The sequence below is a fragment of the Thalassovita autumnalis genome (genome assembly GCF_001458255.1).
Taxonomy (GTDB): Bacteria; Pseudomonadota; Alphaproteobacteria; order Rhodobacterales; family Rhodobacteraceae; genus Thalassobius; species Thalassobius autumnalis.
The window spans coordinates 57,189-285,643 of sequence record NZ_CYSB01000040.1; the positions used below are offsets into that span (position 1 = coordinate 57,189).

Annotated in this window: 217 protein-coding genes, 7 tRNA genes and 2 pseudogenes (2 of these 226 cut by a window edge); 109 read left to right on the forward strand and 117 right to left on the reverse strand. The window is 59.7% G+C overall.

The window, feature by feature from the left end; all coding sequences use genetic code 11:
* From TL5118_RS17000 to gyrA, 3 genes are all read left to right on the forward strand, one after another.
* A protein-coding gene (locus tag TL5118_RS17000) for an ABC-F family ATP-binding cassette domain-containing protein (RefSeq protein WP_058244053.1) crosses the window boundary here: on the forward strand, positions 1-736 show its 3' portion. Its footprint begins 1,118 nt before the window's first position; the window shows 736 of its 1,854 coding nt (coding positions 1,119-1,854); the start codon falls outside the window, past its left edge; its stop codon occupies positions 734-736.
* Between the two features lie 79 nt (positions 737-815).
* On the forward strand, positions 816-1,436 hold the full coding sequence (locus tag TL5118_RS17005) for a MarC family protein (protein ID WP_058244054.1): 621 nt from the start codon (positions 816-818) through the stop codon (positions 1,434-1,436).
* Positions 1,437-1,574: 138 nt separating this feature from the next.
* Positions 1,575-4,328 carry a DNA gyrase subunit A gene (gene gyrA, locus TL5118_RS17010; RefSeq protein ID WP_058244055.1) on the forward strand — a complete coding sequence of 918 codons (2,754 nt, stop codon included), beginning with the start codon at positions 1,575-1,577 and terminating at the stop codon, positions 4,326-4,328.
* A gap of 266 nt (positions 4,329-4,594) precedes the next feature.
* Here gyrA and TL5118_RS17015 read toward each other — a convergent pair whose 3' ends face one another.
* From TL5118_RS17015 to TL5118_RS17025, 3 genes are all read right to left on the reverse strand, one after another.
* Positions 4,595-6,070, reverse strand: a complete 1,476-nt coding sequence (locus TL5118_RS17015; RefSeq protein ID WP_058244056.1) for a carboxypeptidase M32 — start codon at positions 6,068-6,070, stop codon at positions 4,595-4,597.
* Positions 6,071-6,075: 5 nt separating this feature from the next.
* Positions 6,076-7,224 carry a heme A synthase gene (gene ctaA, locus TL5118_RS17020; RefSeq protein ID WP_058244057.1) on the reverse strand — a complete coding sequence of 383 codons (1,149 nt, stop codon included), beginning with the start codon at positions 7,222-7,224 and terminating at the stop codon, positions 6,076-6,078.
* Between the two features lie 92 nt (positions 7,225-7,316).
* Positions 7,317-8,069: an RNA methyltransferase gene (locus TL5118_RS17025; protein WP_058244058.1), complete on the reverse strand. Its 753-nt coding sequence runs from the start codon at positions 8,067-8,069 to the stop codon at positions 7,317-7,319.
* 168 nt (positions 8,070-8,237) lie between these two features.
* Here TL5118_RS17025 and TL5118_RS17030 point away from each other — a divergent pair, with 168 nt between their 5' ends.
* A complete protein-coding gene (locus TL5118_RS17030) occupies positions 8,238-8,567 on the forward strand; it encodes a TfoX/Sxy family protein (RefSeq protein ID WP_058244059.1) in 330 nt (109 codons plus the stop codon).
* 105 nt (positions 8,568-8,672) lie between these two features.
* Complete coding sequence (locus TL5118_RS17035) at positions 8,673-9,293, forward strand: thiamine phosphate synthase (RefSeq protein ID WP_058244060.1); 621 nt, start codon at positions 8,673-8,675, stop codon at positions 9,291-9,293.
* 78 nt (positions 9,294-9,371) lie between these two features.
* On the opposite strand, the gene lpxB is transcribed toward TL5118_RS17035, so the two are convergent.
* From lpxB to pyrH, 13 genes are all read right to left on the reverse strand, one after another.
* Positions 9,372-10,538 carry a lipid-A-disaccharide synthase gene (gene lpxB, locus TL5118_RS17040; RefSeq protein ID WP_058244329.1) on the reverse strand — a complete coding sequence of 389 codons (1,167 nt, stop codon included), beginning with the start codon at positions 10,536-10,538 and terminating at the stop codon, positions 9,372-9,374.
* On the reverse strand, positions 10,538-11,356 hold the full coding sequence (locus tag TL5118_RS17045; protein WP_058244061.1) for an LpxI family protein: 819 nt from the start codon (positions 11,354-11,356) through the stop codon (positions 10,538-10,540). Before TL5118_RS17045 ends, lpxB begins: the two co-directional genes overlap by 1 nt.
* 3 nt (positions 11,357-11,359) lie before the next feature.
* A complete protein-coding gene (lpxA, locus tag TL5118_RS17050) occupies positions 11,360-12,145 on the reverse strand; it encodes an acyl-ACP--UDP-N-acetylglucosamine O-acyltransferase (RefSeq protein ID WP_058244062.1) in 786 nt (261 codons plus the stop codon).
* 6 nt (positions 12,146-12,151) lie between these two features.
* Positions 12,152-12,622 (reverse strand): 3-hydroxyacyl-ACP dehydratase FabZ, encoded by a 471-nt coding sequence (gene fabZ, locus TL5118_RS17055; RefSeq protein ID WP_058244063.1) that lies wholly within the window; start codon positions 12,620-12,622, stop codon positions 12,152-12,154.
* A gap of 87 nt (positions 12,623-12,709) precedes the next feature.
* Positions 12,710-13,396, reverse strand: a complete 687-nt coding sequence (locus tag TL5118_RS17060) for an OmpH family outer membrane protein (RefSeq protein WP_082626324.1) — start codon at positions 13,394-13,396, stop codon at positions 12,710-12,712.
* The gene (gene bamA, locus TL5118_RS17065) at positions 13,396-15,663 is read right to left on the reverse strand and encodes an outer membrane protein assembly factor BamA (RefSeq protein WP_306345425.1); all 2,268 of its coding nucleotides are present in this window, start codon (positions 15,661-15,663) and stop codon (positions 13,396-13,398) included. Before bamA ends, TL5118_RS17060 begins: the two co-directional genes overlap by 1 nt.
* 225 nt (positions 15,664-15,888) lie before the next feature.
* Positions 15,889-16,014 carry a hypothetical protein gene (locus TL5118_RS21730; protein ID WP_278044384.1) on the reverse strand — a complete coding sequence of 42 codons (126 nt, stop codon included), beginning with the start codon at positions 16,012-16,014 and terminating at the stop codon, positions 15,889-15,891.
* 114 nt (positions 16,015-16,128) lie between these two features.
* Positions 16,129-17,457: an RIP metalloprotease RseP gene (gene rseP / locus TL5118_RS17070; RefSeq protein ID WP_370701689.1), complete on the reverse strand. Its 1,329-nt coding sequence runs from the start codon at positions 17,455-17,457 to the stop codon at positions 16,129-16,131.
* Positions 17,458-17,472: 15 nt separating this feature from the next.
* The gene (gene dxr / locus TL5118_RS17075) at positions 17,473-18,642 is read right to left on the reverse strand and encodes a 1-deoxy-D-xylulose-5-phosphate reductoisomerase (RefSeq protein ID WP_058244065.1); all 1,170 of its coding nucleotides are present in this window, start codon (positions 18,640-18,642) and stop codon (positions 17,473-17,475) included.
* Entirely contained in the window at positions 18,639-19,442 is an 804-nt protein-coding gene (locus tag TL5118_RS17080; protein WP_058244066.1) for a phosphatidate cytidylyltransferase, read from the reverse strand. Before TL5118_RS17080 ends, dxr begins: the two co-directional genes overlap by 4 nt.
* Complete coding sequence (gene uppS / locus TL5118_RS17085) at positions 19,439-20,164, reverse strand: polyprenyl diphosphate synthase (protein ID WP_058244067.1); 726 nt, start codon at positions 20,162-20,164, stop codon at positions 19,439-19,441. Before uppS ends, TL5118_RS17080 begins: the two co-directional genes overlap by 4 nt.
* A gap of 14 nt (positions 20,165-20,178) precedes the next feature.
* A complete protein-coding gene (gene frr, locus TL5118_RS17090) occupies positions 20,179-20,742 on the reverse strand; it encodes a ribosome recycling factor (RefSeq protein WP_058244068.1) in 564 nt (187 codons plus the stop codon).
* Positions 20,743-20,815: 73 nt separating this feature from the next.
* Entirely contained in the window at positions 20,816-21,568 is a 753-nt protein-coding gene (gene pyrH / locus TL5118_RS17095) for a UMP kinase (protein WP_058244331.1), read from the reverse strand.
* 175 nt (positions 21,569-21,743) lie between these two features.
* Here pyrH and miaA point away from each other — a divergent pair, with 175 nt between their 5' ends.
* Both miaA and TL5118_RS17105 read left to right on the forward strand, forming a co-directional pair.
* Entirely contained in the window at positions 21,744-22,613 is an 870-nt protein-coding gene (gene miaA, locus TL5118_RS17100; protein WP_058244069.1) for a tRNA (adenosine(37)-N6)-dimethylallyltransferase MiaA, read from the forward strand.
* A 160-nt stretch (positions 22,614-22,773) separates the two neighbouring features.
* On the forward strand, positions 22,774-23,619 hold the full coding sequence (locus TL5118_RS17105) for a helix-turn-helix domain-containing protein (protein WP_242601806.1): 846 nt from the start codon (positions 22,774-22,776) through the stop codon (positions 23,617-23,619).
* Between the two features lie 20 nt (positions 23,620-23,639).
* On the opposite strand, the gene TL5118_RS17110 is transcribed toward TL5118_RS17105, so the two are convergent.
* The 3 genes from TL5118_RS17110 to TL5118_RS17120 form a co-directional block, all read right to left on the reverse strand.
* Complete coding sequence (locus TL5118_RS17110) at positions 23,640-24,455, reverse strand: hypothetical protein (protein ID WP_058244070.1); 816 nt, start codon at positions 24,453-24,455, stop codon at positions 23,640-23,642.
* Between the two features lie 105 nt (positions 24,456-24,560).
* Positions 24,561-25,715, reverse strand: a complete 1,155-nt coding sequence (locus tag TL5118_RS17115; RefSeq protein ID WP_058244071.1) for a cytochrome-c peroxidase — start codon at positions 25,713-25,715, stop codon at positions 24,561-24,563.
* 99 nt (positions 25,716-25,814) lie between these two features.
* The gene (locus TL5118_RS17120; protein ID WP_058244072.1) at positions 25,815-26,399 is read right to left on the reverse strand and encodes a lytic transglycosylase domain-containing protein; all 585 of its coding nucleotides are present in this window, start codon (positions 26,397-26,399) and stop codon (positions 25,815-25,817) included.
* Positions 26,400-26,749: 350 nt separating this feature from the next.
* Between TL5118_RS17120 and ssb the strand changes: the two genes are divergently transcribed.
* Entirely contained in the window at positions 26,750-27,262 is a 513-nt protein-coding gene (ssb, locus tag TL5118_RS17125) for a single-stranded DNA-binding protein (RefSeq protein ID WP_058260811.1), read from the forward strand.
* Between the two features lie 111 nt (positions 27,263-27,373).
* Here ssb and TL5118_RS17130 read toward each other — a convergent pair whose 3' ends face one another.
* On the reverse strand, positions 27,374-29,359 hold the full coding sequence (locus TL5118_RS17130; protein WP_058244074.1) for a TonB-dependent receptor domain-containing protein: 1,986 nt from the start codon (positions 29,357-29,359) through the stop codon (positions 27,374-27,376).
* 336 nt (positions 29,360-29,695) lie between these two features.
* Here TL5118_RS17130 and typA point away from each other — a divergent pair, with 336 nt between their 5' ends.
* The gene (gene typA, locus TL5118_RS17135) at positions 29,696-31,513 is read left to right on the forward strand and encodes a translational GTPase TypA (RefSeq protein WP_058244075.1); all 1,818 of its coding nucleotides are present in this window, start codon (positions 29,696-29,698) and stop codon (positions 31,511-31,513) included.
* Positions 31,514-31,585: 72 nt separating this feature from the next.
* Here typA and TL5118_RS17140 read toward each other — a convergent pair whose 3' ends face one another.
* The 4 genes from TL5118_RS17140 to recA all read right to left on the reverse strand — a co-directional run bounded on the left by TL5118_RS17140 (position 31,586) and on the right by recA (position 36,764).
* Positions 31,586-32,362 (reverse strand): class II glutamine amidotransferase, encoded by a 777-nt coding sequence (locus TL5118_RS17140; RefSeq protein WP_058244076.1) that lies wholly within the window; start codon positions 32,360-32,362, stop codon positions 31,586-31,588.
* 104 nt (positions 32,363-32,466) lie between these two features.
* Positions 32,467-32,754, reverse strand: coding sequence for a DUF1330 domain-containing protein (locus TL5118_RS17145; RefSeq protein WP_058244077.1), 288 nt, complete (start codon positions 32,752-32,754; stop codon positions 32,467-32,469).
* 108 nt (positions 32,755-32,862) lie between these two features.
* On the reverse strand, positions 32,863-35,520 hold the full coding sequence (gene alaS, locus TL5118_RS17150; protein WP_058244078.1) for an alanine--tRNA ligase: 2,658 nt from the start codon (positions 35,518-35,520) through the stop codon (positions 32,863-32,865).
* A 176-nt stretch (positions 35,521-35,696) separates the two neighbouring features.
* Positions 35,697-36,764 carry a recombinase RecA gene (gene recA / locus TL5118_RS17155; protein ID WP_058244079.1) on the reverse strand — a complete coding sequence of 356 codons (1,068 nt, stop codon included), beginning with the start codon at positions 36,762-36,764 and terminating at the stop codon, positions 35,697-35,699.
* Between the two features lie 193 nt (positions 36,765-36,957).
* Here recA and TL5118_RS17160 point away from each other — a divergent pair, with 193 nt between their 5' ends.
* Positions 36,958-37,554, forward strand: coding sequence for a sulfotransferase family 2 domain-containing protein (locus tag TL5118_RS17160; protein ID WP_058244080.1), 597 nt, complete (start codon positions 36,958-36,960; stop codon positions 37,552-37,554).
* Between the two features lie 10 nt (positions 37,555-37,564).
* Here TL5118_RS17160 and TL5118_RS17165 read toward each other — a convergent pair whose 3' ends face one another.
* The gene (locus TL5118_RS17165) at positions 37,565-39,889 is read right to left on the reverse strand and encodes an ATP-binding response regulator (protein WP_082626341.1); all 2,325 of its coding nucleotides are present in this window, start codon (positions 39,887-39,889) and stop codon (positions 37,565-37,567) included.
* Positions 39,890-39,990: 101 nt separating this feature from the next.
* Positions 39,991-41,148, reverse strand: coding sequence for an RsmB/NOP family class I SAM-dependent RNA methyltransferase (locus TL5118_RS17170; protein ID WP_058244082.1), 1,158 nt, complete (start codon positions 41,146-41,148; stop codon positions 39,991-39,993).
* Between the two features lie 161 nt (positions 41,149-41,309).
* On the opposite strand from TL5118_RS17170, the gene TL5118_RS17175 reads away from it, so the two are divergent.
* Positions 41,310-41,654 carry a RidA family protein gene (locus tag TL5118_RS17175; RefSeq protein ID WP_058244083.1) on the forward strand — a complete coding sequence of 115 codons (345 nt, stop codon included), beginning with the start codon at positions 41,310-41,312 and terminating at the stop codon, positions 41,652-41,654.
* Between the two features lie 107 nt (positions 41,655-41,761).
* Here TL5118_RS17175 and guaB read toward each other — a convergent pair whose 3' ends face one another.
* Positions 41,762-43,210: an IMP dehydrogenase gene (guaB, locus tag TL5118_RS17180; protein WP_058244084.1), complete on the reverse strand. Its 1,449-nt coding sequence runs from the start codon at positions 43,208-43,210 to the stop codon at positions 41,762-41,764.
* A gap of 284 nt (positions 43,211-43,494) precedes the next feature.
* Between guaB and TL5118_RS17185 the strand changes: the two genes are divergently transcribed.
* The 7 genes from TL5118_RS17185 to TL5118_RS17215 all read left to right on the forward strand — a co-directional run bounded on the left by TL5118_RS17185 (position 43,495) and on the right by TL5118_RS17215 (position 51,408).
* Positions 43,495-44,649, forward strand: coding sequence for a CaiB/BaiF CoA transferase family protein (locus tag TL5118_RS17185; protein WP_058244085.1), 1,155 nt, complete (start codon positions 43,495-43,497; stop codon positions 44,647-44,649).
* Between the two features lie 177 nt (positions 44,650-44,826).
* Positions 44,827-45,741, forward strand: a complete 915-nt coding sequence (gene speB / locus TL5118_RS17190) for an agmatinase (protein WP_242601807.1) — start codon at positions 44,827-44,829, stop codon at positions 45,739-45,741.
* 132 nt (positions 45,742-45,873) lie between these two features.
* Entirely contained in the window at positions 45,874-47,922 is a 2,049-nt protein-coding gene (locus TL5118_RS17195) for an ASKHA domain-containing protein (protein WP_058244087.1), read from the forward strand.
* Positions 47,923-48,002: 80 nt separating this feature from the next.
* Positions 48,003-49,199, forward strand: a complete 1,197-nt coding sequence (locus TL5118_RS17200; RefSeq protein WP_058244088.1) for a T6SS phospholipase effector Tle1-like catalytic domain-containing protein — start codon at positions 48,003-48,005, stop codon at positions 49,197-49,199.
* Positions 49,200-49,259: 60 nt separating this feature from the next.
* A tRNA-Gly gene (locus TL5118_RS17205) sits at positions 49,260-49,333 on the forward strand.
* 144 nt (positions 49,334-49,477) lie between these two features.
* The gene (locus TL5118_RS17210; protein ID WP_242601808.1) at positions 49,478-50,542 is read left to right on the forward strand and encodes an AbrB family transcriptional regulator; all 1,065 of its coding nucleotides are present in this window, start codon (positions 49,478-49,480) and stop codon (positions 50,540-50,542) included.
* A 107-nt stretch (positions 50,543-50,649) separates the two neighbouring features.
* Positions 50,650-51,408, forward strand: coding sequence for an SDR family NAD(P)-dependent oxidoreductase (locus tag TL5118_RS17215; protein WP_058244090.1), 759 nt, complete (start codon positions 50,650-50,652; stop codon positions 51,406-51,408).
* Positions 51,409-51,495: 87 nt separating this feature from the next.
* Here the strand turns inward: TL5118_RS17215 and TL5118_RS17220 are convergent, their stop codons facing one another.
* The 3 genes from TL5118_RS17220 to TL5118_RS17230 form a co-directional block, all read right to left on the reverse strand.
* The gene (locus TL5118_RS17220; protein ID WP_058244091.1) at positions 51,496-53,310 is read right to left on the reverse strand and encodes an ABC-F family ATP-binding cassette domain-containing protein; all 1,815 of its coding nucleotides are present in this window, start codon (positions 53,308-53,310) and stop codon (positions 51,496-51,498) included.
* A gap of 127 nt (positions 53,311-53,437) precedes the next feature.
* A complete protein-coding gene (locus TL5118_RS17225) occupies positions 53,438-54,169 on the reverse strand; it encodes a GNAT family N-acetyltransferase (RefSeq protein WP_058244092.1) in 732 nt (243 codons plus the stop codon).
* A gap of 127 nt (positions 54,170-54,296) precedes the next feature.
* Positions 54,297-54,785 (reverse strand): outer membrane protein assembly factor BamE, encoded by a 489-nt coding sequence (locus TL5118_RS17230; RefSeq protein ID WP_082626326.1) that lies wholly within the window; start codon positions 54,783-54,785, stop codon positions 54,297-54,299.
* An 86-nt stretch (positions 54,786-54,871) separates the two neighbouring features.
* On the opposite strand from TL5118_RS17230, the gene TL5118_RS17235 reads away from it, so the two are divergent.
* From TL5118_RS17235 to TL5118_RS17260, 7 genes are all read left to right on the forward strand, one after another.
* Positions 54,872-55,435 carry a YceD family protein gene (locus TL5118_RS17235; RefSeq protein ID WP_058244093.1) on the forward strand — a complete coding sequence of 188 codons (564 nt, stop codon included), beginning with the start codon at positions 54,872-54,874 and terminating at the stop codon, positions 55,433-55,435.
* 239 nt (positions 55,436-55,674) lie between these two features.
* Entirely contained in the window at positions 55,675-55,881 is a 207-nt protein-coding gene (gene rpmF / locus TL5118_RS20960; RefSeq protein ID WP_058244094.1) for a 50S ribosomal protein L32, read from the forward strand.
* Between the two features lie 28 nt (positions 55,882-55,909).
* Positions 55,910-57,016, forward strand: a complete 1,107-nt coding sequence (gene plsX, locus TL5118_RS17240; RefSeq protein WP_058244095.1) for a phosphate acyltransferase PlsX — start codon at positions 55,910-55,912, stop codon at positions 57,014-57,016.
* Entirely contained in the window at positions 57,013-57,987 is a 975-nt protein-coding gene (locus tag TL5118_RS17245) for a beta-ketoacyl-ACP synthase III (protein WP_058244096.1), read from the forward strand. The genes plsX and TL5118_RS17245 overlap by 4 nt, the downstream gene beginning before the upstream one ends.
* A gap of 105 nt (positions 57,988-58,092) precedes the next feature.
* A complete protein-coding gene (gene ihfA, locus TL5118_RS17250; RefSeq protein WP_058244097.1) occupies positions 58,093-58,401 on the forward strand; it encodes an integration host factor subunit alpha in 309 nt (102 codons plus the stop codon).
* Positions 58,402-58,407: 6 nt separating this feature from the next.
* Complete coding sequence (locus TL5118_RS21645) at positions 58,408-59,211, forward strand: MerR family transcriptional regulator (RefSeq protein WP_082626327.1); 804 nt, start codon at positions 58,408-58,410, stop codon at positions 59,209-59,211.
* 137 nt (positions 59,212-59,348) lie between these two features.
* Positions 59,349-59,425 (forward strand) — tRNA-Pro (locus TL5118_RS17260).
* Between the two features lie 112 nt (positions 59,426-59,537).
* Here TL5118_RS17260 and TL5118_RS17265 read toward each other — a convergent pair.
* A complete protein-coding gene (locus tag TL5118_RS17265) occupies positions 59,538-60,707 on the reverse strand; it encodes an MFS transporter (RefSeq protein ID WP_058244098.1) in 1,170 nt (389 codons plus the stop codon).
* Between the two features lie 245 nt (positions 60,708-60,952).
* Here TL5118_RS17265 and TL5118_RS17270 point away from each other — a divergent pair, with 245 nt between their 5' ends.
* From TL5118_RS17270 to TL5118_RS17280, 3 genes are all read left to right on the forward strand, one after another.
* A complete protein-coding gene (locus TL5118_RS17270) occupies positions 60,953-61,756 on the forward strand; it encodes a crotonase/enoyl-CoA hydratase family protein (protein ID WP_058244099.1) in 804 nt (267 codons plus the stop codon).
* Positions 61,757-61,932: 176 nt separating this feature from the next.
* A complete protein-coding gene (locus TL5118_RS17275; protein ID WP_058244100.1) occupies positions 61,933-63,009 on the forward strand; it encodes a 2'-deoxycytidine 5'-triphosphate deaminase in 1,077 nt (358 codons plus the stop codon).
* A 7-nt stretch (positions 63,010-63,016) separates the two neighbouring features.
* Positions 63,017-64,165 (forward strand): MFS transporter, encoded by a 1,149-nt coding sequence (locus tag TL5118_RS17280; RefSeq protein WP_058244101.1) that lies wholly within the window; start codon positions 63,017-63,019, stop codon positions 64,163-64,165.
* Here TL5118_RS17280 and TL5118_RS21420 read toward each other — a convergent pair.
* The 8 genes from TL5118_RS21420 to TL5118_RS17315 all read right to left on the reverse strand — a co-directional run bounded on the left by TL5118_RS21420 (position 64,155) and on the right by TL5118_RS17315 (position 73,058).
* The gene (locus tag TL5118_RS21420; RefSeq protein WP_165590061.1) at positions 64,155-64,313 is read right to left on the reverse strand and encodes a hypothetical protein; all 159 of its coding nucleotides are present in this window, start codon (positions 64,311-64,313) and stop codon (positions 64,155-64,157) included. The two genes, TL5118_RS17280 and TL5118_RS21420, sit on opposite strands and share 11 nt — an antisense overlap.
* A gap of 150 nt (positions 64,314-64,463) precedes the next feature.
* Positions 64,464-65,144, reverse strand: a complete 681-nt coding sequence (scpB, locus tag TL5118_RS17285; RefSeq protein WP_058244102.1) for an SMC-Scp complex subunit ScpB — start codon at positions 65,142-65,144, stop codon at positions 64,464-64,466.
* Entirely contained in the window at positions 65,137-65,988 is an 852-nt protein-coding gene (locus TL5118_RS17290) for a segregation and condensation protein A (RefSeq protein ID WP_058244103.1), read from the reverse strand. The genes scpB and TL5118_RS17290 overlap by 8 nt, the downstream gene beginning before the upstream one ends.
* A gap of 2 nt (positions 65,989-65,990) precedes the next feature.
* Positions 65,991-66,986 (reverse strand): glycoside hydrolase family 3 N-terminal domain-containing protein, encoded by a 996-nt coding sequence (locus tag TL5118_RS17295; protein WP_058244104.1) that lies wholly within the window; start codon positions 66,984-66,986, stop codon positions 65,991-65,993.
* Positions 66,983-68,032 (reverse strand): SPOR domain-containing protein, encoded by a 1,050-nt coding sequence (locus tag TL5118_RS17300; RefSeq protein WP_058244105.1) that lies wholly within the window; start codon positions 68,030-68,032, stop codon positions 66,983-66,985. Before TL5118_RS17300 ends, TL5118_RS17295 begins: the two co-directional genes overlap by 4 nt.
* Positions 68,033-68,105: 73 nt before the next feature.
* Positions 68,106-69,851 carry an arginine--tRNA ligase gene (gene argS, locus TL5118_RS17305; RefSeq protein WP_058244106.1) on the reverse strand — a complete coding sequence of 582 codons (1,746 nt, stop codon included), beginning with the start codon at positions 69,849-69,851 and terminating at the stop codon, positions 68,106-68,108.
* A 167-nt stretch (positions 69,852-70,018) separates the two neighbouring features.
* Entirely contained in the window at positions 70,019-71,824 is a 1,806-nt protein-coding gene (locus TL5118_RS17310) for a cation:proton antiporter (RefSeq protein WP_058244107.1), read from the reverse strand.
* A 46-nt stretch (positions 71,825-71,870) separates the two neighbouring features.
* Positions 71,871-73,058 carry a deoxyguanosinetriphosphate triphosphohydrolase gene (locus TL5118_RS17315; protein WP_058244108.1) on the reverse strand — a complete coding sequence of 396 codons (1,188 nt, stop codon included), beginning with the start codon at positions 73,056-73,058 and terminating at the stop codon, positions 71,871-71,873.
* Positions 73,059-73,222: 164 nt separating this feature from the next.
* Between TL5118_RS17315 and TL5118_RS17320 the strand changes: the two genes are divergently transcribed.
* From TL5118_RS17320 to xth, 3 genes are all read left to right on the forward strand, one after another.
* On the forward strand, positions 73,223-73,558 hold the full coding sequence (locus TL5118_RS17320) for a HesB/IscA family protein (RefSeq protein ID WP_058244109.1): 336 nt from the start codon (positions 73,223-73,225) through the stop codon (positions 73,556-73,558).
* Between the two features lie 18 nt (positions 73,559-73,576).
* Positions 73,577-73,780: a hypothetical protein gene (locus TL5118_RS17325; RefSeq protein ID WP_131727457.1), complete on the forward strand. Its 204-nt coding sequence runs from the start codon at positions 73,577-73,579 to the stop codon at positions 73,778-73,780.
* 114 nt (positions 73,781-73,894) lie between these two features.
* On the forward strand, positions 73,895-74,713 hold the full coding sequence (xth, locus tag TL5118_RS17330; protein ID WP_058244111.1) for an exodeoxyribonuclease III: 819 nt from the start codon (positions 73,895-73,897) through the stop codon (positions 74,711-74,713).
* A gap of 106 nt (positions 74,714-74,819) precedes the next feature.
* Here xth and TL5118_RS17335 read toward each other — a convergent pair whose 3' ends face one another.
* On the reverse strand, positions 74,820-76,010 hold the full coding sequence (locus tag TL5118_RS17335) for an FAD-dependent monooxygenase (RefSeq protein WP_058244112.1): 1,191 nt from the start codon (positions 76,008-76,010) through the stop codon (positions 74,820-74,822).
* A gap of 95 nt (positions 76,011-76,105) precedes the next feature.
* On the reverse strand, positions 76,106-76,528 hold the full coding sequence (gene dksA / locus TL5118_RS17340; protein ID WP_058244334.1) for an RNA polymerase-binding protein DksA: 423 nt from the start codon (positions 76,526-76,528) through the stop codon (positions 76,106-76,108).
* A gap of 179 nt (positions 76,529-76,707) precedes the next feature.
* Between dksA and TL5118_RS17345 the strand changes: the two genes are divergently transcribed.
* The 6 genes from TL5118_RS17345 to TL5118_RS17370 all read left to right on the forward strand — a co-directional run bounded on the left by TL5118_RS17345 (position 76,708) and on the right by TL5118_RS17370 (position 82,890).
* Complete coding sequence (locus tag TL5118_RS17345; RefSeq protein WP_058244113.1) at positions 76,708-77,547, forward strand: AAA family ATPase; 840 nt, start codon at positions 76,708-76,710, stop codon at positions 77,545-77,547.
* 335 nt (positions 77,548-77,882) lie between these two features.
* Positions 77,883-79,262 carry a DUF2927 domain-containing protein gene (locus TL5118_RS17350; RefSeq protein WP_058244114.1) on the forward strand — a complete coding sequence of 460 codons (1,380 nt, stop codon included), beginning with the start codon at positions 77,883-77,885 and terminating at the stop codon, positions 79,260-79,262.
* The gene (locus TL5118_RS21425; protein ID WP_058244115.1) at positions 79,259-79,426 is read left to right on the forward strand and encodes a hypothetical protein; all 168 of its coding nucleotides are present in this window, start codon (positions 79,259-79,261) and stop codon (positions 79,424-79,426) included. Before TL5118_RS17350 ends, TL5118_RS21425 begins: the two co-directional genes overlap by 4 nt.
* Before the next feature lie 24 nt (positions 79,427-79,450).
* Complete coding sequence (locus tag TL5118_RS17360) at positions 79,451-80,635, forward strand: vWA domain-containing protein (RefSeq protein ID WP_058244116.1); 1,185 nt, start codon at positions 79,451-79,453, stop codon at positions 80,633-80,635.
* 57 nt (positions 80,636-80,692) lie between these two features.
* Positions 80,693-82,156, forward strand: a complete 1,464-nt coding sequence (locus TL5118_RS17365) for an alkaline phosphatase D family protein (RefSeq protein WP_058244117.1) — start codon at positions 80,693-80,695, stop codon at positions 82,154-82,156.
* 44 nt (positions 82,157-82,200) lie between these two features.
* On the forward strand, positions 82,201-82,890 hold the full coding sequence (locus TL5118_RS17370) for a M48 family metallopeptidase (protein WP_058244118.1): 690 nt from the start codon (positions 82,201-82,203) through the stop codon (positions 82,888-82,890).
* 47 nt (positions 82,891-82,937) lie between these two features.
* On the opposite strand, the gene TL5118_RS17375 is transcribed toward TL5118_RS17370, so the two are convergent.
* Genes TL5118_RS17375 through TL5118_RS17385 form a run of 3 tightly spaced genes read right to left on the reverse strand, consistent with a single transcriptional unit; the run spans position 82,938 to position 85,389 of the window.
* Positions 82,938-83,477 (reverse strand): RSP_2648 family PIN domain-containing protein, encoded by a 540-nt coding sequence (locus TL5118_RS17375; RefSeq protein WP_058244119.1) that lies wholly within the window; start codon positions 83,475-83,477, stop codon positions 82,938-82,940.
* A 4-nt stretch (positions 83,478-83,481) separates the two neighbouring features.
* On the reverse strand, positions 83,482-84,678 hold the full coding sequence (locus tag TL5118_RS17380; protein ID WP_058244120.1) for an RSP_2647 family RNA methyltransferase: 1,197 nt from the start codon (positions 84,676-84,678) through the stop codon (positions 83,482-83,484).
* 39 nt (positions 84,679-84,717) lie between these two features.
* On the reverse strand, positions 84,718-85,389 hold the full coding sequence (locus TL5118_RS17385; RefSeq protein WP_058244121.1) for a DUF6778 family protein: 672 nt from the start codon (positions 85,387-85,389) through the stop codon (positions 84,718-84,720).
* Positions 85,390-85,679: 290 nt separating this feature from the next.
* On the opposite strand from TL5118_RS17385, the gene edd reads away from it, so the two are divergent.
* Both edd and eda read left to right on the forward strand, forming a co-directional pair.
* Entirely contained in the window at positions 85,680-87,488 is a 1,809-nt protein-coding gene (gene edd, locus TL5118_RS17390; RefSeq protein WP_058244122.1) for a phosphogluconate dehydratase, read from the forward strand.
* Between the two features lie 37 nt (positions 87,489-87,525).
* Positions 87,526-88,164 (forward strand): bifunctional 4-hydroxy-2-oxoglutarate aldolase/2-dehydro-3-deoxy-phosphogluconate aldolase, encoded by a 639-nt coding sequence (gene eda, locus TL5118_RS17395; protein WP_058244123.1) that lies wholly within the window; start codon positions 87,526-87,528, stop codon positions 88,162-88,164.
* Between the two features lie 12 nt (positions 88,165-88,176).
* Here the strand turns inward: eda and TL5118_RS17400 are convergent, their stop codons facing one another.
* Positions 88,177-88,464: a hypothetical protein gene (locus TL5118_RS17400; RefSeq protein WP_058244124.1), complete on the reverse strand. Its 288-nt coding sequence runs from the start codon at positions 88,462-88,464 to the stop codon at positions 88,177-88,179.
* Positions 88,461-91,268, reverse strand: coding sequence for a bifunctional [glutamine synthetase] adenylyltransferase/[glutamine synthetase]-adenylyl-L-tyrosine phosphorylase (locus TL5118_RS17405; RefSeq protein ID WP_058244125.1), 2,808 nt, complete (start codon positions 91,266-91,268; stop codon positions 88,461-88,463). The genes TL5118_RS17400 and TL5118_RS17405 overlap by 4 nt, the downstream gene beginning before the upstream one ends.
* A gap of 125 nt (positions 91,269-91,393) precedes the next feature.
* Between TL5118_RS17405 and TL5118_RS17410 the strand changes: the two genes are divergently transcribed.
* From TL5118_RS17410 to TL5118_RS17435, 6 genes and pseudogenes are all read left to right on the forward strand, one after another.
* Positions 91,394-91,969 (forward strand): NAD(P)H-dependent oxidoreductase, encoded by a 576-nt coding sequence (locus TL5118_RS17410; protein ID WP_058244126.1) that lies wholly within the window; start codon positions 91,394-91,396, stop codon positions 91,967-91,969.
* Positions 91,970-91,977: 8 nt separating this feature from the next.
* On the forward strand, positions 91,978-92,445 hold the full coding sequence (locus tag TL5118_RS17415) for a YbaK/EbsC family protein (RefSeq protein ID WP_058244127.1): 468 nt from the start codon (positions 91,978-91,980) through the stop codon (positions 92,443-92,445).
* Between the two features lie 108 nt (positions 92,446-92,553).
* Positions 92,554-92,973, forward strand: a pseudogene (locus TL5118_RS17420) (DUF2852 domain-containing protein).
* A 113-nt stretch (positions 92,974-93,086) separates the two neighbouring features.
* On the forward strand, positions 93,087-93,536 hold the full coding sequence (locus TL5118_RS17425) for an RDD family protein (RefSeq protein ID WP_058244128.1): 450 nt from the start codon (positions 93,087-93,089) through the stop codon (positions 93,534-93,536).
* Positions 93,537-93,710: 174 nt separating this feature from the next.
* Positions 93,711-94,538: an arginyltransferase gene (locus tag TL5118_RS17430; protein ID WP_058244129.1), complete on the forward strand. Its 828-nt coding sequence runs from the start codon at positions 93,711-93,713 to the stop codon at positions 94,536-94,538.
* Between the two features lie 106 nt (positions 94,539-94,644).
* Complete coding sequence (locus TL5118_RS17435; RefSeq protein ID WP_058244130.1) at positions 94,645-95,031, forward strand: CZB domain-containing protein; 387 nt, start codon at positions 94,645-94,647, stop codon at positions 95,029-95,031.
* A 107-nt stretch (positions 95,032-95,138) separates the two neighbouring features.
* On the opposite strand, the gene TL5118_RS17440 is transcribed toward TL5118_RS17435, so the two are convergent.
* The 3 genes from TL5118_RS17440 to TL5118_RS17450 all read right to left on the reverse strand — a co-directional run bounded on the left by TL5118_RS17440 (position 95,139) and on the right by TL5118_RS17450 (position 99,638).
* On the reverse strand, positions 95,139-97,493 hold the full coding sequence (locus TL5118_RS17440; protein WP_058244131.1) for a TRAP transporter large permease: 2,355 nt from the start codon (positions 97,491-97,493) through the stop codon (positions 95,139-95,141).
* Between the two features lie 16 nt (positions 97,494-97,509).
* The gene (locus TL5118_RS17445; protein ID WP_058244335.1) at positions 97,510-98,400 is read right to left on the reverse strand and encodes a TRAP transporter small permease subunit; all 891 of its coding nucleotides are present in this window, start codon (positions 98,398-98,400) and stop codon (positions 97,510-97,512) included.
* Positions 98,401-98,552: 152 nt separating this feature from the next.
* On the reverse strand, positions 98,553-99,638 hold the full coding sequence (locus tag TL5118_RS17450; protein ID WP_058260812.1) for a TRAP transporter substrate-binding protein: 1,086 nt from the start codon (positions 99,636-99,638) through the stop codon (positions 98,553-98,555).
* 282 nt (positions 99,639-99,920) lie between these two features.
* On the opposite strand from TL5118_RS17450, the gene TL5118_RS17455 reads away from it, so the two are divergent.
* The 8 genes from TL5118_RS17455 to TL5118_RS17485 all read left to right on the forward strand — a co-directional run bounded on the left by TL5118_RS17455 (position 99,921) and on the right by TL5118_RS17485 (position 107,495).
* On the forward strand, positions 99,921-101,348 hold the full coding sequence (locus tag TL5118_RS17455) for a cache domain-containing protein (protein ID WP_058244133.1): 1,428 nt from the start codon (positions 99,921-99,923) through the stop codon (positions 101,346-101,348).
* A 10-nt stretch (positions 101,349-101,358) separates the two neighbouring features.
* Complete coding sequence (locus TL5118_RS17460; RefSeq protein WP_058244134.1) at positions 101,359-102,039, forward strand: response regulator transcription factor; 681 nt, start codon at positions 101,359-101,361, stop codon at positions 102,037-102,039.
* Positions 102,040-102,165: 126 nt separating this feature from the next.
* Positions 102,166-102,417: a hypothetical protein gene (locus tag TL5118_RS17465; protein ID WP_058244135.1), complete on the forward strand. Its 252-nt coding sequence runs from the start codon at positions 102,166-102,168 to the stop codon at positions 102,415-102,417.
* A gap of 63 nt (positions 102,418-102,480) precedes the next feature.
* A complete protein-coding gene (locus tag TL5118_RS17470) occupies positions 102,481-103,524 on the forward strand; it encodes a hypothetical protein (RefSeq protein ID WP_058244136.1) in 1,044 nt (347 codons plus the stop codon).
* Positions 103,458-103,622: a hypothetical protein gene (locus TL5118_RS21430; RefSeq protein ID WP_165590063.1), complete on the forward strand. Its 165-nt coding sequence runs from the start codon at positions 103,458-103,460 to the stop codon at positions 103,620-103,622. Before TL5118_RS17470 ends, TL5118_RS21430 begins: the two co-directional genes overlap by 67 nt.
* Positions 103,623-104,153: 531 nt before the next feature.
* Complete coding sequence (locus tag TL5118_RS17475) at positions 104,154-105,908, forward strand: acetolactate synthase 3 large subunit (protein ID WP_058244137.1); 1,755 nt, start codon at positions 104,154-104,156, stop codon at positions 105,906-105,908.
* Positions 105,909-105,979: 71 nt separating this feature from the next.
* Complete coding sequence (ilvN, locus tag TL5118_RS17480; RefSeq protein ID WP_058244138.1) at positions 105,980-106,540, forward strand: acetolactate synthase small subunit; 561 nt, start codon at positions 105,980-105,982, stop codon at positions 106,538-106,540.
* A 244-nt stretch (positions 106,541-106,784) separates the two neighbouring features.
* On the forward strand, positions 106,785-107,495 hold the full coding sequence (locus tag TL5118_RS17485; RefSeq protein WP_058244139.1) for an FkbM family methyltransferase: 711 nt from the start codon (positions 106,785-106,787) through the stop codon (positions 107,493-107,495).
* 76 nt (positions 107,496-107,571) lie between these two features.
* On the opposite strand, the gene TL5118_RS17490 is transcribed toward TL5118_RS17485, so the two are convergent.
* The 8 genes from TL5118_RS17490 to TL5118_RS17525 all read right to left on the reverse strand — a co-directional run bounded on the left by TL5118_RS17490 (position 107,572) and on the right by TL5118_RS17525 (position 118,975).
* Positions 107,572-108,384 (reverse strand): DUF2189 domain-containing protein, encoded by an 813-nt coding sequence (locus TL5118_RS17490; protein ID WP_058244140.1) that lies wholly within the window; start codon positions 108,382-108,384, stop codon positions 107,572-107,574.
* 122 nt (positions 108,385-108,506) lie between these two features.
* Positions 108,507-109,937 (reverse strand): amidase, encoded by a 1,431-nt coding sequence (locus TL5118_RS17495; RefSeq protein ID WP_058244141.1) that lies wholly within the window; start codon positions 109,935-109,937, stop codon positions 108,507-108,509.
* A 109-nt stretch (positions 109,938-110,046) separates the two neighbouring features.
* Positions 110,047-110,379 (reverse strand): putative quinol monooxygenase, encoded by a 333-nt coding sequence (locus tag TL5118_RS17500; RefSeq protein WP_058244142.1) that lies wholly within the window; start codon positions 110,377-110,379, stop codon positions 110,047-110,049.
* Between the two features lie 141 nt (positions 110,380-110,520).
* Positions 110,521-111,648: a peptide chain release factor 2 gene (prfB, locus tag TL5118_RS17505; protein ID WP_058244143.1), complete on the reverse strand. Its 1,128-nt coding sequence runs from the start codon at positions 111,646-111,648 to the stop codon at positions 110,521-110,523.
* 113 nt (positions 111,649-111,761) lie between these two features.
* On the reverse strand, positions 111,762-113,663 hold the full coding sequence (locus TL5118_RS17510) for a cation:proton antiporter domain-containing protein (protein WP_058244144.1): 1,902 nt from the start codon (positions 113,661-113,663) through the stop codon (positions 111,762-111,764).
* Positions 113,664-113,802: 139 nt separating this feature from the next.
* A complete protein-coding gene (locus TL5118_RS17515) occupies positions 113,803-116,352 on the reverse strand; it encodes a penicillin-binding protein 1A (protein WP_058244145.1) in 2,550 nt (849 codons plus the stop codon).
* Between the two features lie 123 nt (positions 116,353-116,475).
* A complete protein-coding gene (locus tag TL5118_RS17520) occupies positions 116,476-117,702 on the reverse strand; it encodes an N-acetylmuramoyl-L-alanine amidase (protein ID WP_082626328.1) in 1,227 nt (408 codons plus the stop codon).
* Between the two features lie 124 nt (positions 117,703-117,826).
* Positions 117,827-118,975 carry a pyridoxal phosphate-dependent aminotransferase gene (locus TL5118_RS17525; protein WP_058244147.1) on the reverse strand — a complete coding sequence of 383 codons (1,149 nt, stop codon included), beginning with the start codon at positions 118,973-118,975 and terminating at the stop codon, positions 117,827-117,829.
* 60 nt (positions 118,976-119,035) lie between these two features.
* Here TL5118_RS17525 and TL5118_RS17530 point away from each other — a divergent pair, with 60 nt between their 5' ends.
* Both TL5118_RS17530 and TL5118_RS17535 read left to right on the forward strand, forming a co-directional pair.
* Positions 119,036-120,370, forward strand: coding sequence for a M48 family metalloprotease (locus tag TL5118_RS17530; RefSeq protein ID WP_242601809.1), 1,335 nt, complete (start codon positions 119,036-119,038; stop codon positions 120,368-120,370).
* A gap of 2 nt (positions 120,371-120,372) precedes the next feature.
* Positions 120,373-121,122, forward strand: a complete 750-nt coding sequence (locus TL5118_RS17535) for a DsbA family protein (RefSeq protein ID WP_306345426.1) — start codon at positions 120,373-120,375, stop codon at positions 121,120-121,122.
* 77 nt (positions 121,123-121,199) lie between these two features.
* On the opposite strand, the gene ispG is transcribed toward TL5118_RS17535, so the two are convergent.
* The 3 genes from ispG to hemA form a co-directional block, all read right to left on the reverse strand.
* Complete coding sequence (gene ispG, locus TL5118_RS17540) at positions 121,200-122,327, reverse strand: flavodoxin-dependent (E)-4-hydroxy-3-methylbut-2-enyl-diphosphate synthase (RefSeq protein WP_058244150.1); 1,128 nt, start codon at positions 122,325-122,327, stop codon at positions 121,200-121,202.
* A gap of 121 nt (positions 122,328-122,448) precedes the next feature.
* Complete coding sequence (locus tag TL5118_RS17545) at positions 122,449-123,633, reverse strand: helix-turn-helix domain-containing protein (protein WP_058244151.1); 1,185 nt, start codon at positions 123,631-123,633, stop codon at positions 122,449-122,451.
* Positions 123,634-123,740: 107 nt separating this feature from the next.
* Positions 123,741-124,964, reverse strand: coding sequence for a 5-aminolevulinate synthase (hemA, locus tag TL5118_RS17550; RefSeq protein ID WP_058244152.1), 1,224 nt, complete (start codon positions 124,962-124,964; stop codon positions 123,741-123,743).
* Between the two features lie 259 nt (positions 124,965-125,223).
* On the opposite strand from hemA, the gene TL5118_RS17555 reads away from it, so the two are divergent.
* Both TL5118_RS17555 and TL5118_RS17560 read left to right on the forward strand, forming a co-directional pair.
* Positions 125,224-126,612: a dipeptidase gene (locus tag TL5118_RS17555; protein ID WP_058244153.1), complete on the forward strand. Its 1,389-nt coding sequence runs from the start codon at positions 125,224-125,226 to the stop codon at positions 126,610-126,612.
* A gap of 136 nt (positions 126,613-126,748) precedes the next feature.
* Positions 126,749-127,600, forward strand: a complete 852-nt coding sequence (locus tag TL5118_RS17560; RefSeq protein ID WP_058244154.1) for an alpha/beta fold hydrolase — start codon at positions 126,749-126,751, stop codon at positions 127,598-127,600.
* Between the two features lie 2 nt (positions 127,601-127,602).
* Here the strand turns inward: TL5118_RS17560 and TL5118_RS17565 are convergent, their stop codons facing one another.
* Positions 127,603-128,478 carry a glycosyltransferase family protein gene (locus tag TL5118_RS17565; protein WP_058244155.1) on the reverse strand — a complete coding sequence of 292 codons (876 nt, stop codon included), beginning with the start codon at positions 128,476-128,478 and terminating at the stop codon, positions 127,603-127,605.
* Between the two features lie 149 nt (positions 128,479-128,627).
* Here TL5118_RS17565 and TL5118_RS17570 point away from each other — a divergent pair, with 149 nt between their 5' ends.
* On the forward strand, positions 128,628-129,398 hold the full coding sequence (locus tag TL5118_RS17570) for a hypothetical protein (RefSeq protein ID WP_058244156.1): 771 nt from the start codon (positions 128,628-128,630) through the stop codon (positions 129,396-129,398).
* Between the two features lie 95 nt (positions 129,399-129,493).
* On the opposite strand, the gene TL5118_RS17575 is transcribed toward TL5118_RS17570, so the two are convergent.
* The 11 genes from TL5118_RS17575 to tgt form a co-directional block, all read right to left on the reverse strand.
* Positions 129,494-129,570 (reverse strand) — tRNA-Asp (locus TL5118_RS17575).
* Between the two features lie 161 nt (positions 129,571-129,731).
* A complete protein-coding gene (locus tag TL5118_RS17580) occupies positions 129,732-130,667 on the reverse strand; it encodes a pirin family protein (protein WP_058244157.1) in 936 nt (311 codons plus the stop codon).
* A 154-nt stretch (positions 130,668-130,821) separates the two neighbouring features.
* Positions 130,822-130,897: transfer RNA gene (locus TL5118_RS17585), tRNA-Val, on the reverse strand.
* A gap of 295 nt (positions 130,898-131,192) precedes the next feature.
* Positions 131,193-131,268, reverse strand: a tRNA-Val gene (locus tag TL5118_RS17590).
* Positions 131,269-131,367: 99 nt separating this feature from the next.
* A complete protein-coding gene (locus TL5118_RS17595; protein WP_082626329.1) occupies positions 131,368-132,336 on the reverse strand; it encodes a Bug family tripartite tricarboxylate transporter substrate binding protein in 969 nt (322 codons plus the stop codon).
* A gap of 298 nt (positions 132,337-132,634) precedes the next feature.
* A tRNA-Val gene (locus TL5118_RS17600) sits at positions 132,635-132,709 on the reverse strand.
* Between the two features lie 19 nt (positions 132,710-132,728).
* Positions 132,729-133,193 (reverse strand): HU family DNA-binding protein, encoded by a 465-nt coding sequence (locus tag TL5118_RS17605; protein WP_082626330.1) that lies wholly within the window; start codon positions 133,191-133,193, stop codon positions 132,729-132,731.
* Positions 133,194-133,434: 241 nt separating this feature from the next.
* Complete coding sequence (gene lon / locus TL5118_RS17610; protein ID WP_058244158.1) at positions 133,435-135,840, reverse strand: endopeptidase La; 2,406 nt, start codon at positions 135,838-135,840, stop codon at positions 133,435-133,437.
* Between the two features lie 264 nt (positions 135,841-136,104).
* Positions 136,105-137,403, reverse strand: coding sequence for a PAS domain-containing protein (locus tag TL5118_RS17615; protein ID WP_058244159.1), 1,299 nt, complete (start codon positions 137,401-137,403; stop codon positions 136,105-136,107).
* Positions 137,404-137,785: 382 nt separating this feature from the next.
* On the reverse strand, positions 137,786-138,196 hold the full coding sequence (locus tag TL5118_RS17620; RefSeq protein ID WP_058244161.1) for a hypothetical protein: 411 nt from the start codon (positions 138,194-138,196) through the stop codon (positions 137,786-137,788).
* A 66-nt stretch (positions 138,197-138,262) separates the two neighbouring features.
* Complete coding sequence (tgt, locus tag TL5118_RS17625; protein WP_058244162.1) at positions 138,263-139,393, reverse strand: tRNA guanosine(34) transglycosylase Tgt; 1,131 nt, start codon at positions 139,391-139,393, stop codon at positions 138,263-138,265.
* A 128-nt stretch (positions 139,394-139,521) separates the two neighbouring features.
* Between tgt and TL5118_RS17630 the strand changes: the two genes are divergently transcribed.
* The 8 genes from TL5118_RS17630 to TL5118_RS17665 all read left to right on the forward strand — a co-directional run bounded on the left by TL5118_RS17630 (position 139,522) and on the right by TL5118_RS17665 (position 144,643).
* Positions 139,522-140,418 (forward strand): SPFH domain-containing protein, encoded by an 897-nt coding sequence (locus TL5118_RS17630; protein WP_242601810.1) that lies wholly within the window; start codon positions 139,522-139,524, stop codon positions 140,416-140,418.
* On the forward strand, positions 140,418-140,684 hold the full coding sequence (locus TL5118_RS17635) for an NfeD family protein (RefSeq protein WP_306345427.1): 267 nt from the start codon (positions 140,418-140,420) through the stop codon (positions 140,682-140,684). The genes TL5118_RS17630 and TL5118_RS17635 overlap by 1 nt, the downstream gene beginning before the upstream one ends.
* Before the next feature lie 120 nt (positions 140,685-140,804).
* On the forward strand, positions 140,805-141,167 hold the full coding sequence (locus tag TL5118_RS17640) for an SUF system Fe-S cluster assembly protein (protein ID WP_058244164.1): 363 nt from the start codon (positions 140,805-140,807) through the stop codon (positions 141,165-141,167).
* Positions 141,168-141,296: 129 nt separating this feature from the next.
* Entirely contained in the window at positions 141,297-141,944 is a 648-nt protein-coding gene (locus TL5118_RS17645) for a hypothetical protein (RefSeq protein ID WP_131727458.1), read from the forward strand.
* A gap of 13 nt (positions 141,945-141,957) precedes the next feature.
* The gene (locus TL5118_RS17650) at positions 141,958-142,683 is read left to right on the forward strand and encodes a DUF3307 domain-containing protein (protein WP_058244166.1); all 726 of its coding nucleotides are present in this window, start codon (positions 141,958-141,960) and stop codon (positions 142,681-142,683) included.
* 44 nt (positions 142,684-142,727) lie between these two features.
* Positions 142,728-143,078, forward strand: coding sequence for a HesB/IscA family protein (locus tag TL5118_RS17655; RefSeq protein ID WP_058244167.1), 351 nt, complete (start codon positions 142,728-142,730; stop codon positions 143,076-143,078).
* A gap of 111 nt (positions 143,079-143,189) precedes the next feature.
* Complete coding sequence (tpiA, locus tag TL5118_RS17660; RefSeq protein ID WP_058244168.1) at positions 143,190-143,942, forward strand: triose-phosphate isomerase; 753 nt, start codon at positions 143,190-143,192, stop codon at positions 143,940-143,942.
* A 95-nt stretch (positions 143,943-144,037) separates the two neighbouring features.
* Positions 144,038-144,643, forward strand: coding sequence for a class I SAM-dependent DNA methyltransferase (locus TL5118_RS17665; RefSeq protein ID WP_165590064.1), 606 nt, complete (start codon positions 144,038-144,040; stop codon positions 144,641-144,643).
* 85 nt (positions 144,644-144,728) lie between these two features.
* Here the strand turns inward: TL5118_RS17665 and TL5118_RS17670 are convergent, their stop codons facing one another.
* From TL5118_RS17670 to TL5118_RS17700, 7 genes are all read right to left on the reverse strand, one after another.
* A complete protein-coding gene (locus TL5118_RS17670) occupies positions 144,729-146,105 on the reverse strand; it encodes a TRAP transporter large permease (RefSeq protein WP_058244170.1) in 1,377 nt (458 codons plus the stop codon).
* Between the two features lie 5 nt (positions 146,106-146,110).
* A complete protein-coding gene (locus TL5118_RS17675; protein ID WP_058244171.1) occupies positions 146,111-146,791 on the reverse strand; it encodes a TRAP transporter small permease in 681 nt (226 codons plus the stop codon).
* Between the two features lie 81 nt (positions 146,792-146,872).
* Positions 146,873-147,880 carry a DctP family TRAP transporter solute-binding subunit gene (locus TL5118_RS17680; protein ID WP_058244172.1) on the reverse strand — a complete coding sequence of 336 codons (1,008 nt, stop codon included), beginning with the start codon at positions 147,878-147,880 and terminating at the stop codon, positions 146,873-146,875.
* A 403-nt stretch (positions 147,881-148,283) separates the two neighbouring features.
* Complete coding sequence (locus tag TL5118_RS17685) at positions 148,284-149,171, reverse strand: hypothetical protein (RefSeq protein WP_058260813.1); 888 nt, start codon at positions 149,169-149,171, stop codon at positions 148,284-148,286.
* Between the two features lie 118 nt (positions 149,172-149,289).
* A complete protein-coding gene (locus tag TL5118_RS17690; RefSeq protein WP_058244174.1) occupies positions 149,290-150,294 on the reverse strand; it encodes a fatty acid desaturase in 1,005 nt (334 codons plus the stop codon).
* Positions 150,295-150,649: 355 nt separating this feature from the next.
* On the reverse strand, positions 150,650-151,891 hold the full coding sequence (locus TL5118_RS17695; RefSeq protein ID WP_058244175.1) for a sigma-54-dependent transcriptional regulator: 1,242 nt from the start codon (positions 151,889-151,891) through the stop codon (positions 150,650-150,652).
* Positions 151,888-153,636 (reverse strand): sensor histidine kinase, encoded by a 1,749-nt coding sequence (locus TL5118_RS17700; protein ID WP_058244176.1) that lies wholly within the window; start codon positions 153,634-153,636, stop codon positions 151,888-151,890. The genes TL5118_RS17695 and TL5118_RS17700 overlap by 4 nt, the downstream gene beginning before the upstream one ends.
* A 60-nt stretch (positions 153,637-153,696) precedes the next feature.
* Here TL5118_RS17700 and TL5118_RS17705 point away from each other — a divergent pair, with 60 nt between their 5' ends.
* From TL5118_RS17705 to TL5118_RS17715, 3 genes are all read left to right on the forward strand, one after another.
* Positions 153,697-154,878 (forward strand): cytochrome P450, encoded by a 1,182-nt coding sequence (locus TL5118_RS17705; protein ID WP_058244177.1) that lies wholly within the window; start codon positions 153,697-153,699, stop codon positions 154,876-154,878.
* 161 nt (positions 154,879-155,039) lie between these two features.
* A complete protein-coding gene (locus tag TL5118_RS17710) occupies positions 155,040-155,444 on the forward strand; it encodes a hypothetical protein (protein WP_058244178.1) in 405 nt (134 codons plus the stop codon).
* A 47-nt stretch (positions 155,445-155,491) separates the two neighbouring features.
* Positions 155,492-155,962 (forward strand): hypothetical protein, encoded by a 471-nt coding sequence (locus TL5118_RS17715; RefSeq protein WP_131727459.1) that lies wholly within the window; start codon positions 155,492-155,494, stop codon positions 155,960-155,962.
* A 9-nt stretch (positions 155,963-155,971) separates the two neighbouring features.
* Here the strand turns inward: TL5118_RS17715 and TL5118_RS17720 are convergent, their stop codons facing one another.
* Both TL5118_RS17720 and TL5118_RS17725 read right to left on the reverse strand, forming a co-directional pair.
* A complete protein-coding gene (locus tag TL5118_RS17720; RefSeq protein ID WP_058244180.1) occupies positions 155,972-156,253 on the reverse strand; it encodes an Rdx family protein in 282 nt (93 codons plus the stop codon).
* A complete protein-coding gene (locus tag TL5118_RS17725; protein ID WP_058244181.1) occupies positions 156,250-156,711 on the reverse strand; it encodes an Lrp/AsnC family transcriptional regulator in 462 nt (153 codons plus the stop codon). The genes TL5118_RS17720 and TL5118_RS17725 overlap by 4 nt, the downstream gene beginning before the upstream one ends.
* A gap of 144 nt (positions 156,712-156,855) precedes the next feature.
* Here TL5118_RS17725 and TL5118_RS17730 point away from each other — a divergent pair, with 144 nt between their 5' ends.
* The 6 genes and pseudogenes from TL5118_RS17730 (at position 156,856) to TL5118_RS17755 (ending at position 161,740) form a co-directional block, all read left to right on the forward strand.
* Positions 156,856-157,158, forward strand: coding sequence for a DUF2849 domain-containing protein (locus TL5118_RS17730; protein ID WP_058244182.1), 303 nt, complete (start codon positions 156,856-156,858; stop codon positions 157,156-157,158).
* Positions 157,158-158,825, forward strand: coding sequence for a nitrite/sulfite reductase (locus tag TL5118_RS17735; RefSeq protein WP_058244183.1), 1,668 nt, complete (start codon positions 157,158-157,160; stop codon positions 158,823-158,825). Before TL5118_RS17730 ends, TL5118_RS17735 begins: the two co-directional genes overlap by 1 nt.
* Positions 158,815-159,558 carry a phosphoadenylyl-sulfate reductase gene (locus TL5118_RS17740; RefSeq protein ID WP_058244184.1) on the forward strand — a complete coding sequence of 248 codons (744 nt, stop codon included), beginning with the start codon at positions 158,815-158,817 and terminating at the stop codon, positions 159,556-159,558. Before TL5118_RS17735 ends, TL5118_RS17740 begins: the two co-directional genes overlap by 11 nt.
* Positions 159,555-159,962 (forward strand): DUF934 domain-containing protein, encoded by a 408-nt coding sequence (locus TL5118_RS17745; protein WP_058244185.1) that lies wholly within the window; start codon positions 159,555-159,557, stop codon positions 159,960-159,962. The genes TL5118_RS17740 and TL5118_RS17745 overlap by 4 nt, the downstream gene beginning before the upstream one ends.
* Before the next feature lie 121 nt (positions 159,963-160,083).
* The gene (locus TL5118_RS17750; protein WP_058244186.1) at positions 160,084-160,944 is read left to right on the forward strand and encodes a ferredoxin--NADP reductase; all 861 of its coding nucleotides are present in this window, start codon (positions 160,084-160,086) and stop codon (positions 160,942-160,944) included.
* A gap of 200 nt (positions 160,945-161,144) precedes the next feature.
* Positions 161,145-161,740 (forward strand): annotated as a pseudogene (locus TL5118_RS17755) (MarC family protein).
* 39 nt (positions 161,741-161,779) lie between these two features.
* Here the strand turns inward: TL5118_RS17755 and TL5118_RS17760 are convergent.
* A complete protein-coding gene (locus tag TL5118_RS17760; RefSeq protein WP_058244187.1) occupies positions 161,780-162,421 on the reverse strand; it encodes a hypothetical protein in 642 nt (213 codons plus the stop codon).
* Between the two features lie 192 nt (positions 162,422-162,613).
* Between TL5118_RS17760 and infC the strand changes: the two genes are divergently transcribed.
* Positions 162,614-163,159, forward strand: a complete 546-nt coding sequence (gene infC, locus TL5118_RS17765) for a translation initiation factor IF-3 (protein WP_058244188.1) — start codon at positions 162,614-162,616, stop codon at positions 163,157-163,159.
* Positions 163,160-163,297: 138 nt separating this feature from the next.
* Positions 163,298-163,900 carry an SAM-dependent methyltransferase gene (locus TL5118_RS17770; protein WP_058244189.1) on the forward strand — a complete coding sequence of 201 codons (603 nt, stop codon included), beginning with the start codon at positions 163,298-163,300 and terminating at the stop codon, positions 163,898-163,900.
* Positions 163,901-164,051: 151 nt separating this feature from the next.
* Here TL5118_RS17770 and TL5118_RS17775 read toward each other — a convergent pair whose 3' ends face one another.
* The 4 genes from TL5118_RS17775 to TL5118_RS17790 all read right to left on the reverse strand — a co-directional run bounded on the left by TL5118_RS17775 (position 164,052) and on the right by TL5118_RS17790 (position 168,409).
* Complete coding sequence (locus TL5118_RS17775) at positions 164,052-164,834, reverse strand: FAD binding domain-containing protein (protein WP_058244190.1); 783 nt, start codon at positions 164,832-164,834, stop codon at positions 164,052-164,054.
* Positions 164,835-164,849: 15 nt separating this feature from the next.
* A complete protein-coding gene (locus tag TL5118_RS17780; RefSeq protein WP_058244191.1) occupies positions 164,850-167,225 on the reverse strand; it encodes a xanthine dehydrogenase family protein molybdopterin-binding subunit in 2,376 nt (791 codons plus the stop codon).
* A gap of 108 nt (positions 167,226-167,333) precedes the next feature.
* The gene (locus tag TL5118_RS17785; protein WP_058244192.1) at positions 167,334-167,819 is read right to left on the reverse strand and encodes a (2Fe-2S)-binding protein; all 486 of its coding nucleotides are present in this window, start codon (positions 167,817-167,819) and stop codon (positions 167,334-167,336) included.
* Positions 167,820-167,881: 62 nt separating this feature from the next.
* Complete coding sequence (locus TL5118_RS17790; protein WP_058244193.1) at positions 167,882-168,409, reverse strand: SRPBCC family protein; 528 nt, start codon at positions 168,407-168,409, stop codon at positions 167,882-167,884.
* A 298-nt stretch (positions 168,410-168,707) separates the two neighbouring features.
* Here TL5118_RS17790 and TL5118_RS17795 point away from each other — a divergent pair, with 298 nt between their 5' ends.
* The 5 genes from TL5118_RS17795 (at position 168,708) to hisB (ending at position 176,472) form a co-directional block, all read left to right on the forward strand.
* The gene (locus TL5118_RS17795) at positions 168,708-169,304 is read left to right on the forward strand and encodes a LuxR C-terminal-related transcriptional regulator (RefSeq protein ID WP_082626344.1); all 597 of its coding nucleotides are present in this window, start codon (positions 168,708-168,710) and stop codon (positions 169,302-169,304) included.
* Positions 169,305-169,344: 40 nt separating this feature from the next.
* The gene (locus tag TL5118_RS17800; protein WP_058244195.1) at positions 169,345-170,541 is read left to right on the forward strand and encodes an FIST N-terminal domain-containing protein; all 1,197 of its coding nucleotides are present in this window, start codon (positions 169,345-169,347) and stop codon (positions 170,539-170,541) included.
* Positions 170,538-172,799: a PAS-domain containing protein gene (locus TL5118_RS17805; RefSeq protein WP_058244196.1), complete on the forward strand. Its 2,262-nt coding sequence runs from the start codon at positions 170,538-170,540 to the stop codon at positions 172,797-172,799. The genes TL5118_RS17800 and TL5118_RS17805 overlap by 4 nt, the downstream gene beginning before the upstream one ends.
* 260 nt (positions 172,800-173,059) lie before the next feature.
* On the forward strand, positions 173,060-175,747 hold the full coding sequence (locus tag TL5118_RS17810) for an ATP-binding protein (protein WP_058244197.1): 2,688 nt from the start codon (positions 173,060-173,062) through the stop codon (positions 175,745-175,747).
* Positions 175,748-175,884: 137 nt separating this feature from the next.
* Positions 175,885-176,472: an imidazoleglycerol-phosphate dehydratase HisB gene (hisB, locus tag TL5118_RS17815; RefSeq protein ID WP_058244198.1), complete on the forward strand. Its 588-nt coding sequence runs from the start codon at positions 175,885-175,887 to the stop codon at positions 176,470-176,472.
* Positions 176,473-176,546: 74 nt separating this feature from the next.
* Here hisB and TL5118_RS17820 read toward each other — a convergent pair whose 3' ends face one another.
* A complete protein-coding gene (locus TL5118_RS17820) occupies positions 176,547-177,185 on the reverse strand; it encodes a DUF2306 domain-containing protein (protein WP_082626332.1) in 639 nt (212 codons plus the stop codon).
* Between the two features lie 84 nt (positions 177,186-177,269).
* Between TL5118_RS17820 and TL5118_RS17825 the strand changes: the two genes are divergently transcribed.
* Positions 177,270-177,911, forward strand: a complete 642-nt coding sequence (locus tag TL5118_RS17825; RefSeq protein WP_058244199.1) for a TetR/AcrR family transcriptional regulator — start codon at positions 177,270-177,272, stop codon at positions 177,909-177,911.
* A 54-nt stretch (positions 177,912-177,965) separates the two neighbouring features.
* On the forward strand, positions 177,966-178,604 hold the full coding sequence (gene hisH / locus TL5118_RS17830; RefSeq protein ID WP_058244200.1) for an imidazole glycerol phosphate synthase subunit HisH: 639 nt from the start codon (positions 177,966-177,968) through the stop codon (positions 178,602-178,604).
* A 29-nt stretch (positions 178,605-178,633) separates the two neighbouring features.
* Here hisH and TL5118_RS17835 read toward each other — a convergent pair whose 3' ends face one another.
* Positions 178,634-179,164 carry a TetR/AcrR family transcriptional regulator gene (locus TL5118_RS17835; protein ID WP_082626333.1) on the reverse strand — a complete coding sequence of 177 codons (531 nt, stop codon included), beginning with the start codon at positions 179,162-179,164 and terminating at the stop codon, positions 178,634-178,636.
* 65 nt (positions 179,165-179,229) lie between these two features.
* On the opposite strand from TL5118_RS17835, the gene TL5118_RS17840 reads away from it, so the two are divergent.
* On the forward strand, positions 179,230-179,613 hold the full coding sequence (locus TL5118_RS17840) for a hypothetical protein (protein ID WP_058244202.1): 384 nt from the start codon (positions 179,230-179,232) through the stop codon (positions 179,611-179,613).
* A gap of 3 nt (positions 179,614-179,616) precedes the next feature.
* Here the strand turns inward: TL5118_RS17840 and TL5118_RS17845 are convergent, their stop codons facing one another.
* Together TL5118_RS17845 and TL5118_RS17850 are read right to left on the reverse strand one after the other, a co-directional pair.
* Positions 179,617-180,000 carry a DUF2147 domain-containing protein gene (locus TL5118_RS17845; RefSeq protein WP_058244203.1) on the reverse strand — a complete coding sequence of 128 codons (384 nt, stop codon included), beginning with the start codon at positions 179,998-180,000 and terminating at the stop codon, positions 179,617-179,619.
* A 75-nt stretch (positions 180,001-180,075) separates the two neighbouring features.
* The gene (locus TL5118_RS17850) at positions 180,076-180,459 is read right to left on the reverse strand and encodes a DUF2147 domain-containing protein (RefSeq protein ID WP_058244204.1); all 384 of its coding nucleotides are present in this window, start codon (positions 180,457-180,459) and stop codon (positions 180,076-180,078) included.
* Between the two features lie 145 nt (positions 180,460-180,604).
* On the opposite strand from TL5118_RS17850, the gene hisA reads away from it, so the two are divergent.
* From hisA to TL5118_RS17870, 4 genes are all read left to right on the forward strand, one after another.
* Positions 180,605-181,327: a 1-(5-phosphoribosyl)-5-[(5-phosphoribosylamino)methylideneamino]imidazole-4-carboxamide isomerase gene (gene hisA / locus TL5118_RS17855; protein WP_058244205.1), complete on the forward strand. Its 723-nt coding sequence runs from the start codon at positions 180,605-180,607 to the stop codon at positions 181,325-181,327.
* Positions 181,328-181,523: 196 nt separating this feature from the next.
* Positions 181,524-182,009, forward strand: coding sequence for a DUF2867 domain-containing protein (locus TL5118_RS17860; RefSeq protein WP_058244206.1), 486 nt, complete (start codon positions 181,524-181,526; stop codon positions 182,007-182,009).
* Positions 182,010-182,115: 106 nt separating this feature from the next.
* Positions 182,116-182,913, forward strand: coding sequence for an imidazole glycerol phosphate synthase subunit HisF (gene hisF, locus TL5118_RS17865; RefSeq protein ID WP_058244207.1), 798 nt, complete (start codon positions 182,116-182,118; stop codon positions 182,911-182,913).
* A complete protein-coding gene (locus tag TL5118_RS17870; protein ID WP_179945295.1) occupies positions 182,910-183,224 on the forward strand; it encodes a phosphoribosyl-ATP diphosphatase in 315 nt (104 codons plus the stop codon). The genes hisF and TL5118_RS17870 overlap by 4 nt, the downstream gene beginning before the upstream one ends.
* Positions 183,225-183,229: 5 nt before the next feature.
* Here the strand turns inward: TL5118_RS17870 and TL5118_RS17875 are convergent, their stop codons facing one another.
* From TL5118_RS17875 to rlmB, 3 genes are all read right to left on the reverse strand, one after another.
* Positions 183,230-183,703, reverse strand: coding sequence for a CoA-binding protein (locus TL5118_RS17875; RefSeq protein WP_058244209.1), 474 nt, complete (start codon positions 183,701-183,703; stop codon positions 183,230-183,232).
* 214 nt (positions 183,704-183,917) lie between these two features.
* Complete coding sequence (locus tag TL5118_RS21650) at positions 183,918-184,121, reverse strand: hypothetical protein (RefSeq protein ID WP_242601811.1); 204 nt, start codon at positions 184,119-184,121, stop codon at positions 183,918-183,920.
* A 174-nt stretch (positions 184,122-184,295) separates the two neighbouring features.
* Positions 184,296-185,072, reverse strand: a complete 777-nt coding sequence (rlmB, locus tag TL5118_RS17885; RefSeq protein ID WP_058244211.1) for a 23S rRNA (guanosine(2251)-2'-O)-methyltransferase RlmB — start codon at positions 185,070-185,072, stop codon at positions 184,296-184,298.
* Between the two features lie 134 nt (positions 185,073-185,206).
* On the opposite strand from rlmB, the gene TL5118_RS21435 reads away from it, so the two are divergent.
* Positions 185,207-185,290 (forward strand) — tRNA-Tyr (locus tag TL5118_RS21435).
* Between the two features lie 57 nt (positions 185,291-185,347).
* On the opposite strand, the gene TL5118_RS17890 is transcribed toward TL5118_RS21435, so the two are convergent.
* Positions 185,348-185,905: a hypothetical protein gene (locus TL5118_RS17890; protein WP_058244212.1), complete on the reverse strand. Its 558-nt coding sequence runs from the start codon at positions 185,903-185,905 to the stop codon at positions 185,348-185,350.
* Positions 185,906-186,008: 103 nt separating this feature from the next.
* Here TL5118_RS17890 and TL5118_RS17895 point away from each other — a divergent pair, with 103 nt between their 5' ends.
* The gene (locus TL5118_RS17895) at positions 186,009-186,575 is read left to right on the forward strand and encodes a Crp/Fnr family transcriptional regulator (protein WP_058244213.1); all 567 of its coding nucleotides are present in this window, start codon (positions 186,009-186,011) and stop codon (positions 186,573-186,575) included.
* Positions 186,576-186,579: 4 nt separating this feature from the next.
* On the opposite strand, the gene TL5118_RS17900 is transcribed toward TL5118_RS17895, so the two are convergent.
* Positions 186,580-187,104 (reverse strand): hypothetical protein, encoded by a 525-nt coding sequence (locus TL5118_RS17900; protein ID WP_058244214.1) that lies wholly within the window; start codon positions 187,102-187,104, stop codon positions 186,580-186,582.
* 95 nt (positions 187,105-187,199) lie between these two features.
* Here TL5118_RS17900 and TL5118_RS17905 point away from each other — a divergent pair, with 95 nt between their 5' ends.
* Together TL5118_RS17905 and TL5118_RS17910 are read left to right on the forward strand one after the other, a co-directional pair.
* Positions 187,200-188,204 carry a GT-B fold glycosyltransferase domain-containing protein gene (locus tag TL5118_RS17905; RefSeq protein WP_058244215.1) on the forward strand — a complete coding sequence of 335 codons (1,005 nt, stop codon included), beginning with the start codon at positions 187,200-187,202 and terminating at the stop codon, positions 188,202-188,204.
* 223 nt (positions 188,205-188,427) lie between these two features.
* Positions 188,428-189,717 (forward strand): O-acetylhomoserine aminocarboxypropyltransferase/cysteine synthase family protein, encoded by a 1,290-nt coding sequence (locus tag TL5118_RS17910; RefSeq protein WP_058244216.1) that lies wholly within the window; start codon positions 188,428-188,430, stop codon positions 189,715-189,717.
* Between the two features lie 69 nt (positions 189,718-189,786).
* Here the strand turns inward: TL5118_RS17910 and TL5118_RS17915 are convergent, their stop codons facing one another.
* Positions 189,787-190,482 carry an SIMPL domain-containing protein gene (locus TL5118_RS17915; protein WP_058244217.1) on the reverse strand — a complete coding sequence of 232 codons (696 nt, stop codon included), beginning with the start codon at positions 190,480-190,482 and terminating at the stop codon, positions 189,787-189,789.
* 163 nt (positions 190,483-190,645) lie between these two features.
* Here TL5118_RS17915 and TL5118_RS17920 point away from each other — a divergent pair, with 163 nt between their 5' ends.
* Positions 190,646-193,834, forward strand: a complete 3,189-nt coding sequence (locus TL5118_RS17920; RefSeq protein WP_058260814.1) for a hypothetical protein — start codon at positions 190,646-190,648, stop codon at positions 193,832-193,834.
* Between the two features lie 8 nt (positions 193,835-193,842).
* Here TL5118_RS17920 and TL5118_RS17925 read toward each other — a convergent pair whose 3' ends face one another.
* Positions 193,843-194,214, reverse strand: coding sequence for a winged helix-turn-helix transcriptional regulator (locus TL5118_RS17925; RefSeq protein WP_058244219.1), 372 nt, complete (start codon positions 194,212-194,214; stop codon positions 193,843-193,845).
* A gap of 94 nt (positions 194,215-194,308) precedes the next feature.
* Here TL5118_RS17925 and TL5118_RS17930 point away from each other — a divergent pair, with 94 nt between their 5' ends.
* The gene (locus tag TL5118_RS17930) at positions 194,309-195,328 is read left to right on the forward strand and encodes a zinc-binding alcohol dehydrogenase family protein (RefSeq protein ID WP_058244220.1); all 1,020 of its coding nucleotides are present in this window, start codon (positions 194,309-194,311) and stop codon (positions 195,326-195,328) included.
* A 159-nt stretch (positions 195,329-195,487) separates the two neighbouring features.
* Here the strand turns inward: TL5118_RS17930 and hppD are convergent, their stop codons facing one another.
* Positions 195,488-196,585, reverse strand: a complete 1,098-nt coding sequence (hppD, locus tag TL5118_RS17935; RefSeq protein ID WP_058244221.1) for a 4-hydroxyphenylpyruvate dioxygenase — start codon at positions 196,583-196,585, stop codon at positions 195,488-195,490.
* A gap of 151 nt (positions 196,586-196,736) precedes the next feature.
* Between hppD and TL5118_RS17940 the strand changes: the two genes are divergently transcribed.
* Positions 196,737-197,192, forward strand: a complete 456-nt coding sequence (locus TL5118_RS17940; protein ID WP_058244222.1) for an Lrp/AsnC family transcriptional regulator — start codon at positions 196,737-196,739, stop codon at positions 197,190-197,192.
* Between the two features lie 65 nt (positions 197,193-197,257).
* Positions 197,258-199,129 carry a monovalent cation:proton antiporter-2 (CPA2) family protein gene (locus TL5118_RS17945; RefSeq protein WP_058244223.1) on the forward strand — a complete coding sequence of 624 codons (1,872 nt, stop codon included), beginning with the start codon at positions 197,258-197,260 and terminating at the stop codon, positions 199,127-199,129.
* 69 nt (positions 199,130-199,198) lie between these two features.
* On the opposite strand, the gene cobT is transcribed toward TL5118_RS17945, so the two are convergent.
* Positions 199,199-200,212 (reverse strand): nicotinate-nucleotide--dimethylbenzimidazole phosphoribosyltransferase, encoded by a 1,014-nt coding sequence (gene cobT, locus TL5118_RS17950; RefSeq protein ID WP_058244224.1) that lies wholly within the window; start codon positions 200,210-200,212, stop codon positions 199,199-199,201.
* 83 nt (positions 200,213-200,295) lie between these two features.
* Between cobT and cobS the strand changes: the two genes are divergently transcribed.
* Entirely contained in the window at positions 200,296-201,051 is a 756-nt protein-coding gene (gene cobS / locus TL5118_RS17955) for an adenosylcobinamide-GDP ribazoletransferase (protein ID WP_058244225.1), read from the forward strand.
* 75 nt (positions 201,052-201,126) lie between these two features.
* Here cobS and TL5118_RS17960 read toward each other — a convergent pair whose 3' ends face one another.
* The 5 genes from TL5118_RS17960 to TL5118_RS17980 form a co-directional block, all read right to left on the reverse strand.
* Positions 201,127-201,636, reverse strand: a complete 510-nt coding sequence (locus TL5118_RS17960; protein WP_058244226.1) for a CarD family transcriptional regulator — start codon at positions 201,634-201,636, stop codon at positions 201,127-201,129.
* 302 nt (positions 201,637-201,938) lie between these two features.
* Positions 201,939-202,277, reverse strand: coding sequence for a ferredoxin FdxA (gene fdxA / locus TL5118_RS17965; protein WP_058244227.1), 339 nt, complete (start codon positions 202,275-202,277; stop codon positions 201,939-201,941).
* Between the two features lie 39 nt (positions 202,278-202,316).
* Entirely contained in the window at positions 202,317-202,715 is a 399-nt protein-coding gene (locus TL5118_RS17970; protein WP_058244228.1) for an RNA-binding S4 domain-containing protein, read from the reverse strand.
* Positions 202,716-202,770: 55 nt separating this feature from the next.
* Positions 202,771-205,584 (reverse strand): helicase-related protein, encoded by a 2,814-nt coding sequence (locus TL5118_RS17975; protein ID WP_058244229.1) that lies wholly within the window; start codon positions 205,582-205,584, stop codon positions 202,771-202,773.
* An 18-nt stretch (positions 205,585-205,602) separates the two neighbouring features.
* Entirely contained in the window at positions 205,603-206,163 is a 561-nt protein-coding gene (locus TL5118_RS17980; RefSeq protein ID WP_082626334.1) for a tetratricopeptide repeat protein, read from the reverse strand.
* A 109-nt stretch (positions 206,164-206,272) separates the two neighbouring features.
* Between TL5118_RS17980 and TL5118_RS17985 the strand changes: the two genes are divergently transcribed.
* The 4 genes from TL5118_RS17985 (at position 206,273) to TL5118_RS18000 (ending at position 210,245) form a co-directional block, all read left to right on the forward strand.
* Positions 206,273-206,563: an SCP2 sterol-binding domain-containing protein gene (locus TL5118_RS17985; protein ID WP_058244231.1), complete on the forward strand. Its 291-nt coding sequence runs from the start codon at positions 206,273-206,275 to the stop codon at positions 206,561-206,563.
* A gap of 32 nt (positions 206,564-206,595) precedes the next feature.
* Positions 206,596-207,567 carry an alpha/beta hydrolase gene (locus TL5118_RS17990; protein WP_058244232.1) on the forward strand — a complete coding sequence of 324 codons (972 nt, stop codon included), beginning with the start codon at positions 206,596-206,598 and terminating at the stop codon, positions 207,565-207,567.
* Between the two features lie 113 nt (positions 207,568-207,680).
* The gene (locus TL5118_RS17995) at positions 207,681-209,501 is read left to right on the forward strand and encodes a M3 family oligoendopeptidase (RefSeq protein WP_058244233.1); all 1,821 of its coding nucleotides are present in this window, start codon (positions 207,681-207,683) and stop codon (positions 209,499-209,501) included.
* Between the two features lie 276 nt (positions 209,502-209,777).
* Positions 209,778-210,245: a YHS domain-containing (seleno)protein gene (locus tag TL5118_RS18000; protein ID WP_058244234.1), complete on the forward strand. Its 468-nt coding sequence runs from the start codon at positions 209,778-209,780 to the stop codon at positions 210,243-210,245.
* On the opposite strand, the gene TL5118_RS18005 is transcribed toward TL5118_RS18000, so the two are convergent.
* The 3 genes from TL5118_RS18005 to TL5118_RS18015 all read right to left on the reverse strand — a co-directional run bounded on the left by TL5118_RS18005 (position 210,242) and on the right by TL5118_RS18015 (position 212,734).
* Positions 210,242-211,774 (reverse strand): ATP-binding cassette domain-containing protein, encoded by a 1,533-nt coding sequence (locus TL5118_RS18005; RefSeq protein ID WP_058244235.1) that lies wholly within the window; start codon positions 211,772-211,774, stop codon positions 210,242-210,244. The two genes, TL5118_RS18000 and TL5118_RS18005, sit on opposite strands and share 4 nt — an antisense overlap.
* A 279-nt stretch (positions 211,775-212,053) precedes the next feature.
* Positions 212,054-212,326: a DksA/TraR family C4-type zinc finger protein gene (locus tag TL5118_RS18010; protein ID WP_058244236.1), complete on the reverse strand. Its 273-nt coding sequence runs from the start codon at positions 212,324-212,326 to the stop codon at positions 212,054-212,056.
* Positions 212,327-212,416: 90 nt separating this feature from the next.
* A complete protein-coding gene (locus TL5118_RS18015; protein ID WP_058244237.1) occupies positions 212,417-212,734 on the reverse strand; it encodes a DUF4389 domain-containing protein in 318 nt (105 codons plus the stop codon).
* Between the two features lie 156 nt (positions 212,735-212,890).
* On the opposite strand from TL5118_RS18015, the gene TL5118_RS21755 reads away from it, so the two are divergent.
* Both TL5118_RS21755 and TL5118_RS18020 read left to right on the forward strand, forming a co-directional pair.
* Positions 212,891-213,109, forward strand: coding sequence for a hypothetical protein (locus TL5118_RS21755; protein ID WP_306345428.1), 219 nt, complete (start codon positions 212,891-212,893; stop codon positions 213,107-213,109).
* A 38-nt stretch (positions 213,110-213,147) separates the two neighbouring features.
* The gene (locus TL5118_RS18020; RefSeq protein ID WP_370701690.1) at positions 213,148-214,068 is read left to right on the forward strand and encodes a dipeptidase; all 921 of its coding nucleotides are present in this window, start codon (positions 213,148-213,150) and stop codon (positions 214,066-214,068) included.
* Positions 214,069-214,155: 87 nt separating this feature from the next.
* Here TL5118_RS18020 and TL5118_RS18025 read toward each other — a convergent pair whose 3' ends face one another.
* The 4 genes from TL5118_RS18025 to TL5118_RS18040 all read right to left on the reverse strand — a co-directional run bounded on the left by TL5118_RS18025 (position 214,156) and on the right by TL5118_RS18040 (position 218,631).
* Positions 214,156-215,124 (reverse strand): Gfo/Idh/MocA family protein, encoded by a 969-nt coding sequence (locus tag TL5118_RS18025; protein WP_058244238.1) that lies wholly within the window; start codon positions 215,122-215,124, stop codon positions 214,156-214,158.
* Positions 215,125-215,188: 64 nt separating this feature from the next.
* Positions 215,189-216,130 (reverse strand): hypothetical protein, encoded by a 942-nt coding sequence (locus TL5118_RS18030; RefSeq protein ID WP_058244239.1) that lies wholly within the window; start codon positions 216,128-216,130, stop codon positions 215,189-215,191.
* A gap of 312 nt (positions 216,131-216,442) precedes the next feature.
* Positions 216,443-217,339, reverse strand: a complete 897-nt coding sequence (rpoH, locus tag TL5118_RS18035; protein WP_058244240.1) for an RNA polymerase sigma factor RpoH — start codon at positions 217,337-217,339, stop codon at positions 216,443-216,445.
* 254 nt (positions 217,340-217,593) lie between these two features.
* Positions 217,594-218,631, reverse strand: coding sequence for an RluA family pseudouridine synthase (locus TL5118_RS18040; protein WP_058244241.1), 1,038 nt, complete (start codon positions 218,629-218,631; stop codon positions 217,594-217,596).
* Between TL5118_RS18040 and TL5118_RS18045 the strand changes: the two genes are divergently transcribed.
* Positions 218,630-218,965, forward strand: a complete 336-nt coding sequence (locus TL5118_RS18045) for a DUF6476 family protein (RefSeq protein WP_058244242.1) — start codon at positions 218,630-218,632, stop codon at positions 218,963-218,965. The genes TL5118_RS18040 and TL5118_RS18045 overlap by 2 nt on opposite strands.
* 219 nt (positions 218,966-219,184) lie before the next feature.
* On the opposite strand, the gene TL5118_RS18050 is transcribed toward TL5118_RS18045, so the two are convergent.
* Entirely contained in the window at positions 219,185-220,786 is a 1,602-nt protein-coding gene (locus TL5118_RS18050; RefSeq protein WP_058244243.1) for an FMN-binding glutamate synthase family protein, read from the reverse strand.
* 260 nt (positions 220,787-221,046) lie between these two features.
* Positions 221,047-222,705, reverse strand: coding sequence for an ABC transporter permease (locus TL5118_RS18055; RefSeq protein WP_058244244.1), 1,659 nt, complete (start codon positions 222,703-222,705; stop codon positions 221,047-221,049).
* Between the two features lie 96 nt (positions 222,706-222,801).
* On the opposite strand from TL5118_RS18055, the gene TL5118_RS18060 reads away from it, so the two are divergent.
* Positions 222,802-223,680, forward strand: a complete 879-nt coding sequence (locus tag TL5118_RS18060; protein ID WP_058244245.1) for a hypothetical protein — start codon at positions 222,802-222,804, stop codon at positions 223,678-223,680.
* Between the two features lie 242 nt (positions 223,681-223,922).
* Positions 223,923-224,603 (forward strand): methyltransferase family protein, encoded by a 681-nt coding sequence (locus tag TL5118_RS18065; RefSeq protein ID WP_058244246.1) that lies wholly within the window; start codon positions 223,923-223,925, stop codon positions 224,601-224,603.
* 96 nt (positions 224,604-224,699) lie between these two features.
* Here TL5118_RS18065 and TL5118_RS18070 read toward each other — a convergent pair whose 3' ends face one another.
* On the reverse strand, positions 224,700-224,987 hold the full coding sequence (locus TL5118_RS18070) for a DUF2312 domain-containing protein (protein WP_242601812.1): 288 nt from the start codon (positions 224,985-224,987) through the stop codon (positions 224,700-224,702).
* A gap of 160 nt (positions 224,988-225,147) precedes the next feature.
* Between TL5118_RS18070 and TL5118_RS18075 the strand changes: the two genes are divergently transcribed.
* Entirely contained in the window at positions 225,148-225,363 is a 216-nt protein-coding gene (locus TL5118_RS18075; protein WP_058244247.1) for a hypothetical protein, read from the forward strand.
* 43 nt (positions 225,364-225,406) lie between these two features.
* Here TL5118_RS18075 and TL5118_RS18080 read toward each other — a convergent pair whose 3' ends face one another.
* From TL5118_RS18080 to TL5118_RS18090, 3 genes are all read right to left on the reverse strand, one after another.
* Entirely contained in the window at positions 225,407-227,497 is a 2,091-nt protein-coding gene (locus TL5118_RS18080; protein WP_058244248.1) for a 3-hydroxyacyl-CoA dehydrogenase NAD-binding domain-containing protein, read from the reverse strand.
* 125 nt (positions 227,498-227,622) lie between these two features.
* Positions 227,623-227,865, reverse strand: a complete 243-nt coding sequence (locus TL5118_RS18085) for a hypothetical protein (protein ID WP_058244249.1) — start codon at positions 227,863-227,865, stop codon at positions 227,623-227,625.
* 38 nt (positions 227,866-227,903) lie between these two features.
* Positions 227,904-228,230, reverse strand: coding sequence for a TraR/DksA family transcriptional regulator (locus tag TL5118_RS18090; RefSeq protein WP_058244250.1), 327 nt, complete (start codon positions 228,228-228,230; stop codon positions 227,904-227,906).
* 152 nt (positions 228,231-228,382) lie between these two features.
* Here TL5118_RS18090 and TL5118_RS18095 point away from each other — a divergent pair, with 152 nt between their 5' ends.
* Positions 228,383-228,455, forward strand: the start of a protein-coding gene (locus TL5118_RS18095) for an MBL fold metallo-hydrolase (protein WP_058244251.1). It continues 791 nt past the right edge of the window; only the first 73 of its 864 coding nucleotides appear in the window; it begins with the start codon at positions 228,383-228,385; its stop codon lies off the right edge, out of view.

The following is a 228,455-nucleotide window of genomic DNA, read 5'->3' on the forward strand; positions in this document are numbered from 1 at the left end:
CATCGGCTTTTTTGCCCAGCATCAGGTGGATGAGCTGCACGTGGATGAAACCCCTCTGCAGCATCTGCAGCGGGAGCTGCCTGATCAGCACCCCAGCAAGCTGCGGGCAAAACTGGCCGGGTTTGGCCTGATGGCCGATCAGGCTGAGACCGAGGTGGGCCGTCTGTCAGGCGGCCAAAAGGCACGCCTTTCGCTGCTGCTGGCCACCCTGCCCGCGCCGCAACTGCTGATCCTTGATGAACCGACCAACCACCTGGATATCGAAAGCCGTGAGGCGCTGGTCGAAGCGCTCAGCGCCTATGGCGGCGCGGTGGTTTTGGTCAGCCATGACATGCATCTGCTGTCGATGGTGGCGGACCGCCTGTGGCTGGTCAAAGACGGTGCGGTGAAACCCTATGAGGAGGATCTGCAAGCCTATCGCCAGATGCTGCTGCAGGCCGACACCCCACCGAAGGCCGAAAAACCCAAGCCGGCCGCCCCCAAACGCGCCAGCCGCGATCAGATCCTTGCCCTGCGGTCCGACGCGCGCAAATGTGAGGAGCGGATCGAAAAACTGTCTGAGATGGAAGAAAAGCTGCAAGCGCGCCTTGCTGATCCAGCGCTTTTCACTGAGCGCAAAGACGAAGCGGTCATGCTGCAGAAGAAATACGCCGAGTTGAAAGAGGCGATGGAGCGTGCCGAAGAACTGTGGATGGTGGCGCTGGAAAAGCTTGAGCTGGCAGAGGCACAGGGCTGAGGCGCGCCCACGCCACTCTTGCGCTGGCTTCGAACCTCGGTAATCATCGCGGCAGTCGACAAATTTACGAAGGCCAAACATGGACACCGCATTTCTGATCACCGGCTTTGTCACCCTGTTTGTGATCATGGACCCCATCGGCCTGGCCCCGATTTTTGTGGCGTTGACCCAAGGCATGTCACCAGAAAAACGCCGCGCCATTGCAATCCGCGCCTGTGTGACTTCTGGCCTCTTGCTGTCGCTCTTTGCCATTTTTGGCGAAGCGGTTCTTGGATTTGTTGGCATATCAATGCCCGCCTTCCGCATCGCGGGCGGCATCCTGTTGTTCCTGACCGCTCTGGACATGCTGTTTCAACGGCGCACCAAACGGCGGGAGGATCAGGCGGAAGAGGAGGATCACGCAGATGATCCCTCGATTTTCCCGCTGGCGATCCCGCTGATTGCCGGTCCCGGCTCCATCGCCACGGTGATCCTTTTGGCCGGTCAGCAGCCGGGGTTTGGTGGGTTGTCGATGGTTCTGGCGATCATGCTTGTGGTGCTCCTGATCTCCATGGCGCTGTTCCTGTCTGCGGGCCTTTTGGAACGGGCATTGGGCAAGACCGCGATCAATGTGATCACACGGCTTTTGGGCATGTTGCTGGCCGCACTTTCGGTGCAATTTGTGCTGGATGGGCTGAAGGCGTTCGGCTTCACCGGATAAGCGCGTTTCAGGGGCCAAATCACCGGTATTTTTGCCCCACAATCCGCCGCTTAACCACACAAGCATTGCAGCCCACATCCTGCCTCTGTTATACAGAAAACAACAAAATATAGACCAATAAAGCAGAGTGGCCGAGACGTGAGCGATACGCCCCAAACTCCTGAAAACGAAGAAGAAAAACCGCGCGAGCGCATGGCTTTTGACGGGCCTTCCGTTTCGATCACCGATGAGATGCGCAATTCCTATCTGGATTATGCGATGAGCGTGATCGTCAGCCGGGCGATTCCGGACCTGCGTGACGGTCTGAAACCGGTGCACCGGCGTATTCTTTACGCCATGCATGAGACCGGAAACACCCATGAAAAGGCCTATCGCAAGTCGGCCCGTCCAGTGGGTGATGTGATGGGTAAATACCACCCGCATGGCGACAGCGCGATCTATGATGCGCTGGTGCGGATGGCGCAGGATTTTTCGATGTCGCTGCCGCTGTTGGACGGTCAGGGTAACTTCGGCTCGATGGACGGCGATAACCCGGCCGCGATGCGTTACACTGAGGTGCGGATGGACAAGCCGGCCGCGTTTGTGCTGGCCGACATCGAAAAGGACACCGTTGATTTTCAGGACAACTACGACGGCAAGGATCAAGAACCAACCGTTCTGCCATCGCGTTTCCCCAACATGCTGGTCAATGGCGCTGGCGGTATTGCGGTGGGTATGGCCACCAATATCCCGCCGCATAACCTGGGTGAGGTCATTGATGCCTGTCAGGCCCTGATTGAGGATCCGGATCTGACCAGCGAACAACTGATCAACTATGTGCCCGGCCCCGATTTCCCGACCGGTGGCATCATGCTGGGCCGCTCTGGCGCACGCAAAGCCTATCTTGAGGGCCGCGGCAGCGTCATCATTCGCGCCAAGACCCGCGTCGAAGAGATCCGCAAAGATCGCTACGCCATCATCGTGGATGAGATCCCCTATCAGGTGAACAAAGCGTCGATGATCGAAAAGATCGCCGAACAGGTGCGTGAAAAACGCATTGAGGGCGTCGCCCATGTGCAGGATGAATCGGACCGGAACGGTGTGCGTGTGGTGGTGGAGCTGAAGCGCGACGCGACCCCGGATGTGGTGCTGAACCAGCTGTTCCGCTTCACCCCAATGCAGACCTCTTTCGGCTGTAACATGCTGGCGCTGAACGGCGGCCGCCCCGAACAGCTGACGCTGCGCCGGTTCCTGACCTGCTTCCTTGATTTCCGCGAAGACGTCGTGGCCCGCCGCACCGCCTATGAGCTGCGCAAGGCACGTGAGCGCAGCCACATTCTGTGTGGTTTGGCCGTGGCTGTTTCCAACGTGGATGAGGTTGTGGCGACCATCCGGTCCTCGGCCGATGCAGCCGAAGCCCGTGAGAAGCTGATGACCCGCCGTTGGCCGGCGCAGGAGATCGGTGAATACATTCAGCTGATCGATGATCCGACCCATAAGATGAACGAAGACGGGACCTATAACCTGTCTGAAACTCAGGCCCGCGCCATTCTGGAGCTGCGCCTGCAGCGTCTGACCCAGATCGGTGTGAAAGAAGTCACCGATGAGCTGCAGGAACTGGCCGAGAAGATCCGCGAATGCCTGGAAATCCTGGCCTCACGCGAACGCATTCTGGCGATCATCAACGAAGAACTGGCTGAGGTGAAAGAGAAATTCGCCGTTGGCCGCCGCACCGAGATCGTGGATTGGTCCGGTGACATGGATGATGAAGACCTGATCGAACGTGAAGATATGGTCGTGACCGTTACTTCGGGTGGCTACATCAAGCGGACCCCGCTGGCCGACTTCCGGGCGCAGAAACGCGGCGGCAAGGGCCTCAGCGGTATGCAGACCAAGGAAGAGGATGTTGTCACCAACCTCTTTGTGGCCAACACGCATACACAGCTGTTGTTCTTCACCACCGATGGTATGGCCTACAAACTGAAGACCTGGCGCCTGCCGCTGGGTGGTCGTACCGCCAAAGGCAAGGCGATTGTGAACATCCTGCCAATCCCAACCGGCGTGTCGATTGCTGCGATCATGCCTGTTGACCGGGCAGAGGACGAATGGGCTGACCTGCAGGTGGTCTTTGCCACCTCGGCAGGCACCGTGCGCCGTAACCGCCTGTCAGATTTCACCAATGTGAAATCCAACGGTAAGATCGCCATGAAGTTTGAGGATGATCACGCCGACACCCGTTTGATCAACGCCCGCATCTGTTCTGAAGACGATGATGTGATGCTGGTCACCAACTCAGGCCGGGCGATCCGTTTCCCGACAACTGAGGTGCGCGTTTTCAACTCGCGGGCGTCGGTGGGTGTGCGCGGCATCAAGCTGAACGGTGATGATGAGGTTGTGTCGATGTCGGTGATCCGCCACTTCGATGCCACCTCCGAAGAACGCGCCGCCTATCTGAAGATGCGCCGCGCTGTGGCTGGTCTGGCCGATGATGCCGAAGGGGGCGATGAAGATGACGTGCCCGCCGGTGAGCTGAGCCAGGAACGTTACGCTGAAATGTCGGCGGTGGAAAACCTGATCCTGACCATCACCGAAGGCGGCGCGGGCAAGCTGAGCTCCAGCCATGACTATCCGGTGCGTGGCCGTGGTGGTCTGGGTGTGGCCGCGATGGACAAAGCGATGCGCGGCGGTGCGCTTGTGGCGTCCTTCCCGGTTGAGATGGACGATCAGGTGATGCTGGCCACCTCCAAGGGGCAGTCGATCCGGGTGCCGGTTGACGGTATCTCGTTCCGCTCCCGCTCCGCCGGTGGCGTGCGGGTGTTCAACACCGGCAAGGGCGAGACGGTTGTGTCCGTTGCCCGGGTTGTCGAACAGGACGACGACGAAAACGGTGCAGAGGATCAGGCCGAGAGCTGATCTTCGCGACATCAGAGAGATTGAAAAGCCGCCCTTCGGGGCGGTTTTTTGTTAGGTGAAAGCGTAGGTTCATGCCCGATCCCGAGGGCGGGCCTGAGGAACGCGAAAGCACTCCAACGATCGAAACGGTCTGTATTGCCGATCCATTGCAAATTCGTGCCCGCCCTTGGGGGCGGGGTCGGGCACGAACCGGATCACTGCGTGACCCGGAGAAGAAAACGGCGCCCCAGTGGGACGCCGTCAAAGCTAATCACAGGTCAGCGTGTTTAGAGACCGTAAATGCCTTTGAACTTCTCTTCCAGATAGTCCAGCAGCGGCTCTGCCGAGGGGTCCATCCCACTGGCACGGCGCACCACATCACGCGGTGCATAAAGGCCGCCGTGACGTTGCAGGTTCTCTTTCAACCACCCTGTTGCGGCTGAGGTATCGCCCCCTGCCAGCTGTGCATCCAGATCCGGCACCGCCTGACGCAGCGCCTTGTTTAGGCAGCCCGCATAGACATTGCCCAGCGAATAGGTCGGGAAGTAACCAAACAGGCCCACCGACCAATGCACATCCTGCAGACAACCGTTTGAAGGTTTGTCGACCGCATAGCCAAAATCTGCATGGAAACGGTCGTTCCAGGCCGCCTCCAGATCCTTCACCGCCAGATCGCCCTGCATCAGCGCGCGCTCTAGGTCGAACCGCAGCATGACATGCAGGTTATACTGCACCTCATCCGCCTCAGTCCGGATATAGCCGTCATTGACGCGGTTCACGGTGCAATAGAACTCCTCGGGGCTGTCGATACCGAAGTCCCCAAAGGCCTCACGCATCTGGCCATAGACCCAGCCCGAAAACGGCGCAGACCGGCCCAGCTGGTTTTCGTAAATCCGGCTCTGGCTTTCATGTACGCCCATCGACACGCCGCCACCAATTGGTGTCAGCAGATAAGCGTCATCGACGTTCTGCTCATAACAGGCATGGCCGACCTCATGGATGGTCGAATAGAAACAGTTGAACGGATCCAGTTCACTGGTGCGGGTGGTGATACGCACATCATGGCCGGAGCCCGAGGAGAACGGGTGCACCGCCTTGTCAATCCGGCCATGGTGCAGATCATAGCCAAAGGCCAGCGCCAGTTTCTCGGTCAGCCGCATCTGCTTAGCGGGGTCAAAATGCCCCTTCAGACGCTGCGGGGCCTCAGCCGCCAGCACCGCCTCCCGCAGGGCAACCAGACGTGGCCGCATGGCCCCAAACATCGCAGCCAGCTCGGCAGCGGTCATGTTGGGCTCATAGTCATCGATCATGGCGTCATAGACATCGCCACCATCAGCCAGCGCCTGACCTTCCTGACGTTTCAGCGCCACCACCTGTTCCAGCACCGGCAGGAAAGCGGGCACATCTTCGTCCGCGCGGGCCTGCGCCCACTGACCTTGGGCCTTGCTGGTGACCTTGGCAATTTCGACCGCCAGATCGGCCGGCACCTTGCTGGCGCGATCATAGCTGCGGCGGATTTCGCGCAGCTGTGCCTGTCCCACAGGATCCAGTTCCCCGGCATCAATCGCCGCCAGCCATTGCCCCACCTGCGGATCCGTTTTGCGCGTATGCAGGATCTTTTCCATCGCGGCCATTTCCTCGGCCCGCTGATCCGCGGCGCCGCGCGGCATCATGGTTTCCTGATCCCAGCCCAAGCGGCCCGCCACTTGGCCAAGGGCCACCGTATCGCGGGCAAAGCCCATCAGATTGTCAAAAGCACTCATATCACTCACGCTCCGCGGATTGAGGTTACAATGGGGTATCCCGACAGGAACCGCGCCCGCAGGATCAGGGTAAACACAAGGATGGCAAAGACCTGATGGACAATCGCCACATTCCACGGCGCGGCGGTCACAACCGTATAGATGCCCAGAACAACCTGCGCCGACAGGGCGATAAAGGCAGCGGCAAAGGCCGCGCGTGTCGCCCCATGGGCCGATTTGCGCCCGCGCAGAAAGACAACGATGGCAAATGCAAACAGCAGATAGCCCACCATACGGTGAATGAATTGCACCAGCCCCGGATTTTCAAAGAAGTTCTTCCAGAGCGGTGAAATCGAAAAGGCCTCGGGCGGGAAAAATTGCCCCATCATCAGCGGCCAATCGGTAAAGCTGCGGCCTGCGTCAATGCCAGCGACCAATGCCCCCAACAGGATCTGCACCCCCGCCAGATGCAACAATCCCGTGGACAGGCCCCACAGCTTGGCCTCTTTCTGGCGTCGCGCCTGCATCAGATCCCGCTCTGGCCGGCTGAGCAGCATGATGAACCAAGCAATATAGCCAAGGATCAAGAAGGCCAGCCCCAGATGGGTCGCCAACCGGTAAGAGGCAACCGTCGTCACCCCCTCACCCGATGTGACGCCTGATGCCACCATCCACCAGCCAACAGCCCCCTGTAGCCCGCCAAGCCCGCCGATAAACAACAAACGACCGGTCCAGCCGGTGGGGATCTGTCGCGCCAGCAAGAACCCGAAAAAGCCAAGGGCCCAGACAAGTCCAATCACCCGACCGATCTGGCGATGGCCCCATTCCCACCAGTAGATCTCTTTGAAATCGGCCAGTTCCATCCACTGGTTGTCGATGGCCCATTGGTCGATCTGCTTGTACTTGTCGAATTCCGCCTGCCAGTCGGCCTCGCTCAGCGGCGGGATCGCGCCCGTCACGGGCCGCCATTCGGTGATCGACAGCCCGCTGTCCGTCAAACGGGTCAGCCCGCCCACGACAACCATCACAACGACCATGGCAAACAACACCATCAGCCAGGCACGAATGCCCCGCCTGGCGCCACCGCGCCCCTGATCAATCATGCCGCCCTGAGGCGTCGGGGTGCTGGCCTTCTGCTCGCCAACCTCTTCAAAAATATTACGCTTCTGGCTCATTCTGCCCTCCGATTCCGGCGCAGGATATGGTGTGGTCTTGGGCCGCGGCAATCCCCCGCGACCAGATGTCTTAGTCTATGGCGGCGGACTGCTCAGTCCTGACCGCCGCGCTCTTTCCAGCGCACCATCTGGCGCATCACCCCGTGCAGCATCTGCGTGTCCGACCGGGTCAACCGCATACGTGACCAGAGGTTGCGCAGGTTCACTTTCATACCTTCGGCCTTTTCCGGCGGGAAGAAGAAGCCAGCCTGATCCAGCCGCTCTTCGTAATGTTCGGCCAGTTTCTCAACCTCAATGGTGCTGGCCCAGTCAGAGCCCGCCATTTCCACCCGTTCGCCTTCGATCTCCACGCTCTGACGGCGGAACTCATAAGCGGTCAGAAGCACACATTGCGCCAGGTTCAGGCTAAAGAACTCAGGGTTCACCGGCACGGTGATGATCGCATTGGCCCGCGCCACATCTTCGTTTTCCAACCCCGACCGTTCTGGGCCAAACATCACCGCCACTTTTTCACCGGCTGCAATTTTCTGCCGCGCCAGCTCCATCGCTGCCTCGGGACTGTAGACCGGTTTGGTCATGCCGCGCCCGCGTGCCGTGGTGGCAAAAACAAAGGTGCAGTCATCCAGCGCTTCGGCCACGGTGTCATGCACCCCGGCCTCATCCAGCAGACGCCCCGCGCCCGAGGCCAATGCCACAGCGCGCTGGTTCGGCCAGCCATCGCGCGGATCCACAATCCGCATCCGATCCAACCCAAAGTTCCACATCGCCCGGGCCGCCGCCCCGATGTTTTCCCCCATCTGCGGGCGGACCAGAACAAAGCTCGGCTGTGGAATTTCGCTGGGCATCTCTGCACTCCAAAAATTGCAATGAGGCCTGATAATCTACCCCCGCGACCTTTCCAACCCCTCGTGCAGGGCTTGGCCTTTCAATGATCTACAAATACTCAAATTCCCGCCGCTGGCCACAACGCGAAACGCCCGCTAGGCTAACCCTATGCAACCGGAGGCACCCGAATGGCTTATGACGAAGGACTGGCCCATCTGATGCGCGATGATCTGAGCGAGGAGCGCGGCATCACCGAAAAGAAGATGTTCGGCGGGCTGTGTTTTCTGCTCAACGGCAATATGGTCTGCGGCGTTCACAAAGACGGCGGCATGTTCCGCGTCGGCAAACCGCGTGAGGCCGAGGCGCTGGCGATTGAGGGCGCGCGGGAGATGGATTTCACCGGTCGCCGCATGGGTGGCTTCATCGATGTGGACAGCGATCTGATGGGTGATGATGCCCGGCGCGGTCAGGTGATGGCGCTGGCCCTTGCTAACGCACGCGCGCTGCCGCCGAAATAATCAGCGCCTGAGCCCAGCCGCCAATAGCCAAAGCGCAAAATCCGCGCTATAGCGACGCGACGCGCTAAACCCGCGTAAAGACCCGCAATTGAAGGAGCCGCGCAGATGGCAGATGTTGAGCAGCCGCAGATCTATCTGATCACCCCGCCTGAGTTTGAATTGTCGCGGTTTCCTGAACGGCTGGCGGCGGTGCTGGATGCGCATGAGGTTGCCTGCGTCCGCCTGGCCCTTGCCACCCGGGATGAGGATAAGATCAGCCGCGCTGCAGATGCGCTGCGCGAAGTGACCTATGCCCGCGATGTGGCGCTGGTGATCGACAACCACATCCTGCTGGTCGAACGTCTGGGCCTTGATGGCGTGCATCTGACCGATGGCGCCCGTTCCGTGCGCAAAACCCGCAAAGCACTAGGCGCGGACGCCATTGTAGGCGCATTCTGCGGCGCCTCCAGTCACGATGGCATGACCGCGGGCGAAGCCGGCAGTGACTATGTGGCCTTTGGCCCGCTGCGCGACACCGGGCTGGACGACGGCACCGTTGCTGAAAAGGATCTGTTCCAGTGGTGGTCAGAAATGATCGAAGTGCCCGTGGTGGCCGAAGGCGCCCTGACCGCTGAAATCGTCAAAGAGATTTCCCCTTTCACCGATTTCTTCGGTGTAGGTGAGGAGATCTGGAACGAAGACGACGCCGTGAAAGCGCTGGCGGATCTGAAAGCCCAGTTTAGCTAAGACGTTCAGCTAAGGACCGCTGTAACTCTGCTGGGCATCTGACCTCAGGTGCCTCGTCAGAATGTCTCTAAAACGCGATCAGACCTCGACCCCCATGCCCCGCAGCACCGCATGGGCGGCGCGTTTGCCGGGGGCCTGACCACCACGGCCAAGGCGTTGCATGGTCAGCTCCATCGCTTCCTGCTGTCCACGGGCGCCTTTCAGCACATCGTTTACCGCTGGCGCGATCAGCTCAGGCAGGCAGCGTTTGCCGATAAACTCGGGCACCGTGCGGGTGTCAGAGACCAGATTGACCAGCGTCACGGTGTCAACTTTCAGCATTCTGGTGATGATGATCCGGCTGAGCCAGTTCATGTCATAGGCGATCACCATCGGGGTGCCGGCCGCAGCAAGTTCCAGCGAAACCGTGCCCGAAGCCGCCAGCGCCGCATCTGCGGCAGCAAATGCCGCTGCTTTTTCCAGTTTGTAGATCGCCGGATCCATGCCGCGGGGGTCCATCACCAGCGGTTCCACCGGCCAATCCGCCACCTGTTCCTTAACCAGATCGGTGACATTTCCGGTGGTTGGGATCACCACGTTCAGATCGGGGTGTTCTGCCACAACATCTGCCAGCACCGCCCCAAAGGTTGGCGTCAGGCGGCTGACCTCTCCCCGGCGGGATCCGGGCAGCACCAGTAGAACCTTGCCCTTGCCCCAGCGATGTTTGGCCCGAAACAGCGTGGCCTCGGCTGCGCTGGCCTGTGGTTCGGACACCACGGGATGGCCGACGAAGCTGCATTCCATTCCCGCCGCTTCCATCAGCGGTGGCTCAAACGGTAACAGCGCCAGCACGTGATCAATGACCTTGGCCATTTTATCGGCCCGGCCTTCCCGCCAGGCCCAGACTGAGGGCGCGACATAATGCACGGTGCGGGTGTTGGAGGCCGCTTTGACCAGCTTGGCCACCCGCAGGCAAAAATCCGGGCTGTCGATGGTGATCATCACATCCGGTTTGGTGCTCAGCGCCGCATCGGCTGTTTCCGCAATGCGGCGTTTCAGCTGGCGGTATTTGGGCAGGATCTCAGCCAAGCCCATGACCGAAAGCTCATCCATGGGAAACAGGCTGTCGAGGCCTTCGGCCTGCATCAGCGGGCCGCCCACGCCAGAAAACTCGACCTCGCCTTCCAAAAGGTCGGTCAGCCCGGCCATCAGCGCGGCACCCAGACGGTCGCCCGAGGCTTCGCCCGCAATGAGGAAGATGCGCATCATGACAGCGCCTCAAACTCTTCGGCGATCAGGAACATCCCGGCCTCAGCCAGTGCCACAAGGGTCCGCTCACGTTCCAGGATCATCACCCGGCCGGCCTGAATGGCAATACCTGCAAGTCCCGCCGCCTGTGCCTGAGCCACCGTGTCTGGCCCAATTGCGGGCATATCCACCCGCAGGTCCTGACCGGTTTTGGCCGCCTTGATGAACACGCCTTTCTGGCCGCGGCGCAGATGTGGGTTGGTGCGCGCCACAGCATCCAGCATGAATTCGGTGCCTTGCAGGGTCTCAACCCCAAGCACCAATCCACCCGCGACAACACAGCCCTGCCCCACATCATGCGGTGACAGCGCCGCCAATATCGCAGCCCCCCGCGCCATATCCGAGCGGTCTGTTTCAGCCGGGTCCGGTCCTGCCAGCAGCCCCGGCGCTGCGGTCAAATCGGCCAACAACGCATGTGCGCCAAGAACGGCGAAGCCCTGTTCCTCAATGATGGCAATCACCAGCCGCAACAGGGCATCATCGCCCCCCTGCATCGCCGCCATCAGACGCGGTGCAAGGGACACCATCAAGGGATCAAGCGCAGTGGGATCCAGCGGTGGGCGGCTCATCGAGCCAGCCATGACGATGCGGGTCACGCCCTGTTCGCGCAGGGCGGCAAACATCTCGCCCAGGCGTTCAAACCGATGGGTTTGAACCGCCCCCGTCAGCTGGTGGGCGACCCCATCAAACACGACACACAGCGCGTCAGGATGCGCCGCCGCCAGTTCCACAGGCAGCGCCCCATTGCCAGCAAGGATCGCCAGACCTCCCGTCATGGTTCACCGCGGGGTCAGGAAGGAGCGATCGGACGCCCCGGTCACGAAATCGACGATCTGACGCACATAGTCGCTGTCCGTCTCCTCGCCGATGGTGCGGACACGTTCCTGGAAGGTGCCGTTTCCGTCTGCCATCTGCTTCAGCGCGGCCCGCAGGGCCGAGATGTCAGCCCGTGGCACGCCGCGACGTTTCAACCCCACAAGGTTCAGCCCGTCCAGTTCTCCCCGTGCGGCCTGAACCAGGCCATGCGGGATCACGTCCGCCGTCACCATCGACAGCGCGCCGATGATGGCCCCCTGCCCGATGCGCACCCATTGATGGATGCCAGACAGACCGCCGATGATCACGTCATCTTCGATTTGCACATGGCCGGCGATGGCCACCTGATTAACCACGATCACCCGGTCGCCAATGATCGCATCATGCGCCACGTGGCAGCCCGCCATGAACAGGCCATCGTCGCCAACCTTGGTCAGACCGCCACCGCCTTCGGTGCCGGCATTCATTGTGACATGTTCGCGGATCCGGTTGCGTTTGCCGATCTCCAGTCGGGTGTTTTCCCCTTTGAACTTCAGGTCCTGCGGGATCTCACCGATCACGGAAAAGGGAAAGATTACAGTTTCTTCGCCCACTGTGGTCTGGCCGGTGACCACCACATGGCTTTTCAGTTCCACACGGTCATGCAGCACCACGTCCTTGCCGATGATGCAGAACGGGCCGACCTTGCAGCCATCGCCGATCTGAGCACCGTCTTCAATGATCGCAGAGGGGTGAATGTCAGCAGTCATACCCGCTTACCCTTCGTTTGCGCTGAGATCCATCATCGCGGTGAATTCACATTCGCAGGCCAATTCGCCGTCAACGGTGGCCACGCCCGAGAATTTCCAGACCTTGCCACCCGGTTTGCCGCGCGTGGTGGTCACGTTCAGCTCCAGCACATCGCCCGGCACCACCATGCGGCGGAATTTGGATTTCTCGATGGCCATGAAATAGACCAGCATATTCTTGTCGGCCATATCCAGCGCGGTGCCAACCATAACGGCCGCGGTCTGTGCCATGGCTTCGATGATGGTCACGCCGGGCATGATCGGCTTGCCCGGGAAATGGCCTTGGAAGTGCGGCTCATTCATGGTGACGTTTTTGATGCCTTTGCCAGACTGATAGCCATCAATATCGACAACTTTGTCCACCAGCAGGAAGGGATAGCGATGCGGGATAATCCGTTGGATCAGATCGATATCCGCCGACAGAAGCTGCTCGGTCATATTGTTTTCCTTTCTGGCAGAAGTCTTCTTGGAGGTGATCCCTAGCAACTCCCCCCGCGCGGGGCAAGCACCCAAGGCAGGCTGCGCCTAGTCAGCCGGGCCCACTGTTACGGGATCAAGGGGCTCTGGGACAACAACAACAGGCTGCTCAGCGCCAGTGGTATCGCCCGTGGCATCGTTATGGGCTTCGGGCTGTACGGCCAGTTGATCGGTTGTGAGAGGGCTGCCGTCACCGATCTGCGCATTGATCCGGCCAACGGCCAGCGCGGTGACGTCAATCGCCAGCGCCGACATGAATATCGTGCGGTTTTCCACGATGACCGAGGCGCCTGCATCACTCATCAATCCCTGCAGCACAGGGCTAGCCGCTTCAAGGAAACGGCGCTGCGCCAGATCACGCTGGGTGGTCAGAACGCGCAGTTTGGCGCTTTGTTCCTGGCGGATCTGCTGCACCTTTGCATCGAAGGCGTCGGCCAGGGCGCGAAATTCATCAGCGCTGAGGCTGCTGCGTTGATCTGTCAGCTGCTGTTCTTCTTCTTGCAGTGCGGTTTCGATTTCGCGGTTTTCTGCCTCCAGCAGACGGCCTGCGGCTTCGAACTCACGCTGCACACGCAACCCAAATGCGGATTGCGTGAACAGTTTTTCACTGTCGATGGTCAAGATGGGCGACAGCGGCGCCTTAAATTCCTGCGCCAAGGCCGGTGCCACAGGGGCTGCAATCAGCCCCAAAGCCACCACGCCCCAGCGCAGGCTATGCGCGACGTGACCGAACATCAGAATTCAGTCGATACCGTCAGGTTGAAGCTCTGATCCTCGTCAAACTCTTCTTTCTGCAGCGTTTTGCTCCAGTTGAAGCGCAGCGGGCCAATCGGCGTGGTCCAGAACAGTGAGACACCGATCACCTGACGGGCGGTGAACTCATCATAGTAGACTGTGCCGGTGGACGCCGAGGTGTTGCCCACACCCCAGACCGAACCGATGTCGTAGAACACACCGGCGCTCAGCCCGTATTCTTCGGGCAGACCCAGCGGGAATTCAGCCTCAAAGCGAGCCACCGCAAACTTGTCGCCACCCAAGGCGTCGTTAGAGGTGATGGCGCCGCCACCGTCGGTGACAATCTCACGCGGACCAATGCCATCAGGCTGGAAACCACGGATCAAGCCGCCGCCGATCTGGAAACGATCCACCGACCGGCTGGACCCGCTGTTAAAGGCCAGAACACCGGCTTCAACAGTGGCGCGCAGGGTGATCTCATCGTTGAACACCTTCGTCTGCGCGGTCGCGGATGCCGTGGTTTTGATATACTGGTTGTCGCCGTTCAGACCGGCAAATTCCTGTTCCATCGACAGGCGGTAGCCGCGATCGCGTTCCAGTTCATTGATCCGGCTGTCATATGTCAGCGTGTAGCCGACGCCAGCATTCCAATCGTCACTACGGGCGATTTCATCCGCCACGATGCCGCCAACCGCGCTGCCATCATCGATCATCTTGATCTGTTCGGCCTTGGCAAAGACGCCAAAGCGGGTCTTTTCACCAATCGCGAAAGAGAAGCCTGGTTTGAAGCGAAGCGTCTCGGTGTCGAAGTTGGCAAAGTTGCCCTGACTTTCAGAGTAAGCCATGTCGAGCGAGAAGGTCAGATCACGCCCCAGGAAGGAGGGTTCGGCAAACTGCAGGCTGTAAACCTTGGACCCTTCGGTGCCCGAAAGGTTCAGGTTCACGCTTTGACCACGACCCAGGAAGTTCCGTTCCCGCAGACCGATGACCAGACCCAGACCGCTGTTGGTTGAATAGGTGCCGCCAAAGCTGAGTGAGCCGGTGGCTTGCTCTTCAACCGACACATCCACAATCACCTGATCCGGGCGGCTGCCTTCGCGGGCGCGCACATCTGAGTTCGCAAAGAACCCCAGCGCACGGATCCGTTCCGCGGTTTCGCGAATTTCACGTGGGTTGAACGGGTCCCCTTCCACCACTTTGAACTGGCGACGGATCACCTTGTCCTGGGTGGTGGTGTTGCCTTCGATGTCGATCCGTTCGACAAAGACGCGCGGGCCACGGACGATTTCAAATTCCACATCCAGCGAAAGATCCCGGTCGTTACGGTTGATGCGCGGCTCGACCCGGACGAAATCCAAACCCTTGCGGTTGGCCAGCCCTTCCAAACGGGCAATTGCGTTCTCAACATCGGTTGGGGTGTAGACCTGACCGGGCTTCAGCTTCAGCTCAGCCTGAAATTCATCCGCATCCACATCCGGCAGGTCCGAGACCGTGGTCACCTGACCCACTTTGAACTGATCACCCTCATGCAAGTTGAAGGTGATGAAATAGCCATCACGTTCCCGCGCCAGTTCGGCGTTTACGCCCATGATGCGGAAATCGACATAGCCGCGCGACATGTAGAAATCGCTGAGCACCTGTTTGTCGAATTCAATGCGATCTTCAACAAAGGTGTCGCGGCGCACGAAACGGCGCAGCAGACCGGCCTGTTTGGTGCCGAGAACCCGACGCAGACGGCGATCCGAATAGACCGCGTTGCCAACGAAGCTGATGCGCTCAATCTCGGTCACGTCCCCTTCGAAGATCTCAAACACCACATCGACGCGGTTGTCGCTGCGGCGGATGATCTTGGGAGTCACGCGTGAGGCCAGGCGGCCCTGCTGGCTGTAGGCATCCGCGATCAAGGCAGCGTCGCGTTCAGCAATGGCGGGGTTAAACACCTGTCGCGGCTGGCTTTCCAGCAGCGCGGTCAGCTCTTCATCTTTCAGGCGGCGGTTGCCTTCGATGCTGACCTGGTTGACGGTCGGATATTCTTTGACCTCGATCACCAGCGTGCCACCGCGCGGCACGATCTCCACGCTTTCAAACAGGCCACTGGCAATGATGCGCTGATAGGCGTCGTTCAACTGTCCGGCAGAAACAGTCTGGCCGCGCCCGATTCCCGCGTAGGTCAGGATCGTTCCGGCCTCAACCCGCTGGTTGCCTTCGATGCGAACCGTGTTGAAGCTGTAACTCTGCGCCTCTGCCGCAATTGGCAGCGCGGTCAAAGCCGTTGTAGCAGAAAGGAAAACAGCAACGCCGAAACCGCGAAGCTTTGATTTAGATTCGGCAGGCAAAGCGTGCCGACCCCCCATAAAGTTGGTCATTCAATTAACCCAGTCAGACATCCCATTGCCATCCTGAGTACCCAGATTGGGGCGCATTGTCAAAACCACAAACGGTATAAGCTAAGCACAGGCAAAGCTTTGCTGTTTTGCGACTTCGCAAAGGGGTTAAGGGGTGGTGAATACGATGGTCAGCGCAAGGGTCAGCACGATAGTGCCTACCATCAAAATGCGGTCCCAGTTCAGCTGCAGAAGCAGGCTTAGCCCGTTGTAACCTTGCTGAATGATTTGCATGACAGTCTCCTCTGGTCAGACATCAACCCCGTCTGATCTGAGTAGCCGCCGATTAAGGCAGAAAAGGGGCGGAAACCCGCCCCTTTTCCGGTGATTGCTCCGTAGATCCACCCTTTAGGGGCAGAACAGATCGTTGGTCAGCGCAAAGACCGTCAGCGACAGGATCACGGTCAGGCCGGCTGTCATCAGGAACTTCAGCGCCCGTGGGCTGGGTTTGCGGCGGGTGACGGCCTCATAGGCGTAAAACGTCAGGTGGCCGCCATCCAGAACCGGGATCGGGAACAGGTTCAGCAGACCTACCGCGGTCGACAGGATGCCGATGAAGTAGACAAAATTCTCCAGCCCCTGCCGCGCCATTGCACCGCTGACCTGCGCGATGCCCAGCGGGCCCGACATGTTGCACGAGCTGATCGCGCCAGAGGCCATATGATACAGCCCCGAGAACGAGCCTGAGATGATGCTCCAGGTCATGTTCACGCCGGCATTCATCGCCTGCCCGAAGGGCAAGGTTTCGGTGCCGGGGCGGAACAACATGCCGCCGACGATGCCGATGCGCCAGTTGGTTTCAAACCCACCACCAGGCTGGGGTTCGTCCACCCGCTTGGCCGATAGGGTGAAATCCATCACCTCACCGTCACGCCAGACAGTCAGCGGCAGCGGCGCGCCTTCGGCAGCCAGAACCGCTTCCTGCAGCTGCAGGAAGGCCAGGATCGGCTTGCCATTCACATGGGTGATCACGTCGCCGGGACGGAAGCCACTTTCATAGGCAGCCGATTGCGGCGCCAGCTGCACCACGAGTGCAGGCATTGGGTGGGCCGTGTTGATAACCATTTCCTGGCCATCCCGGCGCAACAGATAGTCCAGATTGGATTGTACAGGCAGCGCCCGCAGCAGATCGTCAAAGGTTTCTTCATCATTCGGACCGGGAACTTTGATCCCCGCGATCTCCAACACTTCATCCCCCGGGAGCAATCCAACCTCATAGGGGACGTTGTTCAGTTCCCCAACTGTCAGAGGCTCACGCGGCGAGCCATTGAACATGGCAATGCCGGCAAAGATCAGGATCGACAGCACGAAGTTGAAGATCGGGCCGGCCGAAACTGTAGCCGCGCGCGCCCAAAGCGGTGCCCCCTCCATCGTGTTGCGCGCAGGGGCAACCGCTGCATCCGAGCCGACCGAAGCGGCATTGGCATCGCCGACAAACTTGACGTAGCCACCAAAGGGCAGCGCCGCCAGTTGCCAACGGGTGCCGCGTTTGTCCACCCAGGAAAACACAACGGGACCAAATCCGAGCGAGAAGACCTCCGCATCAATACCGGACCAGCGGCCCACGATGTAATGGCCGTATTCATGCACCGAAACGATCACAGACAGCGCAACGACAAACGCCAGAAAGGTTGTCACGGACCCGCCCAGAGCGGAAAACATGGAGAAAATGTCCAAGGGTTTACCTCTTGTTTATACACCTTGCGCTAACAGCGCATCGGCCTCTTGTCGTGCCAGTTGGTCGATTTCGGCGACATTAGCAAGCGTAACAGCCTGTGCCATATCACATGTCCGTGCCGAAAGCCTGTCCAAAACACCTTCCACGATTCGTGCCATGTCCAGAAAGCCCAATTTGCCTGCAATGAAGTGATCCAGCGCCCGCTCTTTGGCCGCGTTAAAGGCCGCCCCAAAGAGGCCGCCCTTTTCCATCACCTCATAGGCCAACCGCAGCGCCGGGTAGCGTTGCAGATCCGGGGCGCGGAAGGTCAGTTGACCGATCTGTGCCAGATCCAGCCGGGCCACCGGCAATTCACGCCGTTCAGGCCAATGCAGCGCATAGCCGATTGCGTGGCGCATATCCGGCGCCCCCACATGGGCCATCAGCGCCCCATCATTGAACCCAACCAGCGCATGCACCATGGATTCGGGGTGCACCAGCACCTCAATCTGATCAGGCCGGACGCCAAAGAACTCTTTGACCTCAATCACTTCCAGCGCCTTGTTGAACATCGAGGCGCTGTCAATCGTGATCCGCTGCCCCATGTTCCAGTTGGGATGCGAAGACGCCTCGGCCAGGGTTGCGGTTGCCAGCTTTTCCATCGGCCAATCACGGAACGCGCCGCCGGATGCGGTGATGATGATGCGTTCCACGGCGTTGATGTCTTCGCCCACCAGGCCTTGGAAGATCGCGGAATGCTCACTGTCGACCGGCAGCACCCGGGCGCTGTGTTTGCGCGCGGTCTCCATCAACAACGGGCCGGCGGCGACAAGGGATTCCTTATTGGCCAGCGCCAGGGTTGCCCCCTGCTCCAGCGCGATCAGACCAGGGGCCAGACCGGCAGCGCCAACGATGGAGGACATGACCCAATCTGCGGGCCGCGCGGCGGCTTCCAGCAGCGCGGTCTTGCCCGCCGCGGCCTCAATCCCGGATCCATCCAGCGCCTCACGCAGATCGGGCAGCAGTTCGGGGAATGCGGTCACAGCCACCTCAGCGCGCAGATCCTGCGCGTCACGGGCCAACTGCACGATGTTGCGCCCACCGCTGAGCGCAACCACGTCGTAATTCGCGGGATCGCGGGCAATCAAATCGATGGTGTTCTGCCCAATCGATCCGGTGGCCCCGAAAATGGAAACCCGTCTCATCTCACCTCCGGCAAGAAACCCAGCACCTGGCCTGCGATCAGCACCAGCAGGAGCGCGCCCAGAAACCCGTCAAATCGGTCGAGGAACCCACCATGGCCGGGGATCAGGTTCGAACTGTCCTTGATGCCATATCTACGTTTGATCGCGCTTTCGGCAATATCACCCATCTGCGCAGCAAAGGCCGTCAGGACAGACAGGGCAATCAGGCTGGGCCCGGCGGGGCTGTTCAGCATGAACCAAACCCCAACCAGCGCGGCGCCAATCCAGCCGGCAATGGTGCCTGACCAGGTTTTCTTGGGGCTGATCTTGGGCCAGAACTTGGGACCACCTAGCGACCGACCGGCGAAATAGCCGGCCACATCACTCATGATCACAACGGCGGCCAGCCAGGCCAACCAGAACAGCCCGTGCCCCCCGCGCAGCGACAGCGCGCTGTAGCAGGCCAAAACAATCACTGCCGCATAGGCGCACCAGATTACGCGGCTGCCCTTGGTCCCGGTCGAGATCGAAGACATCCCCGCCAAAACGGGCGCCAGCAGAACCGGCAGGCGCGCAAAAGGCGGCAAGAAGACGGTTGCAAACATCACCACCGCTGCCAGCAGGCCCAGCCACATCGGCGCCCCCTGCTCTTTCGGGCCAAGGATGCGCACCAGTTCCCAGACCATCAGGCCCGTCACAACCGACACCAGCAGGTGAAACGGCAGGCCGCCCAGCCAGATCGCTGTGCCCCCCACCAAAAGCATCACCACCGCCGACATCACGCGCGGCCCCAGATCATTCCATTTTGATATCACGCTCATGTTTTCACAGCACCAAAACGCCGTTCCCGGCTGCCGTAGTTGCGCACCAGACCTGCAAAAATCTCATCGGTGAAATCCGGCCAGAGCGTATCGATGAACTCATATTCGGCATAGGCGGACTGCCACAGCAGGAAGTTTGAAATACGCGCCTCGCCGCTGGTGCGGATCACCAGATCGGGATCGGGCAGCACACAGGTGTCGAGGTATTTCGGCAGGGTTTCTTCATCCACGCTTTCGGGATCCAGACGGCCCGTGGCGACATCCTGCGCCAGACGTTTGGTGGCGCGCGCCACTTCATCCCGGCCGCCGTAGTTCAGCGCGATGGTCAGATGCACCCGGTCATTGCCGGCAGTGTACTCTTCCAGCTCATCCATCAGGGCCACCAGCTTGCCATCCAGCCGCAGCCGATCGCCAATAAAGCGCACCCGCACACCTTCGTCGTGCAGAGCTTTGGCCTCTTTCTTGATATAGCGGCGGAACAGGCTCATCAGCCCCGCCACTTCGACCTGTGTGCGTTTCCAGTTTTCGGTAGAAAAAGCAAAGATCGTTACATATTTCACGCCAAGGTCCGGACAGGCCTCAACAATTTCGCGCACGCGGCGGGCACCGGCGTGATGCCCGAACAGTCGCGGCCGTCCCCGTGCCTGCGCCCAGCGTCCGTTGCCATCCATGATGATGGCAACATGACGTGGACCGGTCGGAGTGTCAGGATCCTTTGGCATCCGTACTGGTCCGCTCAGACCTGCATGATTTCGGCTTGCTTGGTCTCAAGCGCCTTATCGACGTTGGCGATGAACTTGTTGGTCAGGTCCTGCACCTCGGTCTCCCAGAGTTTCTGGTCATCCTCGGACATGCCGTCGTTCTTGGCTTTCTTGATCTGGTCCATACCGTCGCGACGCACGTTGCGCACCGACACACGGGCGCTTTCAGCGTATTGCGCGGCCACCCGGCCCAGCTCACGGCGGCGTTCTTCGTTCAGCTCAGGGATCGGCAGCATGATGATGGTGCCATTCAGCTGGGGGTTGATGCCCAGACCCGAGTTGCGGATCGCCTTTTCAACAGCGCCCACCATGGATTTGTCCCAGACATTCACGGTGACCATGCGCGGCTCAGGAACGTTTACGGTCCCCACCTGGTTGATCGGGGTTTTCTGACCGTAAGCTTCGACCATCACCGGCTCCAGCATCGAGGCCGAGGCCCGACCGGTGCGCAGCGAGGCGAATTCGGTCTTGAGGTTGGTCATCGCGCCTTCCATGCGGCGCTCCAGATCATCGGTGTCGATCATAAAATCATCGGACATGTTCTTTTCCTTCGTTGGTCTTGCTGCTCGCCCTCTCACGGGGCAGCGCTGGCTGCTTGGCGCCAGAGTAGCCTTAACTATGGACGGTTGTATAGGTGCCTTTACCGGCCAGAATGCCTTTGAACCCACCCGGTTCATCCAGCGGGAAAACAATCAGCGGCAGGTTGTTGTCACGGGCCAGCGCAATGGCTGAGGCATCCATGACCTTCAGGTGCTTGGCCAGAACCTCATCATAAGTGATGTCTTCATAGCGCACCGCATCAGCATTGGTGGCTGGGTCTTTGTCATAGATCCCATCGACACCGTTTTTGCCCATGAAGATCGCCTCACAGGCCATTTCATTGGCCCGCAGCGTCGCGGCCGTATCAGTGGTGAAATAGGGGTTGCCGGTGCCGGCCGCAAAGATGCAGACCCGCTTTTTCTCCAGGTGGCGCACAGCACGGCGGCGAATGTAAGGTTCACACACCTCATCCATGCGAATGGCCGAAATCACACGGGTGAAGACCCCAATGCTTTCCAGCGCGCTCTGCATTGCCAGCGCGTTCATCACGGTGGCCAACATGCCCATGTAGTCCGCGGTGGTCCGCTCCATCCCCTGCGCGGCGCCAGACAGGCCGCGGAAGATGTTGCCGCCGCCGATGACCATACAGATCTCAACACCCAGGTCATGCACGGTCTTCACTTCCCGCGCGATCCGCTCAACGGTCGGCGGATGCAACCCCATCCCTTGATCACCCATCAAGGCCTCACCGCTGATTTTCAGCATGACGCGATTGAACTTGGTGTCTTTTTCGATGGTGACGGGAGAGGAGGTGTCGGCGGCCATGAAGGGCTCCATCTGGCTAGGACTCAAAATTTCGCGCAAAATGTCGGAAAACCGGGCCGGGTTCAATGCAATATCAGGCCGCTTTGGCATTTGCGCGATATGGGGCCAGAATTGCAGGGTTTTATCCATCTGCCTAGCCTTCCTTCCAGCTCACTTAGCGGTTAAGGGCTAATTTATGGACCTGATTTCACAAATATCGCCTGAGCAACCTGTTTTGATCGCAGGCCCCACCGCATCGGGCAAATCCGCACTGGCGCTGGAGATTGCATTGCGACAGGGCGGTGTGATCCTGAACGCCGATGCGATTCAGGTCTTTGCCAACTGGCGGGTCCTGACCGCGCGCCCCTCCGCTGAGGATGAAGCGCAGGCGCGGCATCTACTTTACGGCCATATTGCGGGCGACGCTGAATACTCCGTCGGCCATTGGCTGCGCGAGGTCACGCCGCTGCTGGCGGGCCAGCGCCCGATCATTGTCGGCGGCACCGGCCTTTACTTCACAGCCCTCACGCAGGGCCTCGCCAATATCCCCGCCACCCCACCTGAGGTGCGTGCACTGGCCGATCAGCGCCTGCTGAAGGAGGGGCGCGAAGTGCTGCTGGCTGAACTTGACGCAGAAACCCGCGCCGCAATCGACACGCTGAACCCGATGCGGGTGCAACGCGCCTGGGAGGTTCTGCACAGCACAGGCAAAGGCATCAAGGCCTGGCAGGCCGAGACGCCACCGCCCCTGCTGCCGCTGGCCGCAGCCTTCCCGGTGCTGTTTGACGTGGACAAAGACTGGCTCAACACCCGGATCGCCCGGCGGTTCGATCTGATGCTGGACCAGGGCGCGCTGGATGAGGCCGAGGCCAACCTGCCAGATTGGGATCCCAGCCATTTGTCAGCCAAAGCCATCGGCGCGCCCGAGTTGATCGCCCATCTGCAAGGCAACCTGTCACTGGATCAGGCGCGCGAGGCCGCAACCATCGCCACCCGGCAGTTCGCCAAACGGCAGCGGACCTGGTTCAGATCCAAGATGAAAGATTGGCACGCCTATCGCCCTTAGCCCATGCGTGGAATCACTGCGGGATAGCCAAACCAGCCCCTTTCAACGTTTCCCAAATACTCAAATTCCCACGACCAAGGCCCTGCCGAACACTTCCGGGGCGGACAAAACCCTTTACTTATCGCGCTGCCCTGCCAAGGTGGCGATGAGGAGAGGGCCTGTGGAAACAGAGGTGGTGAACGCGGATCAGTCAGACGCGGGCGGCTTAGTGCTGCGCCCGCTGGCCCAGTTTGAACGCGGTGATCCCTGGCGCCTGACCACCCTGCATGATCGCCCTGATTACCTGCTGATCTGGATCACCAAGGGTCAGGGGCTTGCCCATGTCTCGGGCCTGCGCCGTGGCATCGGCGCCCACACCGCCCTGCTGATCCCACCTCAGACGTTGTTTTCCCTCGATCTTCTGCGCGGCGCCGGGGCGCTAGTGCTGACCTTACCGGCCGATCTGGCTGAGGCCCTGTCGATGCCGCATCGGCCACAGGTGCTGCGGCTGCGCGATGTTCAGGCGCAAGCCGAATTGACCCACCGGCTGGAAGCGATCCAGCGCGAAGCCACCTCCCCCGCGCCTCACACGGGGGACGCGCTCCGGGCACATGGGGCCTTGCTGTCGGTCTCCTTGCGGCGTTTTCTGGCCGCGCAGGATCAACCGCCACGCCCCTCAGGTGCCCTGCGCCTGGCCGAGGCCTATGCCTCGCTTGTGACCTGTCATTATGCCAGCGCGATGGGGGTGGCGGATTACGCCCAGATGCTGGGGGTGACCACGCCGCATCTCAGCCGCAGTTGCAAAGAGGCTTCGGGCCTGACCGCGGCGGATATCCTGACAGCGCGGGAACTCTATGCGGCCCGTGACCTGATCGAGCGGTCAGATATGTCGCTGAAACAGATTGCTAAGACGCTGAATTTCGGCAGCGCGGCCTATTTTTCGCGGTTCATCGTGAAACACACCGGCAAGTCGCCCTCAAGCCTGCGCAAATCGGTGCGCAAAGCCAAGCGGCCTCAACCTGCGTGATCCCCGCGCGTGTGAAGCCATCAGCGCAGCTGCAGGGATGCCACCTGTGTGACCGGCAGGGCTTGCTGCGCATCGCGCAACACTTCGCCCGCCACCAAACCTGCCATCCCCACCAAACCCGCGCTGACCACAAACGCCTGCGCCGGTCCGGCAATACCGCGCCTTTGTGGCAGGGCGGGCTGCGCCTCGGGCAGATCGGATCCCGCACGCGCCAAAGCCGTCAGATGCTCTGCCGCCCAGGCATAGGCTGCGTGCTGTCCCGCCGGCCAGTCGCGCTGTTTCGGCCAGACATGCAGCGCTTCGCCAGCAGCGATCGGGCATAACATGCGCCCGGTCAGCGGCATCAGACAGGCCTCAGGAATGTCAAAACCCGCATCACGCAGCTGATCCCAGCCACGAAACCGGGCCTCTTGCGTCTGTTGCACCAGTTGGATTTTCAACAGTTTTGACTGCCTGGGGCTGATCCCCAGACCACCGCGGGGATAAGCCCCTGCGGCGATGTTTTCGCTCAACATTTTCAGCAGATGCAGCCGGTCCGGCCCTGCCGCATCGCGGTCATTGATCGCTGCCGCCAGTCCAACGTAATGGCCCGGTCGGTAAAGTGCCCAGAACAGTCGGATCGCGGTGGCCATCTCCATCGGTTGCGCCACCAGCCAATGGCTAAGCTCCAGATGCGGCCCGTCCAGTCGCCCGGCCAGACCGGCAATCACCTGAGAGATCACCGTTTCACTTTGCCCCCGCATCATATCAACCAGCGCCCGCGCTTCGGCCGAGGCCTGCGGCAGATGCTGACGAATATCGGAAATCTCAGGGGGAAGAGGCTGAAAACGCAGCATAAACGCTCCGGGAACTGGTAACACACTCGGATTGGTTAATCGCCAATTAAGGCGGAATTAGGGAGGTCGGGCAGAATTAGCAGCCAACGCCCAAGGCGGCGGGGCCTACTCCAACAAATGCTCGTAGCGTTGATCGGTCAGGGTCTTCATGAAGGCCACCAGCGCATCGATACGTTCATCTTCCAGCGCAGGGCCGTCGGTCAGGATATCCATCGACAGGGTTTCTGCCACCTCAGGCGCGGCCCAGGTCTGGCCGGTTTCCGGGTTGACCTGCCGCTTTGCGGATTTTGAGTTGTACTTGTTGTAAAACAGCACAACGGTTCGCAGATCTGCAAATACGCCGTTGTGCATATAGGGCCCCGTCACAGCCACATTGCGCAGGGTCGGCACTTTGAATTTACCGGCCTGAGCCACATCGGTGACCGCCGGATTGGCCAGCAGCCCCTGATCCACATGATCCACGCCGACACCGTTCTGCCCGCGCACGGCGACATTCACCGGGGTGCCGATGTTGTGGTATTCGTAATTGCTGAAGGTTTCGCCCGGATCGATGGCGCTGGTTTTCAACTGATGGCACTGGTTGCAGTTGGTGAACTGCTGCGAGAAGAATAACAGCCGGCCCAATTCCTCATCTCGGCTCAGCTCGACCTCACCGCGCAGGAAGCGATCATATTTGCTGTCAAACGGGGCAAAAACTTCGGTGCTTTCAAAGGCTGCAATACTGTCGGCCAGCGCCACATAGGCGCGATCTGCATCCTCCAGCACATCGTCGCCATAAAGCGCCGGAAAGGCCGCAACATAGGTGGGATCCTGCAACAGTCGCTCCAGCACGGCGGCGGTGTCGGGCATCGCCATTTCGCCGGGGTTCAGCGGCGGACCGCCCGCCTGCCCGGCCAGATCATCGGCGCGCCCATCCCAGAACTGGCCACCGACATAGGCGCCATCTTCGCGTTGATGGAACCGGGGTGAAAACCGGGCATAGCTGGCCGTGGGGGCGTTACGGTCACCAAAGCTTGCGCCATCATCCCCGAGAGAGACGGCGCGCCCCGCATCGGTTTCGCGGGGATCAACAAAGCCATAGTTCGGATCATGACAACTGGCGCAGGATTGGGTTCTGTTGAGCGACAGGTTGGTGTCAAAATAGAGCGCTTCGCCTAGCGCCTCTTTGCTGGTGATTTCGGCCCACGCGGCGCTGCCCGCAAAAGTCAGCGCGACCACCAAAGGCACCAGTTTTTGAACCTTGTTAATATGGCTTGTCATACCAACCCCATTCTCTGTCTTGGTCCCTCAATGCCTGAGGGATCCGAGTTTGAAACTGAGGTAGATCAAGTTCCTGATGAATTCCATCAGAAATTCAAATCAGCTGCCCAGAATGACCTTCACGTAGTTCTGGGTTTCCTTATAGGGCGGGATCCCGCCGTATTTTTTCACTGCCTCGGGACCTGCGTTATAGGCCGCAAGGGCCAGCCGCCAGGAGCCAAAGGCGCGATATTGCTCCGCCAGATAGCGCGCGCCACCATCCAGGTTTTCGTAAGGATCGTGCGGATCCACACCCAAAACAGCCGCGGTTCCCGGCATCAGCTGGGCCAGTCCCAGCGCCCCTTTGGGGGAAACGGCTTTGGCGTTAAAGGCGCTTTCCTGCTGCACCAGCTTCAGGAACATGTTTTCCGGAATGCCATGACGTTTGGCCGCCGAGCGCGCCATGTCCAGATAGGGGCCTTTGTATTTCGACTTGAACCCTTCGCCGTCCCATTTGGTCGGCGTGTGGAAGCTGGGCGCGGCGATGGAAACACGGTTGGCACTTTCGCTTTTGTGACGGCTGTCCAGCAGGTTGGTCTGCGATTTAAACAGTTTGACCCGGCTTTTGGATCCCACCATATCCGCCGCCAGACTTGGCCCAGCGGCCACCGCCAGCAGCATCGCGCCCGTCAGACCGGCCCGCATCAGGGCTCCGCCCCGGCCACACCTCGCATACGCTTGTTTCAATGGTGTTTTTGTCATCTTTGCCCGCTGCATGTCCCGTCCCGTTCCACGCCCGTTGCTTTGGTCATCAAGGCCAACCCGCCAAGGCCCGCCCCGTCAAATATCGCAGCGATCATACGGCAGGCTGTGGATAAATCCAGCCGAAGCACGCCATATCGGCAATCTCTTGCACTGTGCGGGCCCTCATCCCTTGTTTTTAAGGGAAAACCCCGACAGTCTGCTGGGCGAAAAATTGCGTTTTAAGAAATCTTTACCTTTCTTTCAGGTCATGGTGTAACCATGAGCCAAATTCGAGTCAGAGGGAGACAATCATGGCCGGATCAGTGAACAAAGTTATTCTGGTGGGCAATCTGGGCCGTGACCCCGAAGTGCGCAATTTTCAGAATGGCGGCAAAGTGTGCAACCTGCGCATCGCCACCTCGGAAAACTGGAAAGACCGCAACACCGGCGAACGCCGTGAGCGCACCGAATGGCACTCAGTCGCCATCTTCCAGGAAGGTCTGGTGCGGGTGGCAGAGCAGTATCTGCGCAAAGGCTCCAAAGTTTATATTGAAGGCCAGCTGCAGACCCGCAAATGGCAGGATCAGAACGGTCAGGACCGCTACTCGACCGAGGTTGTGCTGCAGGGCTTTGGCGGCACCTTGGTGATGCTCGACGGCCGTGATGGCGGTGGTCAAGGTGGCGGCCAGGGCGGCGGTTACGGTGGCGATCAGGGTGGCTACGGTGGTGGCTACGATCAGGGTGGCGGCGGCTACGGCGGTGGCAACCAGGGCGGCGGTCAAAACACCCCCTCGCGCGATCTGGACGACGAAATCCCGTTCTGATCCGCAGCGATCCTACCAAAGATCAAAGGCCGCCTCTCTCAGGCGGCCTTTTCTGTTTCTTTGGTCCTCTGTGCCGGGGGCCTAGAATTGGGCCCCGCGGCATCATGCGGATCAGAAGTTCAAGGTTGCCATCACCTTGACCGAGCGGCCCGGTTCATAGACCGGAACCACCACGGCAAATTCCTGACCATAGGTGCCGCGGGCCGCGTAGTGTTCATCAAACAGGTTGTTGATTTCCGCGCGGACCGTCAGGTTTTCCATCCGACTGGGGTTATATTCGGCAAAGACATTCACAACCTCATAGCTGGGAATTTCCTGCGCGCCTGCACCGGCACCTGCGACGTCAAAATAGGCGGTGTCCTTCAGACCGATCTGCGCGTCGGCGCCCACGGTCAGGCCCAGGTTTTGGAAGGTGTGACCAGCCTCGATGGTGATCATCTCCCCCAGCGGGGCAGTCAGGTAGTTGCCGGTGTAGGAGTCCGCGGCGGTGCCATTCAGCGTGGTGTCAATATTGGCATAGCCTACGTTGATGAAACCAACACCCCAGTCATAGCCAACGCCCAGTTCAAACCCTTCCGAGGTCATATCGGTGTTGTTGAACGGCATTTCCGACATCGGGATGGCCGACCCACTGGGTGGGGCCCACATCGGCGCACGTGCATCCGAAATCTCGGTCTTGAACAGCTTGGCGTTCAGGGTCCAGTCGCCCAATGCCAGCTCACCCGCGAGGTAGAGGTTTTCTGAGGTTACCTCTTCCGGGCTGTCTGGGTATTCCCAATCCGCGTTCATCAGGAAGCTTTCCGACAGGGTCAAACCACCCCAGACCGAGGAGTAGCCGGCACTCAGCGTCAGGTTGCTGCTGACCTCCAACTCACCCGAGATATTGGCCGAAACGCCTGAGTTTTCGAACTCAGCCCCGTCAACACCGGTGAATTTCTGATGATCGGCGCGCAGACCGGTCGACAGCAGGAAAGTGTCGGTCACATCGATATAGGCCTGTGCAAAGGCGCCGACATTGGTCACCTTCTCGGCGCGGTACGCCCCATCCGCACCGGCATATTCCATGCTGGATTTATCGCTGTAGAAGTCGAGACCAGCAACGATGTCCCCCATCGATAGCTCAAAGGTATTTTGGATCTTACCGTTCAAGCTCTGGGTTTTGCCGTCTGTGCGATCCCCTGCGTTGTCGGTGGTCAGCTTGGTTGAGCTATAGGCCAGCAGGATCTCAGGGTTCCAAGCGGCGCCGCTGCGGTCATCGCTGTAGGACAGTACGATGTTTTGACGATCCAAGTCATAAATCTGCGTTGCCGGCACCGGACGCCCGGCCAGCAGTCCGCCCATATTGGCACGGAAAGGACGCGGGTTATCGTCAATCAACCGCTCATAAGACAGTTCCACACGGCCAGCATCCGGGGTATCAAATGCCACTTTGGCCAGACCACTCCACAGATGTACACCGGATCCGACCACTTCGGTCCCCGAACCATCTTCGAATTCTTCGCCGTCAGCGAATTTCAAGTAACCAAGGTATTCAATCGCACCCTTGCGGCCGTAGACAGCGTTGCCCGTGGTGATGGTATTGCCGTTCGAATTGAACTCAAGCGCGGTGAAGCCACCAAAATCGTCGCCCTCTGCCAAGAGGTCAGCAACATCTTTGGTCTGGAATTCCAGCGCACCACCAATGGCACCCGGACCCTGATCTGCGGTGGCCACACCGGGGTTCACCTTCACCGCTTTCAGCAGCGCCGGGTCGATGATGTTGGTGGCCGCGTGGTGGAACACTTTGTTGTTCTGGCGTGAACCATCGATGGTCACAACGAGGTTGGTTTCCTCAACACCGTTTACGTAGATCTTCTGCGACGTCGGGATGGAACTGCCGACGGCAACGGTCGGTTCGCCCTTGAAGACGTCCTGCAAGTCGGTGGGTTTGGTCCGTGCCAGATCCTCACCAGAGACATCGACGTCATTCAGCTCGGTGCCGAGCTCATAGGTTCCAATATAGATAGTGTTCAGTTCAAAAACGTCTTCGGCCCATACGGCGGACGCAACTGAGCTGAGGGCGGCGCAAAGCAACGCACCACGAACAGAGCGGTTCATGAGATACCTCGAGAGGTTATGAGAATTTCAGGGATATTGGTGGCTAACCGTCGAAGCGTACGAAGGCTTGGCGTCCTGCGCCTGCAACACCAGATTTGGATCGGGACCACAACAGAGAATTACATGCAATTGCATGTTAAACTCAGATGTCGCAAAACTATCACAACTGGCGGCCTGATAATGCGCGCTTCACGGCGTGTGCTCGCCCGCCTGTTTCAACCGCGAAATCCACGACAATTGCCCTATATCCCAAAGAATGGCTGCAAATGCGGCAAAACCCCTAGCCTTTTACCCCAATCCGGTATAGCCGGGCGGCGAACAACCAAGGACAGCCTTATGGACCTGCGCAACATCGCCATCATCGCCCACGTTGACCACGGCAAAACCACCCTGGTGGATGAGCTGCTGAAGCAGTCGGGCGCCTTCCGTGAAAACCAAGCTGTGGCCGAACGCGCCATGGACAGCAACGATCTGGAACGCGAGCGTGGCATCACCATCTTCGCCAAACCGACCAGCGTTGAGTGGAAAGACACCCGTATCAACATCGTGGACACCCCCGGCCACGCCGACTTCGGCGGTGAGGTTGAGCGGATCCTGTCGATGGTGGACGGTGTGGTTCTGCTGGTCGATGCCGCCGAAGGCCCGATGCCGCAGACCAAATTTGTGACCTCCAAGGCGCTGGCGCTGGGTCTGCGCCCGATCGTTGTTTTGAACAAGGTCGACAAGCCCGACGCAGAACCGGATCGCGCGCTGGATGAGGTGTTTGACCTCTTCTCCTCGCTGGATGCGAACGAGGATCAGCTGGACTTCCCGCATATGTACGCCTCGGGCCGTTCGGGCTGGGCCGATCATGAGCTGGACGGCCCCCGCAAGGATCTGCACGCGCTGTTTGACCTGATCGTCAACCACGTACCGGAACCCAAGCAGGTTAAGAAGCAGGACGATGATTTCCGCATGCTGGCGACCACGCTGGGTTCGGACCCGTTCATGGGCCGTACCCTGACCGGCCGCGTTGAATCCGGCAAAATCGCCGTCGGTGCCACCGTGCAGGCGATCAGCCGCATCGGCCAGAAGATCGAGCAGTTCCGCGTCACCAAAATTCAGGCCTTCCGCGGCCTGCAGAACGCCGACATCGATGAGGCCACTGCAGGTGACATCGTGACCCTGGCAGGCATGTCGAAGGCCACCGTGGCTGACACCATCTGCGCCCTCGCCGTAGAAGAGCCGCTGGACGCCCAGCCGATCGATCCGCCGACCATCACCGTGACCTTTGGCATCAACGACAGCCCGCTGGCCGGTCGTGACGGCAAAAAAGTGCAGTCGCGTGTGATCCGTGACCGTCTCTACAAAGAGGCCGAGTCCAACGTGGCGATCAAAATCGAAGACACCCCCGGCGGCGAGGCCTTTGAGGTTTCGGGCCGTGGCGAACTGCAGATGGGTGTTCTGATTGAAAACATGCGCCGCGAAGGCTTCGAGCTGTCGATCTCGCGTCCGCAGGTGATCATGAAAGAAGAAGACGGCCAGCGCATTGAACCCGTCGAAGAAGTCACCATTGACGTGGATGACGAATATTCCGGCGCGGTGATCGAAAAGCTGACCGGCACCCGTAAGGGCGAACTGGCCGAAATGCGCCAGAACGCAGGTAAAACCCGCATCATCGCCCATGTGCCGTCGCGCGGCCTGATTGGCTACCACGGCGAGTTCCTGACCGACACCCGCGGCACCGGCGTTCTGAACCGTGTGTTCCACGGCTGGACCGCCCACAAAGGCCCGATCCCCGGCCGTCGCGCGGGAGTTCTGATCTCAATGGAAGACGGTGAAGCCGTGGCCTACGCGCTGTGGAACCTTGAAGATCGCGGTCGCATGATGATCGGCGCGCAGGCAAAGGTTTATCAGGGCATGATCATCGGCGAACACAGCCGTGACAACGATCTGGAAGTGAACCCGCTGAAGGGCAAGAAGCTGACCAACGTGCGGGCCTCCGGCTCGGACGAAGCTGTCCGCCTGACCACCCCGATCACGCTGAGCCTGGAAGAGGCGATTGCCTACATCAACGATGACGAGCTGGTGGAAGTGACCCCCAACTCGATCCGTCTGCGCAAACGCTACCTGGATCCGCATGAGCGCAAGCGGATGGCCAAAGCCAACCAGTAAGCGGTTCGCTGAACGCACAAAAAAGCCCGGTGAGAGTGATCTCACCGGGCTTTTACTTTGCGCCAGTTGGGGTCAATTGACCGGCACAAAACTCTCAATCTGGGCCTCATCCGCGGTGAAGGTGCAGAAGGATCCGGCGGGCACCTCTTCCCAGCAGGTGCCGGTGTGCAGCGGTTCCGATACCACCATACGCCCCTGCCCTTCGGGCCCGATATGGGTGTAAACGGTTGGTGCGCGTTCATCTGAGGCATAGCGCACCGCAAACAGTTTCTGACCGCAGCTGAACGCCGCGGCCAGCCGCATGTGCGGGGTGTGGCCGTGTGCGCGGCTCAGCGCCTCCAGCTTCGCAACAGCGCGTTCCATCGCGCCTTTGGGATCGTCATAAAGCCCCTCAGCCACTGCGATCAGGAACAGCGCCTCACTGTCGGTGGCGCCTTTGCGCTCCGGGTAGAGCTCATCCGGGATCAGCATATCGGCGTGACGGCGGAAGGTTTCAAAGCCCCCCACCTGACCATTGTGCATGAAAGACCAGCAGTTTGAGGTAAACGGATGGCAGTTGTTGCGGCTGGTGGCGGTGCCGGTTGAGGCGCGCACATGGGCCAGAAACAGGCCCGATTTCACCTGATGGGTCAGCGATCGCAGGTTGGGATCAGACCAGGCCGGGTGGGTATCGCGGTACAGCCCCGGTTCCTGCCGGTCCCCGTACCAGGCAACGCCAAAGCCATCGGCGTTGGTGGTGGTCTTGCACTCATTGGCCGAAATGCTCTGAGCGATCAGGGAATGATCAGGTTTGCTGACCAGATCTTCCAGATAAACGGGGGTACCGATATAGGCGGCCCAACGGCACATGGTGGCTCTCCTGCGGGGGTTTTGGGGGTGTGGATGGCCCCATTGACCACAAAAAAAGGCCGCGCGAAAGGCGCAGCCCTCTCTTCCGATTTGCACAGAAGTGCTTATTCCGTGGTTTCAACCACCATCAGCTCACGCTCGGATGCGTCACGCGCGTGGCTCAGCGCCTCCTGATACTCGGGGCTGTTGTAGCACTCGACCGCGGCCTCAACGCTGGGGAAACGGGCCACCACATTGCGCGGGCGTTCCTTGCCCTCAAGCTGCACAAACCGTGCGGCGCGGGCGATGAAATAGCCGCCATGTTTCTCAATCGCAGGGCCGGCCAGCTTGGCATATTTGCCATAGGCCTCTTCATCGGTGACGGTGACGTGGGCGATCCAAAGTGCGGGCATGATAACTCCTCCGGCGTATCTTGTTTCCCCGCACTTTAGGGAAACCACCGGAGGAGCCAATCATTTTTTGACCAAAAGGTCGAATTTTTTGAGCTTCAGCTCAAATTCTTAGCCTTTGATCGCGGCCTCTGCGGCTGCAATGGCGGCATCGGCATTTGCGGCGTCTTTGCCCCCGCCCTGCGCCATGTCGGGACGACCACCGCCGCCTTTGCCGCCCAGTTCCGGCACCGCTGCCTTCACCAGATCCACGGCCGAGACTTTGTCAGTTGCGTCTTTGGTCACCCCTGCGGCCACCGCAACCTTACCGCCCGTGTCTGCGATCAGCAGAACCGCACCGGAGCCCAGACGTTCCTTATGCTCATCGATCAGCGCCGGCAGATCTTTGCCCGACACGCCTGAGAGCACCTGCGCGATGAACTTCACGCCGTTGATCTCTTTGACCTCAGCGCCGCCACCCTGACCGGCACCGCCGGCCATGGCCAATTCACGGCGCAGCTGAGCCACCTCATTCTGCAGCGCCTTGCGTTCGCCCATCAGCGCATCCACACGTTCCGCCACCTCGCTTGGCTGCGCCTTCAGCGCCCCCATGATGGTGGCCAGCGTGTCGGCCTGCTGCCCCAGATGATCCAGCGCCGCCTGACCTGTCAGCGCCTCAATCCGGCGCACCCCTGCCGAGGATGCCGAATCCCCCAGGATCACCAGCGCGCCAATGTCGCCGGTCTGTTTCACATGGGTGCCGCCGCACAGCTCGATCGAATAGGTGGTGCCGTCCTGGCCTTTGCCAGTTGCGGCCTGCCCCATCGAGACAACGCGCACCTCATCACCGTATTTCTCACCAAACAGCGCCTGCGCACCGATGTCACGGGCGTCATCCGGCGTCATGATCCGGGTTTCAACCGCGGTGTTTTGGCGGATGTAATGGTTCACATCGGCGCCGACTTTGGCCAGTTCCTCCGCCGACAGGGCTTTGGCATGGCTGAAGTCAAACCGCAGACGATCCGGCGCGTTGAGCGAGCCACGCTGCGCCACGTGATCCCCCAGCGCTTCGCGCAGGGCTTCGTGCAGCAGGTGGGTGGCCGAGTGATTGGCCCGGATTGCGCTGCGACGGTCATGATCCACAACCAACTGCGCCGCGGCGCCTTTGGTGATCTCACCTTCGGTGACTTCGGCGATATGGATGAACACGCCAGCCGCTTTGCGGGTGTCGGTGATGCGGGCTGCGCCGGCCTCGGTTTTCAGCACACCGGTGTCGCCCACCTGACCGCCGCTTTCTGCATAAAACGGTGTCTGGTTTACCGCGATCTGCACCTTGGCACCCTTGGCTGCGGTCTCAACCTCCGCACCCTCCTGCACCAGCGCCACAACCTGACCTTCGGCCTCTTCAGTGTCATAGCCCAGGAATTCCGTTACGCCGGCGTTTTCCGCCACGTCGAACCAAACGGTGGCATCCGCCGCCTCGCCCGAACCGGCCCAGGCCGCGCGCGCTTTGGCTTTCTGCTCTTCCATCGCGGCGTCAAAGCCATCGGTGTCCACGGTCAAGCCCTTTTCACGCAGCGCGTCCTGCGTCAGGTCCAGCGGGAAACCGTAGGTGTCATAAAGTTTGAACGCGGTTGCGCCGTTTAGCGCATCGCCTTCACCAAGGTCGGCCACTTCGCCGTCCAGCAACTTTAGGCCACGGTCCAGGGTCTGTTTGAAACGGGTTTCTTCCAGACGCAGGGTTTCTTCGATCATCAGCTGCGCCTGACGCAGCTCAGGATAGGCTTCGCCCATCTGGCTGACCAGCGATGGCACCAGCTGATGCATGACCGGATCCTTCGCGCCCAAGAGGTGCGCGTGACGCATGGCACGACGCATGATGCGACGCAGCACATAGCCCCGGCCATCATTAGACGGCATCACCCCGTCGGCAATCAGGAAGGAGGTGGAGCGCAGGTGGTCCGCGATCACCCGGTGATGCACGTTTTGATCACCATAGGGATCAACATTGGTCACATGCGCCGAGGCTTCGATCAGCGCTTTGAACAGGTCGGTGTCATAGTTGTCATGGCTGCCTTGCAGCAGCGCGCCGATACGTTCCAGCCCCATGCCGGTGTCGATCGACTGCATATCGAGATCAGTCATCGATCCATCTTCGAAACGCTCATTCTGCATGAAGACTACGTTCCAGATCTCAATGAACCGGTCGCCATCTTCCTCCGGGCTGCCCGGAGGGCCACCCCAGATATGGTCGCCGTGGTCATAGAAAATTTCGGTGCAGGGGCCGCAAGGACCGGTCGGCCCCATCTGCCAGAAGTTGTCTGACGTGGCGATGCGGATGATCCGGTCTTCGGGCACGCCGAGTTTTTTCCACATCTCAAAGGCTTCGTCATCGGTGTGGTAAACCGTGGTCAGCAGCCGCGATTTGTCGATGCCAAACTCTTTGGTCACCAGTTCCCAGGCAAACGGAATGGCTTCTTTTTTGAAGTAGTCACCAAAGCTAAAGTTGCCCAGCATCTCAAAGAAGGTGTGGTGACGCGCGGTATAGCCCACGTTGTCCAGGTCATTGTGTTTACCGCCAGCGCGCACACATTTCTGCGCCGTGGTGGCGCGGGTGTAATCGCGTTTTTCCACCCCGGTGAAACAGTTTTTGAACTGCACCATGCCAGAGTTGGTAAACATCAGCGTCGGGTCGTTGCGCGGCACCAACGGGCTGGAAGAGACAATCTCATGCCCCTGTTTCTGGAAGTAGTTCAGAAAGGTCGAACGGATTTCGTTAAGACTGGGCATTGGCCTGAAGTTCCCCAATGGATCGGTTTCAGGCTGATGTATCCGCCCCACTGGCCCATGTCCACAGCAAGTAAAGGGCCGGTGACGCATTGCGCCCCGGCCCTGTGGATTTTGTCACAATTCCTTACGGAACTGATTTTGGATCTGATCCGAAGCGGCGGGCCGCTTTGTGGCGATCAAGCCTCTAGGATGTCGTCGTCATCCTTATCCATGTCAAAGTCCAACCCATGTGCGGCGCGGATCTTATCCTCGATCTCATGGGCGACATCTGGATTGTCGCGCAGGAACTGTTTGGCGTTCTCACGGCCCTGCCCCAGACGGTCATCCGCGTAGGAGAACCAGGCACCGGATTTATCAACCACCCCAGCCTTCACACCTAGGTCCAGCAATTCACCGGTTTTGGAGATGCCTTCGCCATACATGATGTCAAACTCAACCTGTTTGAACGGCGGCGAGACTTTGTTCTTAACCACTTTGACGCGGGTGGCGTTGCCGACCACTTCGTCACGGTCCTTGATCGCGCCGATACGGCGGATGTCCAGACGGACCGACGAATAGAATTTCAACGCGTTGCCACCGGTGGTGGTTTCCGGGCTGCCGAACATCACGCCGATTTTCATCCGGATCTGGTTGATGAAGATCACCATACAATTGGACCGGTTGATCGAGCCGGTCAACTTGCGCATCGCCTGGCTCATCAGACGGGCCTGCACACCAACGTTGCTGTCGCCCATGTCGCCCTCCAGCTCGGATTTCGGCGTCAGCGCCGCAACCGAATCGACAACAACCATGCTGACAGCGCCCGAACGCACCAGCGTGTCGACAATCTCCAGTGCCTGTTCACCGGTGTCCGGCTGGCTGATCAGCAGCTCATCAAGGTTAACACCCAGCTTTTTGGCATATTGCGGGTCCAACGCGTGTTCCGCGTCCACAAAGGCACAAATGCCGCCTTTTTTTTGCTCTTCCGCAACACAATGCAGCGTCAACGTGGTCTTGCCTGAGCTTTCAGGACCGTAGATTTCAACGATCCGACCCTTCGGCAGGCCCCCAATGCCAAGGGCAATATCCAGCCCCAGCGACCCGGTGGAAGTTGCCTCAATCTCAGGCGCGACATTGTCGCCACCCAGTTTCATGATTGAGCCTTTGCCGAACTGACGTTCGATCTGTGCCAGGGCGCTATCCAGCGCCTTCTGCTTGTCCGCGTTACGTTTGCTGTCCATCGAAAGAAGATCTGCCGTTGCCATTGTTCGATTTCCTTATCCCACAGCCGCAGCCCCGCGGCAATCCCTGGATGTTCCTATCTTGTTCTCAAATTCAGATATGAGACCAAAACAAGAACACTGCAAGTTTTTTTTCTGCCTAGGATATTTTGCCAAACCAGTTAAGGAATGGTTTATAGAAGGTAGATAATCGCAAAAATGATGAGGTCTGCCGCGCATGCTGGTGTTTTGGAAGCAGAATTTGGTGTTCCTGTCGGTGCCCAAAACCGGAACCACGGCCTTTGAAAAGGCACTGGCGCCGCTTGCGTCCATGTCGGTACAGGATCCACCCGAGCTGAAACACGCGCCGCTTTACCGCTACAATCGTTTCTTTCGCCCGATGTTCGAAAAGGTCTGCAACACCGAGTTGGAGACCCTGGCGGTGATGCGCGAACCGGTCAGTTGGCTGGGCAGCTGGTATCGATATCGGCGCCGGCCGTTCCTGTCGGGGCGTCCGAATTCCACCGAAAACGTCAGTTTTGATGAGTTCGTGCAGGCCTATTGTCAGGGTGACACCCCTGCCTTTGCCCGCGTGGGCAGTCAGGCCAAGTTTCTGGAGCCTCGTCCAAACGGCACTAGGGTGACGCATTTGTTCCGCTATGAGGATCAAGCACCGCTGCGCCAATTCCTTGAAACCCGGCTGGATTGCCAGCTGGACCTTGATCGCACAAATGTCTCTCCCGACATGGCCCTGGATCTGAGCCCCAAAACCCGCGCGAAGCTTGAACGGAAATACGCAGCGGATTTTGAACTGTGGCATAGCATTGGCGTATAACGCCCTGCCGCTACTGTAAGAATTGATTTTGAACGGTCTCGGTCAGCGCCTCCAGTGAAAATGGTTTGGGTAGGAACTGCGCCTGCACAATGTCGTCATGGCCCCCGTCAAAAGCCTCTTCGGCGTAGCCCGAAACAAACACCACCCGCACATCGGGGCGTTCTTCAAGCGCTTGCCGTACCCAGGTAGGGCCATCTAACCCCGGCATGATGACATCGGTCAAAAACACATCGACCTGCAGCGCCGGATCCTTAAGAATTTCCAAAGCCTCTTCGGCATGGGCGGCTTCAATCACGGTGAAGCCAGAGAGCCGCAGTGCGCGCGAGGCAAAGGCCCGTACCGGCGCTTCATCTTCCACCAAGAGCACAACGCCCTGCCCTTGTATCTGCGCATTGTTTGGACGCGCGGGGACAGGCTTGGCCTCTATCGGTTCCTGCACGGCGGGGAACATCAGTGAAAACCGGGTGCCCTCCCCTTCGACACTGTCGACAAATACATAGCCGCCACTTTGTTTCACGATGCCATAGACCGTGGCCAATCCCAGACCGGTGCCTTCGCCAGTGCGTTTGGTGGTGTAAAAGGGCTCAAACACCTTTTGCAACTTCTCCGGCGCGATGCCGCAGCCGCGATCTTCAACCTCAACCAACAGGTATTCGCCAATAGGAACTGTGACCTGGTCACGTTTCATCGGGGTGACGACCATTTGGTTGGTCGCTGTGATCGTCACGTCACCCTGCCCCCCCATCGCGTCGCGCGCGTTGACCACAAGGTTCATCATCACCTGTTCCAGCTGCCGGCGATCCGCGCGCATATTGCTGAGCATCGCGTCGACATCGATCACGACCTGCATTTTTTCACCCACAAGGCGGTTCAGCAGGTGGCCAAGGTCGCCCAGAACCTCTTGCAAATCCAAAACCTCAGGCCGCAGGGTCTGTTTGCGCGAAAACGCCAGAAGCTGGCCGACTAGAGCGGCGGCCCGGTTGGCGTTTTGGCGGATCTGCACCAGGTCTGCAAAATCCCCGTCGCCCTCATCGCGGTGCTGCATCAACAGGTCACAATGGCCGGAAATCGCGGTCAGAAGATTGTTGAAATCATGCGCAATTCCCCCCGCAAGCTCCCCAATCGCCTGCATTTTCTGACTTTGGGCAAATTGTTCCTCCAGCGTTTTGATGGCCGTTGCATCGCTCAGCACCGCGAGCAGCCTGCGGCCGTCACTTTGCACCACCCGGGTTAAAGAAACCTGAACGAAGTGATCGCCGCCGCTTTGTTTAACCCGCAGAAATTCTGACTGGTGTGTCGTGCCTTCGTCCAATGAAAGCTTGAGCCAATCCCGCACCGGGCGGCCCGGCCCCTCCAGCAGGTCCTCCAGAAAGCGAGGTTCGGACATATCGATGCCCAGCAGCGTCTGCGCTGCCTCATTCGCCCCCAAAATCTGCCCCACCGGATCCAGCCGCAGGATCGCCAAGGGCAGCAAATCCAAGGCAGAATCCCCAACGTTGCCCCGCGCCACCCGGTCGCCGGCAAGGATCGGGAGAAAATAGACCTCACGCCGCCCCATGGTCTGATCGACCATATGAACAAGGCAATTGCGCGGTCCTTCCGACGACAAGGCAAGGGAGAAACCGCCACTTTCCAATGGCAGCTCGGGAAACACACGCTCCAATGAGCGCGGTCGGGCACCGCAAAACTGCCGTGCGGCGTCATTCATAAACAAAATCACATTGCCCCGACCAATGGTCAGCATCGGCAACCCTGTGCCGGACCGCTGCCGTGCCGGACCTGCCCCCACATCCTCCATCCGCCACAAAAAGCTATCCTTGTCAAAGCGATGCACGGTCAGGCGCAGGTGTCCACGGCGGGTCACCACATCTTCGCTGGCGGAGCCAAGTTGACTGGCCTGCGCCTGCAGCCGCATCAGCAGGGTTGCCGGTTTGGCAAAAACCTCTTGCAGGGCATCTGCAACGGTCAGCAAGGGGCCGTTTGGGAACCGTTTGTGACCGGCTTCATTCACGTAATGCACCCGGCCCAAGGCATCCGAAACCAACGTGGGCGCCGCATCGTATTTCAAAATGCGCGCCGACCGTTTCAGTTTTCGGTGGCGCATTTGGGCGTAAAGAGCGGTGCCAACAGTGGCGAAACAACTGACCCCCAGCAGGCTAAAGCCAAAGGCCGCCAGCTGCTTGCCCAAATCCTCTGAAACAATAAGCGCAGCCAGGAGAAAACAGCCGCCAAGCACCGCGCATAGGGCCACGCCCCAGCTGTTGCCAGGGTTGACCGCACCACCTGCCGAAATGGAGGATGGGGGCGTGCCAGACTGAAGTTCCTGTGACTGCACCAATAGCGCCTCGCTCAATTGCTTCGGTCGACTTTTGCAGCAAAGACTTAATCAACTATGAATAATTTAGGTTAATTTACGCAACGAAGAGTTGCGCAGCCCTAGGCCCCTGTCAAGATCGACAGGTGGAAACCATCCCCGTCCTCCCCCGGGATCCAGGTCTTTTGGAAGGTTGCCGCGAAGGCAGGATTTTGGGCTAAAAACTGGTCAACACGGGCGGTGTTTTCACGATCAAAAACCGAGCATGTGGCATAGGCCAAGGTCCCACCGGGTGCCAGAAGCGTCGCTGCCCGTTCTAGGATTTCATCCTGCAAGCGGTTCAAACCCCGTAGCTTTTCCTCGCTCAGGGCCCACTTTCCCTCTGGCGCGCGGCGCCAACTGCCGCTGCCGGAACAGGGCACATCGCAGAGCACCAGATCAAAAGGCGCCTCGGCCTCAGGGGATTTGGTAACCGTGATCTTCACCCCGGCGCGTTTGGCACGATCGGGCAGATCCCGCAGCCGCTGCGGATGCGCGTCATAGGCATAAAAGCTGCCATTAACCTTACCGGCCATGGCCAGTGATTTACCACCACCACCCGCGCAAAGATCAAGGATCCGCATGCCATCGCGCAGCGGCAGGGCCTCAACCACCGCCTGACTGGCACCATCCTGAAGCTCCACTAGACCGTTGCGATAGGCCTCAGAATTGTTGATCCGGCGGGCACCTTCAACAACCCGCAAAGCGGTAGGTGCCACATCCGCGGTGACTGCAACGATGCCTTCATCGGCCAGCTTGGTGATCGCGGTATTGCGGTCCAATTTGCGGCTGTTCACCCGCAGCATTACCGGGGCGCGGTGGCGCAGCACTTCGCCATAAGCCTCTGTTTTGTCGCCCAGGCTTTGCTTCACCTCTGGCAGCAGCCAGTCGGGCAAATCCAAGGCATCAGCGCCTTCCGCTGGTTGGCCGGCGGTTTGCTCGGCCGCGCTTAGACCTTCGGGCGCGTGACCTTCGCCGGAAAAAACACTCGCAGGATCAATCCCCTGCTGCCGGATCAGCCCCAGAATCATCGCGCGACCGGTGCTGCCGCCGCCCCAGACGCCCACGCTGCGTTTGCGGCGCAGCACGTCAAACACATGATCGCGGATCGCCGCCCGATCTTTGGAGCCCGCAAAACGCGAGCGCCGCGCCCACGTGGTCAGCGCCTTTTCGGCCGGGGTACCGGCAAGAACCTGATCGATGATCTCAATGGCGGCGCCGTAGCGGGCGGCTGGGGTCATGGCTTGGTCCTCATCTGGGCGGTGGGCGTCAGTTCCTGGCGGGAATATCAGTGGCACCGTGGCGCTTCAAGGTACCTGCGTTGCGCGCCGCCAGCCCGTCAGACTTGACCCGGTAAACCTATGTGGCACAAGCGCAGACAGATTTCAGGAAGGAGAAGACCATGATCGAACGCATGCACACCGGTCAGCGGATGAGCAAGATCGTCAAACACAACGGCACGGTTTACCTGTGCGGACAGGTCGGCAAGGCCGAAGATGACATCGCCGGACAGACCCGTGAGTGCCTGGCGCGCGTTGACGCCCTGCTGGCCGAGGCGGGATCCAGCAAAGAGCAGATCCTGCAGGCCATCGTCTGGGTGTCAGACATGAAGAACTTTGCCGCGATGAATGAGGTTTGGGATGCCTGGGCGCCGGAAGGTCACGCCCCTGCCCGCGCCTGTGGCGAAGCGAAGCTGGCCCGGCCGGAACTATTGGTTGAGGTCATCATCACCGCGGCTTGTGACTAAGCCGCAGCTTCCTAAGTGGCTGAAACGAAGAGAGCGCGCGGCAGAAACCACGCGCTCTTTCTTGTCTGGATCAACGTCCGCCGGATCATTCGGCGGAGCGCGTTGCCTCACCCGATCCGGTAGTTCGGCGCTTCGCGGGTGATCTGCACGTCGTGGACGTGGCTTTCTTTCAGACCCGCGCCGGTGATGCGAACGAAGTTCGATTTGGTGCGCATCTCATCCACGGTGGCGTTGCCGGTGTAGCCCATGGCCGCGCGCAAGCCGCCCACCAGCTGGTGGATCACAGTGCCTGCCGGGCCTTTATAGGGCACCTGACCTTCGATGCCTTCGGGCACCAGCTTGTCACTGGCGGCATCTTTCTGGAAGTAACGGTCAGCCGAGCCACGCGCCATAGCGCCAAGTGAGCCCATGCCACGGTAAGATTTGAACGAACGGCCCTGATAGAGGATCACCTCACCCGGGCTTTCATCGGTGCCCGCGATCATCGAGCCGACCATCGCGCAGGAAGCCCCCGCCGCAATCGCCTTGGCGAAGTCGCCGGAGAATTTGATGCCGCCATCGGCAATCACCGGCACATCGCCAGCCGCAGCCGCACAATCCATGATCGCGGTCAGCTGGGGCACACCAACGCCCGCAACCATACGGGTGGTACAGATGGAGCCCGGGCCGATTCCGACCTTCACCGCATCCGCGCCCGCATCGATCAGCGCTTTGGTTGCGTCACCGGTGGCCACGTTGCCTGCGATCACCTGAACCTTGGTGTTCAGCGCCTTGATGCGTTTCACCGCTTCCAACACACCTTCGGAGTGGCCATGGGCGGTATCGACCACCACGACATCCGCCCCCGCATCGATAAGCGCCTCGGAGCGTTCAAAACCGCTGTCGCCAACGGAAGAGGCCGCAGCCACCCGCAGACGGCCCAGATCATCCTTGCAGGCATCGGGGTTCAGCACGGCCATTTCGCTGTCTTTCAGGGTCAACATGCCGGTCAGTTTGCCCTGACCATCATGGACCAGCAGTTTTTCAATCCGACGGGCGCGCATCAGGCTGCGGGCCTCTTCCAGATCGGCAGGCTCTGCCAGCATCGCCAGATCCTGCGTGGTCATCATTTCCCGCACCGGCATTTCATCGGAATTGGCAAAGCGCATGTCACGGTTGGTCAGGATGCCAACCACGCGACCGTCGTTGTCCACCACTGGGAAACCGGTGAATTTGTAACGCTCTACCAGGGCCTTAGCATCTGCCAGCGTCTGATCCGCGGTCAGGGTGACCGGGTTGTAAACAATACCGGATTCAAACCGTTTGACCCGGCGCACCTCTTGGGCCTGACGTGCCACATCCAGGTTTTTGTGGATCACGCCGATGCCACCAGCCTGCGCCATGGCGATGGCCATCCGCGCCTCTGTCACCGTGTCCATTGCCGAACTCAGCAGCGGAATGTTCATGGCAATTTCCCGCGTCACCCGCGTGCGCGTATCCGCCGTATTTGGCAACACGCTGGAAGCCGCCGGCACCAGCAAAACATCATCAAAAGTGAGAGCCTCACGAATCTGCATAACCCGTCCTCATGCATAACCCCGTTTGGCGGTGACCCTATGACACAGAAAGCCAGAGGTGGAAAGAGCTGAGAGGGCGCAGAGGCAAAGTTTTCGCTGCAGGTGCAAACTGCACCGGCAAATTGCACCGGTAATTCGTGGGGAGGATCAGCGAAAATCGGACGCGCCTGATCTGCATCAAGGCCGCCACGTCTGATGGCGCTATCAACGCGCTGAAACCCGCGACCCTAGGCCGTGTTGCCCTAAATAATGCCCCTAGACCCCGACCCCAGTAGGAACCTGATATGAGCGCCCCCCTTTCCGGAATCACCATCCTTGACCTGACCCATGTTCTGGCGGGGCCCTATGCCTCGATGACTTTGGCAGACCTTGGCGCCCGCGTGATCAAGGTGGAACGCCCCGGCATTGGGGATGACACCCGTGCCTTCCCCCCGTTCAAAGACGGGGAAAGCGCCTATTTCGCCACCATTAACCACGGCAAAGAAAGCATTGCACTCGACCTGAAAGACAGTGCGGATCGCGCGATCTTTGACCAGTTGCTGGCGCAAAGCGATGTGGTGCTGGAAAACTATCGCCCCGGCGTGATGGAGAAGCTGGGCTATGGCTGGGAGGATCTGCACAAACGGTTCCCGGCGCTGATTTACGGCGCGGTTTCTGGCTTTGGCCATACTGGCCCTGAAGCGCTGAAACCGGCCTATGACATGGTGGTGCAGGCCCGCGGTGGGGTGATGTCAATCACCGGGGAACGCGACCGCGAACCGGTGCGGGTGGGGGCCTCAATCGGGGATATCGTGGCGGGGATGTTTCTGGCCCAGGGCATTCTGGCGGCCCTGCTGCACCGGCGCGACACCGGGTTGGGTCAAAAGATTGATATCGCAATGCTGGATTGCCAGTTGGCGCTGCTGGAACATGCCATTGCGATCACCTCGGTCACTGGTGAACCACCCCGCCCCTCAGGTGCGCGGCACCCTTCGATCACGCCGTTTGAGACCTTCCACGCCGAGGACGGATTGTTTGTCATCGCGGCCGGGAATGACGCGCTGTTTGCCCGGTTGTGTCAGGCATTGCAGTTGCCCCTGGCCGATGATCCCCGGTTTGCCACCAATCCGGCGCGTTGCGAAAACGCGCGATTGCTGAAGCGGTTGATTGAGGCCGTGACGCTTGGCGCGTCCAAAGCCCATTGGATTGAGGTGCTGACAGCGGCCGGTGTGCCGACAGGGCCGATCCAAAACGTGGCTGAGGTGATGCAGGACCCGCAGATCCTGGCCCGCAACATGGTGGTTGATGTGTTGGATGCAGAGGGCACCCCGCGCTACACGGCCGCCGGCAACCCGATCAAAATGTCGGGTCTGAGCGACCCCACAACGCGCAGACCCTCCCCGGCCTTGGACGGCGATCGTGCGACCATTTTGCGTTGGCTTGAGGGTCAGACCGAATAGGCGGGGCGGGCCATCAAATTGGGCAAGCACCTCTGGCCACTGTAGAAAAGTCGCCCAGCGCCCGCCCGATGTCGCGCGGCGGCTTGCCAGCACCGCCTGATTTCGCCACGCTGTCCCGATCAAGACATTTGGGAGGCTACTCATGGCTATGAAGGCGGGCGGCTGGATCTGCCCTTTGTGGGGATTTCGACCTTTGGCAAACGGGTCTACCAGCCCGACTGGGACAAGCTGGAGGCAGACGTTGCCGTCATCGGCGCGCCTTTCGATGCGGGCACACAGTGGCGGTCCGGCGCACGCTTTGGCCCCCGCGCGGTGCGCGAGGCCTCAACCCTCTTCAGCTTTGGCCATGCCGGTGCCTACGACCACGAGGATGAAGCGACCTATCTGCCCGGTTCTGTGAACATCGTGGATATGGGGGATGCCGACATCGTGCACACCGACACGATGAAGAGCCACGCCAACATCGAAACCGCCGTGCGCACAGCCCTGCGGGCCGGTGCCCTGCCGGTGGTGATTGGCGGCGATCATTCGGTCAACATCCCCTGCATCAACGCCTTTGACGATCAGGGCGACCTTCATATCCTGCAGATCGACGCCCATCTGGATTTCGTCGATGAACGTCACGGGGTGCGCTATGGCCACGGCAACCCGATGCGCCGCGCTGCCGAGAAATCCTATGTGACCGGGTTGACGCAGGTCGGGATCCGTAACGTCTCCTCCACCGCGAAGGAAGGCTATGACGCGGCACGTGAGATGGGATCAGACATCCTCTCGGTGCGTCAGATGCGCAAACTGGGGCCCGAGGCAACCGCCGCCCGTATCCCCGAAGGCGCCAAGGTCTATGTCACCATCGACATTGACGGCTTTTGCCCCTCGATTGCCGCGGGCACCGGCACCCCCAGCCACGGCGGGTTCCTCTATTATGAGGTTCTGGAGCTTTTGCAGCAGGTTGCAGGCCGAAATGAGATCGTGGGCATCGATCTGGTTGAGGTGGCGCCGGATTACGATCCCTCAGGCGGCACCCAGATTCTGGCGGCGCAGGTGTTGCTGAATCTCTTGGGCTTTATCTTCCACGAAAAAGGGCACCGTTAAGAACGCGCACCCGACAAACTTGGGGAAAGTCCCGTGACATGACGCGGTTGAGGCGGCATATGCCGCCTTTCTCACTTTTCGCGCGTGGCTCTGCCGCTATGGTAGCCCCACGCGAACTAAGACCGGCACGCCATGACCACTGATCCCCTTGTGATTTTCACGCCTTCGGGCAAACGCGGACATTTTGCCAAGGGCACGCCCATCCTTGATGCTGCACGGCAATTGGGGGTGGATCTGGATTCCGTCTGCGGCGGGCGTGGCATCTGTTCCAAATGTCAGGTGACCCCCAGCTTTGGTGACTTCCCTAAACACGGCGTCACCGTGGCCGAAGACGCGCTGTCAGACTGGAACGCGGTTGAGCAACGCTACAAGGACAAACGCGGCCTGCTGGATGGTCGCCGCCTGGGCTGTCAGGCCAAGGTTGAGGGGGACGTTGTCATTGACGTGCCGCCCGAAAGTCAGGTTCACAAACAGGTGGTGCGCAAGGCAGCCGACACCCGGGTGATCGAAATGGCCCCGGCCACCCGGCTGGTCATGGTTGCGGTGGAAGAACCTGACATGCACGCCCCCACCGGCGATTTTGAACGGCTGAAGACCGCACTTGCAGATCAGTGGCAGATCGACCGTGTTGAGGCCGAACTGCCGATCCTGACCAAGCTGCAACCGGCCCTGCGCAAAGGCGGCTGGCAGGTCACCGTGGCGCTGCATCAGGACCACAGCGAGGGTCCGGCACGGATCCTTGATATCTGGCCTGGCCTGGCCGAGCGCGGGCTTTACGGTCTAGCGATTGACCTTGGATCGACCACCATCGCGGCGCATCTCTGTGATCTGAGCGATGGCGCGGTCTTGGCCTCCTCTGGCGTAATGAACCCGCAGATCCGCTTTGGTGAGGATCTGATGAGCCGCGTCAGCTACGCGATGATGAACCCCGGTGGCGATCAGGAAATGACCCGCGCCGTGCGCGAGGCGTTGAACGGTCTGATCAGCGATCTGCTGAAACAGGCTGAAGTGCCCGCCGAACGGTTGATGGAGGCGGTGATCGTCTGCAACCCGGTGATGCACCATCTGCTGATGGGGATCGATCCGGTGGAGCTGGGTCAGGCGCCCTTTGCGCTGGCCACCTCTGATGCGCTGTCCTTGCCTGCTACAGCGCTGGATCTGACCGCAATGGCGCCACAGGCGCGGATCTACGCCCTGCCCTGCATTGCCGGCCATGTTGGCGCGGATGCCGCTGCCGTGGCGCTGTCTGAGGCGCCGCAACGGTCCGAAGATCTGGCGCTGATGGTGGATGTGGGCACCAATGCCGAAATCCTGCTGGGTGACACACAGGGGGTTCTGGCCTGTTCCTCGCCCACCGGTCCGGCCTTTGAAGGGGCGCAGATCTCCTCAGGGCAGCGGGCGGCACCGGGGGCGATTGAACGCATTGAGATTGATCCGGTCAGTAAGGAGCCGCGGTTCCGCATCATCGGCCTTGATATGTGGTCGAATGAAGATGGGTTTGCAGCAGCGGCGGCAGCCACGGGCATCACCGGCATCTGCGGGTCTGGCATCATCGAGGCGGTGGCGGAAATGCGCATTGCCGGCCTGCTGGACCCCTCTGGCCTGATCGGATCGGCCGAGGCCACCGGCACCCCCCGCTGCATCCCCGACGGGCGCACCCATTCCTATCTGATCTGGGATGGCTCCGCCGATGGTGGCCCTGTCATCACCGTGACGCAGGGCGACATTCGCGCCATTCAGCTGGCGAAATCAGCGCTTTATGCAGGCGCAAGGCTGCTGATGGACCAGCGCGGCGTCGACAAGGTGGATCGCGTGGTGCTGGCGGGCGCCTTTGGGGCCCATATCAGCGCCAAACACGCCATGGTGCTGGGAATGATCCCAGATGTTCCGTTGGACAAGGTGCAATCGGCCGGCAATGCCGCAGGCACCGGCGCGCGGATTGCGCTGTGCAACGTGAACGCGCGGGCTGAAATCGAAAAACTGGTGCGCGACATCACCAAAATCGAAACCGCGGTGGAGCCCAAGTTTCAGGATCATTTCGTCGCCGCCAATGCGATCCCGCATGCCAGCGATCCCTTCCCGGAACTGTCACAGGTGGTCACCCTGCCCGATGTCAACTTCAACACCGGCGGTGGTGATGGCGCTGAGGGTGGTCGCCGCAGACGGCGGCGGCGCGGCTAGCCTACAATTGGAAATTGCAGCCTGATCCTGTATACTCCCCAGTATTTTCAACGAAGCCATTTTGAAAAACGGGGGGCGTCATGTCGCGCAAATTGGTTGTCTGCTTTGATGGCACCGGCAATGAAATTGAAAAGAACGAAAGCAATATTCTGAGGCTCTACAAGTGCCTCAAACATGATGAAAACCAGCTGGTCTATTATGAACCCGGGGTCGGCACACTCTCCACCCGGCCCTTTGCCCGCAACAGTTTTGGCAAGGTCAAGCTGGCGCTGGGGTTGGCGGCGGGGCTGGGGCTGCATGAAAACGTCATGCATGCCTATAGTTTCCTCTGTCAGAACTACCGCGATGGTGATCGGCTCTACTTCTTTGGCTATTCGCGCGGCGCTTACACGGCGCGTGTGCTGGCGGGGTTTATCAACGATTTCGGCCTTGTCGCCCCACATGAATTGCACCTGATCGGTCCGGTGTTCAAAGCCTGGCGCAAGCTGCGGCAGGGCGGGCCGAATGAGCAATATGCGCCTTTGCGGATCTCCCAGCAGTTTTTCCACATGCGCCACCCGTCGATCCGTTTCTTGGGCCTTTGGGATACGGTGTCCTCGATGATCCGGATCCGGCTGCGCTGGGGCACGTTTCTGGAGTTTGGCACCCATTCCAGCGTCGATGAAAACCCTTCGGTCAAGGCGGTACGCCACGCGCTGTCCATTGATGAGGCGCGCCGTTTCTTCCGCCATCAGTTCTGGACGGAAGATCAAACATACTATGGCAACCGGTTCAAAACAAAGAACGATCCGCCGCCACAGGATGTCAAACAGGTCTGGTTCCCCGGCACCCATACCGATGTTGCGGGCAGCGTGCCCGAGGTCGAGGCTGGCCTGGCAAAAGTAACCATGCAGTGGATGCGGCAGGAGTTGGACGCGCTGGAGGTGGATAAGCTGGAATTCCGCGAACGTTATTATCAGCGCTACGTGATGGGCAAAGAGGATGAGGTCACCCGCCGGATGAAGCTGCAGATCTCAGCCCCTTCGGCAACAGCCAAGCTGCACAGCCAGCTGACCTTCCCCAAGCCGTGGTTGCTGCTGGAAATACTGCCCCGCCTGACGCGGCGCAGCCGCTGGCCCAATCAGAAAGGTCTGTTTGGCTATTACTGGCCCCTATGCCAGCCGCGCTACATTCCACAGGGCGCTGACATCCATCCTTCGGCCTTCCAGCGACGGGAGGAATTGGCAGACTATGATCCCGTCAATCTGCAAGGGTTTCAGCAAAGGGAAGCGGAGTAAGAAAAGGCAACCGGAACGTATTGACCTTCCCGGCGGGCTTGGATACCTCAGGGGCAGAGCGCGGGTATGGTGAAATGGTATCATGCGAGCTTCCCAAGCTTAAGGTGCGGGTTCGATTCCCGCTACCCGCTCCAACTCCCCCAACAGTTTCAATTGGTTGCCGACTGGCCTGTTTGGCCGATCGGTTTAACGTGCCAAGCGCGGATCGGATCTGCCCACCTTGCCCTTAGCGTCAAGCTGTGAAATGGATGGGGCTCACATCCAGAGATCGCAAGACCATGACACCGCGCATGTTGGCCGCCACGCTGCTTTTGACCCTTCTGTCTGCCGGAGGGGGCTTTGTTGCATCGCTTACGCCGATGCCGCTGCCCTTTATGCTGGGCGCGCTTCTGACTTCAGGCGCAGTGGCGATGTTTCAAGCCCATCGCCTGCCGGACGGCTATGCCTACCCGATGCCGATCCGGATGTTTTTCATGGCCATCATCGGCGTCATGGTTGGCGCGCAGGTCACCAGTGAAATCCTGCAGCAGATCCCTGCCCTGGGCATTTCGATCATCGCGCTGACGCTGTTCACCGGGCTGGCCCATGCGACCAACTATCAGATTTTCCGCCGAATTGGCGGCTATGATCGCAGCACCGCGTTTTTCTCTGGCACCCCCGGGGGGTTGATGGAATCGCTGGCGATGGGTGAGGAGGCCGGTGCCAACCTGCAGGTTTTGACCATGCTGCAGTTCATGCGGATTATCTTGGTGATCTCACTGCTGCCGCTGGGGCTGTCGATCTGGTACGGCGTGCCGCTTGGCAGCGCCTCGGGCATTTCCACTGAGGTGGCACCAGTTGGACTGGACGCGGTGCCGCTGGCGCTGGCCGTTGGGGTTGCTGGCACCATTTTGGGCCGCTGGATCCGCCTGCCCGCCGGGCAGTTGACAGGCCCGCTGTTGGCGGCGGCAATTGTTTCCGGGACCGGACTGGCCCCGCTGCCGATCCCGCAGTGGCTGATCAATTCCGCGCAGGTGGTGATCGGTGCCTCACTGGGGCTGCGCTTTGCTGGCATGCGCGGCAAATCCATGCTGCGCGCGACCTGGCTGTCCTTCATGTCTGTGGCGGCGATGCTGAGCCTTGGCCTGGCCCTGGCCCTGCTGGTGGCGCATGTGACCGGCGTGAAGTTTGACATTCTGCTGATTTCCTACGCCCCCGGTGGTGTGACCGAAATGGCGCTGGTGGCGCTTAGCCTTAATGCAAACCCCGCTTTGGTTACCCTGCATCACATTTACCGGATCTTCCTGACGGTGATCGGCATGGGGGTGGTGGCGCGCTGGATGGGGCTGCGGGGCCGCGGCTGACGCTACGTCCTTTTCCTGCAATGACGCCGCCCGGCTTTGACAGGCTGTCAGCGAAGCGTTACCGAGTTACTGAACACTTGTTCAATTCAACGGATGGGAGGCACCACATGGACATGAACAAAACCTGCGCAGTCATCACTGGCGGCGCATCGGGTCTGGGCGAAGCCACCGCGCGCGTCTTTGCCGAAGCAGGCGCCAAGGTCACCCTGCTGGATCGCGACACCACCCGTGGGCCGCAGGTTGCAGCGGAACTGGGCGGCACCTTTGTGGAAACCGATGTGACCGATGAGGCCTCGGTTCAGGCAGCCTTGAGTGCAGCCAAAGAGGCCATGGGGGGCCTCAACGCCGCCGTGAACTGCGCCGGCATCGCAATTGCAGAGACCACGCTGAAGAAAGACGATGGCATTCACAGTCTGGAAAGCTATCGCAAGGTGATCGATGTGAACCTCACCGGCACCTTCAACATCGCCCGCCTTGCAGCGGACGCGATGAAGGACAACGCGCCTGAGCCGGACGGCAACCGCGGTGTCATCATCAACACCGCCTCCATCGCGGCCTTTGACGGACAGCGCGGTCAGGCGGCCTACGCCAGTTCCAAAGGCGGCGTTGTTGGTCTGACCCTGCCCCTGGCCCGTGATCTGGCCCGCAATGGCATCCGGGTGATGACCATCGCACCGGGCATCTTCATGACCCCGATGCTGGCCGGCCTGCCGCAAGAGGCACAGGACAGTCTGGCGGCTTCGGTCACCAACCCCAAACGTCTGGGCGATCCGCGTGAATACGGCCGTCTGGCCAAGTTCATCGTCGAATGCGGTTACCTGAACGGGGAAACCATCCGCATCGACGGCGCGCTGCGGATGATGTGATCCGATCCTGAGCGAACGACAAAGGCGGGCATCAGGCCCGCCTTTTTTGTTTGTAGAACAGCTAAGGTTCCACCGAAAGCCGTCGCCTTAACCGGCGGCCTTCTCTTCCAACTCCATCCATTCCTCCTCAGCCTTGCCAAGCGCCTCCTGGCGTTCGACCAAGGCATCGGTGGCCTTCTGGAATTTCACCGGCTCCTTGGTGAAAAGGTCCGGATCCATCAGGAACTCCTCCAGCTTGGCAATCTCCGCCTCCAGCCGTTCGATCACCGCTGGCAGTTCCTCCAACCGGTGCTTTTCGGTGAAGGACAACCCTTCAGGCTTTACCGCCTCTTTCGCAGCGGGCTTGCTGTCTTTCTTCGGCTTAGCGGCCGCCTTCTCTGCCTTCGGTGCAGCCTCGCCCTTTTGCGATTGGTAATCGCTCCAGCCGCCGGCATAGACCGTGGCCCGCCCGTTGCCCTCCATCGCGATGGTGGTGGTTGCCACCCGGTCCAGGAAGTCACGATCGTGGCTGACCAGCATCACCGTACCATCAAAGTCATCCAGCAACTCCTGCAGCAGATCCAGCGTCTCAATGTCCAGATCGTTGGTCGGTTCATCCAAAACCAGCAGGTTGCTTTCCCGCGCCATCAGCTTGGCCAAGAGCAGCCGCGCCTTTTCACCCCCCGAAAGCGAACGCACCGGCGCCCGCGCCTGACGCTCATCAAACAGGAACTCTTTCAGATAGCCGACCACATGTTTCGGCTGACCACGCACCATGACCTGATCGGCCTTGCCGGAAACCCGCATCTCAGGGTCGCCGGTCAGACTGTCCCAAAGGCTCATCTCCGGGTCCAGCTGGGCGCGGCTCTGATCAAAGATTGCGGGCACCAGATTGGTGCCATGCACCACCGTGCCCTCATCCGGGGTTTCCTGCCCCATCAACATTTTCAACAGTGTCGTCTTACCCACACCGTTGGGCCCCACAAAGGCCACCCGGTCACCGCGCTGGATCTTGATGTCAAAGTTCTTAAGGATCGATTTATCGCCATAGGTCTTGGCGATGCCCTTGGCCTCAATCACCTTGCGGCCGGATTTCGGACCCGCCGTCAGCTCCAACGCCGCCGCGCCCTGCCGTTTGATCTGGCTGGAGCGTTCGTCCTTAAGCGCATGCAGCGCCCGCAGACGGCCCTGATTGCGCTTGCGCCGGGCCGAGATACCTTCGACCGCCCAGCGTGCTTCGGCCTTGATTTTGCGGTCCATCTTGTGGCGCGCGATGTCCTCTTCTTCCCAGGTCTTGTCGCGCCAAGCCTCAAAGGCGTCAAAGCCCTTCTCCTGCCGCCGCACCTGGCCCCGATCAATCCACAGGGTCGCCCGCGTCAATGCCCGCAGAAAGGCCCGGTCGTGTGAAATCAACACATATCCGGCCCGTGTGGTGGCCAGTTCGTTTTCCAACCAGGCGATGGCTTCGATATCCAGGTGGTTGGTCGGCTCATCCAGCAACATCAGTTCCGGCGCTTCCGCCATCAGCTTCGCCAAAGCCGCACGCCGCCTCTCACCACCCGATGCAGTTTCAACCGGCCGTGCCGGGTCAAACTTCAGCCCCTCACCGGCCATTTCCACGCGGTACATCTCGGACGGTTCCAGTTCCGAAGCGGCAAAATCGCCCAGAGTGGCAAAGCCCTTCATCTCAGGCTCCTGCTCCATATAGCCGACGGACACACCCGGCGGCACCACGCGCAGGCCTTGGTCGGCCTCGACCAGACCGGCCATCACCTTCATCAGGGTCGATTTACCCGAGCCGTTGCGCCCCACAAGCGCCACCCGGTCACCGGGCTGCACCATCAGCGAGAGGTCGTGAAAAACAGGATCGCCGCCAAAAGTCAGCGAGATTTCGTTCAGTTGGAGCAAAGGAATACGTGCCATGCCCCGCTGCTACGTCAGCGACCCATTTAGGTCAAGCAAGCAGCGCGCCCGCGCCCTTTCATCGTTCCAAAAATACTCCGGGGGAATTGGCCGTCAGGCCAAGGGGGCAGCGCCCCAACCGCTCAACCTACCCCGCCACCGCCCGCAGCAATTTCTTGCGGGCTGGTGGGATCGCCGCAATCTCAAGCCCTGTAAACACATGCAGCGTGTTCATCTGCCGGTCCACCACCGCATGATCACTGACCCAGCCGCCCATCATCAGATAGGTGCGTAGCAAGGGCGGCATATGGCGCATCGCCAGTTTCGCGTCCGGTTTGCGGCGCAGCCTCTCGGCAAAGCGAAAGACCTGCGGCGCCTTCACCCGTGGCAGCCAGCGCTTTGGCGCCAGGTGGCGATCCCGCAGCATGGCAAAACTGTCCAGGTAGTTCTCTTCATCGGTGCCATGAAAGGAGGAGCAGCCAAACAGCATCTCAACCCCCATCTCATCCACAAAACTTGTCATCGCGCCCCAGGCCACCCGCAGGATATCGGGATCCTGCACCTCAGGGTGAATACAGAACCGGCCCATTTCCACCATCGGCCCTTCAAAATCGCGCAGGCCAGAAAGTTCGTAATACTGCGCCGAATAGCTCCGTTCGATTGCCGCACCGTTTTCAAACGGCAGCAGGCGGAAACAACAGACCAAACGGCCTGACCGCGCTTCTTCGACCAGAACATGCACACAGAGGTCATCGTAGCGGTCTTCGTCCAGACCCAGATGGCCATGAAACGAAAGATGTCTCAACGTCTGAGCCGCCCGGAGGTCGGCGTCGGTCTCAGCCAGGCGCGTCACATAGCGCCCTTTTTTCAGTGACAACATTGGCGGCTCCACCACTCTGCCCATTATAGCTAGTAGGCCCGGCCCTATCACGCAATAGATGTCACCCCGGTGACACTGGGCCCCGGGGTGCTGAGAATTCGAGCGCTGTGGCTGTTTGCAGCGCGTGTCAGAGCACGTCCGCGGCGCTGACCTGGCCGAGGTTGCCCAGAAGCTGACGGATGAAGCCCTTGTCGACGATGCCCGAGCTGGTCACGCGACGTGACAGCGGCACCACCTGGCCATCCTCCAGACCGAAGCGTTCCACGTTGGACACCACGCCCCGCGCGTCAAAGCTGATCGCTACCACTTCGCGGTTGATCACCTCAGGGGCGCGATAGGCAAAATGTTTCACCTGACTGCGGACGTAGAAATAGCTGCCATCTTTGATCACACCCGATGTGGTGGGCGGGCCAACGGTTTCTGACACGCTGTCGCGGGTATCGACGCCAACGATGATGCCGGCAAGTTCCTCTTCCGGCGGAACAAAACCGTGATTGCGATAGCTGGCCGAACATCCGGCCACGGCCAGAACGGCCACAACGGCAGCCACTTTGCCAACGGTTGTTACCCGAAGTGTTTCCCGACGTCTTCCCAGGGTCTTTACCTTGCCTGCCATCTCCGCCCTCTTGCCTTGGCTTCTTTCGCCTTTTATCTCGCTTACAGAAGGAATGACTTCGGTTCAAGCAAAGGAACCACCCCGAAATGAGCAATCTCCCCTCTCAGCCACTGCGTGTGGCCGATCTGTCGACCAATAAACCCACCCGGTTTGAGCTGATCCCGGATGAGGCCAGCCTGCGTGCCATTGCCGAAGAACTGGGCCTTTTGGGCCTGCGCAAGCTGCGCTTTAAGGGCGAAGTGGCCGCAAGCGGCAAACGCGATTGGGTGCTGAAGGCCCAGTTGGGTGCCACCGTGACCCAGCCCTGTGTGGTCACCCTGGCGCCGGTCACCACCAGATTGGAAGAGCCGACCGAACGGCGCTTTGTTGCCGATCTGCCCGAACAGGAGGGCGACGCTGGCAGCGAAGACGGCGTTGAAATGCACGAAGACGACAGCCTGGAACCGCTGGGCAGCCACATTGACCCGGCGGCTGTGATGATCGAGGCCCTGTCGCTGGCACTACCGCTCTACCCGCGGGCAGATGGCGCCGAAATGGCCGAGACCAACTTTACCGAGCCGGGCAAAGCCGCAATGACGGATGAGGATACCAAACCTTTCGCCGGACTTGCCGCACTGCGTGACCAGCTGGGACAAAAGGGCGAAGACTAAAGGTATTACCCCTGCGCGACCCTTGATTTGGGGCAGTTTTTGCCTGAGGATTGGCCGCGCGGAGTGCCCGTTGAAAAGAAAACTGCCGCACCCCAAAAAACCACTTGCGCTGGGGCAAATTCGCAGTATTTTCCGGCGCTCATTCGAATTTAGGGTTGGACATGTCGGAAACTTCCGACTATGTGCCACGAACCCACCTGTAACCGGGCCGTCGCGGCCCCTGAAATTGAGGTTGTGACATGGCTGTCCAACAGAACAAAGTATCCAAGTCGCGCCGCAACAACCGCCGCGCACACGACGCACTGGTCGCTGCAAACCCGAACGAGTGTTCGAACTGCGGTGAGCTGAAGCGCCCCCACCACGTATGCGCCTCCTGCGGCCACTACGCCGATCGTGAAGTTGTCGCTATGGCTGACGACGTCGATCTGGACGAAGACGCAGCATAAACACCTATCACGGGGACCAGCGTCCGCTATGACCGCTATGCAGGATACTTCCACAGCGGGTGCGGACCGCATCATCATCTCCGTTGACGCCATGGGTGGCGATCGAGGACCGGCGGCTGTTGTCGCCGGTATTTCGTTGTCAGCCAAGAAAAACCCCGACATCGGTTTCATCCTGCACGGCCCCAAGGCCGAGTTGGAGCGGCTTGTTGCCCGCAAGAAACCGCTGCTGGGTCGGGTGGAAATCCGCGATGCCGCAGATGTGGTCACCATGGAGGACAAACCCTCCCAGGTGATGCGCCACGGCAAGAACACCTCCATGTGGTCAGCGCTTGATTCGGTCCGCTCGAAAGAAGCGGATGTCTGTGTCTCCTGCGGCAACACCGGCGCGCTGATGGCGCTGTCAATGATCCGCCTGCGCAAACTGCCGGGTGTGAACCGCCCCGCCATTGCGATTCTCTGGCCCTCGTCGAACCCACAGGGGTTCAATGTGATGCTGGATGTGGGCGCTGATATTCGCGCCGACGAACGCGACCTGCTGCAATATGCAATGATGGGCGCCTCCTATGCCCGCAACGGTCTGGATCTGGAAACCCCCAGAATCGGTCTGTTGAACGTCGGCACCGAAGAACACAAAGGCCGCGCTGAGCTGAAACTGGCGCATGAGCTGATTGCCAAACAGGCCCCGCTGGCCGGATATGAGTTTGTCGGCTTTGTTGAAGGCGGCGATATTCCGGGCAACACCTGTGACGTGATCGTCACCGACGGCTTCACCGGCAACATCGCGCTAAAGACCGGCGAAGGCACCGCCAGCCTGATCGGCAGCCTGCTGCGCGAAGCCTTCAAATTCTCACCCTTGTCGCGTCTGGCATCGGTTTTGGCCTATACCTCGCTGCAGCGTCTGGCCAAACGGATTGACCCGCGCCGCGTCAATGGTGGCGTATTTCTGGGTCTTAACGGCACGGTGGTGAAATCGCACGGTTCAGCCGATGCGATGGGCGTCGCCGCGGCGGTTAAACTGGCCTTCCAACTGTCCCAATCTGGTTTCTCTCACAAACTTGCGGCTCGGGTTGCATCTGCCACCGAGCAGGTCCAAAATGCCGTAGAGGAAAGAAGCCAGAGCGGTGACAAAGAATGACAATACGGGCTGTTGTAAAAGGCGTTGGACATTATCTGCCAGAGCGGGTTGTCCCCAACAGCGAATTTGAAGCCACCCTGGATACGACGGACGAATGGATTCGCACCCGCTCAGGCATTGAGCGGCGCCATTTCGCGGCCGAGGGTGAAACAACTTCGGATCTGGCGGTCAAAGCGGCCAAAGCCGCGTTGAAAAATGCCGGCCTAGAAGCAGATGACATTGATGCCATCGTGCTGGCCACATCCACACCGGACCTGACCTTCCCGTCTGTTGCCACCATGGTGCAGGAGAAACTGGGCATGACGCGGGGCTTTGGCTTTGACGTTCAGGCAGTCTGCGCCGGGTTTGTTTACGCCCTGACCAACGCCAATGCGCTGATCGTATCCGGTCAGGCCAAGCGCGTGCTGGTCATTGGCGCAGAAACCTTCAGCCGGATCATGGACTGGACCGATCGCGCCACCTGCGTGCTGTTTGGCGACGGTGCTGGCGCACTGGTTTTGGAAGGTGCAGACGGCGCCGGTAACAACGCCGATCGTGGCATCCTGTCGGCCGATCTGAACTCGGACGGGCGCTACCGCGATATGCTGTATGTCGATGGCGGTGTGTCCACCACCGGCACGTCGGGCAAGCTGCGGATGCAGGGCAATGCGCTGTTCCGTCAGGCTGTTGAGAAACTGACTTCAACCGCACGCACCGCGCTGAAGAAGATCGATCTTGGCGACAGTGACGTAAACTGGATCGTGCCGCATCAGGCCAACATCCGCATCATCCAGGGCACGGCCAAGAAAATGGGCCTGTCGATGGACAATGTGATTGTCACCGTTCAGGACCACGGCAACACCTCTGCCGCCTCGATCCCGCTGGCCCTTTCGGTTGGCGCGGCTGAGGGTCGGATCAAAGAGGGTGATCTGGTTTTGACCGAAGCCATCGGTGGCGGCCTGGCCTGGGGCGCGGTTGTTCTGCGCTGGTAAGCTAAAATCAGCGGTTCAGCGCCGGTCAGAGTGGGTAAAGCAAGCCATTGATATTGACTCGGAAATTGCCTTCCCTCATTCTTGAGAAAATGAGGGAGACCCTGCATGAGTGACAAGACCCTGACCCGTATGGACCTGAGCGAAGCGATTTTCCGCGAAGTGGGCCTGTCCCGCAACGATTCCGCGCAGCTTGTGGAAAGTGTATTGAACCACATGTCGGACGCGCTGGTGGATGGCCAGCAGGTCAAGATCTCTTCTTTCGGCACCTTCTCGGTGCGCGATAAGGCGGCCCGTGTGGGTCGTAACCCCAAGACCGGGGAAGAGGTACCGATCAATCCCCGCCGCGTCCTGACCTTCCGTCCCTCGCACCTGATGAAGGAGCGTGTGGCCGCAGGGAACTCCAAGAAAGGATAAGCGGCAATGGCGAAGTCGCCAGACGCCTTCAGAACGATCAGCGAAGTGGCCGAGTGGCTGGACCGCCCGGCCCATGTTTTGCGTTTCTGGGAAAGCAAATTCACCCAAGTCAAACCGGTGAAACGCGCCGGTGGACGCCGGTATTACCGCCGTCAAGACATGCTGTTGCTGGGGGGCATCAAGACCCTGCTGCATGATGAAGGCATGACCATCAAAGGTGTGCAGAAGCTGCTGCGCGAAAATGGCGTGAAACATATCACCGCCATGTCGCAACCGCTGGATGGCGATGCTGAACCTACCCCCGTGGTGGAGGCTGCGGCCGTCGCGCCAGAACCCGCGGTTGATGAGGCGGGTGACAACCTTGTTGTCTTCCCCAGCCCGCCTGAGGATGGCGCCAAGAAACCCGCGAAGAAAAAGCCCCCCTTTGAGCGTGAGCCGGAACAGGCCATGCTGTTTGAGATGGCCGATTCCGTAGCGCCTGAACTGGATGACATCTATCGCGCCTCGTCTGAGGCCGCCGCCCCTGAGGTGGAAGAGCCCGAAGACGTCCCCCTGCCCTTTGGTGAGGCAGAAGCGCGTGATCTGCCGGCGGATACCGATACTGTTGCCACCCCGACCGCCTCGGCGGCTGAGGCCCCGACAGAACCGGTGGCAGAGCTGACAGCGCCAGCAGACCCCGCGCCGTTCCCCGGCCACCTGACCGCGCTGCTGGATCCAGCCGCACGGATCAAGGATGGCAAACACGACGATGCGTTGGTGGTGCGGAACCGGTTGCAGGATCATCTGACAGCGCTGAAAAAACGGCTCTGAGCTTTGACAGCTTCGTTGGCGTGGGCGACCATCCGACAGGCCGCCAAAGATCCGCTAAGGCGCGGCGAAAAAACTACAAAAGAATTTCGCAAATCCTCTTGCCCCCGGCGCAGAATCCAGTATGAAAGCCAAACCGTCGGGCTATAGCGCAGCCTGGTAGCGCGTCCGTCTGGGGGACGGAAGGTCGCAGGTTCGAGTCCTGCTAGCCCGACCATTTTCTCCCACACTGGTGATCTCACCCCGCTTGGGGCATGCGATCAATCACGTGATCTTCCGATGGAAAGAGTGAGAGAGAACAGGGGCTTATCCCCCTGCCCTCATCCTATTTATTTGGCGGCTTTTGCTGTGACGGCGGATCCCACAACGGGACGCACGGCAAAGGCAAAGCAGATAATCAGCAGCGCCAATGCCGCAAGGATCCCAAAGCCGAAGCGCAAAGAGCTGGCCTCGGCCACAAAACCGATCAGCGGCGGCCCCAGAAGGATACCGCCATAGCTGAGGGTTGAGACCGAGGAAATTGCCCGCCCCGGTGACATGTTTGGATCATTGGCCGCGCGGCTAAAGGCGATCGGGATCACCACCGCATAGCCCAGCCCCATCAGTGCAAACCCAAGGACGCTGATGCCCGGAGTGGCAAAGCCGACAACCAGCACAGCACCGGAAAAGGCCACCACGCCAGCGCCGCGCGCCGTGGCCACCGGCCCAAAGGCCCGGATCACCCGGTCTCCTGCCAGCCGCATCGCCACCATCGCGCCAGAGAAGACCGTGAAGCCAAGCGCCGCATCGGCCTCGCTGACGCCGGCCACATCAACCATATAGACCGCGCTCCAATCCGCCATGGCGCCCTCGCCCATGGCGGCGCCAAAGGCCATCAAACCGGCAAACAGCAAGATCCCCTTGGGCAGGGTAAAGATCGGCCCTTTCTGTGCGCCATGATGGGTGTCGGATTGCCAGTTGATCGACCCGAACCAGTAAAACAACGCCGACAGCATCAGCCCCGCCGCCGCAAAATGCGGCAGCAGTCCCAGCTGCGCCTTCAGCGCCAGATAGCCGCTGATCGCCCCCATCGCTGTGCCAACGCTCCACATCGCATGGAAGGAGGACATCACAGGCCGCGCCATCGTGCGTTCGACCTCAGTGGCCCAAGTGTTCATCGTAACATCCATTGCACCGTGGCTGGCCCCAAAGAGCAGCAGCGCCGGGGCCAACACCCAGAAACTGGGCGCGATCCCGATCAGCAGCAGCGTCACCAGATTGGCGAGCGCCAGCCACAGGGTCACCCGCGCCGCGCCCATCTGATCCGCCGCACGGCCCGCAAAAGGAAAGGCCAGGATCGCACCGCCTGCCAAGAGCAACAGCAGACCGCCCAGCACCGCATGGCTGAGGTCAAACTTCTCCGCCACCGCAGGCACCCGCGCCGCCCACATGCCATAGAGCGCCCCGTTCATCGCAAACATCGCTGCTACTGCCCGCCAAGGGGTTCTGATCCCGCTCATCATCGTCATCCTGTTCGAAATCGGGTGGTCGCTCCGCCCCCGTTCTTTGTGCGAATCTTTGGGCGCTAACATTTCCGGGCGCAAGGGGGCAGCCGCGAATAATGAGCCCCCTCCGGCAAAAAAACGACGCAGCGTAAAGGGGCGTATCCGACCCCGTGGTCGCTTTTTCGCCGGGGGCGCGCTTGACAGGCTGGACGCCACATTGGATGTGCGAAGAAAGACCCAAACCGCCGGAGGAGGCTGTGATGAAAAAGTCGATCGACGATTTCGTGCTGGAAAACATCACCGTGGCTATGGATGAGGCCGGGATCACCACCGTGACCCTCAACCGCCCGACCAAGCGCAACGCGCTGAACGCAGAAACCATTGAAGAGCTGATCGAAGTCTTCTCGCATCTGCCCCGCATGGGCGCACGCGCCATCGTGCTGCGCGCCGAAGGCGATCATTTCTGCGCCGGCCTTGATCTGGTGGAACACCACGTCGAAGATCGCCGCCCCGAGGATTTCATGCATGTCTGTCTGCGCTGGCATGAGGCGTTCAACAAGATGGAATATGGTGGTGTGCCGATCATCGCAGCACTGAAAGGCGCGGTTGTAGGCGGCGGTCTGGAACTGGCTTCCTCGGCGCATATCCGTGTTGCCGATCAATCAACCTATTTCGCCCTGCCCGAAGGCCAGCGTGGGTTGTTCACCGGTGGCGGCGCGACCATCCGCGTGGCTGATCTGGTCGGCAAATCCCGGATGATCGACATGATGCTGACCGGTCGGATCTACAAGGATGACGAAGCGATTTCCGTTGGTCTGGCCCAGTATCTGGTCGAAGATCCTGAGGCCAAAGCCTATGAAATCGCCCGCGCGGCTGCGGAAAACCCGCCGCTGTCAAACTTCGCCATCTGCTCGGCGATCAGCCATATGCAAAACATGTCAGCGCTGGATGCGGCCTATGCGGAATCCGTTGTGGCCGGCATCGTGAACACCCAGCCCGCATCGCGCGATCGTCTGGAAGCTTTCGCCAACAAAACTGCGGCCCGGGTGAAACCCAAAGATTAAGCAGCCCAGCTGATGATTTTGTGACGCGCGTCCTTAACGGGGCGCGCGTTTTTCATGCGTATGGTCCCAGTTTTCCCTGTTGTGGCAGATGTTCAGGCACAATGGGCGCACAAACATGGTTCCCCGGCCCCCGCCCCTTTGATAAGACGGAAAAAACCATTTGCGGAGGCGCGTTTATGACCGGAGTTCTACCCTCTCAGGCGTTGGAAACCATGATCACTGCCGGTGAGATCACCGCCAGCCCCGCAATCATTCCTGAACAGATCCAACCCGCCTCACTGGACCTGCGGCTGGGCACCCGTGCCTGGCGGGTGCGGGCCTCCTTTCTGGCGGGCAATGGCCGTTCGGTCATGGACCGGCTGGAAGAGTTTGAGATGCATCAGATCGACCTCACCGACGGGGCCGTTCTGGAAAAGGGCTGCGTTTATGTGGTGCCGCTGATGGAGGGGCTGAACCTGCCCGCCGGCGTGCAAGCCGTTGCAAACGCCAAAAGTTCCACCGGGCGGCTGGACCTGCTGACCCGCACCATCACCGATGGCGGGGAAGAGTTTGACCGCATTCAGCCGGGCTATCACGGGCCGCTTTACGCCGAGATTTGTCCGCGCAGCTTCTCGGTTCTGGTGCGTCCGGGCATGCGGCTCAATCAGATCCGTTTCCGCGCCGGTCAGGCGGTGCTGTCTGATGCGGCCCTGGCCGCGCTGCATGGCGAAACACCGCTGGTGGACGGCGATGCGGTGATTGATGAAGGCCTTGGCTTTTCGGTTGATCTGCGCCCCAGCGAAGGCACGCTGGTCGGCTACCGCGCCAAACCCCATACCGGTGTGATCGATCTGGACCGGATCGGCGAATACGACCCGGCCGAATACTGGGAAGAGGTACGCAGCGACAACGGGCAGATCATTCTGGACCCCGGTGCGTTTTACATTCTGGTCAGCCGGGAGGCGGTGCATATCCCGCCCGCCTATGCCGCTGAAATGGCCCCCTATCTGGCAATGGTAGGCGAATTTCGCGTGCACTATGCAGGCTTCTTTGACCCGGGCTTTGGCAACGCTGATGCAGGCGGCGCCGGATCGCGCGGCGTGCTTGAGGTGCGCTGCCACGAAGCGCCCTTTGTGCTGGAACACGGTCAGGTCGTTGGCCGGCTGGTCTATGAACAGATGGCTGAGGTGCCAGAGCAGCTTTATGGTGCGGGCATTGCCTCAAACTATCAGGGTCAGGGCCTGAAACTTTCCAAACATTTCCGCGCCGGGTGACCTGCCGGTGCTGACCCGCCCTGTTCCCCTGCTGACGCTGGCAATTGGCATCATCGGTGCCAATTCGCTGGTGCTGCCGCCGATCGCCTCGGCCGTTGGCGCGGATCTGGGGGCCCCCGCCACGCGGATCATCACCGCGATGAGCGCCTATGGCGCGGGGACGGCCCTGTCAGCACTGTTTCTGGCCCCACGATCTGATGTGATCGGGGCTGACCGAAGCCTGCGGCATGCCGCGGCGCTGGTCTGTCTGGCACTACTCGTCATCACATTTGCCCCCTCCGCCCCCTTGCTGATTGCCGCCCATGGTCTGGCGGGGATCGGCGCTGGCATGGCGCTGCCCGCGATCTACGGTCTGGCCGCACAGGTCGCCCCGAAAGGGCAGGAAAAACAAGTGATCGGCACCGTGCTGACCGGTTGGACGCTTTCGCTTGTGGGCGGCGTGCTACTGGCGGCGGTGGTTACTGACCTTCTGGGATGGCGCAGCCTCTATGCCATCCTGTCCGCGCTGACGGCGCTGGTCTGGATCCTGTTGGGCCGGTGCGACATGGGGATCGCCCGGGTGGCGGATCGCCCCACATCGCCGCTGACAGCATTGCAAGTGCCGGGCGTCAGCCGTGCCCTGTTTGCCAATATCATGCTGATGTTTTCCTTTTTTGGGGCCTATGGCTTCCTTGGCACCCATGTGGTGGAGCAGCTTGGGCAAAGCACCAGCGCGGCTGGCTTGCTGACCATGTCTTACGGCAGCGGCTACGGCGTTGCTGCACTGTTCAACCGCTTTATCGACAGGCTGCCCCGGCACAAGGCGATGGCGGTGGCGTTCTTCGGGCTAGCGCTGGCGCATTTCACCACGATGGGTGTCACCGGCAGCTACAATGCCCTGCTGGTTACTGTGTTTATCTGGGGGATTTTTCAGGCCTTCGCCCTCAACGCGGTGCTGGACCGGCTCAATGCGTTGGAGCCTTCGCAGCGCGGTGCGATCATGGGGCTCAACTCTGCCAGCACCTACCTTTGTGTGACTCTCGGCGCAGTGATCTACGCCCTGCCCTATGATGCACATGGGCTGAGCGCGTGTGTATTTGTTTCAGCGATCTGCTGTCTGCTGGCCAGCGGCGAGGCCCTGTTGCCCCGCGCCAAAGCGGCAAATATCAGCGATTGAGGCGCTGTACGGTGCGCGCAGCCTTGCGGGCACGACGACCGTTTTTGGCCGACCCGGTCATTTTTTCAAAACCGGCATCAACACCTTTGTTCACCAGACGGCGCATGACCTGACGGATCACCATATTGATAATCTGATTGGCGTTCATTGCTCTTCTCCTGCTCAGTTCCGGCACGGTTTTTTCCGCACCTTTTGCGGCTTGCCCCAAACATAGGGATGAATGTGGCAGTTTCAGGGCCTTACCCCTGAAAAACGCGTGATCAGACGTGGTTTTTAGCGGATTGGTGGCGCATCCCGCCTATTCTTCGAACATATCGCCCTGATCTTCGTCCTCGATGACCTCTTCTTCGTCTTCATTGGTCACCCCCGGCATGTTGCCAGGACGCGGACGGTTGTCCAGCAAACCCGCTGCGCGCAGCTCCTTCAGGCCGGGCAGATCGCGGGCATTTTCCAACCCGAAGTGATCGAGGAATTCCTGCGTCACCACAAAGGTCACCGGACGCCCCGGTGTCATCCGGCGGCGGCCAAAGCGGATCCATTCCAACTCCAACAACTGATCCACCGTTCCGCGGCTGACGGAAACACCGCGGATCTCTTCGATCTCAGCGCGAGTGACAGGCTGGTGATAGGCAACGATTGCCAATGTCTCGATCGCGGCACGGCTGAGTTTGCGGGTCTCAACCGTTTCTTTCTGCATCAGAAATCCAAGATCCGGTGCCGTTCGGATCGCCCATGCTTCCCCCACGCGGGTCACCTGAACCCCGCGCCCTTCATAGCGGCGCTGCAGGTTCACAAGCGCCTGGCTGACGACAGATCCATGCGGCAGGCGGGCCTCCAGCTCTTTGACCGAAACCGGTTCAGCCGAGGCAAAAAGGATCGCCTCGACCATACGTTCCTGTTCGGCCATTGGGGGGGCTTCAAACAGGCTTTCCTCCTGCGGGGGCAGGCCCAGGGCTTCCTGCATCTGCTCGTCACTCATCCTGCACCTCCTGCGGTCCGATGTTTTCCACGGGCTTGATCTTGTCCTGAGCCGCCTCCCTGCGGCGCAGCTGGATCGGCTCAAAGGTCCCGCCCTGACGCAGTTCAACCTTGCCCTCTTTGGCAAGTTGCAGCGTCGCGGCAAAGGTTGCGGCGGTGGCCGAGCGTTTGCGCATCGCATCGCCGTCCCAGCCGATGGGGAAGTAACTGCTCAATTCCGTCCAGGTGCCGCTAAAGCCTATCATGCTGCGCATTCGTTCCAGCGCCTGCTCCATCGTAAAGACCGAGTCGCGATCCATCACAAAGGGACGGAACTCATCCTTTGTGCGGATCCGGGCATAGGCCTGCATCAAATCCATCAGGGTGGCGGTGTAGGTCACCCGCCGCACCCGGGTCATGTTTTCGGGCACGCCCCGCACAAAGAAATCGCGCCCTTTCTGATCGCGCGCCATCAATTTGGCCGCGCTGTCCCGCATCGCCGCCAGACGTTCCAGCTGAAAGGCCAGATGCGCCGCAAGTTCTTCGCCCGAGGGCCCCTCTTCGGTCGGATCCGGCGGCAGCAGCAACCGGGATTTCAGGAAGGCGAGCCAGGCCGCCATCACCAGATAGTCCGCTGCCAACTCGATGCGCAGTTCCTTGGCTTTCTCAACAAACTCAAGGTATTGCTCAGCCAAATGCAGGATTGAGATCTTGCGCAGATCCACCTTCTGGGTGCGCCCAAGCGTCAGCAACAGATCCAGCGGCCCCTCAAACCCATCCACATCCACAATCAAAGCTTCTGCGGCCAATCTCTCGGCCACACTCTGGGTGCGGGTGGGTTCTAGATCAAATTCCTGATCGGCCATGACTACGCTCTGTTCAACAGCGCGTCATGTTTGGCCTTGAGGGCTTCAATGTCAATTGTTTCAGGTGTTTCGCGCGCGGCAATGGCCCGGTCTGCCCGGTGCTTTGCCTCAGCCGTCATCTGGCCCGAGGCCTCTGCCACCCGGATTTTATCCGCCAATGGCGCATTGCAATACAGCACCGCATCACAGCCCGCCGCAATCGCCTGCCGCGCAATCGCCCCCCGATCACCTGACAATGCCTGCATTGAGATATCATCGGTCATGATCAGCCCGTCAAAGCCGATCTCCTGCCGGATCTGCTGCATGACCACTGGTGAGAGCGTCGCCGGGCGATCATCAAGCGCATCATAAAGCAGATGCGCCGTCATCCCCATCGGCAGGTCGTTCAACGCTTTGAAAGGAGCGAAATCCTGATCCAGCGCGGCCCGTGGCACGCTGACCCGTGGCAATTCCTTATGGCTGTCACTCACCGCGCGGCCGTGACCGGGCAGATGCTTCACAACAGGCACCACGCCACCCGCCAGCAACCCATCAGCCACCGCGCGGCCAATCGCGGCCACCTGATCGGGCTGCATGCCATAACAGCGGTTTTGCAGGAAAGGATGGGTTTCAGGTGCGGCCACATCGACCAGCGGCGCGCAGTTGCTGTCAATGCCGTAGCTGCGCAGCTCATGCGCAATGATCTGATAGCGTAGCTTCATCGCCTCGGCGGCACGGCCGCCCGCCGAGGCCACTTCCTCCAGCGGCGGCAGGAACTGGGTGGCCATCGGCGGCACCAACCGCTGCACACGTCCGCCTTCCTGATCGATGGTGATCAGCGCGTCACGCCCGACGGCCTCACGCAGGTCGCCGCACAGACGGCGCAGTTGATCGCCGTCCACAACGTGGCGCGCAAACAGGATAAAGGCAAAAGGATCGGCATCACGGAAAAATGCCTTTTCTTCAGCACTCAGAACCGGGCCAACCGGATCCAGGACCGTTGCACCGAAGCGGCTCACTTGTGGGTCACCGGAATGCAATCGGTGCCTTCTGCGTCCAAGGCGTTACAGAAGCGGCGGGCATCATCAAGGCTGGCAAACCCATGCACACGCAGGCGGTAGAAGGTGCTGCCAGCGCTTTTGGCTTTCTGCACAACCCGCTGTTTATCCAGCATGAAATCACCAAAACGCGCGGCGATCTTATCCCATTCCTTACGCGCCACCTCAGGGCTGTCATAGGCGCCCAGCTGCGCCAGACGGGTGCCCGCTGTCAGGGTATCCGGGCTAACCTCCACTGTGCCAGTGCTGACCGCATCGGGCCTCAGCGAAGCACTGCGCTGCAGGTTGGCAGGCCGCGCCTTGGGCCGCAGCGAACGCCCCATGCCCCCTTCAATCGGTTTAATCACCTGCGCCACCTCGGCCTCAACCGGTGCTGTGGCGGGCTCTGCCTCAACCTCCTGAGTGAGCGATGCCTGCTGGATCAGGGCCGTCTGATCGGCCTCCGCAATTTCCTGGGCCTCACGCATCACCTGCCCGACCAGGGCTTCGATCCGGGCGCTCTGCCCGTCCGCCTCACTGGTGGCCGCGGGCGTGACAGCGCGGTCCACCGCCAGCAGTGGATCTGATTTGTCCAGGTCCAGCGGCGGTGGCGCCAAAATCACGCGATCAGCCGCACGCTGTGCGCCGCCATCCGCTGCAACCTCATTCACGGCGAGGCCTTGATTCTCGGCCCGGGATCCACCGGGGTCCACAGGCGCGATCCGCATCGGGCCTTCGGCCGCCTGCACCACAGGCACGCCGCTGACATCCCGCACCACCAGCTGATAGCCCCAGACACCAACACCGATTAGCAAACCAAGCGACACAGCCGCGCCGGTGAAATGCAGCGCGGTGGCCACGCCAGCCTTCAGCGACGCAGGCGTTTCCTCATAGCCAGCTTCAGCCTCATAACCTGCCGGATCGTCATATCCGACGTCGTGCCCCTGTGCCTGAGCATCATAAGCGGTTGTGTTATATGCCTGCTGCGCGGGCGCAGCCATGCGCCCGGTGTCCTGCATCTCTGCCATCTTCGCCTCTTTCCGCGCCGACGGGTGGATCCCGTCGGAAAACTGCTTCACGGACCGGCGCGGGATGGATGCTTTAGCGCATCTCTTCGGCCGGTTTCACACCTAGAATACCAAGACCGGCGGAAATAACAACGGCCACGGCACGGGCAAGAGCGATTTTCGCCTGCGACGTCGCCGCATCCCCGTCCTGCAGGAAGCGCAGCGACATGTCATCGTTGCCACGGTTCCACAGAGAGTGGAATTCGCTTGCCAGTTCATAGAGATAGAAGGCCACGCGGTGCGGTTCATTGTTGCGGCCAGCAATCTCAACCAGACGCGGCCACTCAGCCAGTTTCTTGGCCACCGCCATCTCCGCATCATGGCTCAGTGCGTTCAGATCCGCAGCCGCCAGCGTGGCATCATCATGCGCGATACCGGCCTCGGTTGCTTTGCGCAGAACCGAGCAGACACGGGCATGGGCGTATTGCACATAGAACACCGGGTTGTCCTTGGACTGTTCCAGCACCTTGTCAAAGTCAAAGTCCAGCGGTGCATCGTTTTTGCGGGTCAGCATGTGGAAACGGGTCACATCCGCGCCCACCTGTTCCACCACGTCGCGCAAGGTCACAAATGTGCCGGCGCGCTTGGACATTTTGAACGGCTCACCGTTTTTATAAAGCTTCACCAGCTGGATCAGTTTGATGTCCAGCGGCACCTTGTTTTCGCTCAGCGCGGCCACCGCGGCCTTCATCCGTTTGACATAGCCACCGTGATCGGCGCCGAAGACGTCAATCAACATGTCAAAGCCACGCTCCACCTTGGTGAAGTGATAAGCAATGTCTGGCGCAAAATAGGTCCAGGCGCCATCAGATTTCTTCACCGGGCGATCCACGTCATCACCGTATTCAGTCGATTTGAACAGGGTCTGCTCACGCTCTTCCCAATCCTCAGGCAGCTTGCCCTTCGGCGGCTCCAGCACGCCTTCGTAGATCAGGCCCAGGTTTTCCAGACGCTCCAGCGCGGCCTCAATCTGACCGGTACCGTAGAGGGACTTTTCTGAGTAGAACTCATCCATCACCACGCCCAGCGCCGCCAGGTCGCCGCGGATCATCTCCATCATCGCATCGGTCGAGAAGCTGCGCAGATCCGCTAGCCATTCGGCCTCAGGCTTGTCCAGCAGGCTATCGCCGTATTTCTCTTTCAGCGCTTCGCCGACCGGGATCAGGTAATCACCGGGATACAGACCTTCGGCGATCTCCGGCTCCAGCCCATTGGCTTCGCGGTAGCGCTCATAGGCCGAACGCGCCAGCACATCGACCTGCGCACCGCCATCGTTGATGTAATATTCGCGGGTCACGTCATAGCCGACGTAATCCAGGAGCGAGGCCAGCGCATCGCCAAAGACCGCGCCACGGGTATGGCCCACATGCATCGGACCGGTCGGGTTGGCCGAGACATATTCCACGTTGACCTTCTTACCCTGCCCCATGGAGGAGCGACCATAGGCGGTGCCATCACTCAGCGCGGTTTTCACAATCCCCTGCCACAGGCTGGCATCAAGGCGCATGTTGAGGAAACCGGGGCCAGCCACTTCGGCGGTGGTGATGCGGGCGTCTTCGGCCAGTTTTGCCGCCAGTTTGTCGGCGATATCGCGCGGCTTCATCTTGGCGGGTTTGGCCAACACCATCGCAGCATTGGTTGCCATGTCGCCATGTAGCGGATCGCGCGGCGGCTCAACCGCCACGTTGGCAAAGTTCAGCCCTTCGGGCAGATCACCGGCAGCAGCCATTTGCTCCAGCAGTTCCAGTACCAGCGCACGCAGCTCGGCAAAAAGGTTCATCGCACCAAATCCTCTATCTCTTGACGCGGGTTTACCACGCAAACCTCAAAGGTCAACGCATAGCCGGGCTGCACAGGCAGATTGAGTATTTACGGATCATTGAAAGGCGCTTTCATCGTTTCCCAAATACTCTGGGGGAATGCCGCAGGCATGGGGGCAACGCCCCCTTAGCGAGTACCCTTAGGGTCCAGCCAAATCACCTGCCAGTCTGCCGTGAGCGGCAGGGCCTTGTCACCGCTGGGCAGGCGCGGATTGCCTTTGGGATCGACAGCCATGACAATCAACGCCTCTGGCGCGTCGGCCTGCCATTCCTCAAGCCCATATTCATCGCTCAATCGGGTGCAGCGCATTTCATGACCTGCGCGCATATTGGCCTCCAGCTCATCAAAATTATGGCCGGCGACAAAGGCACGGCCGCCAAGGCTGCTGGGCAGCGCGTTGCGGGCCAGATCGCCTTTGTGGCGGGCCAGCTGAAAGATGTTGTCACGACCGAACTCCGGTCCAAGGTCGGTTGTGACCAGCGTGTTGTAAGCGTCATTGTCGCTGAGGGCGATGATGCGGCCGTATTGCGCCAGTTCCAGATTGTGTTCTGCCGCTTCAGACAGGACATCGCCGTAAAACGTGTTGACCCCGGCCTGCCGGGCGGCGCGCAGCCGGGCACGGTTGGGATCTGCGATCAGCACCGGCACCTCTGCTTTGCCCAATGCCTGCGCCAGCGCCAGAGAGAACCGCGATCCGCCGACCAGCAGCACACCGGGCACGGCAGCGCCAGTCAGCCCAAGCGCGCGTGCAAATGGCGTCAGGGTGAACCCATGCAGCACCACGGTGACCGCGACCAGAACAAAGGCCAGCGGCGCAACCAGCGCCCCATCGGCCACGCCCAGTGCTGCCAGCCTTTCGCCAAACAACCCCGCAACCGCCACCAGCACCACACCGCGTGGCCCGGTGAAGGCAATGAGCACTCTCTCACGCCAAGGCAAATCGGTTCCCAGCAGAGAGATCAGCACCGTTGCTGGACGGGCCAGCAGGATGACCGAAGCCACAAAAAGCGCCGCACGCCAGTTAAGCTGCCCAAGGGTTGAGAAATCCAATGAAGCCGCCAAGAGGATAAACACCCCCGACACCAGCAGCACCGTGGCGTGTTCCTTGAACCGGCGCAGCTCGGTATAAGACGGCAGTTCCGCATTGGCGATCACCACCCCCATAATGGTCACAGCCAAGAGGCCGCTTTCATGCAGAACCGTGTCTGAGGCGGCGAAAATCGCGATTAATACAACAAAGAGCACCGGCACCTTCATGTACTCCGGCACCCAGCCCTGTTTGAAGGCCCGGGCGATGCCATAGCCGCCCAGCGCGCCAAGGATGGTGGCGACCACCACCCCCAATGCCAAGACCTGCGCGGCATGGCTGACGGTTTCGGTGGTGTTCAGCACAACTACCAGTTCAAACGCCAGCACCGCCGCAAGGGCGCCGATGGGATCGTTGACGATCGCCTCCCATTGCAAGAGGGCGGCCGGGCGACGTCCCAGTTTGGCCTGCCGCAAGAGGGGCGCAATCACCGTGGGGCCGGTCACGATCATGATCCCACCAAAAACGGCCGAGGCCTGCCAGCCAAGTCCGGCGCCGTAGTGCAGCGCCATGGCTGAGGTCAGCCAACCCAGTGGCGCGCCAACAAAGACCAGACGTTTCACCCCGGTTGCGGCATCACTCAGCTGATGGAAGTTGAGCGTCAACCCACCCTCAAACAAGATGATGGCCACAGCGACCGAGACCATCGGTGCCACAAGCGGGCCGATGTCCCGCGCTGGATCCAGGATCCCGAGGACAGGCCCCGCGATGACGCCGGCCAGCAACATCAAGACGATGCCCGGCAACTGCAGCCGCCAGGCCAGCCATTGCGCCCCAACCCCTAAGGCCCCCACCAGAGCGATGGCATTGATCGGGCTAAGTCCGGCGACATCTGGGCTGGCCATTTATGGTCCTCCTGAAGGGGCTCTTAATGAAATTACAGTCTTAAAATCAGTCATGATGCTGGATCGGGGTGGCGCGTCGCCCGGCTGGGATGGCCCGTCGGCCGGTCAGATGTTCCACCTCCTGCAGTGCAAAGCGATCCGTCATGCCAGAGATATAGTCCGACACGATGCGCGCCAAACCCTCTTCGCTGGTGACCTCGGCAACATCTTTGCGCCATTGCTTCGGCAACAGCTCGGGCCGGGCCATGAAGATCGGGAACAGCTCTTTGACCGCTTCGGTCACATAGGTGCGGATCTCCACCACCTCGGGGGCGCGATACATGCGGGTGAACAGAAACTTGCGGATCTGTTTCAGATCAGACCACAGGCCGGGTGAAAACTGCACCATCATCTTGCCTGCTGCGCGCACATCGGCCACCGATTGCGGATCGACCTCCGCCAGATTGGCCCGGGTCACCGCGATCACGTCCTCTACCAAGACGCCAAAGAACCGGCGCAGCGCCTCATGGCGGCGGCGATAGTAGTTGAGGCCGGGGTACTTCTTATCCACCTCAGCAAAACAGTCCTGCAACACCGGCATCTGAGCCAGTTCATCGGTCGAAAACAATTCGGCCCGCAACCCGTCGTGCAGATCGTGGTTGTTATAGGCGATGTCATCTGACAGCGCGGCCACCTGGGCCTCAGTGCTGGCGTGGGTGGTCAGTTCCAGATCATGGTGATCGTTATAGGCCGACAAGGCCCAAGGCACCTGGCCTAGAACCGGACCATTGTGTTTGGCGATGCCTTCCAGCGTTTCCCAGGTCAGGTTCAACCCATCCCATTCCGCGTAATGACGCTCCAGATTGGTCACTATCCGAATGGCCTGCGCGTTGTGATCATAGCCCCCATAAGGCGCCATCAATTCGGCCAGTGCATCCTCACCGGTGTGGCCAAAGGGCGTATGTCCCAGATCATGTGCCAGCGCCACGGCTTCGGCCAGTTCCTGATTGAGGCCCAGCGTGCCTGAAATCGTCCGCGCCACCTGAGCCACCTCAATGGAATGAGTCAGCCGGGTGCGGAAATAATCCCCTTCATGTTCGATAAAGACCTGTGTCTTATGCTTCAGCCGGCGAAAGCTGCTGGCATGGATGATCCGATCCCGATCACGTTGAAAACAAGAGCGAAACGCGCTCTCTTCTTCGGGGTGCAACCGTCCGCGGCTGTCTTCGGGACGGGATGCGTAAATGGCGCTCATTGCAATTGGCCCTTACCTGTTCAATTTGCCTCATACGGGCCTCTTTTGGGCCCTCAATTCCCGGATCTTTAGCGGCAAATTCCCTCGCCGGGCACTCTTGTCGCCGATCCTTTCCCCACATATATTCTATAAACAGCTTTTGCGAAACCTTCAGGAGCCTTGGAATGCAACTGCCCCCCACCGTCACAGAACGTGCCTTCGCCCGCCTTGCCGAAATCGGCGCGAGCGATCAGGGTCAGGCTTTGCGTGTGGCTGTCGAAGGCGGCGGCTGTTCCGGCTTTCAGTATGAAATCAAGCTGGATGAACCAAATGATGAGGATCTGATCCTCGAAGGCTCCGGTGACGGCGCGGGGGAGAAGGTGATCGTTGACGCGATTTCCCTGCCCTTCCTGACCGGGGCGACCATCGATTTCACTGAAGAGCTGATCGGCGCGCGGTTCGTGATCGATAACCCCAATGCCACATCTTCCTGCGGCTGCGGCACCTCCTTCTCCATGTAACCAACACGCTGTCCGCTGATGGATACGTTTCTGACCGGAATGGGCGATGCAATTGCGCAGGCGGTGATGCTGGGGCTGACGCTGAGTTTTCTGGCGGCGATCTCGGTTGGCGTGGTGGTGCGCCATGCCATGCTGCGCCGCTTCACCTTTGGCTTCTGGTGCGCCGTTTTTGTACTTGTCAGTCTTGCGGGGTTCCTGACCCTTCTCCTCCTAAACCCTTGATCTAAATACGCCCGCGCCCTCAACGATGAGCCTGTTTCGCCAATCGCAATGATCCCGCTTGCACCCGGCGCCCCGCCTCAGGCATAGACATGGGGCAACAACAGGGGCTGGACCATGAAAATCGCCACGTTCAACATCAATGGGATCAAAGCGCGGGTCAACGCGCTGAGCGACTGGCTGGATGAGGCGCAGCCCGATGTGGCCCTGCTGCAGGAAATCAAATCCGTTGATGAGGCCTTCCCGAACGAGCTGTTTGAGGAAAAAGGCTACAACGTGGTGACCCACGGCCAGAAAAGCTTCAACGGGGTGGCGATCCTGTCCAAGCTGCCGCTGGAGGATGTGACCCGCGGCCTGCCGGTGCTGCAAGACAGCGACGCCGAAGATGAACAGGCCCGCTGGATCGAAGCAACCGTGGTGGGCAAACAGGCGGTGCGCCTGTGCAACCTCTACCTGCCGAACGGCAATCCTGTTGAACTGGGCGACGATGGCCTGCCAGTGCCAGGCGGCAAATTTGCCTACAAGCTACGCTGGATGGAACGGTTGCAGGCCCGCGCCGAGGCGCTGCTGGCAGAGGAAATGCCCTTCCTCATGGCGGGGGATTACAACATCATCCCGCAAGCCGAAGATGCCCGCCGCCCCGAGGCCTGGGAGGGTGACGCCGCCCACCGGCCCGAAAGCCTGGCGATGTGGCGCAAACTGCTGAACCTTGGCTTTACCGAAGCCTTCCGCAACCGCACCTTTGGCCCGGGCCACTACAGTTTTTGGGATTATCAGGCAGGCGCCTGGAACCGTGATGATGGCATCCGCATCGACCATTTCCTGCTGAGCCCGGAATGCGCAGACCTGCTGCGCGACTGTCAGATCGACAAAGAGGTGCGCGGCCGTGAGAAGCCTTCAGACCACGTGCCGGTCTGGGTCGAGCTGGATCTGTGATCGCTGCAGCGCGCTCTGCCCCAACATAAAAGTGAGTATTTAGGGAACTTTGAAAGGCGCTTTCATCGTTTCCCAAATACTCACATTCCATCCGACCTCAGTCAGATCAACCGCCTGCTGTCGGCCCTGCGGTTTCATCATGTGCATAAAGCCAATCGAACTGATGCAGCATTTTGCCCGGCGCAAAACGTCCGGCCAGCCGCAGTGCGGTATGGGCGGCAAACCGCAGCGGCGGCGCGCTCAGGTGATATTTCCAGGCATTGCCGCTGGCGGCATTGATCACCTTGGTGGCCCGCGCTTTGCGGCGCTGCTGATAGGCTGCCAATCCGCTGGCCACATCATCAGACAGCGCCAGTTCATCAGCTAAGGCCCATGCATCCTCCAACGCCATGGAGGCGCCCTGGGCCAGGAACGGCAACGTTGGGTGCGCCGCATCGCCCAGAAGGGCGCAATGGCCACCCTGCCAGACCTCAGCAACCGGATGACGGAACAGCCCCCAGAGCCGCACATCCTCCACCGCGCCAAGCAATGCCTGAGTTTCCGCGCCGAAATCCGCAAAGGCGCGGCGCAGGTTTGCTGGATCATCCTTGTGGAACCAGCCCTCCTCGGTCCAGTCCGCACGTTCCTGAACCGCAACCAGATTGATCGACTTGCCGTCGCGCAACGGGTAGCTGACCAGATGCCGCCCCGGCGCCATATGCACCCAGGCCTCAGGCCCGCGCGACGTGGTGTTGGGCACGACAGCGCGCCAGGCAACCTGTCCGGTGAAAAACGCTTTATCCGCCCCGTTCAGCATCGGGCGCAGCACGGAATGCAAACCGTCGGCCCCAATCACCAGATCGGCCTCCAGATGGCTGCCATTGGCCAAATGAAGAGAAGCAGGCGTATCTGAGGTTGCGGGGGTGACCCGATCCACCTTCTGCAACAGCCGGATTTTCACCCCGGCCTCCCGCGCGCCTTCTGCGAGGATGTCGATTAAATCAGCGCGATGCACAAAATAGTAGCTCTGGTCGGACAACTGCGTCAGGTCGAGGCGCAGCACTTCGCCCTTGCGATAGTCCCTGAGAGAGACAGCCTGCCCCTGCACCGCCCCCTGCTGCAGCACCTGATCCAATCCCAGCGCCTTGAGAACAGCGAATCCATTGGGGCTGATCTGCAGCCCGGCGCCCACTTCGCGGATGGCTTCGGCCTGTTCCAGTAGCGTCACGGAGGCGCCGCGCAGCGCCAGCGCGCGGGCCACGGCCAGCCCGCCAATGCCGCCACCGATCACCACGGTTTTCATGCCCAGAAGGCTCATGTCTTTCACCTTAAATAGGAAACGCCGAGGACCTGCCCCGGCGTTAACGTCGTTGCTTGACAAATCGCGCCGAAATCTGCGCGATTTTGCGGCGATCAGTCGTCGCGATGCACCTTTTCACGGCGCTCGTGACGCTCTTGCGCCTCAAGGCTCATGGTGGCGATCGGACGGGCGTCTAGCCGTTTCAGGCTGATCGGCTCACCGGTCACATCGCAGTAGCCATATTCGCCCTCATCGATGCGGCGCAGGGCCGAGTCGATCTTGGCAACCAGCTTGCGCTGACGGTCCCGGGTGCGCAGCTCCAGCGCCCGATCCGTCTCTTCGCTGGCCCGGTCCGCAACATCAGGAATGTTGCGGGTTCCGTCCTGCAGACCCTCGATCGTGTCGCGGGTGTCTGCTAGCAGATCTGCTTTCCAATTCAGCAGCTTGCGTCTGAAATACTCAAGCTGTTTGTCGTTCATAAATGGTTCGTCCTCGGCCGGACGATAATCATCGGAAATAAAGGTTTCCGCCTTCATCTCAATTCCCTCATCAAGGCCAACTTGTGCCAACACGTGATCCTTTGACATTTTGGCGCCTCCCGTGGCGGGGTCTACCGCACCCGCGCCGCAATGTCACGTCATTTAACGCCCCAGATTGCAGGGGCGCAGGCTTCGCGTTAGGGTGGCGGCCAAGAAGGAACGACGGAACGAGGCGGATGAAATTCCAAGGAACCGAGGCCTATGTGGCCACCGAAGACCTGACAGTTGCAGTGAACGCTGCTGTGACGCTGGAACGCCCCCTTTTGGTGAAGGGTGAACCGGGCACCGGGAAGACCGAATTGGCCAAACAGGTGGCTTCGGCGCTGGGGCTTGAGATGATCGAGTGGAACATCAAATCCACCACCAAAGCGCAGCAGGGTCTTTACGAATATGACGCCGTCAGCCGATTGCGCGACAGTCAGCTGGGCGAAGAGCGTGTGCATGACGTCAAGAACTACATCAAGAAGGGCAAGCTTTGGCAGGCGTTTGAGTCTGACAAGAAAGTTGTGCTGCTGATTGATGAGATCGACAAAGCGGATATCGAGTTTCCAAACGACCTGCTGCAGGAACTCGATAAGATGGCTTTCCACGTCTATGAGACCGGTGAAACCATCTCGGCGAAAAATCGCCCGGTGATCATCATCACCTCCAACAATGAAAAAGAACTGCCGGACGCCTTCCTGCGCCGCTGCTTCTTCCACTACATTTCCTTCCCGGATGCCGACACGATGCGCAAGATCGTTGAGGTGCATCACCCCGGTATCAAGGAACAACTGCTGACCACCGCGCTGACCCAGTTCTATGAAATCCGTGACACCCGCGGTTTGAAAAAAAAGCCTTCGACGTCAGAGGTTTTGGACTGGCTGAAGCTGCTCTTGGCCGAAGATCTGGACGCCGAAGATCTGCGCCGCGATGGCAGCAATGCCCTGCCCCGGCTGCATGGCGCGCTGCTGAAAAACGAACAGGATGTGCACCTGTTTGAGCGGCTGGCCTTCATGGCCCGTGGTCAAAGGTAACGTGATCGCCGTCCCGGCCAATTGTCGGGGCGGCGGACTGTTTTGCCGCATGATCGGGCGGCAACCGGCTGCGGCCAAGAGAAACCACCAATTTTCCTGCCGCCCGTGGCCAAAATCGTGGTAAACAAACCCTTACGATTGTTTCCGGGACGGGAACCTAAAGCCGCATTTGTGCCGCAAATCACGCCTAACATGGCAAAAGCCTGACAAATTACTGACAGGCCCCGGGGGCGTCGATTGGTGTTTTATGCGTGAAAAGGTGTAAGTATGGCGTCGCTGCTGTTGAAATCACTGCTGTTTTTGCTGCCTTTTGGTTCGGTTAGGGGTGTTTATCGATGATCCGTTTTCTTGCTGCTCTGCCCTTATGCCTGAGCCTAAGCGCCTGTATGGCGACCGCCCCCTTGGAACAACCCAGCCGCGCCTCCACCGAAGCGACCACGATCCTGCCACCTATGAAGACGTTTACCGCCAGCCGGGCCAGCAAGCCGCAGGTGTCCAATACGGATCTGGCGCGCGACATTCTGGATCTGGCGTTCCAGCTGGAATCAGGGCGGCAATTGCCCCGTTTCACCCGATTTGAGGGTCCGATTACCCTGCGATTGACCGGTCAGGCCCCGATCAGCCTGTCGCTTGAGCTGGATGCGCTGACCGACCGTTTGCGTCGTGAGGCCGGGATCAACATTCGCCGGGTGCAATCCGGTCAGGCCTCGATCACGATTGAGGCGGTGAGCCACGCCAAGATCCGCCGCCACCTGCCCTCGGCCGCCTGTTTTGTGGTGCCGAATGTGTCCAGCCTTGCCGAATACAGCAAGGCCCGCCGCGCCCCGCGCACCGACTGGACGCAGCTGCAAAACCGCGAACGGCTGGCGATCTTTGTGCCGTCTGATGCGCCGCCACAGGAAATGCGGGACTGCCTGCATGAAGAACTGGCGCAGGCGCTGGGGCCGCTCAATGACCTCTACCGCCTGTCCGACAGCGTCTTTAATGACGACAATGTCCATACGGTTCTGACGGGTTATGACATGCTTGTTCTACGCGCCTTCTATGCGCCTGAGCTGCAAAACGGGATGAGCCGCAGCCAAGTGGCGGAACGCCTGCCGACTATTCTGGCACGGCTGAACCCCGCTGGTGCTAATCGTAGCCCGGAATATTTGCGGACCACGCCGCGTAGCTGGATTGAAGCGATCCAAACCGCGCTTGGCCCCGGCGCCAGCGCTGCCGGTCGTCGCTCGGCGGCACAGAAAGCGGTCAATATCGCCCGCTCCGAAGGTTGGACAGATCACCGCCGCGCCTTTTCCCATTACGCGCTTGGCCGCCTGACCCAGAGTCAGGATCCGGATGTTGCCCTGTCCCACTTCCTGGCCGCGCAGCGCTATTACAGCCAACGCCCCGGCACCCAGCTGCACAGCGCCCAGGTGGCACAGCAACTGGCGGCCTATGCGATCCATGAGGGACGCGGTCAGGCCGCGTTGGACATCATTGATCCCTATCTGGATGTGGCCAAACGCCACGAAAACGCGGCCCTCTTGTCGACGCTGATGCTTTTGCGCGCCGAAGCACTAGATCTGTTGGGGCGCGGCACTGAGGCACGTTTGGTCAGACTGGACAGTCTGGGCTGGGCACGCTACGGGTTCGGCGCTGATTGGGCAGTTCGGGCCAAATTGCAGGAAATCACTGCACTTAGCCCGCTGAAAAGAGGAAATGGGCGGACATGATCGTACTTGCAGGGCTGGTCTTTGGGATTCTTTTTGGGGCCGGGCTGGCGAAACGCCGCAAAGGTCAGATGAAAGACATGCTGCAATATGCAGCCGCTTATGCCATCCTGTTTTCGATCATTGGGCTGTTCATCACCATCATCGTGCATCGCGCAGCCGTCTGACCTCACCGCTTGAGGAGGCCCGCGATGTTTCTACCATTCTTTGAAAACCTGCGCAAAGCCGACATTCCCGTTTCCCTGCGGGAATACCTGTCGTTTCTTGAAGCGGTGAAGGCTGGCCTGGTCACCTATGACGTGGATGGGTTTTACTACCTCGCCCGCGTTGCAATGGTGAAGGATGAGCGCAACCTTGATAAGTTTGACCGCGCTTTCGCCGCGACCTTTTCGGGGCTCGAAGACATCCAGTTGGGCGACGTCCTGAATGCAGTAGATATCCCCGGCGACTGGCTGGAAAAACTGGCAGAAAAACACCTGAGCGAAGAAGAAAAAGCTGAGATCGACGCCTTAGGCGGCTTTGATAAGCTTATGGAAACGCTCAAGGAGCGGCTGAAGGAACAAGAGGGCCGCCATCAGGGTGGCAACAAATGGATCGGCACGGCCGGCACTTCCCCCTTTGGGGCCTACGGATACAATCCTGAAGGCGTACGGATCGGCCAGAAAGAAAGCCGCCACCAGCGCGCTGTGAAGGTCTGGGACAAACGGGAATTCCGCAACCTCGACGGTGAGGTGGAACTGGGCACCCGCAACATCAAGGTCGCGCTGAAACGCCTGCGCAATTGGGCCCGCGACGGGGCGGAGGAGGAGCTGGATCTTGACGGCACCATCCGCGCCACGGCCGAACACGGCTATCTGGATGTGCAGACCCGACCGGAAAAGCGCAATGCGGTGAAGGTTCTGCTGTTCCTGGACATCGGTGGGTCGATGGATCCCCATATTCAAGTGCTGGAGGAGTTGTTTTCGGCTGCCAAGTCCGAGTTCAAACATATGGAGCATTTCTACTTCCACAACTGCCTCTATGAAGGTGTGTGGAAGGACAACAGGCGCCGCTGGGACCAGCAGACCCCAACCTGGGATGTGCTGCACACCTATGGCTCTGATTACAAATGCATCTTTGTGGGTGACGCCTCCATGTCGCCCTATGAAATCGCCTATCGTGGCGGCGCCAATGAGCATTGGAACGAAGAGGCGGGTGAGGTCTGGCTGCAGCGCGCCCGCGACCAATGGCCCGATCACATCTGGATCAATCCGGTGGCCGAGAAGTATTGGCCCTACACCCAGTCGATCCAAATGATCCGCGACCTGTTTGAGGATCGCATGGTACCGATGACGCTTGAGGGCATCGAACGTGGGATGAAAGAGCTGGGGCGCTAATATTCACGCGATCCCATCTTGATCAAATCAACGCTGCCCCCTACCTGAGGCAGCAAGATGAAACCCGCCACCGCCCCCTCCCCGCCCCTTTCCGCACATCTGAAGAAGCCCCTTGGGCCAATCCTGATGCTGGACGATATACGGGAGGGTCAGATGCATCTGGCCGCCCTGTTCATTGCCCCCAACGGGCAAGAAATGCCGCCGATTGAGCTGGATGGCATTTCGATTTCAGCCGAAAACATCGCAACCTATCAACATGTTACGATCTGGCGCTGCCGATTTAGCCGTCCTGCAACAGACCCCTCACATTATCGGTGGAACGGCAACCGCTTTGACCTTGCGGGCTGCCCTGAAGGGGCGATGCAGATCGCATATGTCTCCTGCAACGGCGAGGAGCACGGCGATCTGACCCGCGACGGTGATGAGCGTAACGCAATGTGGCGACAGCTGGCCGAAACTCATGATCAAACGCCGCTGTCCCTGCTGCTGCATGGTGGCGATCAGGTCTATGCCGATGAGGTGACACTGGGCCATCCCCTCAGCCATGATTGGCCCGACCGCCTGCCGCGCGATCCCAGCCGCGGCGATCTGGTGGATTTGCGCGACCATCTGCGGGAACGGTTTCTGGACCGCTATATCGCCGTCTATGACACAGCTGAGCATGCCCATTTGGCGGCTCGAGTGCCGTCGCTGATGCAATGGGATGACCATGACATCTGCGATGGCTGGGGATCATTGCGGCGGTCGCGCACCTATTCCCCGGTGGGGCAGATGCTGTTTGACTGCGCCCGTGAGGCGGCTCTGTTGTTCCAGCACGGCTGTGTCGACGGGGATCTGCCGGCCCGCTTTGCCGATCCGACCGGTCTGCATTTGGGCTGGTCCATCACCGCGCCTGGCCTGCGCCTGCTGGCGCCCGATCTGCGATCCGAACGCAGCCGGCGCGAGGTGATGGGAACTTCTGGCTGGCGGATGATGGAAGGTGCAGGGCATACGCCTGCGCCGGGGCGGACCTTTGTCATGTCTTCGGTCCCGGTGCTGGGGCCGCGCCTGTCCGTGCTGGAATGGGTCATGATGGCGATCCCATCGATGCAGAAATACGAAGATGACCTGCGCGATCAATGGCAAAGCCGCGCCCATCGCGACAGCTGGCAGCATTTGCTGGAGATCCTGCAGCGCATCGCCAGCCTCGACGGTCAGGATGTGACCGTTCTGTCCGGTGAAATTCATCTGGCCGCGCGGGGTGAAATGGCGCTGGGGACGGGCAAGGTTATGCATCAGCTGGTCGCCTCAGGCATTTCACATCGCGCACCGCCCAAAGCCTGGGCGCGGTTTCTGGACATGTTGGCCCGCTTTGGTGACAGCCCCCTGCCCGGCCACCCCATTCAGATGCGCCCGATCCCCGGTCAAAGCCATCGCTATGTGGCCGAGCGTAACTATCTGCTGCTGCGCAAATCCGAAGGCAATTGGCAGGCGCAATGGGCCCTTGAGGACAGCGGTCCAAGCGCGTGGATGCCGCTTTGACCTGCACTCTTGCCTGCGCGCGCTGAAAGCCCCATATCTACCTCATGCTGAAGTTCACTCCGATCCTCCTGGCCATCCTCTATGCGGTTGCCATGTATCGATTTTCCGCTTGGCGGCTGGCACGCCAACTGGATGAGCAATCCACCGAGCTAATGGACCCGAAACTACGTGAGATGACCACGCGGATGGCGCGGGCCTTGGATCTGCCGCGGATCAAGGTGCACATCTATGAGATCGATCCGGTCAATGGCCTCGCAGCGCCAGACGGGCGGATTTTCATCACCCGCGGGTTTTATCGCAAGTTTCAAAACGGTGAGGTCTCCGCCGAGGAGCTTTCCAGCGTGATCGCCCATGAGCTGGGGCATGTGGCCCTCGGCCATTCGCGCCGCCGGATGATTGATTTTTCCGGCCAGAACGCGCTGCGCACGGCGCTGGCGATGGTGCTGTCGCGGGTTATCCCCGGCGTTGGCGCGATGATCGCCAATGCGCTGACGACCATGCTAGCGGCCCGGCTGTCGCGGGGCGATGAGTATGAGGCCGATGAATATGCCGCTGCACTGCTGACGAAATCGGGCATCGGCACCGCTCCGCAGAAATCCCTGTTTGAAAAGCTGGAGGCGCTGACGGCCTCAGCCGGCAGTGGCACCCCGGCCTGGTTGCTGAGCCACCCCAAAACCGGGGAGCGGATTGCCGCGATCGAAGCGCTTGAGGCCAAATGGGGTGTGAAAGCCTGAAGCGGCTTTCTTGAGTATTTTCAGATCATTGAAAAGATGGGCTGGCGCTAGCCTATAGCTTTGCCCAAACGCGGCAGGCGGGCCTTTTTTAACAGCGCGCGGCTGGTCCAAACCTCCCCAGACAGGCGCTCAGCAGTGCTGCGCACGGCTTCGACCACATCCTGCATCACGCCTGGGTTGGCTTGCCAGAGACCATGCAGAAACCCATCGGGGTCCTGCCGGCTGAGCCCTTCCTCGGCCAGGATGTGGCGCGGGAAGTCTTTGGCGTTCATGGTGATCAGCAGATCCGCAGATCCGGCGATGGCTGCGGCCAGCACATGAGTGTCCGCGGGGTCCGGCAAATACAGGCGATCCTCAAGCGAGGGCGGCCAGGTGACCGCGGCCCGGGGCCAGGCGGCCTGCACCATAGCGACCTCACCGCGCGCCTGAGCCTCACCTTCGGGGCCTAGTTTGCGGGCGGCTCGCGCCCATTCTTCCAAAATGCGGTCCGACCAGAGCGGTGTGAACAATCCCGCCCGCGCCGCGCCCAGCAGCACTTCGCGCATGACAGTGGGGTAGATCACGCAGGTATCGAGCAGGACCTTCACCAGATCAGAGCCGGAAGAACAGCGATTTCAGGTAGCCGCTTTCCGCCAGCTGCGGCATCAGCGGATGGTCTGGCCCGGCAAATCCGGTGTGCAGCAGTTGCGACGGGCGACCGGCCCGGCCCAGCCCGCGCAGGCAGGCCACACGGAACTTGGTGACCTCGGCGGCATGTGAACAGGAGCAGAGGCCCAGATAGCCCCCCGGCCGCACCAGAGGCGCGGCCAGTCGGGCGATACGTTCATAGGCACGCAGACCTGCCTCAAGCGCCTGTTTGTTCGGGGCAAAGGCAGGTGGATCACAGATCACCACATCAAAGCGTTCCCCTTCTTCGCCCAGCTGCGCCAGAACGTCGAAAGCATCGCCCTTGCGGGTCGCAAAGCGGTCCTCAACCCCAGCCGCCTTGGCGCCGGCTTCGGCCAGCTCCAGCGCGGCTGCGGAGCCGTCAACGGCCAGGGCTGAAGTGGCGCCGCCAGCCAGGGCCGCCAGCGAGAAGCCACCGACATGAGAGAAGACGTCCAACACTTTGGCATCTTTGGACAATGACGCCGCAAAGGCATGGTTCGGGCGCTGATCGAAAAACAGGCCGGTTTTCTGACCGCCGGTCAGATCCGCCATATAAATCGCACCGTTCATCGGCACCTCAACCGGCGCATCAGGGGCGGTGCCCGTTGTGGTGGCGGTGACATCATCCAGCCCTTCCAGGCTGCGGGCGCGGCCCGACGCATTCTTGATCACATTGGCCACCCCGGTGACCGAGATCAAAGCGGCCTCCAACGCATCAAAATGCACATCGGCCCAGGCTGCGTTGGGCTGCACCACAGCAGTGTCGCCAAACCGGTCGATCACCACGCCCGGCAGGCCATCTGCCTCGGCGTGGATGAGCCGGTAGAAGGGGGCAGCGTAAAGACGGGCGCGCAACTCCAGCGCCTTGCTGATGCGGGCTGAGAACCACGCTTCGTTGATCTCCGCCGTCGGATCCCGATCCAGCATGCGGCCAAAGATACGTGAATTCGGGTTCACCGCGACCAGCCCCATAGGGCTGCGGTCGGCATCTTCCAAAACGGCCAAAGACCCCGGCACCAGTTTCTTGGTGCGGCGGTCGGTCACAAGTTCATTGTCATAGACCCAAGGAAAGCCGCGGCGGATGGCGCGGGCGTTGGCTTTGGGTTTCAGGCGGATCACGGAATAAGAGGGCGCTGTCATGGCGCCCTCTTACCCGTGTTTGATCTGTTGCGAAAGGGCTTAGAGCCGCACCGCATCCTCACCTGCAGGGGCAAAGTTGGTTTCCAGCCCATCGACCAGTTCAGTGATCTGTGGGGCAACCGAGCCCGGCGCCGACAGTTCCTGAGCAATCACATTGGCGATATGCTGGGTGATGCGCACCTTCTGGGTCATCCCGGCCTGTTCTGCCTGAATGGCCCGGCTGCCGCCAAAGCCGCGCAGGTCAGCCTGAATTTCGCGGGTTGGCACCAAGAGGTCACCGGTCAGCGGGTTGCGGACAGTCAGTTCGAAGGTGATCGAATGCACACCGCCCACGGTGTAGCGGGTCTTTTCGGTCAGCGCATGGAAGCGCTTTACGTCTACATCCACGATCACCGGCAGGGCACCTTCGGCGTTTTTCTCCTGCACGCGCTGGATCGAGGTTTGGAAAATACGGGCCACCTGAGCGTGACGATCGCCGATCGCCTCACCACGCCAGACGATGTCACCCAGCGGATAGTAGCTGTTGGCCTCAGAGACACGCAGAGCGCGTGAGACTTTGATGTTATAGTCCTGAACCGAAACCACCTGCGTGGCCGGGGCCGTCATCTGCGGCAATTCCATCGGTGCGTTCCGGCTGGCGGTGTCTACCGATGCACAGGCCGACAGGCCAAGTCCAACTGCCAGAAGGGCTACAATACGAAGCGTTTTCATCTGCCTACTCCTCAGGGCGTCCCCCGCCCTTTTTCTGATTTGATTCAAATTTGATCTGGGAATGAGGCGCAAATGGGGCAGCATCGGGACAATGGCGGGATCATTTTGCGCGCCTCTTGCGGCATAATCCGCTGGAAAACGCGCGTCTTGGGCTGACATTGCAGGGCTTATGACGGGATCGGAGTTATCTGGTAAAACTGACGCTGCGCCCCTTGAATTGTTACCGCTAACATGGCATAGGAGGCGCAATACAGTCAGGTTGCGCCTTTATCAGGCCTCAAGAGGTTCCAATGCCCCAGCTGAATGACACCGTCGCAAGGGTCACCGATCGCATCCGCGAACGCAGTCAGGAAACACGTTCCACCTATCTCGCCCGTATGGCGCAGGCCGCCGAGGAAGGGCCCCGCCGGGCCCATCTGACCTGCGGCAACCAGGCCCATGCCTATGCGGCTATGGGCAATGACCAGTCGCGGCTGGCCGAAGGGCGCGCGCCCAACATTGGCATCGTCAGCGCCTACAACGATATGCTGTCGGCGCATCAGCCTTATGAGCGCTTTCCCGATCTGATCCGTGAAACCGCCCGGAAAAACGGCGCGACGGCACAGGTTGCCGGTGGCGTGCCCGCCATGTGTGATGGCGTCACGCAAGGTCAGGTCGGCATGGAGCTGTCGCTGTTTTCACGCGATGTGATTGCGCTGGCCACCGGCGTTGCGCTGAGCCACAACACCTTTGACACTGCGCTGTACCTCGGGGTCTGCGACAAGATCGTCCCGGGCCTGATCATCGGCGCTGCGACCTTTGGCTATATCCCCGGTGTCTTCCTGCCCGCCGGGCCGATGACCTCAGGCCTGCCGAATGACGAAAAGGCGCGGGTGCGCAAGGAATTTGCCAAAGGCAACATCGGTCGCGATGAGCTGATGAAGGCCGAAATGGCCAGCTACCACGGCCCCGGCACCTGTACCTTCTACGGCACTGCAAACTCCAACCAGATGCTGATGGAGTTTATGGGGCTGCACCTGCCCGGTGCGTCCTTCGTGAACCCCAACACCCCCCTGCGCGATGCGCTGACGGTTGCGGGCACCGAACAGGCGCTGCAGAACACGCTGCTGGGCAATGACTATCGCCCGGTGTCGCAGATCCTGGATGAACGCGCTTTTGTGAACGGCATCGTTGGCCTGATGGCCACGGGGGGCTCGACCAACCTGGTCCTGCACCTGCCGGCAATGGCGCGCGCTGCCGGTGTTCTGCTGGAGCTGGAGGATTTTGATGACCTCTCCTCCGCCACGCCGCTGCTGGCCAAGGTCTATCCAAACGGTCTGGCCGACGTGAACCATTTCCACGCCGCAGGCGGTCTGGGCTACATGATTGGCCAGCTGCTGGAAAACGGGCTGCTCCATGAGGATGTGAAAACCACCGCAGGTGACGGCCTTGGCCGCTACACCGAGGAACCAAAGCTGCGGGAGGGCCGCGTCCATTATGAGCCGGGCCCACGCAACAGCCTGAATGAAAAGATCCTGCGCCCTGTCGACCAGGCGTTCCAGACCACCGGTGGTTTGAAACAGCTGAAGGGCAACCTGGGTCATGGCATGATGAAAGTCTCCGCCGTAGCGCCTGAATTGCATGTGATCGAAGCCAAAGCGCGGGTTTTTGAAAGCCAGGGCGCGGTGAAGGAGGCCTTCCAGAAAGGCGAGTTCACCGAAGACACCGTGGTTGTCGTGCGCTTCCAGGGCCCCAGCGCCAATGGCATGCCGGAACTGCACAACCTCACCCCCACGCTGGCCGTGCTGCTGGACCGTGGGCTGCGGGTGGCGCTGGTCACCGATGGCCGGATGTCCGGGGCTTCGGGCAAGGTGCCCGCGGCAATCCACGTCAGCCCCGAAGCGCTTGGCGCTGGTCCGCTGAGCCGCGTTCAGGATGGCGACATGATCCGCGTGGATGCGGTCAATGGCACCTTGGAAAACCTTGCCGAAGGGTTTGCTGATCGCCCGGCGCGTCAGCCGGACCTCAGCGACAATTCCCATGGTATTGGGCGCGAATTGTTCGCCCCCTTCCGCCAGATGGTTGGAACCGCCGACACCGGCGCCGCGGTGGTGGTGTAAGCCAGATAACATCAATTGAGACTCAAAGGATGATGAGATGACCCCCGAAGAGGCTTCCGTCTTTACCGAAAAACTCTGTCGCACGGCCCCGGTGATCCCGGTTCTGGTGGTCGAAGAGGCCGCCACCGCTGGTGATCTGGCACAGGCGCTGGTGGCCGGTGGCCTGCCGGTGCTGGAAGTGACGCTTCGCACCCCCGCTGCATTGGACGTGATCCGTGAGATGGCCAAGGTCGAGGGTGGCATTGTCGGTGCTGGCACCGTGCTGACCCGCGCCGATGCCGTCGCCGCCAAAGAGGCCGGTGCACAGTTTGCCGTCGCCCCCGGCGCAACAGATAAGCTGCTGGACGCCTGCGAAGAGATTGGTCTGCCAATCCTGCCCGGCGCTGCGACCTCCAGCGAGGCGATGAAACTGCTGGAGCGTGGCTACCGCGTGCAGAAGTTCTTCCCGGCGGAGGCCAATGGCGGCGCACCTGCATTGAAAGCGATCGGCGCGCCCCTGCCGCAGATTCTGTTCTGCCCCACCGGCGGCGTCAGCCCAGGAAATGCAATGGATTACCTGAGCCTGCCCAACACCGCCTGTGTTGGCGGCAGCTGGGTCGCGCCCAAAGACAAGGTTCAGGCCGGCGATTGGGCAGGCATCGAAGCCCTGGCCGCCGAGGCAGCGAAACTGGGTTAAGCCCTGAAGCGATCAGTCCAGATCAGAACGCCGTGCGCGCCAGCCGCCGCGGCGTTTTGCTTTTTCAGGGGGACGTGTTGCATCGTTCAGCACCGGCCACATCGGGTGATTTTCATGCCCCGCGCCATAACGTGACAGCAGGGTCGCAGCGGCCTGCTGTTGGCTTTCGCTTGCGGGCAGGCTCAGCGCCCAATCCAGGAAGATTGAGCGTGCTTCGCCCACCTCCAGCCCCTCCATGCGGAAGCTTTCGCGGATCAGCCCTTTGGGGTCCAGCGGGTCGTTGATTTTCTCAAGGCTCATGCCTGTGCCTCCCCTGTGGCGCCATTGCGGGCCAAAACCGCATCAATCACTTCGGCCGCCGCCTGTGTTGCCTCACCAAGACGCGCCAGCAGCGCGTCCAGAGCAGGCTCTGAGGTTTCATGCAGCAACAGCGCCCGCCCCCCTTCGCCGATTACCTCGGGTTCCAGCGGTTTATCCGTCAGCAGTTTGCTCACCATCTGTACCTTCCAGCAGAGATCATAGGCCATGATCAGCCGCTCCCGTTCCTCTGACGCGATCAAGCTGGCGGCAACCGCGGCCTCCAGCCCCTGGGCGACGGAGCGCACCGCGCTGCCTGACACCAGAACCGCCGCCTGTGCCAGCAATTCCACATCCTGCAGCCGACCGCGCCCCACCTTGGCATCCCAAGGCCCGGCAGGGCCTTTGGCCGCAGCGATCCGGTCGCGCATCTCCGCCACATCGGTCAGAATTTTTCCTGTCTCGCGCGGCAAAGCTAGGACATCCCGGCGCACCCCTTCCACGTCATCCGCGACATCCTTTGCCCCGGCAACGGCACGGGCCCGGCTGAGCGCCAGATGTTCCCAGGTCCAGGCCTCATGGGTCTGATAATCCCGGAAGGATGCCAGTGAGGTGGCAACCGGCCCCTGCGTTCCAGATGGGCGCAAGCGCATGTCGATTTCATAAAGCCGCCCCTGCGGCATCTGGGCCGTGACGGCGGTCACCATGGCCTGCGTCAGCTTGGCGTAATAAGTGCGCGCCGCCAAAGGTTTGCGGCCCTCAGAAAACTCCACCCCATCAGCATCATAGACCACGATGAGATCTAGATCAGAGGTCGCGTTGAGGCGCCCTGCCCCCAATGAACCCATCCCCAGAACCGCCGCGCCCCTTCCGGGTTGTGGCCCGTGTTTCAGGGCAAACTGCGCGGCAACCTCAGGCCACAGCGCGGCAAGCGTTGCCTCCGCCAGTTCGGCGTAATGCACCGCCGCCTCATCCGCGTTAACCAGCCCACGCAGGTGATGCACCCCGATGCGGAAACGCCATTCTTTGGTCCAGCGACGCGCCAGATCCAATTTATGTTCATAATCCGTATCGGCCGCCAGTCGTGCCGACAGATCCGATTGCAGATGGGCACGGCCCGGCCATTCAGCAAAGAAGCTGCCGCCAATCACCGCATCAAAGACGCCTGAATTGCGCGACAGATAGCTGGCCAACCACGGCGAGGACCCTGAAATATCGACCAACAGATCGATGATCTGCGGATTGGCCTCAAACAGCGACAAGAGCTGTACGCCCGCCGGCAACCCGGCCAGAAACCCATCCAGCGCCGCCAGCGCTTCGTCCGGCTTTGCAGCCCGTTTCAGCTGATCAAACAGCCGTGGCTTTATACGTTCGAAGATTTCCACCGCGCGGGCAGACCGGAACGCCGGGTAGCTTTGCCAACGCTGGATGATTGAAGGATCAAAGCCCGGCGTCTGCCCCTCAGAAAGGGCTGAGGGATCAGCGGCATCCGGGGCAAAGAACTCCTCGGTCAGCTCATGCACCTCTTCCAGCCGGCGGCGCAGCTCGTTCTCCAGCTCCGTCTGGTCCCGCCCAAGGAAACAGGCCAGCCGCGCCATATTTTCCGGGGACTTGGGCAAGGCGTGGGTCTGGGCGTCATTCACCATCTGCACGCGGTGTTCGACGGTGCGGTGGAACCGGTAATGATCCGTCAGCTTCTCAGCCACCTCACCGGTGATCCAGTTCTTTTCGGCCAGCACCTGTAGCCCCGCGACAGTGCCGCGCACCCGCAGATCCGGGTCACGACCACCGGCGATCAACTGGCGGGTCTGGGTGAAAAATTCGATCTCGCGGATACCGCCACGGCCCAGCTTCATGTTGTGACCGGCCAGCTCCAACGCGCCACCCAGCCCCTTATGTTCGCGGATCCTGAGGCGCATATCATGCGCGTCCTGAATGGCCGCGAAATCCAGATGTTTGCGCCACACAAACGGGCGCAGGGTTTGCAGGAACCCATTGCCTGCTTCCAGATCCCCGGCGGCAGGCCGTGCCTTGATATAGGCCGCCCGTTCCCAGGTCCGGCCCAGGCTTTCATAATATGTCTCAGCCGCAGCCATCGCCATGCAGACGGGCGTGACCGCCGGATCGGGGCGCAGCCTCAGATCGGTGCGAAACACATAGCCATCCCCGGTCAGGTCCGACAGCATCGCCGCCATCCGGCGGGTGGCCCGCACGAAGGAGGCGCGTGCGTCTTGATAATCGTCGCGGTCAAAGCGGCTTTCGTCAAACAGGCAGATCAGATCGATGTCAGAGGAATAGTTCAACTCGCCCGCGCCCATTTTGCCCATCGCCAGCGCCACCATGCCACCGGCGTGTTCGGCATCCTCAGACTGCGCGCCGGGCAGTTTCTTGCGCTTGATCTCCTGTCCGATGGTTGCGCGCAGCGCCAGATGCACCGACAGGTCAGCGTAATCTGTCAACGCGCCCGTCACCTGCTCCAGCGACCAGACGCCGCCACAATCGGCAAGCCCCGCCAGCAGCGCGATCCGGCGTTTGCCCTGCCGTAGGGCAACGGGCAGCTGATCCGGCGCGGTCTCACGCAGGGCGGCATGTTCCGCCGCAACCGCCCCCTCTGGATCCTCCATCGCGGCGGTGATCCACTCCCCCTCTTTGGCCATCAGCGATTTCAGGTAGGGTGAACAGCCGGCAACCGCATGGACCAGCGCGCGCAGGTCCGGCGCCAATTCAGGCAGGCCGGCAAGCGCCTCAGCCCCAAGTTCAGGATCAAAAGCAACGGGTTGGCGGGTGATACGACTGGCAAAACTCATGCGCTCAGATGGCCATGGCACCAAAGGGGCGTCAAGAGGACAAAGCGGTGCACCCGGCGCGTTGGCTTGCACCTTGAGGGGGGCAAAGGTTAGATCCCCTCACCCACAGGCCAGGGACCAACACCATGAAAACCCTCATCGTTCTCTGCCATCCGTTGCAGGACAGCCTGAATACACATCTGGCGAAAAAGGCGCAGACCAAGATGATCGAGGCGGGCCATGAGGTGCAGCTGCTGGATCTTTATGCCGAAGGGTTTGATCCCCGCCTGAGCGTTGCGGAACGACAGGGCTACTACACAGCCCCCTGTGACGATGAAGGCGCCCTGCAAGAGGTAGAGGCGCTGATCCTCGTGTTCCCAACCTGGTGGTTCGGTCTGCCCGCAATGCTGAAAGGCTGGATCGATCGCAGTTTCCTGCCCGGTGTGGCCTATGACCATGATCCAGACCTGAAGGCGCTGACACCGCGATTGCACAAGCTACGCCATGTGGTGGCCGTGACCACACTGGGCAGCCCGGCCTGGATTGACCGGTTGGTGCTGCGCCGTCCGGTTTATCGTGCGCTGAAATGGGGCGTGGTCAAAGCCTGCGCCCCAAAGGCGCGCTTTGCCATGTTGTCGCTTTACAAGGCCGAAGGGGTCGCGCAGTCTCGCGCGGATCGCTTTGTCACGCGATTGGAACGACACTTAGAAAGACTGAACTGAGGCGAGAGATGAGCAAAAGCTTAAAACGGGTGAAACGCGCCCTTGAGGATGCCGGCATTGCCACCGAAGTGAAGGAGCTGGGCCTTGCCCGCACGGCGGCGCAAGCGGCAGAGGCTGCGGGCTGTCATCTGGATCAGATCGCCAAATCGATCATCTTTCGCGGCGAAGACAGCGGTGAGGCCATTTTGTTCCTGACCGCAGGTGGCAATAAGGTCTGTGCCGAGAAAGCCAGTGCTTTGGCGGGCGAGGCTTTGGGCAAAGCAGACGCCGCGCTGATCCGGGCGCAGACGGGTTTTGCCATCGGGGGCGTGTCGCCAATTGGTCACCTGAACCCGATCCGCGCCTTTTTGGACCCGCGCCTGCTGGAATTCCCTACAATCTGGGCCGCGGCCGGCACACCGAACCATGTTTTTGAGATGAAATCGACCGATCTTCCGCCAATGACCGGGGCACAAGCTGCTGATTTCGTTGAATAAGACAAAATAATGTAAAAAGTCTTCACATCAGACCTTGCAAGCCGGGCCCTCCATCCCAATCTATTCAATGTGAAAGGCATTCACATACACACAAAAATGGAGAGATTGATGACACCCGCCACCGCCTATACCCCCGCATCCACCGAACGTATGGGGTGGTTGACCCGCACCGAAGCCTGGCTGGACAGCAAAGGCAAAGGCGCCTGGATCGCCGCCATGGTTCTTGGGTTTGTCTTCTTCTGGCCGGTTGGTCTGGCTCTCCTGTTCTACATGATCTGGAGTAAGCAAATGTTCTCGAAGTCCTGCAAACACCGCGCCCGTCACGGCTTTCACGCGATGTAATCCAGCGGCAACAGCGCCTTTGACGCCTATAAGGCCGATACCCTGGCCCGTCTGGAGCAGGAGCAAGAAGACTTCGAAGCCTTCCTGCAGCGTTTGCGCGAAGCCAAAGACAAGGCAGAGTTTGACCAGTTCATGGACGACCGCGCCCAGAAGGCTGACGACGAACGCGAAAAAGAAGACGCCTGATCGGCCCGACCGATTTGATGTTCCCTGTCTGTGACGCGTAAACCGCTTCGCAAGCGTCCCCCGCCGGCCCGGATCCCCACCGGGTCGGTTTTCTCAACAAAGGAATTCCCCTCATGAGCGCCTATGGCTGGGCCCTGCCCGATCCTGAAACCCAACCCGCCTTTTATCAGGACGTCAGCAGCAAACGTCTTTTGGCCTGGGTGATCGACAGTGTCCTGATTGTTGGTTTGACCCTTCTGGTGCTGCCCTTCACCGCCTTCATCGGCATTTTGTTTTTCGGCTTTTTGATGCTGATGGTGGGCTTCGCCTATCGGGTGGTCACCATCGCCAATGGATCAGCCACACTGGGCATGCGGTTCCTTGGAATTGAGTTCCGCAAATCCAACGGCGACCGTTTCGATCTAGGCATGGCCTTTTTGCACACGCTGGGACTGTCTGTATCTTTCGCGATGCCTCTGCTGCAGGTCATTTCGATTGTGCTGATGCTGACCACCGCCCGCGGTCAGGGCCTGAGCGATCACCTGCTGGGCACCGTCGCGATCAACCGCGCCGGGCATCGCTGATCCCGCCACATCCATGACCCGCTATGCCCCGTCCTTTTGGGCGGGGCTATTGCTGTCAAAGGGCGGCGAAATTTCCGTCATTTGCCCTATTTCCACCGTCAATGGATCGACTCTCGACCTTGGCGATCTTCGCTGCTATCGTACCTGCCGAACCTGGGCGACTTTATTGAGTGCATGCGACATACTTTACCCCTCGCGCCACAGTTTTACGTGACCGCTCCGCAGCCCTGCCCCTATTTGGCAGATAGGATGGAGCGTAAATTGTTCACGGCGCTGCAAGGCGACGCGGCGGGCAAGCTGAATGACAGCTTGTCCAAACAGGGATTCCGTCGGTCCCAAAACGTGCTCTACCGCCCGTCCTGTACCGATTGTGCGGCCTGCCTGTCAGCGCGCATCAACGTTGACAATTTCACCCCGAACAAAACCCAGCGCCGAACCCTGCGCCGCAACAGCAATCTTGTGCGCCGCGCCACCTCGGCCTGGGCCACGGAAGAGCAGTTTGATCTGTTCCGCCGCTATCTGGACAGCCGCCATGCCGATGGTGGCATGGCCGATATGGATGTGTTCGAATTTGCTGCGATGATCGAGGAAACTCCGATCCGCACCCGGGTGATTGAATATGCCGATAAGACCACCGGCGATCTGGTGGCGGTCTGCCTGACGGACCTGCTGGAGGATGGCACCTCCATGGTCTATTCCTTCTACGCCCCTGAGCGGCGCGCAGATTCCCTAGGGACTTTCGTGATCCTCGATCACATTGAGATCGCGCGCGAAGCCGGCCTGCCGCATGTCTATCTGGGCTATTGGGTGCTGGGCAGCGCCAAGATGGGCTACAAGTCCAACTTCAAAGGCCTGGAAGTGTTCCGCGCAGGCGCTTGGGAAGCCTTCAAAGGGGAAGAGGCATATTCCTCGGAACTGCACCCATTGTCGACCGATCCGATAGCTGAGCAGGTCGCCAGTATCTCACTGCCTGACCTGAGCCACCCGGTGAAACGTTCCTAAGCCCCACTTAAAGTACACCAATAATACACTAAATGAAACCAACTCCCTAAAACGGTTGCTTTTTCAAACGTTTATTCTTTCGTGACTATTACGAAGGACTACGAATATGAGTACATCCGATGCCCTCGCCACAGCCCTGTCAGACGCCGTAAAAGCGCACTCCGCCTGGAAAATGCGCCTGCGCCGCGCCGCCAGCCGAAAGGAACAAGACTTACCGGTCGACACGATTTGCCGCGATGATTGCTGCACGTTCGGCAAATGGCTCTATGCCCTTCCCGCAGAAATCCGCAACACCGCAGACGCACAGAAGGTGAAGGCGCTTCATGCAGATTTCCACAAGGAGGCCGGCCACGTCGCACAACAAATCAACGATGCCCAATTCGCGACGGCTTTGGAATATCTCGAAGGTGAAAACTACACCAAGACCAGCCGCAGCCTGACGCGCGCTGTTGCGGCTTGGAAGTTGAATGTCCTGGTAAAACAAAACGCCTGATAATGCGCTGACAGCATTGATTCACAAACTGTTGCCGATCGATGCTTCACTGAAAGAAAAAGCCGCCCCAAACGGGGCGGCTTTCTGATTTTCTACATGGTGTCAGATCAGTTCGGGATCAGGTCCGGAACGATCGTCACGATCGACGGGACGAACCACAACAGCGCCAGCCCCATCACCTGGATCAACACGAAGGGGATAATCCCACGATAGATGTGACCGGTGGTGACACTCGCCGGGGCCACACCGCGCAGATAGAACAGCGCGAAGCCAAATGGCGGGGTCAGGAACGAGGTCTGCAGGTTCACGGCCACCATGATCGTCACCCATTTCGGGTCGAAGGTACCGCCATAGATGACGGGGCCCACAATCGGGATCACGATGTAGATGATCTCGAGGAAGTCGAGAACAAAGCCAAGAACAAACAGCACCAGCATCACGATCAGGAAGACCGTCCACTCATTGTCGAAGCTCTTCAGGAACTGCTGGATATAGTGCTCACCCCCGAAGGAGATCACCACCAAGTTCAACAGCTGCGAGCCGATCAAGATGGTAAACACCATCGAGGTCACCTTCGCCGTTTCCCGCACCACCGGGCTCAGAACGCCCGAGCGGAACAGAACCCAGCAGCTGTAGATCAGACCGAAGGCCGCATAGAGGTAGGCGGAATAGGCCGCGAAGAACGCGATCCAGGTTTCAGCCGACACCTCTTTGGTGTTGATGCGCAGGTCAAAGTTCATCCCCAGAAGGATCATGATCGCCACCGCGAAGGTGGAGTTGATGATCACTTTGCCCGAAGCATCTTCATCACGCAGCTTGCGGTAGGCCGCCAGCATGATCGCACCCGCCGCACCCAGCGCAGCCGCCGGGGTTGGGTTGGTGATGCCACCAAGGATCGAGCCTAGCACCGCAACGATCAGAACCAGCGGTGGGAAGACCACCCGGATCAGTTCGTTTTTGGTGCAGCGCAGTACAGCTTCTTTGCAGCCGTAAAGCGCCAGCAAGGTCGGGATCGCCATCAGCACCACGGTGCCACCCGCGCTGGTGGTCGGGGCGATGATCAGGATATCGACCAGTGCCAGCAGCACCAGACCGATGGCCCCGATGATCAGCGGCTTGGCTTCACCCGACGGCGATACACCGCGACCGAAGGCCAGGATCAGCCCCAGCATCACGATGATGATCGAGATACCGGTGCCAATCGGCGCCGCGGCTTCGATCTTCTGCGTGCGCAACTCAGCGATTTCTTCGTCGCTCAGTTTCACAGCTTCGGTGGCCGCACCAGAGTTGTCCAGCGCCTGTTGTTCCGCAACCGCAGTGTCCCAGGCTTCCTGGCCGTGCAGTTCGATCATCGACGCCTGACACTGTTCACCTACATTGGTCCGCAGCGATGCGCCTTCGCCAATGTCGGTGTAGCTGTCGACGGTCAGATCCTGCGAGCCAACAACGCCAAGGTTGCCCGCCAGCATCACAGCCGCGATCAGACCAACCGGTACAAAGATGAACCAGGTCAGACCTTCGTTGCGGGTGATCACCTCATGGTTCGACGCGCCCATCTGCACCGCAGGTGCTTTGGACGGGTTGAACAGCGCGTAACCAAAGGCATAGAGCGCATAGAGCAGTGCCAGCATGATGCCCGGCAGCAGGGCCGCCTGGAACAGCGTACCAACAGACAGAACCGCCGGCTCACCCAGATAGGTCAGCGCATCGGTACAGCCTGCTTCGATCGCACGGCTTTCCTGTGCGGCCGAATAAAGGTCACCCGCCAGAGTGCCCAACAGAACGATCACGATCGACGGTGGAATGATCTGACCCAGGGTGCCTGAGGCCGCGATCACACCGGTTGACAGTTCCGGGCTATAGCCGTTGCGCAACATGGTTGGCAGCGACAGAAGGCCCATGGTCACAACAGTCGCGCCCACGATGCCAGTCGATGCCGCCAGGAACGCCCCCACAACAACAACCGAAACCGCCAGACCGCCGGGCAGCGGGCCAAAGACGCGCGCCATGGTGGTCAGCAGATCGTTTGCGATCTTCGAGCGTTCCAGCGTGATGCCCATCAGAACGAACATCAAAACCGCCAGCAGGGTTTCAATCGACTGACCGGCCAGAACACGTTCGTTCATACGGTTCACGATGAACGAAATGTTGCGGTCCATTGCCACTTCCCAGCCTTTCGGGAAGACCGGTTCAGCAATCCGTGGCAAGTCTGGGTATCGGAAGACCGAGATGATCTCTTCTTTCACCCCTGTGGCCACAAGGGCCGCATAGGCATCCGAACTGGTGTCGATGGCCTGGTGAATAAGCAGTCCAGCGCTGTCGAGCGCTGCGATGATCCCGAAGGAAAGAACCCCTGCACCGCCGATGGCGAACGCCACCGGGAAGCCCGAAAGAATCGAGCCGAACAGGCAGAGGAAGACGATAAGTAGGCCGATCTCGACCCCATCAAGTCCAAAAAGCATGTGTTAATCCTCAGCCTTAGTGCGTGCCTTCATAGGCTTCTTCGCCCTCACCAAGGGTATCCTTGTCGAGGTATTTGCCTTCGCTTTCAGGGCCCTCTTTCCACTCAAGGTATGAGCGGTAGAAGAATGCGATCCCGTGCAGGAAGATCATGCCGGCAAAGGCCACAAGCAGGATCTTGAACAGGAAGTACCCCGAGAAGCCGTTCGGCGAGAAGCCAATGGTTTCCACGTTCCAGCGCAATGCGCGGGCTTTGAGCAACAGGCGCTCCAGCTGATCCGACGCCGAAGGCTTCGGCACGATCAGGTGACGCCACATGAAGAACCAGCCGTAGAGCCAGATCAACGTAGCGGCCGGCAGCATGAAGACCAGCGCGCCGAACATGTCGATCATTTTCTTGGTACGGTATTTTACACCGGCGTAGACCAAGTCAACGCGCACGTGACCGCCCTGAACAAAGGTGTAAGAGGCACAAAGCGCTACAACGAGTGCATTGTAGAGTTTCAGCTCTTCCGCATACCAGCTGATGTCAAACTGCAGCGGCACGCCGAAGCCGAACACGATGTCAGGCCGGGTAAAGATCCGCTGCATGAAAACGATAATCACCTGCTGCAGCACCATCAAAAGACCTGCCCAGGCAAAGAAGCGGCCAGTGGTGTTCGCAAAGCCCTCAAGCCCGCGCACAATGGCCCACATGAAGTTGCGCTTCCACATACCGATCGCGGTGACGATCAGGAAGGTGGTGAAGACGACGAAGAAGAACTCCACCGAACCACCGTAGTATACGAAGCGCATGATGGCTTGCTTGTCCGACCAGTCGAGCCAGAGGCTCGGGTTGGATACAGCATAACCGAAATTGTAGAACGCCAGGGCGATGTTCTGGAAGATCCAGACAACCCCATCCCCCATGGACGCCAGAATCTGCCCAAAGCCGGCAGTGCTGGTTTCCTGCATGATAACCCCCATTTCCCCTATTTACGGCTGCAGCTTCGCGGGGTTGCGGCTGCACCGGAACGGGCCCCGGTTTCCCGGGGCCCGACCAAAGTTGACAGTGTGTCGGCTTAGCCGCCCAGCACGCGAACGCGCTGCTGAACGTAGTAACCGTCCGATTTGTTGATCCATGCTGCCGAGTTGGCCAGCGAGGCTTCGAACGAGTTGCGGATCTTGGCGAACAGCTCGTCGCCCATGTTTTCGTCCATGACTTCTGCCGAAGCCTTGCCGAATGCATCCCATACGTCGTCCGAGAACTGCAGGGTTTTAACGCCTTGGCTCTGCAGACGGGCCAGTGCGGCACCGTTGTTTGCCAGGGTTTCGGCCAGCTGGTACTGGGTCACAGCCATCGAAGCATAACGCAGGATCGCTTTGTGCTGATCGCTCAGCTCGTTCCAAACGTCCAGGTTAACCGAGGAGGCCAGAGCCGAACCCGGCTCGTGGAAACCAGCGGTGTAGTAGACTTTTGCAACTTCCTGGAAGCCGGCGCGTTCGTCAGCCATCGGGCCAACCCACTCCAGACCGTCCAGAGCACCCGACGACAGCGCCTGGTACAGTTCACCACCGGGGATGTTCTGAACCGATGCGCCCAGTTTACCCAGTACTTTGCCGCCCAGACCGGGCATACGGAACTTCAGACCGTTGAAGTCGTCAGCCGAGTTGATTTCCTTGCGGAACCAGCCACCGGACTGCGAACCCGAGTTACCGGCCAGCAGGCCTTTCAGGTTGAAGATTTCGCCCAGCTCATCGTGCAGCTGCTCACCACCACCGTGGTAGTACCAGTTCGATACTTCCTGCGCGGTGCCGCCGAACGGAACTGCGGTGAAGTAAGCGTAACCCGGATGCTGGTTGATGTAGTAGTAGTCAGCCGAGTGGTACATATCGGCCTGGCCCGACGACACAGCGTCGAAAACTTCCAGTGCGCCAACCAGTTCACCCGGTGCTTTTTTGTCGATGGTCAGCGAGCCATCGGACATTTCAGCAACCATTTTTTCCATGTAGCTGGCTGCGTCATCCAGAACAGCAAAGCCACGGGGCCACGAGGTCACCATGGTCAGGGTCTTTTTGCCCTGTGCGTAAACCGGTGCGGCCAGAGTCGATGCGGCAGCTGCCGAACCGCCCAAGGCGGAAGTTTTCAGAAAAGAACGACGATCCATTAGATTGGTCCTCCCATTGGTCTCTGCCCGTCAGCTGAACTGCGGGCGGATCGTTTTTAGTGGGCCAACCCTACATTCGTATGTCACTAAGTGAATACCTACTACTACGTAGACACCCCTCAGACTGTCATAAATCATTGATATTTAATTATTTTTTTGTGCCAATTTTGTTTGCACAACTGTTGCGTATGCCGGTGAATTCCGCGCCGCGATGCCCGTATTTTTACCGTAACGTCAGCTGTGTGTTTTGATTTTGCGGTCAAAATTGCGTAACGAATCGTCATGGCTTTCCTAAGATTCCCGCTGCGCCCCAATTACGGACAGAAACTGACCCTTCTGGCGACCCTGCCTTTGATTGTGGCGGTGGCTGCCATCTCGGCGCTGGTGGCGCATCAATCCCGCCTGATGGCCGAACGCGAAATTCAGGCGATGGAAGAGCAGCTGATCGAAGCCAAAAAGGCCGAGCTGAAGAACTATGTCACCCAGGCACGCAACGGGTTTTACTTTATCTACGGCAACGCCGACCCGACGGATGAGGCGGCAAAACAGCAGGTGATGCAGATCCTTGCGGCGATGATCTACGGCACCGAGGGCGCGTTCTTTGTCTATGACTATGACGGCACCAATCTGGTCAGCCCGCGCCAAACCGACATGATCAACCAGAACTGGACGGGGCTGAGTGACAGCGAAGGCACCTCGGTGGTGGATGAGCTGATCGATATCGCGCGGCAAGGCGCGGGGTATCACAGTTACCTCTGGCCCAAACCCTCAACCGGGGAAGAGGCCCGGATGATCACCTATGTCACCTCTTTTCCCAGTTGGCGGTGGGCCGTGGGCACCGGGGTCTTTATTGACGATGTGCTGGAAACCTCCGCCGCGGCCCGGGCCGAGGTGGAGGCACGGGTGCAGCGCACCTTTTTCTATATCGGAGGCATTACACTGGCCGCGGTGCTGGTGGTCTTTGCCTCTGGCATGTTCCTCAACATCCGGGAACGCCGGCTGGCCGATGCCAAGCTGAAAGAGCTGACCCAGCGGGTGTTTGACGCCCAGGAAGAAGAGCGCGGCCGCGTTGCACGGGAACTGCATGACGGGATCAGCCAGATCCTTGTTGGGGTGCGCTATGCCCTCGACAGCGCCAAACGGCGGCTGCTGCAAGGTGACGCACGTGCGGGCGAAACCTTGGAAAAAGGCATCTCAGCCCTGCTGGGCGCCATTCAGGAGGTGCGCCGCATTAGCCGCGATCTGCGCCCCGGTGCGCTGGACGATCTGGGCCTTGGCCCGGCCCTGAAAGCGTTGACCGAAGACTTCGCCGCCCGCACCGGGATTGAGACCGAGTTTAACACCGTGGTGTTCCGTAACCGTCTGGATCAAGAAAGTAAAATTGCGCTTTACCGGATTGCGCAGGAGGCGCTGACCAATATTGAACGCCACTCTGGCGCCACTGAGGTCAGCGTCAACATGCGCGGCCACCGATCCGGCGCGACCCTGTCCATTCGTGACAATGGCCATGGCTTGCCACAGGACACCGGGCGGCGAGATCGCCCCGGCGGGCTGGGGTTGCGCAACATGCAAGAACGTATTGAACAACTTGACGGGAACCTTAGAATCCTATCTAGCCGCGACGGAACCTTGATTGAGGCACAGCTGCCGCTAAGCCACCTACTCCCGCCTGAGGAACTGTCCGAGCCACCTGCCAAGGCGCAGATGTGAGAGAGAGCCGATGACCGAGACCCCTGCCCCCCAAGATGACGCCCTGAATGAGACACCGGTCAAACTGGTGATCGTGGATGACCACCCGATGGTCGCTGAGGGCATCCAGTCCATTCTGGAATCCTACGATGACATTGAGGTGCAGGCGACCTTTCAAAGTGGCCGTGCCATCATCGATGAGGTTGAGGCCCTGCGCCCCGATGTGATCCTGATGGATCTGAACATGCCCGATATTGGCGGCCTCTCGGCGACCGAAATCATTCTGGAACGCTGCCCCGACACGCGGATCCTGATCCTGACGATGCATGACTCACGCGAGTATATCTCAACCGCGCTGGATCATGGCGCCATGGGCTATGTTCTGAAAGATGTACCAACGGATGAGATCAAGACCGCGATTGACACCGTGATGCGGGGTGAGCGCTATCTGTGTACCGGCGCGCAGGGTTCGCTGGAACCAGCGAACGGGCGCGGTCGCGATGCGCTGACGGGGCGTGAACAGACGATCCTGCTGCAGCTGGCCCAGGGCAAATCCAACAAGGAAGTGGCCATCGCGCTGGATATTTCAGTGCGCACTGTGGAAACCCACCGCAAGAACATCAAACGCAAGCTGGGCATTTCCTCCACCGCGGGCCTGACCCGCTACGCGCTGGAACACGGCGTTTTGCAGGGCACCGGCGTCGGGCTCTGATCCCCTCCTCCAACGCGAGAAATGGAAAACAGGCTGAATCTGTGCTAAGCTGACAGCACTTTCAGTCTGCATTTCTGTTTCTTCCCGCGCCTGTTTTTGCGCGCCAATTTTTGATTGAGGATTATTATGACACCCATTTCCCAAACGGCCCCGGCCGCCCTTTTGTGCTTGGCACTTTCAACCTCCCCGCTTTTTGCCCATCAGGATGGCACCAGTGACAAGCTGAACGATCACGTCTTCCTTAAAGAGCTGACCGCCCTCACCGATCAGGATGATGGCGGCGGTGAAAGTGAATATTGCCTTCGGATGAAATCCGACCACGGCCCCAAACATGGGTTGATGACCACCGAACGGCTGATCTGCTACGATGTGGATTGAGATGATCCCAGTGGCGAAGAAGGCAATAAAGAGTAGCATGAGCTGAAATCGCCCCGCCTGCCTTTGGTCGGCACCCCCAAGTCAATCGATCCGACGATCATTCTGGCCCAGCACCAACATGAATGTGCGCCGTCTGAGGCCTGGACCGTCAGCCTGACCTTGTTTGAGGTCGACTATTCGCCTGCGGGGGAGATCCTGGGCGATATTGCCGACTTGATCGAAGATGAGGGCAAAACCATCGCGTCAATCTTTGGCATTTCCGATCCGCGCGTTCTAGCCGCAACGGGGCTGGCCGGCAAATTTGCCCGGCTCGCCGGCAAGTGGATCGACCGCGCGCTGAATGGTGCAGACCGGCTGGGCACCTATGAGGTGATCTTCAACGATGGCGAAGGGGACCCTAACGGCACCGTGGATGCGGATGAGAATGGCAAAGGTTTCCACTTTCAGGCGCTGTTTGCCAAATCCGTCACCAAGGTTGGCAGCTGCCGCCCGCAACGCACCGTCTATTTCATCGACGGCACCCGCCGGGTGGTGGATGAAAGCGGCAACGCCTGCCTGCGCAATGGCACCTCGCTTCTATGCCTGAACCCCGGCGGGGCCTCACGGCGCCAGTTTGAGCAACTGCAAAGCATCGGCACCCGGATCGCAACCGTTGTGCCCGAAGACGGCACCGAAGCCACCAGAGAAGGTGCCGCCGAAGTACAGTCAGCGCTGATCGGTCTGGTTGGTGAGATTGCACAGGACGCCGTGGGCGCTCAGCTTGACCGGATGGCGGGCGACCCCAAGGCCGATGAGCTGCTGATGGAGGTGCAGGCCAGCCTGATCGATGCAGACAGCGCCTACGCCGAAGCGATGGAAAGCGGCAATGTCGAACTGCTGGTCACCGCGGTGCAGATCTACGGCAAGGTGCATGAGCCCCTGGCCAGCTACAATTACGGCGAAGCCTATCAGGCGGCCTGGTTGGCTGGCTTGACCGCGGGGATGGAGCGAGGCCGCATGTTAGCACCCGCGCCCTGCAGGATGGCGATAAGGATGGCGCAATGGGCCATATCGGCGAAATGCTGCACGCCTATGGCACATTGGATGAGCAACTGCGCGAGGAGCTGAGCCCGTTGATGCGTGAGTTGACCGGCGTTGCCATGGAAGAGATCGCTGAGCTGCCAATCGATAAGGCCTCAGCTGTGGTGATGGAACAGCTGAACTGATCTTCCCACCATCTATGAACTGACCTTAAGGGGGCGCAGGGCTGTGCCCCCTTTTGCCTGCGTCCTACATTCAATCCATCGCACCGCGCCAAAGTCCCGCACGCTGCTGAATACCGGGTGACAGTTACAATCAACGGTGCAAAGGTGACCCGGCGTCCTGAAACACAACAGGATCTACGCGCCAGACCTCCGCTGCCCTCACCCAATGCCACCGCATTTGGGCGGTTTTTCTGCGGACATTTGCAAAAATTTCCCAAATCAGAAATCACCGCGCAACTTTCGCAAAGATTTTCACCCAAAAACGTCCCTTTTCCGCCTCTTTAGCGGTTGACGCCCCTCTCAGAGGCCCATAATACTCAGCCCAAGCACCAAAAAGGGTCTTTGAACAATGAACGCACTAGTGGTCATTATTGGATTTTGGCGCATGGGCCGGTAACGGACACCATAATGGAACCCCATGCGCCCCCAGACGAAAGTCGGGGGCTTTTTCTTGGATAGCTTTAAAATTGACGTCGTAAACGGAGCAAACACATGACACGTCAGATGACCGGAGCGAAAATGGTAGTTCAAGCCCTGAAGGATCAGGGTGTGGACGTCGTATTCGGATACCCCGGGGGCGCCGTGCTACCGATTTATGATGAGATCTTTCAACAAAATGACATCAAGCACGTTCTGGTGCGCCACGAACAGGGCGCGGTTCACGCGGCTGAGGGCTATGCCCGCTCCACCGGTAAACCCGGTGTGTGCCTCGTCACCTCGGGCCCCGGCGCCACCAACGCGGTAACCGGCCTGACAGATGCGCTGCTGGACTCGATCCCGATTGTGGTTCTGACCGGCCAGGTGCCGACCTTCATGATTGGTTCAGACGCCTTTCAGGAAGCCGACACCGTTGGCATCACCCGCAGCTGCACCAAACACAACTGGCTGGTGAAAAACACCGACAAACTGTCGGGCACCCTGCATGAGGCCTTCCATGTGGCCACTTCGGGCCGTCCCGGTCCTGTTCTGATCGACATCCCAAAAGACGTGCAGTTTGCCGATGGCGAATACACCCCGCCGCAGAAGGTTGAGGTCAGCCATTACCAGCCCAAGGTCAAAGGTGACATGGCCGAGATTGAGATGCTGGTGGACGCGCTGGAAAAAGCCGAGCGCCCGATCTTCTACACCGGTGGCGGCGTCATCAACTCAGGCCCGGCGGCCAGCCAGCTGCTGCGTGAACTGGTCGACGGCACCGGCTTCCCGATCACCTCCACCCTGATGGGTCTGGGCGCCTACCCCGCTTCGGGTGACAAATGGCTGGGCATGCTGGGCATGCATGGTCTTTATGAGGCCAACATGGCGATGCACGACTGCGATCTGATGATCAACGTTGGCGCACGCTTTGACGACCGGATCACCGGCCGTCTGGATGCTTTCAGCCCGAACTCGACCAAAGCGCACATCGATATTGACCCCTCCTCGATCAACAAGGTGATCCGGGTCGACATCCCGATTGTCGGCGACGTCGGCCACGTGCTGGAAGATATTCTGAAGGTCTGGAAAGCCCGCGGGCGCAAAACCAACAGCGAAGCACTTGCGACCTGGTGGAAACAGATCGAAGCCTGGAAAGCAGTCAAATGCCTGAGCTACACCCAGGAAGGCAAAACCATCAAGCCACAATACGCTCTGGAACGCCTTGAGGCGCTGACCAAGGACCACGATCGCTACATCTGTACCGAAGTGGGTCAGCACCAGATGTGGGCGGCGCAGTATTTGGGCTTTGAAGATCCCAACCGTTGGATGACCTCGGGTGGTCTGGGCACCATGGGTTATGGCGTTCCCGCTTCCATCGGCATTCAGATGGCCCATCGCGACAGCCTGGTGATCAACGTTGCCGGCGAAGCCTCCTGGCTGATGAACATGCAGGAAATGGGCACCGCCATGCAGTTCCGCCTGCCGGTGAAACAGTTCATCCTAAACAACGAACGTCTGGGCATGGTGCGCCAGTGGCAGGAGCTGCTGCACGGCGAGCGCTACAGCCACTCGTGGTCTGAGGCGCTGCCCGATTTCGTTAAGCTGGCCGAGGCCTTTGGTTGTAAGGGCATTCAGTGCTCGGACCCGGATGATCTGGATGATGCGATCATGGAAATGCTGAACTACGACGGGCCGGTGATCTTTGACTGTCTGGTGGAGAAGCACGAAAACTGCTTCCCGATGATCCCGTCGGGCAAGGCCCACAATGAAATGCTCTTGGGTGAGGCTGAAACCCAGGGCGTGATCCAGGCCGGCGGCGCCGTGCTGGTGTGATGACGCGCCTCGGGGGCAGGACCTGCCCCCGTTCCTCCCTGCTGATGCATATGATTTGAAAGAGAGAACCAATGGCAGCTCTACACATCAAAAAAGGCTCCACGAGCCACTCCGCCTATAACCTGCGTCCCAACTTCTCGGACGTGAAGGAACGCCATACGCTGGCCGTTCTGGTGGACAATGAACCGGGTGTTCTGGCCCGGGTGATCGGGTTGTTTTCCGCCCGTGGCTACAACATCGAAAGCCTGACCGTGGCTGAGGTGGATCACACCGGTCACCTGTCGCGCATCACCATCGTGACCACCGGCACCCCGCAGGTGATCGAACAGATCAAGGCGCAGCTGGGCCGTATCGTGCCGGTGCATGACGTGCATGATCTGACCGTCGAAGGCGATGTAGTCGAACGTGAACTGGCGCTGATCAAGGTTGAAGGCGAAGGTGAAAAGCGCATTGAGGCGCTGCGTCTGGCTGAGATCTTCCGCGCCAATGTGGTGGATTCGACCCTGAGCAGCTTTGTCTTTGAGATGACCGGCGCGCCGGACAAGATCGACGCTTTCGCCGATCTGATGCGCCCCCTCGGCATGGTGGAGATCGCCCGCACCGGCGTGGCCGCTCTGTCCCGCGGCGTCTGATCCAAGCCAAATCCTGAAATGACAAAGGGGCCCAATGGGCCCCTTATTCGTTTGCCGAAGACGTCGTCATAGGCCACAGCGCAGAGGCGACGCAATTTTGACACAGCTTCCAGTGATACATCTGAGCATCATGGACTTTGATTCAATTTTATGTAGAAATTTTCCAAAAAATTAACGATGGCTGCTGAGGCGTCATAATTTCGACAAGTGCCGAACGCAGCCCAATTTGAAATGAGGCAGAGCTATGGCACTGGATTTTCAGCGCAATATTGCGATGAACGAATATGGATTCTACTGCGTCCCCGAAAGCTATATCGGTCGCAATATTGTAGATCACCTTTTGGCCGGAAACGTTTACGAGCCGCAAACTTTAAAAATGCTGCAACACCATTTGGGCACCGGTGACATCGTGACCGGCGGGGCCTTTATTGGTGACTTCCTCCCTGCTTTGCACCGTTGGCTTGATCCCACGGCGCGCATTCACACTTTTGAACCGGTTCCCACGTCATTCGCAGCAGCAGAAGAAACCATCCGATTGAACGGGCTAAACCAGGTTACCCTGTCTAATGTGGCGGTTGGCGCTGAACCCGGCAGCCTAACAATGATGGTGACACGGCCAAATGGACGCCCCATTGCCGCAGGCGAACGTATCGTCGAAGGCGCGGAAGCCGATGGTGGACGCTATATCGACGTTGATATCATGACGCTGGACACGCTGGTACCGAAGTCACGGCGCATCTCAATCCTACATCTGGACGTCGAGGGATTTGAACGCCCTGCACTACAAGGGGCAGAGCGTATTTTGACCTCTAGCCAGCCGCTGGTGGTGCTTGAGGGGCAAAAGCGCTGGCTCAAAAATGACTTTGAGCGCACATTGAACAAGCTGGCCCCAAAAGCACAGTACCAAGCTGCGGGATCAATGGAAGGCAACACTTTCTATCTTCCGACCAGTTAAACGGAAGACCTGGGCAAGTTCCGGCGCAGCCTCTTCTGGCTGCGCCCTCAACGTGCTTAATACTGATCGCTTACCCTCAGCCCTTAGCCTCCAAAGGCTTGGTGCCGGCTGAGGTTTGCTGTGGCTCCAACAGCAGATCATAAAGATGCCATGTGGCATGGCCCAACAGAGGAAGGGTCACAAACAGCCCGAAGAACCCCGGCAGCAGGGACAGGAAGGTCACCACAGCGATAAACCCGGCCCAGAGGATCATGGGCACGAAATTTACCTGCACCAGCTGGAAAGAGGCAATCATCGCTGAAACATAATCAACCTCGCGGTCCAAGAGCATCGGCAGCGACACCACGGTGATCATGTAAAGCAACAGCGCAAATCCGGCCCCGACTGCTGTGCCAACCGCCAGCATCGCCAAACCATTTGAGGTCAGATAGACCTCAAAGGAGGTGGAGACATTGGTCATGGTCATGGTGCCCATAAAGACGGCAAAGATCATATGGGCCAGAAAGAACCAGAACAAAAACATGAAGATGATGATCGCACTGATCGAGGGCAATTGCCGTTGGCTCTGCAAGAGGATCACGCCGAACACGGGCTTTAGTTTCAAGGGCATACCGTGTTCCAGTCGCCGACTGACCTCATAAAGGCCCACAGCGGTGAACGGCCCCACAAGGGGGAAGCCAACAGCAGCAAAGACCAGCCAGTAACTCTGCCCGGTACGAACCGTAATCCAGGCCATTAGCCAGCCCAGTGCCACATAGACCGAGGCAAAGATCAGCCCAAAAAGCGGCGCCCGACGCATGTCAGACCAGCCGCGTTTTAGGGCCTCATTCAATACAGAAAACGTCACTTGCCCCAACTCAGGCACACCGTGCTGTGGTGCCTCTGTCATTGCTCTTACCCCTCCCTGGCCTTCGGCTTGGTGCCACTTGGGTTTAGGTTAAAGCCGAAGCGGGGCAATGCATAGAAAAATTGGCATATTTCTTTTTGGCATCAGTAGCGCCGGGGTTGGCACTAATGCAGCCGCAGACTTTGGGCCGGGCGCGGCGGGTGTTTGCCGGGCCAGTTGGTGGCCTCATGCCAGGCCTGGGCGATCTGCAGCACCCTCAGGTCGCCGCGCGGCGGGCCAATCAGCTGCATCCCCATCGGCAGGCCCTGCGGGCCAAAACCAGCGGGGATCGACATGCAGGGAAGCCCCAGCAGGCTGACGGGGATCACAATCTCCATCCAGCGATGATAGGTGTCCATCGCCTGGCCAGCGATCTCTTCGGGGTGGCGCCAGTCCACCGGGAAGGGCCAGCACTGGGCCGAAGGCAGCATCAGCACATCCACCTCTGCAAACTGGTCGATCGCAGCCCGGTACCAGTCAGACCGTGCCGCTGAGGCACGATTGACCGCCATGCCCGACAGCTCCAGCCCTTGCTCAATCTCCCAAATCGCTTCGGGCTTCAGCTGAGCGCGACTGGCGCGATTTGCATGTAGCGGCGCCAGATTGCCAGCGATCGCCCAGGACCGCAGGGTCGTCCAAGCCTCCCACAGACGAGCCGCGGGGAACGGTGGCGCCAGATACTCCACCTTGCAGCCCAGTTGTTCGAACACACCAAGGGCCGATTCACAGGTTTCCAGCACCCCGTCTTCCATCGGATAGGCTCCGCCCCAATCCGCCAGCCAGCCGATCCGCAGACCGTTCACATTGGTGCGGATGCGATCGACAAACATCTGCGGCAGCAGCCCGTAGGGCTGGCGCATATCCCAACCGCCCATCACCTCCAGCAAGGCCGCGATATCTGCAGGGGACCGGCCCATCGGCCCGTTGGTCGACAGTTGGTTATGGAAAAGCTCACTATCGGGATCAGACGGCACCCGGCCCCAGCTGGGGCGGAAACCATAGACGTTGTTCCAGGCCGCCGGGTTGCGCAGCGATCCCATCATGTCAGACCCATCCGATACGCTGACCATCCGCGTTGCCAGCGCCGCCGCGGCACCGCCAGAGGATCCACCAGAGGACCGGGTCAGATCATAAGGATTGCGGGTGGCACCATAGACGTCATTGAAGGTATGCGATCCTAGGCCAAATTCAGGTGCATTGGTTTTGCCAATAAACAGCCCCCCTGCCCGGCGCATCCGTTCCACAAAGACGCTGTCCTGCGGCGCCACGGTGCGCGCCTGCATCGGGGAGCCCATCGAGGTGACCAGCCCTTCGACATTGGCCAAATCCTTCACCGCCAAGGGGATCCCATGCAGCCAGCCGCGCCGCTCGGTCTGATCAATGGCGCGCGCCTCATCCAACAGCCGGTCGCCATCGCGCAGGGCAACAATGGCGTTTACATCGTCATTGATGGCGGTGATCCGCTCCAGCGTGGCGCGCATCAGTTCGACCGCGCTGAGGTCTCTTGCCTCCAGCAGCGCCGAAAGTTCCAGCGCGTCGCAGTCGAGAATATCCATCACCTTCCTCCGGTCGAATATGAGGATTGCCGATAAAGCGTTGAGAGACAATCTTTTATCGGCACGCTATCCTAATGGACAACGACCAAACGCCATAAAACTCTTAGCTTCAGAGCGTTGGGGCGCCTGCGAAGTTCTCAAATCCAGCGGTGGTTTCGACCACATCCGCCTGATAATGCGCGATCAGCGGCATAGCCTTTGCCTCGACTTCCTCCAACCAGACCGGACCGTTGTAAAACGCCTCTTTCAGCCGCTCACGCGCTGCTTCGTCAGCAAAGGCACGCATCCAATGCACCTTGTCAGGATGTTCCAGATCGCGCACCGGTCCCCAGACCAGCATCCCAGCCTCGCGCAGGGCTTCGCGGTTGCGGGTTTCAAAATAGGAGATGAACTCTTCCCGCTTGCCGGGTTTCAAGGTGTAATGGCGGATTTCCAAAATCATCTAATCGATCCGATTACTTGGGTCACAGGGGCCATCAAACCATGTGAGGTTTCGGTGTTAACCGCAAGACCCGCAACAAAAAAGCCGGGTCACTGGACCCGGCTTTGTCATCTCAACCGTTCACGTTGACTGCTGGTCAGATCAATCGTCTGCCTGCGCTTCCGAGCGACTTTTGCCGGAAACATCCATCGCCAGTGTGGCGGCCATGAACCCATCCAGATCACCGTCCAGCACACCTTTGGTGTCTGATGTCTCATGGCTGGTGCGCAGGTCTTTCACCATCTGATAGGGCTGCAGAACGTAGGAGCGGATCTGGTTGCCCCAGCCGGCATCGCCCTTGTTTTCATGCGCCTCATTGATAGCAGCGTTACGGCGGTCCAGTTCCATCTGATAGAGCCGCGATTTCAGCGCTTTCATGGCAATGTCACGGTTCTGGTGCTGCGATTTTTCCGAACTGGTGGTGACCACACCGGTGGGAATGTGGGTGATCCGCACGGCTGAGTCTGTGGTGTTCACGTGCTGACCACCAGCACCAGAGGAGCGATAGGTGTCGATCCGGATATCGGACGGGTTCACCTCAATCTCAATATTGTCATCCACCACCGGGTAGACCCAGACCGAGCTGAAGGAGGTGTGTCGTTTCGCAGCCGAGTCATAGGGCGAGATCCGCACCAGACGGTGCACACCCGATTCCGACTTCAGCCAACCATAGGCGTTGTGGCCGGTGATCTTATAAGCGGCAGATTTGATGCCCGCCTCTTCGCCCGCGGTCATCGACTGCAGCTCGACCTTATAGCCCTTCTTCTCTGCCCAGCGAACATACATCCGCGCCAGCATCGAGGCCCAGTCACAGCTTTCCGTACCACCTGCGCCTGAGTTGATTTCAAGGAAGGTGTCGTTGCTGTCTGCTTCCCCATTAAGGAGCGCTTCCAGCTCTTTCTCAGCCGCCTTGGCAACCAGCGCCTTCAACGCGGCTTCGGCCTCGGCGATGACTTCATCATCCTCTTCCATCTCACCCAGCTCGATCAGCTCGATGTTATCGGCAACCTCTTGCTGCATATCATCATGGGTTTTGATCGCATCCAGCAGGGTCTGACGCTCGCGCATCAGTTTCTGGGCGTTTTCCGGATCGTCCCACAGCGTCGGGTCTTCAACCCGGGCGTTGAACTCTTCCATGCGGAATTGCGCCGTCTCATAATCCATCCGCTGACGCAGCAGCGCCAGGGACTTTTCAATCTCGGAAACGATGTTCTGAACTTCGGCGCGCATGGGGCAATCCTGCTTATCTCTTGTCAGTGCTGCGTGATAGCAAGGTGGCGCAGCAGGGGCAAGCGCCGCATCTTTACTGCCGCCTTTTCAATGTTCCTTAAATACTCAAATCCTTATCCATCACTTGACCGATAAGGGCGCGGTCCACCTTGGCGCACCACCTCAATATCGGCCTGCAGCTGGGACTGCCATTCATCTACCATTGAGCGCACCCTTTCGACGTATTCATCGTTTTCATGGCTGGCCACGCCAACCTTATGGGCATCCGCAACAGCCAGCATGGCCCGGCGGTCCGTTTCATTGAAGACCTCTAGCATTTCTTCTGCAATGGGACGGTCGATGCCCAAGGCCTCAAACAGGCTGCGCCCCATACGCAGAGAGCTGTCGTAGGTTTCGCGGATGATGTCGCGGCTGCCATGCGCCCAGAGGTCATAGACATGATCCCGGTCCACCGCGCGGGCCACGATATGCACATGCGGGTAGTTTTTGCTGACGTAATGGGTCAACTCGCTGATCTTTTCGCGGTCATCAATGGCGATGACCAGCACCTTCGCTTCTTGGATCCCTGCCGCGTGCAACAGATCCGGCCGGGTGGCATCGCCGTAGTAATGTTTCACGCCGAATTTTTTCAGGATCTCCAACCGTTTGGAACTGTAGTCAATCACCGTGGGCTGATAGCCCGCCGCCTCCGCGATCCGGTTGACCAGCCCACCTATGCGGCCGGCCCCCGCGATGATAATCTTGGCCCCATCGGGCATTTCATCCGCTTCGCGTTCCTGATCCTCAACACCCATCGCTGCAAAGACACGATCATAGAGGATGAACAGCGCCGGCGTCAGCAGCATCGACAGCGCCACAACCAGCAGCAGCTGATCCGCAATCGCCGCCGGGATCACCGCATTGGCCACGGTGAAGGACAGCAGCACAAAACCAAATTCACCCGCCTGTGCAAGGCCAAGCGCAAACAGCCATTTATCGCCGCCCTCCAGCTTGAACAGACGGGCCAGCAGCAGCAGGATTGCGGCCTTCAGCGCAATCAGGCCAAGGGTCAGCGCAAGAATGGTCAGGATGTTGTCAAACAGCAGGCCAAAGTTGATCCCCGCCCCCACCGTCATGAAAAACAGCCCCAGCAGCAGGCCTTTGAAGGGATCAATGTCGCTTTCCAATTCATGGCGATATTCTGAGTTCGCCAGAACAACACCGGCCAGGAAGGTGCCAAGCGCCGGCGACAGACCAACAAGGGTCATCAAAAGGGCGATGCCCACCACCATCATCAGCGCCGCAGCGGTGAACAACTCGCGCAGGTTGGCGGCTGAGATGAAGCGGAAAATCGGTGAGGTGAGCGAAATGCCCCCGACCACAACAAAGGCAATGGCGCCAAGTGTGATCAAAGTGACCTGCCAGCCCGGCAAGCCAGCCACTAGGCTAAACCCGCCGCTGTCACCACCGGCATGGCCCGAACTGCCCGCACCTTCCAGACCCGGTGCCATATTGACCAGATCCGGCATCGCTAGCAGCGGGATGAAGGCCAGCATCGGGATCACGGCGATGTCCTGGGTCAGCAGAACGGAGAAACTGGACTGCCCGCCGTCGGATTTCATCAGGCCCTTTTCATTCAACGTCTGCAGCACAATCGCGGTGGAGGACAGCGCCAGCACCAGTCCGATGGCCAAAGCCACGTTAAACGGCTGCCCCATAAGGAAGGCGACAGCCGCAACCGCAACCGTGGTCAGGCCCACCTGCCCGCCGCCAAGGCCCAACAGGCGGGCACGCATCTGCCACAGAACCTTGGGCTCCAACTCCAACCCGACGAGGAACAGCATCATGACCACGCCAAATTCGGCGAAGTGCTGAATGGCAATCACATCAACCCCAAGGATCGCCAGAACCGGGCTGATCGCAATCCCTGCGATCAAATAGCCCAGCACCGACCCTAACCCCAGTTTTGAGGCGATCGGCACCGCGGCCACCCCGGCCACAAGAAAGGTAAATGCAAGCAATAGGAAATCGGTCATGGGGCTTTGTCCATCCTGTTCAAACGCCCCCGCAGCATTGCCGATTTGTGCCTGCCCGCCTAGAGGGCGTGATCTGCGCAAACAAAAACACCCTGCGCACTGACGCAGGGTGCTTTGAATTATCAGGCAAATGTGTGCGCTAGTACAGACCCCCCGAGGAGACCGAACCGAAGCTGGCCTTGGGCCCAACCACCGTTGTCCGCCCGGTGGAGGTGGTAACCTCTTGGCCGACTTCCTGCACCTCATTGAACAGGGGCAGGTTCGCACCCATGGCAAAGCCACCGTCGAAGGTGATCCCGAAGAGCGGCTCCTCACCATCGCGGAAAAACTCGGCCACAACGGCCTCACCGCTGGCTTCATCTGGCAGGCGCTCACCAGTGAAGCGGTCGATTTTGATGAAACGGCCGCCCTCAGGCACCTCAAACGCGCCGCCGCCATACCGCTGCACCGCTTCTTTCATAAACTCGGCAAAGACCGGACCACACATGGTGCCGCCATACGCGCCGCGGCCCAGCGGGCGCGGGTTGTCATGGCCCATGTAGCAGCCTGCCACGATGTTGGAGGAAAAGCCGACGAACCAGACATCGCGTGAGTCATTGGTGGTCCCGGTTTTGCCAGCAATCGGCACACCAACACGAATGTTAGTCGCCGTGCCGCGGTCAACCACACCTTTCATCATTGAGGTCAGCTGATACGCGGTGGTTTCATCCATCACGCGGGCCCGGTTGCTTACAATGCGCGGGCTTTGATCCACAGGCAGCTCAGCCAGTTCACATTCCACACAATCGCGTTGATCGTGGCGATAGATGGTCTGGCCATAGCGGTCCTGAATACGGTCCACCAGCGTCGGCTCAACCCGCTCCCCGCCATTGGCAAACATCGCATAGGCGGCCACCATTTTGTACAGCGTGGTTTCATCTGCCCCCAGTGAGTTCGCCAGGAACTGCCCCATATCGTCATATACGCCAAAACGTTCGGCGTAGTTGGCGATCACATCCATGCCGACCTCTTGCGCCAGACGGATGGTCATCAGGTTTCGCGATTGCTCAATCCCGGTGCGCAGTGGCGTGGGGCCGTAGAATTTGTTTGACGAGTTCTTGGGGCGCCACAGACCCTGCGGTGTGTTCACCTCAATCGGGGCGTCGATCACGATGGTTGCCGGCGAATAGCCACTGTCCAGCGCTGCCGCGTAAACGAAGGGTTTGAACGATGACCCCGGCTGACGCTGCGCCTGGGTGGTGCGGTTAAACACCGAATGCTGGTAGCTGAAGCCCCCCTGCATCGCGATCACACGGCCGGTGTTGACGTCCATCGCCATGAAACCACCCTGGATTTCAGGCACCTGGCGCAGGGTCCAGCGCACGAAGCTGCCATCTTCATCCTTGGTCAGGGCACGGACCAGAACCACATCGCCAACATTCAGAAGATCAGGTGCGTTTTTTGCCTTGCGGCCAACTTTGTCATCTTCTAGCAAAGGTGCGGCCCAGGTCACATCTTTGCCGATGATCCAATGACCGTCCTCGCCCTCATCCACGCCTTCGATACCAATGCGCACGTCGTTGTTGCCCTGACGCAGCACAACAGCCGGATGCCATTTGCCGTTCAGCGTGATGTCACGCGGCACGTCCGCTTCGGCCAACGCAGCGCGCCAGGCCTCTTCGCTGCCCAGCTGATCGGCGGGTATGGTCACACCAGTGCCACGCCAAACGCCTTGTTTGCGGTCATAATCCTCCAGCCCACGGCGCAGTGCTTCGGCGGCTTTGATCTGCAGATCAGGGTCCACAGTGGCCCGTACGGTCATCCCGCCGGAAAAGAACTGTTCCTCCCCGAAATCGCGGCTCAGCTGGCGGCGGATCTCATCGGTGAAGTAATCCCGCGGTGGCAGGGCGGATTTGAAGCTTTCAAAATCGCCGTTCTGCACCGAACGCAGCGGCAGTTCTTTCTGGGCCAGATAGGCGGCTTCGGTGATATAGCCGTTTTCGGACATTTCCTTCAGCACGAAGTTCCGCCGCGCCAGCACACGCTCTTTGTTGCGCACGGGGTGGAATTTGCCCGGTGCTTTCGGCATCGACGCCAGTGTCGCGGCCTCATGCGGGCTGAGTTCGCTGAGGGTTTTGTTGAAATAGGTCTGCGCCGCCGCCGTCACCCCGTAGGAGTTCTGGCCGAGGAAAATCTCATTCATGTAGAGCTCAAGGATCTGCTCTTTGCTCAGCGTCTGTTCCACGCGGGTCGCAAGGATGATCTCTTTGATCTTCCGCTCAATGCGGCGTTCGCCGCCCAGGAGGAAGTTCTTCATCACCTGCTGGGTGATGGTCGAGGCACCGCGCACCGATTGACCACGTGAGCGCACCGCCTCAACCGCAGCCGCGGCAATGCCGCGGGCATCATAGCCCTTGTGGGTGTAGAAGTTCTTATCTTCCGCCGAGATGAAGGCGTATTTCACCAGATCCGGGATCTCTTCGGCGGGGGTGAACAGGCGGCGTTCTTTGGCAAATTCATCGATCATCCGCCCTTCACCGGAATAGATCCGGCTGATGGTCGGGGGCGTATATTGCGCCAGCGCCTCATGGCTCGGCAGATCACGACCATAGATGTAGAAAATCGAGCCGATGCTCAGCGCAGCGACCGCAATTCCTAGGGTGATCAGGGTGAAGATGCCCCCGAAAAACGATAGAATGAACCTCAGCACAAATGCCGTCCTTGTCTTGTTCTGCCCACTCTATAGTCACCCCCACCTTGAGCGTCAAAACAAGTTGGGGTGAAACGCAGCGCTTGGGCTATGTTTTGCCGCTGCTCCGGGCCCTGTGAGAGGCTACTGCCGCACCAATTGGGACAGCGCCGCGTCCTCCCGCGCCCAGGCCCGCAGCGCATCGCGAATGCCCGCAGCAACAGAAATCCGCCATTGCCGATTGGTCAGGTTTTCCAGATCCCGGGGGCTGGACATAAAGCCAACCTCCAAGAGGACCGAAGGGATATCGGCCGCCTTTAGCACCGAAAACCCTGCATGGCGCAGCGGCCGTTTGTTCATCGGCGCGCCAGTGGCCCGGATCCCCTCCACCATGGCCTCAGCCAGCCGTTTGGCGCGCGGCTTGGTTTCCTGCCGCGCCAGATCCAGCAGAACATCCGCCACCACATCGTCCTGGCCGGTCAGATCCACGCCCGACAGGATATCATCGCGGTCATGGCGCTCCGCCAATTTGGCCGAAGCCGCGTCAGAGGCGCTGTCAGACAGCAGATGCACCGTTGCACCATGCGCCTGACCGGCGGCCAAGGCATCGGCGTGCAGTGAGATAAAGACATGGGCACCCTGCTCATGCGCCAGGGCAACACGGCGTTCCAGTGAGACAAAGCGATCTTCGTCCCGCGTCAGCATCACCTCAAAACCGCCTGATCTCAAAAGCGTTTCTTTAAGCTCCAGCGCAAAGGACAGCATCAGCTCTTTCTCATTATAGCCATCCCGCTCGGCGCCTGGATCAATGCCGCCGTGGCCGGGATCCAGCATCACCCGCAAGGGGCCCTCACCGGGCAGCGCAGTCACCTTGGCCATGCCACTGACCGGCGGCAGATCCCAGCGCGGATCATAGGGCGCGCCTGAAACCTCGGTGAAACGCTCCGCGCTCACAGCACTCAGCGCCACAGTCAGATCCGCCGCGCCGGTGCTGTCGTCCAGCACCATCTCCACGGTCTCAATGGCCAGCGGTCCCGCCAGGTCCACCACCATCCGCGACCAGCCGGGGCGCACGCCCCCAAAGCGCAAGCCCTCAACCGCATCGGCGTTCAAAAGCGCCTCCTGCGTCACACCGCGCCAGTCCACCTCACGAAAGTCCAGCACCAGCCGCTCCGGCGCTTCCAGCGTGTAAACCCGGTAAGGCACGCCTTGGGTCAGGCCAAGCCGCAACTCGATCCCACCGCCTCGGGTATCCGTGATCTGCGAGCGCCCCACCTCAACCCGGGCCAGACCGCTCAACTCCTGCGCCTGCGCCATGCCTGCCAGCATCGACCACAGGGCCACCATCCAAATCTTGATCAGCCTGCTCACCGGATTCGCCCCCGTTCTCGTTGCCGACCAGCCTAGCCAAACAGACCAGAAAAGCGAAGGGCTGCCGCAAACCGCTGACCGCGCTCTTCACTGTTTCTTAAATACTCAAGGTCTCGCAGCTGCCTCAGGCGCTGCGCGCTGCCATAAAACGCTGCAGCCGCAACAGGCCTTCCTCGATCTGCGCGGTTTCACGCGCATAGGAAAACCGCAGCGTACCGGCGCCACGCACCGGATCGAAATCAAGGCCAGGCGTAACGGCAACGCCTGCCTGTTCCAGGATCTCGGCGGCAAAGGCGCGGCTGTCTGTGGTCAGGTCGCTGACATCGGCATAGACGAAGAAGGCGCCATCCGGTGGGGCGATTTTGGTGAAGCCTGCCTTTGGCAGCCCCTCCAACATCAATTGCCGGTTCTTGCGGTAGACCTGCATGTTGGCTTCCAGCTCCTCCTCGCAATCCATCGCGTGCAGGGCGACGATCTGGCTGGCGTGAGGTGAACAGATAAACATGTTCTGCGCCAGACGTTCGATGACGCGCACATGGTCTTCGGGCACCACCATCCAGCCGCAGCGCCAGCCGGTCATCGAGAAATATTTGGAGAAAGAATTGATGACATAGCAGTCATCGGTCAATTCCAGTGCGGTGACCGCCTTCGCCTCATATTCGATGCCATGGTAGATCTCATCCGAGATGAAGCTGACCCCACCCGCCTGACAGGCGTCAATCAAGCCCTGCATCGCACCGCGATCCAGCATGGTGCCCGAGGGGTTCGCCGGGGAGGCCACCATCAGACCGTTGAGGTTCTGATCGGCAAAATCCGCGGGCACCGGCTGCAACCGGTTCGCGGTCGAGCTTTGCAGGTCCACCGGTGTCAGATCGAGGGCGGACAGGATCTGGCGATAAGACGGGTAGCCCGGGGCGCCGATGCCGACGCGATCGCTCGTGTCAAAGAGCGAGGTGAAGGTCAGCAGAAACGCGCCGGAGGAGCCCGGTGTGATCACCACACGGTTCCAATCCAGATCCACATTGTACCAGTCGCCATACATCCGCGCGATGCGCTTGCGCAGTTCCGGCAGGCCCAAAGCAACCGTGTAGCCCAGGCTGCCTTGCTCCATCGCTTGCGCCAGGGCGGCGCGGGCCGCGGCGGGCGCTGCGGTGCCCGGTTGCCCCACTTCCATATGGATAATGTCGCGGCCTGCCTCCTCAGCGGCGCGCGCGGCCTCCATCACATCCATCACAATAAAGGGATCCACCTCAGAGCGCCTTGAGTTCCGCATCGCTATCTCCCATGCTGCCGTCACTTTATGCCCTTTGACTGTGAAACAGGTGCAGCGTCAATGACCGGATTGGTGAAAGTTATTATGGTGGCGGCTGTGCTGGTGCTGCAGCCAATTGCGACGCTGGCGGCAACGCTGTTGCGCGATCCCGATATTGAATACGCCTTAGGTCGGTTGGCCAAACCGGTGCTGGATGCGGCCGGCCTGTCAGCCGGTTCGATCAAAGTGCTGGTCATCAAGGATCCGTCGCTAAACGCCTTTGTCGTCGACAATCGCCATATTTTCCTACACTCCGGCCTGATCCTGAAAATGAAATCCGCAGCCGAATTGCAGGCTGTTGTGGCCCATGAGGCCGCCCATATCGCCAACGGGCATCTGGCGCGTCGACCGCAAAACGCCCGCGCGGCCCGCTCAGCAGCGGCGCTGGGGCTGGCGCTGGCAGTGGCGGCCGCGGCGGCAGGGGCTGACCCAAGTGCCGCCACCGGGATTTCGCTGGGATCCGCCAGTTCTGCAGAACGTGTCTTTAAGGGGCATACCCGGGCGGAAGAAAGCGCCGCGGATGCATCCGCCATTAGGTATATGGCGGCGGCAAACATTGATCCGAAAGCCTTCCTTGAGGTGCTAAACCTCTTTCGTGGGCAGGAGTTGCTGAGCGAGCATCGTCAGGATCCCTATGCCCGCACCCACCCGCTCAGCCGGGACCGCGTGCGGGCGGTGACCGCCCTCAGCAGTGCGGTGACCAAGAAACCTGCGGACAGCAAAACGGCAGACTACTGGTTCGCCCGCGCTCAAGGCAAACTCTCGGCCTTTTTGCGGGCGCCCAGCTGGACCCTGCGCCGCGCCAAAGACAGTGCAAGCCAAGACATCAAACTGATGCGACAGGCGGTGGCCTATCATCGCAATTCGCAGACCGAAAAGGCGATCAGCCATATCAACAAGGCCGTCGCAACCCGCCCCAAAGACCCCTATCTGCAAGAGTTGCGTGGCCAGATCCTGTTGGAGAGCCTGCAACTGAACGCCGCCGTCAACGCCTATAGCAAGGCCGCTAGCCTGGCGCCGAACAACGCGCTGATCCTCGGTGGCCAAGGCCGGGCCTTGCTGCTGACGAAACAGCCGAAAACCGCGCTGGGGGTGTTGGAAAAGGCACGCCAGAAGGATTTCCGCAACAGCGGCGTTCTGCGCGACATGGCCACCGCCTATGCCCAACTGGGCCAGATGGGCATGGCCTCGCTCCTGACGGCAGAACGCTATGCCCTGCTCAGCCAATTCGACAATGCCCTGATCCATTCCAAACGCGCCGCCAGTCTTTTGCCGCGCGGCTCTGCCCCTTGGCTTCGCGCTCAGGATGTGCTCTCTGCATCTGAGGCTCAGGCCAAAAAGAAAAAAAGGAAATGACCATGAAGAAGCTCCTTGCCAGCGTTGCCACGTTTGCCACCCTTGCCCTGCCGGCGCAGGCCTTGGACCTGAGCGCGATGAACGCGGCGGAACGTGATGCTTTTGGCCAAGCCGTGCGCAGCTACCTGCTGGAAAATCCTGCAGTTATCATCGAAGCCTATGAGCTGTATCAGCAGCAGCAGGCTGAGCTGGAAGCGGCCAATGATCAATTGCTGGTCCGTCAACTGGCACCAGCGCTGTTTGAGGATGACCGCGACTTTGAAGCGGGCAACCCTGAAGGCGACGTCGTGATGGTTGAGTTTCTGGACTACCGTTGTGGCTACTGCAAAAAGGCCCATGAGGAAGTCAAACAGCTGATCGCCGGTGACAAGAACATCCGCTTCATCGTAAAAGAGTTTCCGATCCTCGGTGAGGAGTCGGTTCTGGCCTCACGCTTTGCAATCGCCACCCGCAAGGTGGCCGGCGATGACGCCTATGCCCGTATGAACGATGCGCTGATGCAGTATCGCGGCAAGGTCACTGAAGGGTCGCTGAAAAAGGTTGCCGGCAAGCTGGGTCTGGATGGCGACGCGATCCTGGCGATGATCGATGATCCAGAGGTGAGCCAGCAGATCGCCGACACCCATCAGGTTGCCAGCGCCCTGTCGATTTCGGGCACGCCGACCTTTGTGATCCAGGACCAGATGCTGCGTGGCTATGTGCCCCTGAACGGCATGCAGGAACTGATCGCAGCCATCCGCGCTGAAATGTAAGCGCCGGTAAACCCGACAAACGACAAAAGGCAGCCCCCCCGGGGCTGCCTTTATGCTTTCCAACAAACGGTTGATGGTTACTCAGCAGCGTCTTGCGCCGCCTCTTCTTCAATCGCGGCGGCGCGTTTTTCCACCTCTTCCACGATGTGATCCACCATCTGGTCATTGCTCATCTTATGGCTGGCTTTACCGGCCAGATAGACCATGCCGCTGCCAGCCCCGCCGCCGGTAAACCCGACATCGGTCATCAACGCTTCGCCCGGGCCATTCACCACACAGCCGATGATGCTAAGGCTCATCGGGGTTTTCACATGCTCCAGACGGCGTTCCAGCGTTTCCACGGTTTTGATCACATCAAACCCCTGACGCGCACAGCTGGGGCAGGAAATGATGTTCACGCCGCGATGCCGCAGGCCTAGGGATTTGAGGATTTCAAAGCCCATTTTCACCTCTTCCACCGGGTCGGCGGACAGGCTGACACGCATGGTATCGCCAATGCCCATCCACAGAAGTTGGCCCAGACCAATGGCGGATTTCACCGTGCCGGACATCAGCCCGCCCGCCTCGGTAATCCCCAGATGGATCGGCGCATCGGTGGCATCGGCCAGCTGCTGATAGGCCGCAGCGGACATGAAAACATCCGAGGCTTTGACCGAGATCTTAAACTCGTGAAAGTCATTGTCCTGCAGGATCTTGATGTGATCCAGGCCGCTTTCGACCATCGCATCCGGACAGGGTTCACCGTATTTTTCCAGCAGGTGTTTTTCCAAAGACCCGGCGTTCACACCGATCCGCATAGAACAATTGTTGTCCCGTGCGGCCTGAATGACCTCTTTGACTTTCTTTTCACTGCCGATGTTGCCCGGGTTGATCCGCAGGCAGGCAGCACCGGCCTCAGCAGCCTCAATGCCGCGTTTGTAGTGGAAATGGATGTCCGCCACGATTGGCACCGGACTTTCCTTCACGATCTCTTTCAACGCTTTGGAGCTGTCCACATCCGGCACAGAGACGCGCACAATGTCGGCCCCTGCATCCGCGGCCCGCAACACCTGTTCAATCGTTGCCTTGGCGTCCGAGGTGATCGTGTTGGTCATCGTCTGCACAGAGATCGGCGCACCGCCCCCCACAGGCACGTTGCCCACATGGATCTGGCGGCTTTCGCGGCGATAGATGTTGCGCCAAGGGCGGACGTGGTTCAGCGACATGGATCGGTTCCCATCGGTGGGCTAAGGCTTTGGCCCTTACATAGTGCGAGAACGGCGCTGCTGCAATTGCCTCAGCGCCGCATATCGATGTGCATATTTAGGTAGGTGGCCTTCGCCTGCCCTAGCGCTGCAGTTCCGCAACGGTGCTGGCCAGCTCCTGATGATCTTCGAGCGCGGCAACGGTGTATTTGGCGGTCAGGTTATCAACCGACAGCGCCAGTTTTGCGGTCACGACACCACGCGGACCGGCAGGACCGTAGTGTTCGCCATTGACGGTAAAGTAAATCGCACCGCTTTCGCCCACCCGTAGGGTCGGCGCCTCTTCGGTTTGCGGCACCTTCCAGGTGTCACCCGGTTCCATAATGCCTTCGAAGATGACCGAGCCATCGGCAGCACGGACCCGCACCCAAGCGGGACGTACTGCCACCATCTCCACACCGGGTGCAGCGGCTTCGACAACCTGCGGCACGCTGGGGGCTGGCGGTTCAGGATCTGCAGACATGGCCGCAAAATCGATCTGCGGCTCCTCTGGCTTAAAGCTGCCTACCATCGTGGGGTCCAGCGTCGAAATCGGTGCATCCCGCGCCACCAGCACAGGCACATCCAGGGCCTGCGGACGGTAAAGGCGGTCCAGCGCATCTGCCGGAGGTGTGAAGACACCTGCAACAGCAACATCCCCCTGCGCCGCCTCAGACGGCAGGCTTGGCGCAACCGGATCCAGTTCCGCCAGAACATTCGGGCTCTGCTCCACCGGGGCGAATTGCACCCGCTGGATTTCATTCAAAACCGACCAGCCGCCATAGCCAATCGCCGCGATCAATCCCAGCAGCACCAGGGACGATCCAATCGCGCCAGGTTCGATGTTGGCAAAAAAGCCGTCTTTGGCCGGGGCGAACGGGGTTGTCGACGATGCAAACGGATCATTGGCGCCAAGGCTGGGGCTGGCGATCACTTCTTTGCGGCGCAGGCCGGAGGCCGCTTCGGACATGCCGTGGGCGGTGGTGAAGCCGCTTTCCGCACAAAAGGTTGCAAAAGCCTCTTCCGGGTCAAGCCCCAGATAGCGGGCGTAGGATCGCACGTAGCCCGCGATGAAACCGGGCGTATCAAAGGCAGAAGGATCACAGTTTTCGATGGCAGCCACATAGGCCGCTTTGATGCGCAATTCCCGTTGAACATCCAGCAGCGACTTGCCCATGGTGGCGCGCTCCCCGCGCATCATATCGCCGAGCCGCTGCTCAAAGTCGTCAAAGCCCATAGGCTTCACGACATCGTCTTCCGAAATTTTCGGTGCTTTACGCCTTATCATCCCCACTGCCCTATCAGCGATTCGCCCTCAGAACCGTCACGATTCGAACGTGACCTTTGTTTCGCTCAGCGTAGCATATGGCAAGGTTTTTTACACCAGATATGGTTTTAGGCACTCATATCGGCACGATTCAGCGCACAATGCGACCATAGCTCGTCCAGAGCCTTGACCAGCTTGTCCATTTCCTCAGGCCCATGCACCGGCGATGGGGTGAAGCGCAAACGTTCCGTGCCGCGTGGCACAGTCGGGAAATTGATCGGCTGGACATAGATGCCGAAGCCTTCCAGCAGCATGTCACTCATCAGTTTGGTGTGCACAGGATTGCCGACAATCACCGGCACGATATGGCTGCCATGATCGATAATCGGCAGGCCCAGACCCTTGAGCCGCAGCTTTAGGATTTTGGCCTGGGTCTGGTGCTGTTCACGCAGTTCCTGATCTTGCTTCAGATGCGCAACTGAGGCCGCAGCACCCGCCGCAACAGCCGGCGGCAGTGAGGTGGTGAAGATGAAGCCCGGCGCGTAGGAGCGAATCGCGTCACACATTTTCGCCGACGCCGCAATGTAGCCGCCCATCACGCCATAAGCTTTGGCCAGGGTGCCATTGATGATGTCGATCCGGTGGGCAAGGTTGTCACGCTCGGTAACGCCGCCACCACGCGGGCCGTACATGCCAACAGCATGGACCTCATCAATATAGGTCAGCGCGCCAAACTCATCCGCCAGATCGCAGATCTCTTCAATCGGACCAAAATCGCCGTCCATCGAATAAACGGACTCAAAAGCAATCAGTTTGGGGGCCGCAGGATCATCCGCCGCCAGCAGTTCACGCAGATGGGCCGCATCATTGTGGCGGAAAATACGCTTGGCCCCGCCATTGCGGCGCACCCCTTCGATCATCGAGGCGTGGTTCAGCTCATCCGAGTAGATGATCAACCCGGGGAACAGTTTGGGCAGCGTCGACAGTGTCGCGTCATTGGCGATATAGGCTGAGGTGAACAGCAGCGCCGCCTCTTTGCGGTGCAGATCCGCCAGTTCCGCCTCCAGCCGTTTGTGATAAACCGTAGTGCCGGAAATGTTGCGTGTCCCACCAGAACCTGCGCCAGTGGCATCCACGGCCTCATGCATCGCGGCCAGAACCACGGGATGCTGGCCCATGCCAAGGTAATCATTACCGCACCACACGGTGATCGGCTGCTTGTCGCCATCAGGACGGGTCCACATGGCATGGGGGAAATTCCCCTTCTCCCGCTCGATATCAATGAAGGTACGGTAACGCCCTTCTTCGTGCAGCTTGTTCAGCGCGTCATCGAGTTTGGCAGTATAATCCACTTGGCTCGTCCTTATTCTGGCTCGGCGGTTCGTCTGATGGGCGATTTTCAACCGTTACATCCCATCACGTAACATATTCACATTTTGTAGTATCATATACTACGACGGCAATCTGCAAAAAAGATTACAAATTGACGCTCCTTTTCGCTTTGACTTGCATCAAGCGTACCGGTGGACAACCCCAAAAGCGCTGTTACTTTGCGCCGCAGAGGAAGTGGCAGGCGATTTTCGCGCCCCCTTCAACAAAAAGGAGAAGCCAATGGCGCTGGAACCCGTATTGTCCCAGATTGATGAGGACATCAGCACCGCAACCGAACGTCTGATGGATCTATTGCGAATCCCTTCGATTTCGACCGACCCTGCTTATAAAGCCGACTGCGACAGCGCAGCGGACTGGCTGGTGGCAGACCTGAAATCCATGGGCGTCGACGCCGCCAAACGTGAAACCCCGGGCCATCCGATGGTTGTGGGCCACATCAACGACGCCCCCGCAGGCGCGCCGCATGTGCTGTTTTACGGCCACTATGATGTGCAGCCGGTGGATCCGCTGGATCTGTGGGACAACCCGCCGTTTGAGCCGCAGCTCGAAGAGACCGAACATGGCACGGTGATCCGCGGCCGCGGTTCCTCCGATGACAAGGGTCAGCTTATGACCTTTGTTGAGGCCTGCCGCGCCTGGAAGGCCGTACATGGCACACTGCCCTGCCGCATCACCTTCTTCTTCGAAGGCGAAGAAGAATCAGGCTCGCCCTCGCTGATCCCGTTCCTTGAGGCCCACCGCGAAGAACTGCAGGCCGATCTGGCGCTGGTCTGTGACACCTCAATGGTGTCGCGCGGCGTGCCGTCGATTGCCTCGCAGCTGCGCGGCATGCTGAAGGATGAGTTCACCCTGACCGGCCCGCGCATTGATCTACACTCGGGTCACTACGGCGGCCCTGGCCTGAACCCGCTGCGCGAGATGTCGCGGATTGTCGACAGTTTCTACAACGATGAAACCGGTGCTGTTGCCGTTGAAGGGTTCTACGAAGGTGTGCATGAAGTGCCCGCAGACCAGCTGCGTCAGTGGGAAAACTGCGGCTTTGATGAGGCGGAGTATCTGAACTCCGTCGGCTACACCAAAGCCCATGGCGAAAAAGGCTATTCGACACTGGAGCAGCAATGGGCCCGCCCAACGCTGGAGGTGAACGGCCTCTGGGGTGGCTACAACGGTGTTGGTTCCAAAACCGTACTGCCGTCGAAGGCACATTGTAAAATCACCTGCCGTCTGGTCGGCGATATGGACCCTGACAAGCTGCGCGACAAGATCCGCAAACACGTTGAGGACCGCCTGTCGACCGATATCAGCGTCGAATGGGACAACGACCTGGAAGGCTCGCCCGCCTCAGTGATGAACCTAGACCGCCCCGAGTTCGAAGCCGCCCGTGGCGCGCTGTCGGACGAATGGAACCGCGAGGCCGTGTTCACCGGCATGGGCGGCTCGATCCCGGTGGTTGGATACTTCAACACCATCCTGGGCCTTGATTCGATGCTGGTGGGCTATGCCAATGACGATGATGCCATCCACTCGCCGAATGAGAAATACGACCTGAAGAGTTTCCACAAGGGCATCCGCAGCTGGGCGCGGATCATGGATGCGATCGCCAAGTAAACCTGGCAGAACTGAACGAATATGGAGGGGGGGCGTTGCCCCCCTTCTTGCTTTCAGCAATTCATCCCCCCAGAGTATTTTTGAAACGATGAAAGCGCCTTTCAACGATCCCCAAATACTCACAAAGGAACAGCTGATGCAAAGCGGAACACAGCAGGTGAACGGAGTTGATATCACCTATGATCTGCGCGGCAGCGGGCCGGGCTTGTTGCTGCTGCATGGCTTCCCACAGACCCGCGCCATGTGGGGCCCGATCGCCGATGCTTTGGCCGCGCGGTTCACAGTGGTGACGCCGGATTTGCGCGGCTATGGCGCCTCAGGCAAGCCGCAGGAGGTTGCAGATTACAGCTTTCGCCAAATGGCGCTGGATCAGGTTGATCTGATGGCGCATTTGGGCTTTGCGCGGTTTCATCTGGTGGGCCATGACCGCGGCGGGCGCACCGCGCATCGCATGGCGCTGGACAACGCAGCGGCGGTGCAGAGCCTGACGATGATGGACATTGTGCCAACGCATCTGTTGCTCAGCGATCTTAACCGCCATGTGGCCAAGGCCTATTATCACTGGTTCTTTCTGGCCCAACCTTCGCCACTGCCGGAAACCATGATTTCCGCCGACCCGGAGGCCTATTTCATGTCCTGTCTGCAGGGTTGGGGCGCGGCGGATCCTGATGGATTTGACGCGGGCCAGATGGCCGCCTATCGCGCAGCCTGGGCGGATCCGGAGGTGGTGCGCGGCATGTGCAACGATTACCGTGCCGCCCTAGAGGTGGATTTTGATCTGGACGCAGCGGATCTGGACCGGCAGGTCCATTGCCCGACGCTGGTGCTCTACGGGGCGGATGGGGCGATGGCAAAGGCCTACGATGTGCCCGCAACCTGGCAGGCGCGCTGCAGCGATCTACGAGCCGAAGCGGTGCCCGGTGGTCATTTCTTCCCCGACACCCATCCGGAGGAGACGCTGGCGGCGCTCAACCGCTTTTTGCCATAGCTTCAGAAGATCCCGGAAAACCGCTCAGGCAGATGAAACTGCAGCTGATAATCCGGCCGGGCAAAGTTGTAAAAACCGGTGTCGCCGCGCGGCCCGAAACTGCGCTGCATCTTGCGACGGTAGGGCCGCATGTCAAAACCTTCGACCATTTCGAGATCAGCAAAGCCCTCAAAGGTGGCGCGATCTTCGCCGCGGGCCTCAGCAAACCAATGGCGGCCAATTGAGATTTCCTTGATGTCATCGCCAATTTCACCGGTGACGGCGTTGCGGCGATCCATGGCGGCGACATATTCCGGGAAATCGCAGAACTTCAGGTGCATCAGGTACAGGCAATCTGGCGTGAACAGCTTGCCGTATTGGGTGAAATGGCCACCACGGGCGATCTTAGTCCCGGCGGAAATCACGCAAGGTTTGGAGTAATGCGGCGCCAGTCGCACGTGGCGGCGCGGGCCCAGGATTGTGTCTGTGATCGCCTCAGGCTCGACATCAATACGGTGGATCACCTCCAGCCCCAGCGGCGTCAGCACCCGGCGGATCGGCTGCTCTTCCAGATATTCCAGCAGCGTTTTACCTTCTTCGGGGTCGATGACCACCAGCTCATCCACGTCGCCAACGATCACATGATTGTAGTAGCTGCGCAGCCCCATCACGAGGTTGTTCAAAAGCCGCCAGCGCTTCATATCAAAGTTCTTATGCGGATCGCCGGGAATGCCGATAATATTGCAGCCCTCGGCCAGTTCCTCCACCCCCCGGCCACGGCCATGGTTCACGATGTAGAGGTTTTCGCGCCCGAAGATCGGACCATAGTGGCGCAGCCAGGCCTTGAGGAAGAAATGATCATCCCGCACCATGGTGACGATGGCTGCTGTCGACTGCATAGGCCCTACCCGCTTCGGTTTTTGATTTCACCGTTGTTTCACACGGCGTTAGTCCCCTTTGGTCTAACCCGTTTGAAGCAATTTGAGAATTAAAATATGGTCGCGAAGATGCCGGGGCATTTGACCCGAAACTGCAAGGAAAGCGATTTATGGTCTCCAAGGAATTTCAGGAAACGGGCTATCACCTCAACCGCCCTCATTCAGTGCCGTTGACCCATTTCCAAGTGTTCGGAGAACGCGGATCTGCCACCAATCTGGTGCGCAAGATGATCGAGAAAAACCTGCATATCGTGCGCACGGAATCGCTGGGCTGGAAACATGCGGTGCCGCATATGGTGGCGATCCCCCGTGATTTCCTGATGATCGGCGTGGTGCGCAACGCTGAGGCCTGGGCGCTGTCGATGCACAAACGTCCCTGGCATCTGGACCCGGCCCTGCAGGCCAATGATTTCTCAACCTTCATCCGCACCCCCTGGCGCGGCATTGTCGACAGAGAAGCGGATTTCGAAGAGGTGGTGGGCGAAATGAAAGGCCAAACGCAAGGGCTGGAGCTGCAGTTTGACCGCCACCCGATCACCGGCCGCCCGTTTGAAAACCTGTTCCAAATGCGCTCGGTCAAGATGGCCTGCCTGCTGGGCATGTTGAACCGGTCCTGCAATATGGCGCTGGTGCGGGCGGAATCGGTGCAGGCGGATCCCGAAGGGTTCGTGCGCTGGCTGGCAGAGGCTGCGGAGCTGTCGATGCAGCGCGATTTCATCAAAACGGTGAACCGTCGTCTGGGCAATCGCTTCAACCTGTCGGTTCCACGCGAACAACGTGGTGAGACCCCGGGTGAGATGTCAGAAGAGGACCGCGCCTTCATGCGCAGAGCGTTGGATATGAAACTGGAAACCCACCTTGGGTATCACTACCCGTCCTGACCAAAGGGACTGACCGGGGCGGCGCCAAAAATCCACAGGTCCTAAAACCACAAAAGCACCCCGGAGGGTGCTTTGTTTCTTCCCGAAGGAAGAAGTGGCGCGGTTGACGGGGCTCGAACCCGCGACCCCCGGCGTGACAGGCCGGTACTCTAACCAACTGAGCTACAACCGCTCACTGTTCGCTCATCGTCTTGAGCGTGAGGGGTGTTTATGCTGAGCCACCGGTGGCGTCAAGCGGATCATGTCACAAAAATCACAAAAGTTTCCGCCCCGCGGTGAGCCCCCTTTTTTCATTGAGGATGGCGGCGAAATTTTCTTTTCACCGCCACCAAATCAATCGGGCAGAGGGATGAATTCGCCGTCATCGCCGGGGGGCAGCTGGAATCGACCATGGGCCCAATCCCCTGCACGCCAGGCTTCTTTTGCGGCCTCAATCCTTTCTTTGCTGGAGGCGACGAAGTTCCACCAGATGTGGCGCGGTCCGTTCAGGATTTCGCCGCCCAGAATCAGCACCCGCGCGCCCTGCCCGCCTGCGGTGATGGAAATGGAATCGCCCGGACGGAACACCAGCATGCGGCCCGGTTCATAGGTCTGACCGGCTTGGCTGACCTCCCCCTCAATCACATAGACCGCGCGGTCCTCATGATCGTCTGGCAATGGCAGCTGCGCCCCGGCCTGCATCTTCACGTCGCCGTAGAACACATCAAATGGCATCGGCACCGGGGCCTCAACACCGTAGGCGTGCCCCAGAATCAGGCGCATTTCCTTGCCCTCGCCTTCCAGGATCGGCAGGTCCGCTTTGGGTGTGTGATGAAACAGGGGCGCGTCATCTTCATGGCCTTCCGGCAGCGCCAGCCACGTCTGAATGCCAAACATGTTGAACGGTTTTTCGCGCATCTCTTCATCGGTGCGTTCAGAATGGGTGATGCCGTAGCCAGCCTTCATCCAGTTCACGGCACCGGGTTCGATCCACTGATCGGTGCCAAGGGAATCTCGATGATGCAGCCGCCCTTTGTAGAGGTAGGTCACCGTGCCCAGCCCAATATGGGGATGTGGGCGCACATCGATGCCCTGCCCGGTCAGAAACTCGGCCGGCCCCATCTGATCAAAGAAAATAAACGGTCCAACCATCTGGCGACGCCCATGCGGCAGGGCGCGGCGCACCTCAAAGCCACCCAGATCACGCGCGCGCGGCACAATGACGGTTTCAATCTGATCCACCTGATCGCCAATTGGCGTGTGAATATCTAGCAGTGGGTTCCAACTCATATCGGTGCCTCCTTTGAGACCCAACATAGAGCGTTAGCAGAACTGCAAAATCCCCATCGCCCGACAGGATCTGTGCACAAATGCAGAGATCTGATGGCAACAGAGCAAACGCAACACCGACCAAGTGATCTAAGCGGCTGATTTAAAGGAAAAATGGTGGGTCGTGAGAGGCTCGAACTCCCGACATCTTCGGTGTAAACGAAGCGCTCTACCAACTGAGCTAACGACCCGTGAGGCGTTGTCTATCCAAAGCCTCAGGCAGGTGCAAGGGGGGCTGTCACACTTTTTTCCGAATTCTGTCTGGCGCTGGTTTTGGGCGGTTCGCGGACTCAAGCGGCGGTGACCTGTGATGGTCTGCAATACAAACCAGAGCCCTGATCAAATCTGGAAAACAGCACAGAGCTGAAAGTCAGCTATCTACGCGGTTGGCCCCTATAGGATTTGAATTTTCGGAGGAGCATTCCGAGTTACAGCAGGGGCAAGCGACCCAGTGTCACCAAGGTAGAGCATTCATAGAAGGGGGAATGGTGGGTCGTGAGAGGCTCGAACTCCCGACATCTTCGGTGTAAACGAAGCGCTCTACCAACTGAGCTAACGACCCGTGAGGCGCGGTTTATCCAAACCTTTGGGGCGCTGCAAGGGGCGTTTTGCATTTCGGTGATAAAAAGTTTCTCAACCTTAGACGACCGTTGGCATAGCGCTACTTCAGCTCACCGAAACTCTGCTGCATCTGCGATACCATCGCTTTGATCTGTTCGCCCCAGATCTCCGCTCCTGCAACCGATTTTTCGTCCAATCCGACCGAGGTCAGATACCCCTGATAGAGCGGATGACGCATTGCTGTTAACAACGCTTCCTCTAATTGGGCGACCACATCATCTGGTGTATCACGATGCACGGCAAAACCCCGCACCGTCGATAGCGCCAGCTCAACCCCCAGCTCCTGCCCTGTTGGGGTGTTCGGTAGTTGGGACATGCGGTCCTCTGCCAGAACGATCAGGGGGCAAAGGCTGCCACCTTCTAGCTGGCCCCCAGCCTCACCGTAGTTGAGCACTGCAACCTGCACCGCGCCGTCCACTACGGCCTGCGCCAGCGTCGCCCCGCCCGAGTAAACCAAAAGTTGCGGCATGTGGCTGTCGCTGCGCTGAGCAAAGAGTTTGGCCGTCAGCTCATCCACGCCGCGCAGCTGTGTGACGCCGTAGGTCAGGCTGCCCGCCTGCTGCGCCGCGATCAGCGCAGCGCCGTCTTCAAAGGCGCCACAACGCGCCATCAGGATCTGCGGATCGTCAGTTCCCCGGGCAATGGCCCGCAAATCGCCAACCCCCACATCGCTGAGGCCCAAAGCAATTGCCGCTGCATGACCGCTGGTGAAGGTCAGCAGCGTATGGCCGTCAGCGGCCTGAGACATCATATAGGCCAGCGCAGCAGCGCCGCCTTTGCCGGGCCGGTTCACCACCACCATATCGGTGCGCAACTCCCGCCGCCCCCGCAGCATCATCATCCGTGTGGTTACATCGGTGCCACCACCGGCGTCGGCATGGGTGACAACCTCCACCGTGCGTTCAGGATACTGCTGCGCCCAGGCTTCTTGAGGATGAGACAGGAGGTTGCCGGCAAATCCACCCAGCACCACCGAAGCGCCGATGCAGATTTTCGTGAACACTTTCATTGCGTCTTTCCCTCTGCAGTCTCATCCCACGACAGCCAATGCTGCCACCCGTTCCTTGCGACTTAGCCTTGGAGCATTGGCAAACCAGCCTTTATTTCACTTCTTGCACTTTTACCCGCCTAAGGCGGGCCATTTCAATGCATTACAATGCGGGAATTATTTTACGCAAGCCAAAGGAGTGTTGAAGGAAATGCGCATTGCCCATCGGGCAAGATGGTGCCGGGTTGGTCCAGGAAATAAAAAGGCGCTCAACCCGGGTTGGGGAGCGCCTTTTGAGATCATGAGATCACGGAGAAGATGGTGGGTGATAAGAGATTTGAACTCCTGACATCTTCGATGTGAACGAAGCGCTCTACCACTGAGCTAATCACCCGATGGCGCGCCGTCTAGCGTCACTCCGCCGCTTCGGCAAGCGGTTCCGGTTCGGTGGTTTCTTCCTTGATGGTCTGCCGCACTTTGCAGGTCATCACCCGGGCGCTGGACAGTTTTTTCATCCGGTTAACGCGGATCTTGCCCAGTGGCTGTAGGTTCAGCTCACGCCCTTCGGCCAGCGCCTCACCAAGGATCTGCAATGCTGCCTCAATGGTTGGTTTCGCATCGCGTTTCTTAACGCCGGTGCGCTCCACGATCATTTCGATCAGCTCAACTTTCTTCAGCTCCCCCAGATCCGACACTGGAACCGATTCCTGCACCACCACGGCCTCTGGCGCATCTGCGGCTGGGGTTGCTGCGGCGCTGGATTTGCGGGTTTTCGGAAGGGTCGATTTCGCCGCAGGTTTGCGGGTCGTCTTGGCCGCGGTGCTGCGTGTGGCGGTACTGCGGGTGGTCTTGCTCGTCTTTGTGCTCGTGCGTGTCATGAGGTGCCTCTGCGCCGATTTTTATCGTTTTATTGTTGCTCATCTATTCACAAATCACCGGAAAAAGCCAGAGAAGCCACCAGATTTGCCCGGAAATTAATGAAATTGTTGCCAAATCCGACACAAAGGCGCGGCCATAGCATCCGCGCTATTGCCGACTATCGCCCGTTACTGGCGCCACAAATGAAAACGCCCCCGGCTGTCGACCGGGGGCGTTTTTGTCTCAATCAACCGATCAGGATCAGTGCGCGGTGGCGCCGGGTCCTGATTTATCCTTCAGCGCAGCGGCTGCGGCGGCTTCTTCAGCGGCCTCGTCCCACTCAATCGCTTCGGGTGTATCGGTCAGCGCCAGCTTCAGCACTTCGGTCACATGGGTCACCGGGATGATCTTCAGCCCGTCTTTCACGTTGTCGGGAATATCCGCCAGATCTTTTTCGTTCTCTTCAGGGATGAGAACGGTTTTGATCCCGCCGCGCAGGGCGGCCAGCAGTTTTTCCTTCAGGCCACCGATCGGCATGGCATTGCCGCGCAGGCTGACCTCACCTGTCATGGCGATGTCCTTTCGAACCGGAATGCCGGTCAGCACCGAAACGATCGAGGTCACCATGGCCAGACCGGCCGAAGGGCCGTCTTTCGGCGTGGCGCCATCGGGTACGTGCACGTGGATGTCCCACTTTTCAAACTGCGGCGGTTTCACACCGATCTGCGGTGCCACCGAACGCACGTAGGACGAAGCCGCATCAATCGACTCCTTCATCACGTCGCCCAGCTTACCGGTGGTCTTCATCCGACCTTTGCCCGGCAGTTTCAGCGCCTCGATGTGCAGCAGATCGCCACCGACCGAGGTATAGGCCAGACCGGTCACGACACCCACCTGATCCTCTTTCTCGGCCAGACCGTAGCGGAACTTCTTCACGCCCAGGAAGTCATCGATGTTTTCAGCATCCACCTTGATCGACTGTGCTTCGCCTTTGACGATCTTGGTGATCGCCTTCCGCGCCATCTTGCCGACCTCACGTTCCATGTTCCGCACGCCCGCTTCGCGGGTGTAATGGCGGACCACTTCGGTCAGGGCGCTGTCATCCACCTCGAACTCATCTTTCTTGAGGCCGTGGTTTTTAACCTGCTTGGGCACGAGGTGCTGTTTGGCAATCTCAATCTTTTCGTCTTCGGTGTAACCGGCCAGCGGGATGATCTCCATCCGATCCAGCAGCGGCCCCGGCATGTTGTAGCTGTTCGAGGTGGTCAGGAACATCACGTTCGACAGGTCATATTCGACCTCCAGATAGTGATCGACAAAGGTGCCGTTCTGTTCCGGATCCAACACTTCCAGCATCGCCGAGGCTGGATCGCCACGGAAGTCCTGCCCCATCTTGTCAATCTCATCCAAGAGGATCAGCGGGTTCGTGGTTTTCGCCTTTTTCAGCGCCTGAATGATCTTACCGGGCATGGAGCCGATATAGGTCCGACGGTGGCCGCGGATTTCGGATTCATCACGCACGCCACCAAGGCTGATGCGGATAAATTCACGCCCCGTTGCCTTGGCAACAGATTTACCCAGCGAGGTTTTACCAACACCCGGTGGACCAACAAGGCACAGGATCGGGCCTTTGAGTTTCTGGCTGCGCTGCTGCACGGCAAGATACTCAACAATCCGCTCTTTGACCTTCTCAAGACCGTAGTGATCTTTGTCCAGAATGCCCTGCGCGCGGCCCAAGTCTTTCTTGACCCGCGACTTCACACCCCACGGGATCGACAGGATCCAGTCAAGGTAGTTGCGCACAACGGTCGCCTCGGCGCTCATCGGGGACATCGACTTGAGCTTCTTCAGCTCGGCATCGACCTTCTCCTTGGCTTCTTTCGAAAGCTTGGTGCCGGCGATTTTCTCTTCCAGCTCGGTGATCTCGTTTGAGCCATCCTCACCGTCGCCCAGTTCCTTCTGAATGGCCTTCATCTGCTCATTCAGATAGTATTCGCGCTGGGTGCGCTCCATCTGGGATTTGACGCGGGTTTTGATCTTTTTCTCAACCTGCAGCACGGACATTTCGCCCTGCATCAGGCCATAGACCTTCTCCAGCCGCTCGCTTACGCTGAGGGTTTCCAGCAGCTCCTGCTTCTGGGCCACTTCGATGCCAAGGTGGCCGGCAACCAGATCAGCCAGCTTGGCCGGATCCGAGGTTTCCGAAACCGTGACAAGCGCTTCTTCGGGGATGTTTTTCTTGACCTTGGCGTAGCGTTCAAACTCCGCACCCACGGTGCGCAGCAGCGCCTCAATGGTCGCAACATCGCCCGGGATCTCATTCAGATACTCGGCGCGTGCTTCAAAGAAGTCATCATTTTCAATGTATTCCGTGATTTTCACACGGGCCTGACCTTCGACCAGCACCTTCACGGTACCATCGGGCAGTTTCAGCAGCTGCAGCACATTGGCCAGCACGCCGCTTTTGTAGATACCATCGGTTTGAGGATCGTCTTCGGCCGGGTCGACCTGACTGGACAGCAGAATCTGCTTGTCGTCCTGCATCACCTCTTCCAGCGCGCGGACCGATTTATCGCGTCCGACGAAAAGCGGCACGATCATGTGTGGGAACACAACGATGTCGCGCAGCGGCAGAACTGGATAGGATGCGTTGAGTGGCTCTTGCATAGGGTTTCCTTGTTCTTGGCAAAAAGGCACTGGCCCCACATTTGGCAGCCGCGGCCTTCTCCGTTTCCTGCGATTTAATCTGGGGAGCGTCGCTCCGATTTCAACCGCATGGTCTTCTCCCGATTTCAATTTGCCGTGGGCGGCAAGGATGAGCAAGGCGCGAAATCGCCTGTGCCCCCTTTTGTTGGAAGCACAGGCGCAAATTTCAGGCCAAGTTGATGTGCCGCCGCTGTATTTTACGGCGGGCCCTATCCATCCGTTGCATCACGCGGCCTCAGGCTGTCCGGTGATTGAACGGTCAACCCCTTTCAGGATCGCATTCACGGCCTGCTGTATGACCGCCAGATGTGCCTCAACCTCATCATGGAACCCATCGAGGCGGCCAACGATGTTATCCAGCCCCTTGGCGCTGTCCCGCAGCATCCCCGCCTCAACCCGGCAGGCAATGCGGATCGTCGACAGGCCCAGGATCATCCGGCGCAGAAACTCGGTACGGCGCTGGATGGTCAATGCGGATTGGATGCCATGCAACACCGCTTCAATCGACTGTTTCTTGTAATCATTGCGCAACCGGTTCAGCGTACGGGTTTCTTCGGACTTTGAGGTTTTGCCGCCAAGGCAGCCCTCTTTTTCGAAGTTCACACAAAGCTCTTCCATCAGATGTGAGGCACAAAGCATGAAGAATGAGTTCTGATCGCGAGAGGCATCCCAAAGACCCTCATACTCTTCTTCGACGTGCAGGGTCTTCAGGTGGTTCTGAATATCGCGCAGCATCAGATCGTAGTTTTTGGCGATTTCATTGATGGTTGAGCGCCCCACCGGCAGCTTGGCCGCGAAGATCTTCATATTCGCCGTCAGCAGGGCCGCGTTGTGGAACTTCTCGGACAAGAGGTTCAACTCATGGCGCAGCTTGGCTGCATTGTCCGAAATGGTGTTGATGTTCGACAGATCCGCAAACTGGGGTTTGTGCATCGCGACCCGACGCGCCTCAAACTCCTGATGGATGGCATGGGCCTGGAACATCGCGTAGGTCGGGAAACCCAGTTCTTTGATCCGCTCCATCAGGCGCAGGGCGCTGTCTTCTGGTGACAGATCTTCGGCTTTTTCCGCTTCCAACGCTTCGCGGTAGAGGTCCTGCACCCCATCCAGCAGCGGGCTGGAGGGTTTCAGACGCACAGACAGATAACCACCGCCCTCAATTGGCGAGGCGATCGCGAAGACCCAATAATACTTGCCTTCTTTTGTTTTGTTCTTCACGTAAGCGCCGACAGGGGATCCCTGTTTCAGACCGTTCCACAGCAGCCAGAACACCGCCTTGGGCATTTCGCTGTGGCGAATGATCTTATGGGGCGCGCCCTGCAATTCGCTGCCGGCAAAACCCGCGACGCGCACGAAGATCTCGTTATAGGCTTCAATCACCCCGCGCCCATCGGTGCGCGAGAAGAAAAGTTCATCAATTCCAAATGCTTCTTCGACATTCACTTCGGCAACTGTCTGTGCTGATGCGGCAGCATGGACAGCATCGTGATCCGCTGAAAAAGGATCTGACGAAATCCGGTTCATCGCAAAAATCCGTTCTGCTTCAGCTGCTGAAAGGGGTCCTTCACTCCTGCCCGCGACAGCAGGTTCGTTTCCGGTCACGGGCAGCTGAACCAACCGGAAGGACGACTCTTGATCGCCCTTACTGAAACGGTCATCCAGAGGGGACTTTTAGAGCGGAAACCACACCTCGAAGCGCCTTTGACAGACGCCAAATTTTGGCGACATTCCGGCATGGGAGCGAAGCCCCTGATTTTGTTGACTTTGCAACACAATCGCACTGACAGCGACCACATCAGGCTGCGACAAAATTGATCAGAGAAAACGTAAAAATCCCTTTAACCACAAAGGTATGTGGATTTCACACCTTTGTTTTCTGCCGCCCGAGCACATGCGCGAGCCTCAGTCAGTCAATCACCACGATATGACGCCGCAATGGCACGAAATGCACCAGCGCGACCAGCCCTTCCAGCAAGGCAAGCAGTTGCAAAACCGGCAGTGCGGTATTGAGGTAGCTGGTCAGCAAAACAAGGGCAATCGCCAGACGTAATGCACCGGTAAATCGCCCCATTTCCTGCGTGGCATTGCGCCAGCGCCACAGCGCCCAGCCGCAGCCCAGCAGGCCAACCAGCTGCGCCAGCATCAAGCTGAGGTTTGACACTGCAAACCCATCCGCAACGCCCTGCGGCACACCGAACCCTGCAAGGGCAACAAGGTAATGCTGATTGACGACAGGCACGATCAGCGGCGCAAGGATCACCAGATCCATTGCGCAGATCAAACGGACCATCCGGCCATAGATATATCTGGAAACCATCAACCGCCCCTCAACTTTGCCCCGACAATTGCATCTTATGCGCTATCGAGACAACAGAAATGTAGGTTAAAGGCGTTCTATGTCCCCATTGGCCCGGGTCTCATGGAAGTCTTTCTGGAAGGCCTCAAAGGTGCCAGCGGCAATGGCATCGCGCATCCCCTGCATCAGCTCCTGGAAGTAATGCAGGTTGTGCCAGGTCAGCAACATGCCCGAGATCATCTCCTGGCTGCGATAGACGTGATGCAGATAGGCGCGGGAATAGTTGCTGCAGGCTGGGCAGGAGCACTGTTCGTCCAAGGGGCGCGGATCGTCCTGATGGCGGGCGTTCTTGATATTCACCACACCATGCCGGGTGAAGGCCTGACCGGTGCGCCCCGAACGGGACGGCAGCACACAGTCCATCATGTCAATGCCACGGGCCACGGCCCCTACGATATCATCCGGCTTGCCGACGCCCATCAGATAGCGCGGCTTGTCCTCGGGCAGCATATCCGGTGCAAAGTCGAGGCAGCCGAACATCGCCCCCTGCCCTTCACCCACGGCAAGGCCGCCAACGGCATAGCCGTCAAAACCAATCTCACGCAGGGCCTCAGCGCTTTCCTGACGGAAATCCTGTTCCAGACCGCCCTGTTGAATGCCAAACAGCGCGTGGCCCGGACGATCGCCAAAGGCGTCGCGCGACCGCTGTGCCCACCGCATCGACATACGCATGGATTTGGCGATGGTGTCACGATCCGCCGGCAGCGCCGGGCATTCATCAAAACACATCACAATGTCCGATCCCAGCAGACGCTGGATCTCCATCGAGCGTTCCGGCGTCAGCTCATGGCGCGAACCGTCGATGTGGGATTTGAAGGTCACACCCTTCTCAGTCAGCTTGCGCAGGCCGGCGAGCGACATCACCTGAAACCCGCCCGAGTCCGTCAGGATCGGCTTGTCCCAGTTCATAAACTTATGCAGCCCACCAAGCGCATCGATCCGTTCCGCCGTCGGGCGCAGCATCAGGTGGTAGGTGTTGCCCAGCAGAATGTCGGCACCGGTCGCCGCAACACTTTCCGGCATCATCGCCTTGACGGTAGCGGCGGTTCCAACAGGCATGAAGGCTGGCGTGCGGATATCGCCCCGCGTGGTATGGATCACCCCAGTTCGGGCCTTACCATCCTGACCCAGCTTTTCGAAAGAAAACTTCTCGCTCATGCCACATCTCATTTGTTGCTGATCTGCCCTTGGGGGCCAATTCGGCGCTGCTTAGCCTTTCCCCCTCTGGAAGGCAAAGGCGGAATTGCTTATCTAGAAAGCGAATTTGCCAAAGGGAATAGTCTAAAATGGACAACGTGTTTCTTGATTTTATTGTAAATAGCCCGATGACGGTGATCTGGCTACTGATCGCCCTGTTCATCATTGCCGTCATATTCAAAGGCGTGCGCATTGTGCCGCAGTCGCAGAAGTTTGTGGTTGAACGGTTTGGCCGGCTGCATTCGGTTCTGGGGCCGGGCATCAACCTGATCGTGCCTTTCCTTGATAAGGTGGCGCATCAGATCTCGATCCTGGAGCGCCAGCTGCCCAACGCCAGCCAGGACGCCATCACCAAGGACAACGTTCTGGTTCAGATCGACACCTCGGTGTTCTACCGCATTCTGGAGCCGGAAAAGACCGTCTACCGGATCCGCGACGTTGATGGTGCAATTTCCACCACAGTCGCAGGGATCGTACGGGCCGAGATTGGTAAAATGGACCTGGATGAGGTGCAATCGAACCGGGCGCAGCTGATCAATCAGATCCAGACATTGGTTGAGGATGCGGTGGATGACTGGGGCATTGAAGTGACCCGCGCCGAGATCCTGGATGTGAACCTCGATCAGGCCACCCGCGATGCAATGCTGCAGCAGCTGAACGCCGAACGGGCCCGCCGGGCGCAGGTGACGGAAGCTGAGGGTGAAAAGCGTTCGGTCGAACTGGCCGCAGATGCGGAACTTTATGCCGCCGAACAAAACGCCAAGGCGCGCCGGATCGAAGCCGAGGCCGAAGCCTATGCAACCGAAGTGGTGGCCAAGGCGATCCGTGAAAACGGCATTGAGGCGGCGCAGTATCAGGTCGCCCTCAAACAGGTGGAATCGCTGAACGCGCTTGGCGCTGGTGAAGGCAAACAAACTATCGTTCTGCCGGCCCATGCGCTGGAAGCTTTTGGCGACGCCTTCAAACTGCTGAAAGGAAGCAAATAATGTCCGTGTTTGAGATCTGGTGGGTCTGGCTGGCCGTGGCGCTGGGCCTCGGCATCGCCGAAATTTTCCTGCCCGGTTCAATCTTCTTGGGCTTTGCGGCAGGCGCGGCGCTGACCGCACCGCTGGCGGCGTGGGGCGGTCTGAGTGTACCGCAGCTTGCCGTCGCCTTTGCGGTTCTGTCGCTCATCGCCTGGTTGGTGATGCGGCGGGTGTTTGGCTTCCGCCAGTCGGGCCGCAAGGTTTTTGACAACGACATCAACGACTAAGGCAATGCCTACCAATCTCTTCAGGGCGACATTTCGTCCTGAGGAGATTTGCGGCGCCAGCTATGGACCTTCACGCCTCAAAACCTTATATCTTCGCTCAGGTTAACATGGACGGACGTCATGAACGATAATGCTGAACCGCTTGAAGGCACCCCGCTGATTGCCCCTTCCAGCGTCTCCCACCCGCTGTATGACAAAGTGGTTGAGGCCTGCCGGACCGTCTATGACCCTGAAATTCCGGTGAATATCTACGATCTGGGCCTGATCTACACGATCAATGTCTCAGACGACAACCGCGTGTCGATCATCATGACGCTGACCGCGCCGGGCTGTCCGGTTGCCGGTGAAATGCCGGGCTGGGTTGTTGACGCGGTCGAACCGCTGGACGGCGTGCAGCATGTTGAGGTCGATCTGACCTGGGAACCGCCCTGGGGCATGGAAATGATGAGCGACGAAGCGCGGCTGGAACTGGGCTTCATGTAACGCCACCCACGCCGCATCGCGATCAAATATCAAAGCAGGTCTTCGGGCCTGCTTTTCTTTTGGGAAGCCGATTTCGATTTCTCCACCCAAAAGAAGCCAAAAAAAGCTTCTCTTGACCAAAGAAGCCAAATGTGGCTTCCTATTCTCATGACACAGGACACCCAGAATATTGCCGTGCTGACGGGCGATCTGATCCGATCCTCGGATCTGACGCCTGACCAACAGCAACAGGCGTTGGACAATCTGCGCGCCACCGCGATCCAGATCGGCAGCTGGCCGGGGGTCGATGCGGCCTTTGGCCTGCGCGGAGGTGACGGCTGGCAGCTGGTGCTGTCCCGCGCGGGATTTGGGCTGCGCGCCGCCCTCACCCTGCGCGCCAGCCTGCGCAGTCTGGGCAAGACCCATGACAGCCGCATTGCCATCGCAAATGGCGCAGATGCCCTGCCCCCTGACGGCAATCCCAATGCCGCGATCGGCCCGGTCTACGTGGCCTCTGGCCGGTTGCTTGAGACAATGAAAGATGAAGAAAGCCTGCGCTGGGGCGCCGCGTCCTTGGGGGCCGCAACCCTGCTGGCGGATCACATCAGCCGCGACTGGACTCAGACGCAGGCGCGGGCCTTAGCGCAGCAACTGCCGCCCGGCGCGCCAAAACGCGCCGATATTGCCAAGGCGCTGGGCGTCAGCCGCCAATCGGTCAACAGATCGCTTTGGTCTGCGGGCTATCCGGCCTTGTCAGAAGCGCTGGAAATGATTGAAACTGACACGTCTTTATTCTGAACAGAGCCGTTTGATGTTTGAAACTTTTGCCGCGCTGCTATTTGCGCATGTCCTTGCAGATTTCGTCCTGCAAACGCGTTGGATGGTGGCGCGCAAACGCCAGTTTGGTGTGCTTCTGCTGCATGGTGTTCTGGTGCTGCTGACCGCTCAGCTGAGCCTGGGCCATGTCACCGCCTGGCCACTGCTGGCGCTGGCCGCCGCCCATCTGATCATCGACGCGGTCAAAACCTATGGCGGTTTTGACGGGCTGACCGGGTTCCTCTGCGATCAGCTGGCGCATCTGGCCACACTTGTTCTGGTCGGCACTCTGGTGCCCGACCTCTGGGCCAGCGGGTTTTGGGCCGCGCAGCCCATGCTGCCACCGCTCATGGTCATCATAGCGGGCGCTGTTCTGGCCACCCGCGCCGGCGGTTTCGCCACAGCCCTGTTGATGCGCGATCATGAGGTCTCAGACACCCCCGAAGACGAAGGCCTGCCCGGCGGCGGCGCCACCATCGGCCTTTTGGAACGCGGCCTGATCTACCTTCTGGTCCTGATCGGCGAAACCGGCGGCATCGGCTTTCTGGTGGCGGCGAAATCGATCCTGCGCTTTGGCACTGTTTCGGGCGACCGCAAAGCCACCGAATATGTCATCATCGGCACCCTGTTCAGTTTCGGCTGGGCGCTGATCGTCGCGATTGCCGTTCAAAAGCTGTTGATCCATCTGCCACCGCTTGAGATCATCCCCAAAGCAACCTAAATAGAGGGGACCAACGCGCAACAGTTCCCCCAAAGGACCTTGATATGTTCTCCATCCCCGGCAAACAGGCCGTGAGCCTGACCCCGAAAGCCGCTGCACAGATTGCCAAGCTGATGGAGAAAGACGGCCATCAGGGGCTGCGGATTGGCGTCAAAAAAGGCGGCTGCGCGGGCATGGAATACACCATGGATTACGCCGATACCGTCGATCCCAATGATGAGATCGTGGAACAGGACGGCGCCCGGGTGATGATTGCCCCGATGGCACAGATGTTCCTTTTCGGGACTGAGATCGACTATGAGGTCTCGCTGCTGGAAGCTGGATTCAAGTTCAACAACCCGAACGTGACCGAAGCCTGCGGCTGTGGTGAATCGATCAAATTCGCTGGAATGTGACCCGCCAAGCGGCTGATTTCCCCCCTCCCCCTTGCGCTTTGCTAGGCTGTTGGTGCAACTGACAGTCATCACGCTAATGCGTGCAAATCGGATTTTGAGGGAGTGGATGACATGCGCCGCAAACTGGCCGCTGGCAATTGGAAAATGAACGGGCTGTCGGCCCAGCTTGATCAGTTGGACGCGCTGACCGCCGCCCACCCTGACCCGGCCGTTGACCTGATGATCTGCCCGCCGGCCACACTTGTTGGCGCGGCCGCCGCACAGGTCGGCAACAAACCCCTGATGATTGGCGGTCAGGACTGCCACCCGGCGGCCTCGGGCGCACACACTGGTGATGTCTCCGCCGAGATGCTGGTCGATGCCGGCGCCAAGGCGGTGATCCTGGGCCATTCAGAGCGCCGCGAAGACCACGGCGAAAGTGATGAGCTGATCCGCCAGAAAGCCCGCGCCGCCCATGAGGCCGGTCTGATCACCGTGATCTGTGTGGGTGAGTCGCTGGAGCAGCGCGAAGCCTCCAACACATTGGACATCATCGGCGGCCAGCTGGCGGCATCGATCCCCGACAATTCGACCGGCGCAAACCTTGTCGTCGCTTATGAGCCGATCTGGGCCATCGGCACCGGCAAAATCCCGACGCTCGATCAGATCGGCGAAGTGCATGACTTCATCCGCGCCCGTCTGGAGCGCCGCTTCGGTGCCGGTGTTGGCCGCTCCACCCGCCTGCTCTATGGCGGTTCAGTGAAACCCGGCAACGCAGCGGAGATCTTTGCGGTCTCCAACGTGGACGGCGCATTGGTTGGCGGCGCCAGCCTGAAAGCGGCAGATTTCACCGGCATCATTGCCGCATTGGAAGCCTCTGCCTAAATCCCTGATCACAATGCTGCGCGTCCCCCCTCAGGGTCATTGACGCGCAGCATGACCGGCCCCTAGCCTCAGCCCATCCGATGCCTGAGGCCCCGATGACCGCCACGTCTGACCACGACCAGCTTTATTCCAAACATGCCCCGCGCTGGCACCAGCGCCTGGGCAGGTTGGGCTATACGCGCGCCTATGATCATCTGATGGCGCAGCTGCCCCCGCTGCCTGATCAGGCGCGGGTTCTTGATATCGGCACTGGCTCCGGCGCCTTTGCAGCCAGTTTTGCCAAACAGGCGCCTGCCAATTGCCAGCTGACCCTCGCCGATCCCAATCCCGAGATGCGCCGTGAAGCCGCCGCACAGTCTCAGGACTGGCCGCAGACCGTGCAGATCACAGACGCCAAGCTTGGCGATCCGTTGGGTCAATATGACATCCTCCTCTGCGCCCATGTGCTGGAGCATCTGGAGATACCCCCGGCGCTCACCTGGCTCCACCAGAGCCTTACACCCGGTGGCACCCTAGTGCTGGCCCTGTCGCGGCCCCATTGGTGCACGGCGCTCATTCGCTGGCGCTGGGGCCACCGGGCCTATCGGCCGGATCAGGCGCGGGATCATCTGGCCGCCGCAGGCTTCAGGGATATTCAGCTGATCCCCTTCCCCTCAGGCCCGCCCTATCGCACCAGCCACGGTTACATCGCGCGGCGCTGACAGCTGTCAATGATCCGCAAATACTCAAAACGAAAACGGCGCCTCAGGGGGCGCCGCTTCGGTTCTCTCAATGATCTCAGCAAATCTATTTGGTGATGATCTCCGGCCCCATGAAGTGGTTGGGCAGGAAAGTCGAAATCGCCGGGATGTAGGTCACCATGATCAGGAAGACGAAGAGCACGGCCAGGAAGGGCAACGCCGCCCGGACAACCCGCATCATCGGCATTCCAGCCACCCCCGAGGTCACGAAGAGGTTCAGACCAACCGGCGGGGTGATCATGCCGATTTCCATGTTGACCACCATGATGATGCCCAGATGGATCGGGTCGATGCCCAGTTCAATCGCAATCGGGAACACCAGCGGCGCCACAATCACCAAGAGGCCCGAGGGCTCCATGAACTGACCACCGATCAGCAGGATCACGTTCACGATTACCAGGAACATTACTGGCCCCAGACCGGCATCCAGCATGGCCGAGGCCAGCTGCTGCGGGATCTGTTCATCGGTCAGCACGTGTTTCAGGATCAGCGCGTTGGCGATGATGAACATCAGTGTCACGGTCAGTTTGCCCGCTTCAAACAACGTGTTCTTGGTGTCGCGGTGGAAGAAGGCCGTGATCAGCGCCACCGGCTTTTGCAACAGCGTCAGGTTCTTTTCCCCTTCGGGACGGCTGAGCGGCCCCATGTCGCGATAGACAAAGCTGGAAATCAGGAAGGCGTAGACAGCAGCAACAGCCGCGGCTTCGGTCGGGGTAAAGATACCGCCGTAGATACCGCCCAGAATGATCACGATCAGGAACAGGCCCCAGACCGCATCCAGACCCGAGGCAAAGACCTCACCCCAGCCCAGCCAGTCACCTTTCGGCAAGTTCTTCACACGGGCGATCGCATAGATGGTGATCATCAGCATCGAACCTGCCATCAGGCCCGGGATCACACCCGCCAGGAACATCCGGCCAACGGACACCTCAACAGCCGAGGCATAAACCACCATCACGATCGACGGCGGGATCAGGATGCCCAAGGTGCCTGCGTTGGCAATCACACCGGCGGCGAAGTCCTTGGAATAGCCCACCTGACGCATGCCTGCGATCACGATGGAGCCGATGGCAACCACCGTCGCCGGGGACGAGCCCGAGAGCGCGGCAAACAGCATACAGGCAAAGACGCCCGCAATGGCCAGACCACCGGGGAAGTGACCCACGATAGCGATGGAGAAACGGATGATCCGTTTTGCCACACCACCGGTCGACATGAAGCTGGAGGCGAGGATGAAGAAGGGGATCGCCAGCAGCGTATAGTGCCCGGCCATCGCCTGGAACATGGTCTGCGCGATAGACGCCAGCGAGGTATCGCTGAGCACCAGTAGGAAGATGATCGAGGAAAAGCCCAGTGAGATTGCGATCGGCACACCGATCAGCAACAGGCCAATGATCATGGAAAAGAGAACAACAACTTCCATCTGACTTAGTCCTCTGCGTTCTGGTGGCGGACTTCGTCGACCGCGTCTTCGGCTTCGTGGCTGACGATGAGGCTCTCCTGTTCACCGCGGATCAGGCGCAGGGTGGCCTGCACAAAGCGGAACAACAGCAGCGCCGCGCCGATGGGCAGCATCACATAGGGGATGAAACGTGGCAGTTTCTCATAGGCTTCGCCCTGATTGAAAATCGGCTCGATAAAGCGCAGCCATTCAACCATGTAGATGTCGCCCACCTCATACCAGGCCTGATCCCGGCTATTGGCAAAGCCCGTCGGGAACCAGCGGCCCGTGGTGGCGTCAAAGCCGGCAAACGGCGCCCAATAGTCCCAAGCCCCCTTCATCAGCAGAAAGGCATATGCCAGACAAATCGCAGCCGCGACAAAACCCAGTACCCGGCGCAGCGCCGGCGGCACTGCGTTCAAAACAGCATCCACACCCAGATGCGCGGTCACCTTGACCGCATAGCTCATGCCAAACAGAACCAACCAAGCAAACAGAAACGCTGTCGCCTCCAGCCCCCAGATCAAACCAGTGTTAAACCCATAGCGCAGCACCACATTGATGAAGGTGATGATGGTCATCAGCCCCAGAATGATGGCGATAAAGGTTTCTTCGAACTCGTGTACGAACCGCGAGAACGCAGTTTTCGGTTCATAGTGTCCCGACATGTCCCGCCCCCTTTTTAGGAATTTCGGATATAGAAAACCCGGCCCGAAAAGGCGGACCGGGTTTCCCGATTGCAAAAAAGCTTAGTGCTTGGCGTTGATCGCCTGCGCGGCGGCGATGTTGTCTGCGCCAACGTCACCTTCGAACTGGGTCCAAACCGGCTTCATCGCCTCAACCCATGCTGCACGCTGCTCATCGTTCAGCGAGCGGACAACGCCACCAGCTTCGATCACCGATTCTTTGGCGGCTGCGTTCACAGCGGTCGACTCGGCGTTACGCAGGGCGGTCACTTCGCTGATGATGGTGCCCAGCTGGTCACGTACATCGTCAGGCAGCGAGTCCCAGAAATCGGTCGAGGTCACAACCAGATAGTCGATGATACCGTGGTTGGTCTCGGTGGTGCCGTCCTGCACTTCGAAGAACTTCTTGCCGTAGATGTTGGACCAGGTGTTTTCCTGACCATCCACAACCCCGGTTTGCAGCGCGCCGTAAACTTCCGAGAAGGCCATCGGCTGCGGGCTGCCACCCAGAGCGGCCATCTGTGCTTTCAGCACTTCCGAGTTCTGCACGCGGAACTTCAGGCCAGCAGCGTCGGTCGGCAGTTCCAGCGGCTTGTTGGCCGACATCTGCTTCATGCCGTTGTGCCAGAAGGCCAGGCCCAGCAGGCCACGGCGGGTCATCGATTCTTTCATCGCCTGACCGGTTTCGGAGTTCTGGAACTCATCAACCGCGTCGATGTTTTTGAACATGAAGGGCAGGTCGAAAATGCGGAACTGTTTGGTGAACTGCTCAAACTTCGACAGCGACGGTGCGGCCAGCTGAACGTCGCCCTGCAGCATCGCTTCCAGAACCTGGTTGTCATTGTAGAGCGTCGAGTTCGGGAAAACCTCCATACAGGCTTTGCCGTTCATCTCTTCGTTCACACGTTTCTCCAGCAGCGAGGCAGCAATGCCTTTCGGGTGCTTGTCGGTGTTGGTCACGTGGCTGAACTTGATGACGATTTCGCCGTCGTCACAAGCGCCCGAGGCCATAACGGCCGATGCGGACACGGTCAGGGCCATTGCGGCCGCGGCGGTGGTCAGAAATTTCATAATGTCTCCTCCCGAGAGATCATTTGTTTCTTTGGCGCCCCCTCCGGGCGCAGCGATGACAGAGTTTCCAATCTGTGAAACCGGCTCAAGGAAAAGCGACGCGAAGTTCGAAATATGACATAAGACTATGGGAACAATCGGTTTTCATAGCGCGCATCGCCCACGCAGCCGCGCCCCATCACAAAACTGTGCGATTTCCCGCACAGGGCGCTGGCGGACTTGTGCGGAATTTCGCACACCCTTGCTGGGGACCAATGATTCCACACTGCTCATCAAATCGGCGCTAATTCGGCCTTGTTGCCGCCGATCAATGCAAATTTGTGTGCTAGGGCTGGCTAAGTTACGCGAAGTGTTGCGCCGCCCACATCTTAAGCAAACCGCAATCGACCGTCCCCTCTGTCCGCTACAGATCTTCCACGCGGCCGATGATCACCAGCAGGCGTTTCACTTCGATCCGTTTCATTCGAACGGTCAGCCCCTCGGCGGGCAGTGGGGCAAAACGACCGCGCACCGGGTCTGCGATGATGCCCAGCTCGACACTGAATTGATCCGGCGTCGGGTATTTGCGCCGACAGGGCGCACCAAAAGCGCAGTGCCAGGGCTGCGTTGTCACGATGTTACTTTTCGCCAGCAGCGGCTGCCCCACCTTCAGCGCACTGTCGCAGCGCATCTCGACAAAGCCGGTCTCATCTTCAGCCAGCCGCATCCGAACGCTGAAACGATGCCAGCCACCTAAGTCCTTTGCGGACACGCAAGTGGTGCCCAGGAACGTCACCCCGCGCCGGGCGTCTAACTCCACCTCAAACAGGGGGGTCTGTGACAGGCGGCTGCCATACCACCGGGCGAGGGAAACTTTTGCTGGGCTGCCACTGGCAATGAAGTCCGGATCGACCCAGAAATCGAAGGTCAGCAGGTAGCGTTGGCCGACCTTAAAATCCAACTCCTGCTGCCAGATCTGGTTTTTGGCGATGACGGACCGGGTGGTGCGGGTGGCGCAGTCGCTGGGGCCAGCCGCATCCCGATGTTTGGAACAATCGCCGGGCTTGGCGTGAAAAATTACCTGATCCCAGGAAAACTGCGGCAGTCGGGCGGAGCGGTCAGATATCTCGAAATGCAAGTTCAGCCAGTCTGGCGTTGTACGCGAGACCTCGGGCGCGTCGGCCTCTGCCAGGTTTGGCACGGAGGCCGGGGCAAGCGCGCTGTTCGCCGCCAGACAGGCCGACAGACCAAAACAGGCCGCGATTGCCAGTGCCGCGGGACGCAGGTTCTTTGCGACAGAAAAACGTGTCATTGGACAGACCTCCTCTGCGCTGATCAGATCAGCGGTGGTCCACCCCTCTGTGTTGTCGCAGCCCCGAACACGCACCCCTTGTCCGATCTGGCCCGGCTCTGCGACCTCCCCTAGTTTCTCATTCAGCTGGCGTTGTTACGGCGACCGGCCCACGCGGGAACGGCACCATCTTCAACGCGTCTTCGTCATATAGTTTCCAGCGCAGGCATTTGAGCGAGTCGATGAAACCGATCTTCTCGGACTGGATCAACCCAGCATCTTCCAGTGCCTGATGCGCTGCTTTCAGTTTGTATCCCGGGATCTTGGCATAGAGGTGATGCAGATCGTGATAGGCAATGTTCATTGTGACCAGATCCGCCAAAGGCCCCCAATCTAGAACCGATGACCCCTCAAGCGCTGCGGTTTCAAAATCCAGACCCGGCTTCACCCCCCAATGCACATTTTCAAAATTGTGCACACAGTAAGGGATCAATGCGCCCCCCGCGCAGGCGATATAAACCGCGGCGTACCAGACCGCGATGCCCGCCCAGCCCGCATAGGCCCAGATGGCCAGGTTGAAGAGGAAGAACAGCACATTGTGCAGCAACAACTCCCCCAACCCGGTTTTCAATGCCACCAAGGGGAAGCGCCGCAGGATCACCCAGAACACAAACGGTCCCACAAGGATCAGCGTGATCGGACTGCGATAGGCCCGGTACCAAAGGCGGCGGAACCAGCTAGCCTCCTGCCATTCTTTGACCGTCATCACGTAGATCTCAAAGGTGTCGCGCCGGTCCAGATCGGCAACATGGGCGTGGTGCTGATTGTGGATATAGCGGGTCGCCTGATAGGGCGTCATCGCGATGGGGGAAATCAGCGTCCCCAATATATCGTTCATCCGGTTGGTGCTGAAAAAGGCCCGGTGCAGGCAATCATGCTGGATCATATAGATCCGCAGCGCCGTTGCAGTGGTCAACAGAACAGCCGGGATCAGGATCAGCCAGGTCCCGATCGCATTCAACGCGGTGATCAGGGCCAGCAAGAATAATAGGAAGGTCGCGCCAAACTCAATCCATGCACGGCGGTCATCGGCCTGCATGAAAGGACGGGACACACGTCGAATCTCTGCGCCATTACGGGCCATAACACTAACTCCTAAACCAATACCTAAAGATACGCCGTGAGCGCAGTTGCAATCAAGTCTCGCCCCACAACCCAGTTTCGGGTGTCTTAGGCTCAGGACCCATTAATGTTCCGGCACCGGTTTGGCAGATTTTCGAACTGACTAGGAACATGGCCGCAGGAATAGTGATCTATTGCAAGGTCATGTGACGCGGCTCAGTGCGAAAACCCGCCAAATCGAAGACGCCAAAATCGCTGCATATCAACGGCACGAGGCGCTTGAAAAGAGAGCCACTCTTTCCGGCGCACCTCAAACCATTGATATTTTGCGATTTTGACGCCGGTGCGGAAAAATTAATGGGTGCTGAGCCTAATCTTCAGCGAAAATCTTCTGGTTTGACGCCGTAGCGGGCCAGTTTGTCATAGAAGGTTTTGCGCGGCAGTTTCAGCGCCTGAGCCGCGTTTGAGGCCCGCCCTTCGGCCCGACGCAGCGCCGCAATCAGCAGGGATCGCTCAACCCGCGCCATCTGTTCGGCAAGGCCCAGTTCGGTTTCAGCGTCATCCTCGGTGCTGCCCTCGCCCAGCACAAACCGCATGGCAGCGCTCATCAGGGCGCGGGCGTTGCCCGGCCAGTCGCGCGTCATCAGGGACGAGATGACTTCAGGCGTGACCTCAGGGGGTTCCAGACCGGATTGTTCCGCCGCCTGGGCCACATAATGGCGAAACAGAACCGGAATATCCTCCGGCCGTTCTTTGAGGGAGGGGATGCGCACCATCATCACCTCAACCCGGTAGTAAATCTCCGCCTGCAAGAGGCCCTGTTCAACCGCTTGGCTCAGATCCTGGGTGGAACCTGCAATCAGGCGCACGCCGCCTGCTTCCAGCGCGTCAATCAGCGCGATCTGGGCATCCGCAGCCAGCCCGCCGATGTCATCCAAAAACAGCGTACCGCCCTGCGCGGCCTCCAAAGCCTCAGCCAAGGCAGCGCGATCCAACGCGGGAGCAGCGCGTTTTACGAAGGGGCCTTTGGCGTTGGGCGAACAGAGGTGAATAACCTCAGCAACCTTGTAGATCCCAGACCCCGGTGCACCGTTCACCAGGACATCTGTGCCCGCCCGCGCCGCCAGCCGCGCCCGGGCGCGCAAAACCTCAGACAGGTCGGACTGGCCATAAAGCATCCGCGCGGCCGCATCACCGGTTTCCAGCTGCGCCTTCATCCGCCGGTTTTCCAACACCAAGGCGCGGGTTTTCAGCGCCCGTTCCAATGCCGCCAGCAGATCGGCCGAGGCACAGGGTTTTTCCAGAAACCCAAAGGCCCCGTTTCGCATGGCTTTGACGGCCATGGGAATATCGCCCTCTCCCGTCAGCAGGATCACCGGTAGCTCAGCATCAGTGTCTTGGGTGTAGTCCAACAGGTGGAACCCATCGCGCCCCGGCATTCGGATATCTGACAACACAACGCCATCAAAATCCGGGCCGATGTGATCCTTGGCCTCAATGAACGATCCCATGCTCAGGGGCGTCAGATCAGCAAGCTCCAGCGTCTGTGCCAAAGCATCGCGCACGGCGGCGTCATCATCGACCAGCAGAACCTTGCGAATGGTCAAAGCCTCGCTCATGCGATCGCCTCCTCTGTCCATGGCTCCAGCTCCACGGTGAACATCGCCCCCGTTGCGGCGTTGCTGCCGCGGATTTTCCCGCCGAAGCTCTGCACCAATCCGTAAGAAATCGAAAGCCCCAATCCCATGCCCTCGGAGCTGCCTACAGTTTTGGTCGAATAGAAAGGTTCAAACACCTTGTCGGGTTCTTTGATGCCGGGCCCGATGTCCCGTACGGTGACAGACAGGGGGTTGGCGGGGTTGATGACAATCTGCACCAGCCGCTCCTCCTGATCCATCATGGCATCTGCGGCGTTGTTGATGAGGTTGACCAGAACCTGCGTCAGCCGCACATCCCCTGCCCGCACCCAGAGCGGGCTGCCAGCAAGCGCGGGATCCCAATCTAGCCGCACAAAATCGGCCTTAAGCCGGGCCTCAGTCAATTCAACGGCGGTGTTCACAACCTGCACCAGATCCACCTTGCTGACCGGTTCGCTTTCATTGCGGGCAAAGGCGCGCAGGTTTTTGATGATACGGGCCATCCGCGCCGCCATATCCGCAATACGCGAGAGGTTTTCCTCGGCCCTTTCGGGTTTGCCCCGCGCCATGAATGCATTGCCGTTTTCTGCATATTGCCGGATCGCCATCAGCGGCTGGTTCAGCTCATGGCTGATCCCGGCAGACATTTGGCCCAGCGCGGAGAGTTTGCCGGCCTGCACCAGATCATCCTGCGCCTTTTTCAGCGCCACCTCGGCGGCCACCCGCTCGGCAACTTCCCGGCGCAGGGTTTCGTTGGTTTGAGACAGCTCGGCTGTGCGCTCCTCCACCCGGCTTTCGAGGATCACATTGGCCTGGGCCAGCGCACGTCGCCGTTCGGTTGCCAGAAACGATAGCGCACCAAAGGCCAGAAACACCGCCGCCACCGCTGCGGCCTGTAGTCCCGCCAGCCGCCGGGCCGGATCCACATCAATCAAGGCTTCGGCCATCATGCTGATCGCGGGCAGATCCTGCGCCAGATGCAATCCACGTGCAGGCACATAGGCGGACCAGTTGGTCAGCCACAGCTCATACCCGCCGACCAATCGCACCCCAAAGGTGGTTGAGGCCCCATCCGGTGGGATCAGCTGCCCATCCTGCTGGCGCCGCCAATAAAGCAGTTCGGAGCGGTTGGTGATAAACACCTCACCGCCTGCATTGGTGAAAAAGATCGAGGGGCGCGCGCCGCGCCATTCCTCTTCGATACGGTCAATATCGGCAACGACAACCAGCGCGCCCTGCACCTTGCCAGATGGGCTGAACACCGGGGCTGCAAAGGAATAGATCCGTTTACCGGTGTCCAAAACGCCATGCGCCTCACCCATCGCACCCTGCCGTGCACGCCGTACATGCACCTCGGTCGAAACATCCCCGGCCATCACGCCATTGGCCGAGACCACCACCTGCCCCTTATGATCGACCAGAACCAGATCCAGCGCGGCGGTTTTGTCTGCCGCTTCCAGCAGGTGCGCCTCTGCCTGACCAACGCCAGCGCCTGCCAAAACCGAACGCACCACCGGATGGTCGGCCGTCAGAACCGCCAGTTGCTGATACCGCTGCAACTGCCCCGTCAGCCGGTCCGTGGCCAGCGCCAGATCGACCCGGCCACGCTGCGCCAGCTGGCCCAGCGCCTGCACATAGCCATAGCGCCACACGCCACCGGCAATCACCGCAACGGACAACAGGAACAACAGGATCACCGCCACACGGCGTAGGGTTGCAGTCTTCATGAGGGCAAACCTAACGCGGGCGGGCTTGCAAAGACCAGAGGGGATGGACTAGCTGGTGCCATGAAAAGACTGAGCCAATCGCCAACCGATCCCGCCTTTGTTCAAAACCCTTACCCGTTTTACGACCGCGCCCGGGCCGAAGGGCCCATGGTGTTCTGGGAAGAGTACAACATGCCCTGTGCCACCAGCTATGCGGTGACCATGGCCCTGTTCAAAGACCGCCGGTTTGGTCGCGAATGCCCGCCTGAATTTGCCCCTGACATCCCCGACCGGCTGCGCCCGTTTTATGACATCGAAGCCCATTCGATGCTGGAACTGGATGGCGCGCGTCACAAACGGCTGCGGTCTTTGGTACTGCGCGCCTTCACCTCGCGCCGGATTGCCGGACTGGGGCCTGAGATTGAAGCGCTGTGTCATCAGCTGATCGATGCTTTCCCGGAAGGTGGCTGTGACCTGTTGCAGGCCTATTGCACCCATGTGCCCGTGGTGGTGATCTGCCGCCTGCTGGGGGTGCCTGAGGCGATGGCCGATGATCTGCTGAAATGGTCCAATGCGATGGTGTCGATGTATCAGGCGCGGCGCACCCGTGAGATCGAAGATGCGGCGATGCAGGCCTCAACCGATTTCCGCAACTTCATGATCTCTTACATCGATCAACGGCGGAACGAACCGGGCGACGATCTAATCACCAGCCTGATCGAGGCTGAAGAAGGCGGCGAAAAGCTCAGCACGGATGAGCTGATCACCACCTGTATCCTGCTGCTCAACGCAGGCCATGAGGCCACGGTGCATTCGCTGGGTCTGGCGGTGAAAACCCTGCTGGAGCAAGGCACGGACGCAAGCTACCTCTCTGAAGACCAAATTGATGGCACCATCGAGGAAAGCCTGCGCTTTGACCCGCCGCTGCATATGTTCACCCGCTACGCCTATGAGGAGGTTGAGGTTGCCGGCCACACTTTCCAGCGCGGCGATCAGGTGGCGCTGCTGCTAGGGGCGGCAAACCGGGATCCCGGCAAATGGGAAGATCCGCAGGTCTTCAACCCGGGTCGCCCTGTCGCAACCAATGTCGCCTTTGGCAGCGGGGTGCATTTCTGCGTTGGAGCACCGCTGGCCCGGTTGGAGATGAAAATCGCTCTGCCGATCCTGTTTGACCGCCTGCCGAACCTGGCCCTGGACGGCGCGCCGCAGTATGGTGATGTGTATCATTTCCACGGGCTTTCGGCCTTGCAGGTCAAATACTGAAACGGCATCAATACGTTACAATCAGGGGCTATCGGGGGGCCCTGAATTCCCCCCCTCCTAAGGCATACATTTGCATACCGCCTTCTGGCCATCTTGCTTTTGGTTACAAAAAAATTTTTTCTCACCCCAAATGAGTGTGTAACTTTGCCTGAGATTCGGTGATGTCCTTTTTCCGAACCCGCCACCGCCCAATGTTGCTGTGCGCCGCTATTGCTGTCACGCTGCTGGCGCTGGCCCACAGCACGATGCCATCAGTTTACGTCTGGCATATTGCCGCTGCTTTTGCGGTGGCGATGAACCTCAACTACGTTATCGAAGCCATAGCCCGGCAAAGGTTTGTCCGCACTGAGATCTGGTTTGCCGTTGGCGTCACGGCCCTTGCGCTGATCGGTCTGTTCACCACGCCGCTGTTGGTCATTGCGGCGCTGTTGCTGCACGCGGTCTGGGATGTGGCCAAACACCTTGGGATCGGGGTGCCGTTTTCCAGCCAATTCACCCTGGGGTGTTTCGCGGTCTGTCTGGCTTATAGCGGGGCCTTGCTGTTTCACTGGGTCGGCCTGACCTGAGCACGTCCATATGGCGACCTGTCGTCACAGTGTGACAGGCTGCCCGGTTGCCCCTTCTGATGTTCTGCCGCTTGATGCCGGTGACCCCAATCACTCAAGGCTCACCGATGACCGCTGCCCTGTCCTACTTCCAATCCCGTCAGAAGCTCCTTGCCATCCTTGGCACACTTTACGTGGTCTTCCTTCTATTGTCGCACTGGCAATTGCCCAAGGCCCATGTCTGGTGGATCGCTGGCTTCTTCTCGATCATCATGAACTTCGTCTACATCAAAGAGGCACGCGCGCTGCGCCAGTTTGTACGTGTTGAAACGCTGGTCGCCACCTTGCTGATCGTTTTGTCCTGTCTTGGGGCACTGTGGTATCCGCCGCTGGTGATCGCGGCGATCTTTGGTCATGGCTGTTGGGACATCGCCAAACATCTTGGTGCGGGGGTGCCGTTCCTCAGCTGGTACACGCTCAGCTGCTTTGCGGTCGACACCCTCTATAGTGGCGCCTTGTTGCTTTATTGGATCAGCTGAGCTGAACACTCAGCGATCCAGATGCCCCATGTCGCGATCAGGGTCGATCTGATCGCGCAGGCGCTTTTTCAACTCTTTCGCCTCCGGAAAGCCGCCGTCGCGCTTTCGCTCCCACAACAGATGCCCGTCGACCCGCACCTCATAGGTGCCGCCATAACCCGGCACCAGGGTCACGCCGCCCAGATCCTCACCAAAGCTTTGCAACAGCTCCTGCGCCATCCAGCCGGCCCGCAGCAGCCAATTGCAGCCAGTGCAATATTCAATCGTGACCAGTGGTTTTTGCGCACTCACAGCGGCAGCTCCGTGGTGGATTTGATTTCCTCCATCGACAAAAGCGCGGTGACGTTATGCACCTTCACCTCAGAAATCAGCGCCTGATAGAACACATCATAGGCGCGGGCATTTTGCACCCGAACCTTGAGGATGTAGTCAATATCGCCCGCCAGCCTGTGGGCTTCCTGCACCTCAGGGCGATTGCGCAGCGCGGTGAGGAATTTCTGCTGCCACTCTGCCTCATGTTCTGAGGTGCGGATCAGCACAAAGAAACAGGCGTCAAAGCCCAATTTCTCAGCATCCAGCACGACCGTTTGCTGCCCCATGACGCCGGCTTCACGCATCTTGCGGATACGATTCCACACAGGCGTCTTGGACGAGCCTACTTTCTTGGCGATTTCATCCAAAGATTGACCTGCATCGCGCTGCAGCTCAGCCAGGATTTTCCGATCGGTCTGGTCCAGGCGAACCGTCATTTCGCTGCCCTCCGCAATTTTAGAACATTGTTATCATTTTTGCGCAGACGCACTGGATACAGTCCTTATTTGTTCCAGAACATAGCGCATTGAGGGGAATATTTTCTATATATCACCTCAAGTCAACCAGAGGAGAAGGCCAAGATGCCCCGCCCTTTTAAGCCAAAAGTCATCACCGCAAACGCCCTGCTGGAAGGGGACGTCGTCTATTTCACTGCAAATGACGAGTGGTCGCGTGAGATGTGTCAGGCTGAGGTGCTGGAAGATCAGGCCCATGCTGAACTGCGTTTGATCGAAGCGTCGCGCCAACAGGCCGAGATTGTTGGTGCCTATCTGGCCGACGTGAAAGCGGGCGACAATGGCCCTGAACCCACCCACTTCCGTGAGGACTTCCGCCGCACCGGCCCGTCCAACTACTTCCACGGCAAACAGGCAGAGGCCAGCTGATGTATCGCTATAACGACTTTGATGACGCCTTTCTGGCCGAACGCAACGCACAGTTCCGCGCACAGGTGGAACGCCGCATCGAAGGCGCCCTGACCGAGGAAGAGTTCCGTCCGCTGCGCCTGATGAACGGTCTGTATCTGCAGCTACACGCCTACATGCTGCGGGTGGCCATTCCCTATGGCACGCTGTCCAGCGCGCAGATGCGCCAGCTGGCGCTGATCGCGGACAAGTGGGATAAGGGCTACGGCCATTTCACCACCCGTCAGAACATTCAGTACAACTGGCCGAAACTGCCGGATGTGCCGGATATCCTCGACAGTCTGGGCGAGGTGCAGCTGCACGCTATTCAGACCTCGGGCAACACCATCCGTAACGTGACCGCGGACCATTTCGCGGGCGCGGCGGCGGATGAGATCGCCGATCCCCGCCCCGTGGCTGAGTTGATCCGTCAGTGGTCCACCGACCACCCGGAATTCCAGTTCCTGCCGCGCAAATTCAAAATCGCCATCACCGGCTCCCCCAACGACCGCGCCGTGACCAAGGCGCATGATATTGGCCTGCGCATGGTGGAACAGAACGGCGAAGCCGGTTTTGAGGTCATCGTCGGCGGTGGTCTGGGCCGCACCCCAGTTGTGGGCAAGGTCATGCGGGAATTCCTTCCACAGGCCGACCTGCTGCCTTATCTGGAGGCCATCGTCTCGGTCTACAACACGCTGGGTCGCCGGGATAACAAATACAAAGCCCGCATCAAGATCACCGTGAATGAAAACGGTATTGATGAGGTGCGCGCCCGCGTTGAGAAACGGTTCGACGAAATCCGCCCGCTGTTCAAAGGTGTGGATCAGGAAATGTTGGCCGATATCGAGGCCCATTTCGCAGCCCCGGCCTTTGTGAACAAAGACGTGGCACCCTATGAGCTGGCCTACACCAACGATCCGGTGTTCCGCTCCTGGGCGGATACCAACCTGTCGGCGCATAAGGCTGAAGGCTACGCGATCGTCTCGATCTCGGTCAAAGCGCACGGTCAGACACCGGGCGACGCCACCAGCGACCAAATGCGTCTGATGGCCGATCTGGCCGAGAAGTATGGCCATGGTGAGTTGCGCATCAGCCACGAACAGAACGTGATCCTGCCGCATGTGCATATGGCCGATCTGCCAGCACTGCACGCCGCGCTGAAGGAACAGGGTCTGGGCACCGCCAACATTGGGCTGATCAGCGATATCATCGCCTGCCCTGGTATGGACTATTGCGCGCTGGCCACCGCCCGTTCAATCCCTGTGGCCCAGCAGATCGCCGAACGGTTTGATGAGCTGAAGCTGGAACATGAGATCGGCCCGCTGAAAATCAAAATCTCAGGCTGCATCAACGCCTGTGGCCACCACCACGTGGGTCACATCGGTATCCTTGGCCTCGACCGGGCTGGGGTTGAAAACTACCAGATCACGCTGGGTGGCGACGGCACCGAAGATGCGGTAATCGGTCAACGTGTCGGGCCGGGCTTTGCCTATGATCAGGTTGTGGCGGCGATTGAAACCATCATCACCACATATCTGTCGCTGCGCGAAGATGAGAGCGAAACCTTCCTTGACGCCTATCGCCGTCTGGGACCGGATCCGTTCAAAGCCGCGCTTTATCCGGAGGCTGCGAAGAGAAATGCCGCTTGAGGCGCCTCTTCAGGCAGTGGCGGAACGGGTTGACCACCTGAACCGCCGCTACCAGCACCACGCGGCCAGCACGGTGCTGAAACGGGCGATGACCGATCCACAGGTGGGTCGCATCGCCATGGTGTCCTCCTTTGGCGCGGAAAGCGTTGTTTTGTTGCATATGGTGGCGGTGGTTGATCCCACCACGCCGGTGCTGTTCATCGACACCCAGATGCTGTTTCCCGAAACGCTGGACTATCAGCAAGAGGTGGCCGCGAAACTGGGGCTAACGGATGTGCGGGTGATCCGCGCGGCAGAGGATGAGGTGGCGCAAGAAGACCCATACGGCGCGCTGCACCTCAGCGACACCGATGCCTGCTGTGACCTGCGCAAAACCCGGCCCCTGGAAAAAGCGCTCAGCGGTTTTGATGCCTGGATCACCGGACGCAAACGGTTTCAGGCCGGATCACGCGCGGCGCTGGAGTTCTTTGAGAACGAAGAGGACAAGCGGATCAAGGTGAACCCGCTGGCGCATTGGGAAAAGTCGGATGTTCAGGACTACCTGATCAACAACCGTCTGCCGAAACACCCGCTGATCGCGCAGGGCTACCCCTCGATCGGCTGCCGCCCCTGCACCTCGAAGGTGAAACCGGGCGAAGATGAACGGGCCGGCCGCTGGCGCGGCACCCAGAAAGAAGAATGCGGCATCCACATGGTGGATGGCAAAATGGTAAGAATTGGAGCGCAACAATGAGCGTGATCGTCACCGATACCGGCTTTGCGGCCGATGACTGGACCGGCCCCATCGCTGAGCTGGAAAATGTGGACAATGCCATCGCGGTGGATCTGACCTCGGACGCGGATACATCCGTGCTGGCCGATCATCTGGACCGGCTGCAGCTGATCCGCATCGACTTCCCCAGCTTTGCCGATGGCCGCGGGTTCACCCTGGCGCGTGAGTTGCGCCTGATGGGCTATCAGGGCCGCCTGCGGGCCAAGGGTCATGTGATCTCAGACCAATATGCCATGGCGCGCCGCACCGGCTTTGATGAGGTGGAAATCTCGGCTGATCTGGCTGCACGCCAGCCCGAAGGCGAATGGAAGTTCCGCGCCGATTGGCGGGCCAATGATTATCAGAACCGCATGCGGGCGGGATAGGGTCGGGTAAATCCTTATCGTTGAGGAAATACCCAGCGAAACAAGGAAATTTCCTCCCTTCCAACTGACCTAAATCAAAGATATCTGAAGGATGCCGGATTACACACCGGCCAGAGCCATTATGACCGAGATGACACCCGTGACCGATGCTGCCGCCGCCAAGGCCCCCAAAGTGCCCGCCCTGCCCGATGCCCAGACCGTAACTGAGGTCAAGCATTGGACTGACCGCCTGTTTTCCTTCCGCTGCACGCGCCCGGCGTCGCTGCGGTTCCGTTCGGGTGAATTTGTGATGATCGGCCTGATGGGGGATGTGAACCCCAAGACCGGCAAGCAAAAACCGCTGCTGCGCGCCTATTCCATCGCCTCGCCATCCTGGGACGAAGAGATGGAGTTTTATTCGATCAAGGTGCAGGACGGTCCGCTGACCTCCAAGCTGCAGCACATCAAGGTTGGCGATGAGGTGATCCTGCGCCCGAAACCCGTTGGCACGCTGGTGCATGATGCGCTGATCCCGGGCAAGCGGATCTGGTTCTTTGCCACCGGCACCGGCTTTGCGCCTTTTGCATCGCTGCTGCGCGAACCGGAGACCTATGAAAAGTTCGATGAGGTGATCATCACCCACACCTGCCGCGAAGTGGGTGAACTGACCTATGGCCGTGAGCTGATCGAAGCCCTGAAGGACGACGAGCTGCTCAATGAGGTGATCGGCGAAGGCTTCTGGAAGAAGATCAAGTACTACCCCACCACCACCCGCGAAGAGAGCCCCAAAATGGGCCGTATCACCGACCTGATGCGCTCGGGCGAAGCGTTTGAGGATCTGGGCGTGCCGCCGCTGAACCCCGACACCGACCGTGCCATGATCTGTGGCAACCTGGCGTTCAACCTGGAACTCAAGGACCTATTTGAAAACACCTACGGTCTGGAAGAAGGCGCCAATTCCAAGCCTGCGCACTTCGTTGTGGAAAAAGCGTTCCTCGACTGATCTGAACCTCGATCAAGACATTGAAGCCGGGCCGAAAGGTCCGGCTTTTTGCGTCTTTGCCTATGGTCTTGCGGCATCACAGGCAGCTTTACCTTGACCAAGGCCCGGCGCGCCTCACATCCTCGGTTTGTATTTCATGTCAGGGTATCGCGATGGACAGTTTCTCAGCCCTTAAGTTTTTCGGCGCTTTGTTTGCAATCATGAACCCGATTTCAAACCTGCCGATCTTCCTCAGCACCACCGAAGGCGCCAGCGCCGCACAGCGCAGTGCCATTGCCCTGCGGGTGGTGATCTATTGTTTTGTGATGGGCACAGCCTTTGCTATGATGGGCCATGCGGCGCTTGGCTTTTTCGGCATCTCGATTGATGATTTTCGTGTGGCCGGCGGGCTGGTTGTGCTGCTGATCGGTCTGAAAATGCTGAATGGAAGCGACAGCAGCGCCCATCACGGCACCGAAGAGGAAAAACAAAATTTCCCGGATGCTGATGCCGTGGCCTTTTACCCGCTGACCTTCCCGATCCTTGTCGGCCCGGCACGATCACAACGCTGATCCTCTATCGCCAGCAGGCCGACAGCCCCCAAGACCTGATCGCCTATGCGCTGATTTTCGCAGCGGTGCTTGCCTCAATCGGCGTGGTGTTTGCCCTGTCGGGTCGGTTGGCCGGCTATCTGTCTCAAACAGGTCGGGTGATCATGACGCGGCTTATGGGCATGATCCTGGCAGCCATTGCGGTTGAGATGATCACCTCAGGCCTGTCCGTATTGCTGCCCGGGCTTGCAGGCAGCGCAGGATAACCCCCGCGCCGCCCAGAGTTCTGCTTGCGCAGCAGCGCGTTAAAGGCCCAGCTGCTGACGTGCTGCGGCCAATGCGCTGGCCAGCAGTTCAGGATTATCCTTCGCCGCTGACAGGGATTGCGTCAGAGCATTGCGCGCCAGCGGGTTCAGGTCTGAAGCTTTGATGAACTCAACCGCCTTATCAAAATCAAACCCTGCAACGCTGAACAGATCCGCGCCGGTTGGCGCCACCAATTCAGCAGCACCTTCAGTCACCGTTTCGACCGCTTCGCTGACCTCTTCCTGCACCTGCGCGGCCATGTCACCCGCCGCAGCAGACACATCCTCCGCAGCCTCCTGCACGGCCTCGCTGTCTACCGCCTCACTCACCTGCTCCAGCGCCTCGACGGCCTCACTTGCGCCTGCCTCAACGGCCTCGACCGCCCCGGTCACCTGTTCTGTCACCTGTTCCGTTACCTGTTCAGCCACATCCGCGGCCACATCGCTAACCACCTGCTCAACTGAGTCGCCTGTCGCCGGCGCTTTTGCTTCTTCAACAGGCGCGGTGGCTTCAACCTCCGGCGCTTCAGGCACGGTAACGGGTGTCACCGCAACCGGCTCAGGCGTTTCGCCACCGCTCAGCGCCAGATACCCCACAACCACGATCAGACCCGCTGCGGCCACGCCAACTGCATAATTCATAACTCTATCCCTTTCCTGCGCGGCGGTTCCTTCACCGCGCCTCATCCCCTGCAATGAAGCGCCGCAGCGCAGAACAAACTAGGGGGAAAAGCCCCGGATTTGCCGCAAAACCGGCCATTTGCCGCTTGAAGATTCCCTATGGGGGGGATAGGTTTGGGCCTCAAATTCGCCAACGATTGAAGGATTGATCCCATAGCTCGCAGACCGCATAACGCGCCCCCGACACGCGACACCGGCCCCCGGACCAACGAGCGCATCCGCGCGCCCGAAGTACGCCTGATTGGTGCAGAAGGTGAAAATGTCGGCGTCGTCTCGCCCGCCAAAGCCATGGCCATGGCCGAAGAGGCAGGTCTTGATCTGGTGGAAATCTCGCCCAACGCGAAGCCCCCCGTCTGCAAAATCATGGACTATGGTAAGTTCAAGTACGAACAGCAGAAACGGGAATCGGAAGCCCGCAAAAAGCAGAAGATCATCGAGGTCAAAGAGGTTAAGTTCCGTCCGAACACTGATACCCATGACTACGACGTCAAAATGCGCAACGTGATCAAGTTCCTGGAAAAAGGCGACAAGGTGAAGGTCACCCTGCGCTTCCGCGGCCGTGAAATGGCCCACCAGAACCTGGGCCGTGAGCTGCTGCTGCGGGTGGCCGAAGACATCAAAGAATTGGGCAAAGTCGAAAACATGCCCAAGATGGAAGGCCGCCAGATGATCATGATGATCGGCCCGCTGAACAAGTAAGCCTGATCCAGTCAGATTTGCGAAACGCCCCTGCCACCGCGCGGGGGCGTTTTTTGTTGCCGGACTAATTTATTGCCAGCCTTGATTGTCGCCGCCGCAGATCATTTATCTGACGTAGACCATCCAAAGGAGGCCCCAATGTGGGAAGAACGCTACGCCGGCTCAGCCGATTATGTCTTTGGCACCGCCCCGGCTCAGTTTCTGCGCGATCATCTGGACTATCTGATCGCTGGCCAAAGTGCGCTGGCCGTTGCCGATGGTGAGGGGCGCAATTCGGTCTTTATGGCCGAACGCGGCCTTGAGGTCACCGCGCTGGAATTTGCCCCCACCGCCCTGGACCGCGCCCGCAGCCTGGCCACTGAAAAGCAGGTTGCGGTTGATTTCCAGCACTGTGACATCCTGAACGATCCCTGGCCGAAGGCACAGTATGACATCGTTGCAGGCATCTTCATTCAGTTCGTCGGCCCCGAAGGCCGTGCGGTACAGTTTGAACGCATGCAGGCCGCAACCAAACCCGGCGGTGTGGTGATGCTGCATGGCTATACCCAGAAACAATTGGACTACGGTACCGGCGGACCGCCGTTTCTGGAAAACCTCTACACGCCCGAAATGCTACGCGCCGCCTTTTCCGGCTGGGAGATTGTGACGCTGGAGGCGTATGAACGCGAAGTGCAGGAAGGCCGCGGCCATTCCGGCATGTCCGCCCTGATCGATCTGATTGCGCGCAAACCAGAGGTCTGAACCTGCGTCAGGGTCAGGATTTGAGTATTTCTGGAACATTGAAAGCGCCTTTCATCGTTCCCCAAATACTCCTGCCGGAGGCTCCGACATCAGCAAAGCAAAAGGGCGCCCCGGGATGGAGCGCCCTTCCTAGTTCTACCGTTGCTGCAGATCAGGCTGCGGCCACGGCGCGTTTGGTCAGCACCTTGATCAGGTTGGCGCGATACTCCGGCGTGCCATGCAGATCGCTGATCAGACCGTCAGCGGCGACCGTCAGACCATCCACAGCCTCGGGCGAGAAGTCAGCGGACAGCGCCGCCTCGGCCTCAGCCCAGCGCATCACGCCCTCTTCTGACGCGCCGGTCACAGCCACCCGCACGCCATCGGCGTATTTGGCCACAAACACCCCTGTCAGCGCAAAGCGTGACGCGGGTTGTTCGAACTTCTGATAGCTGGCTTTTTCCGGGATCGGGAAGTTGACCGAAGTGATGATCTCCCCCTCGTCCAGCGCGGTGGCGAACATCCCGTCAAAGAAGTCATCCGCCGCGATTTCCCGCGCATTGGTCACCACGGTTGCGCCAGAGGCCAGCACCGCCGACGGGTAACAGGCCGCTGGATCGTTATTGGCAAGCGAGCCGCCCAATGTGCCACGGTTGCGCACTGCCGGATCCCCGATGCCACCTGCCAGCGCGGCCAGCGCCGCATAGGCACCGCCATCTGCTGCAACAGTGGCATGGGTGGTGGCCGCACCAACCGACAGGGTATCGCCGTTCTGGCAGACGCCCTTCAGCGCCTCAATGCCCGTCAGGCTCACCAGTTTCGAAGGTGCGTTCAACCGCTGCTTCATCGACGGGATCAATGTCTGACCGCCCGAAAGCGCCAGCGCATCTTCTTCCTTCAGCGCTGCAACCGCGTCTTCGACGCTGCCGGGCTGTTCAAAGTCAAAGTTATACATTCTGACTGTCCTTCCTTATTTGACCGACTGCATCGCGTTCCACACACGCGACGGCGACAGCGGCATGTCGATATGCTCCACAGGGTAGCCCCCACGATGCAGCGCATCAATCACAGCGTTAACCAGGGCCGGTGGCGATCCGATGGCCCCTGCCTCACCGCAGCCCTTCACCCCAAGCGGGTTGTGGGTACAGGGCGTCTGGCAGGAATGATCAACGGTGAAGTTCGGCAGATCATGGGCCCGCGGCATGGCGTAGTCCATGTAGGACCCGCTGAGCAGCTGGCCGTTGTCATCATAGACGCAGTTTTCCAGCATCGCCTGGCCCAGACCTTGTGCCAGACCGCCATGCACCTGACCTTCGACGATCATCGGGTTGATTACATTGCCGAAATCATCCGCCGCAGTGAAGCCAAGGATATCGATCTTGCCGGTGCCGGGGTCTACTTCGACTTCGCAGAAGTAAGCGCCCGAGGGGTAGGTGAAGTTTGCCGGATCGTAAAACGCGGTTTCCTCCAGCCCGGGTTCGATTTCCTCCAGCGGGTAGTTGTGCGGCACGTAAGCTGCCAGACAGACATCGCCCCAGGCCACGGATTTATCCGTGCCCGCGACCGAGAATTGACCGTCCTTCAACTCAATATCCGCATCGGCGGCTTCCATCAGGTGGGCCGCGATCTTCTTGGCCTTGTTGATCACCTTCTCCGCTGCCCGCACCATGGCCGAGCCACCGACCGCGATCGAACGTGAGCCGTAAGTGCCCATGCCCATCGGGGTTTTAGAGGTGTCGCCGTGGACAATATCGACCTGACTTTCGTCAATGCCGATCATATCCGCCACTACCTGCGCAAAGGTGGTTTCATGCCCCTGCCCGTGGCTGTGGCTGCCGGTCATCACGGCAATGGATCCGGTGGCGTTCACCCGCACGGTGGCCGATTCATAAAGTCCTGCACGTGCACCCAGCTGCCCCACAAGGTTCGACGGTGCGATGCCACAAGCCTCAATGTAGTGGGCGATGCCAAAGCCACGCATCTTGCCGTTGGCCTTGCTTTCTGCCGCGCGGGTGTCAAAGCCAGCGTAGTCTGTCAGCTCCAGCGCTTTATCCAGCGTGGCGTCGTAGTTGCCGGTGTCATAGGCCACCGCAACGGGGGTTTCATAGGGGAACTGGTCGGGTTTGATGAAGTTCAAACGCCGCAGCTCTGCCGGGTCCATGCCCAATTCACGCGCGGCTTTGTCAACCACCCGTTCCAGCTGGAAGGTTGCCTCGGGGCGCCCTGCCCCGCGATAGGCATCCACTGGCACGGTGTTGGTGAAGACCGCTTTCACGTTCACATAGATCAGCGGCGTGGTGTAGTTGCCCGCCATCAGCGTGCCATGCAGCCAGGTCGGCACCGAAGGCGCAAAGGTCGACAGGTAAGCGCCCATATTGGCATAGGTTTCGGTGCGGATCGCCGTGAATTTGTTGTCCGCATCCAGCGCCAGCTCGATCTTAGTCACGTGATCGCGGCCATGCGCATCCGAAATGAACGCCTCCGAGCGCGAGCAGGTCCATTTCACTGGACGGTTCAGCGCCTTGGCAGCAAAGGTGACAAAGGCCTCTTCCGCGTAGTGGAAGATCTTGGTGCCAAAGCCACCGCCCACGTCAGGCGCAACCACCCGCAGCTTATGTTCCGGGATGCCCAGCACAAAGGCACCCATCAGCAGGCGGATCACATGCGGGTTCTGCGAGGTGGTGTAGAGCGTATGCTCATCATTGGCGCGATTGTAATCCCCCACCGCCACACGTGGCTCCATCGGGTTGGCCACCAGACGGTTGTTGGTCAGTTCCAAGGTGGTGACGTGGGCGGCGTTTTTGATCGCCTGATCCACCGCATCGCGATTTTCCTCCACAAATCCCCAATCATAGCAGAGGTTTGAGGTCAGATCGTCATGCACCTTGGTGGCACCCTCGGCGCAGGCGGCTTTCATGTCGATCACTGCTGGCAGCTCAGTGATGTCCACCTCAACCGCTTCGGCCGCATCCCGCGCCAGTTCTGGGCTTTCGGCGATGACAACGGCAATCGGGTCGCCCACGTGACGCACCTTGCCCTCGGCCAGGATAGGGTGCTTCGGCTCCTGCATCGGGTTGCCTTCGCGGTCGGTCACCTGCCAACCGCAGGGAATGCCACCCACCCCTTCGAAATCCTTCGCGGTGAAGACCTTGACCACGCCCTCCATCGCCTCGGCAGCAGAAGCATCGATGCTGTTGATCGTGCCATGTGCCACGTCCGAGCGCAGGAAATGCGCGTAGGTCTGGTTCACCAGGTTGATGTCATCTGTGTAATTGCCGGTTCCGGTCAGGAACCTTACGTCTTCGCGCCGCTTGCTGCTGGCGCCAATGCCTTGATCCTTCGGCATATTATCCTCCCTAGAAACAGTTGGGTCTCCTCCAGCCCTTCTCTTTCAATGATCTGAAAATACTCAATGAAACCGCGCCAACTGGCACAGCGGATCTGGGTTTATGACTTATTCAGCCGCAACCGCCGGCACCTCTTGGCCAGAGGCGGCCATGATCGCGCGGACGATGTTGTGATACCCGGTGCAGCGGCAGATATTGCCTTCGAGGTAATCACGCACCTCGGCCTCGGTGGGTTGCGGGTTTTCTTTCAACAGGGCTGCCGCAGACATCACCATGCCCGGCGTGCAGAAACCGCACTGCAATCCGTGGTAATCCTGAAACGCCTGCTGGATCTTGTTCAGCGTACCATCCGGGGCCGCCTGGCCTTCGATGGTGGCAACCTCTGCCCCCGCGGCCTCATGGGCAAACATGGTGCAGCTTTTCACAGCATTGCCGTTCACGTGGACCACACAGGCGCCACATTGGCTGGTGTCACAGCCCACATGGGTGCCGGTCATCCCAAGGGTTTCGCGCAGGAAGGTCGACAGCAAGGTCCGCCCCTCCGCATCGCCCGAAACCGCACGGCCGTTCACCGTCATTTTCACTTCTGTCATCGTGCCCTCCCTAAAGCAGATAATCTTGGTACTTGCGTTGATGATATGGATAGGCGCCAGACTTACGCGCCTAAGACCTTCTTAAACCATCCCTTTTTCTCAGCGGCCTCAGGTTCAGCGCCTTCGGCTGCGTCAGAATCCTCAGCAGGGCCTTCCACCGCGTTCTGAAAATTCTCAAAAAACTGATCGGCCATTTTTTTCGCAAACCCATCGATGATGCGGCTGCCAAGCTGTGCCAGCTTGCCGCCCACCTTGGCCTCCACCTCATAGGTCAGCCGGGTGCCACCGTCGGGCAGATCTTCAAGGTTCACTTTGGCGCCGCCTTTGGCAAACCCCGCAGCACCACCCTTGCCATCGCCGGTCAGGGTCAGTGCCTGCCCCTCCACCATTTCTGAGAAACTGACGGCGCCTTTGAAGGTGGCCTTCACCGGCCCCACCTTCTGAACAACCGTGGCTTCGAACCCTTCTTCCGGGGTGCCGGACATTTCCTTGCAACCGGGCACGCAGGTCTGCAGCACCTCTGGCGACAGCAGCGCAGCCCAGACCGTGGCGCGGTCCGCCTGAATGTCACGGGAATCGGTCAATTGCATCTTTGGCTCCTCCACTTCCGGGGTTAGGCTAAGCGCAAACGGGTCAGATCGGATATGCGACCAAGGGTGTAGATGCCACTGCGGCATGCTCCCCCCCTCAGGTTACGACTAAGGCCCACTATACGGTCAATGCCCAATATGGGTAGTCTGGCAAAATGCGCTCACCCGGGACGGTAGGCGCAGATCATTCAGCAAGTGAGGGAGAGGAACCTTGCCAGCAGCAGATGTTTTAGAGGCGCAGACCATCACCTCAGCCCTTGTTGTGGACGATCATCCGCTGTTTTGTGACGCCCTGGCCATGACGCTGCAGGCCGTGACCAGCGCCACCACGATCCGGGCCACCGACAGTCTGACAGCTGCATTGGCCGATATTGAGGCACAGGGCACCCCGGATATCATCGTTTTGGACCTGAACCTGCCGGATGTGGATGGCTTTGACGGGCTGATCCGCCTGAAAACTGCGGCCCCTGTACCGGTGATTGTGGTGTCTTCCATGAGTGACGCGCGGGTGATCACCTCAGCCTTGCAGGCAGGGGCCGCCGGGTTTGTGCCCAAACACAGCCCGCGCGAGGTGTTCGCGCTGGCCTTTGACGCCATCAAACGAGGTGAGAGGTTTGTGCCAGAGGGCTGCGATCTGATTGACGAAGATCTGCACTCCCCCGATGACGCCGCCGCGCGGCTGGCAACATTGACCAACCAGCAGGCGCGGATTCTGCAGTTGATCTGCGAAGGCAAGCTGAACAAACAAATCGCCTTTGATCTGTCCATCGCGGAAACCACGGTCAAAGCCCATGTGACCGCCATCATGCGGAAACTGGGGGTTCAAAGCCGCACGCAGGCGGTGCTGATCGCCAAGGAAACAAGCTTTGCCAATATCTTGCAAGACGAGGCTTAAGCGCGCAGTGTAACATCAGCGCGGTGCGGGGAGGCATGCGGTGAAGGATCAGCAACCAACATCTGGGATCACAGATTGGGGCCAAACGCCCCTGCGCGTTGCGTCTGTCCCCTGTGACACCTCTGCCCCATTGCAGCAGCTTGCCACCCAACTGGGTGCTGAGCCGATGGAGCTGATGTTGCTGTTCATCTCACCCGACGCAGATGTGCAGGCATTGGCCCGTGATGTGCCCCTTGCTTTTGGCCAGACACCCGTGATCGGCTGTACCACAGCGGGCGAACTGACCGATGCGGGCTACGCCGAGGGTCAGATCGTGGCGATTGGCCTGCCAAAGTCCCTGTTTTGCACTCGTACGCAGCTGATCGAAAACCTCAGCAATGTGGACACTGACGCGCTGGTGCGGCGGATGCTGCGCAACCGCGATGCCCTGCGCCGTGAGGCTGAGGCGTTTCGGCATGAGTTCAACTTCCTGATCGTCGATGGGCTGTCGCAACGTGAGGACGCGCTGACCGCAGCCCTGTCGCTGGGGCTTGGGCCAGTGCCACTGTTTGGCGGGTCGGCGGGGGATGGCGCTGACTTTGGGGCGGCCTTTGTGCTGTGGCAGGGGCAGCTCTACCGCAATGCTGCGGTGCTGACCCAGATCCGCAGCCGCTGCCCCGTGCGGGTGTTCAAAAGCGATCATCTGGTGCCCAGTGGCCGCAAAATGGTGGTGACCAGCGCCCGGCCACAGGAACGGTTGGTTCAAGAAATCAATGCCGAGCCCGCCGCGCGCGAATATGCCCGCCTGCTGGGCAAGGACCCGGAACAGCTCGACACCTTCACCTTCGCCGCCCATCCCGTGGTGGTGCAGATCGGGGATCAACACCATGTCCGATCTATTCAACGGGTGGCTGAGAACGGCGATCTGGTGTTCTTTTCCGCAATTGACGAAGGCGTGGTGCTGACGCTTGCAGATTCACTGCACATGGTGGAGCACCTCAAAGCGCAGTTTGCCGATCTGTCCCGCGATGGCGCCCCCGAAGCGATATTGGCCTGCGATTGCCTTTTGCGGAAACTGGAAGCTGAGCAAAAGCAGATGATCGGGCAGCTGTCAGAGGTGATGGTGCAAAACCGGGTAGTGGGCTTCTCTACCTATGGCGAGCAGCTGAATTCCATGCATGTCAATCAGACCCTGACCGGTGTGGCCTTCTACCCGCCCGACCCGCTGAATGATGCGGCGGAGGAGGATCTGGCATGAGCGGCAGCGCCCCCTCAGATGGGTTGATTGATCCGCGCGATCCGCTGGAACGGCAGAACGAAAAGCTGCGCAAGATCACCGACGCGCTGATGCGGCGGGTCGAACAGGGATCTGACGGGTTGGGCGCGGCCTTTGCGCAGTTTCAACGCGCCGCCCTGCTGGAAGAGGAGGTCACCGCCCGCACCCGCGAATTGGGCCGTGCGCTTGATTTGCTGAACGCCTCAAACGCACGCCTGGCCGAAGCCAACCGCGAAACCGAAGCCGCGCGCCGCAATCTGACCAACGCGATTGAGACCGTGCAGGAAGGCTTTGCCCTCTTCAGCGCCGAGGAGGAGCTGGTCCTGTCCAACAGCCGCTTCGGCCTTCACATGCCTGATATCCGGGACAAAATGCAGCCCGGCCTGCGGTTTTCGGACTATGTGGAACTGGTGAGCCGGTCACAGTTTCTGGCGCTGAGCGAAGGCGAAACCCCTGAAAAATGGGCCGCCCGAAGGATGGAACGGCATCAGGACCGCCATGTCATCTTTAATGCCCGAATGGTCTGGAACCGCTGGGTGCAGGTCAGTGAACACCGCACGCCAGATGGCGGCACTGTGATCCTGCAGACCGATGTTACAGACATCATGCGGCTGGAACGGCGTGAGCGTGATCGGATGCTGGACACCCAGGCCAAGCTGATCCGCGCCACGTTGGACCATCTGGATCAAGGTGTCTGCATCTTTGACGACCAGGCCCGGCTGGTCGGATGGAACCAGCGCGCAGGTGAGCTGCTGTCGCTGCCGGTGGGCAAATTGCGCATGGGGGCGTCTTTTGCCGCGCTGTTTGAACGGTTCCGCGATGAGGTTCGGTTTGCCGGTGACACGACGGCGGAAACCATTGCCGATTGGGTACGTATGGCCGCATCGCGCCCCGCCCTCAGTTTTGAAATGCAGCACCACAATGGCCGGCTGCTGACCGCCTCGGCACAAGAGATGCCGGACCGCGGTTTTGTGATGTCGTTCAGCGATGTCAGCGCGGAGCGTGCCGCGGTACAGGCGGTTTATGAGGCCAACGAACGGCTGGAACAGCGGGTGATCGAACGCACACTGGAGCTGGAGGATGCGCTGAGCGAGGCCGAGCGCGCCAATGCCTCCAAATCCCGGTTTGTTGCCGCCGCCAGTCATGATCTGCTGCAGCCCCTTTCGGCCGCAAAACTCTATGTCGGCTCGGCGCTGGCAGAGGCTGGGGATGCCAAAACCCAATCGGTGCTGAGCCGTGCGGGCAATGCGCTGAATGCCGTGGAACATATCCTTGGGGCGCTGCTGGACATCTCAAAACTGGATTCCGGGCAGGCCGGTGTTCATCTGGGTCAAGTTCACCTGAGGCGTATGTTGGCGCAGCTCTGTGATGAACTGGCCCCACAGGCCGAGGCGAAGGGCCTGCAACTGCGGCTGGTCGGCTGCGATGTAGTCGTGCAAAGCGATGCCACCTATCTGCGGCGCATCCTGCAAAATCTTATTGGCAACGCCGTGCGTTACACCCAACGGGGCAAGGTGCTGGTTGGGGTGCGGCGTCAAGGGGCCAACCTGCGTGTTGAAGTGCATGACACCGGCCCCGGCATTCCAGCGGATCAACAAGAGCTGATCTTCAAAGAGTTCCACCGCGGCAGTGGCACATCCTCCGCCGCCGAGGGGTTGGGGCTAGGCCTGGCCATCGTGGATCGGGCCTGTGCGGTGTTGAACCACCCGTTAACCCTGCACTCCGAGCCGGGGCGTGGCACCTGCTTCGCGGTTGAGGTGCCGGTGTCAGCCCGTCGCCTGCCCGACCTGCCCGCGCAAACCAAGAGTATCGAACAACCAGCCTCAGCTGACACACAGTTGGAGGATATGGTTGTCCTGCTGGTCGAAAAGGATCAGGCCCTGCGCGATGCGCTGTCGACCACGATGGAGCAATGGGGTGTCATTGTCTGGCCCGCAACGGATCTGGCCAGCGCCCAGCAGCAACAAGCCGAATTTGGCATTGCACCGGATGCTGTGATCGCCGGTCAAACCCTGCGGGACGGCCAAAATGGCGCGGAGCTGATCCAGCACATCCGCCAAGCACATGGCGCCCTGCCCGCCTGCCTGCTGTCAGGTCGCGGCACGGATGCAGGTGGCCCGGATCAACCTCAACTGCCGACAGAAACAGCTCTACCGATCACAGTTTTGCACAAACCGCTGTCGATCACGGCGCTCCACCACTTTTTGCTGCAAACCTATCAGCAAGTCCAAAGGCGCTGATGCTTTTGGAGGTAGCAGAGGTACACAACCAGCCGAAATGGCGCAAAACCCCACCTTTTGATCTAGAGAAATTCACCCTGTACTAAGGTATAAGATGCGCGAACCCGGCCAAACGGCCTGCGCGCATCTGCTCAACCGCGCCAAGCCCAGCCTCGGTTCAATGGTATAGGTGTCCAAATCGCCACATGGCACAGTTCTTGCGGTTTGGGCATCAGGTAACCAAGTGTCTTTTTTGAGCCCGAAGCGAAAGTCGCCGCCCCGTGTCGATCGAGCCGAATACAAACAGAAGTGAAAAACAGCAGACTCTGCTGTCGCGTCTGCTCGGCCGCACGCCCGCCTCGGAACCACATTTCACCGAAGCCGAGCTTTACGCGACCCGCAGCAGCGGCGTGATCCGATTGATCGGCAACCCACTGTTGCTTGCCGTCCTGGCAGTGATCAGCTTCGTTTTGATGACCTTCCTTACCTCACAGGTGGTGAAAGACGTCCGTCAGCTGCGCGAATCCACCATCGAAGACATCGAATGGTCGCTGAACGAGGCTGAGGTTGAGTTTGTCTCTTACCAATATGCGCTGCGGCAGGCGTTGCACGGATCGTCTAAATCCTTTGTCACGCTGCGGCGCGAATTCGATATCCTGCAAAACCGCATCGATGATCTGCGCCTCGGCGCGCTTTATGAACCGCTGCGTGCGGTGACCGGATTCGAAGACGCGATCAATGAAGTCGCCCGCCATCTGGAGTTTTCGCTGCCCGCGCTTCGCAGCCCGGACCAGATTCTGGCCGCCTCCCTCGTTCGGATGGAAGAACACGCCATTTCCATGGCCCCCCATATGCGGGCGATGGCTGCAGCGGGTCAGGCCAATTTGGATGTGTTGCTGGACCGTCATCAGCTGGCGCTTTCGACCACGTTGAAGGTGATGGGCGGCTTCGGCTTCCTGTTGATGTCTTCACTTGGGCTGCTGGCCTTTTACTTCAACCGCCTGCGCCGTCAGTCCGAGGCCCGGCGCCGATCGCTGATCGCCGCGGGCAAACGGACCCGTGCGGTGCTGTCCAGTTCACTTGATGCGGTGATCGTCTGCGACGCCACCGGTGTCATCCAGGAGTTTAACAAAGCAGCCGTAGAAACCTTCGGCTATTCCCGTGAAGAGGCATTGGGCCAAACCGTCGGGGCGCTGTTGGTGCCGGCAGAACAGCTGGACGCACACAATCGCGGCATGAACCGCGTCAAACACGGTGGCGGTTTCCACATGGTCGGCAAAGGCCGTGTGCGTATGGAAGCCAAACGCGCCGATGGCAGCCTGTTCCCGATAGAAATGGCGCTGCAGAAAAGCGAAAGTCAGGGCCAGCGGCTCTACATCGCCTTTGCCCGCGATATCTCTTACCGCGTCCGCGCTGAACGTGAGCTGATCGAAGCCCGCGATCAGGCCCGCGCAGGGGAAAAGGCCAAATCCCGGTTCTTGGCCGTCATGAGCCATGAAATTCGCACCCCTATGAACGGCATGCTGGGCAATATGTCCTTGCTTCGCGAAACTGCCCTGACCTCCGAACAGGAGGGGTATCTGGGCAAGATGGAAACCTCGGGCGAACTGCTGCTCAGCCACGTCAACGACGTGCTGGACATTGCCCGCTATGAGGATGGCAAACCTGTTGTGCGCTATCGCCCCACGCGCCTGCGTGAAGTGATCGACAGTGCCGTCGACAGCATGCGCGCCTCAGCCGAGGAACGGGGCAATTCGCTGACGCTGATCTATTCCGGTCCCAAACGGGGCTGGGTCCACAGCGATCCCGGCCGCATTCAACAGATCCTGCTGAACCTCTTGTCCAATGCGATCAAGTTCACCGACAATGGCTCCATCATCGTCGATGCGCGCTGCAAGACCGGTTCAGACCAGGTGGAGATCCACGTCAAAGACGACGGCATCGGCATTGCTGAACCAGATCTGGATCGCGTGTTTGAGGATTTCTTCACCCAGGATGACAGTTTTGCCCGCAAGACCGAAGGCACCGGTCTGGGCCTTGGCATTGTGCGCCGGATTGCCGATGCCATGGGCGGCGATATCAGCGTGACCAGCACATTGGGCGAAGGGGCAACCTTCTCCCTGCGGCTGCCGATCCCGGCCTCCGAGCCGCCCGAAGACGCAGAACCGCCTGCCGCCAAGATGGCAGACGCTGTAGAACAGAACACCACCGACATGCTGAAGGTGCTGGTTGTTGAAGACAATCAGATCAACCGTGATGTCGTGCGCGCCATGCTGACCCGTGAAGGTCACATCGTGGAGGAAGCGCACGACGGCCAATCCGGCGTCGAAAAGGCCAGCGAAAAAGAGTTTGACCTGATCCTCATGGACATCTCAATGCCGGTGCTGGACGGGCGCGAAGCCACGCGTAAAATCCGCGCGGGCAAAGGGGCCTCTGCCAAAAGCCCGATCGTGGCACTGACCGCTCATGTGCTGCCGGAAAACGTCAGCGAATTCCTCGGCCTCGGTATGCAGGATGTGCTGCCAAAGCCGCTGCTGCGACCGGATCTGCAACGCATCATTCGCGATCATGCGCAAGCCGCCAATCGCGATTCCTGCCCAACCTCCATCCGCGTCAACCAGATGCGCCAATTTGTGGACATGGGCGTCAACAAGGCCCTCCGCGAAAGCGTCGGCGAAGCCTATGACATGCTGCTGGCGCAGATGAGCACTGAGTTGCAGGAGCTGCTGACATGGTTGCAGTCCGGCCCACAAGCCCTCGATGAGGTTGGGGAACGCTGCCATAAATACGCCTCCAGCGCCGCGGTCTTTGGCGCCCTGCCTTTGCAAAAGCTGCTGATTGATCTGGAACATGCCGCCAAAGGTGGCGATGAGGTCGAAGTGGCCCGGCGCCTCGAAGGGCTGCCTGAGATGATGCACGACAGCCTCGGCCAATTGCAGGGCTTGCGACCGACCGAACTGCGCGTCTGATCCACAATCTGACGCGACAGCACCCCTGCGCGGCAGTGGCGCAACGTTCTGCTTTTCATCACACAACCAACAGATTGCGGGCTTGGATTGGCCGCCCCTCAACCCTATAAGCGGCGCGACAGCTTGAGGAGGCCCACATGCGGACCGCAACCATCACCCGCCAGACCGCCGAAACCGAAATCTCGGTCGAGATCAATCTTGACGGAACCGGTCGTTACGACAACCAGACCGGCGTCGGCTTCTTCGATCACATGCTGGACCAGCTGTCGCGTCACTCGCTGATTGACATGACCATCCGTGCCAAAGGCGATTATCACATCGATGATCACCACACGGTGGAGGACACCGGCATCGCGCTGGGTCAGGCGCTGACTGCCGCTCTGGGTGACAAGAAAGGTATCAACCGCTACGGCGAATGCCATCTGGCGATGGATGATGCCCAGGTGCGCTGTGCGCTGGACCTGTCGGCGCGTCCCTATCTGATCTGGAATGTCACCTTTGAAGCGCAAAAGATCGGCACCTTCGACACCGAGTTGGTGCGCGAGTTCTTCCAAGGCTTCAGCACCCACGGCGGCATCACCCTGCATGTCGATCAGATCCACGGCTTCAACGCCCACCACGTGGCCGAAGCCGCGTTTAAATCAGTGGCCCGCGCCCTGCGCACCGCTGTGGAAACCGACCCGCGCAAGGCGGATGCGATCCCTTCAACCAAAGGCGCGCTGTAAGCGTTTTAGCGGTGTAAGAATTACGAAAGCGCCCCACTGAGGGCGCTTTTTCATTTCTGGTTGGCTCGACTGGCTTAGGTCTGCCGCTGACGTCGCAGCAACCATTCCGCCAGCAGCGCATTGGGCACCCAGCAGGCCCAGGCGACGATCACATAGCCGGTCTCAAACCCGAACCCCATCGCCAGCAGCGGCAGCTCCAACCGCAGTGTCGTCCCCGCCAGCGTCAACGCTGCCGAGCGGATCATCCAACGGCGGTGATCGGCAATCCGGCGCAGCACCGCCAACCAGACCGCATAGCCCGTGACCGCCATCCAAAGCACCGCCAATAGGCCGAATCCCCAGGCCGCCACCGGCCCGGCGTTGGTCCCGATCGCAATCTGTAGGCCTGCGATCCCTGAAATCAGGATCGCCACCGCATAAAGCCGCCCCAGCCAACGATGCAATGCAGGCCGACGGGTGCGCAGCCGGGTCCAGAATTGGAAGGGCACAAGGATCAACGCCACAGGCGCCAGCAGAATATGCAGATAGAACGCCAGTTCCCGTGCCGGAACATGGTGCATCATATGCGGCATCGTCATCTCCACCCCCCCGATCAGAAACCGCCAGGACGCCAGTGCAATCAGCGGCGTAAACACCCAGACCAAGGCAATCCGGGGCCATTGGGACAGGAACAAATTGGGTTTGGAAATCGGATCAAAGGAACTTGGGGTCATCAGAGAATCTCCTATCAGGGCAAACTTGACACTGTAAAGATAACACCAACTTGACGCTGTCAAGTCGTCCTGTAAATTGGCGATATGAACACGCAATCCACCGCTCACAGCAAGAAACCCCACCACCACGGCGATCTGCGCAGGGCTTTGGTGCAGGCCGGAATTGATCTGCTGGAAGAAGGTGGATTGCCTGCGCTCACCTTACGCAAATGCGCCGCAAAGGCAGGTGTATCCCATGCTGCACCAGCCCATCATTTCAACGGGTTAGACGGGCTAAAGGCCGCCATCGCGCAAGAGGCCTTTCGACGTTTCTCGGCCTCAATGCTGACCGCGGCTGAGGTCGGAGATCCCTCGCCGCGGGGGCGATTGAAATCGATCTGCCGTGGCTATCTGCATTTTGGTCAAACCCACCCTGCCCTGCTGCAGATGATTTTCGGCGTCACCCCAGAAGAGATGGAAGCCGCAGATACCGACACCCCCGGTGACCATGAAAAGGGCACCAACGCCTATCAGATCCTGTCTGAGGCCTGCGCCCCTTTTGTACCCGCCGGCACGGATCCACGGATTGTGGAAATTCAGGTCTGGTCGCTGGCGCATGGCTTCACCTTGCTGGCGCTACCCGGTCGTTTCATCGAAGGAGGCGTAGATCACACGGACGCGTTGTTTGACCAAGTCATGGCGCTGTTGAACCACGTTGGTCCCACCGTCAGCCCTGCATCCCCTTGACCACAGCGCATTTTCCCGTCACTTGATCAGCGAAGCGATACGAAAGGCCCAGCGATGCTGACAGTGATTGTGGATTACGAAAGTGGCAACCTGCACTCGGCCGAAAAGGCCTTTCAGCGTATGGCGCATGAAACCGGCGCGGGTGAGGTCATGGTCACGTCGGACCCTGAGGTGATCCGCACCGCTGATCGCATCCTGCTGCCCGGCGATGGCGCCTTTCCCGCTTGCCGCAAAGCCCTGTTTGACCACCGCGGCGTCTTTGAAGCCATGGAAGAGGTGGTGATCAAAGGCGGAAAACCGTTTCTTGGCATTTGTATCGGCATGCAGATGCTGGCCACCCGCGGGCTGGAATATCACGAAACCGCAGGGTTTGATTGGATCGGCGGTGAGGTGGATAAAATCACCCCAGCGGATCCGTCGCTGAAGGTGCCGCACATGGGCTGGAACGATTTGGTGATCGACACGCCGCATCCGGTGTTTGAGGGGATCAAAACCGGCGATCACGCCTATTTCGTGCACAGCTACCACATGAAGGTCTCAGACCCCGCCACCCTGCTGGCACATGTGGATTATGCCGGCCCGATCACCGCCATTGTCGGCCGCGACAATCTGTTGGGCATGCAGTTCCACCCAGAAAAAAGCCAGAAAACCGGTCTGCGCCTGATTGCAAACTTCCTGACCTGGAAACCGTAAGCGGGCTCAGCCCCCTCAGTCCAAGCCCCTCAGTCCAAAAGATCCAGCGCCGCGTCTGCGCGGGCGCTGAGGTCCAGCGCGTCCATAACCAGCACCCCTTCATAAAGGGTCAGGATCGCGCTGGCTTGCGACGGATCCGGCAGGCGTTTTTGCAGCCAGCCTTCAAACAGATCTGACAACACATGCCCGGCCTGTCGGTGCGGCCCATCGGCCTGCGCAGCGACCGAGAGGATATCAAACCACAGCCGCATATATCCCTGCCCCAGATCGCTTTGCATCAGGGCGCGCACCTCCTCGACAACCGCCACCGCAGTCTCCGCCCGGCCTGAGGGCAGGGCCTCATCCAGATGGCTGGTGAGCGCCTGCGCCAAATGCAGCAACAGGGCTGAGATCACCCCATCTTTGCTGCCGAAATGGTAAATCAACATGCGATCACTGGTGCCCGCTGCCCGGGCTAGGGGCCGCAGGCTGGCATCGCGCAGCCCCTCGCGCAGGACATGTTCGGCCATTGCCTGCAACCAAGCGCGGCGTTTGGGATCAAAGGTCATTTGCTCTTTCATCTTGTAGCATCTGCTACAGTTTGCTTAGCGTAGCAAGCGCTACAGAATCACAAATGAGACTTTACATGCTGCTTTTTATCTCAAGCTTTGCCTCCGCCATTGTCATCGCAACCGCGCTTTTCACCGCCCTCGTTGACCGGCCAACCGGGCTGCGCAGCTGGCTGCTGCCTGCCGCAACCTCCGCCGTGTTCCTGGCTGGATCGCTTGTTGCGGTCTGGGTCGAAGGCCCGATCGGCTTTGTCAAGGATATGGATGCCTCGCTTTGGGCGGTACAAATCTGGGTGGATTTGATGCTGGGCTTTGCCGTCGCCTTCACCGCCATGCTGCCCGAGGCGCGGCGTCAGGGCATGGCACCGTTTCGCTGGGCGCTGCTGCTCTGTGTCTCGGGGGCAATTGGCTTGCTGGCGATGCAGGCGCGGGTGCTTTATCTGCGGGCGCGGGTCAGCTAAGCGTCAGCGCAGCCGTTTCCAGACCTGTTTTCGGCACATCACCTTGCTGCAGCCGGAAAAGGTCAAACGATCGCCACTGACCTGCGCCTCCCCCCGGATTTTCAGGTTCAGAAGCGGTACCCAACCAACGCCCGCATAGGCCCCGTCGCCCTGCGGGCGCATATCCCAGAACAGATCTTTGCCCAGGTTTTTATGGTCAATGGCATTGCCAGCCTTGGCGCGCACCTCAACGATTTTGCCGCAGTAACCCTGACCACAGGCGCGCACCTTCACATGCGCCACCTGGCCTTTGCCATCCGCCGGCGTCAGCCAAAGCCCCATCAATGGATCCGCCGCCACCAGTTGCGGCCACATCATCAAGAAAACGATCAAAAAAAAACGCAGCATCCCGGCCTCCTCGCCCAGATGCTGCGCAGTGTAGCATAGATCGGTGAAAAATTGGTAAACGCGGGGAAATCCCGCTTACTTCACCCGGCTCCAGGTCTGTTTTTTACAAATCGGCCCAACACAGCCTGACACCTTCAGCGTGTCACCAGACAGGGACATTTTCGATTTGTAGATCTTGCCGGTCGAGGGCTGCCAGATTTTGCCGCCCTTGTAGGATCCGCCACCGCGGGATTCCATATCCCAGACCAGCTGTTTTCCGATGTTGTCCGACTGCCATTCGCCGTCCGAATTAAAGGTTCGGCTGATCACCCCGCAGAGCGCCGCCCCACAGGTGGAGAAGGTCACATGCGCATAGTTGCCATCATCAACCTGGGTTTTCCAAACCCCCAGCACCGGATCCGCCATTGCGCCCGCAGCGCCTGCAACGGTTAGTGCGGCTGCCAAAATCAGCTTCTTCATCTCTAGTCCTCCCATATCTGCCCCGATCCTGACCTGTTCGCCCGCATTCGATCAAGCATGACATCGGGGCAAGTTGCATTTCGCGGCCCTTGCGTGCACAAGGCCAGACAAGACCTATAGGACGTTTTTTGGAAAGGACCGCCAGATGATCCTCTACCCCGCCATTGACCTGAAAGACGGCAACGCCGTACGCCTCTATAAGGGCGAAATGGATCAGGCCACTGTCTTCAACGACAACCCCGCCGCCCAGGCGCTGGAGTTTGTTGAGGCGGGCTGCGAATGGCTGCATCTGGTGGATCTGAACGGCGCATTTGCAGGTGAACCTGTCAACGCCGCGCCGGTTGAGGAAATCCTGAAACAGTGCAAAGTGCCCGCACAGCTGGGTGGCGGCATCCGCGATATGGCCACCATCGAACGCTGGCTCGACAAAGGCCTGCAGCGGGTGATCCTGGGGACCGTCGCCGTGGAAAACCCCGATCTGGTGCGCGAAGCGGCCAAGGCCTTCCCCGGTCACGTCGCCGTCGGCATCGATGCCCGCAACGGTCGCGTGGCCACGAAAGGCTGGGCCGAGGAAACCGACGTGATGGTCACCGATCTGGCAAAATCCTTTGAAGACGCCGGCGTTGCCGCGATCATCTACACTGACATCAACCGCGATGGCGCCATGCAAGGCCCCAATGTCGAAGCCACCGCAGATCTGGCCAACGCGGTCTCAATCCCGGTGATTGCCTCGGGCGGTGTCAGCTCGCTGGATGATCTGCGCAACCTCAAATCCTGCGGCGCACCGCTGAACGGTGCGATCTCTGGCCGGGCGCTCTACGATGGCGCCATCGATCTGGCCGAAGCACTCTCGGTCCTGAAAGCCTGATCGCTTTCAACGGTCCACAAATACTCTGGGGGAGGCGCATAGCGCCGGGGGCAACGCCCCCGCCCCCATACCTGTCCTACTCAACCACAACAGGCCTGCGCAGATTGACGCAGCGCGACAGCAGGCCGCGTGGTCTGTGCCTCCGCGATATGATCCCCTCACCTCAGCGCAACAGAGGATCAAAGGAGGCGTCGCCATGCCTGCCTCACGTATCAGATCGGACATCACATCCGACAAGCTCCCCCCGCACTCACATCTGTGGACCCATCACAGCGACGGTGATTTTCTCGATTGCTACAGCTGTACCTCCAACCTCCCCCCACAGGAGGCTGTGCAACTGGCGTTGACCATGCCCGGCTGGGCCGAGGCGCTTCTGAAGCTACGCAATGTTCTGGTGAAACCGCTGGGCCTGAAAACCGAGGTCGATGATCGCGACGCTGGTGATGCGATTTTCCCGATCACCTATGAGAGCGACAGTGAGTTGCTGATGGGCACCAACGATCGCCACCTCGATTTCCGCATTGCGATGATGCAGCATGAGGGACGTGTTTACATGTCAACCTGGGTGCATCCGCACAACCTGCTGGGCCGCGCCTATCTGCAGGTGGTGATGCCGTTCCATGTGTTGATCTGCCGAAGCTCAATCAAACGGGTCGCCGCTGAGGGGCTGGCAACGGCCTGAGCCAACGCCGCACCCGCATTCCCGGCAGCATCCCCGATTGCATCCTTGGCCCCTGCCCCTTAAGGATTGGGCTGACGCGCCAAGGAGCGCAATAGAGGACGCCAACATGCTGAAAACCCGCATCATCCCCTGCCTGGACGTGGCCGATGGCCGTGTGGTGAAGGGCGTGAACTTCGTTGGTCTGCGCGATGCAGGCGACCCTGTCGAATCCGCCAAGGCCTATGACGCCGCCGGCGCGGATGAGATCTGTTTCCTCGACATCCATGCCACCCATGAAAACCGTGGCACCATGTATGACATGGTCCAGCGCACTGCTGAGCAGTGCTACGTCCCGCTGACCGTGGGTGGTGGCGTGCGCACAGTGCAGGACGTGCGCAACCTGCTTCTGGCCGGTGCGGATAAGGTCAGCTTCAACTCCGCCGCCGTGGCCAACCCCGATGTGGTGGCCGAAGCCGCCGATCAGTTCGGCAGCCAATGCATCGTGGTGGCGATTGACGCCAAAACCATCGGCCATGACGCGGATGGCACCCCCAACAAATGGGGCATCTTCACCCACGGCGGCCGTAAGGCGGCACTGGATGCCGAGGGCAACCCGATCGACGCGGTCGAATTTGCCAAACTGGTCGAAGCCAAAGGCGCCGGAGAGATCCTGCTGACCTCCATGGACCGCGATGGCACCAAGGCGGGGTTCAACCTGCCTTTGACCAAAGCGATTTCCGATGCGGTGGACATTCCGGTGATTGCCTCGGGCGGTGTTGGCAACCTGGACCACCTGGTCGAAGGCGTCACCAAAGGCGGCGCCAGCGCGGTTCTGGCCGCCTCGATCTTCCACTTCGGGGACTACACCGTGCGCGAAGCCAAAGAGCACATGGCCGCCGCCGGAATTGCGATGAGGATTGAATGATGACCCTCGACGATCTTGCCACCATCATCGCCGCCCGTGCCGAAGCGGATCCAGAAAGCAGCTGGACCGCCAAACTGCTGGCCAAAGGCCCAGAGAAATGCGCCGAGAAATTTGGCGAGGAAGCGATTGAGGCCATCATCGAAGCGGTGAAAGATGACAAGGCGGCCCTCACGTCCGAGGCTGCGGATGTGCTGTTTCACCTGCTTGTCATGCTGCAATCGCGCGGCGTAGCGCTGGGTGACGTAATGGCCGAACTGGCCCGCCGTCAGAGCCAGTCTGGCATTGCCGAAAAGGCATCGCGCAGCAAATAATCCGGTCAAAGTTTTGAGGAGATGACGCCGGTGGCAAAGCCGCCCATGCGCAATTCCCCAAACAGGCGTTGATACTCGATCTTCGGGCAGCGGTTCATCACCACATCCACCCCGCGCGCGCGGGCTTTCGCAGCGGCTTCAGCATGTTCCACGCCGATCTGCATCCAGATGGTCTGCAGATTTGGGAAGGCCTCCAACGCCTCATCCACTATCGCAGGCACATGTTCTGAGCGGCGGAAAATGTCCACCATATCCACTCCGCCCTCAATGTCAGTCAGCGCCGCCACCACGGTCTGGCCAAACAGGCGTTTGCCCGCATGGACCGGATTGACCGGCAGCACGGTGTAGCCCTTCAGACCCAGATAGCGCGCCACATAGTAACTGGGCCGCACCGGGTTCATGGAGACCCCCACAACCGCCACCCGTTTGGTGCGTTGCAGGATCCGCTTCAGCTCATCATCGCTATAACTTTCACTCATGTCCTATGCCTAGCTGGTGACGTGGGCAAAGAAAAGGCGCCCAAGGGGGGACCTGGGCGCCAGTACGGAACGAGGGACAGTGAATTGAGACGCGGAGGTTCCAGTCACGCGTCTCTCATAGATTGAGATAGGGGGCCGGCCTGCGATTTCAAATATCTGCTCAAGGATTTGTGATCTGCGCCGGGTGCCTGCCCCGTACCGCCGCGTATTGCGATCAATCAAAGATGTCCTCAACCGCGTCGACGATTTCCTCAAACAGTTTACGCCCCCAAGGTTTTCTGCGCTTCTGTTTGCGGGTTTTATGCGGCTTATAGCTTTCTGGCCGGGCCTGCGGGTAAGGGTCGCGGTAGTAAGTCTTTTCACGCGGTTGCACACCGCTGACCTCGGGCGGAACAGGCTGCGATGGCACCCGTTTCATATTGTGCAAAGGCGCCCCGCAGGAGCCGCAGCTTAACTCATGCTGCACACGGCCTGAGAGTACCAGTTCGGAGCGGCGACCACAGTAACAGCAGGTGGCGATTTTTCGTGAATGACCCATGCGGGCAGAGTTATGTGCTCTGCCCGTAAACACAAGGTCCGGCGCGGTGAAACCTTACGGTTTCGCGGCATAAAGCGCGACAGCCGCCGCGTTTGAGACGTTGAGTGAGCCAAAGCCGCGGGCGAAATCGATTTTCACCAGTTTATCGCAGGTCTCTTTGGTCTTCTGACGCAGCCCCGGCCCTTCGGCCCCCATCACCAAGGCAATGGGCTGGTCACGGTGGCCTTCCACAGCGGCGTCGATGGTTTCATCTGCTTCACCGTCGAGGCCCAGAATCAGGTAGCCCATGTTGCGCAGCTCTTCCATGCCATCGGCCAGATTGCGAATACGCAGGTAGGGCTGACGCTCCAGGGCGCCGCTGGCGGTTTTGGCCAAGGCGCCGGTTTCAGGGGCGGAATGGTGGCGGGTGCCAACCACTGCACAGGCGCCAAAAACCTCGGCCGAGCGCAGAATCGCCCCGACGTTATGCGGATCCGTGACCCGATCCAGCATGACAACCCGCGGCACCAGCCCCGGCTCACCCGCACAGACGTGATCAAGTTTGCCCCAATCCAGCGGCTTCACCTCAAGTGCTGCGCCCTGGTGCACTGATTGCGGATCTAGCGGCGCGTTGAATTTGCGCGGATCCACCAGTTCAGGGGTGATTCCCGAGGTGGCAATCGCCTCGGCCAGTTTGTCGCTGGCATTTTTGGTCACGATCAGCCGCAGCTTCTGACGGTTCGGGTTTTCCAGCGCATCACGCACCGCATGTAGGCCAAACAGCCAGACTGTTTCAGCCGCGGCTGCCTTTTTGGTCTGTTCTTTGGCGACCACCCACTTTGGCTTTTTCATGCCGAAAACCTTTCCATCCGGGTTGCCGCGCTTAATGCGCTGGAGAAGTGTCAGCTGCAAGATATTTTCTGGTTGACGCCCCCTTCGCGGCACCGTAAACACCGCCTCACCGAACGGCAGCGCCGCTCGGTAGTGGGCGACAGGCCGCAAGGTGTGGCAGGGGACTGTAACTCCCTCGCGGAGACGCACGCTTGGTTCGATTCCAAGGTCGCCCACCATCTTCTCTCTTAAAGAATGATGGTAGGAACGCAGCGCAAGGCGTTGTTTTATTGTATTTATTCCACGACAGACAATCGCCTAAGCTGACGCCAGATCGCGACAGATGCCGCGATAATCAACGCGATGACACCGGTGGTCAGCACCGATTTTGCGATGGTTGCAGCGCTTGCAATGGGCACGATCACGGGCAGCGGCAGCGCCGCACTCAGCATCAGGATGACGCTCAGGTTTTCGCTATAGTCTGCCGCCGCTGCGACAAGGCCGAGCCAGCGTGCGAATCGTAGCGCGGCGACTGGAAAGACTGCCGAATCCTGCGATTTCGATTCGAGCCACCGGCAGAGCGTCCAGAAAACCGCAGCCATCAGCGCGGGGTAGATCAGATCCAACGGAATCTGCCGCCAGAGATAGAGCGCACGCCCTTTTTCGCCCAGCGCGTTCAGAAGGGCTTCGGCCTCCGCCGCTGAATACCCCATCGGGCGCAGATCAAATGCCGGCTGGCCGGCAATGTCCGCAATCCAGGCCAGTGGTCCCAGCACCATCATCAGATAGATCGGTAGTGCCAGCGCCAGAACGGCCAACACCTGCCGCCCGCTTGTCTGTTTCCTTTTGGTCATCGTTTCACTTCCAAATTTCGTTTCTGATGGTCCCGATCTAGCCGCCTCACCCTCCGGGGCGCATTATCATCGGATAAGACCGGACCCATTTTGGACAACTCTGATGCATGCACTTCTTGATCTCTTGCAGTCGGCGGGACTGCCCGCGGACACGGCCCAGCGGCTGGCAGCATTGTTTGGGCAGGAGGTTGCCGCTAAAGGCAGCGTCATCTGCCAGCAAGGAGCACCGGAACAGCGGGAGATCTTGCTGCTCACAGGTGCGATGGTCAGCCTGATCTGCGATGCTGACGGGCGCGAGGTCTGCACCGGGCTGCATCAAGGCCCCACCGTCCTACCGCCACATATCGCACGCAGTCAGGACGGCAGGTCCCTGACTGAGATTCGCACGCTCAAAGACAGCACAGTCGCAACTATTGCTGCCTCAGATCTGGAGGCGGAAATGCTGCGCGACGTGGATGTGCGCAACTGGGCCAACGGCATTATGCGCGCCGAGATCACCCGACGCGCCCAACGCGAATGGGCGCTGGCCGCCCTGCCCGCATCCGAGCGTCTGGCCTGGTTCCGCAAGGTTCACCCCAATCACGAAGCGCTGTTTCCGCACACCTTCATCGCCAGCTATCTGGGCATGACACCTGTCACCCTCAGCCGGTTACGCAAAGCGGCAGAATAAGACGCTACTGGATCTCCACCCCTGCGCGATCAAAACTGGCGCTATCTGTGCTCAGGTCATCATAGAAAATCTCAACATAGACTTTCTCCACCGACTGCGGCGGCAGACCTGAGATCGGCAACCAGTCACTGGGGATCGCGTTTGGCGTGGCCGAGGCCTCATCACAGGGGGGCAGATCATAGACCTGCAAAGGCCCATCGTTTAGCGAATAGCGCATTGCGCTCAGCCCGCAGCGCCAGCTCATCAGATGGGTGAAGTAGACCAAATCGTGACCATCATATTCACGCACGGCCACCCAATTGCCCTTGGTCATCGTCAGGATCGGCTTCACCTCCGTCGCGGTGGTGAATTTACCCGTGGCGACCTGAGGTTCGGCCTCTGCCACAACAGGTGCTGCGGCAGCAGGCTCCGCCGTCTCTACAGGTGCGGGCGTGGCGGGCGCGGCCGTATCGTTGGCCATTTCAGCCCCCTGATTGCCCTCACCGCCGCCAACAGCCATGGCCACGATCATCAGTAACACATCCAGCATAATACCCTCCTACGTCAAAATATCTGTTTGAACACTGTCCCATAGGCGTTCGTGCCCCTATAGTGACCGAAAAATGAGGTCGGGGCAGTTCAACTATGGCCAAAGCCGCAGCGAAAAGCCAATCTTTCAACGTGATGATTGTCGCCCAAGCCGGGCGGCTGCAGTACGAGGCGCTGTTGTTTGCGGCCTCATTCCACAAGGCCAACCCCGATTTTCCCGGCCGTTTTTTCATCGCCATCCCGGAACCCGGCCCCCTCTGGCGGGAGGATCCGCGGGTGCTGGATCCTCAGGTCATTGACCTGTTGCAAGGGTTCGGGGCCGAGCTGATCCACTTCAAATCGCGTCATTTTGGATCGGCCTACCCCTATGGCAACAAGATTGAGGCGCTGATGGCCCTGCCCAAGGGGGAGCCGTTTGTGTTTTTCGACACGGATACGCTGATCCTTGATGACCTGACCAAGGTGCCGTTTGATTTTGACACCCCCGGCGCCTCTGAACGGGTTGAAGGCACCTGGCCCACGATTGAGCTTTATGGCCCCGGCTATAATGACATCTGGGGCGCGCTCTATGACCGGTTTGATCTGGATTTCGAAAGCTCCCTCGATCTGGAGGAGCCGGATGAGTTCTGGCGCCGCTATCTCTATTTCAACGCAGGCTATTTCTTCTACCGCTGCCCACATGAGTTTGGCGCGCGGTTTGCTGAATATGCGCTGTCGATCCGTGACAACCCGCCGGCAGAACTGGTCTGTCAGGTGTTGGATCCTTGGCTGGATCAGGTTGTGCTGCCCTTGGTCATCCATTCACTGGGCGGCGGACGCGGCGCCCTGCCTGACGGATTGCTGGATGGCTCCGTCAGTTGCCACTATCGCTGGATGGCGCTGCTTTATGCCCGCGAAAGCGATGCGGTGATCGAACTGGTTGAGGATCTGGCAAGCCCCAACAAGATGAAGCGGGTGCTGAAGGAATATGAGCCGATGAAACGGTTCATCTTTCAGAACAAAGGCAACAAGGCCCGTGGTCTGTTTGATCGCGAAAACCTGCCCCGCAAGGAACAAAAGATCCGCCAGCGCCTGAAGAACCACAAATTGTGGATCCGCTGAGTGATGCTGTGCGGCCGGTTCACAAGCGTGATTCTGAGCCCCACAGCGATCCACCCAAGCCTTGATAGGAACAATCGTCTGGATTCGCCGCCCTAACCGGACCTTTTTCCGTAACTGAGCCCACTTAGGCCCGTTATAGTTGTCGATCGTTCTTTGATCCCCTATCCATTTTGTCAACAAAACCAACATTTGTTCCAACAGAGTTCTTGAGGAGGAACCCCGCATGACCGACGCCCCGAACTATGGCTTCGACACGCTGCAAATCCACGCAGGCGCCCGCCCCGATCCGGCCACTGGTGCCCGCCAGACCCCGATCTATCAGTCGACCGCCTATGTGTTCCGCGATGCAGACCACGCGGCCGCGCTGTTTAACCTGCAAGAGGTGGGTTACATCTACTCACGTCTGACCAACCCGACCGTGGCGGTTCTGCAGGAACGTGTGGCCACGCTGGAAGGTGGCGTTGGTGCGGTTTGCTGCTCGTCGGGTCACGCAGCCCAGATCATGGCGCTGTTCCCGCTGATGCAGCCGGGCAATAACGTGGTGGTCTCGACCCGTCTTTATGGCGGCTCGATCACCCAGTTCAGCCAGACCATCAAACGGTTCGGCTGGTCGGCCAAGTTTGTTGATTTCGAAGATCTGGCCGCGGTTGAGGCCGCCGTGGATGACGACACCCGCGCGATTTTCTGTGAATCGGTGGCCAACCCCGGTGGTTATGTGACCGACCTGCCGTCGATTTCAGCCATTGCCGACAAGGTTGGCCTGCCGCTGATCGTTGATAACACTTCGGCCACGCCCTACCTCTGCCGCCCGATCGAACACGGCGCGACATTGGTGGTGCATTCGATGACCAAATACCTGACCGGCAACGGTTCGGTCACCGGTGGTGTGGTTGTCGACTCGGGCAAGTTTGACTGGTCCGCCAGCGACAAATTCCCGTCCCTGTCGGCGCCGGAGCCCGCCTATCACGGCCTGAAGTTCCACGAGACCTTTGGCCCGCTGGCCTTCACCTTCCACGGCATCGCCATTGGTCTGCGTGACCTTGGCATGACGCTGAACCCGCAGGCGGCACATTACACGCTGATGGGGATCGAAACCCTGTCGCTGCGGATGGAGCGTCACTGCGAAAACGCCCAGAAGATCGCCGGTTGGCTGGAAGGCAACGACCACGTCGAAGCCGTCACCTACGCGGGCCTCGACAGCTCGCCCTATAAAGCGCGCGGCGAAAAGATCTGCCCGAAAGGCACCGGTGGCCTGTTCACCGTGGCACTGAAAGGCGGCTACGATTCCTGCGTCAAGTTCGTCGACAGCCTGAACCTGTTCAGCCATGTCGCCAACCTCGGCGATGCACGCTCATTGGTGATCCACCCGGCCTCCACCACCCACCGCCAGCTGACCGAAGAGCAGCAGGTTGCGGCTGGTGCTGGCCCGAATGTGGTGCGGATCTCCATCGGGATCGAAAACGCCGAAGACCTGATTGCGGATCTGGAACAGGCGCTGGCCGCATCGGCCTAAGCCTCTGCGTAGAAAAAGAAAAAGGCCGGGGAGCTCCCCGGCCTTTGCTTTGCTGGCAGTGCATTGCGCTTACTTCAGTTCCAGCACCACGGTGACCTGCTGGTTCAGGCTCAACTCACCTGCTTCAACGGCCATATCTGACCCAACCGCCATTTCCATCCGCATCATCGGCATTGGCACATCGTGGCTGCCCGCCTCTGAGATAGAGACGACATTGCCCAGCTCAACACCGGCAGATTCGGCATAAAGGGCTGCTTTGGCCAGCGCATCCTTCATCGCGGTCTGACGTGCCTGATCCTGCGCCGGGCGCGGTTCTGACAGGCCAAAACTCAGCCCACCAAAATTATTCGCCCCATCCTGCAGCGCCGCTGTCAGCACCGGCCCCAGCTGATCCAGATCACGCACCTGCACCCGCAGGGAATTTGACGCTCGATAACCTTCGATCCGTGGCTGGTTGTTGCGGTCATAGTTTTCCACCTGATGCAGCGACAGGTTTGAGGTCTGCATATCGGCCTCAGCGATCCCCATCATCTTCAGCCGGCTGACCACAGCCTGCGACGCCTGGGCGGTCTGCATCATGGCGATTTCCGGCGTGTCGGCCATCTGCTGCACGCCCAGCGAAATCGTTGCCATGTCGGGTGTCGCCGCGACGACACCTTCGCCGGTCACCGTGATGTGGCGCACCATGTCTGCCCAGCCCGCTGCCGGCACCGCCATCATCGCTGCGACCATCGCGGGCGCCACCATTTTGTGCAACAACTTCATGTATCCCTCCTTCAAAGGTTTCTCCCCTAGAGGTGTCTCTTTGGCACAGCGCCTGCAAGGGGGAGTGTGACGGCTCCCTTCCCCTCGGCAAGAAGCTGCTTTATTCTAGGTTTGGGGTGCAAAGGGGGTCCCTTTGCGAAGTGGAGGATGCTAGAGCGAACTCATGAAGCCGAGTTTTGCATTATCGCTTTCGTTTGAAGGCATTGACCTGTTGCACCGGGCCGATGATGGCTGGCGTGCTGTGGGTCGTGTGGCCTTTGAAGATGAGGATCTGGGCGCGGCTTTGACAGGCCTGCGTGAACAGGCGCTGTTGCTCAGCCCTGAGGGGATCACCAGCAAACTGATCCTGCCTGAAGACCAGATCAAATATGTCAGCGTGCCCGTAGGCAAAGCGCCTGCCACTGAACATGAGAGTCTGGCCCATGCGGCGATTGAGGGCACAACCCCCTATGCGCTGGCGGATCTTGCGATTGACTGGCAGTTGAACGGCCCGGTTCTGGAGGTTGCCGCCGTTGCGCGCGAAACCCTGGCCGAGGCCGAAGCCTTCGCCCATGAACATCAGTTCAACCCGGTGAGTTTTGTTGCCCAGCCCGCAGGCCCCTACCCGGGCGAGCCTTTCTTTGGCGGCACCCATGCGGCAACCGAATTGTTTGGTGGCCGGGTTGAGCCGGATGAAGACGCGGTTGCCGTCATTGGCCCAGCCAAGTTTCCAGCGCCGGAACCTGAGGTCAGCGAACCGGTCCCGGAACCCGAGGTGATTGCCGCGCCCGCGCTGGAAACCATTGCGCCCCCCGCCATTGACGAAACGCCTGCGGAGGGCGCGGTGGAAGCGCCGCAGCCTGAGGTCACACCAGCACCTGTTGCAGAGCAGCCCGCGCCGCCTGTGCCAGAACCGGCAGCTGAATCAACACCTGAGCCGATTGAAGCAATCACAGCCCCTGCGGTGGAGGTGATTGATCAGCCTGTCGATTACGCGCAGATGGCCGCCAGCATAGAAGATGAGTTGAGCCCGGCCATCCCGCTGACCCCGGAAGAACTGGAATTGATCGAAGCCGCCGAAGCGCGCGGCAACGTCGAAGGCCCGGAAGACACCGCTGAGATCCCAAGCGATCTGGAAGAGTTGCAACATGACCTCTTCGCCGCGCCTCAGGCTGAGGTGCCCGCAGAGCCTACACTTCCAAATCCTGAGGATATTCTGGCGGTAGACGCCCCTGCCACTGCAGGCAATCCAGTGGAAGCCACTCCGGACACGTTGCCGCCAATGTTTGGCAGCAGCCGGGCCAAGGCGGCGCAGGCTGAAACACCCGCAGGGGAAGAGGCACCAAAGCCCGAGGCCAACAGCGCCCTCTCCTTCGCCAGTGTGCGCGCCCGCCGCGGCGCCACTGACGAAGACACAGGCAAAGCCGCGCCGCGCCTTGATGGGGCCAGCCGCACCAGCCCAGAGGTCAACGGTGTGCGCAAGCTGACGCTGCGCCCGGACAAGGCCGCAGCCACGCCCGCAGAGACAGGCACAGATGAGGCAGGCACCGGCGCGCCAGCCCTGGACGTCGATGTCAACGCCCCAACAGTGCCCCCGATCAGCGATGAGGCCGCACCGGCAGTGAACGGGGCCGCCCCATCTGGCGGCGACATCAGTGAAGACGCCGAAGCGCAGCTCTTGGATGCTGCGGCCAGCCTGACACCCGCGATCGAAGAGACCGAGATCCCTCCCGCCCCTGCCGAGACCGACGCGCCAGAGGCTGCGGTGGAGGTGCCTGCGCCGGGCAAAGCCCCTTCGCGCCGCGCGAAGCGGCAGCAGGAGGCGCGTAAAGAAAAGCAGCAGATGACCGTCTTTGGCGCACGTAAGAGTGAGCAAGAGGTTGTTGTTGGCGGCAAGCCACGTTTCCTGGGGCTGATCCTGACCGCGCTGTTGCTGCTGTTCCTGGTCGGCATGGCCGCCTGGGCCTCATTGGGCGAAGAAGGCATCGCCGGTCTGTTCCGCAGTTCAGAGCCTACTACCACCGCTGAGGTGCTACAGGCCGAAGCAGAGCAAGAGGCCGCCCCGGCTGAAGATCTCGCCGCGGCAACGGCCCCAGCAGCGGCAGCTGACCAGCCCGTCGCAACGCCTGCCCCCCAAGAGGCAGAAACCACGCTGGCAGAGGTCGACCTGCCTGCGGTCGAAGGTACGGCGGTAGAAGCGGCCCCCGATACATCCGAAGTCGCTTCGCTGTCGCCCGAACTGCAATACGAACCCGAAGCGCCCGCCGCCCCTGATGCGGCCACCAGCGCGCTGACTGATCCCGCTCTGGTCGAAGGGGATGAGGCGTTGACCGCGCTTGATCCCGAACTACAGGCGGAACCCGAAATTACGGAAACGGCCCCCGCCCCTGAGCTGAGCACTGCGGAACGCTATGCTGTCTCGGGCGTCTGGCAGGATGCGCCGGCCCAGCCCTCCGCCCCGGCAACGGCGGGTCTGGGTGACCTCTATATCGCATCGATTGACCCGGCTGTGCCCTCCTTTGACGCTGTGGCGCTGCCGGATGAGGCGCGGGTGCAATCAGACACCACCCCGCCACAACAAAATTCCCCCGCCGCTGCGGGCACTGAATTTACCTTTGACCAGCGCGGTCTTGTCACGGCCAGCCCTGAGGGCACGATGACCCCGGATGGCATCCTGATCTTCTCAGGCCGCCCGCCGGTCCTGCCGAACAGCTTTCCCGCCCGCACCGTTGTTGCGCCTGAAGGCATCAGCGAGGCGGAACTGCTGCGCCGCTCAAAAATCCGGCCCAAGGCACGGCCGGAAGACCTGATCGAATCCAACGAACGCAGCGTTCTTGGCGGCCGCACCCGCACCGAATTGGCGCAGCTGCGCCCCAAAGCACGCCCGGACAACCTGCGCACCGCTGCAAACAGCACCGATGACGGCGACCGCCTAGCCCTGCTGAACAGCGCGTCTGCGCCGCTCGTGGACCTGTCGGGCGAAACCCGCGATGCGATCAACGAAGCGGTGGCCCAATCGGTTGGTGCCACATCGCTGCGCCCGATGGCGCGTCCCAGCAATCTGAATACATCAAACACCGAAAGCGTGCAGGTGGCCGCCGCCGTGCGTGTACAGCCGCAGCTGCCAACCTCGGCTTCAGTCGCGCGGCAGGCGACGGTGAAAAACCAGCTGAACCTGAGGAAAATCAACCTGATCGGGGTTTCTGGCCAGCCCAGCAACCGCAGCGCCCTCGTCCGATTGGCGTCGGGCCGGTACAAGAAGGTGAGCGTGGGCGATCGTCTGGACGGCGGGCGCGTGGCCTCCATCAGCGAAGGCGAGCTGCGCTACACCAAATCTGGACGTACCATCACCCTGAAAATGCCGCGCGGCTAAGCCCGCCCTTACGCCTCAGTATTGAGCGGCACCTTGCGATGGGCACTGCCCCAGGCGTGTAGCGCCATCACCACCTCGCGCAGAGCTTGCCCCTTCTCGGTCAGGGAATACTCGACCTTCGGCGGCACAACGGCGTAAACCTCCCGGTGCAGGATCCCGTCGGCTTCCAACTCGCGCAGCTGCTTGGTCAGGCTGCGCTGCGTCACATTCCCCACCCGGCGCAGCATTTCGTTAAAGCGCAGGGTCTCATCCAGCAGATGGTAGATGATCAGCCCTTTCCACTTGCCCGCAATCTGTTCCAGCGCCGCCTCAACCGGGCATCCGTCATTACAGCCATAGTCGGCAAATCGCTGGGTGCTCTGCTGTTCTACAGTATCCATATTGTACCTATAGGCCAAAATAGTGCGTACTTGTTCGCATTGTGTCTACTCCTTCATATGGCAGGTGAATCAGCTTTGTCAAAAGGAGAGCCCCATGAAAGCGATCGGCTATACCACTGCAGGCCCAATCGATGCACCGCAGCCCCTGCAGGATTTCACCGCCCCCCGGCCCGAGGCAACGGGCCATGATCTACTGGTCAAGATTCAGGCGATCTCGGTCAATCCGGTTGACTATAAGATCCGCCAAAGCCGCGCACCGGAGGGGGACAGTCCCGCCATTCTAGGTTGGGACGCTGTGGGTGAGGTGGTTGCGACCGGCGAACTGGTCACCAGCTACCAGCCCGGCGATACCGTCTGGTATGCCGGCGCTATTGATCGCCCCGGCACCAACGCCGAATATCATCTGGTGGATGAACGCATCACCGGCCGCGCGCCGAGCTCAATCCCCGCGGCCGAAGCGGCCGCCCTGCCCCTGACCACCCTGACGGCGCATGAGATGTTGTTCGACCGGCTGCGGGTCACTGATCCGGTGCCCGGTGCGGCGCCGGCTGTAGTAATCGTCGGCGGCGCAGGCGGTGTTGGCTCCATCGCGATCCAGCTGTTGCGGGCGCTGACAGATCTGACGGTGATCGCAACCGCCTCACGGCCGGAAACGCAGGAGTGGGTGAAATCCCTCGGCGCCCATCACGTGTTGGATCATCACCAGGCACTGGCGCCACAGATCGCTGCCTTGGGGATTGGCGCCCCGGGCTATGTCTTCTCTACCAATCAGACCCATGCCTATATCGAACAGGCCGCTGAGTTTCTGGCACCGCAGGGTCGCTTTGGCCTGATCGATGACCCTGAGCATCTGGACGTCCGCCCCTTCAAGCTCAAGTCGATCTCCACTCATTGGGAGTTGATGTACACCCGGTCACTTTTCGGCACAGCGGACATCACCCGCCAGCGGGATATTCTGAACGATGTTGCCGGGCTGATTGACAGCGGCAAGGTGAGGTCCACCGCGACCGAGGCGATGGGCGAGATCAACGCCGCCAACCTGATCCGCGCCCATAAGCTGCTGGAGACCAACACCGCCAAAGGCAAAATCGTGCTGGAGGGGTTTGGCACCTGACGCCCAACGGCTGAAACGAAAAAACCCAGCCGCACGAGGAAAGCCGTGCGGCTGGGCCGATGCCAGGGGTGGAGCCCCGGCAGAAAGATGGGCTGGGCAGTTGACCTGCCGCGCGCCCTCCCCGTCTGACCGTCTGATGCGGTCTTCACCGGCAAGGGCTTACTCAGCCGCTTGGATTTCGCCGTTTTCGATCTGCTCACGCTCAATCGATTCAAACAGCGCTTTGAAGTTGCCTTCGCCGAAGCCATCGTCGCCTTTGCGCTGGATAAACTCGAAGAAGATCGGACCGATCACAGTTTTGGAGAAGATCTGCAGCAGGATTTTGGTCTCACCGCCATCCACAACACCTTCGCCATCGATCAGGATGCCGTGTTTCTTCATGCGCTCGATCGGCTCTTCATGGCCAACCACACGTTCGTGGCTCAGGTCATAGTAAGCGTTCGGCGGTGCCGGCATGAACTTGATGCCATTTTCCGAGATTGCATCGGTCGAGGCGTAGATGTCTTCGGTGCCTACAGCGATGTGCTGGATGCCTTCGCCTTTGTACTTCTTCAGATAGGCCACGATCTGACCAGTTTCACCGCGGTCTTCGTTGATCGGAATGCGGATCCGGCCACAGGGCGAGGTCAGAGCGCGGCTGAGCAGACCGGTGTATTTGCCTTCGATGTCGAAGAAACGGATTTCACGGAAGTTGAACAGATCGCCGTAGAACTTGAACCACTTGTCCATGTTGCCTTTGAACACGTTGTGGGTCAGGTGATCGAGGTAGTAGAAGCCCACACCTTCCGGCTTGGAGGTGCCCAGCCAGTCGAAATCGGCGTTATAGGGCGACTGGTCGTGGCTTTCGTCGGTGAAATAGATCAGCGAACCACCGATGCCTTTGATCGCGGGCCAGGCCAGGGTCTTGTCATCCGCGTCATAGGGTTCAGCACCCATTTTGACGGCGTGGTCATAGGCATGCTGCGCATCCACAACGCGCCAGCCCATCGACGGGGCACAGGGGCCGTGTTCTTCGACAAAGCGGCTGGCGAAGCTGCCCGGTTCATCATTCAGGATATAGGTCACATCCCCCTGCTGCCACAGTTCGATGTTCTTGGTCTTGTGTTTGGCGACCTTGACGTAGCCCATCTTGGCGAACAGCTCACGCAGTTCTTCCGCATTGGGGTGGGCGAATTCTACGAATTCGAAACCGTCGGTACCGGCGGGGTTTTCGGGGCTGATTACGGCCTTGGGGGCCATGTGCGGGAACGGACCCATGGGTGCCTCCTGAGTGTTGGTTACTTGCTATGTTAAGCATGCCGCAAAAGATGTGGGAATTTTGCGCATTTTACGCTGGCGAAAGCGGTTGTCATGCGGGATCTACGCACTATCTAGGTGGAAAACGTCAATTTGACGCACGAGAGGCATCATGCTGGATGACACCGACAAACGGCTGCTGGCCGCGCTGCAACAAAACAGCCATCTGACGACTCAGGAACTGTCAGACATGCTGAACCTTTCGGCCTCGCAGGCCGGGCGGCGACGCCAACGGCTGGAGGCTGAGGGCTATATCCGCAACTACACGGCCCGGTTGGATCCGGCGCGGCTGGGTCTGAGTGTGCAGGCCTTTGTGCAGGTGCAACTTGGCACCCATGGACCGGATCAAAGCCAAAGCTTTGCCCGTCTGGTGAACTTGCGTCCCGAAATCACCAGCGCCTGGACGCTCACCGGCGATGCCGACTACCTGCTGCGGGTCTATTGCGAAGATCTTTCCGCCCTCAACAGCCTGATCCATGAGGTGCTGCTGCGCCACGAAGCGGTCAGCCGGGTGCAGAGCCAGATTGTGATGGATCAGTTCAAGCAAGACGCGCCGCTGCCAACCTGACATAGTGGGCCCCACAGCTACCTGACCCCAACTGCCTGCTAAGGCGCAAAAAATCGCCGGAGACCATGCAAGAGTTTCTCTTTTCCGCTTCTATCTATCTGATCGCCGCCGTGATCGCCGTGCCGCTGGCCGCGCGTTTGGGGCTGGGATCTGTTCTGGGCTACCTCAGCGCCGGGATCGTGATTGGCCCCGTTCTGGGGCTGGTCGGCTCTGAAACGCAGGATCTGCAACACTTCGCTGAATTTGGCGTGGTGATGATGCTGTTCCTGATCGGCTTGGAATTGGACCCAAGGGCGCTCTGGGCGATGCGGCACCGGCTGATCGGGTTAGGTGGTTTGCAAATCACCCTAACGATGGCCGCGATGACTGCGCTGTCGATGGCATTGGGGCTGGAATGGAAACCTGCGCTGGCGGTTGGGATGATCTTCGCGCTCTCCTCCACCGCGATTGTGCTTCAAACCCTGTCCGAGAAGGGGCTGATGCAGACAAACGGCGGGCGTTCCACCTTCTCGGTCTTGCTGACACAGGATATCGCGGTGATCCCGATGCTGGCGCTTTTGCCGCTATTGGCGATGTCACCCTCGGGGCCAACACCCGGGGGCGGCAGCGACGGCCATGCAGGCGCACCGGGTGGCATGTCACTGGTTGAGGGGCTACCGGGTTGGGGCGTCACACTGGTAACCCTTGGCGCCGTCGCGGCGGTCATTCTGGCGGGTATCTTCCTGACCAGACCGCTGTTTGCCTTCATCCACCATGCCCGGTTGCGGGAAATGTACACGGCCCTGGCCCTGCTGATCGTGCTGGGGATCGCTGCCATCATGACTGCTGTGGGCCTTTCGCCTGCGCTTGGCACGTTCCTCGCCGGCGTTGTGCTGGCCAACTCGGAATTCCGTCATGAGCTGGAAAGCGACATCGAACCCTTCAAGGGGCTGCTGCTGGGACTGTTCTTCATCACGGTTGGGGCGGGTATCGATTTCAACACCTTCTTCAGCGCACCGATGGATCTGATTGGCCTGACGCTGACCGTTCTGCTGATCAAAGGCGCGATCCTTTACCTGCTGAGCCATATCTTCAACATCAAAGGCCGGGCGCGGTGGCTGTTCACCCTGTCACTGGCGCAGGCTGGTGAGTTTGGCTTTGTCCTGCTGTCGTTTTCCCGCCAACAGAACGTGCTGCCGGGACAGCTGACCGATACGCTGTCACTGGTGGTGGCCCTGTCGATGCTGGCAACCCCGCTGCTGTTCATCATCTATGACCTTCTGTCCAAGACGATGAAGGACAGCGACACCTTCGAAGAAGATGAGATCGACGAACACGGCCCTGTCATCATTGCAGGCATTGGCCGTTTTGGTCAGATCGTGAACCGTCTGGTGCAATCCAGCGGCTTCAAAACTGTGGTTCTGGACAATGACATGGGCACCATCCAGCTGATGCGCCAGTTTGGCTTCAAAGGCTTCTTTGGCGATCCCTCCCGGCCTGAGCTGCTGCATGCCGCCGGTCTGAAAGAGGCCAGCGTTCTGGCCGTCACTTTGGATGATCGCGCTGCCGCCACACGGCTGGTTGGCTTCGCCCGCCGCGAACGCCCTGATCTGCACATCATTGCCCGCGCCCGCGACCGCACCCATGTTTTTGAACTCTACCAGGCCGGGGCCAATGACATCGTGCGCGAAACCTTCGACAGCAGTCTGCGCGCCGGACGTTACGTGTTGGAGAACATCGGCCTCAGCGAATATGAGGCCGCTGAGGCCGAACGGGTCTTTTTCCAGCACGACCGGATGGCGATCCGCGAATTGGCGCAGGTCTGGGATCCCAACACGCCCTCGGCGCAGAACAAGGCCTATGTGGCCCGCGCCCGTGAGTTGGAGAAAGAACTGGAAATGGCCCTGTCGACCCAGCTGGAAACCCGGCGCGAAGACAAAGACAGAGACGAAGCATAAAAAACAAAGGGGGCCAAGCAGCCCCCTTTTTGATGCGTGTTATGTGCGGACTTATGCTGGACCAGGCCGTTAGCCGTCAGACACCCCAGCCTCGGCAAAGGTGGCCATGCCTGAATGACAGGCAATCGCGCCCTGCAGCACACCAATCGCCAATGCCGCACCGGACCCTTCGCCCAGGCGCAGACCAAGCGCCAGCAATGGGTCCTTGCCCAGCTGCTCCAACAATTTGCCATGGGCCGCTTCGGCGCTCACATGACCAGCAACAGCGTGATCCAACGCCTTGGCGTTCACCGCTTTCAAGGTTGCAGCGGCAGCACAGCAGATGAACCCATCCAGCAGCACCGGAATACGCTCAACCCGCGCCCGCGCCATTGCGCCTGCCATCGCGGCCAGCTCACGCCCGCCAAGACGGCGCAGCATTTCCAGCCCATCCCCCTGCCCGCCATGAAGCGCCACGGCTTCTGCGACAACGCGGGTTTTGTTTTCAAGCCCGGCGTCATCAACCCCGGTGCCCCGCCCGGTCCAATCCGCAGCCTCACCGCCATAAAGCGCATTACAGATCGCTGCGGCGGAGGTGGAATTGCCGATGCCCATTTCGCCGGTGATCAACAGATCGGCGTTCGGGTTCACAGCGTTCCAACCGGTTTGAAGCGCCTCAAGCAGCTCAGCCTCACTCATCGCGGGTGCCTGGGTGAAATCGGCGGTTGGTGTCTCCAGCGACAGCGCATGCACCGCCATCTGGGCGCCAAACGTGCGCGACAGCTGATTGATCGCCGCACCACCATGCTGGAAGTTCAAAACCATCTGTTCGGTCACTTCCGCAGGGAAGGCCGAGACCCCCTGCGCCATTACGCCGTGGTTGCCCGCAAAGATCAAAACCTGCGGAAAACGCAGCTTGGGCTTGGCATTGCCCTGCCAGCTGGCAAACCAAATGGCCAGATCCTCCAGACGGCCCAAAGCACCCGGTGGTTTGGTCAACTGCCCGTTGCGCGCACTGGCGGCAACCTGTGCCGAGAGGTCCGCAGACGCGGCGGTTGACAGAATTTGACGAAACTCGTCAAGTGATTGAAAACTTTGACTCATGACTTCCCCAAGCCCTTCTCTCATCCTTGCCTGAGTGTTTACCCGAATGTTAACCGTGGGCAAGCAGCAGAATGAGACTTCAAATGTATGAAAACGACAAACGCCGATATGAATACCGTGATATTGCGGTGTCTCTCGCCCTGCTGACAAGGCTACCTATACCTTTGAAGGGGGAAAGTTTTATCAGGGGTGCACATGCGGCCTGGGCCTACCCACTCGTAGGTGTTGTGCTTGGTTTCATTCTGGCAACCTTATCGGGAGTTTTGCTGTGGCTGGGCCTCGAATCTGGCGCCGTGGCCTTGGTGATTCTCGCCACCTCCGTCGTGCTGACTGGCGCCATGCACGAAGATGGTCTGGCCGATTGTGCCGACGGCTTCTGGGGCGGCTGGGAGAAGGACCGGCGGCTGGAGATCATGAAGGACAGTCAGATCGGCAGCTACGGGGTGATCGCGCTGGTTCTGTCCCTGGCGGCCCGCTGGTGGGCGCTGAGCCTGTTGCTGGATCAAGGCGCCTACGCCGCGCTGATCGCGGTTCCTGTGGTCAGCCGCGCTGCGATGCCCGCTGTGATGGCGGCGCTGCCCCACGCCCGCGCCACGGGGCTCAGCCATGCCCAAGGTCGCCCAGACGCAACCGTGGCCGCCAGCGCCGCCGGCATCGGCTTTGTGATCGCCGTGCTGATGCTGGGCTGGTCTGCCTTTACGGTGGCGATCCTGGCCGCGCTGACCATCGCAGCTGTGATCGCGATCGCGCGGGCCAAGATTGGCGGGCAAACCGGCGATGTGCTGGGGGCGACGCAACAACTGGTCGAGATTGTGCTGCTGATCGCGCTTTTCGGCTAATCTCGTAACCGCATCAAAAAACCGCGCCGGTTAGGGCGCGGTTTTCTGTAATCCGTCACTGATGACATCGCAGGTTTAGGCTGCGCGCGACACCAGAACTTCGTCCACTTTCTTGGCGGCGGCCACTTCGTCGCTGCCCGATACGGCGGCAACTTCGCGGGTCAGACGCTCCAGCGCAGCTTCATAAAGCTGACGCTCGGAATAGCTCTGCTCGCGCTGATCGTCGGTGCGGTGCAGGTCACGCACCACTTCGGCAATCGCAATCAAATCGCCCGAATTGATCTTCTGTTCATATTCCTGGGCGCGGCGCGACCACATCGCCCGCTTGACCTTGGCTTTGCCCTTCAGGGTTTTCATCGCCTGCGACACCACATCCGGGCTCGACAGCGAACGCATCCCGATTTCGGTGGCCTTATTGGTCGGCACGCGCAGGGTCATCTTGTCTTTCTCAAAGGAAATCACAAAGAGCTCCAGCTTGATGCCGGCAATCTCTTGTTCCTCGATCGAGACGATCTGACCAACGCCATGCGCCGGGTAAACCACGTAATCGTTCGGGCTGAATTCAGACTTCTTCGCTTTGCTCATGCAATCCTTCTCCGCAAGGACCGCCCAACACCCGGCGACAAAAAGACCGGGCGAGGTACGCAAATACGCTCGTCAGTCAGTGATTGTCACAAAGGTTCCATCCGCTGGTTTGCAAAAGGCGCGGATAAACGTCAGGCAGTCTTCGTCATGTCCTTGTCATATAGCACATTTTGGGGCGTCTCGAAAGCACCCCAAAAGAGACGAAAGGGGAATCTAGGGCAGAATCCCTGCCGATTCTCCTATTTTTTACCTTTTGGACCAGTTTTCTGCCCGAATCGGGCGAATCACTGATTCCCCATAGATCAGCTGCCCTCACCCGGCGCTTCGGAGAAATACTTCTCCAGCTTGTTGGGCTCGCCGTCTTTCTCCTCGGCGCCCGGCAGCGGATCCTTTTTCTCCAGGATCACCGGCCACAGCTCCGAGTATTTGCGGTTAAACTCGACCCACTTTTCCATTTCCGGCTCAGTGTCGGGGCGAATAGCGTCTGCTGGGCACTCGGGCTCACAAACGCCGCAGTCGATGCATTCATCGGGGTGGATGACCAGAGTGTTCTCACCCTCATAGAAACAGTCAACCGGACACACTTCGACGCAGTCGGTGTATTTGCAGGCAATGCAATTGTCGGTGACGACATAGGTCATGGCAGTCTCTCTGGCTTTTGGCTTGGCGACTTAGCTAATTCACTGAGCCGGATCATTCAAGCCTCGCTGGCGATCAAGGTCGATCATTCGCCGGTCGCGTTTTGTGGGGCGTCCTTTGCCTTCAAAACGGGGGCCGCGTGGAACCTTCTCCTGCGGTTCCGTCAAATCTGTGTACAGTGTTTGGGCCTCTGGGGCCGGGCCACGGCGTTCGCCGATGGCTTCAATTCGCACAACGCGAATCTGGTTCCCTTGGGGAAAGGTCAAAACATCCCCGGGCTTTACCGAATGCGCAGGCTTTGCAGCCTTGTCCGAGTTGACCCGCACATGTCCTGCCGAAACCATCTTCGAGGCCAGCCCGCGCGTCTTGTAAAAACGCGCGTGCCAGAGCCACTTGTCAAGCCGTTGCTTCGGCCCGTGTTGCGAAGCGGTTTCGGTCAAAAGACACCTCTGCGGGACAACCCCAATTCTCAAGGCTCATCAAAAGCCAGAGCGATCAGCCCTTTTTCAGTCCCATCAGCGCTGCTGCGAAGGGGTTATCAGGATCGATCGCCTTTTCCTTCTTCGGCGGACGGGCCTCATAGGATTTGGCGCCTTTCGGGCCACCACGGCCCTTGCCGTCGCCACGGGGTTTACCACCCTTGCCGCGCGGCTTGCCGCCGCCCTTGCGCTCACCACGGTCGCCGCCACGTTCGTTGCGGTCCCCACGGCCACGGCCACGGTTGCCACCCTGATTGCGGCGTCCGCCCCAAGCGAAGGTAAAGAACACCTCCATCTCAGGCTCAGCGGCCTCATCAGACGTGGCCTCTTCCGCAACAGCCTCTGCTGCAGCCTCCTCAACGGGGGCCTCTTCTGCAGGGGTTTCTGCCACCTCAGCGGCCTCAGCCGGGGCTTCAGCAGATGCATCGGCGGCCACTGCAACAGGCGCAGCTTTCACTTTCACACGCTCACCGCGTTCGGCGGTGTAGCCCAGACCCTGCATCAGGTCTGCAAACTGCTCCAGCGTCATACCGGTGATCGACAGCATGTCCGCTTTGGCCTCAAAGCCGCCACGGCTGTCTTCGACGCGCAGCATATCTGCCAGGCGTTCCAGCATGTCGATGCGGATCGAACGTTCGCCAGCAGCGCGGTAGCCCGCCATTGCGTCATAGCCTTCGGCAGCGCCTTTGTCGGTCGGTACAGTGACCAGGCCGGGCGGAGGTGCTTCGGGAAAGATATCGAGCCCTTTGGCCAGTGCCCAAAGCACCAGACGCAGACGGGTCGGCGCCGGTTTCAGCATCAGCGGCATGAAGATGGTGAACTGACCAAAACGCACGCCGTGTTTGCGCAGCGCGCCGCGGGCATCCTGATCCAGTGCCTTCACATCATCCGCCACCTGAGCGCGTGGGATCACACCAAGGTTTTCGACCATCTGGAAGGCAAAGCCACGGGCCAGCCCGTTCAGCTCTTCGTCTCGGCCCAGCGCCAGAAGCGGCTCAAACAGGGCGGCAATTTTGCGATCAATGAAATGCTGCAGGCGACGTTCAACCTTCTGTGCCACATCGGCACCAGCTTCGTCGTCAACAAAAGCAGTCACAACCGGCTTCAGCGGATCAGCGCCCGCCACCAGCTTGCCCACCGCCTCGGTGCCCCACATCAGGCCACCCTGCTCAGTGAAATCAATTTCGGTATCGGGTGCATTGTAGAAGCGATCAGCGCGCAGCGAAAAATGCGGCGCCAGTGCCTGCAAGCTGGCCTGACGCAGCGTCTTGGCCTCCTGACCGCTTGCGTCTTTATCCTGACGGAAACGGAACCCTTCCAAACGACCGACGAATTCGCCTTCGACGGTCACTTCACCCTTATCATTTACTTCGGCCAAAAGGGCCTCCTTCTGCTTGAGCCGGCGCAAAAGCACGGATGTGCGCCGGTCCACAAATCTTTGGGTCAGACGCTCGTGCAGCGCATCCGACAATCGGTCTTCTACAGCGCGAGTCTCGCCGCGCCAATGACTTTCGTCATCTACCCAACCGGAACGTTGTGCGACATAAGTCCACGTGCGGATAAATGAGAGACGTTTCGACAATGTGTCAATGTCGCCATCTGTCCTGTCGATCCGTTGCACTTGCCGGGCCAACCAGTCATTTGGCACCCTGCCCTTTTCATGCAGGTAGCCAAAAACGGTTTCCAGAAGCTGCGCATGTTCGGCGTGGCTGATGCCCCGGAAATCCGGCACGCGGCAGACATCCCACAGCAGTTTCACCGACGGCCCGTCACTGGCACGGGCGGCAATCTCGGCCACCTGCGACAGCGCTTTCAGCGCCAAGAGGTCATCGGCATCGCGCGAACGGATCAGCATTTCATGATCCGGTGCCGCCTCAAGCGAGCGGATCAGCGCATCCGGCGTGCCAAACTGCAGCCGCGCGTTGCGCCAATGCAGCTTGCGCACCGGGGCAAACCGGTGATCCATGATCGCCTGCGCCACACCTTCATCCAGCGGCTCGGCCTCTCCTGTCACGCCAAAGGTGCCGTCCGACATGCCGCGCCCGGCCCGGCCCGCGATCTGGGCCAGTTCGTTTGGCATCAACATGCGCATCCGACGACCGTCGAATTTCACGGTTGAGGAAAAGGCAACATGGTTGATGTCCAGGTTCAGGCCCATCCCGATGGCATCTGTGGCCACCAGATAGTCCACGTCCCCGTTCTGGTAGAGTTCGACCTGCGCATTGCGGGTGCGTGGGCTGAGCGCCCCCATCACCACCGCAGCGCCGCCTTTCTGACGGCGGATCAGTTCGGCGAAGGCATATACATCGTCAACCGAAAACCCAACAACTGCGGAGCGGGGTTTCATGCGCGAGATTTTGCGTGACCCGGTGTATTCCAGCTGGCTCATCCGTTCGCGCCGCATGAACTGCACACCCGGAACCAGCGCAGCAATCGCCGGCCGCATGGAATCAGAGCCAAGGAAGATGGTTTCCTGCAAGCCCCGTGAGCGCAGCAAACGGTCTGTGAAAACATGACCCCGTTCAGGATCAGCACAGAGCTGAATTTCGTCGACGGCCAGGAAATCACAGCCCATGCCCTCTGGCATCGCCTCAACCGTGCAGACCCAATATTGCGCCCGGTCGGGCACGATCCGCTCTTCGCCGGTGACCAGCGCCACAACCGAAGGCCCCCGTGCAGCTACGATCTTGTCATAGACCTCACGCGCCAACAAACGCAGCGGCAGCCCGATCACACCTGTGCGATAGGCCAGCATCCGTTCGATGGCGTAGTGGGTTTTACCGGTGTTGGTCGGCCCAAGGACCGCCGTTATCCGGGAATTCTGGGGCATGATCTGTCCCTGACGTCTTTACAGGCTTTGCCCTTGCACCAGAGGTGCGAGGCGTTCAACGGCTTCCGTTGCTTCCTCGTAATGCGGGTGAATGGTCAGCACAAGCCGATAGGCCTCCAGCGCCAGCTCATGCTCTTCAAGTTGCTCAAGGGTCACGGCCAAACCGAACAGTGACTCGTAATGATTCGGGTTGAGCACCAGCACCTGCTGCAGGTCCGAAAGGGCCAGACCGGGGCGATCCATGTGATGCCACAGCTGCGCCCTGAGCGCCCAGCCTTCGGCAAACTGCGGCGCATGGTCGGTCAGTGCGGTCAGGTGATCGGCAGCCGCGTCAAACTCACCGCGTTCAAGCGCCTCTTTCCCCCTTTTTAACAACAGGTTCATCGAGGCAGAGCCGGATTTGGACCACTCCAATTGCAGCTCCCGGCTCAGCTTGGTGGCCTCCACAGGATCGGCCTGTTGCAGCCGCTCCAGCAGATCTGCAACAGCGGCATCCTCGCCTTTGACGGGTGACGTAAACAGCACTAACGTCATGATTGCCGCGACGATAGGCTTGGGGCTGATTAGAACTACGCTCATAGTGAGACAAGTTTAGACCGAAGCCGGGATTTGAACAGCCCCGGTGGACAAAGAATGGATCACAACATCCGGAACAGATTGCCGGATCCCAAAGCAGAGGAACACTTCCATGACCGATAAAGTTGCAGCAGCCGTCGAGGCCCTGAACGAAAAAATGGCAGGCGCTGACTTCTCCGGTTCGGCCAAGTTTGTCATCGAAGGCGAAGCTTCGATCGTTGTTGACGGCGACGGCGCGCGTGCCAGCGACGAAGACACCGACGTTACCCTGACCGCAGATGCCGAAACCTTTGAGGCGATGCTGACCGGTGAAATGAACCCGACCTCCGCCTTCATGAGCGGCAAACTGACCATCGACGGTGACATGGGTCAGGCCATGGCGCTGGCCAGCGCCTTTGCCTAACCGCAGCTAAACGTCAACGGAAAGCGACCCAAATGGAACACGCCCCCTTCTTTGCCGAGATCGTCCAAGACTTCCCCAAGGCGGATGCCTGGTGGGTCACGGCAGAAGATGGGGTGCGCATCCGGGTCGCGGCCTGGCGTCCTGAGACAGCAGAGCCCGCCAAAGGCACTGTTCTGCTGTTTCCGGGACGCACCGAATATATTGAGAAATACGCCCCAACGGCGGGCGATTTCGCCAAAGCGGGCCTTGCCACACTGGCCATAGACTGGCGCGGACAGGGCATTGCGGACCGGCTGTTGGACAACCGGCTGATCGGCCATGTCGATAAGTTTCTGGATTTCCAGCACGACGTTCAGGCCGCGCTAAAGGCCGCGCGGGATCTGGACCTGCCGGAACCCTATTTCCTGCACGGGCATTCCATGGGTGGCTGCATTGGCCTGCGCGCCCTGCACGAAGGCCTGCCTGTTCAGGCCGCGTCCTTCTCGGGCCCGATGTGGGGCATTCTGATTGCTGCGCCGCTGCGCCCGGTGGCCTGGTCCGTTGGCTGGCTGAGCCGCCTTATTGGGTTTTCCGGCAAACTGGCCCCCAACACCAGCCTGACGCCCTATGTGCTGGAGGGCGACTTTGCCGACAACACGCTGACCCGGGATCGCAGCATGTGGGATCTGATGGCAGCGCAACTCAACGCACATCCCGACTTGGCGCTTGGTGGACCCAGCATCAACTGGCTTTATGAGGCGCTGTCAGAAATGCGCACCCTGTCGCAGATGCCCTCCCCCCGTCAGCCCTGCCTGACCTATCTGGGCGACAATGAACGCATCGTTGATCCCCAACGGATCAAGGACCGTATGGCTGCCTGGCCAAACGGTGAGCTGAGGATCGTCACCAACGGTGAACACGAAGTGCTGATGGAAAACATAGAGCGGCGGACCCAATTCGCCGCCGAGATTGCATCGCATTATCTGGCCACGGTGGCCGACGGCACAGCCGAAGCCGCCGAATAAAGCCGAACGACCCCACCGCACCGCGCATTTTCCACCATGGAGGGCACCACGCCCCTTGAGGCATGTCGACCTGCGGCATATGTCTGTCCTTAACAGACCAAAAGAGGTGCCCCATGTTTCAACTGCCCTTCCCGCTTCGCGATGTGACCGCCGACACCGGCGCCAAGGATCTGGGGGACCTGCCCGAGTGGGATCTGACCGATCTCTACACCAGCCCCGATGCCCCTGAACTGCAGGCTGATCTGGACTGGCTGGAACAGGAATGCGCCGCCTTTGCCGCCGATTACGAAGGCAAACTGGCCGATCTGGACGCCGCTGGTCTGCTGGAATGTGTGCAGCGCAACGAAAAGATCTCGACCAAAGCGGGCCGCGTCATGTCCTATGCAGGGCTGCGCTATTACCAGATGACCGTCGATGCAGACCGCGCCAAGTTCATGTCGGACTGTCAGGAAGCGATCACCAATTTCACCACGCCGCTGGTGTTCTACTCGCTGGAACTGAACCGGATCGATGATGATAAACTGGCCGCCATGCAGGCCGAAAACGCCGATCTGGCACGCTATAAGCCGGTGTTCGATCGTACTCGCGCGATGAAACCTTATCAGCTGTCTGATGAGCTTGAAAAGTTCCTGCACGATCTGTCGGTCACCGCTGATGCCTGGGAAAAGCTGTTCGACGAAACCATTGCCGGCCTCGGCTTTGAGGTGGATGGTGAGCCCTACAATATCGAAGGCACCCTGAACTTCCTGACCGAACAGGACCGCAGCAAACGCGAAGCGGCCGCACGGGAGCTGGCCACCGTCTTTGGCGCCAACATCAAAACCTTCGCCCGGGTGCACAACACGCTGGCCAAGGAAAAAGAGGTCGTGGACCGCTGGCGCACAATGCCCACCGCCCAGACCGCCCGCCACTTGTCCAACGATGTGGAGCCTGAGGTGGTTGAGGCGCTGCGCGACGCTGTGGTCAAAGCCTACCCCAAGCTGAGCCACCGCTATTACGAGCTGAAGCGCAAATGGCTGGGTCTGGACCGCATGCAGGTCTGGGACCGCAACGCGCCGCTGCCGATGGAAAGCACCAAGGTTGTTGACTGGGAAGCCGCCACAAATACCGTGATGGAGGCCTATAACGCCTTTGACCCGCGAATGGGTGAGATCGCCGATCCCTTCTTCACCAAGGGCTGGATTGATGCGGGCGTGAAACCGGGAAAAGCCCCCGGCGCCTTTGCCCACCCCACCGTGACCGAGGTGCACCCCTATGTGATGCTGAACTACCTTGGCAAACCGCGCGATGTGATGACCCTGGCGCATGAGCTGGGTCACGGCGTGCATCAGGTGTTGGCGGCGGAACAGGGCGAAATGTTGTCTTCCACCCCGCTGACCCTTGCCGAAACCGCCTCTGTCTTTGGGGAAATGCTGACCTTCCGTAAAATGCTGGAGAAGGCCGAAACCAAAGAAGAGCGCAAGATCCTGCTGGCCGGTAAGGTTGAGGATATGATCAACACCGTGGTGCGCCAGATCGCGTTCTACGACTTTGAATGTAAACTGCACGCTGCACGGCGCGAAGGTGAACTGACCCCGGATGACATCAACGATCTGTGGATGTCGGTGCAGGCCGAAAGCCTGGGCGATTCTTTTGACTTCATGGAAGGCTACGAAACCTTCTGGGCCTATATCCCGCACTTCGTGCATTCGCCCTTCTACGTCTACGCCTATGCCTTTGGCGACGGCTTGGTGAACGCGCTTTACGCGGTCTATGAGGAAAACCCCGAAGGCTTCCAGGACAAGTATTTTGACCTGCTGAAAGCAGGTGGGTCCAAGCACCACAAGGAACTGCTGGCCCCCTTTGGTCTGGACGCCAGTGATCCAACCTTCTGGGACAAGGGCCTCAGCATGATTTCCGGCATGATTGATGAGCTGGAAGCGATGGAGGACTGATCCCCGATCCGCACCTTAATGACAGGCCGCCTTGGGACACCTTGGCGGCCTGTTTTAGTGGACGGGGGCGCCTGCACCTGCCGTCGCGCAGTGAGTATTTTTGGATCATTGAAAGGCGGGAGTGAGTCTGGCTGAACCGGGCGCAATGCCGCTAGGCCGGGTCATCTGTAACATTGCCACCTTGCGGCTAACGTCCTGTCACAGCACCGTGAGGGCTGTAGCGCGGGGCTGAAACCTCCTCCACATTGGGATCAACCGAACCGGAGGAGACTGAAGATGCCCAGCCAACTGACCCGTCGCCACATCCTGCTGACCCTGCCCGCCGCAGCCGCCGCGCTGAGCCTGCCCAGCCTTGCCAGCGCCGCGACGCCGAAGATCTACACCGAAGACGGCATTGCCGTGGATGGATCGGATGTGGTGGCCTATTTCACTGACAAAAAGCCGGTGATGGGGCGCGCAGACATCACCCATGACTGGATGGGCGCCACCTGGCGGTTTGCATCTGAGGAAAATCGCGCCGCCTTCGCCGCCGACCCCGAGGCCTATGCGCCGCAGTTTGGCGGCTATTGCGCCTATGCGGTTGCCAATGGCGCCACCGCCCCCACTGTGCCCGAGGCCTGGCGCATTGTGGATGGCAAACTGTACCTGAACTTCTCCAAAGGGGTGCAGAAGCGCTGGCTTGAAGATGTGCCGGGCAACATCGCCAAAGCCAACGCAAACTGGCCCGCGGTATTGGACCGTTAAACCTCCACCTGCATCTGGCTGGAAAAGAAGCCTTCGGGGGCTGCCACCTCCTGCAGATGAGCGGTGGAGCCGCGCGGCGTGATCTGCCAGAACCGGGTGCCGGTGTTGCGCACAAAGGCGCGGTCATGACTGACGATCAGGGCTGTGGTGCCCTCGGCCTGCAGTTCGGCCTCCAAGGCTTCCTGTCCTTCAATGTCCAGGTGGTTGGTCGGCTCATCCAGAACGTAGAAGTTCGGCTGTTTCAGGCGCAACAGCAACATCGCCAGCCGCGCCCGCTGTCCACCTGACAAGTTAGACAGGGGGCGGTCCTGCATCTGATGGGCCATGCCGGCGCCAGCTAGCACCATCCGGGCAGACCGATCGCCGATGTCGGAACTGCCCGCCACCGCCTCCATCGGGGTTTTGAAGGATGCAAGCTGGCTAAGATCCTGCGTGGAGACACCCGGCACCGCCGAAGGCACCCCCCGGATCTGCGCATCCTGCCCGGTCAATGCCGCGATCACCCGTTTGACCAGCGTCGTTTTCCCAGACCCGTTGCCACCCAGCAAAACCACCCGGTCACCCCGGTTGATCCACAGCTGCGGGACCTTGAACAAAAGCGCCCCATCGGGCCGCAAAACCTCACAAGGGTCCAGCGTGACCAAGGCCTTGTTATGGGTGCTGGAGCTGTCGAGGCGGATCCGCCCGGCGCTACGGTCCTGTTGGGCGGGGCGCGCTGCCTCTTCCAGCCTGTCCGCCCGGGCGGTCAGCTGTTTGGTCTTGGTCAGCAAGAGGTCCGAGCCTGAGTTGATGCCGGTGTTTTTCAGCTTCGCCGCCTGACGCCGCAACTGGCCCGCTTTGGCCATGTCATTTTCAAACTGGCGCGCCTGGGCCGCGTCATGTTCCACCAGCGCAGCGCGCGCGGCGCCATAGGGCAGCGCATATTGCGGGGATCCATCTGTGCGCAGGAACAGGCTGCGATTGCAGGTCGCTTCCAGAAAGGCGCGGTCATGGCTGACGATCACACAGGCCACCTGCCGGGCCACTGTGGCCAGCCAGTCCTGTAGGATGCCGATCCGTTGCAGATCCAGATGGTTGGTCGGCTCATCCATCAGCAAGACATCGGGCTCTGCGATCCAGGCCCGCGCCAGCAGCGCCACCCGTTGCCAGCCGCCGGACAGCGTGGTCATCGGCTGGTGCCACAACTCAAAAGGCACCTGCAGATCAGCCAAAACCACATCCACCCGCCAGCTTTCATGTTCGGCCAGATCAGTGTCCAGCGCCCCCAGCACCACGTCATAAAGGCTGAGGGACAACAGATCGTCAGGCACATGCTGCGGCACTAGGGCTGGGCGCAGGCCACGGGCGGCGGTGCGCTCCCCCTCGGTGGGGTCCAACGTACCCGACAGCAACGACAGCAAGGTGGATTTACCGCGCCCGTTGGCGGCGATTACACCCAGGCGGTCACCTTTGTTCAGCGTGACAGAGAGGTCGCGAAACAGAGGATCCGCGAAAATGACAGCGGTTTTGTTCAGGGAAATCAGGGACATTTGCTCAGTCTTTCATGCACAGGGTGGCAGCGCATCGGCTGCCGATTAGGGCAAATCGAAAGACATGGCGCCGGCTAGGTTGGTCAGTGATCCGGCGGAATGCTGTCTCTGATCAGCCCTGCAAACGGATCTGCAGGGCACCCACCGGTCCGCGGGTTCGATCGTGATAACGTTTGATATGCATCCGACCCTCCCTCATTGACTGGTCTGGTTTTACAAGAACTAACGCGACGCTAGCGGGCCTCAACCCAAGGGTCAAGCCGCAGCGAAACGGTGGCGTCACTTCAGCTGACTGTCTTTGGAGCCGCGGCGATTGATGCCGCCGCGCTGCTGGAAGGCGCCATCACGTTCTTCCTGACAATCGATGCACAGTTTCACCCCGGGGCGCGCCAGACGGCGGGCTTCGGGGATTTCCTCTTCGCACTCAGCACAATGGGTCAGGCTATCCCCCTGAGGCTCCGCCCGAGAGGCCCTCATGCGGGCCAGCTCATCCTTGATCGAGGCTTCGATCTGTTCTTCCACTGCGCCATCACGCGCCCAACCACCAGCCATGGCCCCTCCTTAACACTGGGATTTATATGGCCCGGCTCAGCGCGAATGCAAATCAGCCGGATGCGGCGGATCAGACCAGCCCGGCCCCGCTCAGTCCAATTCGGTCCAAGGCCAAGGTTTGTCTTCGCTATCCGCCGTGATGTAGCGGGTCGCCTTGGCAAACCAGATACCGATATCGGTGCCAAATCCGGCAATCCGTTCATTGCGCCGTTTGCCATTGGTCAACAGGATCCCCGCCTGCAGCAGCGCCAGAACCCCGATCACGGTTGAGGCAAAGCCCATCATCACCCAGATCACGACGGAATACAGGATCCGCGCGCCCGGGCTTTCCACCACCACCAGCGATCGCGGTTCGGGCCGTGGTTCACGGTCCGGCATGACCTCATCAAATTCGTTAGGATCCGCCATGATCTTCCCTCAATCTCTCTGTCTTACATCTCTGTCTCAGACCAACGCCGCCCCGGCGCTGTTGCTTCGGCGCTATCATAACGTGAAGCCTACGCAAGGTAACCCTTGGTGTCACGCAGGCCTGTGCCTACCCTGCCGCGCAAACGGGAGGGATCAATGTTTAAATGGATTAAAAGGCTGTTCATCACAGCCCTCGTCTTGGCGGTGCTTGCATTTGCAGGCTTTGTCACCTTTGCACCAGCCTATGTGGCCAAACAAAGAAACGGTGTCATCGCCCATGATCCCTACCCGGTCTCAGACGCGGCAGCCGAACTGCATGCCAGCCTGCTGGTGGGCGACTGGCATGCCGATCCGCTGCTGGGAAACGCGACCTGACAGAACGTGGCACCTATGGTCAGGTCGACCTGCCCCGCCTGCGCGAAGGCAACGTGGGCATGCAGGTCTTTACCGCCGTGACAAAATCGCCTTCGGGCCAAAATTACGAACAGAACTCCGCCGAAGCGTTTGACAACATCACCCTTCTTGCGGTGGGTCAGCTGTGGCCGATGCGGACCTGGGACAGCCTGCTGCAGCGGGCGATCTATCAGGCTGACAAGCTGGCTGGCTTTGAGGCCAAGGCACCGGATCACCTGAAAATCGTCCGGTCCTTGGCAGATCTGGAGGAGGTGATTGCCGCACGCCAGAACGGATCGCAGGTGACCGCCGGCATCCTTGGCATCGAAGGCGCACATGCGCTGGAAGGCGACATTGCCAATATGGATGCGCTGGAGGATGCGGGATACCGGCTGATCGGGCTGCACCACTTCTTTGACAACGAGCTTGGCGGATCGCTGCATGGGATCAGCAACGCTGGCCTCAACGAATTTGGCACTGCCGTTGTGAGTGAGGCCGCCAAACGTGGTATGGTGATTGACGTCGCCCATTCCAGCCCTGCCGTGGCCCGCGACGTGCTGGCGCTGGTTGAACAACCGATTGTGGTCAGCCACTCGGGCTTGCACGGCTATTGCCCGGTCAAACGCAACTACCAGGACAGCCTGATGAAAGCGATTGCCGACAAGGGGGGTGTCATCGGCATGGGCTATTGGACCGGCGCCGCCTGTGATGACATCACGCCAGCCGGCATTGCCAAGATGATCAAGGCCGCTGTGGAGACACTGGGGGAAGATCACGTGTCACTGGGTTCGGACTTTGACGGTTCGGTCGAGACTGCTTTTGACACGTCGGAGCTGGCCGCACTGACCCACGCATTGATGCTGGAAGGTCTGAGCGAGCCGCAGATCCGCAAAGTGATGGGGGACAACATGCTGCGGGTGCTGCGCGCCAGTCTGAAGTGAGCGCAAGCGGCTAGGCTGCACGCCTCCGGCGGGAGTATTTGGAGATCATTGAAAGGGGCGCCATCATCAGCGGCGCCCCTTCTTCATTCAGACAGTGGCGAGGATTTGATCCAGCATCGCCTGGGTGCCGCGGGCCTGTTCCAGCGTCCAAGGGTATGCCGCCCCCTGCCGGATGGAACGACCAAAGTTCTGCACCTGCAGCACATATTGGTTCACGCCGGCAAAACGTTCCACCGTGGTGCTGCCATCCGGGCGTTTGATATGCAGCTCCGCCTGATCGAACACATTGGCGTTAAACGGGCAGGTCAGGGTCAGCAAAGCCTCCGTGCCATGAAAATGTACCTCTTGCCGGTTCGCCATGCGGATGGAGGTGAAACCCTGATAGGTAAAGCCGGGAAAATCAAAGCCGACATCGGCAAAGACATCAACGCCATAATCCATCTGAACCCGCGCATGGCTCAGGCGTTGTGGTTCTTGCCCTGTGGCCCAACGGGCGGAGCCGAGGGTGTAGACACCAATGTCACGCAGGCCACCACCGCCCTTTTCCGCCTGATTGCGGATGTTGCCCTGATCCAGATTGCGGAAGGTGAAAGCCGCGTTGACATGACACAGCTCCCCCAATGTGCCATCTGCGATCAATTCTTTCGCACGCTGCCACTGCGGGTGATGCACGATCATATAAGCCTCAGCCGCCAGCAGACCGGTTTGATCCCGCACCGCGATCAGCCGGTCAATCTGGGCCACATCCATGCCCACGGGCTTTTCACATAGGACGTGTTTGCCGGCCTCCAACGCCTTGATAGCCCAATCCACATGCAGGTGGTTTGGCAGCGGGATGTAAACCGCATCGATGTTGGGATCGCCCAGCAGGTCGTCATAGCTGTTGTGATGGGTGATCCCCGGCGCAAAAGCGGCGAATTCAGCGAATTTTTCCGCACTGGAGGTCGCAAGCGCTGCAAGCTCCGCCCCTTCGGCAGCATGAATGGCCGGGGCCATATGTTGGCGGGCAAAACGGGCCGCGCCCAGAATGCCCCAGCGGACAGGTTGATCAGTCATGTTAGCGCTCCCGTGGATTTTGCCGCGACTTTACGAGCCGCAGCACCCGGAGGCAAGTTGACGATCAGGCGGCGCGCTGGGGCAACTGCTGCATGGCGTGCTCCACACGTTCCACAGCTTTGTCTTTCCACCCCTTGCCGGTCAGATCCAGACAGTTCTGGCGCAGGAACCAGAAGAGATATTCAGCGTTGGGCCAGTCCTTTTGGCGCGCCTCAACGGCCAGAGCTGGAAAATCGGCAAGATCCGTGACCGTCAGCACATTGTGATGGAACCCAACGGGTGAGAAGACCAGCGAGGGCACCTCATGCAGCATCGCCTCAAAACTCACGCTGGAGCCAAGGCTGCAGCAGAGCGATGCGCCATTCAGCACGTCATGCACATTGGCCTCCACCAGTTGCAGCGCTGGTGTATCCTGTGCCATTTCGCGCAGCTCATGCCAAACGGCCCCGGACTGGCCCTCCGGATGGGCTTTGACCACAAGGCGGTCGCCCGGCAGATGCTGCAACAGGGCCTGCACCATCTGTAGATCACTGATGTCGCCAGCTTCGGATGCCTGTTCCGGGCCAAGGAAAACCGCGACATGGCCCTGACCGAAATCCTGTGTCAGATCAGGCTGCGGGCGTTTGGACTGGCGTTGTGTGACCAGGCGGCGCTGCTGGCGCTCAAAGAAAGCGCGCGCGCGATGGGCGGGCACTGTGATGGGATCAAAGGATGCAGCCGCAATGGCGCTGGCCTCACCGGTGCCCAACGGATCCATGTACCAGAAATCGCGCAGGGGGCCCGGTGCCGTATTCAACACATTCGGCAGATCGATCTGGCCCTCATGCACGATATGGAACAGGTCCCCCGCATAGTCAGATTTCACATCTGAGATCGGATCGACCCGGAATGAGACCTGCCAGCCAGACCGCTGTAGCGCACGGCAGAGGTCGCCATAAAATCCGGCGGCCTGTGGATGGGCCAAGCCAGCTTGGGAAGGGGGCAAATGGATGAGACAGCGGCTCATGAAAAGGGTCCTCGATCACGACGCCAAAAGCGATGCAATCCAAGGTTGATTTCGGGAAGTGATACCTCTTCCACCCGATCCGTCCTGACCACGGCCACTCGCACGTCTTCGTCTATTTAATTCTGGATGCAAAATATAAAGCCCCCTGTATTCATTCAATGATACAGAAGGATAGCTAACCCAAAGCATGCCCCTGCTCCCTTCGGAAGCGCATGGCAAATCCTAGACTTTGCAATCAAAAAAGAAGCCCCTCACCCGTATAAGGGCAAGAGGCACTACTCAAGGTTTAGCTTCACACACGTCGCGGCAGAGTTACGCCAGCGCCAGCATACCGCGTTCTGCAGCCAGATCGCGCATCCGCTTCTGCAATTTCTCAAAAGCGCGCACTTCAATCTGGCGGATCCGTTCCCGGCTGACGTCATATTGGCCCGACAGATCTTCCAGCGTCACGGTCTCATCCGACAGGCGGCGTTGCACCAGAATATCGCGCTCACGCTCATTCAGCACATCCATCGCTTGTGACAGCAACTCACGGCGCGCTTCCAACTCATCACGTTCCGCGTAGTCACCGGCCTGGTCGGCATCTTCATCTTCCAGCCAGTCCTGCCATTCCATGGTGCCTTCGCTTTCGGCACCCACCTGTGCATTCAGCGAGGCATCGCCACCGGACATCCGGCGGTTCATCGAGATCACCTCATCCTCGGTCACGCCCAGATCGTTGGCGATCTGTTTGACGTTCTCGGGACGCAGGTCGCCCTCTTCCAGGGCGCCGATGCGGGCCTTGGCTTTGCGCAGATTAAAGAACAGTTTCTTCTGTGCCGAGGTGGTGCCGAGTTTCACTAGCGACCACGAGCGCAGGATGTATTCCTGGATCGAGGCACGGATCCACCACATGGCATAGGTCGCCAGACGGAAGCCTTTTTCCGGGTCAAAGCGTTTCACAGCCTGCATTAGGCCAACGTTGGCTTCGGAAATCACCTCACCCTGAGGCAGGCCGTAGCCGCGATAGCCCATTGCAATCTTTGCTGCCAGACGCAGGTGAGAGGTCACCATCTTGTGGGCCGCGGCGCTGTCCTGCTCCTCTACCCAGCGTTTTGCCAGCATGTATTCCTCTTCCGGCTCCAGCATTGGAAATTTCCGGATTTCCTGCATGTAACGGTTCAGCCCGCCTTCGGGGGTCGGTGCCGGGAGGTTTGCGTAGTTGCCCATTGTTCCCTGTTCCAAGTTTAATGTTTAAGAGCTTAACATCCAGTTAAGAACGCTGTTAGCGCCTTTCAAGAGCCGCTCTTGGAAAAATCTCATCTGCTGTACGTAATATTGGCGCACAATCGCCCGGGGGAAACCCCTGCTACAGTGCGCTCACGCGCATGTGCTGTTTGTGACAGTCCGCGCGCACCACCGCAAAACAAAAGAGCCGCCATAAATGCATGGCGGCTCTGCAAGAATGTTTGGATCAGCACGCCTCAGCCTTTGGGGCCGACCCGCATTGCCTCAATCAGCTTGGTCATGTCGCTGGGCAGAGGGGCCTCAAACCGCATCTCGTCGCCGGTAACCGGATGGACAAACCCCAGAACCGCCGCATGCAGGGCCTGACGCGGGAAGTCCTTGGCGGCATTCACACCGCGGATACCCAATGTCTTCTCCGACAGTTTGCGCCGCCCGCCATAGGTTTGATCGCCAATCAGCGAATGACCGGCATGGGCCATATGAACGCGGATCTGATGGGTCCGGCCGGTTTCCAGCCAGCATTCCACCAGCGCGGCCACTTCAGGGCTACCAAAGGCCTCAACAATACGCACGCGGGTCACGGCGTGGCGCCCGCCCTCAAACAGCACCGCCTGACGCTGGCGATCGGTTTTGTGTCGTGCCAGCTGGGTGGTGATCTTCATGATATTGCCGGTTTCAAAGTTCACCCCTTTGACCCCGCGCACACGTGGATCATTGGCATCCGGCACGCCGTAACACACCGCCTGATAATAGCGTTCCACCGTGTGTTTTTCGAATTGCGCGGCTAGACCGTGGTGCGCCTTGTCGGATTTCGCAACGACCAGCAAGCCGCTGGTGTCCTTATCAATCCGGTGCACGATCCCCGGACGTTTTGATCCGCCCACCCCCGACAGCGTATCACCGCAATGATGCAGCAGCGCGTTCACCAAGGTGCCCGATGGTGTGCCGGGCGCCGGATGCACCACCATGCCCACCGGTTTGTTGATGACGATCAGGTCGTCATCTTCATAGATCACATCCAGCGCAATCTCTTCCGGGCCGATGTGGCTTTCCTCCGCCTGCGGGACGGTGATCTCAATCACGTCGCCTTCGGCCACACGCCCCTTGGGATCAGTCAGGGCTTCGCCGCCGCGTGAGACCATGCCATCCGCCATCAGTTTCGCCAACCGCGTGCGGGACAGCGCAGCTTCGGCTGGCACATCGCGCGAAAGCGCCTTATCAAGGCGTTTGGGCGGATCCGCCTGAATGGTGACGGAAAGCTGCGTGAGCGACATGGATAACTCCCAAGAGCCAGAGACCGAAGAGACACCCGCAGCCGAGCTGCCGGCGGAGCTGAAATTCCTGCGCCTGTTGGTGACAGGGCTGACAGGGACGATGATTGTCGGGCTTTTAGTGCTGATCGCGGTGATTGTCATCCGCTTCAACGACAAATCGCTGGAATTCCCTGAAACGCTGGTTCTGCCCGATGGTGTGACGGCTGAGGCCTACACCCAGACCAAACGCTGGCAGGCGGTGGTGACCGAAGATGACCAGGTGCTGATCTACAGCCGCGCCACGGGTGAGCTGTCACAGGTGATTGAGCTGCATCAGGGCGAGACTGCGAAGTAAGACACTCTAGCGCGGGCGTCAGCCCGTGCCGCGCCTGACCTTCCCCCCGGGAAGGCGCATTTGCGATGTCTTTTACTATACAGCAAGGCGTCCCTTGTGGAGAACCAATCCGAGCCACCCCTGTTTTCAAGCGCCTCCCCAAGGTCAGGCACGGCCCAAACTGGAAGCAAAAAACGCCCGCCGATTGGCAGGCGTTCGTTTTTGTAGCTCAGTAAATCCTCAGGGTATGTAATCCACCGGCGCGAAGCTTTCGGCGCGGGCGCGTTCCCAGCGTTTCATGTAGCCGCCCCCCACATCTTCGTTCCGCAGCAGGAAGCCCTCGGGCAGATAGGGATAGACCTCATCCCCGGTTTTCATGTCCGCGTCTTTTTCTCGGATCAGCAGGTGGTGCGGCAGGAACTGACTTGGATGATCCAACCCGGCAGCGCCGGTCATTTCAGCCAGCGCATGCATGGTGTTGTTGTGGAAGCGGTAGACCCGTTCGGACTTGATCGGCACATTGAGGGCGCGCTGGCGCAGCGGATCCTGCGTGGCGACCCCCACAGGGCAATGGTTGGTGTGGCAGGCCTGCGCCTGAATGCACCCGATGGAAAACATATAGCCCCGCGCCGAGTTCGCCCAATCCGCCCCGAGCGCGATGATACGCGCCAGATCAAAGGCCGAGGTGATCTTGCCCGAAGCGCCGATTTTCAGACGGTGCCGCAGGTTCACCCCACGCATTGTGTTGTGAACGAAGGTCAGACCTTCGGTCAGGGGCATGCCCAGATGGTCGGCAAATTCCACCGGCGCCGCACCGGTGCCGCCCTCTTTGCCGTCCACAACAATAAAGTCAGGCACGATATCCGTTTCCAGCATCGCCTTAACCAGACACATGAACTCCCGCCGGTGACCGATACACATTTTCAGCCCCACCGGCTTGCCGCCTGACAGTTCCTTCAGTCGGGCAATGAACTGGCACAGCTCAATCGGTGTCTCAAACTCCGGATGGCGCGCGGGCGATACACAGTCCTGCCCCATCGGCACATCCCGCGCTTCGGCAATCTCAGGGGTGATCTTGGCCGCAGGCAGAACCCCGCCGTGGCCCGGCTTGGCACCCTGGCTCAGCTTCACCTCAATCATCTTCACCTGCGGGTTTGACGTCACCTTGGTGAATTTTTCAGGATCAAACCGGCCCTCAGGGGTACGACAGCCAAAATAGCCCGAACCGATCTGGTAGATCAGATCGCCCCCACCTTCTTTGTGGTAGCGGCTGATACCGCCCTCACCGGTGGTATGGGCAAAGCCACCCTTTTTGGCCCCGGTGTTCAGCGCCAGAATCGCATTGGCCGACAGCGCCCCGTAACTCATGCCGGAGATATTGTAGATCGAGGCCTCATAGGGCTGTTTACATTCAGGACCGCCAACGGTGATGCGGAAATCGTGATCTTCGATATCCTTGGGTGCCACCGAATGGGTGATCCACTGATAGCCCGAGTCGTATACGCGCTGCCGGGTGCCAAAGGGCCGCTTGTCCTCCACCCCTTTGGCGCGCTGATAAATCAGCGACCGGGCATCGCGGGAAAACGGTTCCTCATCCTGATCGCTTTCGATCAGATATTGACGGATTTCCGGGCGGATCCCTTCAAACAGGAACCGCATATGGCCGATCACCGGATAGTTCCGCAGGATCGCATGGCGCGGTTGCACCAAATCGCGGATGCCTAAGATCGTGAAGGCCGAGAAGATAAGAAAAGGGATTAAAAACCATGAGTTAAAAGCAGCTGCCAGCAATGACAGCGCGGTCAATGCCGTAACGATCAAGAAGATCAGGTAGCGTCCCATCGCAGATGTCCTTTGTTAGACGGGTCCGAAGTTCGGACAGCGCATTGCGACAGGTCTGCAAAATGCGGGCCATCCCAAAGGGTTGACCCGTTGCCTGGCCCTGGGGCTGGCAGGTCGTGCGGATGATGCATCGCCTGGTCCCTCCCCCAATGACGCTCTCCGTTCGGGTCAGGTTATCCCGTCAGGACCTAGGCCGAAAGTCCTGTTTTGCCCAAAATTTGGGCACAGTTTCGTGAGCTTTTTGCAGCCGCTGCGTGGGGTTAACGGTTGGCGCGTGCCAACAATACCACCGCAGAGAGGCCTACCAGAACCACAAGGATCGCAGCAGGCGAAGCGTCGCCCAGATTTTCCAAAGACGCCTGTTCGTGCACACGTGTGGCCAGGGTGTCAAAGTTGAACGGGCGCAACAGCAGCGTGGCCGGCAGTTCTTTCACCGCGTCCACAAACACCAGCAGCAAGGCAGACCCGACGGAGCCACGGATCAGCGGCGCATAAATCTGCCGCAACACCTGCCCCTTGCTGCGCCCCAGCGACCGCGCCGCCATCGGCAGGCTGGGCGAAACCCGCCCCATCGCCGCATCCGCCGCCCCTTGCGCAATGGCAAAGAACCGCACCCCATAGGCAAAGATCAGTGCCACCGATGATCCGGTGAGGATCAGGCCAATATCGACACCTGTCGCACCCTCGATCAAATCGGCCAGCCAATTGTCAAACAGCGCCAGCGGGATCAGGATACCAACCCCCAGAACAGCGCCGGGGGCCGCGTAGCCAATTGTGGTGATCGGCAGCAGCAGGCGCGGCAGCTGCCGCCCGGACAGGCGCACGCCGTAAACCATGAAGACCGCCGCCAGAACCGTCAGCACCGCCGCGATGCCGCCAACGTAAACGGTGTTCCCCAAGGCAGTGTACAGCGCCGGATCCTGCCACACCTCAGCGTTTTTCAGCGCGTGGTGCAGGATCACCCCAACCGGCAGCACAAATCCAATCGCAAAGGGAATGGCACAGGCCACCATGGCCGCCACTGCCGGCAGGCCCGACAGTTTGACCGGCTCCACCGCACGGTGGCGGCCTGTCATGGCAAAAAAGCGCGTCTTGCGACGGCTGACCTTTTCCATGGTCACCAGAAAGATCACCAAGACCAAAACCACCGAAGCCAGCTGCGCCGCGCCGCCTGCATTATTGCTCTCGAGCCAAACGGTGAAGATCCCGGTGGTCAGCGTCTGCACCGCGAAATAATCCACGGTGCCAAAGTCATTCACCGTTTCCATCATCGCAATCGCCATACCCGCCGCGATGGCAGGCCGCGCCAGCGGCAGTCCAACTCGCAAGAACCGGCCCAAGGCGCCAGACCCCAGGGACCGCGCCACCTCTTCCGTCGCGGCGGATTGTTCGCGAAACGCTTGTCGCGCCAGCAGATAGACATAAGGGTAGAGCGCCGCCGACAGCACAATCACCGCCGCACCAAAGCTGCGGATTTCCGGGAACCAGTAATCGCGCGATGTTTTCCACCCCATTATGCTGCGCAGCCAGGTTTGAACCGGCCCGGCGTATTCCAGCAGATCAACCAGCGCATAGGCACCCACATAGGCCGGGATCGCCAGCGGCAGCAGCAACAACCACTCCAGCCAACGCGACATTGGAAAGCGGTAACGCGCGATCAGCCAGGCCGCACAGGTCCCAACTGTTCCAGCGAGAATCCCCACCGACAACATCAGTAAAACGGTGGTGCGCATGTAGCGCGGCAAGGTGGTGGACAGCAGGTGCGGCCAGATATTGTCTGTCGGATTAAAGGCAATCCAGATTACGGCCACGATCGGCATCAGCACCAGCGCGGCAATCAAGGCTGCGCCGATGGACCAGGGGCTCCACCGCGTCAGGATGGATTTGCGAACTGTAGCGGGGGCCGATGTATCACTCATAGCTGCTCCATGCCTGAAAGCGGTTTAACTGTCCAGAAAAGACCTTATAGTGCTGAAAACAAGCCATTCCATCCTTGCCGCTATTCTGGAAATTCGATGCAAGTTGTCCTGCACGCCGGTGCGCATAACACTGATGATGATCGCCTGGTCCGCTGCCTGCTGAAAAACCGTGACAGTTTCTTCAAACGAGGCATCGCCGTGCCACGGCCTACAGCCTACCGGCGTTTAATCCGCGATGTGTTGCAAGCAATGGAAAAGGGTCCGCTGGCGCCTGACGCCCGCGAAACCCTGCTGGAAGAAATCCTGGATGGCGCGGATCATCCCGAACGTATCCTGTTTTCCAACGAACACTTCTTCTCGGTCCCCAAGGTGGCGATCAACAAGGGTGTCATCTACCCCGGCGCCGAACGCAAATTGACGCGCTTTTGTGAGATTTTTGAGCGTGATGAGGTGGAGTTATTTCTGGCCATCCGCAATCCGGCGACCTTCTTTCCCGCGGTTTATGCGCAATCACCCACTGACGACTTTCTGGATTTCATGGGCGGCGCGGATCCGCGTGATGTCCGTTGGAGTGAGCTGATCACCCGCCTGCGCGAAGCGGTGCCGCAGGCGCAGATCCACGTCTGGTGCAATGAGGACAGCCCGCTGTTGTGGGCGCAGCTGGTGCGGGAAATGGCCGCGCTGGAACATAATGAGAAGATCATCGGCGGCTTCGATCTCTTGTCTGAGATCATGAACAAAGAAGGCATGAAGCGCTTCCGCGGGTACCTCAAAGAGCATCCCAATATGAATGAGATGCAAAAACGCCGCGTGATCGCCGCCTTCCTGGATAAATTCGCATTAGAGGATGAGCTGGAAGAAGAAGTCGACCTGCCCGGTTGGACCGAAGACATGGTTGATAGCCTCACTGAGCTTTACGACGAAGACGTCTTCCAAATCTCCCGCCTCCCCGGCGTTACTATGATTGAGCCCTAGCGCTTCGTCCGGACCAGCCTCCAATCGTCAATTAGAATTTGAAAAACTGCTCTATCGCGCAGTCCCGGAACCGCGTTCCGTGCTTAGCTTTTGCTTACAATTTTTATAGACCAAATGGTCCAAAAAATTCTTCTTTACCGTTGACCGCTCCGCATCCATCCCTATTTAGTCCATACGGACGAAATAAAATCACCCTCGGACTAGGTTGATGCACCGGGGCTATTTGACTGGAGACTTTGAAGATGAGCACAAAATACGGCGGCGTTGACCGCAGCCATGACCGTTCTTTGGGTCCAAAACTGACCTTTGCCCTGCTGCACGGCACGATCGTGGCGATCTGTTTCTGGTTGGCTTTTGGGGGTTTGGACTGGGCCGATCCGACCCGCGCCAAAATTCTGGCGCTGGCAGCGGCGCTCTATTTCCTTCGCCACATGATCACCCTGTTTGTCCTGCTCCAGCGCCGCGTAGAGCTGTCCGAAGGATTGGGCCTGACCCTCTTCATCGCAGTGTTTGAACTTGGCTTTCTGCTGCTCGGCGCAGGTGCTTTGTCGGGGGAGGCCACACCGCTCAGCCTGTGGGACGGGTTGGGACTGGCACTGTTACTGCTGGGCTCATACCTGAACACCGGCTCGGAACTGCAGCGGCGCGCGTGGAAGAAACGCCCCTCGTCCAAAGGCAAGTGCTACACTGGCGGCCTGTTCGCCTATTCCATGCATATCAACTACTTAGGTGACAGCATTCTGTTCACCGGCTGGGCCTTGCTGACCGCGTCACTCTGGGCGTTTTCGATCCCGGCGCTGATGACCTTCATGTTCATCTTTTACCACATCCCACCACTCGACGCTTATCTGGCAGACCGTTACGGCGATCCGTTCAAGGCTTATGCGGCCAAAACGGCCAAGTTCCTGCCTTTTGTGTATTAAGCCCTGCAGCAGGGGGGAAGAAATTGCCGCCCCGCAAGACAACAAAAAACCCGGCCCTACCAGGCCGGGTTTTCTAATGAACCAAAGTGGCGGACCTTAGGACATGCCCAGCGCTTCTTTGTACATTTCCATCACCGCCTCTTCCTCGGCGATGTCGTCTTTGTCACGCTTGCGCAGCGCGATCAGCTTGCGCATGACCTTGGTGTCATAACCGCGGCCTTTGGCTTCGGCCATCACCTCTTTCTGGTGGTCGGCGATGTCTTTCTTTTCCATTTCCAGACGCTCAAACCGTTCGATGAACTGGCGCAGTTCATCCGCGGTGACGCGGTAGCTGGAATCTTTGTCCTGTTTGTAATCTTCGTCTTCCATGGCGCTCATCTCCATTGAGTTTCCCCTTCCCTATCGCCCCTGTCCGCGCCCCGCAAGCCCTTCGCAAAGCGACGTCGGAGCGCTTGCGAATTTGCGCCACATTGCAACGGCGCGGCGGATCGGTTAGGCCTCGGCCTCAGAGATCGTGAAAGAGCCAGAGAGTAGGACCAAAACGATGGAATGGTTGATTTGGATTGGGGCCGCAATGTCGGTGGCGGGTCTGTTTGGTCTGTTCTACTGTATCTTTAAAGTGGCCGGCGCCAAAAAGGCGGGCCTGAGCGATGAAGAAATGCGCGAAGCCGTCAAAAAAGTGGTGCCGCTGAACATGGGCGCGCTGTTCCTGTCGGTCTTTGGCCTGATGATGGTTGTGATGGGCATTTTCCTCGGCTGATCAGACCGCGGATTGGGGTTGGCCAGCCCGCCACAAGGCGCGGTCAGGCTGGCAGCACCACCCGGTTGCGCCCGATGCCATTGAGATCCGAAAAAGTCTGACCGTTTTTGACCATCGCTGCCAAGGCAGGGTCAGGGTCAAATAGGGCTGGCACCTCCTCAGCGCGGTGACGCAGGATCTGTAGGATCGCAAACATGCCGTGTTGTTCTGCGCTGTGCATCGGTCCGCCCTGACGGCGTGGCCATGCCTGCGACAGCACCATCAGTGCATCAATATCTGAAGGCCGCACCGCCGCCCCTGCCCGCAGCAGCTTGGCCCCCTGATTGGCCAATGCCGCAAGGGTCACCTCAACAATTTCGGCAGGTTTCGGCGGTGTGCGCCAGGGCTGCGCGTCATTTAACAGCGTACTCAGTTCTGGATCAGGCCGGGGCGTCTGCGGATCAGGCCACAGGTAGAACCCACGCCCGCCGTGACGGCCAAGCCGCCCGTCCTGCTGCATCAGTTGCAACAATGTGGCGTGGGTCACAGGCAAGGATGCCGCCACCAGCGCCAGACGACGGGACAGAACATCCAGCCCAACCCGGTCCATCGCGGCAAAAACGCCGTAGGGCAGCCCATAATCAATCAGCGCCTGGTCCACGGCATAGGGGCTGATGCCCTGCAGCAGGAAATACCAACCCACTTCGCGCAGGGCCGCCAGCATCGGCTCGGCCATGCTGCTGGGATGACCGCCGTTCCGCAGGCGCAACCGGCCAAGGCCGGTGATGAACTCGGCCACCGTTACCAGCGTTTCTGCGGAGGTCTGAGGCCCTGTGATCAGCTCTACCAGTTCGCCGCGCAACACAGGGGCGTGGAAGTGAAGGCCAAGGAAGTTTTCTGGCGCGGCCTGCCCCTTGGCCAGATTCGCCATCGGCAATAGCGCTGAGTGACTGGCCCGGATGGCATCGCGGGGCAGCACTTGATCAAGGGCCTGAAACACCTGCTGTTTGGCTTCGACACTTTCACCCACAGTTTCAAGAACCAAATCGGCCGCGGCCAGATCCTGCAGCTGGGCGGTGACCTGTATCTGGGCCAGTGCAGCCGCCGGATCGCCGCGCCCGGCCAGTGTTTGACAGGCCTTTTCCACCCGCGCCTCAGCCTCCGCCACGGCGGCGGCGTTGCGTTCATAGATCGTGACAGCTGTGCCGCGTGTCGCCGCGATCGCCGCGATGGCGCAGGCATTGGCGGATCCACCAACCAGCCCAAGGTGACGGATCGGGCGCGGTTTGGCCTCAGCCCGTTCCGGGAAGTGCTGAATGCGGCGGCGTGCTAGATAGGCATGGCGCAGTCCGGCAGCATAGTCCGACTGACGGCAATCCTCAGCCAGCGTTTCCTCCAACGCCAGACCTGCAGCGAGCGGCAGCAATTGACTGGCCTCCACACATTCAATCAGCTTGGTTTCCGAAGGGGCCACTTTGCCATGGTACTGGCCGCGCGCCGACTGCAGCGCCGCTTGGGTCGCGATCGGGTCGGCTGCGGATACCCGCGCATACCGCGCGCGGTCCCATTGATCGGGATGGTTGGCCAGCTGTTTTGCCAGCTCTACGGCCTGCGCCTCAAGGACGGCATCATCAGCCACGACCTCAGCAAAGCCGTCCATCACGGTTGAGCTGACAGCGAACATCCCCTCACCCAGCAAAATCCTGAGTGCCGATGAGGCCGGCAGGATATTTGGCAGGCGTTGCGTTGCACCGCCCAAAGGCAGCAGCCCCATGGCCATCGCCGGAAATCCCACATGGGTATCTGCAGAGGCCACCCGCGCATGTGCCGCCAGCGCCAGATCCACGGCGCCGCCAAGCACCCTGCCCCTAAGGGCCGCCACAATCGGTTTGGGAAATTCAGCCAGAAGCGAGGTCAGCTGCATCAGGCCCGGCTCTTGCACGGGGCGGCCCAACTCACCGATGTCCAGACCGGCTGAGAAGGCGGCGCCCACAGAGGTCAGAACCACCGCTGAAACCTCATCCTCATCCGCCAACGCGCTGAAACGAGCAATCAGCGCCGCGCGTAAATCCGGCGACAGGGTGTTTTGCGGTCCGTTTTCCATCCGCAGTATTGCAATGCCGTCCTGCACCTGCAGGCTAACCTGTTCTGCCACCTTGCCTCCTTGCGTGGCCAATTCACGCCCCTTGGATGATTTACTGTGCCAAGGGTGGCAGGGAAAAAGCAAGCCCCGCCTTGAGGTTGCGTCACGCTTGCTTTGGGCGTCGTCCGGCCAGAAACTCAGACCGGCATATTGTCAAAATAGCCTTCCAGCGGATCCTCATCCGCCGCAGAAGTCGCCTGAGAGGCGGCATTCGTCTTCGCTGTCTCACCAGCTGCGGCACTCACGGCCGCTTCGAGACGGGCAACCAGGCCACGTAGGTCCTGCGTGATATCCATCACTGCATCCCGCAGATCCTCTGGTCGCTGCTGCAGGAGCTGCCGCTCAATCTCCGCCAGCAGTTCTTGCATTTTCTGTTTCATAACCTTCCTCCCATGTAAGACGTCACCCTACCCGGCTTTCAGCCTTGTTTCGCCGCACAGGACGCACAGAACGGGGTGGCGGGCAGCAGGTTCAATCGGTCCTCCGCCACTTCGGTGCCGCATTGCACGCAGTAGCCATATTCGCCCTCCCGCATGCGCTGTAGCGCGGCGCGGATACGGCGGATCTCCTCCTGACCGGCCTGCCCCAACCCCTCCAGCACCTCTTCGCCCTCGCGTTCGACCGCAGCGTCTTCCCAGTCCTTGGAGTGCGGACTGTCCAACTCGGCCTCAATCCCATGCAAGCGGCTGTCAAGCTCCTGCAGGCGGTCCAGCAACTGTCCACGTCGGATATCCAGCGCAATCATGGCGTTCCCTCCTTAACGAAACAAAGAAAGTTTGGCATAATTTCAGGGTCTAGCGCCTTGATGCATGTCAACCCTGCACGGAAACCCAACAAGGGGGTTGAAACGTATTCGAATATTGTTATATGTTTTTCACAAATTCAGAGGATACACCCATGACCCCGCTCGTAACCGCCTTTTTCGATAACGCCACCAACACCATTTCTTATGTGGTGCAGGACCCTGCGG

Coding starts and splice junctions, on each gene's coding strand:
- TL5118_RS17825 (WP_058244199.1), top strand. CDS start 177,270: ATGAACACGCAATCCACCGCTCACAGCAAGAAACCCCACCACCACGGC.
- TL5118_RS17850 (WP_058244204.1), bottom strand. CDS start 180,459: ATGAAGAAGCTGATTTTGGCAGCCGCACTAACCGTTGCAGGCGCTGCG.
- TL5118_RS17975 (WP_058244229.1), bottom strand. CDS start 205,584: ATGCCCCAGAATTCCCGGATAACGGCGGTCCTTGGGCCGACCAACACC.
- TL5118_RS17465 (WP_058244135.1), top strand. CDS start 102,166: ATGACACCCATTTCCCAAACGGCCCCGGCCGCCCTTTTGTGCTTGGCA.
- pyrH (WP_058244331.1), bottom strand. CDS start 21,568: ATGGCCGCCGACACCTCCTCTCCCGTCACCATCGAAAAAGACACCAAG.
- hisB (WP_058244198.1), top strand. CDS start 175,885: ATGCGGACCGCAACCATCACCCGCCAGACCGCCGAAACCGAAATCTCG.
- TL5118_RS17840 (WP_058244202.1), top strand. CDS start 179,230: ATGCTGCTTTTTATCTCAAGCTTTGCCTCCGCCATTGTCATCGCAACC.
- TL5118_RS17780 (WP_058244191.1), bottom strand. CDS start 167,225: ATGCCGAAGGATCAAGGCATTGGCGCCAGCAGCAAGCGGCGCGAAGAC.
- tgt (WP_058244162.1), bottom strand. CDS start 139,393: ATGAGCGAGAAGTTTTCTTTCGAAAAGCTGGGTCAGGATGGTAAGGCC.
- TL5118_RS17035 (WP_058244060.1), top strand. CDS start 8,673: ATGGCAGATGTTGAGCAGCCGCAGATCTATCTGATCACCCCGCCTGAG.
- TL5118_RS17695 (WP_058244175.1), bottom strand. CDS start 151,891: ATGAGCGAGGCTTTGACCATTCGCAAGGTTCTGCTGGTCGATGATGAC.
- TL5118_RS17235 (WP_058244093.1), top strand. CDS start 54,872: ATGAGCAATCTCCCCTCTCAGCCACTGCGTGTGGCCGATCTGTCGACC.
- TL5118_RS17405 (WP_058244125.1), bottom strand. CDS start 91,268: ATGAGTTTTGCCAGTCGTATCACCCGCCAACCCGTTGCTTTTGATCCT.
- TL5118_RS17995 (WP_058244233.1), top strand. CDS start 207,681: ATGTTTCAACTGCCCTTCCCGCTTCGCGATGTGACCGCCGACACCGGC.
- TL5118_RS17360 (WP_058244116.1), top strand. CDS start 79,451: ATGTTTCTACCATTCTTTGAAAACCTGCGCAAAGCCGACATTCCCGTT.
- ctaA (WP_058244057.1), bottom strand. CDS start 7,224: ATGAGCCAGAAGCGTAATATTTTTGAAGAGGTTGGCGAGCAGAAGGCC.
- TL5118_RS17870 (WP_179945295.1), top strand. CDS start 182,910: ATGATGACCCTCGACGATCTTGCCACCATCATCGCCGCCCGTGCCGAA.
- TL5118_RS17760 (WP_058244187.1), bottom strand. CDS start 162,421: ATGAATTATGCAGTTGGCGTGGCCGCAGCGGGTCTGATCGTGGTTGTG.
- rpoH (WP_058244240.1), bottom strand. CDS start 217,339: ATGGGCAACTACGCAAACCTCCCGGCACCGACCCCCGAAGGCGGGCTG.
- TL5118_RS17320 (WP_058244109.1), top strand. CDS start 73,223: ATGCAACTGCCCCCCACCGTCACAGAACGTGCCTTCGCCCGCCTTGCC.
- TL5118_RS17630 (WP_242601810.1), top strand. CDS start 139,522: ATGGACAACGTGTTTCTTGATTTTATTGTAAATAGCCCGATGACGGTG.
- TL5118_RS17535 (WP_306345426.1), top strand. CDS start 120,373: ATGAAGAAGCTCCTTGCCAGCGTTGCCACGTTTGCCACCCTTGCCCTG.
- TL5118_RS17580 (WP_058244157.1), bottom strand. CDS start 130,667: ATGAGTTGGAACCCACTGCTAGATATTCACACGCCAATTGGCGATCAG.
- TL5118_RS17945 (WP_058244223.1), top strand. CDS start 197,258: ATGCAAGAGTTTCTCTTTTCCGCTTCTATCTATCTGATCGCCGCCGTG.
- hisH (WP_058244200.1), top strand. CDS start 177,966: ATGCTGACAGTGATTGTGGATTACGAAAGTGGCAACCTGCACTCGGCC.
- TL5118_RS17650 (WP_058244166.1), top strand. CDS start 141,958: ATGTTTGAAACTTTTGCCGCGCTGCTATTTGCGCATGTCCTTGCAGAT.
- TL5118_RS17140 (WP_058244076.1), bottom strand. CDS start 32,362: ATGTGCCGTTGGGCCGCCTATATCGGTACCCCCGTTTATCTGGAAGAT.
- TL5118_RS17700 (WP_058244176.1), bottom strand. CDS start 153,636: ATGAAGACTGCAACCCTACGCCGTGTGGCGGTGATCCTGTTGTTCCTG.
- TL5118_RS17545 (WP_058244151.1), bottom strand. CDS start 123,633: ATGATAAGGCGTAAAGCACCGAAAATTTCGGAAGACGATGTCGTGAAG.
- TL5118_RS18050 (WP_058244243.1), bottom strand. CDS start 220,786: ATGGGACGCTACCTGATCTTCTTGATCGTTACGGCATTGACCGCGCTG.
- TL5118_RS17770 (WP_058244189.1), top strand. CDS start 163,298: ATGTGGGAAGAACGCTACGCCGGCTCAGCCGATTATGTCTTTGGCACC.
- TL5118_RS17805 (WP_058244196.1), top strand. CDS start 170,538: ATGAGCGGCAGCGCCCCCTCAGATGGGTTGATTGATCCGCGCGATCCG.
- dxr (WP_058244065.1), bottom strand. CDS start 18,642: ATGAGACGGGTTTCCATTTTCGGGGCCACCGGATCGATTGGGCAGAAC.
- TL5118_RS17735 (WP_058244183.1), top strand. CDS start 157,158: ATGTATCGCTATAACGACTTTGATGACGCCTTTCTGGCCGAACGCAAC.
- TL5118_RS17265 (WP_058244098.1), bottom strand. CDS start 60,707: ATGAGCGGGATCAGAACCCCTTGGCGGGCAGTAGCAGCGATGTTTGCG.
- cobT (WP_058244224.1), bottom strand. CDS start 200,212: ATGAGTCAAAGTTTTCAATCACTTGACGAGTTTCGTCAAATTCTGTCA.
- TL5118_RS17565 (WP_058244155.1), bottom strand. CDS start 128,478: ATGCAGTCGACAGCAGCCATCGTCACCATGGTGCGGGATGATCATTTC.
- TL5118_RS17820 (WP_082626332.1), bottom strand. CDS start 177,185: ATGACCCCAAGTTCCTTTGATCCGATTTCCAAACCCAATTTGTTCCTG.
- guaB (WP_058244084.1), bottom strand. CDS start 43,210: ATGCAGATTCGTGAGGCTCTCACTTTTGATGATGTTTTGCTGGTGCCG.
- TL5118_RS17530 (WP_242601809.1), top strand. CDS start 119,036: ATGACCGGATTGGTGAAAGTTATTATGGTGGCGGCTGTGCTGGTGCTG.
- TL5118_RS17380 (WP_058244120.1), bottom strand. CDS start 84,678: ATGACAGCGCCCTCTTATTCCGTGATCCGCCTGAAACCCAAAGCCAAC.
- TL5118_RS21755 (WP_306345428.1), top strand. CDS start 212,891: ATGTTTAAATGGATTAAAAGGCTGTTCATCACAGCCCTCGTCTTGGCG.
- TL5118_RS17370 (WP_058244118.1), top strand. CDS start 82,201: ATGCTGAAGTTCACTCCGATCCTCCTGGCCATCCTCTATGCGGTTGCC.
- frr (WP_058244068.1), bottom strand. CDS start 20,742: ATGTCCGATGATTTTATGATCGACACCGATGATCTGGAGCGCCGCATG.
- TL5118_RS17270 (WP_058244099.1), top strand. CDS start 60,953: ATGAAAAAGTCGATCGACGATTTCGTGCTGGAAAACATCACCGTGGCT.
- TL5118_RS17335 (WP_058244112.1), bottom strand. CDS start 76,010: ATGAGCCTTCTGGGCATGAAAACCGTGGTGATCGGTGGCGGCATTGGC.
- TL5118_RS17775 (WP_058244190.1), bottom strand. CDS start 164,834: ATGTATAACTTTGACTTTGAACAGCCCGGCAGCGTCGAAGACGCGGTT.
- TL5118_RS17175 (WP_058244083.1), top strand. CDS start 41,310: ATGATCGAACGCATGCACACCGGTCAGCGGATGAGCAAGATCGTCAAA.
- uppS (WP_058244067.1), bottom strand. CDS start 20,164: ATGCCAAAGGATCCTGACACTCCGACCGGTCCACGTCATGTTGCCATC.
- TL5118_RS17015 (WP_058244056.1), bottom strand. CDS start 6,070: ATGAGTGCTTTTGACAATCTGATGGGCTTTGCCCGCGATACGGTGGCC.
- TL5118_RS17430 (WP_058244129.1), top strand. CDS start 93,711: ATGCGACATACTTTACCCCTCGCGCCACAGTTTTACGTGACCGCTCCG.
- TL5118_RS17130 (WP_058244074.1), bottom strand. CDS start 29,359: ATGAACCGCTCTGTTCGTGGTGCGTTGCTTTGCGCCGCCCTCAGCTCA.
- TL5118_RS17160 (WP_058244080.1), top strand. CDS start 36,958: ATGCTGGTGTTTTGGAAGCAGAATTTGGTGTTCCTGTCGGTGCCCAAA.
- TL5118_RS17790 (WP_058244193.1), bottom strand. CDS start 168,409: ATGCAATTGACCGATTCCCGTGACATTCAGGCGGACCGCGCCACGGTC.
- TL5118_RS17325 (WP_131727457.1), top strand. CDS start 73,577: ATGGATACGTTTCTGACCGGAATGGGCGATGCAATTGCGCAGGCGGTG.
- TL5118_RS21645 (WP_082626327.1), top strand. CDS start 58,408: ATGGCGAAGTCGCCAGACGCCTTCAGAACGATCAGCGAAGTGGCCGAG.
- TL5118_RS17570 (WP_058244156.1), top strand. CDS start 128,628: ATGGTCTCCAAGGAATTTCAGGAAACGGGCTATCACCTCAACCGCCCT.
- TL5118_RS18010 (WP_058244236.1), bottom strand. CDS start 212,326: ATGGCTGGTGGTTGGGCGCGTGATGGCGCAGTGGAAGAACAGATCGAA.
- rlmB (WP_058244211.1), bottom strand. CDS start 185,072: ATGAAAAAGCCAAAGTGGGTGGTCGCCAAAGAACAGACCAAAAAGGCA.
- TL5118_RS17440 (WP_058244131.1), bottom strand. CDS start 97,493: ATGCTTTTTGGACTTGATGGGGTCGAGATCGGCCTACTTATCGTCTTC.
- TL5118_RS17310 (WP_058244107.1), bottom strand. CDS start 71,824: ATGGCCAGCCCAGATGTCGCCGGACTTAGCCCGATCAATGCCATCGCT.
- TL5118_RS17245 (WP_058244096.1), top strand. CDS start 57,013: ATGACAATACGGGCTGTTGTAAAAGGCGTTGGACATTATCTGCCAGAG.
- TL5118_RS18085 (WP_058244249.1), bottom strand. CDS start 227,865: ATGAAACAGAAAATGCAAGAACTGCTGGCGGAGATTGAGCGGCAGCTC.
- TL5118_RS17710 (WP_058244178.1), top strand. CDS start 155,040: ATGTCCTTTTTCCGAACCCGCCACCGCCCAATGTTGCTGTGCGCCGCT.
- scpB (WP_058244102.1), bottom strand. CDS start 65,144: ATGAGTGACGAGCAGATGCAGGAAGCCCTGGGCCTGCCCCCGCAGGAG.
- TL5118_RS17915 (WP_058244217.1), bottom strand. CDS start 190,482: ATGAAGTTGTTGCACAAAATGGTGGCGCCCGCGATGGTCGCAGCGATG.
- TL5118_RS17910 (WP_058244216.1), top strand. CDS start 188,428: ATGACCGACGCCCCGAACTATGGCTTCGACACGCTGCAAATCCACGCA.
- TL5118_RS17445 (WP_058244335.1), bottom strand. CDS start 98,400: ATGGGGGATGGGGTTGTCTGGATCTTCCAGAACATCGCCCTGGCGTTC.
- TL5118_RS17960 (WP_058244226.1), bottom strand. CDS start 201,636: ATGAGCAAAGCGAAGAAGTCTGAATTCAGCCCGAACGATTACGTGGTT.
- TL5118_RS17275 (WP_058244100.1), top strand. CDS start 61,933: ATGACCGGAGTTCTACCCTCTCAGGCGTTGGAAACCATGATCACTGCC.
- TL5118_RS17620 (WP_058244161.1), bottom strand. CDS start 138,196: ATGGTTTCCAGATATATCTATGGCCGGATGGTCCGTTTGATCTGCGCA.
- TL5118_RS17555 (WP_058244153.1), top strand. CDS start 125,224: ATGGCGCTGGAACCCGTATTGTCCCAGATTGATGAGGACATCAGCACC.
- TL5118_RS18025 (WP_058244238.1), bottom strand. CDS start 215,124: ATGACTGATCAACCTGTCCGCTGGGGCATTCTGGGCGCGGCCCGTTTT.
- TL5118_RS18000 (WP_058244234.1), top strand. CDS start 209,778: ATGCCCAGCCAACTGACCCGTCGCCACATCCTGCTGACCCTGCCCGCC.
- ssb (WP_058260811.1), top strand. CDS start 26,750: ATGGCCGGATCAGTGAACAAAGTTATTCTGGTGGGCAATCTGGGCCGT.
- TL5118_RS17605 (WP_082626330.1), bottom strand. CDS start 133,193: ATGACACGCACGAGCACAAAGACGAGCAAGACCACCCGCAGTACCGCC.
- xth (WP_058244111.1), top strand. CDS start 73,895: ATGAAAATCGCCACGTTCAACATCAATGGGATCAAAGCGCGGGTCAAC.
- TL5118_RS17030 (WP_058244059.1), top strand. CDS start 8,238: ATGGCTTATGACGAAGGACTGGCCCATCTGATGCGCGATGATCTGAGC.
- TL5118_RS17860 (WP_058244206.1), top strand. CDS start 181,524: ATGCCTGCCTCACGTATCAGATCGGACATCACATCCGACAAGCTCCCC.
- TL5118_RS21430 (WP_165590063.1), top strand. CDS start 103,458: ATGGGCCATATCGGCGAAATGCTGCACGCCTATGGCACATTGGATGAG.
- argS (WP_058244106.1), bottom strand. CDS start 69,851: ATGAACCTTTTTGCCGAGCTGCGTGCGCTGGTACTGGAACTGCTGGAG.
- TL5118_RS21650 (WP_242601811.1), bottom strand. CDS start 184,121: ATGAAACGGGTGCCATCGCAGCCTGTTCCGCCCGAGGTCAGCGGTGTG.
- TL5118_RS17895 (WP_058244213.1), top strand. CDS start 186,009: ATGCATGCACTTCTTGATCTCTTGCAGTCGGCGGGACTGCCCGCGGAC.
- TL5118_RS17400 (WP_058244124.1), bottom strand. CDS start 88,464: ATGAGCCTTGAGAAAATCAACGACCCGCTGGACCCCAAAGGGCTGATC.
- TL5118_RS17640 (WP_058244164.1), top strand. CDS start 140,805: ATGAACGATAATGCTGAACCGCTTGAAGGCACCCCGCTGATTGCCCCT.
- TL5118_RS17730 (WP_058244182.1), top strand. CDS start 156,856: ATGCCCCGCCCTTTTAAGCCAAAAGTCATCACCGCAAACGCCCTGCTG.
- TL5118_RS17495 (WP_058244141.1), bottom strand. CDS start 109,937: ATGGATATTCTCGACTGCGACGCGCTGGAACTTTCGGCGCTGCTGGAG.
- TL5118_RS17300 (WP_058244105.1), bottom strand. CDS start 68,032: ATGGCAGAGATGCAGGACACCGGGCGCATGGCTGCGCCCGCGCAGCAG.
- TL5118_RS17645 (WP_131727458.1), top strand. CDS start 141,297: ATGTGGCTTCCTATTCTCATGACACAGGACACCCAGAATATTGCCGTG.
- cobS (WP_058244225.1), top strand. CDS start 200,296: ATGTATGAAAACGACAAACGCCGATATGAATACCGTGATATTGCGGTG.
- TL5118_RS18045 (WP_058244242.1), top strand. CDS start 218,630: ATGGATAACTCCCAAGAGCCAGAGACCGAAGAGACACCCGCAGCCGAG.
- hppD (WP_058244221.1), bottom strand. CDS start 196,585: ATGGGTCCGTTCCCGCACATGGCCCCCAAGGCCGTAATCAGCCCCGAA.
- TL5118_RS17985 (WP_058244231.1), top strand. CDS start 206,273: ATGACCGATAAAGTTGCAGCAGCCGTCGAGGCCCTGAACGAAAAAATG.
- TL5118_RS17615 (WP_058244159.1), bottom strand. CDS start 137,403: ATGAACCGGATTTCGTCAGATCCTTTTTCAGCGGATCACGATGCTGTC.
- lpxA (WP_058244062.1), bottom strand. CDS start 12,145: ATGACTGCTGACATTCACCCCTCTGCGATCATTGAAGACGGTGCTCAG.
- TL5118_RS17145 (WP_058244077.1), bottom strand. CDS start 32,754: ATGCCCGCACTTTGGATCGCCCACGTCACCGTCACCGATGAAGAGGCC.
- TL5118_RS17485 (WP_058244139.1), top strand. CDS start 106,785: ATGGCACTGGATTTTCAGCGCAATATTGCGATGAACGAATATGGATTC.
- TL5118_RS17705 (WP_058244177.1), top strand. CDS start 153,697: ATGAAAAGACTGAGCCAATCGCCAACCGATCCCGCCTTTGTTCAAAAC.
- eda (WP_058244123.1), top strand. CDS start 87,526: ATGACCCCCGAAGAGGCTTCCGTCTTTACCGAAAAACTCTGTCGCACG.
- TL5118_RS17675 (WP_058244171.1), bottom strand. CDS start 146,791: ATGTCGGGACACTATGAACCGAAAACTGCGTTCTCGCGGTTCGTACAC.
- typA (WP_058244075.1), top strand. CDS start 29,696: ATGGACCTGCGCAACATCGCCATCATCGCCCACGTTGACCACGGCAAA.
- TL5118_RS17315 (WP_058244108.1), bottom strand. CDS start 73,058: ATGAGCGCCATTTACGCATCCCGTCCCGAAGACAGCCGCGGACGGTTG.
- TL5118_RS17905 (WP_058244215.1), top strand. CDS start 187,200: ATGGCCAAAGCCGCAGCGAAAAGCCAATCTTTCAACGTGATGATTGTC.
- TL5118_RS21420 (WP_165590061.1), bottom strand. CDS start 64,313: ATGAACGCCAATCAGATTATCAATATGGTGATCCGTCAGGTCATGCGC.
- alaS (WP_058244078.1), bottom strand. CDS start 35,520: ATGCCCAGTCTTAACGAAATCCGTTCGACCTTTCTGAACTACTTCCAG.
- TL5118_RS17450 (WP_058260812.1), bottom strand. CDS start 99,638: ATGGATCGTCGTTCTTTTCTGAAAACTTCCGCCTTGGGCGGTTCGGCA.
- TL5118_RS17415 (WP_058244127.1), top strand. CDS start 91,978: ATGAGCAAAAGCTTAAAACGGGTGAAACGCGCCCTTGAGGATGCCGGC.
- TL5118_RS18030 (WP_058244239.1), bottom strand. CDS start 216,130: ATGAGCCGCTGTCTCATCCATTTGCCCCCTTCCCAAGCTGGCTTGGCC.
- TL5118_RS17045 (WP_058244061.1), bottom strand. CDS start 11,356: ATGACGGGAGGTCTGGCGATCCTTGCTGGCAATGGGGCGCTGCCTGTG.
- TL5118_RS17670 (WP_058244170.1), bottom strand. CDS start 146,105: ATGGAAGTTGTTGTTCTCTTTTCCATGATCATTGGCCTGTTGCTGATC.
- TL5118_RS17795 (WP_082626344.1), top strand. CDS start 168,708: ATGACGCTGCAGGCCGTGACCAGCGCCACCACGATCCGGGCCACCGAC.
- plsX (WP_058244095.1), top strand. CDS start 55,910: ATGACCGCTATGCAGGATACTTCCACAGCGGGTGCGGACCGCATCATC.
- TL5118_RS17930 (WP_058244220.1), top strand. CDS start 194,309: ATGAAAGCGATCGGCTATACCACTGCAGGCCCAATCGATGCACCGCAG.
- TL5118_RS18015 (WP_058244237.1), bottom strand. CDS start 212,734: ATGGCGGATCCTAACGAATTTGATGAGGTCATGCCGGACCGTGAACCA.
- TL5118_RS17980 (WP_082626334.1), bottom strand. CDS start 206,163: ATGAGCGTAGTTCTAATCAGCCCCAAGCCTATCGTCGCGGCAATCATG.
- TL5118_RS17200 (WP_058244088.1), top strand. CDS start 48,003: ATGTCGCGCAAATTGGTTGTCTGCTTTGATGGCACCGGCAATGAAATT.
- TL5118_RS17665 (WP_165590064.1), top strand. CDS start 144,038: ATGACCGCCACGTCTGACCACGACCAGCTTTATTCCAAACATGCCCCG.
- TL5118_RS17940 (WP_058244222.1), top strand. CDS start 196,737: ATGCTGGATGACACCGACAAACGGCTGCTGGCCGCGCTGCAACAAAAC.
- dksA (WP_058244334.1), bottom strand. CDS start 76,528: ATGAAGGCGGAAACCTTTATTTCCGATGATTATCGTCCGGCCGAGGAC.
- hisA (WP_058244205.1), top strand. CDS start 180,605: ATGATCCTCTACCCCGCCATTGACCTGAAAGACGGCAACGCCGTACGC.
- TL5118_RS18055 (WP_058244244.1), bottom strand. CDS start 222,705: ATGAGTGATACATCGGCCCCCGCTACAGTTCGCAAATCCATCCTGACG.
- edd (WP_058244122.1), top strand. CDS start 85,680: ATGCCCCAGCTGAATGACACCGTCGCAAGGGTCACCGATCGCATCCGC.
- TL5118_RS17875 (WP_058244209.1), bottom strand. CDS start 183,703: ATGAGTGAAAGTTATAGCGATGATGAGCTGAAGCGGATCCTGCAACGC.
- TL5118_RS17455 (WP_058244133.1), top strand. CDS start 99,921: ATGGCTTTCCTAAGATTCCCGCTGCGCCCCAATTACGGACAGAAACTG.
- TL5118_RS17350 (WP_058244114.1), top strand. CDS start 77,883: ATGATCCGTTTTCTTGCTGCTCTGCCCTTATGCCTGAGCCTAAGCGCC.
- TL5118_RS21425 (WP_058244115.1), top strand. CDS start 79,259: ATGATCGTACTTGCAGGGCTGGTCTTTGGGATTCTTTTTGGGGCCGGG.
- TL5118_RS17115 (WP_058244071.1), bottom strand. CDS start 25,715: ATGACAAGCCATATTAACAAGGTTCAAAAACTGGTGCCTTTGGTGGTC.
- TL5118_RS17475 (WP_058244137.1), top strand. CDS start 104,154: ATGACACGTCAGATGACCGGAGCGAAAATGGTAGTTCAAGCCCTGAAG.
- prfB (WP_058244143.1), bottom strand. CDS start 111,648: ATGCGCGCCGAAGTTCAGAACATCGTTTCCGAGATTGAAAAGTCCCTG.
- TL5118_RS17080 (WP_058244066.1), bottom strand. CDS start 19,442: ATGAGCGTGATATCAAAATGGAATGATCTGGGGCCGCGCGTGATGTCG.
- TL5118_RS17785 (WP_058244192.1), bottom strand. CDS start 167,819: ATGACAGAAGTGAAAATGACGGTGAACGGCCGTGCGGTTTCGGGCGAT.
- TL5118_RS17195 (WP_058244087.1), top strand. CDS start 45,874: ATGACCACTGATCCCCTTGTGATTTTCACGCCTTCGGGCAAACGCGGA.
- tpiA (WP_058244168.1), top strand. CDS start 143,190: ATGCGCCGCAAACTGGCCGCTGGCAATTGGAAAATGAACGGGCTGTCG.
- fdxA (WP_058244227.1), bottom strand. CDS start 202,277: ATGACCTATGTCGTCACCGACAATTGCATTGCCTGCAAATACACCGAC.
- fabZ (WP_058244063.1), bottom strand. CDS start 12,622: ATGACCGAGCAGCTTCTGTCGGCGGATATCGATCTGATCCAACGGATT.
- TL5118_RS17740 (WP_058244184.1), top strand. CDS start 158,815: ATGCCGCTTGAGGCGCCTCTTCAGGCAGTGGCGGAACGGGTTGACCAC.
- TL5118_RS17025 (WP_058244058.1), bottom strand. CDS start 8,069: ATGCCCAGCGAAATTCCACAGCCGAGCTTTGTTCTGGTCCGCCCGCAG.
- TL5118_RS18060 (WP_058244245.1), top strand. CDS start 222,802: ATGCAAGTTGTCCTGCACGCCGGTGCGCATAACACTGATGATGATCGC.
- TL5118_RS17920 (WP_058260814.1), top strand. CDS start 190,646: ATGAAGCCGAGTTTTGCATTATCGCTTTCGTTTGAAGGCATTGACCTG.
- TL5118_RS17385 (WP_058244121.1), bottom strand. CDS start 85,389: ATGAAAACGCTTCGTATTGTAGCCCTTCTGGCAGTTGGACTTGGCCTG.
- TL5118_RS17460 (WP_058244134.1), top strand. CDS start 101,359: ATGACCGAGACCCCTGCCCCCCAAGATGACGCCCTGAATGAGACACCG.
- TL5118_RS17225 (WP_058244092.1), bottom strand. CDS start 54,169: ATGTTGTCACTGAAAAAAGGGCGCTATGTGACGCGCCTGGCTGAGACC.
- TL5118_RS21730 (WP_278044384.1), bottom strand. CDS start 16,014: ATGCAAATCATTCAGCAAGGTTACAACGGGCTAAGCCTGCTTCTGCAG.
- ilvN (WP_058244138.1), top strand. CDS start 105,980: ATGGCAGCTCTACACATCAAAAAAGGCTCCACGAGCCACTCCGCCTAT.
- TL5118_RS17680 (WP_058244172.1), bottom strand. CDS start 147,880: ATGAAATTTCTGACCACCGCCGCGGCCGCAATGGCCCTGACCGTGTCC.
- lon (WP_058244158.1), bottom strand. CDS start 135,840: ATGCAAGAGCCACTCAACGCATCCTATCCAGTTCTGCCGCTGCGCGAC.
- lpxB (WP_058244329.1), bottom strand. CDS start 10,538: ATGCGCATCTTCCTCATTGCGGGCGAAGCCTCGGGCGACCGTCTGGGT.
- TL5118_RS17060 (WP_082626324.1), bottom strand. CDS start 13,396: ATGTTCGGTCACGTCGCGCATAGCCTGCGCTGGGGCGTGGTGGCTTTG.
- TL5118_RS17525 (WP_058244147.1), bottom strand. CDS start 118,975: ATGCGGAACTCAAGGCGCTCTGAGGTGGATCCCTTTATTGTGATGGAT.
- TL5118_RS17230 (WP_082626326.1), bottom strand. CDS start 54,785: ATGGCAGGCAAGGTAAAGACCCTGGGAAGACGTCGGGAAACACTTCGG.
- TL5118_RS17595 (WP_082626329.1), bottom strand. CDS start 132,336: ATGAAAGTGTTCACGAAAATCTGCATCGGCGCTTCGGTGGTGCTGGGT.
- TL5118_RS17845 (WP_058244203.1), bottom strand. CDS start 180,000: ATGCTGCGTTTTTTTTTGATCGTTTTCTTGATGATGTGGCCGCAACTG.
- TL5118_RS17365 (WP_058244117.1), top strand. CDS start 80,693: ATGAAACCCGCCACCGCCCCCTCCCCGCCCCTTTCCGCACATCTGAAG.
- TL5118_RS17435 (WP_058244130.1), top strand. CDS start 94,645: ATGAGTACATCCGATGCCCTCGCCACAGCCCTGTCAGACGCCGTAAAA.
- TL5118_RS17560 (WP_058244154.1), top strand. CDS start 126,749: ATGCAAAGCGGAACACAGCAGGTGAACGGAGTTGATATCACCTATGAT.
- TL5118_RS17005 (WP_058244054.1), top strand. CDS start 816: ATGGACACCGCATTTCTGATCACCGGCTTTGTCACCCTGTTTGTGATC.
- TL5118_RS17925 (WP_058244219.1), bottom strand. CDS start 194,214: ATGGATACTGTAGAACAGCAGAGCACCCAGCGATTTGCCGACTATGGC.
- TL5118_RS18090 (WP_058244250.1), bottom strand. CDS start 228,230: ATGATTGCGCTGGATATCCGACGTGGACAGTTGCTGGACCGCCTGCAG.
- ispG (WP_058244150.1), bottom strand. CDS start 122,327: ATGTCGCTGAACCACGTCCGCCCTTGGCGCAACATCTATCGCCGCGAA.
- TL5118_RS17170 (WP_058244082.1), bottom strand. CDS start 41,148: ATGACCCCAGCCGCCCGCTACGGCGCCGCCATTGAGATCATCGATCAG.
- TL5118_RS17185 (WP_058244085.1), top strand. CDS start 43,495: ATGAGCGCCCCCCTTTCCGGAATCACCATCCTTGACCTGACCCATGTT.
- hisF (WP_058244207.1), top strand. CDS start 182,116: ATGCTGAAAACCCGCATCATCCCCTGCCTGGACGTGGCCGATGGCCGT.
- TL5118_RS17500 (WP_058244142.1), bottom strand. CDS start 110,379: ATGATTTTGGAAATCCGCCATTACACCTTGAAACCCGGCAAGCGGGAA.
- TL5118_RS17110 (WP_058244070.1), bottom strand. CDS start 24,455: ATGCTGCGTTTTCAGCCTCTTCCCCCTGAGATTTCCGATATTCGTCAG.
- miaA (WP_058244069.1), top strand. CDS start 21,744: ATGGACCTGATTTCACAAATATCGCCTGAGCAACCTGTTTTGATCGCA.
- TL5118_RS17490 (WP_058244140.1), bottom strand. CDS start 108,384: ATGACAGAGGCACCACAGCACGGTGTGCCTGAGTTGGGGCAAGTGACG.
- recA (WP_058244079.1), bottom strand. CDS start 36,764: ATGGCAACGGCAGATCTTCTTTCGATGGACAGCAAACGTAACGCGGAC.
- TL5118_RS18005 (WP_058244235.1), bottom strand. CDS start 211,774: ATGTCCCTGATTTCCCTGAACAAAACCGCTGTCATTTTCGCGGATCCT.
- TL5118_RS18070 (WP_242601812.1), bottom strand. CDS start 224,987: ATGGAGATGAGCGCCATGGAAGACGAAGATTACAAACAGGACAAAGAT.
- rpmF (WP_058244094.1), top strand. CDS start 55,675: ATGGCTGTCCAACAGAACAAAGTATCCAAGTCGCGCCGCAACAACCGC.
- ihfA (WP_058244097.1), top strand. CDS start 58,093: ATGAGTGACAAGACCCTGACCCGTATGGACCTGAGCGAAGCGATTTTC.
- TL5118_RS17745 (WP_058244185.1), top strand. CDS start 159,555: ATGAGCGTGATCGTCACCGATACCGGCTTTGCGGCCGATGACTGGACC.
- TL5118_RS17215 (WP_058244090.1), top strand. CDS start 50,650: ATGGACATGAACAAAACCTGCGCAGTCATCACTGGCGGCGCATCGGGT.
- TL5118_RS17750 (WP_058244186.1), top strand. CDS start 160,084: ATGACCGAGATGACACCCGTGACCGATGCTGCCGCCGCCAAGGCCCCC.
- TL5118_RS17890 (WP_058244212.1), bottom strand. CDS start 185,905: ATGACCAAAAGGAAACAGACAAGCGGGCGGCAGGTGTTGGCCGTTCTG.
- TL5118_RS18075 (WP_058244247.1), top strand. CDS start 225,148: ATGGAATGGTTGATTTGGATTGGGGCCGCAATGTCGGTGGCGGGTCTG.
- TL5118_RS17345 (WP_058244113.1), top strand. CDS start 76,708: ATGAAATTCCAAGGAACCGAGGCCTATGTGGCCACCGAAGACCTGACA.
- TL5118_RS17725 (WP_058244181.1), bottom strand. CDS start 156,711: ATGACGGTTCGCCTGGACCAGACCGATCGGAAAATCCTGGCTGAGCTG.
- TL5118_RS17510 (WP_058244144.1), bottom strand. CDS start 113,663: ATGACCGATTTCCTATTGCTTGCATTTACCTTTCTTGTGGCCGGGGTG.
- TL5118_RS17655 (WP_058244167.1), top strand. CDS start 142,728: ATGTTCTCCATCCCCGGCAAACAGGCCGTGAGCCTGACCCCGAAAGCC.
- TL5118_RS17120 (WP_058244072.1), bottom strand. CDS start 26,399: ATGCGGGCCGGTCTGACGGGCGCGATGCTGCTGGCGGTGGCCGCTGGG.
- TL5118_RS17210 (WP_242601808.1), top strand. CDS start 49,478: ATGACACCGCGCATGTTGGCCGCCACGCTGCTTTTGACCCTTCTGTCT.
- TL5118_RS17290 (WP_058244103.1), bottom strand. CDS start 65,988: ATGGCCGATCAGGAATTTGATCTAGAACCCACCCGCACCCAGAGTGTG.
- TL5118_RS18040 (WP_058244241.1), bottom strand. CDS start 218,631: ATGTCGCTCACGCAGCTTTCCGTCACCATTCAGGCGGATCCGCCCAAA.
- TL5118_RS18065 (WP_058244246.1), top strand. CDS start 223,923: ATGAGCACAAAATACGGCGGCGTTGACCGCAGCCATGACCGTTCTTTG.
- TL5118_RS17690 (WP_058244174.1), bottom strand. CDS start 150,294: ATGGCCCGTAATGGCGCAGAGATTCGACGTGTGTCCCGTCCTTTCATG.
- TL5118_RS17685 (WP_058260813.1), bottom strand. CDS start 149,171: ATGACACGTTTTTCTGTCGCAAAGAACCTGCGTCCCGCGGCACTGGCA.
- TL5118_RS17900 (WP_058244214.1), bottom strand. CDS start 187,104: ATGCTGGATGTGTTACTGATGATCGTGGCCATGGCTGTTGGCGGCGGT.
- TL5118_RS17835 (WP_082626333.1), bottom strand. CDS start 179,164: ATGAAAGAGCAAATGACCTTTGATCCCAAACGCCGCGCTTGGTTGCAG.
- TL5118_RS17220 (WP_058244091.1), bottom strand. CDS start 53,310: ATGGCACGTATTCCTTTGCTCCAACTGAACGAAATCTCGCTGACTTTT.
- TL5118_RS17425 (WP_058244128.1), top strand. CDS start 93,087: ATGAGCGCCTATGGCTGGGCCCTGCCCGATCCTGAAACCCAACCCGCC.
- TL5118_RS17990 (WP_058244232.1), top strand. CDS start 206,596: ATGGAACACGCCCCCTTCTTTGCCGAGATCGTCCAAGACTTCCCCAAG.
- TL5118_RS17410 (WP_058244126.1), top strand. CDS start 91,394: ATGAAAACCCTCATCGTTCTCTGCCATCCGTTGCAGGACAGCCTGAAT.
- TL5118_RS17635 (WP_306345427.1), top strand. CDS start 140,418: ATGTCCGTGTTTGAGATCTGGTGGGTCTGGCTGGCCGTGGCGCTGGGC.